The following is a 178750-nucleotide window of genomic DNA, read 5'->3' as shown; positions in this document are numbered from 1 at the left end:
CGTTTTCGTCGTGCTGCTGCACTTCCCACAGCGCCGACCAGGAGCCGACGTCGCTCCAGCCGATGTCGGCCGGCACCACGACCGCGTTGGCGGTGCGCTCCATGACCGCGTAGTCGATCGAGTCCGACGGGCAGCTCGAGAACGCGGCTTCGTCGAGGCGGCAGAAGTCGAGGTCGCGGTAGCCTGTGGCGACCGCTTTTTCGGCGGCCTCGGCAATGGCCGGAGCGAAACGGGCCAGCTCGGCCAGGTACTGATCGGCGGCGAACATGAACATGCCGCTGTTCCAGTAATAGCCGCCATCGGCGACAAAGCCTTCGGCGGTGGCCAGGTCCGGCTTCTCGACGAAGCGCTCCACCTGGTAGCAATCATCGCAGCCGGGCAGCGCCGCGCCGCGGCGGATGTAGCCGTAACCGGTTTCCGGCGCCTGCGGCACGATGCCGAAGGTGGCCAGGCCGCCGCCTGCCACCAGGCCGGCGGCGCGGGCGACGGCTTCCTTGAAGGCGCCCGTGTTTTCGATCACGTGGTCGGCCGGCAGCACCAGCATGACCGCCTCGGGATCGATCGCCTTCAGGTAGTGCGCCGCCGCGGCCACCGCCGGCGCGGTATTGCGCCCGGCCGGTTCGAGCAGGATACCCAGCGGCGTGATGCCGGCCGCGCGCAGCTGTTCGGCCACCATGAAACGGTGGTCGTTGCCGCACACGACGAGCGGCGCCTGCAGCCCCGGCAGGCCGGCCACGCGCAGCGCGGTGTCCTGCAGCATGGTCTTGTCGGCGACGAGCGGCAGCAATTGCTTCGGCAGCACGGCGCGCGAGAGCGGCCACAAACGGGTGCCGGCGCCGCCGGAGAGAATTACTGGGTAAATTTTCATGCCTTGGCTTTCTTGATAGGGGTACTGGACGATTGATAGATTCTGTATTGATTGGATCGCTGACGATCGTTCAGGATCCTGGGGGCGCATGTCGGGTATCTTCCCGACGACCGCAAGGTCCGGCAGCCCGTCATTATATGGCAACGGACTTTCCAAGGAAAAATGGAAATTAGCAAGAGTGTGGCTGCCGGAGGTCTACCTAGCTGGCAGCACAGCATATGGACAGGGAGTATGGGACGTCCCGAGGATCGCCTGCACTGGCCCCAAATGAAAACGACGGCTTGCGCCGTCGTTTTCGTTCCCGGGAAGGGTTATTACTATGAGGAATTTAATTCTCTCGAAAACCGCACGTATGCGGAGAAGGTAGTGTCACCAGATTTTTTACGACTGCGAACAGGTTGGCACGTGTTATTGATTGCCCCTCCTGGAAGAACTACAAGAACCAATATAGACCATCTTGCGGAACATTCAAGGACATATTGAGCAAAATCAGTTCAGCTCAGTTAATTCAGCTCAGTTAATTCAGTTTAGGCAGTGTCGTGTGCGACATTGCCTTCAATGCCCCCTCGCCTACCGAAGCGCCAAACTTCTTGAGCACCCGTTCCGGCAAGCCCTCGTGCGCCGTGTAGTCGACGATGTCTTCGGCCTTGACGATGTCGCGCGCCACCGTGTCGACGGTGCCGAAGCCGTCGGCCAGGCCCATGTCGACCGCTTTCGCGCCGGTCCAGTACAGCCCCGAGAACATGTCGGGCGTTTCCTTCAGGCGCGTGCCGCGTCCGGCGCGCACGACGGTGATGAATTGCTGGTGGATCTCGTTGAGCATTTCCTGGGCGTGCGCGCGGTGCTTGTCGGACTGCGGGCTGAACGGATCAAGAAAACCCTTGTTGGCGCCGGCCGTCAGCAGGCGCCGCTCGACGCCGAGCTTTTCCATGGTGCCAGTAAAGCCGAAGCTATCCATCAGCACCCCCACCGAGCCGACGATGCTGGCTTTATTGACATAAATGCGGTCGGCCGCGGCGGCGATGTAGTAGCCGCCCGAGGCGCAGATTTCGTCGACGACGACGTACAGCGGCTTGTCCGGATAGCCACGCTTCAAACGCCGGATTTCGTCGACGATGATGCCTGCCTGCACCGGACTGCCGCCGGGGCTGTCGATGCGCAGCACCACCGCCGCCGAGCCCGCGTCGGCGAAGGCCTTGTTCAGCGAGGGGATGACGTTGTCGGCGGCGCCGCTGCCTTCTGCTTCGATCTCGCCGTTAATTTCGATTAATGCGGTGTGGCGGCCGAGGTTTTCGTCGTCGCTGCCGAAGCTCAGGTCGAAATAGGTCCAGAGGCCGACCACGATGACGGTGAGGAAGGCGAGCCGGAAGAAAATGCTCCAACGCCGCGCCGCGCGCCGCTCCTTGATCGTGGCGAACACGAGCTTTTCGAGCGTCTCGCGTTCCCAGTTGCCGGCCGTCGGGTTGTCGACAAAGTGGCCATCGCCGTCGTGCTTGATGTTGTCGCTCATTACGCTTTCTCGATGCTCCGTGAATGAAAGGAATGCTTCTTTATTTACCCACCACTACCCGCCGCCACGCCGACCCGCTCGTCCGGTTGCCAGTACACCTTGCCTTCGACCTCGCGCACTGCGATCGGACGCAGCTTGCCGCCGCGGCAGGGTCCGCCCGCGCACACGCCGCTCTCGGGCCGGTAAACGGCGCCATGGGTCGCGCACATCAGGAATTCGCCGCTCGACTCGAAAAACTGTCCCTGCACCCAGTCGAGTTCCATCGGCACATGGGCGCAGCGGTTCAGGTAGGCATAGGCGGTGCCTCGATACCGCACCACGAAGCCGGTCGCCGCCTCGCCGAAGACGGCGACCGGAAAGCGCACGCCCTCCCCGCCGTCGACGAGCAGCTCGGAATCGCAGATCAGCACTGGAGGCGCGTCAGTCATCGGCTTATGCAAACTCCGCCAGCCAGGCGTGCAGTTCGACCGCGGTTTTCGCCGAGTACAGCGGACGGCAGGCTTGCAGCTGGTCGACCGGGTGCGCGCCATATTCGACGGCGATCGCCGCGGCGCCGGCATTTTTTGCCATCAACAGATCGTGGGTGGTGTCGCCGATCATGACGGTGCGGCGCATGTCCTGGCCCAGTTCGCGCGTCAGTTCCTGCAGCATGGCCGGGTGCGGCTTGGAAAACGTTTCGTCGGCACAACGCGTAGCATCGAACAGCGACAGCAGCCCGCAGGCGTTCAACGCCCGGTTCAGCCCGACCCGGCTCTTGCCGGTGGCTACCGCCAAAAAGTATCCCTGCTGCGAAAGTTCATTCAACATCTCGCGAACGCCCTTGAACAGCACCAGTTCGTGGTCTTTCGTCAGGAAGTGGTAACGGTAACGCTCGACCATGCGCGGATACAGCGCCGCCGGCATGTCGGGCACCGCCACCTGCATCGCTTCGGGCAGCGCCAGGCCGATGACGTGGGCGGCGGCCTCGTCGCTCGGCACCGGCAAGCCGACGTCGCGCGCGGCCGCCTGGATGCACTTGACGATGGCGACCGTGCTGTCCATCAGCGTGCCGTCCCAGTCGAACACGATCAGATCAAATTGCTTTCTTGGCATTTCTTCCGGCCTGAAGCCAGCTCCTCTTTTGTTTCATCGCGGCGGACGATTCACCGCCCGCTTGTCCGTAGGGTGGACGGCTATGCCGTCCACGCGTCGATTGTTGGCTGCTGCGTAACGCCACATGTGCTGGCGTACGAATGTTCACCCGATAGCTGAACGCGTGGACGGGGAACCCGTCCACCCTGCAAGGTCACCAGTGCGCCAATCCGCGTGTGCATTAATTCACTGCCTGCCCCAAGCTTAGCAAGAAACGGTCGCACTCGGCGGGCAAGGGTGCCTGCAAGGTCATCGGTTTGCCTGTTTCCGGATGCGTGAACGTGATTTTATAGGCGTGCAGGAACATTCGGCGCAAGGCCCCGCGCGTCGCATCGGCCTTTTGCAGCTGCTTGTTCATGGCGAAATCGCCGTATTTCTCGTCACCGAGAATAGGAAAGCCCGATGAAGCCAGATGAACGCGAATCTGGTGGGTGCGGCCGGTTTTCAGTTCCGCTTCCAGCAAGGCGAAATGCTCCCATTTGCGCAGCAAATTGAAAATCGTGTGCGATTCCATGCCACCCGCCTGCACCACCACGCGCCGCTCGCCATCCGGGGTCGAGAATTTATGCAGCGGCAATTTGACGTGCTGGCGCTTGTTGATCCAGTCGCCGGCGACCGCCGCCAGGTAGCGTTTATCCGTATGGCCGTCGCGCATCTGCTCGTGCAGGTTGGTCAGCGCCGAACGCTTTTTGGCGAGCAGCAGCAGCCCCGAGGTTTCGCGGTCGAGGCGGTGCACCAGTTCCAGGAACTTGGCGTCCGGCCGCGCCGCGCGCAATTGCTCGATCACGCCATACGACACGCCCGAGCCGCCATGCACGGCCACGCCGGCCGGCTTGTCGATCACCAGCAAATGGGTGTCTTCATGGACGATTCTGAATTCGGCGCCCGGCACCGGCGCGGTATGCGTTTTTTCGGCGAGGCGGATCGGCGGAATACGCACCAGGTCGCCTTCCACCAGGCGGTACAACTGGTCGATACGGCCCTTGTTGACGCGGACTTCGCCGGAACGCAGGATGCGGTAAATGTGGCTTTTCGGTACGCCCTTGCAGACGCGCAGCAGGTAGTTATCGATGCGCTGTCCGGCTTCTTCTTCGGTGATCGTGACGAAAGTTGCTGCTAACGCCTGTGATGAAGGGGGAACAACATCGCTTTGCATCTTCATTTGGATTGTCTTCCCAGAAATTCTCTCTAAGTCCTTCATTTTGAATATATAATCGACAGGCGGCGGTCAAACCTCTGCAGGTGTAAGAATTAAAACGATATTTTACACAGGGGCGCGCTCCATCGGCCCCGCAGGCATGCAAATTCGATGGAAAAAACGTGTACGCACATTCCTGCGCAGTTCAAGGTTGCACCGCAGTTGTAATCGGATCGCGTGCAGGAGTGCCGGATTGGATTGATTGGAACTATAAGGATAAGTACCGGCAAGCCTGCTTCTTGCGGGCTCGCCGGTTGATGGTGTCGATAACGCTTGTCGTTTCGCCCGACCCGTTGCAAGCCTCATCACAAGGCTTGAGAGACAAGGCTGATAAATCGCCTGTCATCGAAGTCCTGGAATGTGTTCGCTGTAAACGGTCAGGCTGGTTTTGCGCGCACCGCCTGCACCATGTTGCGCCGCTCGGGATGAGCGGCCCTGGGTGCGGCGTGCCCTCGGCATGACGATCGATCCCATGCGCCCTGTTGCGGCGGCGAGCCCCTGGCCTCGCCTTGCCGCACGTCCGGGCATACCCCCTCCAGCTCTCCCCTCCCGCGTACGTCCCTGTACTTTCGCCGCCCTGGCAAGGCGGCCTGGAACGGCCCACGGGTCGCGGAGTAAAAAATGAAACGTATGTTGTTTAACGCTACGCAGCAAGAAGAGTTGCGCGTAGCGATCGTCGACGGTCAAAAACTGATCGACATCGATATCGAAACGGCTGGACGCGAACAGCGCAAGTCGAATATCTACAAGGGTGTCATCACCCGCATCGAACCCTCTCTCGAAGCTTGCTTCGTCAGCTACGGCGAAGACCGCCACGGCTTCCTCCCCTTCAAAGAAGTTGCCCGCACGTATTTCCGTGACGGCGTCGACGTGCGCAATTGCTCCATCAAGGAAGCGCTGCGCGAAGGCCAGGAAATCATGGTGCAGGTCGAGAAAGAAGAGCGCGGCAACAAGGGCGCGGCCCTGACCTCGTTCATTTCGCTGGCCGGCCGCTACCTGGTGCTGATGCCGAACAACCCGCGCGGCGGCGGCGTGTCGCGCCGCGTCGAAGGCGAAGAACGCCAGGAACTGCGCGAGACGATGGACAAGCTGGACCTGCCGCAAGGCATGTCGGTGATTGCCCGTACCGCCGGCATCGGCCGCAACGTCGAAGAACTGCAATGGGACTTGAATTACCTGATGCAACTCTGGCGCGCGATCGAAGGCGCCGGCAAGTCGGCCTCGGGCGCCTTCCTGATCTACCAGGAAAGCTCGCTGGTCATCCGCGCGATCCGCGACTACTTCCAGCCGGACATCGGCGAAGTCCTGATCGACACCGACGAGATCTATGAGCAGGCCCAGCAGTTCATGAGCCACGTGATGCCCGACATGGCGCACCGCGTAAAACGCTACAGCGACGACGTGCCGCTGTTCTCGCGTTTCCAGATCGAACACCAGATCGAAACCGCCTACGCGCGCACCGTGCCGCTGCCATCGGGCGGCGCGATCGTCATCGACCACACCGAAGCGCTGGTTTCCATCGACGTCAACTCGGCACGCGCCACGCGCGGCTCGGATATCGAGACCACCGCCTTCAACACCAACTGCGAAGCCGCCGACGAAGTGGCGCGCCAGCTGCGCCTGCGCGACCTGGGCGGCCTGATCGTCATCGACTTCATCGACATGGAAGTGGCGAAGAACCAGCGCGAAGTCGAAACCCGCCTGAAGGACGCCCTGCACCACGACCGTGCCCGCGTGCAGATGGGTAAAATTTCGCGCTTCGGCCTGATGGAACTGTCGCGCCAGCGCCTGCGTCCGTCGCTGTCCGAAGGTTCGCACGTGACCTGCCCGCGCTGCTCGGGCACCGGCCACATCCGCGACACCGAATCGTCGGCCCTGCAAGTCCTGCGCATCATCCAGGAAGAGGCGATGAAGGAAAACTCGGCCACGATCCACGTGCAGGTGCCGGTCGACGTCGCCGCCTTCCTGCTGAACGAGAAGCGCGGCGAAGTCCTCAAAATCGAGAACCGCCACCGCATCAGCGTGATCCTGGTGCCAAATAAACACCTCGACACCCCGCACTACAAGCTCGAGCGCATCAAGCACGACGATCCGCGCCTGGAAGAAGCGCCGTCCAGCTATACGCTGGCCGAGACCGCCGAAACCGACATGGCCTACAGCAAGCGCCAGAAGGAAGAAGCCAAGCCGCGCCAGGAAGCCATGGTCAAAACCATCACCCCTGCCCAGCCAGCGCCGGTGGTCGACCGCAGCGAAGCGGCCAAGCCGGTGAAAGCGGTGGAAGCGCCAGCCGCGCCGGTCCAGCCGATCGTGGTGGAGCCGGTCGGTTTCTTCGCCAAACTGAAGAGCTTCTTCTTCGGCGCACCGGAACCGGTGGCGCCAGCGCCAGTGGCGGCCGAGCCGGTCAAGCCGGCGGCACCGGCGCAAGGCGAGCGCGGCGAGCGCAATGGCCGTGGTCCGCGCGCCCGGAACGGAAGAAATGAGGGCCGCAACGAGGGCCGTAACGAAGGCCGCGGCGGCAAGCCGGAGCGCAACCGCGAAGAACGCGACACGACGACTGCCAGGAACGGCGTCGACGAGACGGTGAAAGCGGGCGAGTTCGAGGGCAAGCCGGCGCGTCCACCGCGTCCGCCACGCGAGCCGCGCCCACCACGTGAAGCGCGCGAAGGCGCCGAGGCCGCCGTCCAGGCGCCACGTGCCGAGCGTGGCGAACGTCCGGAACGCGCACCGCGCCAGCCGCGCGAACGCACCGAGCGCCAGCAGGCGGTCGAGGCCAAGCTGGAAGAGCTGAATATTCCAGCCGCCGTGCCGATGCCTGAATCGGAACTGTCGACCACGACCCCGCACGGCGACCAGCTCGAGCACGCCGTCAAGGCTGTGACCGGCACCGGTCCGCAGGGCGAGGAAATCGAAGGCGAAGGCGGCGACGAGCCGCGCCGCCGCCGCCGCCGTGGTGGCCGCAACCGCAATCGCCGCGACCGCGACGGTAACGAAGTCGAGTCGGGCGAGATGGGCGACAACGACGGTACGCCGGCATTCATGCCGGTGGCCGACGAAGAAGCCGCGAAAGTTGCTGCCGCCGAGAAGTCGAACCGTGGCCGTGGCCGTGGCGAAGGACGCCAGCAAGCCGCCAAGCAGGCGCCATGGCCGTTCCCGACCGCAGCTTCGGTTGCAGCGGCACAAGCCAAGGCTGCCGCTCCTGCAGCGCCGGCGGCAAAGCCTGCCCCGGCAGCGACGCCGTCGTTCGGCGTGCCGGCAGCGACCGCGCAAACCTGGTTCTTCCCGACCGCCGCCTCGATCGCTGCTGCGCAGCCCAAACCGGCCGCCCAGCCGGTGCCGGCCGCACCGGTTCCGGTTACCGAGGTTTCTGTTGCCGCAGCACCGGCCGCAGTTGCGCCGGTTGCCGAGGCGCCTGTCGTCGAAGCGGCGGCTCCTGCACTTGCTCCAGTGGCCACGCCTGCTCCAGTAGCCAAGGCGCCTGTTGCCGAAGCGCCGGCCGCTGCGCCTGCTCCTGCTACTGAAGCAGCGGCCCCTGCGCCACAGGCCGCTGCGCCAGTCGCGGCAGCGCCAGCGCCACAGCCCGCGGCCGACCTGAGCGAGGTGCTCGGCGCCGCCGGCCTGACGCTGGCCGCCACCGATCCGGAAAAGCTGCGCGCAGCCCAGGAAGCGGCCGCCCAGGCAGCCGCCCCGGTCCGCGTCGGCCGTGCCCGCAAGCCGGCGCCGAAGGTGGTCGACGAGCCGCTGATCCAGGTCGATACGCGCCAGTAATCCTGGCGGGTTAGTCCGGTAAAAAGGGAAGCCATGTGCTTCCCTTTTTTTTGTAGACCCGTAAGGTGGGCGGCACCAAGGCCGCGAGCCGATCAAATGGCCGGGTGGAGCCGGCCACCCTACGCCTTCGGATACCACCGCGCCTGTGCGTGCGCGCCCCTCGTGCTATCGTATTGGCATGTCTGAAAAAATCATCATGCTCCACGACCTGCGCGCGCCCATGCTGGCCGTGCCGGCGGCGCCCGTCGGGATTCTCAGCGACGCATTGGCGCGGCCCCTGCACGACCTGCGCATCTCGGTGACCGACCGCTGCAATTTCCGCTGCGTGTACTGCATGCCGAAGGAAGTCTTCGGCAAGGATTACCCTTATCTGCCGCACGGCGACCTGCTCTCGTTCGAGGAAATCACGCGCGTGGCGCGGCTGTTCATCGCCCACGGCGTCGAGAAGATCCGCCTGACGGGGGGCGAACCGCTGCTGCGCAAGAACCTGGAACACCTGGTGGCAATGCTGCGCGCCCTGCCGACGGTGTCCGGCCGCCCGCTCGACCTGACGCTGACCACCAACGGCTCGCTGCTGGCGAGAAAAGCGCGCGTGCTCAAGGATGCCGGCCTGGACCGCGTCACGGTCTCGCTCGACGCGCTCGACGACGCCGTCTTCAAGCGCATGAACGACGTCGATTTTGCGGTCGCCGACGTGCTGGCCGGGATCGACGCCGCCCACGCCGTGGGCCTGGGGCCGGTGAAAGTCAACATGGTGGTCAAGCGCGGCACCAACGACGACCAGATCGTGCCGATGGCGCGCCACTTCAAAGGCTCGCCGACGATCCTGCGCTTCATCGAATACATGGACGTCGGCGCCTCCAACGGCTGGAACATGGACGAAGTCGTGCCCTCGGGCGAGGTGGTGCGCCGCATCGGCGCCGAGCTGCCGCTGGTGCCGGCCGCTGCCAACTATACGGGCGAAACCGCGGCGCGCTGGCGCTATCTCGACGGCGGCGGCGAGGTCGGCGTCATCTCGAGCGTCACCGGCGCCTTTTGCAAGGATTGCAGCCGCATGCGCCTGTCGACCGAGGGCAAGCTGTACACCTGCCTGTTCGCCACCCGCGGCCACGACTTGCGCGCGCTGCTGCGCGCCGGCCACGACGACCTGGCGCTCAGCGGCGCGATCGCGCAATTGTGGCGCGGGCGCACGGACCGCTATTCGGAAACGCGCACCGTGGAGACGCAGGGCAGCGTGCAAGGGGCGCGCAAGGTCGAAATGTCCTATATCGGTGGATAATGCGAGGCGGTTAGTTAATCACACAATAACAATGACACAACAAGCATCGATCAGTGGACTGATCCTCGCCGGCGGGCGCGGTACGCGCATGGGGCAGGTCGACAAGGGCCTGCAGCCGTTTCGCGGCAAGACCATGGCCGCCCACGTACTGGAACGCCTCGCGCCGCAAGTGGCCGACGTGGCGATCAACGCCAACCAGAACCTGGACACCTACGCCGCGCTCGGCGTGCCGGTGTGGCCGGACGATTTACCGGGCTTCGCCGGGCCGCTGGCCGGCATGGAAACCGGCATGCGCCGCTGCCAGACCGAGCTCCTGCTGACCGCACCCTGCGACTCCCCGTTCCTGCCGCCGGACCTGGCTGAGCGGCTGTTGGGAGCGCTGCGCGCGCAGGATGCGGATCTCGCCTTTGCCGTGACCCAGGAACCCGGCCAGCGTCCGCAGCCGCATCCGGTGTTCTGCCTCGTGAAGGCGTCGCTGCTGCCGATCCTGTCGGCGTATCTGCGCGAAGGCGGACGGCGCATGGACGGCTGGTACAAGGACCTCAAGGCGGCCGAGGTGCCGTTCGACGATGCCGACGCCTTCCGCAACATCAATACGCTCGATGAGTTGCACAGCCTGGATACCACGCGCGCGCCGCGCCTGGCCGACGTGACCAGCTGCCTCTCCGCCTACGATCCGGACGCGCTGCCGGTGGAGGATGCGCAGCGCATCATCCGCGCGTTCGTGCAGCCGGTGCAGGCCGTCGAGCAGGTCGCGCTGCGCGCCGCCTTGGGACGCGTGCTGGCGCGCGACATCGTCTCGCCGATCAACGTGCCGGCGCACGACAACTCAGCGATGGATGGCTATGCGCTGCGCGGCGGCGACCTCCCCGCCGACGGCCAGGTGCGCCTGAGCGTGATCGGCACCGTGTATGCGGGCAAGCCGACCGGCCTGGCGCCGGCCCCGGGCGAATGCGTGCGCATCATGACGGGCGGCGTCATGCCGGACGGCTGCGACAGCGTGATCCCGCAGGAATTCGTGGCCGAGGAAGGCAAGGCGTCGATCGTCATCGCGGCGGGTACGTTGAAACCGGGCGACAACCGGCGCTTCGCCGGCGAAGATCTCAAGGCAGGCAGCGCGGCCCTGAAAGCCGGCAAGGTGATCCGTCCTGCCGACCTGGGCCTGGTCGCTTCGCTCGGCATCGCCGAAGTGCCGGTGCGGCGCCGCCTTCGCGTCGCCTTTTTCTCGACCGGCGACGAACTGCGCTCGATCGGCCAGCCGCTCGACGAAGGCAGCGTCTACGACAGCAACCGTTACACGATCTACGGCATGCTGCAGCGCCTCGGCTGCGACATCATCGACATGGGCATCGTGCGCGACGATCCGGCCGCGCTCGAGGAAGCGCTGCGCAGCGCCTGCGAGAATGCCGACGCCATCATCACCTCGGGCGGCGTCTCGGTCGGCGCCGCCGACTACACCCGGCAGATCATGGCGCGCCTGGGCGACGTCACCTTCTGGAAGATCGGCATGCGTCCCGGCCGCCCGCTCGCGTTTGGACGCGTCCAATCGAACGGCCACGGCGCCTTCCTCTTCGGCCTGCCCGGCAACCCGGTGGCGGTGATGGTCTCGTTCTACTTCTTCGCCCGCGACGCGCTGCTGCGCATGATGGGCGCCGACGCCCCCCTGCCCCTGCTGCGCGCGCGCTCGCTTGGGGCCATCCGCAAGAAACCCGGCCGCACCGAATACCAGCGCGGCGTGCTGACGCAAGGCGAGGACGGCATGCCGCAGGTACGCATCACCGGTTCGCAAGGCTCGGGTATCCTGCGCTCGATGTCGGAGGCGAATTGCATGGTGGTGTTGCATGATGGGCAGGGGAATGTGACTGCGGGAGACATGGTCGACGTGCTGATGTTCGAGGGCTTGGTTTGATGTAGGGTGGGCGCCCCGTGCCCACGCGTACGGACATCTCCGGATTACGCGGCCCTACTCCACCCACATCGACTGCGCCTGTTGCGTCCCACCCCAATCCGGTGCATATAAACCTTCCCGCACATACCGATGAAACGTCGAATACGGCCACGCTGCCGCGCTGGCGGCATGTCCATGACGCACTGGATTGAAATGGATGTAATCCATATGCCGCTCGAAATCTTGTTCATCGCGAATTGCATGCTCATGGAAGCGGCGCTGCCATATCGCCGCATCACGGTGTTTGATGCGTGATGTGGTATCCGCGGAAATCGTCGGCACGCCGGCAAAGCGCGAAACCGCATTTTTGATGAGCGACCAGCGCGTCGAATAGTCGACGTCGCCGGCTGGTAAAGTCCAGATGCAGTGCAAATGATCAGGCATCAGGACCAGGGCGTCGATTTCAAACGGTCGGGTAATGCGAACGTTTTGCAGTGCGCGGCGCAATTCGGCCCGAATCGGCGGAAGGCACAGGATCGGCTGGCGGCGGAACGACACCAAGGTGAAGAAGTAGGTAGTACCAGTGCGGGCGCGGCGGTAACGGGTCATAGTCGCGCGCATTGTAGGGTGCGCACACGGCCGTTCAGTACGGGTCGTGAACGATCAATGAGACACGTCAAAGAGACGCATCGTCATCAATCCAGCAAGCGGCGCGTCAGTGCAGAGTTCCGCGTGGGCACGGGGCGCCCACCCTACGGGTCCATCTCCGTTTCTCGTCCCAGCATCAACTGCGCCGCCTCGCTCGGCAACGCCTCCACCGACTTCAGCTTTCTTGCCATCTGCCTGCTGCGCACCTCGGCACTCTCGATGTTTTTCGCCGCCTTTTCCAGCGTCAGCTTGGTCGCGGCCAGCACGTCGCCGAATTTGCCGAACTCGGTCTTCACCGCGCCCAGCACCTGCCACACTTCGGACGAGCGCTTTTCCAGCGCCAGGGTGCGGAAGCCCATCTGCAGGCTGTTGAGCAGCGCCGACAGGGTCGAGGGGCCGGCGATGGTCACGCGCAGCGTGCGCTGCAGGTCGTCGGCCAGGCCGGGGCGGCGCATGACTTCGGCATATAGCCCCTCGGTCGGCAGGAACAGGATCGCGAAATCGGTCGTCTGCGGCGGCGAGACGTATTTTTCGCAGATCGTCTTCGCTTCGTTGCGCACGGCGCGTTCGAGTTCGCCGCCATACTTCGCCACGCCTTCGGCGTCGGCGCGGTCCTGCGATTCGAGCAGGCGTTCGTACTGCTCTTTCGGGAATTTGGCGTCGATCGGCAGCCATAGCGGCGCGCCGCCGTCGGTCACGCCGGGCAGCTTGATCGCGAATTCGACGCGCGCATTGGTCCCGCGCACCGTCTCGACGTTCTTGGCGTACTGGTCGACCGTCAGCACCTGCTCGAGCAGCATTTCGAGCTGGACTTCGCCCCAGGTGCCGCGGGTCTTGACGTTGGTGAGCACACGCTTCAGATCGCCGACGCCGATCGCCAGCTGCTGCATTTCGCCGAGGCCCTGGTGCACCTTTTCCAGCCGTTCGGAGACCTGGCGGAAGGATTCGGTCAATCTCGTTTCCAGCGTGTTGTGAAGCTTTTCGTCGACCGTCTGGCGCATCTCTTCCAGGCGCTTGGCGTTATCCGTTTGCAGGTCGCGGATCTTGTGTTCGAGCGTGGCGCGCACTTCCTGCATGCGCTGGGCGTTCGATTCGGTCAGGTTGCCGAGGGTCTGCTGCAGCGTGTCGGCAAAGCGTTTCAATGCGCGCGCCTGCTCTTCACGTCCGCCGGCCGCATGCAGCTGCATCTGCTGACGCATGCTCTCCAGCTGCTGGACCGTCGCGCCCTGGTGCTGTCCCATGTGCCCGGCCAGTTCCTGGCGCGTGGCCTGGGCGCTGTGCTGCAGCTCCTGGCGCAGTTCGCGTTCGAGGCGTTCAAAGGCGAGCGCACTGCCGTCACTACGGCCGCGCAAGAGCAACAATACCTGCAAGGCGATCACGGCCAGGACGCCCGCAACCAATAGCGCAAATTGAAAAGTGGACATCAATCGGCCTTGTTGCGCATCCAGTCGGCGGTCTGGTAGAAGGACTGCATCAGGCGCATGCGCAAGTCGTCGTCCATGCCGATGTCTTCCATCGCCCAGGCCATGGCGCGCAGCCACTGGTCGCGCTCACTGGTACCGATACCGAACGGCAGGTGGCGCGCGCGCAGGCGCGGGTGGCCGTGACGCTCGACGAACAGGTCGGGTCCGCCCATCCAGCCGGACAGGAACATGAAGAGTTTTTCACGCGAACTGTCGTTCGGCTTGGGGTGCAGGGCGTGGATGCCGGCGAATTCGGGCTCCAGCTCCATCAGGTCATAAAAGCGGTCGACCAGTTCGCGCAGGCGCGCTTCGCCGCCGATGATTTCGTACAGGGTTTGGTTCTCGGACATGGCAGCATCATACCGTAGGGTGGGCGCCCCGTGCCCACGCGTGAACGCCGAATATCGTTAGCCCGACTCCCGCAGCGTCTGCAACGGCGGTTGCCGCAACACGCTGCGCAGCCCCAGCCAGCCGCCCACCAGCGCGCACACGGCGCCGACCACGATCCCCGCCAGCCACACGCCCGGCTCGAAGGTCCACGGGAACTTGAACTGGAACGTCGCCAGCGCCCAGCCCAGCGCCGCCGCGCCGCTCGCGGCCAGCAAACCGGCCAGGCCGCCGACCAGCACGAACTCGATGCGCTGCGCCTGCGCCAGCTGCTTGCGCGTCGCCCCCAGGGCGCGCAGCAGGCCGGCTTCGCGCGTGCGTTCCGACTGCGATCCCATCAACGCCGCGTACAGCACCAGCACGCCGGAAGCGAGCGTGAACAGGAATAGGAATTCGACGGCGACAACCACCTGGTCGACCACGTCCTGCACCTGGCGGATGATGCCGCTGACGTCGATCACGGTCAGGTTCGGGTAGGTGCGCGCCAGCGTGTTGGCCAGGCCCGCGCCCTGCTGCGGCAGGTGGAAGGCCGTCATGTAGGTCGCCGGGGCATTCGCCATCGCTTGCGGGTTGATGATGACGAAGAAGTTGGCGCGCATCGAGCCCCATTCCAGCTTGCGCAGGCTCGTCACCTTGGCATCGACCACGATGCCGGCCATGTCGAAGCGCATGACGTCGCCCAGTTTCAGGCCCAGCGTCTTGGCGATGCCCTGCTCCACCGAGGCTTCGGACACGCCAGGCGCGTCCGCGTACCACTTGCCGGCGACGATGTCGTTGCCCTCCGGGGCATCGGCAGTCGTCGACAGGTTGAATTCGCGATTGGCCAGGCGGCGCGCGTCGTCGCTGGCGTAGGTGTCGCGCGTGATGGCTTTGCCGTTCACCGCGGTCAGGCGGCCGCGGATCATCGGGTACAGCACAGGTTTGTCGACGCCGGCGGCGGTGATGCGGCGCGCCACGTCGTCCCGTTGTTCGGGCAGCACGTTGATGATGAAGCGGTTCGGTGCATTCTCCGGCGTGGCGCGCTGCCAGGCCGCGACCAGGTCGCCGCGCACCACGGTCAGCAGCAGCAGCGCCATCAGGCCGAGTGCGAGCGACACCACCTGCACGATGGTCGCGCCGGGGCGGCGCTGCAGCGAGGTGACGGCGAAGCGCCAGCCCTGGTGGGCCGAGATCCCGCGCAGGCGGCGCAGCAATTTCAATCCCAGCCAGGCCACCAGCGCAAACACCGCGAAGCCGCCGAGGAAGCCGCCGGCCGTCAATAGCGCCAGCTTCGGGTCGCCCGCCTGCCACAGCAGCAGCGCCAGGAACACGCCGATGCCGAGGCCATAGGTGGCCAGCGCCATGGGTTGTGGCGCGCTTTGCTCGCGCCGGATCACGCGGTTGTGCGGCACGTTGCGCAGTTGAAGGACGGGCGGCAGTGCGAAGCCGACCAGCAGCAGCATGCCGGTGGCGATGCCCTGCAACGCCGGCAGCAGCGACACCGGCGGCAGGTCCGGCGGCAGCAGCGTGCCGATCAATTGGAGGAGCACGAAGTGCGCGCCGAAGCCGACCAGCACGCCGATGACGCTGCCGGCCAGGCCGACCAGCGCGAACTCGATCAGGTACATGGCGCCGACGCCGTTCTGGGTCATGCCGAGGCAGCGCAGCATGGCGCAGGCGTCCAGGTGGCGCTGCATGAAACGGCGCGCGGCCATGGCGACGGCGACCGCCGCCAGCATCGCCGACAACAGGCCGACCAGCGACAGGAAACGGTCGGCGCGCTCTAACGTGGCCTGCATCTCGGGACGGCCGTTCTCGATCGACTCGATGCGCACGCCCTTGACGTTGTCCTGGGCGATGCGCGCGCGCAGCCAGGTATCGAAATCACGCACGCGCGCCAGGTCGTTGTTCGAGGGCGCCGCCACCAACAGCTTGTAGGTCACGCGCGCAAAATCGTCGACCAGGCCGGTGGACTTCAGGTCGTCAAGCGACAGCATCACGCGCGGCGCGAAGTTGGCGAACGAGGCGCCGCGATCCGGTTCGGCCGCTACCAGCTGGGTGATGGTGAATTTACGATCGCCCACCTGCAGCGCATCGCCGACTTTCACGTTCAGGGCCGGCAGCAGGTTGGCGTCGACCCAGACGGTGCCCGGCGCCGGGATCGCATTCGCAGCCGTTCCGCGCGCGGCGCTGGCCTGGTCCGGATCGGTCGTGATGCGCAGCGTGCCGCGCAGCGGATAGCCCGTCGAGACGGCCTTGATCGAGGCCAGCTGGGCTTGCGAATTCTCGCCCTCTCCGCCTTGCGCCATGCTGGGGAAGGTGACGGTATCGGCCAGCAGCAGGCCGCGCCGCTGCGCTTCCTGGCGCCAGGCGGGCAGGATCGGATTGTCGGCGTTGACCAGCAGGTCGGCGGCGAGCAGCTGGTTGGCGTCGCGCGCCAGGCCGGCGCGCATGCGGTCGATGAAGAAGCCGACCGAGGACAGCGCCGACACCGCCACGATCAGCGCGACCAGCAGGAAACGCAGTTCGCCCGCGCGCCAGTCGCGCGCGGTCATGCGGAGGGACTGCATCAACATCGGCTGTTTTCCTATCGGTTGGCGAAGAAGGCGTCGACTTCCGCCAGGAAGCCGCGCTGTTGCTCGGGCCCGAGGAAGGCGGCGCTGAAACTGTTGCGCGCGAGCTGGCGCGCGTGCGATGCGTCCAGCGGCAGCGCCTCGAAGGCGGCGATGAAATTGTCGTTCATGTAGCCGCCAAAATAGGCCGGATCGTCGGAATTGACGGTCGCCGCCAGGCCCTTGTCGAGCAAGGTGCGCAGGTTATGGCTGCCCATCACGTCGAACACGCGCAGCTTGATGTTCGACAGCGGGCAGACGGTCAGCGCCATCTGTTCGCGCACCAGGCGCTCGACCAGTTCCGGGCTTTCCAGGCAACGCACGCCGTGGTCGATGCGCTCGACCTGCAGCACGTCGAGCGCGCTTTCGATGTACGCGGGCGGCCCCTCCTCGCCTGCATGCGCGACCAGGCGCAGGCCGAGCTGGCGTGCGCGTTCGAACACACGCGCGAATTTTTCCGGCGGGTGGCCCACTTCGGACGAGTCGAGGCCGACGCCGATGAATTTGTCGCGGTGCGGCAGCGCTTCGTCGAGCGTGGCCAGCGCTTCCTCTTCCGACAGATGGCGCAAGAAGCACATGATCAGCGAGGCGCTGATCGGGCCTTCCTGGCAGGCGCGCCAGATGCCGTTGATGACGGTCTCGAAGGGCACGCCACGCGCGGTGTGCGTCTGCGGATCGAAGAAGATCTCGGCATGGCGCACGTTGTCGCGCGCGGCGCGCGCCAGGTAGGCGGCGGTCATGTCGTAGAAATCCTGCTCGACCAGCAGGACGCTGGCGCCGGCGTAATAGATGTCGAGGAAAGACTGTAAATCGGAAAAAGCGTAGGCCTGGCGCAACGCTTCGACCGATGGGTAAGGCAGCGATACGCCGTTCCTTTGCGCCAGCGCAAAGATCAGTTCCGGCTCGAGCGAGCCCTCGATATGGATGTGCAATTCGGCCTTCGGCATCTGTTCGATGGTCTGGCGCAGCTGCTCGTTCAGCATGGATGTTCTCCGTCAAATGCGGTTTTCAGGTGCAGGACCGGCAAGTGTACCGCATGCAGCCATGGCTCAGTTTTCATTGGACAGGCGGTCGAAAAACGACCGGTTTCGCGTGCGCCGCCGGCATGCCGGATCGTGCACGATCGATCCCTTCCTTTTGTCAACCCAACAGTAAAGGCTTGTGGAAATAGCCATACAGCATGCATAAATATTTTCTTCTGGTCAGACTGCTGAGCACACCAAAGTAGACCTGGAAATATATTGGTTTTCGTTAATAATCAAAGGCTTATCGTCCTACGCGCGAATGCGCTATCCTGCTTTGACTTCGAGAACCAATAGGGACATAATAAATTTCAGAAACAAAAGAGCCCCTTCATTCACGGGACAACCGGCCACAAGCCGGCTCAAAAAGAACAATCCGCCTGAGCCGCCGCGCACGTCGCGTCGCTACCAGGACGACCCGCCTAACGGGTGGAACTTCGCGAAACCGTCGCGCGCAGATGAATGCCAAACAAATTGGCTGTTATTGCGTCCGCGACAGGTCGCCGAGGTATCCGTAAAAAGCCAAAAACACTTGGGGCTTGGCAGTCGGCTTTATGCCGCCTGTCGTGACAGTGATCGTTGTTAGCAAACTAAAGGACATGCACATGACCATTTTTGACAACTACGCAGCCCGTTACGAGCGCACCCGTGAAGAGGAATATTCCCTGTCCGAATATCTTGCCTTGTGCAAGAAGGACCCGCTGACCTATGCCAGCGCGCCGGAGCGCATGCTCGCCGCCATCGGCGAGCCGCAGCTGGTCGATACCCGGCTCGATCCGCGCATGTCGCGCATCTTTGCCAACAAGGTCATCAAGGTCTATCCCGCCTTCCGCGAGTTTTATGGCATGGAAGAAGTCATCGAGCAGGTCGTCTCGTATTTCCGCCACGCGGCGCAAGGATTGGAAGAGCGCAAGCAAATCCTGTATCTGCTGGGACCGGTCGGCGGCGGTAAATCATCGATTGCCGAAAAGCTCAAGCACCTGATGGAACAAGTCCCCTTCTATGCAATTAAAGGGTCGCCGGTGAACGAATCGCCGCTGGGCTTGTTCAACGAAGACGAAGACGGCGTCATCCTGGAAGAAGACTACGGTATTCCGCGCCGCTACCTGCGTTCGATTCCGAGCCCGTGGGCGGTGAAACGCCTGCATGAATTCGGTGGCGACATCAACAAGTTCCGCGTGGTGAAGCGCTATCCGTCGATCCTGAAACAGGTCGCCATTTCGAAAACCGAACCGGGCGACGAAAACAACCAGGATATTTCTTCGCTGGTGGGCAAGGTCGACATCCGCAAGCTCGAGGAATATTCGCAGGACGATCCGGACGCCTATAGCTATTCCGGCGGCCTGTGCCTGGCAAACCAGGGCCTGATGGAATTCGTCGAGATGTTCAAGGCGCCGATCAAGGTGCTGCATCCACTGCTGACGGCCACCCAGGAAGGCAATTACAAGGGTACCGAAGGTTTCGGCGCGATTCCGTTCGAAGGCATTATCCTGGCGCACTCGAACGAATCGGAATGGAAAACTTTCCGGAATAACCGCAACAACGAGGCTTTCCTCGACCGGATCTATATCGTCAAGGTGCCGTATTGCCTGCGCATCTCCGACGAGATCAAAATTTACGACAAACTGGTGCGCAATTCGTCGCTGGAAAAGGCACCCTGCGCGCCGGGGACGCTGCGCATGATGGCGCAGTTCGCGATCCTGTCGCGCCTGAAGGATCCGGAAAACTCCAGTATCTATTCGAAGATGCTGGTCTACGACGGCGAAAATCTGAAGGACACCGATCCCAAAGCCAAATCCTTGCACGAATACGTCGATTATGCCGGCGTGGACGAAGGCATGAACGGGCTGTCGACGCGGTTCGCCTTCAAGATCCTGTCGAAAGTCTTTAATTTCGATAACACCGAAGTCGCCGCCAATCCGGTGCACCTGCTGTACGTGCTGGAACAGCAGATCGAGCGCGAGCAATTCCCGCCCGAGCAGGAGCAGCGCTACCACTCGTATATCAAGGAGCACCTGGCGCAACGCTATGTCGATTTCATCGGCAAGGAAATCCAGACCGCCTACCTGGAGAGCTATTCGGAATACGGCCAGAACATTTTTGATCGTTACGTGACCTTTGCCGACTTCTGGATCCAGGACCAGGAATTCCGCGATCCGGACACGGGCGAGAGTTTCGACCGCGAGTCGCTCAACGCCGAGCTGGAAAAGATCGAGAAGCCGGCCGGGATTTCGAACCCGAAGGATTTCCGCAACGAGATCGTGAACTTCGGCCTGCGCGCGCGCGCGACCAACGGCGGCAAGAATCCGGCCTGGACCAGCTACGAGAAGTTCCGCACCGTCATCGAGAAGAAAATGTTCTCGAATACTGAGGAACTTTTGCCGGTTATTTCGTTCAACGCCAAGGCGAGTGCGGAGGATGCGACCAAACACGCCGACTTCGTCAACCGCATGGTCGAGAAGGGTTATACGGCCAAGCAGGTGCGGCTCCTGTGCGAATGGTATCTGCGCGTCAGGAAGTCGTCCTGAGCAGACGGCACGGGCGGCGCATGCATGGCGTGCGCGCTGCCCCGGCCGGTTTCATCCGGGTGGCTTGTGCGCATCGAATGCGTCGGCACCCGGACCGCCAACCGTCGTTTCGCGCCATTTTGACCACCCTGCCAGCCGTGCGCCCCCCGCTTATGCACGCTGCGTATTAAGATAGGGAGGACCGCGCGGCGCGTTTTCCGCAGCGGGTCCGCAGCGGTTTTAACAGGAGGCATGTTTTGACTTACCTCATCGACCGACGCTTGCAGGGCAAGAACAAGTCCGCGGTGAACCGCGAACGCTTCCTGCGCCGCTACAAGGCGCAAATCAAGGACGCGGTTGGCCGCGCAATCAAGGGCCGCTCGATCACCGATATCGAGAATGGCGAGAAAGTCTCGATCCCCGTCAAGGACGTCAACGAACCGCACTTCGGCCATGCCCATGGCGGCGTGTGGGAAACGGTCAACCCCGGCAATACCGAATACCAGAAAGGCGACCAGTTCAACCGTCCGCGCAGCGGCGGCGGCGGGTCCGGGCGCGGGCGCGCCGGCAACAGCGAGCAGACCAGCGAGGACGACTTCATCTTCGAGCTCTCGCGCGAAGAATTCATGAACTATTTCTTCGAAGACCTCGAGCTGCCGAACATGGTGAAAACCCAGCTCACGCAGACGATCGACTTCAAAACCCAGCGCGCCGGCTACAACGTCTCCGGCACGCCCTCCAACATCCACGTGCTGCGCTCGCTGCGCGGGGCGCTCGGACGGCGCATCGCCGTGGGCGGCCCGAGCCGGCGTGCAGCGGGCGAGGCGCAGCAGGAACTGCAGGAACTGTTCGATGCCGAGGTGCCGGAAGACGATCCGCGCGTGGTCGAACTGCGCAAGAAAATCCACCACCTGCATACGCGCATCAACGCGATTCCCTTCATCGACCCGTTCGACCTGCGCTACAGCAACCGCATCAAGGTGCCGAAACCGAGCACCCAGGCCGTGATGTTCTGCATCATGGACGTGTCCGGCTCGATGGACGAAACCCGCAAGGACACGGCGAAACGCTTCTTCATCCTGCTGTATCTATTCCTCAAGCGCGTCTACGAGCGCATCGACGTCGTCTTCATCCGCCACCATACCGCCGCGGCCGAAGTCGACGAGGACGAATTCTTCCACTCGCGCGAATCCGGCGGCACCGTCGTTTCGTCCGCCCTGCACCTGCTGCAAAAGGTGATCGGCGAGCGCTATTCGAGTTCGGACTGGAACGCCTATGTCGCGCAAGCCTCTGACGGCGACAACTGGGACAACGATTCGGTGCTGTGCAAACAGCTGCTCGACAACGGCATCATGCCGAAAGTGCAGTACTACACCTATGTCGAAATCACCGACGGACCACCGCAGAACCTGTGGGAGCAATACACCGAAGTCGCCGCGCACCATGCCAATTTCGCGATGCAAAAGATCGTGACGCCGGCCGACATTTATCCGGTCTTCCGCGAGCTGTTCAAGAAACAGCCCAAGTAAGCCGACATATCTCGATAGGCACGCATATGCCAGACGACCGCACCAATCCGCGCGCCCTGCCCGAACAGTCGGAGTGGACCTTCGACCTGATCGAGCAGGCGCACGAGGAAATCCGCCGCGTGGCCAGGAAATTCGGCCTCGACACCTACCCCAACCAGCTCGAAATCATCACCGCCGAGCAGATGATGGATGCCTACACCTCGGTCGGCATGCCGGTGTCTTACAACCACTGGTCCTTCGGCAAGCACTTCCTGTCGACCGAAAAGAGCTACAAGCGCGGCCAGATGGGCCTGGCCTACGAAATCGTCATCAACTCCAATCCCTGCATTGCCTATTTAATGGAGGAGAACAGCCTGACGATGCAGGCGCTGGTGATCGCCCACGCCGCCTATGGCCATAACTCCTTCTTCAAGGGCAATTACCTGTTCCGCACCTGGACCGACGCCGAAGCGATCGTCGACTACATGGTGTTCGCCAAGAATTACATTGCCGAATGCGAGCAGCGCTACGGCATCGATGCGGTCGAGGACTTGCTCGACTCCTGCCACGCGATCCAGAACTACGGCGTCGACCGCTATAAACGGCCGGCCAAGCTGTCGGTGGCGCAGGAAGCGGCACGCCAGAAGGAACGCGAGGAATACGCGCAGTCGCAGGTGAACGCCCTGTGGCGCACGGTGCCGCGGCGCGAGGAAGAAGAACGCAATGCCCCGCCGCCGCGCTTCCCGCTCGAACCCGAGGAAAACCTGCTGTACTTCATCGAGAAGTACGCGCCGCTGCTCGAACCCTGGCAGCGTGAACTGGTGCGTATCACGCGCAAGATCTCGCAATACTTTTATCCGCAACGCCAGACCCAGGTCATGAACGAGGGCTGGGCCACCTTCTGGCACTACACGATTTTGCAGGAACTATATAAAGAGGGCATCGTCGGCGACGGCTTCATGCTCGAGTTCCTGCAAAGCCATACCAACGTCGTCTACCAGCCGGCGGCGACCAGCCCCTACTACAGCGGCATCAATCCGTACGCACTCGGCTTCGCGATGATGACCGACATCCGCCGTATCTGCGAAAACCCCACCGACGAAGACCGCGCCTGGTTCCCCGACATCGCTGGCAGCGACTGGGTCAAGACGCTCGACTTTGCGATGCGCAATTTCAAGGACGAGAGCTTCATCGCCCAGTACCTGTCGCCCAAGCTGATCCGCGAGTTCCACTTCTTCGCCGTGCTCGACGACGACCGCAGCGACAAGCTGACCATCTCGGCGATCCACGACGAAGCCGGCTACCGCTACGTGCGCCAGCAACTGGCCGAGCAGTACAACATCGGCAACCGCGAACCGAACATCCAGGTCTGGCAGGTCAACACACGCGACGACCGCGCGCTGACCCTGCGCCATACCCAGTTCCAGCGCCGCCCGCTCAATGCCCAGGCCCAGGAAGTGCTCAAGCATGTGGCCCGGCTGTGGGGTTTCGACGTGCGCCTGGAAACGGTCGATACGAGTGGCCACGTCGTCAGCTTCCTCGATTGCCGGCGCGAGAAGCGCCACCGCTAGCAGTCCATCCGCAGTACCCCGCCTTCAGGTATGCTCCACTCTGGATCATGCCTGAAGGCAACTCTCCCACTGATGCATGTCAAGATATAGCGACTCGGCGGCATGCCATCACTTCCAGTCATACGCGACGCCCCGTCCCAACGCCATTTGTGTTAGCTGGCGAACGCTACGCTTTGCCGAAACTGGCTATAGTTTGCGAAAAGCTGAGCATTGCACTATATGATATTTGCCATTAGGCAAATTCAACGTTCAATATTTGGTGAACAGCCACTTCTTTCCAGATCTTCTACAGTGCGCAAGTAATAAGCTGCAATGTTGTAATTTTATATACGGAACGCCTGCGAGTTTTTGCACAACGAGAAGCAATCCGGATGAGCAGGATCGCCTGTTTATACAGGCATTTACGCCCATTTTGATGCCTCAAAAATACCTGTGCAAAAAAGAATTCGTAGGTATAATTCGCCGATGTCCCGGATGCGGCCTTGTCTTTTCGTCGTGTTTTGAGGGTTTAGTAGCAACAAAAAAGAGTTGGTATTGGAGAAAGCAGGCATGAATTTTACACATGAAAAGGAACCGGGGAAGAATCTCACTGGTATCACCGTCGTGGTCCTGTTGCACGTCCTGGTCGGCTGGGGGATCATCAATGGTCTCGGTACAAAGGTGATCACGAAGGTGCAGGAAGCAGTGGAAACGAAGCTGATCGAAGAGGTGAAACCGCCACCGCCACCGGAGACTCCCCCACCGCCGCCGCCGCCGGAAATGAAGGCCCCGCCGCCTCCATTCATTCCGCCGGTCGAGGTTCAGGTGCAGCAGCCTCCTCCACCACAGAACGTCATCCAGGCAGCAACGAGCACGCCGCCTCCGACGACCAGCCTGGCTCCTCCGGCACCACCGGCTCCACCGGCCGCTGCGCCGGCAGCGCCTGCTGGTCCTAGCCGTACCGCTGCAGTGGCTGACTTCAGCACCTGCGCAAAACCGGAATACCCGAAGGCCTCGGCACGTAACGAAGAAGAAGGCACGACGACGATCTCGTTCCTGATCGGCGTCGATGGTCGGATGGTTGATTCCAAGATCACGAAATCGAGTGGATCGCGTGATCTTGACCGTGCAGCGCAGTCTGCGATCGGCAAGTGCCGCTTCAAACCGGCAATGGTCAATGGTCAGCCTGAACAGGCATGGGTCCCAGTACAGTACGTCTGGTCGCTGGAACAATAACCGAGACAGAGCAGCGTCTCACAACTATGATTTTCGTTGCATTTAAATCAGCGAACTGTCTATTTTTATATTTCTGGAGGAAGCATGTTTAAGAATACCCGTTTGTCCGCTGTACTGGCGGCAGTCCTGTTCTCGGTTACGGCAGCATCGGCCCTGGTCTCGGCACCAGCCTTCGCTGACGCACCGGCAGCAGCCGCTCCGGCCGCCGCGGCACCGGCAGACGCAGCAGCAGCTCCGGCCGCTGACGCAGCCGCCGCAGCACCTGCAGCCGAAGGCGCAGCTCCTGCTGCCGCCGCCGGCGAAAGCAAGGAAGAAGTCCACAACCCGTACGGCTTCTCGGCCATGTGGGAAGAAGGCGACTTCGTCAACAAGGGCACCATCATCATCCTGTCGCTGATGTCGATGGGTTCGTGGTACATCATCATCACCAAGCTGATCGACCAGTCGAAGATCATGCGCCAGTCGAAGGAAGTTTCCCAGAAGTTCTGGAAAGCCAACTCGATCGCTGCCGGTTCGGCTTCGCTGAAAGAAGGTTCGCCATTCCGCTTCATCGCTGAAACCGGCACCAAGGCAACCCAGCACCACGATGGCGCCCTGCTCGAGCAGATCGACCTGTCGACCTGGGTGACGATGCAAGTCCAGCGCGCCGTTGACCGCGTCCAGTCGCGCCTGCAAGATGGCCTGTCGTTCCTGGCAACCGTCGGTTCGACCTCGCCGTTCATCGGTCTGTTCGGTACCGTCTGGGGCATCTACAACGCACTGACCGCCATCGGCATGTCGGGTAACGCTTCGATCGACAAGGTCGCAGGTCCAGTGGGTGAAGCACTGATCATGACCGCCTTCGGTCTGTTCGTCGCAGTTCCTGCCGTCCTGGGTTACAACTGGCTGGTCCGCCGCAACAAGGCAGCAATGGAAGATGTCCGTTCGTTCAGCGCCGACGTTCACTCGGTCCTGGTATCGGGCGCCATGTCGACCTCGGAAGCTGCACGTGCTGCTGCCGGCGCTAAAAAGATTGGATAAATCATGTCAATGAGTGTCGGCTCCGAGAGCGGAGATGATGATGCCGTGATGTCAGAGATCAACACGACGCCGCTTGTCGACATCATGTTGGTTCTCCTGATCATCTTCCTGATCACCAGCCCGGTGGTCCTGCAGTTGCAAAGGGTTGCTCTGCCGGCGGAAACGAACCAGGTCACCAAGACCGCGCCGGAAGACATCAACATCACCGTCAACAAAGACGGCGAAATGTTCTGGAACCAGACCCGCATCGCGAACACGGACGAGTTGTTCAAGTTCTTCGCGGAGCAGTCGGTGAAAGTGCCGCAGCCTGCAGTGAAAGTGCGTGGCGACCAAGCTACCCGCTACGAAGCAATCGGTCGGGTGATCTACACGGCACAACGTGCTGGTGTGCAAAAGGTCGGGTTCGTGATCGAACCACCTGACAAGATGTAATGTCAGCTGCGGTGCCGAAGGAAACTTCGGCGCCGCACCTTGCACCCAGTTATTTGAAAAGGAAACACCATGGGTATGAACGTAGGTTCAGGCTCCGCCAAGGGAGCCGATCCGGAACCGATGATGGAAATGAACATGACCCCCTTGATCGACGTCCTGTTGGTCTTGATCATCATGTTGATTATCACGATTCCGAAGCAAAACCACTCGGTCAATCTGAACATGCCGGTGGGCACCCCACCGCCAAAGACCGAAGAGCCGCGCGTTGTCACCATCGACGTCGACTTCGATGGCACCATCCTTTGGGATGGTCAGACCATCCCAGATCGCCCGACGCTGGAAGCCAGGATGAATGAAGTGGCTGCCCAGCCGAACCAGCCGGAAGTGCATCTGCGTCCGAACAAGCTGGTCGAGTACAAGGTGGTTGCCGGTGTCATGGCAACGGCCCAACGTCTCGGCGTCACGAAGATCGGCATGGTCGGTAACGAGCAGTTCCAGTAATCGCATCAAGCTTGACCAACACGGCAGGGTTTCCCTGCCGTGTCCATTTTCAAAGAGGATTTTCCACGATGATCAAATTCCGACTCGCACACCTCGGCCTCGCAATGGCCGCCCTTGGCTTCACCGCAGCAGCTCCGATCGTTGGCCTGGCCCCTGCCCATGCGCAAGCCGTGAGCGCCCAGGTTGGCAAGCACTTGCAGGCAGCCCAGGCATTGATGAAACAGGGTAAGCACAAGGACGCCCTGGCAAAACTGCGCGAAGCGGACGCTGTCTCCGGCAAATCGGCGCACGAAAGCTACCTGATTGAGCGCGTGCGCGCCTCGGCAGCTTCGTCGGCTGGCGATTACGGCACCGCCGCCAAGGCATTCGAAACCCTGATCGCCTCGGGCAAGCTGTCGGCTGCCGAACGCAGCCAGTTTTCGGAAGGCCTGATCGGCATCTACATGCGCGGCGGCGACCTGAACAAGGCAAACGAAGCCATCCAGCGTCAGCTGAAGAACGGCGACGATCCGAAGCTGCGCGCCTACTTGCTGCAGAACTACTACAAGCAGGGCAACACTGCTGCCTTGGAAGCCGAACTGCGCACGGCTGAAAAGTCGGGCCGCATATCGGAAGACATGCTCGGTATGCTGGCCAACATCCAGCTCAAGAAAAACGACAAGGTCGGCTACGTCAACACCATCGAAAAGCTGGCGGCCAACTATCCGAAAGCCCAGTACTGGAACGACCTGCTCAACCGCGTGCAGGGCAAGCCTGGCTTTTCGGGCCGCCTGTCGGTGGACCTGTACCGCCTGAAGCTGGCCAACGGCCTGCTGAAAAAGCCGAGTGAATTCATGGAAATGGCCCAGCTCGTACTGCAGGCGAGAGCGCCGGCTGAAGCGCTCAAGGTCATCGACAAAGGCTACAAGGCCGGCGCCCTGGGCACCGGTCCGGATGCCGCCCGTCATCAGCGCCTGAAAGACCTGGCGCAGAAGAGCCTGGCCGATCGTGCCAAGGATGCCGCCGCCACGGAAGCTGAATACCGTGCAGCCAAGGACAACGACAGCCTGGTCGGTCTCGGCTATAGCCTGGTCCAGGCCGGTCAGACCGACAAGGGTCTGAAGATGATGGAAGAAGCGATCAAGGCCGGCGGCCTGCGCTACCCCGACGAAGCCAAGCTGCGCCTGGGCGAAGCCTATGCCGCAGCCGGCAAGAAGCAGCAGGCGATCAGCACCCTGCGCGGCGTCGGCGGCAAGGAAGGCACCGCCGAACTGGCACGTTACTGGATCATGGCAATCAACAAGCCATTGGCTAGTTAAGCGCCTCTCGATCGCTCGTCGATCGGCAAAACGCCGCCTGTTCGCAGGCGGCGTTTTTTTTCGTCCGTTGATTGCCCAGGATAACGCCTGCCGTAGGGTGGCCGGCTCCACCCGTACCTATGATCTGTCTGCAGCGTGTCCGCCGCCCACGCGTAACGCCAGCATTTAGCCTGCCCTTATCAAGACCATGCGTCGAATGCCGCGAAGCCGCCGGCCATCAAACAACCGGGCAGTCGTGACGCGGCCGTCACGCGTGGGCGGCGTCATGGCTGCGGCTACACCACCGCCCGGGGTATAGCCGACCACCCTACCTGCCTGACCGATAACGCCGCCAACGCATTGCAAAGTTTCGCGTCGGCACGAGGCGCCAACAGCGGCAAGTCTATACCGTATAATCAAGGTTTTCGCCCCGCGGCATGGCTGACCACGACATGCGTGGCAGGCTTGCCGGGCATTCTGGAACCACCAATGAAGGTATTTCGCGGACTTCCCAACGACGTGGCGCGTGCACCGTGCGCGCTCACGATCGGCAATTTCGACGGCGTCCATCGCGGCCACCAGGCCTTGCTGGCGCGCGTGCGTGCCGCCAGCGCGGCGCTGGGACTGGAAGCGGCGGTCATGACCTTCGAGCCGCACCCGCGCGAATACTTTGCCCGCCGCAGCGGCGACCTCAGCCGCGCCCCGGCGCGCATCGCCAACCTGCGCGACAAGCTGGAAGACCTCTCCGCCGCCGGCATCGACCGCGTCATTGTCGAACACTTCAACGAACAGTTCGCCTCCATCTCTCCGGAAGACTTTACCCAGCGCGTGCTGGTCGACGGCCTGCACGTCAAGTGGCTGATGGTCGGCGACGATTTCTGCTACGGCGCCAAACGCGCCGGCAACGTCGAGATGCTCAAGGAAGCCGGGCGCCGCCACGGCTTCCAGGTCGAAACCCTGCCGACCGTGCGCGAAGGCGAGCAGCGCATTTCGTCCTCGGCCGTGCGCGCCGCGCTGGCCGCCGGCGACTTGCAGGCCACCTGCGCCCTGCTCGGCCATCCGTACGCCATGTCCGGCCACGTGATCCACGGCGCCAAGCTCGGCCGCACCCTCGGTTTCCCGACCCTGAATCTGCGCGTCATGCACCGCCCTGCCCTGCAAGGCATCTTCGTCGTGCAGGTGCATGGCCTGGCCGACCGGCCCTTGCCGGCGGTGGCGAGCCTGGGCGTGCGCCCCACTATCGAGGACGCCGGCCGCATGCTGCTGGAAGTGCACATCTTCGACTACGACCGTCCTTGCTACGGCAAGCTGGTGCGCGTCGAGTTCCTGCAAAAACTGCGCGACGAGGAAAAGTATGTCGACCTCGACACCCTCACCGCCGCGATCCACCAGGACGCGCACCAGGCGCGCGCCTGGTTCAGCGACCACAGGCTGCGCCACGACCTGCGCAGCGCCGCCCGCGCCGGCGCCCTGACCGCCACCGACCGAATTTGACGCGCGACGCCACGTCCGCGTGGCTGGCGGTAAAGACCGCACAGCCAATTCCGCATTCCCTTACCGAAGAAATTTATGTCCGAAAACAAACCAGTCCAGAATGCGCCCGCCCAGAAGGCCGGCAAAAAACCTGAAGGCAAGCCTGTTAGCAAGCCTGTGAGTAAATACGCGGTCAACATGACCGACACCCCATTCCCGATGCGCGGCGACCTCGCCAAGCGCGAGCCGGGCTGGGTCAAGCAATGGCAGGACAAGCAGATCTATCACCGCATCCGCAAGGCGGCCAAGGGCCGTCCGAGCTTCGTACTGCACGATGGTCCGCCGTATGCGAACGGCGACATCCACCTCGGCCACGCCGTGAACAAGATCCTGAAAGACATGGTGGTGAAGTCGCGCACCATGGCCGGCTTCGACGCCCCGTATGTGCCGGGCTGGGATTGCCACGGCATGCCGATCGAGATCCAGATCGAAAAGCTGTACGGCAAGAACCTGCCGACCGCCGAAGTGCTGCAAAAAGCACGCGCCTACGCGCTCGAACAGATCGACCGCCAGCGCGCCGGTTTCATCCGCCTGGGCGTGCTCGGCGAATGGGAAAACCCGTACATGACCATGGCCTACGGTAACGAGGCCGACGAGCTGCGCGCGCTGGGCAAGCTGCTCGATAAAGGCTATGTCTACCGCGGCCTCAAGCCCGTCAACTGGTGCTTCGATTGCGGCTCGGCCCTGGCCGAAGCGGAAGTCGAATACCAGGACAAGCGCGACCCGGCGATCGACGTCGGCTTCCCGTTCGCGGAAGAAGAAAAACTGGCGGCCGCATTCGGCTTGCCGTCGCTGCCGACGATGAACGGTTTCATCGTGATCTGGACCACGACGCCGTGGACGATCCCGTCGAACCAGGCGCTGAACGTCAATCCGGAAGTGACCTACGCGCTGGTACAGACCGAGCGCGATGGCCAGCCGCTGCTGCTGATCCTGGCGCAAGACCTGGTCGAATCCTGCCTGGCGCGCTACAAATTCGAAGGCCAGGTCATCGCCACCACCACGGGCGACAAGCTCGAAGGCATGCGCTTCAAGCACCCGCTGTTCGCCGCCGATCCGTTCTACGACCGCACCTCGCCGGTCTACCTGGCCGACTACGTCACCACCGAGAGCGGCACCGGCGTGGTCCACTCGGCGCCGGCCTATGGCCTGGAAGACTTTATCTCGTGCAAAGCGCACGGCATGAAGGACGACGAGATCCTCAAACCGGTGATGGGCGACGGCCGTTTCGCCAGCTCGCTGCCGTTGTTCGGCGGCCTGACGATCTGGGAAGCGAGTAAACCGATCTGCGCCGCGCTGACCGCCGCCGGCGCGCTGTTCGAACTCAAAATGTTCGACCACAGCTACATGCACTGCTGGCGCCACAAGACCCCGATCGTCTACCGGGCGACGTCGCAGTGGTTCGCCGGCATGGACATCACGCCGAAAGATGGCGGCCCGACCCTGCGCGAAACGGCCCTCGCCGGCATCGACAAGACCCAGTTCTTCCCGGACTGGGGCCAGGCGCGCCTGCACGGCATGATCGAGAACCGTCCGGACTGGACCCTGTCGCGCCAGCGCCAGTGGGGCGTGCCGATGGCCTTCTTCATCCACAAGGAAACCGGCGCGCTGCATCCGCGCACCCCGGAACTGCTCGAGCAGGTGGCCAAGCTGATCGAAGCGAATGGCATCGACGCCTGGCAAGCGCTCGACCCGCGCGAACTGCTGGGCGACGACGCCGATATCTACGAAAAGAACAAGGACACGCTCGACGTCTGGTTCGATTCCGGCGCCACCCACCAGACCGTGCTGCGCGGTTCGCACGCGGCGCAGTCAACCTTCCCGGCCGACCTCTACCTGGAAGGCTCGGACCAGCACCGCGGCTGGTTCCACTCGTCGCTGCTGACCTCGTCGATGCTGAACGGGACGCCACCCTATAAAGCGCTGCTGACCCACGGCTTCACGGTCGACGAACACGGCAAGAAGATGAGCAAGTCGCTCGGCAACACGATGGCGCCGCAGAAGATCTCGGACACCCTCGGCGCCGACATCCTGCGCCTGTGGGTAGCTTCGACCGACTACACCGGCGAACTGTCGATCAGCGAAGAGATCCTGAAACGCGTCACGGAATCGTACCGCCGCATCCGCAACACGCTGCGCTTCCTGCTGGCGAACACCTCGGACTTCGATCCGGCACAGCACACCGTGCCGACCGCCGAGCTGTTCGAGATCGACCGCTATGCGATCGCCTCGATGGCCGCGCTGCAGCAGGACATCAGCGCGCACTTCGACCGCTACGAATTCCACCCGGTCGTCTCGCGCCTGCTGAACTACTGCTCGGAAGACCTGGGCGGCTTCTACCTCGACATCCTGAAAGACCGCCTGTACACGACCGGCGTCGACTCGGTCGCGCGCCGTTCGGCGCAGACCGCGCTGTGGCAGATCGCCAATGCGCTGCTGCGCGTGATGGCGCCTGTGCTGTCGTTCACCGCCGAGGAAGCCTGGGCCGTGTTCGCGGGCCAGCAAGCCTATGCGGATTCGGACGAGACCATCTTCACGCAGACGCTGTGGACTTTCCCGGAACTGCCGGATGCCGAAGCCCTGCTGGCCAAGTACACGGCCTTGCGTGAAGTACGCGCCGACGTGACCAAGCAGCTGGAAGAAGTGCGCGCCTCGGGTGCGATCGGCTCCTCGCTGCAGGCCGAGCTGACGATCAAGGCCGCCGGCGCCAGGCACGATCTGCTGGCGAGCCTGGACGACGATTTGAAATTCGTCTTCATCACCTCGCAGGCCAAGGTCGAGCAGGCCGCCAACGAAGCGGAAGAAGCGGTGCAGGTGACGGCATCCGAAGCGCCGAAGTGCGAGCGCTGCTGGCATTACCGCCCTGCGGTCGGCCACGACCACGAGCACCCAGGCCTGTGCGACCGCTGCGTGAGCAACCTGTTCGGCGCCGGCGAAGCACGCCGTTTCGCGTAAGCGGTTTTACGCCAGCCGCCATGCCGTCTGAACGCGGCATGGCGGTTTCCACATCTGACCCCGACTCCCATGGCAACCAAGAAAAAACCGAGCATCACGAGCGTCCACAAAAAAGCCGGCAGCAGCGCCGGCATGACCCCATGGCTGGGGATCGCCTTCATCATCGTATTGGTCGACCAGCTGACCAAGATCACGGTCTCGAAGCTGTTCACCTACGGCGAAACGCTGCCGGTCACGAGCTTCTTCAACCTGGTGCTGGTGTATAACCCCGGCGCCGCGTTTTCCTTCCTGGGCGACCAGGGCGGCTGGCAGCGCTGGTTCTTCACGGCGATCGCAGTGGGCGCCATCGGTTTCATTCTTTATCTCCTGAAGCGTAATTCGGAACAGCGCCTGTTCTGCTGGGCCCTGGCCCTGATCCTGGGCGGCGCCATCGGCAACGTGATCGACCGCGTCGCCTATGGCCACGTAATCGACTTCCTCGACTTTTACTGGCGTGGTTGGGGCCACTTCCCGGCCTTTAATGTCGCCGACATCGGCATCTCGGTTGGCGCCTTCCTGTTCATCGTCGATGAACTGCGGCGCGTGAATAAAAACTGAGCAAGAACTGACAAGGAGACGCATATGGACCTGCAAGGCAAGAAAATCGTCCTAGGCCTGTCCGGCGGCGTCGCCTGCTACAAGGCGGCGGAACTGTGCCGCGCGCTCATCAAACAGGGCGCGCAGGTCCACGTCGTCATGACCGAGGCCGCGACCCACTTCATCGGCGCCGTGACCATGCAGGCGCTCTCGGGCAATCCGGTCTGGCTGGATCAGTGGGATGCGCGCATGCCCAACAACATGGCGCACATCGACCTCACGCGTGGCGCCCACGCCGTGCTGGTCGCGCCCTGCTCGGCCGACTTCATCCGCAAGCTCGCCCACGGCGCCTGCGACGACCTGCTCTCGACGCTGTGCCTGGCGCGCCCGCACGGCGTGCCGCTCTTGGTAGCGCCGGCGATGAACGTCGAGATGTGGCAGAACCCGGCCACGCAGCGCAACGTCGCCACCCTGCGCGGCGACGGCATCTGCATCCTTGGCCCAGGCGCCGGCGAGCAGGCTTGCGGCGAGACCGGGCTGGGACGCATGCTCGAACCCGAGCAGCTGCTCGAGGAAGTGATCGCCTCCTTCCAGCACAAGATCCTGGCCGGCAAGCGCGTGCTGATCACTGCCGGTCCTACCTTCGAGGCGATCGATCCGGTGCGCGGCATCACCAATCTCTCGTCGGGCAAGATGGGTTACGCCATCGCCCGCGCCGCGCGCGAGGCCGGCGCCGAGGTAACGCTGGTGTCCGGCCCTACGGCACTGCCGACGCCGCACGGCGTGCGCCGCATCGACGTGCTCTCGGCCCAGCAGATGCACGACGCCGTGATGGCGGGCGTCGAAGGCCAGCACATTTTCGTCGGCGTGGCGGCGGTGGCCGACTGGCGCGTGGCGAATGCCAGCGAACAGAAGCTGAAAAAACAGGAAGGCGGCGGCGCGCCGGAGCTGCAGTTCGTGCAGAACGCCGACATCCTGGCCGCGGTGGCCGCGACCACCTCGCTCTCGGGCTGGCCGTATTGTGTCGGTTTTGCCGCGGAATCGGAAAACCTGGTGGAATACGGCGCCGCCAAGCGCGAACGCAAGGGCATCCCCTTGCTGGTTGGTAATATCGGCCACCATACCTTCGGGCAGGATGAGAATTCGATCGTCCTGTTCGACGAACACGGCCACACCGTGCTGCCGCGCGCCGACAAGCTGACGCTGGCGCGCCAGCTGGTGTCCGAAATCGGCAAGCGCCTCGAACAGCGCTCGCTGCTAACCTGATTAATGATTTATAGACGCATGAAGACCATCGACGTAAAAATCCTCGACCCGCGCATGAAGGAACTGCTGCCGGCCTACGCGACCCCGGGCAGCGCCGGCCTCGACCTGCGCGCCTGCATCGACGCACCGCTCATCCTCGAGCCGGGCCAGACCGTGCTGGTGCCGACCGGTCTCGCCATCCATGTGGCCGATCCGGGCTATGCGGCGATGATCCTGCCCCGCAGTGGGCTCGGCCATAAGAACGGCATCGTGCTCGGCAATCTGGTAGGCTTGATCGACTCCGATTACCAGGGCCAGCTGATGGTCTCGACCTGGAACCGCGGCAACCAGACGTTTACGCTGCAGCCGCTGGACCGCCTGGCGCAATTGGTGATCGTGCCCGTCTTGCAGGTGGGCTTCAATGTCGTCGATGAATTCGCATCGAGCGAACGGGGCGCCGGAGGGTTCGGCAGCACCGGAAAACAATAACGAGGAAGAGCATGATTCGCATTGATCGTCTGCGCCCGGCCGCGCTTGCCGTCGCCACCGCCGCCCTGCTGGCAGCCTGCGGCACCCCATCCCCGATCCGCCAGCCCGGCCTGCCCGGCCCCGTCACTGAAGTCCCGCAGGGCACGCAGATGACGCCGGAGATGGCGGCCGCGGCCGATACGCTGACCAGGATGGCCGCGCTGCAAGACCGTCTGTACCGGGTGGCGGCGCCGCTGCTGATCGACAATGCCCAGCTGTGCACGAAGCACGCGCGCAACCTGCTCGGCTTCACCGCCAAGAACCGCTACGCCTACCCGGGCCTCTACAACGAAGCGGCGCACCTCGCCTTCGGCATGGACGAACGCCTGCAGGTGACCGGCGTGCTGGCCGGCAGCGGCGCCGCCAAGGCCGGTCTGCGCCTGGGGGACGCCTTGCTCGCCGCCGGCGGCAAGCCGCTGCCGACCGGCCCCAACGCCCTGTCCGGCGCCGGCGCCGTGTTCGCCCCGATCGTCGCCTCGCAGGCAAAGCTGCCGCTGTCGATCGAACGCGACGGCGAGCCGCGCGACCTCAGCATTCCCGTCACGCGCGCCTGCGGCTACGGCATCGAGCTGGGCAACGGCGACAACGTGAACGCCTACGCCGACGGTTCGCGCATCATGGTCACGCGCGGCATGCTGGGCGTGGCGCGCAGCGACGACGAACTCGCCTACGTGCTGGCGCGCACGATGGCGCACAACATGCTCGACCACCCGCGCACTCAGCGCAACCAGGCCACGCTGGCCAGCGTGATCGACAACCTGACGCGCATGAGCCCCGACCTGGCCATGATCAACGGCAGCGCCGGCATCAAGGCCATGCCCTCGAACCTGGACGCCGCCGCCGACCGCCTCGCCATCTTCCTGCTGGCGCGCGCCGACTACAACATCGACGCCGCCCCGGCGTTCTGGAAGCGCTTCGCCTCGGCCTACCCGGCCAGCGTGGCCAACGGCTTCACCGCCAACCATCCCTCGACCGCGGCGCGGCTGACGGCGATGGAGCTGGCGATCGAAGACGTCAAGGCGAAGAAGGGGTCGAAGAAGCCGCTGGTGCCGTAACATCTGCTTTACTGGTACCGCCGTTGTAGGGTGGGTGCCCCGTGCCCACGCGGTATGTGCGCATCCTTACACCTGCGACTCCCGAGGATCGCCTGCAAAGGCTCTGGCACACCCGTAAGGTGGGCGGGTGCCCTGCCGACGCGTTCAAACAGTATTTCCGGTCATCGGTGCAAGGATACGTCCGTACCGCGTGGGCTCGGGGCGCCCACCCTACAAAGCCGCATTCCTCCCCGCCGACATCTCGGCCGCATTTTTTGTATCATTGACATCCCTCACCAGCAGCGCCCGCGCACACCATGGACAGCCTCGACCTCGACGTACTCAAGACCGCAGCCGCCTGGCTCGATGCCGGACACCGCTGTGAACTGGTCACGGTCATCAAGACCTGGGGGTCGAGCCCGCGCCCGATCGGGGCGACGCTGGCGGTGCGCGACGATGGCCGCGTGATCGGCTCCGTCTCCGGCGGCTGCATCGAGGACGACCTGATCGAGAACGTGCGCGCCAAGGGGATTGCACCCGACGCGCGGCCGCACATCGTCAGCTATGGCATCAGCGCCGACGATGCGCACCGCTTCGGCCTGCCCTGCGGCGGCACCATCGAACTGGCGATCGAACCGCTCGGCCCCGCCAGCGGCCTGCGCGACCTGCTGCAGCGCCTCGAAGGGGGCGAACTGCTCGAACGCCGGCTCGACCTCGGCAGCGGCGCCGTCACCCTGGCGCGTGCCGAGGCCGGCGCCGTGCTGCGGGTCGAAAACGAAGCCTTGTACACCGTGCACGGCCCGCGCTGGCGCCTGTTCATCATCGGCGCCGGTCCCCTGTCGCGCTTCCTGGCGCAGGTGGCGAGCGCGATGGATTACCGCGTCATCGTCTGCGACCCGCGTGAGGAGTACCGGGCCGACTGGAACGTGCCGGGCATCGACCTGGTGCACGCGATGCCCGACGACCTCGTCCTCGAGGCCAAGCTCGATGCGCGCAGCGCCGTGGTGGCGTTAACGCACGACCCCAAGCTCGACGACCTCGCCCTGATGGAAGCCCTGAAATCGGACGCCTTCTATGTCGGCGCGATTGGTTCGCGCCTGAACAATGCGCGCCGGCGCGAGCGGCTGAAACTGTTCGACCTGACCGACGCCGAACTCGACCGGCTGCATGGCCCGATCGGCCTCTACATCGGCAGCAAGACGCCGTCCGAAATCGGCATCGCCATCCTGGCCGAAATGACGGCGATTAAAAACGGCGTGCCGCCGGCGATGCTGGTGCCGCACGCCGCCGCGCCGCAGCCGGCCAGCGCCGAGGTATGCGCGGCCTGATTTGCGAGCGAGATCGCGAGCAAAAAGCGGGTTGCGCATCCGCGCGGCATGCGCCACCATGCGCTTCCGCTTTCTGAATCGATCATGAATACCGCCAATTTTCTTCGTCTCTTGCTGCTCGCCGCCATCTGGGGCGGCTCCTTCCTCTTCATGCGCATCGGTGCGCCGGTGCTCGGGCCTGCCGTGCTGATCGAATACCGGGTGCTGTTCGCGGCGCTGTTCCTGGCGGCGGTGGCGCTGGTGCTGCGCAAGCGCCTCGACGTACGCGCGCACTGGAAGCATTACCTGATGCTGGGCTTTTTCAACTCCGCCCTGCCCTTCCTGCTGTTCGCCTATGGCGCGCGCACGCTGACGGCCTCGGTGCTGTCGGTGCTGAACGCGACTGCGCCGATGTGGGGCGCCCTGCTCGGCGCGGTGTGGACGCGCCAGCCGATTACGGCAAGGAGCGGCATCGGCCTGGTGCTGGGTACGCTGGGCGTGGCCTTGCTGGTCGGCTTCGACGACGTCGCACGCCTGCCCGGCGCCGGCCTGGCGATCGCCGCGGCGCTGGCTGCGGCCGTCTGCTACAGCATCGCCAGCCTGTATGCAAAGTCGGCCAAGTCCGTGGAACCGTTCGCCAACGCGCACGGCACGATGTGGGCGGCGACCTTGTTCGTGCTGCCGGCGCTGCCCTTCTTCCCTGCTCCTGCCACGCCAACGCCGGGCGTGTGGGCGGCCGTGCTGGCGCTCGGCGTCGTCTGCAGCGGCATCGCTTACCTGATCTATTTCCGCCTGATCGCCGAAGTCGGACCGACCTCGGCCCTGACGGTCACCTTCCTCAATCCCGTCTTCGGCATCCTGTGGGGCGCGCTGTTCCTGGGTGAAGCGATCGGCTGGCATACGCTGGCCGGCGCGGCGATCGTGCTGGTCGGTACCGCGCTGGTGACCGGCTTCGTGCCGCGCTTCGGGCGGCCGGTGGCGGCTGCCGGCAAGCCATGATGGTGGACACGCTGTCGATCGCGCTGCCCGCAGATTATCGCAGCGCGGACGTCCTCGCCTTTCACGGGCGCGATGCCGAAGGCCTGGCGGAACAGGTCAGCGGCGAACGCATTCGCAAGGCGGTGCTGCTCGATGGCGTGCCGGTGCTGCTGGACGTGACATTGACGCCGACAACGGCACAGTGCCGCATCGACGTTGATGGCGCACCTGGTGCGTTCACGCTGGCGCTGGCACAGGAAGCCCTGCGCAGCATGCTGGCGCTGCGCATCGATCCGGCGCCGTTCGCCGCCTTTGTGCAGGACGACCCGCTGTTCGGGCCGCTGGTGGCGCGCGAGTCGGGACTGCGCATCGTGCAGTCGGCCAGCATCTTCGAGGCGCTGACCTGGGCCATCATCGGCCAGCAGATCAACCTGCCGTTCGCGATCAGCCTGCGCCGCACGTTTATCCAGCAGGCCGGACGCGCGCATAGCAGCGGGCTGTGGTGCTACCCGGAAGCGCCGGACGTGGCGCGGCTCGACCTCGAGGCGCTTACCAGCCGCAAGTTCTCGCGCGCCAAGGCTGAGACGCTGCTGCGCGTGGCGCGCATGGCGGCCAACGGTACATTGCCACTGGCGCCCGACGATGATCCGGCGCGCATCGCGCCGCAGCTGCTGGCGATCAAGGGGATCGGGCCGTGGACCGTGAATTACACGCTGCTGCGCGGGTATGGCTATGCGGATTGCTCGCTCGAAGGCGACGTGGCGGTGCGCAGCGCGCTGGGGCGGCTGCTGGGCGAAGCGGGCAAGCCGGACCTGGCGCGCACGCAGGCGTGGCTGGCGCGGTACGCGCCGCATCGGACGATGGCGGCGGCGTATTTGTGGGCGAGTCTGAGCCAGCCAGCGGCATAGGCACTCGTTCGGATGTGTCGGCGCGGCGCGGGGGTTCCGCAAGAATAGCGGTAACATCGCGCGCAGTTCCGCGTGGGCATGCCCACCCTACGTCGCACAGCGTTTAGTTCCAGCGCGGCAGGCCCTCCAGCTGTTGCGCTCCCTCCCCCGAAAACCGGATCAGCTCGGACAACGGCACGGTCGCCAGGTTTTCGCTGCCGTAATGGCCGCCGAGGGCGCTGGGAATTTTCAGGCAGTAGGTGCGGTCGTCGGTCAGCGGGCCGAGCGTGGATTCGGCCAGGTCGACGACGTCGGGCATGTACCAGTCGTTGAGAAAATCCTGGTTGTACGAGAGCGCGTCGAGGGCGGCGCGGTTGTCGGCTACCGGTTCGCAGCACAGGTCTTGCGGACGCAGGCGCCAGTAGCTGCCGTCGGCGTCGCGCAGGATCAGGTTGCCGAAGGCGTTGGCACCGAGTATTTCCACAGCCCGCAAGCCCATCCAGCCCCAGGCGTCGTTGATGTCTTCAACAGTAATCATGGTCGAACCCGTCAATGCGATTGATTGGTTCGACAGCGCCAGGTTCGGCAAGTGCCGTCAACCTGCCCCCTCCTTGACTTAAGTCGAGTCCGGCAGACGACCATGAAAAAAGCCGGCATTCCTTGTAGGAAGTACCGGCTTTTTACCTGAATCTGGTTGCGGGGACAGGATTTGAACCTGTGACCTTCGGGTTATGAGCCCGACGAGCTGCCAGACTGCTCCACCCCGCGTCTGTGAAACGAATTATATACGGATCCGGCTGTTTAGGCAATCCCAATGCCACCGCCGATGACGATTGATGTCTTGCATGGCACTCAGGCAAGAATACTGCCGAGCCGGCACGACGGCACAGCCGGAGCAATCAGGTGTAAAGTGAGGGTATATTCATTCTTTCTACCCCCTATGAACTTTTGTTCCGAGTGCGGCCATGCGGTCGCGCTAAGCATTCCCGAAGGCGACAACCGGCCGCGCCATGTCTGCCCCCAGTGCGGCACGATCCACTACCAGAACCCGAAGATGGTGATTGGCTCCATCCCTGTCTGGGAACAAGACGGCACGCTGCAGGTGCTGCTGTGCCGGCGCGCGATCGAGCCGCGCCATGGCTACTGGACCTTGCCGGCCGGCTTCATGGAAAACGAGGAGACCACGTCTGAAGCCGCCGTGCGCGAGACCGAAGAGGAAGCCGGCGCCAACATCGAGATCGGCCCACTGTTTTCCTTGCTCAATGTCGCCCACGTACACCAGGTGCACATGTTCTACCTGGCGCGCCTGCTCGACCTCGACTTCGCGCCGGGCATCGAGAGCCTGGAAGTGCAACTGTTCGCCGAGCGCGATATCCCTTGGGACGACCTCGCCTTTCCGACGATCCGCACGACGCTGGAACTCTTCTTTGCCGATCGCGTCAAAATGCGCGAGGGCGCCGCCAATGCGTATGGCGTGCACAGCCTGGACATCCGGCGCCCGATGATCGCGCCACGCGAACCCGACTGACCAGCGAGCACCGCATGATTCCCTGGCTTGATGCGCATACGCCGTTCCCCGACGTATCCGAGGCACTGACGATGGACGCGCCCGGCCTGCTTGCGGCCGGCGCCGACCTGTCGCCGCGGCGCCTGCTGCTCGCCTACCAGAACGGCATCTTCCCGTGGTTTTCGGAAGGCCAGCCGATCCTCTGGTGGAGCACCGACCCGCGCATGGTCCTATACACCGATGACTTCAAGATCAGCGACAGCCTGAAAAAAACCTTGCGCCGCGTCGAGCGCAGCCGGAGCGAAGGTGGACGCTGGCAAGTGCGCTTCGACAGCGATTTCGAAGCGGTAATGCGCGCCTGCGCGGCTCCGCGCAAGGATGGTCCGGGCACCTGGATTTCCGAAGACATCATCGATGGCTACACCGGCCTGCACGCGCTCGGCTACGCGCACTCGGCCGAAGTCTGGCTGGACGGCGAACTGGTCGGCGGCGCCTATGGCGTGTGCATCGGGCGCATGTTCTACGGCGAATCGATGTTCGCGCGCGTGTCCGACGCCTCCAAGGTGGCGCTGGCCTACCTGGTCGCCTTCCTGCGCGCGCACGGCGTGCGCATGGTCGACTGCCAGCAGGAAACCGGCCACCTGGCCTCGCTGGGCGCCGCGCCGATCTCGCGGGCAGTGTTCCTGCAACACCTGCGCGCGGCGATCAGGGAGCCGGCGATCGGGCCGTGGCAACCAGTCGCACCGTTCGTCTAATTGTGCGCAGCTCCGCTTTCGTTAGAATAGGGCCATCACTCCCGAGAGCTCTGCATGACGCACCTTAACGACCTGCCCTTCTCCACGCTGCAGTTCTACACGACTGCCCCGTATCCGTGCAGCTACCTCGACGCACGCCAGGCCCGCTCGCAAGTGGCCACGCCGTCGCACCTGATCAACGCGGACGTGTATTCCGAGCTCGTGAAGAACGGCTTTCGCCGCAGCGGCATTTTTACGTATCGCCCGTATTGCGACGGCTGCCAGGCCTGCATCCCGGTGCGCGTGCGCTGCAACGAGTTCGCACCCAACCGCACCCAGCGCCGCGCCTGGAAGCGCCATGGCGACCTGTCGGCCGTGGTGGCCAATCTCGCCTTTTCGGACGAACACTACGCGCTCTACCTGCGCTACCAGACCACGCGCCACGTCGGCGGCGGCATGGACCAGGACAGCCGCGACCAGTACGCCCAGTTCCTGCTGCAAAGCCGGGTCAACACGCGCCTGGTGGAATTTCGCGAACCCGACGGCTTGCTGCGCATGGTGTCGATCATCGACGTGCTGTCGGATGGCCTGTCTTCGGTCTACACCTTCTTCGACCCCGACGTGCCCGGCGCCTCCTTTGGTACCTACAACGTGATGTGGCAAGTGGCGCAGGCGCGCGAACTCGGCCTGCCCTTCGTCTACCTCGGCTACTGGATCGAGCAGAGCCCAAAGATGGCGTATAAAATCAATTTCCGCCCGCTGGAGGCGCGCATCGCCGGGACTTGGGGCATCCTCGACCGCTAGAGTGCTCTAAAGGCGCCACTCGCGCACGGTACAATGAGCGCGACCCCATTTCCGAGCGCGCCATGTCCGACAAACTCCTGTACACCCTCGCCCGTCCCCTGCTGTTCACGCTGCCTGCGGAAACCGCCCACAACCTGACCCTGCCCGCCCTGCACAGCGCCGCCCAGCGCGGCGCCACCGGCATGTTCAAGAAGCCGGCGCCGGACCCGCGCACCGTGATGGGCATCACCTTCCCGAACCCGGTCGGCCTGGCCGCGGGCCTGGACAAGGACGGCGCCTACATCGACGGCCTGGCGGCGCTGGGCTTCGGCTCGATCGAGATCGGCACCGTGACCCCGCGCGCGCAGGCGGGCAATCCGAAGCCGCGCATGTTCCGCGTCCCGGCCGCGCGCGGCATCATCAACCGCATGGGTTTTAACAATGGCGGCGTCGACGCCTTTGTCGCCAACGTCCAGGCCTCGCGCTTCTACCAGAACAAGGAAGGCGTGCTCGGCCTGAACATCGGCAAGAACGCCGACACCCCGATCGAACGCGCCGCCGACGATTACCTGATCTGCCTGCGCAAGGTGTATCCGTACGCGAGCTACGTCACGGTCAACATCTCGTCGCCCAACACCAAGAACCTGCGCCAGCTGCAAGGCGCTTCCGAACTCGACGCCCTGCTCGCCCAGCTCAAACTGGAGCAAACGAAGCTGGCCGACCAGCATGGCCGCTACGTGCCGCTGGCGCTGAAGATCGCACCGGACATCGACGCCGAACAGATCCGCGACATCGCCGGCGCCCTTTTGCGTCACAAGATCGACGGCGTCATCGCGACGAATACGACGCTGAACCGGCGCGACGTCGAACGCTACCGCCACGGCATGGAAACCGGCGGCGTCTCGGGCGCGCCCGTGTTCGACCTGTCGAACATCGTGATCCGCGCGATGAAAAAGGAACTCGGCGACGCCATCCCGATCATCGGCGTCGGCGGCATCCTGTCGGGCCAGGATGCGCAGGAAAAGATCGCCTCCGGCGCCCGGCTGGTGCAGCTCTACAGCGGCCTGATCTACCGCGGCCCGTCGCTGGTGCGCGAGTGCGCGGACGCATTGAAAGCCTGAAGAACCCATGGAACGCACACGACTCGGACGCAGCGAATTACAGGTATCGAAGGTCTGCCTCGGGACCATGACCTTCGGCGAACAGAATACGGAGCTTGATGCCCACCGCCAGCTCGACTACGCGGTCGAGCGCGGCATCAATTTCATCGACACCGCCGAGATGTACCCGGTAATGGGCCGCGCCGAAACGCAGGGTTCGACCGAACGCTTCATCGGCAGCTGGCTGCATCGGCGCGGTCGGCGCGACGACCTCGTCATCGCCTCGAAAATCGCCGGCCCGAATGCGAACATGGGCTGGATTCGCGGTCCATCGCATGACCTCGACGCGGCCAACGTGCGCGCCGCGGTCGAAGCCAGCTTGCAGCGCCTGCAGATCGATTACATCGACCTGTACCAGATCCACTGGCCAAGCCGCAACCTGCCGATCTTCGGCGCCAACAGTTTTAATCCGAAGCGCGAGCGTTCGAGCGTGCCGATCGAAGAAACGCTGGGCGCGCTGGGCGAACTGGTCAAGGCCGGCAAGATCCGCGCGATCGGCGTCTCGAACGAGAGTTCGTGGGGCGTGTGCGAATACGTGAAGCTGGCCGAGACGCGCGGTTTGCCGCGCATCGCCACGATCCAGAACCTGTACAACCTGACGGCGCGCGCGTTCGAGACGACGCTGCTCGACGAGACCTGCTTCCGCACCGAGGTCAGCCTGCTGGCCTACAGTCCGCTGGCGTTCGGGCAGCTCACAAGCAAATACCTCGACGATCCGAAGGCGCACGGGCGGCTGACGATTTTCCCGCCGAACTGGAGTCCGCGCTATGTGCGGCCCGAGGTGCTGGCGGCGGTTGCCGAATATGCGGCGCTGGCGCGTGCGCATGGATTAAGCCCGGCGCAGATGGCGCTGGCCTGGTGTTATTCGCGCTGGTTCGTGGGGTCGACCATTATTGGGGCGACGACCTTGGCGCAGCTGGAGGAGAACATCGATGCGGCGGAGATCATGTTGCCGGATGAGGTGGTGAAGGCGATCGATGGGATTCACGCGCGAATTACGAATCCGGGGCAGTAAGGTCGCGCGTAATTCAAACGTGCGTTGAACGCGTGGACGGGAGACCCGTCCACCCTACAGTTGGCGACCGTAGGGTGAACGGCTTTGCCGTCCACGCGTCGATCGTTATCGCGCGCGTACTCGCACACGCACCGATATTAAATCGCCACTGCCTCATCCGCCTCCAGCGAGCGCTCGATATCCGCCCGCGTAAACCCCGGTGCAAACCGCTCGATGAAGTGATACGCATACGCCCTTAAATATGCCCCGCGCCGCACGGCAAGGCGCGTCACATTCGGCGCAAACAGGTGCGACGACTCGATCGCCCGCAAGCCTTTGTCGCGTCCGTGGTCAAAAGCCATCGAGGCGATGATGCCGACCCCCATCCCCAGCGACACGTACTGCTTGATGACGTCCGAATCCATGGCGGTGAGCACCATGTCCGGCGCCAGCCCGGCCTTGGCGAAGGCATTGTCGATGTGGCTGCGGCCGGTGTAGCCGACGTCGTAGGTGATGAGCGGGTACTCGGCCAGGTCTTCCAGCCGCAGCGGGGTTTTACTGAGCAGCGGGTGTCCGTCCGGCGCCACCACCACGTGGCTCCAGCGGTAGCACGGGAACGAGACCAGGTCGGGAAAGGTGGACAGACCTTCGGTGGCGATGCCGATGTCGGCGCGGCCGGACAGCACGTATTCGGCGATGTGTTCCGGCGCACTTTGCTGCAGGGCGATGCGCACGTTCGGGAAGGCGTTGCGGAACGATTGCACCACCTGCGGCAGCGCATAGCGCGCCTGGGTGTGGGTGACGGCAATCGTCAGCGTGCCGCTGTCCTGGGCCGAATATTCCTGGCTGGCCTGCGCCAGGTTTTCCGCTTCCACCAGCAGGCGCTCGACGATTTTCAGGATGCCCTTGCCGGGTGCGGTCAGACCGGTCAGGCGCTTGCCGTTGCGTTCGAAGATGACGACGCCGAGTTCGTCCTCGAGTTCGCGGATCTGGCGCGACACGCCCGGCTGCGAGGTGAACAGTGCCGCGGCCACGTCGGTGAGGTTGAAATTGCGGCGCGCCGCTTCGCGCACCGAACGCAGCTGCTGGAAGTTCATATACCCCCTCCTTCGTCGACGAACACCTGGATCTGGCGCGGACGCACGAGCAGGGTCTCGCCTTCTTTCAGTTCGAGGCGGGCGAAGCGCTCGTTCGGAATCACCGCTTCGATCAGCTGCGCATTGTCGGCGCGCTCGAGGTCGAGCTGGGCCAGCGGGCCGATCGCATGCGCGCGGCGTAGTTTCACCACGATGCCTGGCTGGCCCGCGGCGTAGCGCTCGACGTCGAGGTCGTGCGGACGCACGTAGCCGATGCCGTCGGCGTTCTGCACGGCGCTGTGGCCGGGCGCGTCGAAAATCGCGTCGCCGCTGGCCAGCACGCCGTCGTGCACGCGGCCGTGGAACAGGTTGACGTTGCCGAGGAAGCTGTAGACGAAGGGCGAGGCCGGGGCGTTGTACACGCTTTCGGGCGTGCCGAGCTGCTCGACGCGGCCCTTGTTCATGACCACCACCTGGTCCGCCACTTCGAGCGCTTCTTCCTGGTCGTGGGTGACGAAGATCGAGGTCACGTGCAGGTCGTCGTGCAGGCGGCGCAGCCAGCGGCGCAATTCCTTGCGCACCTTGGCATCCAGGGCGCCGAAGGGTTCGTCGAGCAGCAGAACGCGCGGCTCCACGGCAAGGGCACGGGCAAGCGCGATGCGCTGGCGCTGGCCGCCCGAGAGTTGCGGCGGGTAGCGGTCGGCGATCCAGTCCAATTGCACCAGTTCGAGCAGCTGCTTGACCTTGTCGCGGATCTGCTGTTCGGACGGACGCTCCTTGCGTGGCCGTACGCGCAGGCCAAAGGCGACGTTCTCGAACACCGTCATGTGTTTGAAGAGCGCGTAATGCTGGAACACGAAGCCGACCTGGCGCTCGCGCACGTGGCTGCGCGAGGCATCCTGGCCGTCGAGCAGGACCGAGCCGGTATCCGGGTGTTCGAGGCCGGCGATGATGCGCAGCAGCGTGGTCTTGCCGCAGCCGGAGGGTCCCAGCAAGGCGGTCAGCTGGCCGTCGGGGAATTGCAGCGAGACGTCGTCGAGCGCCTTGAACTGGCCGAACTGCTTGCGGATGTGTTGGACTTCGATCGTCATTCTGTGCGCTCCGTGGTGCCGGCGTCCGCGCTGCGGGATTGATGCAGGCGCCATTCGATAAGGGATTTGACGGCCAGCGTTACCAGCGCGAGCAGCGCCAGCAAGGATGCGATCGCAAACGCGGCCGTGAAGTTGTATTCGTTGTAGAGGATTTCGACGTGCAGCGGCATGGTGTTGGTCTCGCCGCGGATATGGCCCGACACCACCGACACCGCGCCGAACTCGCCCATCGCCCGCGCATTGCACAGGATGACGCCGTACAGCAGGCCCCATTTGATGTTCGGAAGCGTCACGCGCCAGAAGGTTTGCCAGCCGGAGGCGCCCAGCACCAGCGCCGCTTCTTCTTCCTCGGTGCCCTGCTGCTGCATCAGCGGAATCAGCTCGCGTGCGACGAAGGGGAAGGTGATGAACACGGTCGCCAGCACGATGCCCGGCACCGCGAACAGGATCTTGATGTCGTGTTCCATCAGCCACTCGCCGAACCAGCCCTGGGCGCCGAACAGCAGCACGTAGATCAGGCCGGCGATCACCGGCGACACCGAGAACGGCAGGTCGATCAGGGTCAGCAGCACGCTCTTGCCCTTGAAGTCGAACTTGGCGATGCACCAGGCCGCGGCGACGCCGAAGACCAGGTTCAACGGCACCGAAATGCCGGCCGCGATCAGCGTGAGTTTAATCGCCGAGATGGCGTCGGGGTCGGTGATCGACTCGACATAGGTATCCCAGCCCTTCTTCAGCGCCTCGGCAAAGACGGCCACCAGCGGCACGAACAGGAACAGGGTCAGGAACGCGAGGGCGACGCCGATCAGCGTCCAGCGCACCCAGTTCGGCTCGAAGGCATTGGTTTTCACGGGACGTGCGGCACGCGGCGTGGCGGCAAGGGGTTTATTCAAGACTGCACTCATTTCTTGCCTGCCCTTCTGCGGGTCCAGGCCTGCAACAGGTTAATCGTCAGCAGCAGGATGAAGGAGAAGATCAGCATCACGACCGCGATCGCGGTGGCGCCGGCGTAATCGTACTGCTCGAGTTTGGTGATGATGAACAGCGGCGTGATCTCGGACACCATCGGCAGGTTGCCGGCGATGAAAATCACCGAGCCGTATTCGCCGGTGGCGCGCGCAAAGGCCAGCGCAAAGCCGGTCAGCAGCGCCGGCACGATCGACGGCAGGATCACGCGGAAAAAGGTTTGCAGCGGGCTGGCGCCCAGGCTGGCCGCCGCTTCTTCGAGTTCGCGCTCGGCTTCTTCCAGCACCGGCTGCACGGTACGCACGACGAACGGCAGCCCGATGAAGGTCAGCGCCACGACCACGCCCAGCGGCGTAAAGGCGACCTTGATGCCGAACTGTTCGAGGTATTTGCCGATCCAGCCATTGTTCGAATACAGCGCGGTCAGCGTGATGCCGGCCACGGCGGTGGGCAGCGCGAACGGCAGGTCGACCAGCGCGTCGACGAAGCGCTTACCGGGAAATTTATAACGCACCAGCACCCAGGCAACGATGCCACCGAAGACGACGTTCAGGGCGGCGGCGATCAGCGAGGCGCCGAAGCTGAGTTTATAGGAGGCGACCACGCGCTCGGAGGACACCGCCGTCCAGAACGCTTCCCAGGTCATGGTGAAGGTTTTCAGGAAGACGGCCGACAGCGGGATCAGCACGATCAGCGCCAGATAAAAGATCGTGAACCCGAGCGACAGCCCGAAGCCGGGGATGACCCGTCCTGGTGCGCGCGGTTTGGGAGTGTGCATGGCGTCCTTATTACAATTTCTTCTAATGGATCGTAATAATCTCACTTGCGGCTCATAAACCAAACGAACCAATCCTCATTTGCATAGACGAATTACGCTATTAGCACGCCTCAGTAGATTAATTTGGCCGCCACAGTCGTCAGCGTCAGCGCCAGCAATGCGCGCAGGAAGCGTTCAGGTACCTTGCGAGCGAGCATCGAACCAAGGGTAATGCCCGGCAGCGAACCGATGAGCAGGGTCAGCAACAGCATCCAGTCGATCGAACCCAGCCACCAGTGGCCGATGGCGGCGATCGCGGTCAGCGGCACGGCGTAGGCGATGTCGGTACCGGCCACTTCGGCCGGAGTCAGCTTCGGGTACAGCATCACCAGCAGGGTGGCGCCAATGGCGCCGGCGCCGATCGAGGAGATGGTGACCAGCACGCCGAGGATGGCGCCCGAGACGATGGTGGCCGTCACCAGTGCATTGCCTTGCAGCTGGCGCCCGGGTTTGGCGTGGATCCAGGCCAGCATGCGCTTGCGGAACAGCAGCGCGACGACGGTCAGCATGACCGAGCCGGCGATCGAATAACGGATGAGCTGGCCGATCTCGGCGTTGAGCGCGCCGAAGTGGCGCAGGCCGAGCGTGGCGACCAGCGCGGCCGGCAGCGCGCCCAGGCACAGGCGCCGCACGATGGTCCAGTTGACGGTGCCGTTGAAACGGTGGGTAATGGTGCCGGCGCCCTTGGTGATCGAGGCGAACGCCAGGTCGGTGCCGACGGCAACGGTCGGCGAGACGCCGAACAGCAGGGTCAGGAGCGGCGTCATCAGCGAGCCGCCGCCGACGCCGGTCATCCCGACCAGCAGGCCGACCCCGAAGCCGGCGGTAATGTATGTCATCAGCATGGCCCAAGGGTAAGCCGGGTCAGCCGTGGGACAAACGACGGTTTTTCTATTTGCTTATGCGTTGCGCGGGAATGGCAAGAATGCTGCGCAGAGTCAATATGCGAAATTCAGCTACAGGAGGTGGTGTACCGTAGGGTGGACTCCTGAGTCCACGCGGTCGAACTGTCGCGTGTCGAAATGCTCTTCATGGCACGCTCATCGCTTTCTGGTTGAAGCCGAAAATGGTTAACCGTTGCACGCGTGGACTCGGGAGTCCACCCTACGAGGGTGTGAAAAAATCGCCATGGCGGCGTTGCATCGTCTTGCCGTACCCCCGTACTGTCTTCGACGATGCGCCTTGCCCTGACAATTTTTTCACACCCTCTACGGTGCGCGGCCGTTCGAGCAAGGTCGAAGGCCGCTTGCATCGTACCGGTAAAGCTTACTTGTTCGGCTGCGGCGTCAGGCGCAGGTATGGCCGCGGCGCCGTAAACCCCTTCGGATATTTCTCAGCAATGACCGCCGGATCCTGCACGGTCAGCGGAATGATGACGTCGTCGCCATCTTTCCAGTTGCCCGGCGTCGCCACCGTATGCGCGTCGGTCAGCTGCAGCGCGTCGATCACGCGCAGCACTTCGTCGAAGTTGCGGCCGGTGCTCATCGGGTAAGTGATGGTCAGGCGGATCTTTTTCTTCGGGTCGATCACGAACAGCGAGCGCACGGTGGCCGTGGCTGACATTTCCGGGTGGATCATGTCGTACAGGGTGGACACGGATTTGTCGGCGTCGGCGATGATCGGGAAGCCCACCACGGTTTGCTGGGTCTCTTCGATATCCTTGATCCAGCCCTTGTGCTGCTCGGCCGGGTCGACCGAGAGCGCGATCGCTTTCACGTTGCGCTTGTCGAATTCAGGTTTCAGTTTGGCGGTCAGGCCGAGTTCGGTCGTGCACACCGGGGTAAAGTCGGCCGGGTGCGAGAACAGCACCACCCACGAATCGCCGGCCCACTCGTGGAAGCGGATCGTGCCGATGGTGGAATCCTGCTCGAAGTCGGGGGCGGTATCGCCAAGGCGTAAGGTCATGGTCATCTCCAGGGTTAGTCGGGACAGGCGCAGCGGCAGGTGGCGCCGCAGGCCATCCGCCTATTCTGCGGCATTTTCGACAAGCTTGCTGCGCTGTCAATGCATATCCTTATACGGTTTTCTCACATGAAGCGGTTGTAGAGCACCGTGACCCAGGTAGCGGCGGCCAGCAGCACCGTCAGCCCGACCGCGGCGCTGCCGAAATCCTTGGCGTTTTTCGACAGTGGATGGCGCTCGAGCGAAATGCGGTCGACGATCGCTTCGATGGCAGAATTGATGAGCTCGACGACGAGCACCAGCAGCAGCACGCCGATCAGCGCCAGCCGCTGGTAGCCGGAGATCGGCAGCACGAAGGCGAAAATGATGCCGAGCGCGAAGACCAGCACCTCCTGGCGGAAGGCGTGTTCGATGCGCCAGGCCGTCGCCAGACCCTGCACGGTATAACTCGACGCGGCCAGGATGCGCTTGAAGCCGCCCTTGCTCTTGAACTCGCTGGTCGGATGTTCCATCGTATTTCCAAAAAGACATGAAGAGCTGCCATTATGCCTGTTCCGGCGTAATTCTCATGCCCCGCTGTTAGACGGATAGCACTAGCCGAAAGCGCCCTGCTTTCCGCATTATGGTATAAAGTAGGGACGATACTGCACTGCACCAACCACATCATGAAAATCGAAACCCTTGAACCGCCCAAGACATCGATCCAGGTGATTGAACGCATGGTCGCCCTGCTCGATGCGCTGGCGACCTATCCGGACCCGGTCAGCCTGAAGGAATTGTCGAAAGTCTCGGGCCTGCATCCGTCCACCGCCCACCGTATCCTCAACGATATGGTCGTCACCCGTTTCGTCGACCGCGTCGAGCCCGGCACCTACCGGCTCGGCATGCGTCTGCTGGAACTGGGCAATGTGGTGAAAAGCCGGCTGTCGGTGCGCGAGGCGGCACTCGACTTCATGCGCGCCCTGCACAAGAAGACCCAGCAGACGGTGAATTTGTCGGTGCGCCAGGGCGACGAGATCGTCTACATCGACCGCGCCTTTTCCGAGCGCTCGGGCATGCAGGTGGTGCGCGCGATCGGCGGGCGCGGTCCGCTGCACCTGACCTCGACCGGCAAGCTGTTCCTGTCGGTGGACGAAGCCAAGGCGATTCGCGCGTATGCCACGCGCACCGGCCTGGCCGGCCACAACAAGAATTCGATCACCGACCTCTCCAAGCTCGAACGCGAACTGGGCCTGGTGCGCGCACGCGGCTATGCGCGCGACAACGAAGAGCTGGAACTGGGCGTGCGCTGCATGGCCGCCGGCATTTTCGATGACAGCGGCAAGCTCGTCGCCGGCCTGTCGATCTCGGCCCCGGCCGACCGTTTGCAGGACGACTGGCTCGACGACCTGGTGCAGACCGCCGGACAGATTTCGGCGACGCTCGGTTTCCGGCCGATGTCGGTAGCCTGAACCGGTGCATCCGGCACAAACAACAACGGCGCCCTCGGGCGCCGTTCGTTTCACTGCACGTTTATTTCAGCGCACGCTCGGCGCCGCCACCGTCGTAAACGCATGCGCCGCGGTGCTTGCCGCGCCGGCGGCCGTCGTGGCCGCCGCCGACGGCAGCACGGTGTCCGGCGTCAGCGCTTCGAGCCAGCGGCGCATGCGGCCGGCGTCGGCGGTGCGCGACATCTTGCCCTTCGAATCGAGGAAGACCATGATCACGTTGCGGCCCTGGATCATCGCCTGCATCACCAGGCAACGCCCCGCTTCGTTGATGAAGCCGGTCTTCTGCAGGCCGATGTTCCAGTCCGGCAGCGCCACCAGGTAGTTCGTATTGTTGTAACGCATCGGACGGCCGCTGGCCTCGACCACCCAGTTCGGATCGGTCGAATACTGGCGCAGCAGCGGTTTCTGGTGCGCGTAGGCCACCAGCCTGGCCAGGTCGCGCGCGCTCGACACGTTCTGGCTCGACAGGCCGCTGGCGTCGACGTAACGCGTGTCGTTCATGCCCAGTTCGCGCGCCTTGGCGTTCATCGCCGCGACAAACGCACCGGTCCCGCCTGGATAGTTGCGGCCCAGCGCCGAGGCGGCGCGGTTCTCCGAACTCATCAGGGCGATGTGCAGCAGGTTGCCGCGGGTCATGCGGGCACCGACCGGCAGGCGCGAGCTGCTGTACTTGTGGCGGTCGACGTCGTCATCCGTCACCGTCAGCGTCTGGTTCAGGTCGAGGTGGGCTTCGACCACGACCAGGCCCGTCATCAGCTTGGTGATCGAGGCGATCGGCAAGGCGACATTGGAATTCTTTTCGAACAGCACTTCGGACGTATTCTGGTCGAGCACGAGGGCGACGCTGGAGCGCAGCGACAGCGGGTCGCGCGTCTGGTTCAGGCCGGCCAGGTCGCCGGCGGTACGCGCCGCCGGAATGGCCAGCACGGCCGGCGCGGCGCGGCGTGCCAGGACATAGGTGACGCGACGCTTGCCGCGCACGGTTTCGACGCGGCGTACCATGCGCTGGCGCTTGTCGCTGGCCACCACGGCCTTCTCGCGCTTGCCCTTGCGCGTGGCCTTCGCCACCTTTTTCTTGACCGGCTTCTTCTTGACGGCCTGGCGCTTCTGCTTGCTGGAAGAAGCCTGTGCACCGGCACCCGCCCCCGCGGCCGACACCGGTTCGACGACCAGGAACAGCGATACCAGGACAGACAACAGGAGCTTCAACATTTCTACTTCCTTTTACGCGAATCGGTTCAGGCACTAACTGAAGTGTATGCGCCCGCAACTCAACTGCAAGCGAATTTAAACATTGCTCTGCCTATTTTGCCGCACAACAACGGATTGAGGCGCGGCGCATGCTCCCGTATGCGCCGATCTTCAACAATTGTGTAACGAGCGCAACACCTAATTTACAAAATGGACAAACGCCGACAGCGGCGCGCGTTCCGTCACCAGCGAATTTTCGATCTTTGACGGATCGGCCCAGCCGAGCGCCATGCCGCATACCACGGTTTCATTGGCCGGCAGCCGGAGTTGCTCGGCAATGATGCGGTGATATTGGATGAAGGCTGCCTGCGGGCAGGTGTCCAGCCCGCGTCCGCGCGCCGCTACCATGATGTTCTGCAAGAACATACCGTAGTCGAGCCAGGAGCCCTGCTCCATCACGCGGTCGATGGTAAAGATCAGCCCGACAGGTGCGTCGAAAAAGCGGAAATTGCGCGCGTGCTGGGCGGCCATGCCAGCCTTGTCTTCGCGCGAGAGGCCAAGCAGGCCGTACAGGTCCCAGCCGACCTTGCGGCGGCGGTCGATGAAGGGCGAGACCCATTCGCGCGGATAGTAGGCGTATTCCTCGGTGTGCTGGCGCGACTGCTCGGGATCGGAATGAACAGCCAGGATGGCCTCGGACAGCGCCGTGCGCGCCTGCCCGGTCAGCACATACACTTTCCAGGGCTGGGTATTCGTGCCCGACGGCGCGCGCGCTGCCACTTCGAGGATGCGTTCAATGTCGTGTTGCTCGACGGGTTTGTCGAGGAAGGCGCGGATCGAGCGGCGCGAGGTGATGGCGGCATCGACCGCTTCTTGTTGATTACTTGAGCTCATGGAATCAGTCCTTTTTCTTGACGACGAATGCGACACCGGTCACGGCCACCACCATGCCTACCAGCCCGAGCGCGCTGAGCGACTCGCCGAACAGCAGCCAGGCCATGACGGCGGTGGTGGGCGGGGTCAGGTATAGCAGGCTGGTCACTTCGGTGGCATTGCTGCGGCGGATGAGTTTAAAGAGCAGGAAAATCGCGCCGATCGACAGCGCGAACACCGACCACAGCAGCGCGAACACGAAGTTGGTTGTCCACATTACTTTAGACAATGCCGGGTCCAACTGTTCAAAAAGAATGGCGCACGGCAGCAATGCGGCCACGGTCGCCGCGAACTGGATCACGGTGCCGGTGCGCAGGTCGAAACTGGGGCAGTAGCGGCGCTGGTACATGGTGCCGGCCGTGATCGACAGCAGCGCGAACAGGCAATACAGGATGGCGCGCGTCGACAATCCGGTCAGGTTGATCTTTGCTACCACCACCAGCGCCACGCCGCCCAGGCCCAGCAGCAGGCCGATCCACTGACGCGGCCGCACGCGCTCGCCGATCAGCGGCGCGGCGACGGCAGTCAGGATCGGCTGCATGCCGACGATCAGCGCCGACAGGCCGGCCGGCATGCCGATCTTGATCGCGCACCAGACGCCGCCCAGGTAGCCAGCCTGCAGCAGCAAGCCCGCCACCGCCACGTGTCCCATGCGTCCGCGCGGCCAGGGCGCGCGCCAGAGCAGGACGATGGGCACCAGCACCAGCAGCACGCCCAGGCAGCGCAGCAGCAGGAAGGTGAGCGGCGGCGCATACGGCAGGCCGAACTTGGCCACGATGAAGCCGGTACTCCAGAGGAAGACGAAAAAGGATGGCACCAGCCAGCGGGGCTGCGCGTTGGAGACGCCTGGAACTGCGGTGCTGTCGGCCATGGTCGTGTGATTGAGCGCAAGCGTTGTGTGACACGTCGCCAGGAGGGCGAATGGCGCAGTTGCAAGTCTAACATGGGCGGCGCAACGTTTACGGAGACACCCAAGTGTCTTCAAAAATGATGCCTGCGCACGATATTAGTTGTCGCTTAGTATTTCTTCCGATGCAAGAAACCAACAAACGGAGCATGCGTGGTGCATCGCACCAAAATCGCTTGACGTGCTCGCCGAAATGGGCAAAACTTCGCTCTGTTGCGGTGCACCATTCAGATCAGCACCGGTTTGTAGCAGCATACCTTCCCTATAACGTTTGTTTGGAGATACACATGTTCGCAATCCCAGAGCAGTTCTCGAATGCCACCAAAGCCAACTTCGAAACCCAATTTGCCCTGTTCTCGTCGCTGACCGCGAAGACCTTCGAAAGCGTCGAAAAGCTGGTCGAGCTGAACATCAGCACCGCACGCGCCGCCATGGCCAGCAACTCGGCTACCGCCCGCCAGCTGCTGTCGGCCAAGGACCCGCAAGAGTTCTTCCAGCTGTCCGCCGCCCAGGCTCAGCCTGCCGCCGAGAAAGCCGTCGCCTACAACCGTCAGCTGGCCGCCATCGCCACCGCCAACGGCGCCGAGTTCTCGAAAGCCGCTGAAGGCCAGATCGTCGAAGCGAACCGCAAGGTCATCGCCCTGGTCGACGAAGTGAGCAAGAACGCCCCTGCCGGTTCGGAGACCTTCGTTGCCGCCGTCAAGACCGCGATCAGCAACGCCAACGCCGGCTACGAGCAGTTCAGCAAGACCACCAAGCAAGCTGTCGAAGCCATCGAAAGCAACGTCAACGCCGCCGTGTCGCAGTTCTCGCAAGCTGCCGCCAAGGCGCCGGCTGCCGCTGCCAACGCTGCTACCGCTGCTGCTTAAGTAAACATGCCCGCCTCGTGCGGGTGATAAAAAAGGCCGCCTGATCGCTCAGGCGGCCTTTTTACATTTTTTCCCATGAAGATGGTCGCCGCGATTCGGCGGGTGTACGCGGGCATGCCCGCCCTACGGTGCACGACCGTTACCATTGACAGATGCGTAACGTAGGGCGGGCATGCCCGCCGCTTTTCACCGCATGTATCCGCGCTCACTCCCCCAAATACGCCGCCTGCACCCGCGGATCATTGAGCATCGCCTTCGCATCCCCGGTCATGATGATCGCCCCCGAATCCATCACATACCCGCGGTGCGCCGCCTGCAGCGCCAGCTTCGCGTTCTGCTCGACCAGCAAGATGGTGATGCCCTGCCGCGACACATCGCGAATGACTTCGAAAATCTTCTCGACCATGATCGGCGCCAGCCCCATCGACGGTTCGTCCAGCAGCAGCAGGGTCGGATGGCACATCAGCGCGCGCGCCATCGCCAGCATCTGCTGCTCGCCGCCCGACAGCGTGCCGGCCAGCTGGCTTGACCGTTCCTTCAGGCGCGGGAAGACGCCGAACCACTTCTCGATGTCCGCCTCGATCGCCGCCTTGTCATTGCGCGTATAGGCGCCCATCAACAGGTTTTCGTGGATTGTCATGCGCGTGAACACGCCCCGCCCTTCCGGCACCATGGCCAGCTTTTGCTGCACCAGGCGGAACGATTGCGTTCCCGTCAGCGGCTGGCCGAGGTAGGACATGGTGCCCTCGACCTTGCACGCCGGCAGGGTGCCGGTGATCGCTTTCAGGGTGGTGGTCTTGCCGGCGCCGTTGGCGCCGATCAGGGTCACCAATTCTCCCTTGTTCACTTCCAGGTCGATGCCCTTGACCGCCTTGATGCCGCCGTAGGCCACCTTCAGGCCGGCGATTTTCAGAACATGTTCACCCATCACTGGGCACCTCCCAAATAGGCTGCGATGACCGCCGGATCCTTCTGGATTTCGTTTGGTGCCCCTTCGGCGATGCGCTTGCCGTATTCGAGCACGGTAATGCGGTCGCACAGGCCCATCATCAGTTTCACGTCGTGTTCGATCAGCAGTACGGTCTTGCCCTCACCCTTGATTTTGACGAGCAGCTCGCGCAGCGCCAGCTTTTCGGTGGCGTTCATGCCGGCCGCCGGTTCGTCCAGCGCCAGCAGTTGCGGATCGGTGGCGAGCGCGCGCGCGATTTCCAGGCGGCGCTGGTCGCCATACGACAGGTACTTCGCCGTGCGGTTGGCGAACTGGCCGATCCCGACGAAGTCCAATAACTCCTGCGCGCGGACGCGGATCGCCGCTTCCTCCTCGCGCGCCGCCTTGTGGCGGAAGATCGCCCCGAACACGCCCTGCTTCGTGCGCACGTGACGTCCGACCATGACGTTTTCCAGCGCCGTCATCTCGCCAAATAAACGGATGTTCTGGAAGGTGCGTGCAATGCCGGCTTTCGCCACCGCATGCGGGGCCGAGGGCGAATACGGCTTGCCGGCCAGCTCGAAGCTGCCGCTGTCGGGCTGGTACAGGCCGGTGATGACGTTGAAGAAGGTGGTCTTGCCGGCGCCGTTCGGGCCGATCAGGCCGACGATCTGGCCGGGGCGGATCTGGATGGCGACGTCGGTCAGCGCCTGCAGGCCGCCAAAGCGTTTGTTCACGCCCGAGATGTTCAATAAATAGTTGCTCATGGGGCTCGGCGCCTCAGACGGCCGCCGCCTCCTTTTCATCCTCGAGGGCCAGCGCGGCGTTGGGGCGGTCTTCCTTGTTCGGCGACGGCCAGATGCCGGCCGGGCGCACCAGCATGATGGTCACCAGCGCCAGGCCGTACAGCAACTGGCGCAGCACTTCGGCTTCGATGATCACCTTGCCGAACAGCGCCATCTGCGCCGGCTCGACTACGTGGCGCAGCACCTCCGGCAAGGCCGCCAGCAGCACCCCGCCCAGCACCACGCCCGGGATGTGGCCGATCCCGCCCAGCACCACCATCGCCAGCACCGCGATCGATTCGGTCAGCGAGAACGATTCCGGAGAAACAAACCCCTGGAAGGCGCCGAACATGGCGCCGGCCACGCCGCCGAAGGAGGCGCCCATCGAAAACGCCAGCAGTTTCACGTTACGCGTGTTGATGCCCATCGCTTTCGCCGCGATCTCGTCTTCGCGGATCGCCACCCAGGCGCGGCCCAGGCGCGAATGCTGCAGGCGGCTGGTGACGAAAATGGTGGCGATGCACAGGAACAGGAACAGGAAGTAATACGCGTTCACCGACGGCATGCCGTAGCCGCCGATGTACACGGTCGATTGCGACCCCGCCTCCCCCGCCAGCGACACGCCGAAGACGCGGATCGGATCGATCATGTTGATGCCCTGCGGCCCGTTGGTGACATTGATCGGGTCGTTCAGGTTGTTCATGAAGATGCGGATGATCTCGCCGAAGCCGAGCGTCACGATGGCGAGGTAGTCGCCGCGCAATTTCAGCGTCGGCGCCCCCAGCAGCGCGCCGAAGAAGCCGGCGACGAGACCGGCCAGCGGCACGATCGCCCACACCGACAGGTGGATGCCGTTCTGCGCGATGTCGGGGCCGAACAAGGCAACCAGCGACTCGCCAATCGCCGGATGGTAGTTCACCACCGACTCGAGCAGGCTGGCAAATTGCGGCGAGGAGAACAGGCCGACCAGGTAGGCGCCGACGGCAAAGAAGGCGATATAGCCGAGGTCGAGCAGGCCGGCGAAGCCGACCACGATGTTCAGGCCCAGCGCCAGCATGATGTACAGGAGCGCGATGTCGATGATGCGCACCCACGAATTGCCGTACTGGGCGGCGAAGAAGGGGAAAGCCAGCATCAGGGCCAGCAGCAGGCCCATGTTGAGATAGGCCTGGCGCTTGTTGTGGTGGACGTCGAAAGTCAGGAAGGCCATGGCGTCTCCCTTATGCGCGGTCGGCCACGCGCTCGCCCATGATGCCGGACGGACGCAGGGTGAGCACCAGGATCAGCACCACGAAGGCGAAGATGTCCTGGTAATGGCTGCCGAGGAAGCCCCCGGTCAGGTCGCCGATGTAGCCGGCGCCGAGCGCCTCGATGATGCCGAGCAACAGGCCGCCGATCATGGCGCCGTAGATATTCCCGATCCCGCCCAGCACCGCGGCGCAAAAGGCTTTCAGGCCGGGCAGCACGCCCATCGTGAACGTGATCGAGGCGTAGTTGGCGCCCCACATCACGCCGGCCACGGCCGCCAGCGCAGCGCCGATGGCGAAGGTAGCGACGATCACGCTGTTCGAATCGACGCCCATCAGCCCGGCCACACGCGGGTTTTCGGCCACGGCGCGCATCGCACGCCCCATTTTGGTGCGTTCGACCAGCAGCACGAGCCCCACCATGGCCAGCGCGGCGAGCACCAGCAGCAGCACCTGGGTCTGCGAAATCATGGCGCCCGCGATCACGATCGGCTCGGAGGACAGCAGTTGCGGGAACGGCAGTGGGCTGCGGCCCCACCACGGCATCGCCATGACGAAGGTCTGCAGCAGGATCGAGACGCCGATCGCGGTGATCAGCGGCGCCAGGCGCGGCGCATTGCGCAGGCGGCGGTAGGCGATGCGCTCGATCAGGACGTTCACCGCCATCGCCACCGGAATCGCCCCGAGGATGGCGACCGCCAGCTGGACGAAGCCGGGCAAGCCGGGGAAATACGCTTCAAGTAGTTGCAGGATCGACAGGCCGACCATCGCCCCGATCATCAGGACGTCGCCATGGGCGAAATTGATGAGGTTCAGCACCCCATACACCATCGTGTACCCAAGCGCGACCAGTGCATACATGCTGCCTAGCACCAGCCCGTTGAGTATCTGCTGGACAAAAGTCTCCATCGTTTCCGCACCCTTTGATTTCGATAACAAAAACGGCACCCCGGGAAACCCGAAGTGCCGCTCATTGGCCTGACCGCTTCAGTCAGCAAAACAGTTACCACGACAAAAATTCCGAGCGTCGCCATCATAGCGAGCTTTTTAAAAAACTAACAAGGAAAGTTGGTGTGGCGTCCTATGCTATCGAAATAGATGCAAAACTTATGCCAGCTTGATGCCGTCCAGCCCTTTCGGCAATGGGAAGGTAACGTTCTCTTCCACACCTTCGAGCGCGCGCACGCTGGCCGCGCCGAGCGACTTGAGGCGGTCGATCACTGCTTGCACCAGCACCTCGGGCGCGGAGGCGCCGGCGGTTAGGCCGATGCGCTTTTTGCCGGCGATCCATTGCGGGTCGATCATGTCGGCCTGGTCGATCATGTAGGCGGGCGTGCCCAGCTTGTCGGCCAGTTCGCGCAGGCGGTTCGAGTTCGAGCTGTTCGGGCTGCCGACCACGATCACGACTTCCACCTGTGGCGCCATGAACTTCACGGCTTCCTGGCGGTTGGTGGTGGCGTAGCAGATGTCGCCCTTCTTCGGCTCCATGATGTTCGGGAAGCGCGCTTTCAAGGCGGCGATGATCTCGGCAGTGTCGTCCACCGACAGCGTGGTCTGCGACACGTAGGCGAGGTTGTCCGGGTTGGCCACCTGCAGGGTCGCCACGTCCTCGACCGTCTCGACCAGGTGCATGCCCTCTTCGGCCTGGCCCATGGTGCCTTCGACTTCCGGGTGGCCGTCGTGGCCGATCATGACGATCTCGGCGCCGCCCTTGCGCATTTTCGACACTTCCACGTGCACCTTGGTGACAAGCGGGCAAGTCGCATCGAAAATCTTCAGGCCGCGCGACTCGGCTTCGGCACGCACTGCCTTCGAGACGCCGTGGGCCGAGAATACCAGCGTGTTACCGGCCGGGACATCATCGAGGTTCTCGATGAAGATCGCGCCCTTGTTGCGCAGGTCTTCGACCACGTACTTGTTGTGGACGATCTCGTGGCGCACGTAGATCGGCGCGCCGAACTGCTGCAGGGCGCGTTCGACGATCTCGATGGCGCGGTCGACGCCGGCGCAAAAGCCGCGCGGCTGGGCGAGCAGGATCTCGTTGGGCAGGTCGGCGAGGTTTTCTACCTGAAGGGTGTTTTCCATGGTTTTTCCTGTTACAGGACCGAAATCAGTTTCACTTCGAACCGCAGGTCCTGGCCGGCCAGCGGATGGTTGAAGTCGAACAGCGCGGCATCGTCGCGCATCTCGCGCAGCATGCCGGCAAAGCGCCCGCCGCCCGGCGCCGCGAAGTCGACCAGGTCGCCCGCCTTGTAGTCGGCGTCGGGCACCGAGTTCTCGATCAGCGTCTGCTTCGAGACCCACTGGATCAGTTCCGGATTGCGCTCGCCGAAGCCCTCGGCCGCGCTCAACGTAAACGTCTTGTGTTCGCCTTCCACCATGCCGAGCAGGCGCTCCTCCAGGAAAGGCGCGAGCTGGCCCTGGCCCAGCATCAGCGTGGCCGGGTTGGTGCCGAAGGTGGTGACGATGTCGGTGCCGTCGGCGCCGGCAAGCCGGTAATGCAGGGTCAGGTAAGCCGTTTCGGTGACGACGGCAGGGGAAGCGTTGGACATGGCAATGGTTGTGGCGGGCAAACCGCTATTGTAAGCCACCCCCGCCATTCCCGCCTTCGAGCGCCGCTTTTTTCGGCAGCCGGGCCTGCGGTGGAAAGCCGTCGTCGTCGCTACTGTCGCGCCTGCGCATCGGCATGCCGGCGAACGCGCAAATACATGCGTATGCGATTGCAGAAAGGACAATGCAATGCTAAGGTCGTTTGCGTTGCCAAAAAGCAATCACGCACTTATTCACTATTCACTATTCACCATTCAATCAAGCAGCTCAGGAGAGAACGATGCACCCCACCGAATCCGATCTGGTCTATGCAGGCTTCTGGCGCCGCTTCGGCGCCGCCGTGATCGACTCCATCTTGATTTACCTGGTCATGTTCGCGCTCTTGCTGAGCGTGTACGGCACCGTGTACCTGGAAGACCCGCGCGCCAACTGGGGGGTTGCCGACGGCTTGATCACGTATGGCTTGCCGATTGCGCTGACCCTGGCCTTCTGGATCAAGAAAGCGGCCACGCCGGGCAAGATGGCGATCGGCGCCAAAATCGTCGACGCACGCACCGGCGGACAGCCGAGCACGAAACAGTTCGTGATCCGCTACTTCGGGTACATCCTGTCCACCCTGCCACTGTTCCTCGGCTACCTGTGGGTCGTGTTCGACAGCCGCAAGCAGGCCTGGCACGACAAGCTCGCAGGTACCGTCGTCGTGCGGCGCAAGACCGGCGCGACCGAGCAGGTGCGTTTCGAACAATCGCTGAACAAGCCGATGGCTTGAAGCTGCTGGTTTGAAGATGAATTCGGGCGGACCGGTTTTCAGCGTCCGCCCTTCCTCGCAGCATCCCTCGCCAGTTATTTACCAGTCGTTCCACAATTAATTGTTGACCGTTCGTTCCCTAATCGGCAGAATGAACCTGTCGACACAACCACTGGAACGATCGCATGGCACGCCCCAGGAATTTTGCCGAAGACGCCGTCCTGGCCCAGGCCGCCGACGTATTTGCCCGGCTGGGCTACAACGCCGCCTCGGTCGACGACCTGCTGACCGCCACCGGCTTGCAGCGCGGCAGCCTGTACAAGGCTTTCGGCTCGAAACGCAACCTGTTCGAAAAGGTGCTGGCGGGTGCGCTCGCGCCCGGCTGGCCGGCCAGGCCCGCGTCGATCGACCTGTTGATCGTGGCGCTGAAGGAGCTGGCCCAGGACGACCCACCGATTGCCGGACTGTGCCGGCGGGCGGTCGACGCTGCCGGACCCGACACGGCGCAGTTGCTGGGCGCACGATTACTCGATCACTTGAATTAACCTGAGCTGAGAAAGGAAAGCCATGCCCGTACTCGAACTGACGAAGAACGAATTGGTCGTGCACCTGCGTGCATGGGAATCGGTACTCTCCCTGCACCGCAGCATCCGCGTCCCGCTGGCGCACGTGCGCGGCGCCACCGCGGACGACGGTTACCGCGGGCGCGAACTCGGCTTGCGTGCGCCGGGAACCGGACTGCCGGGCGTCCTGCATGCCGGCACCTTCTACAAGAACGGCGACCGTCAGTTCATCTTCATCGCCCGTAAGACCCAGCCGGTCGTGATCGAACTGGCGGACGAAAAATGGAAACGCATCGTGATCGGCGTTGCCGATGCGCGCCGCACCGCCGCCGAGGTGAGCAGCGCCGCCCTGGCGATGCAGGCGTGATTCCCACGCATGCTTCCTGAACATTGCGCGCGGCGGCGCATGATGCTACCGTGGCTCGCGGCCGCTCCGGCCGCGTTCCCGGGAGTCTGGTAGTGATCGACGAAACGCAATACGAATATGCTGGCTTCTGGGTCCGCGTCGGCGCCGCCCTGATCGATACGATCCTGCTTGCCTTCATCACGATACCGCTATTGTTGATGGTGTACGGCGGCGATTACTGGGCCAGCGAACGCCTGCTCCAGGGTCCTGCCGACTTCCTGATCTCGTATGTCCTGCCGGCCGTCGCGGTCATCGCCTTCTGGGTGGCACGTGGTGCAACGCCGGGCAAGATGGCCATTTCCGCCCAGGTAGTCGACGCCCGTACCGGCGCCAAGCCCTCCACCGGCCAGTCGATCGGCCGCTATCTCGGGTATTACGTCTCCACCATCCCGCTTGGCCTCGGCCTGCTGTGGGTCGGCATCGACCCGAAAAAGCAGGGCTGGCACGACAAGCTGGCGGGCACCGTCGTCATCCGCCGCAAAAACAGGAACGAGCCCGTCCGTTTCGCATCCGCCGCCACCGAACCGTAAAAGCGCGCCGCATGGCGCACCTGCGCGCCAGATCAGAACCGCACTTGTCGACATCCCCATAATCGGCCCTCCCCTTTTACTACCGTGGAGCGTCAATGGGCATCAATGATTGGCCGGAACAGGACCGGCCGCGCGAACGGCTGGCGCGCGAAGGTTCGGCCGCCTTGTCGAACGCCGAATTGCTGGCGATTTTCCTGCGCGTCGGCGTACGCGGACGCAGTGCGGTCCAGCTCGGCAGCCACATGCTCGAGCATTTCGGTTCACTGCAGGCACTGCTGCACGCGACGCCGCAGGAATTCTCGCAAGTACACGGCCTCGGCCTGGCCAAGTATGCGCAATTGCAGGCCGTGATGGAATTGTCGCGCCGGGCGATTTCGGAACAGTTTTTCCGTCACGCGCTGTGTTCGCCCGACGTCGTGAAAACCTATTTGCGCGGCAAATTCGGCCTGCAAGCCTACGAATCCTTCGTCGTCCTGTTCGTCGACGTGAAGAACCGCCTGATCGATGCCCAGGAAATGTTCAGGGGCACGCTCACTCACACCAGCGTCTACCCGCGCGAAGTGGTGATGGCGGCCCTGCGCCGCAATGCGTCGGGCGTCATGCTGGCGCATAACCACCCGTCGGGCATGCCCGAGCCGAGCGACGCCGACATCAAGCTCACGCGCAATCTGAGCCAGGCGCTGGCCCTGATCGACGTGCGCGTGCTCGACCATTTTGTGGTGGCGGGGACACAGGTGCATTCGTTTGCCGAGCACGGCCAGTTGTGAGCCGGCTGTTCAATTAACTGAGACAAAACAAGGTGCTAACGATGAATTTACAATTGTTAAATATATGTAAGACATAAAGACACAATTGTTTTTCGCAAGTGATTGATTCAGCGACGGTTTTCACGCTATACTCTCGTTTTTCCGAATTCGGAAGTTTATCTTTAAGGAGTGCGCTATGGCACGTGTCTGCCAAGTTACTGGCAAGGGAGTGATGGTTGGCAACAACGTCTCCCACGCAAACAACAAAACGAAACGCCGTTTCCTGCCTAACCTGCAGAACCGTCGCATCTACGTCGAATCCGAAAACCGTTGGGTCTCGCTGCGTTTGTCGAACGCCGGCCTGCGCGTCATCGACAAGCTGGGCATCGACGCCGTTCTGGCCGACATGCGCGCTCGTGGCGAAAAAGTCTAATTAGGGAGCTATCATGGCAAAAACTGGCCGCGACAAAATCAAGCTGGAATCGACCGCAGGTACCGGTCACTTCTACACCACCACCAAGAACAAGCGTACGATGCCGGCGAAGATGGAAATCATCAAGTTCGACCCAAAAGCACGTAAGCACGTTGCGTACAAGGAAACCAAGATCAAGTAATCGATCCTGGTGCTGTACAAGAAAAGCCGCCCACGCAAGTGCGCGGCTTTTTTGTTTTATCTGGCGTTTGTGACAATCGGTGACTCTTTGGCAAGCAGCGGTGCGTATAGTGAAGGGTTCTCGAACCCGACAATTCACTTCTCCATGCCGCGCCGTCTTCCTGTCCTGCGCCCTGCCCTATTCACCATGTTGCTTCTGTGGGCATGGCATGCGGACGCGGCCCAGCCGGACACCATCCCTTATCCGAACACGGAAGGTTTCGGCGTGCCGTTCGAGAAGAGCGAGGACTGGTACCGTCATTGCGCGCGCGTGGAACGCCTCCTTCCGCCGCGCCCACCGGTCGTCGCTGGCAAGATGCGCTGCAATGCCACCGACCTGTATTACCAGAAACGCGACCAGGCCTCCACCTCCGCCGCCGAATGGCGCCAGGTGCGGGCATGTGCCGAAGCCAGTGGCGACGATGCCGTGTTGATGATGCTGCATGCAAACGGCTACGGCAGCGCGCGTGATCCCGACCGCGCCATTTACCATGCCTGCCGGCTCACCACGGCCAAGGCCGAGATGGAGGGGCGCGTCACCTATCTGGCCGTGCTGCCCGCCGCCGACGGCCAGCCCTTCGACCTGTGCGACCACGTCACCAGCGGCCGCATGGGTGCGGAGTGCGCCGCGATTGGCGAAGGACGCGACGCGCGCCTCCGCAACGCCCGTCTGGAGCGCTTCGCCGCGGACCTGCCCGTCAAGGCACGGCCATCGTTCGCACGCCTGCGCCAGGCTGCCGCCGCATTTGCGCGCACATCGGCCGGCGAGGTCGACCGGAGCGGTAGCGGCGGTGCCGCGTTCGCGCTGCGGCACATGGGCCGGCGCGAGCAGGAATTCCTGGAAACGCTGCTGGAGGCGGCGGGCGGCAAGCTGGCGCGAGCCGGCGCGCGCGAACTGGCGCAGCTCGACCGCCAGCTGAACGTGGAATACCGGCAAGTGATGACGGCCCCCTCCGCACAGGCCAACCATCCGCAGCGTATCCGCTACTCGACGGTCGAACGCGAGGCCGTGCGCAGCAGCGAACGGGCCTGGCTCGCCTACCGCGATGCCTGGGCGCCCTTCATTGCCGCGGCCGGCTTGCGCACCGATTTCACCTCGGTGCAGGCAGCACTAACACGCCAGCGGATTGCACAGTTAAAGCGCATCTGAATAAAAAAACGGCTCCCATGGGAGCCGTTTTGATTGGAGCCGTTACTGTGCGTTATGCATAGCTGCGCAGGCGCAGCGAAAACTCCTGCAGCGACTTGATGCCCGAGGCTTCAGCGCGTGCGCACCAATCCTGCAACTGCTGCAGCAGCTGGTCGCGGGTCGAGTGCGAACGTTCCCAGATCGCGCCCAGTTCCACGCGCATCTGGTGCATCGTTTCCAGCGCCTTGCTGTGCTTGAAGAGTTCGATCAGCTGTTCTTTCTGCGACAGTTCCAGCTTGGCCGGCTCGCGCTGCAGCAGCTTGCGCGACGATTTCAGGAAGCGCTTTTCCAGCTCGGCCTTGTCCTTCAGATGTTCCAGTTCCTCACGGAAAGCGATCTTCACCGACTTGGCATACTTCGCCATCACGTCGTAGCGGTTGGTAATGACCGATTGCAGCGTGTCGTGGTCGGCCACGGTCTTGTCCTTGGCGAACTTTGGCTCCGGCGCCACTTTCTTCACTTTCGCCAGGCCCATCATCTCGAGGGCGCGAATATAGCCCCAGCCCATGTCGATCTCGTACCACTTGCTCGACAGCTTGGCCGAGGTGGCATGGGTGTGGTGATTGTTGTGCAGTTCCTCGCCACCGATCAGGATGCCGAACGGGAAGATGTTGGTGGCCGCGTCGGCGCAATCGTAGTTGCGGTAGCCCCAGTAGTGGCCCAGGCCATTGATGATGCCGGCTGCGGTGATCGGGATCCACATCATCTGGATTGCCCAGATCGTGATGCCGATCACGCCGAACAGCGCGAAATTAATCACCAGCAGCGCCGACACGCCCAGCAGGCTGTGCTTGCTGTAAACGTTACGCTCGAGCCAGTCGTCCGGCGTGCCGTGGCCGTACTTGGCCAGGGTTTCGGCGTTCTTGCTCTCGACGCGGTACAGTTCGGCGCCTTCGAGCAGCACCTTCTTGATGCCGCGCGTCACTGGGCTGTGCGGATCCTCCTCGGTATCGCACTTGGCATGGTGCTTGCGGTGGATCGCCGCCCATTCCTTGGTGATCTGCGCCGTGGTCAGCCACAGCCAGAAGCGGAAGAAATGGCTCGGGATCGCATGTAGTTCCAGCGCCCGGTGCGCCTGGTGACGGTGCAGGTAGATCGTGACGCTGGCAATGGTGATGTGGGTAACGATCAGGGTATAGAGTACGACTTCCCAGCCGGAAAGGCCGACCAAGCCGGTATTCATGAATTCCAGTACCGAATGCAGGGTGTTGCTAAAGCTCATTAAGGCTCCAAGGTGAGTGCTGTCTGGGTGTGCTGTCTTTTCTGCGAGAAAGTCACGAACGGCAGGTCAGGGACCTGTCCGCCAACCCTGCATTTTACGCACATCTGGTGACGCACGGCACGATAGACACAGGAATTGAGACACAACGTGCGCCATAACGCGAAATGTGCGACACATTCATGCCAGATGTGCATCAACCTTGGGGAATTTGCGGCGGCAAGCCCAGGCGGATGGCGCCGGAGTGCACCAGCGCATAGATATTCTTGTTGACCGCGGAGATGACATTGCCGCTGCCCTTCTCCGGATCGATGATCGAGAAGCCCAGTTCCAGCTCGTAGCCAGTCGGCCCGAAGGCATTCAGTTGGACCGCCGGCGCCGGTTCCGCGACCACGCGCTCGACGTCGTCGGCCTGGCGCAGCAGCAGCGTCATCACCTCATTGAGGTCGCTGTCGTAGGCGACCGTGATGCGCGTATTCAGGCGCACGGCCTTGTTGGTGCCGGCCTGGTTGAGGACGACCCCGGTAATCAGCATTTCGTTCGGCAGCAGGGTTTGCGTGCCGTCGAGGGCCTGCAGGACGGTGGTGCGCGTATTGATGCGCGCCACCCGGCCCGAATACTTGTCGACCGTGATCGGGTCGCCGATCGACAGGCTGCGTTCCAGCAGGATAATGAAGCCGGACACATAATTACTGGCAATGCGCTGCATGCCGAGACCGAGGCCGACGCCGAGCGCGCCGCCGAAGACGGACAAGACGGTGAGATCGAGCCCGACCAGGCGCAGGCTGACCAGCACCGAGACCAGGATCAGCGCCGCCCGGCTCACGCGCGCCAGCACCACGCGCGAGGAGGTATGCAAACCTTCCAGCCCCATCAGGCGCTCTTCCAGCGCCGCGCCGGCCCACAGGGCCAGCATCATGAGCACGACGACCGACACCGCCCCCTGCAGGATATCGAGCAGCGAGGGACGGTTCTTGCCTATCCTGATTTCATTGTTATCGAGGAACGTAATGATGTCCGGCCACAGGCCCATCAGGTACAGCGCGACACCGAGCCAGACCACCAGCGCCAGGATTTTTTCGAAGGTCTGCAGGGCCGTGCCGATTTGCCCATGGCGCGCGAACACGCGCCGCAGCATGTAGAACACCAGGCGGATCAGCGCCATCGACGTGAACAAGGGCAGCGCCACGCGCAGCAGGTGCACGCTCTGGTGTTGTTGCAGGCCGAGTTTGGCGCCCCAGACCAGCGCCGCGATCAGGAGCGGCGCCAATACGCGCCCGAAGCCCTCCACGCTGAGGCGGCGGATGGCGTTCTGCGTCTCGTTTTCGTGCAGCCAGCTGCGCCGGATGAAACGCGCCAGCAGCAGGCCGATGGCGACCGCGCCGACGATGGCCAGCGCCTGCCACAGGATGCGTGGATTGCTGATGTCTTCCAGTAAATCCTGTAGCAGGTCGGTCAATGGCATCCGGGTGCAGCTCCTCTATTCATTACTCTGCGCTGGCGTCGTCCGCGTCGGCAGGTTCAGCTGCTTCGGCTTTCGGCTTTTTGGCCGGCATCGGCTTACGTTCCAGCACGGCGGCGAAGAAACCGTCGGTCTGGTGCTTGTGCGGCAGCAGCTTCAGGTACTTGTCCATCTCCAGATCGATCTTTTGCTCGGCCAATACCTTGCTCATTGGCACCAGCTCGAAATCCGGATGCGAGGCCAGGAATTGTTCGACGATAAAATCGTTTTCTTCGTTCAGCAGCGAGCAGGTGGCGTACACCAGGCGGCCGCCGCCTTTCAACAGGCGCGCGGCGCCGTCCAGGATCGACGCCTGCTTGTCCTGCATCTCGGCCACGGCCGACTCCGGCTGGCGCCATTTGACGTCCGGGTTGCGGCGCAGGGTACCGAGGCCGGAACACGGCGCGTCGACCAGCACGCGGTCGATCTTGCCGGCCAGGCGCTTGATCTTGGCATCGCGCTCGTGCGCGATCAGGACCGGATGCACGTTCGACAGGCCGCTGCGCGCCAGGCGCGGCTTCAGCTTCGACAAGCGCTTTTCCGAGACGTCGAAGGCGTACAGGCGGCCGGTATTGCGCATCGTCGCGCCCAGGGCCAGGGTCTTGCCGCCGGCGCCGGCGCAGAAATCGACCACCATCTCGCCGCGGCGCGCGGCCAGGATCTGGGCCAGCACCTGGCTGCCCTCGTCCTGCACCTCGATCGCGCCTTCCTTGAACAGCGGCAAGTTTTGCAGCGTCGGCTTTTTCTTCACGCGCAGGCCGAGCGGCGAATACGGGGTCGGCTCGGCGACGATCGGCGCCTCGGCCAGCTTGGCGATGACCTCGTCGCGGTTGGCCTTGATCGAATTGACGCGCAGGTCGAGCGGCGCCGGCGTGTTCAGCACGGCCGCCAGTTCCTTCGCCTCGGTTTCGCCGAACTGGGCGACCAGCTTGTCGAACAGCCACTGCGGCATGTTCGCCTGCGCCAGCGGCGGCAGCAGGCTGCGGTCGATTTCCTTGATGCGGGTCAGGAATTCGGTTTCGTCCTCATGCAGACCGCTGAGCGACTCGATCCCGGCCGTTTCCGCCAGGCCCATCAAGGCCAGGCGGCGCATCGACGGCGTGCCGCCGCTGCCACCGAAATCGGTGAAGAAGGTTTTATTGCGCAGGACGGCATACACCGCTTCGGCAACGACGCCGCGCTCGCGCGAACCGAGACGCTGGTGGTCCTTGAAATAACGCGACAGGGTAACGTCGGCCGGGGCCGTAAAGCGCAAAATCTCGCGCAATACCTCTTCGGTACTGCCGAGAATTGCTGGAGGCAATCTCATGAAAATCCTTGAATTTATTTACTGTAAAACAGGTGTGATGGCGGCCGGGCGCGCGTCATCGATGCGCACCAGGCCATGTTCGATACTGAGCCTGTCCTCGACGAACAGGCGCACGGCATAGGGGTAGAGCTTGTGTTCCTCGACCAGCACCCGCGCCGACAGGGTGTCTTCGGTGTCGCCGGGGAGCACGTCGACTTTCGCCGCCGCCACGACCGGACCATGGTCGAGCTCGGCGGTAACAAAATGCACGGTCGCGCCGTGTTGCGCCACGCCGGCCTCGAGCGCCTGGCGATGCGTTGCCAGCCCCGGGAATGCGGGCAGCAGCGACGGGTGGATGTTCAGCATGCGCCCCGCGTAATGTTCCACGAACGGAGCCGTCAAAATGCGCATGAAACCGGCCAGCACCACGAGGTCGGGGCTGAACCGGTCGATTTCCTGCTGCAGGACCGCGTCGAAGGCGGCGCGGCTGCTGAATTCCTTGCTCGGCACCACGGCGGTGGCGATGCCATGCGCCTGCGCGAAAGCGAGACCGGTGGCATCCGGCCGGTTGCTGATCACTGCCGCGATCCGCGCCGGCCACCCTTCCGCGCGCGCCGCACGGACGATCGCTTCCATGTTGCTGCCGCGGCCAGAGATGAGGATGACGATGTTTTTCATGGCGCGCATTGTACCGCAAGGCCCGTTGGCGACGAACGCCCCGGGAGGGGCGATCACCCCTGGCGCGGCGCCGTAACGTCGACTTCGAACGAATAGAAAACGCGGAACGGGACTTTCTTGTCGGCCCAGAATTCGGCCGCGTCGCGGAACACGTCGAGCAGGGTTTCGCGCGCTTCCTTATCGAATTTTTGCGCGCTTGGCAATTGCTCGAGCACGACAAGAAAACCGGGCTGGGGACCGGCCTCGGCCACCGTATTGGTCAGGCAGTTGCGCAGGGCGTCGAAATTCTTGCTGCAGGGTTTAGGGAAATAAAAGTTTTCGCCGATGCGGGCGCACACCTGTTGCTTGGTCAGCGTATTCGCGCAATGCGCGTACAGGAAATGGTGGCCCAGTCGCACCGCCTCCTCCTGCAGTTCCGGCACACGGTAGGCGCGAATGGACTGCACAAGATTGGACGGCACTCTCATCAACATACTCATTTTTCCCTCAAGTCGACCGGTGTGATTTGAATCGCCAGGGCCGCTCACCATGCGTACCCGGACGGCAACGTCGTTCTCCTAAATCGTTTCCAAGCGCCAATAACCCTTAGCTCATAAGGGTAACGTTTTGTGGTAGCCGAAGCAACCCGAATGTGCTTTTCAGGCCTGAATCAGGAAAAAACGCCGTTTTTTGTGCATATTCAAGCCTGTTTGGCGTGTTTTGCTATTCTGGGTGGGACTGGCACGCATATGCATCGCTGTTACATTTTGTTGCCACGCAGATCGTTCTGATGCGCGCGACAGGATTAACATACATGGGTGGACTTACTTTTTACTTAACTAGTAGCACCTACCGCGAGGTTCTCATGAACATGCAAGCCAAACTGATGATGTCTGCCCTGGGACTGTGCGCCTTGCCGCTCGCCCAGGCTGCCGATTTCGAAGACTTCGGACGCGTGGTGCGCGTGCAGCCGCGTGTCGAACAGATCCGCACCCCGCGCCAGGAATGCCGCACCGACTACCAGCAAGTGCCGGTCCAGCAGCAGCGTGGCGCGGGTGGCTCGATCGTCGGCGGCATCGCCGGCGCCCTGCTCGGTAACCAGGTCGGCAGTGGCAGCGGCAGGGTCGCCGCCACCGCCGCCGGTGCGATCGCCGGCGCCGTGGTCGGCGACCGCGTCGAAAACAATGGCCGCCAGGAGTACGGCGTGCAGGAACAGGCCGTGCGCCAGTGCCGCACCGTCGAGGCGGTCGAATCGCGTACCAGCGGCTACGACGTGACCTACGAATACCGCGGCCAGAACCACACCGCCTTCATGCAGCGCGACCCGGGCAACCGTATTCGCCTGCGCGTGTCGGTCGAGCCTGAGCAATATTGATTGTCTCGGCGCGGAGGACTATTCCCTCCTCCGCACCGCCCTCTTTCCGTTACGCTTGCGCGGCGGGAACACCTCCCCCGATAATAGGGCGATTCCATCAGGTCGCCCTATGCTCATCAAACGCAAATCCATCGAACAAGCCGAATCCTCGCGTCGTCCCGCGCGCAAACCGAAATTCGCGCCGGTCACGCTGTCCGAACAGGACGGCGTACGCTATCTCCACTTCGGCACCGAATGGGTGCAAGGCGCCATGCGCATCCGCAAGCCGGACTGGCCGGAACTCGAATACGCGCAGCAGATGATGGCCTGGATGCTGTTCATCGACGCCCCGCGCCACATCGCCCAGCTCGGCCTCGGTTCGGCCACGCTCACCAAATACTGCTTCCGCCAGTTTCCCGAGGCGCAGGTCACCGCCGTCGAGCTGAACCCGTCGGTCATTGCGATTTGCGACACCATGTTCAAGCTGCCGCCGCGTGACGAGCGCCTGCAGATCCTCGAAATGGACGCGCTCGACTTCGTCGAAGACCCGGCCCACCACGTCATGTTCGACGTGCTGCAGTGCGATCTCTACGACGCCACCGCGCGCGGCCCCGTGCTCGACACGCCCGAGTTCTACGCCGCCTGCAACGATTGCCTGACCGAACGCGGCATCATGACGGTCAACCTGTTCGGCGACCACCCGAGCTACAACAAGAACATCAAGGCCATGAAATTCGCCTTCGAACATGTGATCTGCCTGCCGGAAGTGCACGACGGTAACGTTGTCGCCCTCTGCTTCAAGACCCGGCCCGCGCTCGACAGTGCGGCGCTGGCTGAACGCGCGGCTGCGATCGTCGCTGCTACCAAGCTGCCGGCGAAATCCTGGGTCAAGGGTATCGAGGCGGCACGCTAGTCTTGTTGAAAGGGGAACATGAACGCCACCGCATCCCAACCCCTCCCCCGCACGCCGACGCGCCCGCGCAAACTCGACCTGCAAGCCATTTTTTCGTGGCTGCTGGCCGACGGTATCGTCGACAAGGACAGCGTCAAGGCCCAGTTCACCCAGGCGCAGGGCATCCTGAAAAACGCGGCCGGCTCGATGCACCCCTTGAGCGCCGTGGCGCAGTGCAAACTGGCCTCGCAGCAGCCGCCACACCGCCTGCTGACCCTCGACATCCTCAGCGAATGGTGCGCTGCCAAGGTCGGCATCCCCTTCATCCGCATCGATCCCTTGAAAATCGATTTTACGAAGGTGGCGGACGTGATGTCGGCCAGCTATGCGGCACGTTTCAATATCCTGCCGGTCGACATCAGCGCAACGGCCTTGACGGTGGCGACCGCCGACCCGTTTGCCACCGAGTGGGAAGCCGAGATAGCGAAAGTGTCGCGCCGGCGCATCGAACTGGTGCTGGCCAATCCGCTCGATATCTCGCAATACATTTCCCAGTTCTTCAGCTTGGCGAAATCGATCCGCGACGCCAACAAATCGAATGCGCAAGACCTCGCGCTGCGCAGCAATTTCGAGCAACTGGTCGAACTCGGCAAGTCAAACAAACAGTTCGACGCCAACGACCAGCACATCGTCAACATCGTCGACTGGCTGTGGGGCTACGCCTTCGAACAGCGCGCCTCGGACATCCACCTGGAACCGAAGCGCGACATCGCCGTCATCCGTTTCCGCATCGACGGCGTGCTGCACCAGGTGTATCAAGTGCCGGCCGTCGTGATGCTGGCAATGACGGCGCGCATCAAGCTGCTGGGCCGTATGGACGTCATCGAAAAACGCCGCCCGCAGGATGGCCGCATCAAGACCCGCATGGCGAGCGGCCAGGAAGTCGAACTGCGCCTGTCGACCATGCCGACCGCCTTTGGCGAAAAACTGGTGATGCGGATTTTCGATCCGGACGTCGTGGTCAAGACCCTGCCCGAACTCGGCTTCCCGCCGGACGATGCCCAGCGCTGGGATGCACTGACCAATCGCCCGCACGGCATCATCCTTGTCACCGGCCCCACCGGCTCGGGCAAGACGACGACGCTGTACACCACCCTGAAGGCGCTGGCGACGAACGAAGTGAATGTGTGCACGGTCGAAGACCCGATCGAAATGGTGGAAGCATCGTTCAACCAGATGCAGGTCCAGCCCGGCATCGACCTCTCATTCGCAGACGGCGTGCGCGCCCTGATGCGGCAAGATCCGGACATCATCATGGTCGGCGAGATCCGCGACCTCGCCACTGCCGAGATGGCGATCCAGGCGGCGCTGACCGGCCACCTGGTGCTGTCGACGCTGCACACCAACGACGCCCCCTCGGCCGTGATGCGCCTGCTGGAACTGGGCGTGCCCGACTACCTGTTAGAGGCGACCCTGATCGGCGTCATGGCCCAGCGCCTCGTACGCACCCTGTGCCCGGACTGCAAGGCGCCGGATGGCGAGCTGAGCGACGACGTGTGGGCAAGCCTGGGCGGATCGTGGAACTTGTCCAAGCCAGCGACGGTCTACCGTCCAATTGGTTGCCCCGAATGCCGCCAGACCGGCTACCGCGGCCGCACGGGCCTGTACGAATTGCTGACGGTGTCGGAAGAATTCACGCGCCGCATCGGGGATGCCGCCGACCTGGCCGGCCTGCGTCAGCAGAGTGTATTGGATGGCATGAAGCCGCTACGCATCGCCGGCGCGCTGAAGATCATCGAGGGCGCGACGACGGCCGAGGAAGTGCTGAAAGTGACGGCGGTGCTGTCTTCTTCCTGATTGCGTTCGCCGGCACTAGCGCAATCGAGATTCACCGGCTATAATGCTGCCTCTTTCGGGTCGTTAGCTCAGCTGGTAGAGCAGCGGACTTTTAATCCGTTGGTCGCAGGTTCGAATCCCGCACGGCCTACCATGAATTTGTAGCAGCAATGAAGGCGTCATGAGTGATCATGGCGCCTTTTTTGTTTTTCAAATCTCAACATTTATCCCATAGCGGTATCGTTGTCGTTGTAGGCATTGGCAGTCGGATCTTGCGCGGAAAGAGATGACAGCAGGACCGAATCTTCTCCTCCGTAAATTTTACGAAACCTCAAATAGCCAGCTTTCCCACCGAGAAAAGGTTCTCGATATCCTGCAATTTTGAATGCCGCTCGCGAATCGTGAACATAATTATCGAAAAGCGTTATAACCGCATCCGGTGGCCGAGGTAATTCCTGCCACCATCCAGCAATTTCTTCCCACTCAGGAAAATGCTCATTATTGAATCCAGGCTTTTGCTGCACCGAGCGAAAATTAGCACCCTTCTTTTTTCTCCATTTAGTGAACTCGGCAATTTCCTCCTCAAATTCTTCTGCCGCCCCACGGAGATCAATTTGCTCAGAAGTCGTCGCCCGCAAAAAGCTTGCCGTTTTCTGCAGAGGTGCCTGACGCGTTACACGACGCATTAAGCGCCATTCCATTTGCTTGCGCGCTTGCTCACGCATGATCAGATGGATCGGTCCTTGCGTTTCCTTGCATGTGGCAATGTAAGCATTAAAGGCATCGATCGTCGCTGGCTTAATTGCAAATCTGCTCTTTGCAGTAACACTCGCCATCTCAAGCTTTAAAGGAACACCGTTCACACGTGCCGCTTTGTACATCATCAACAATGGAATTCGGGAAAGCATGTCGTCGCCGTTCGGGTCAGTCCCTTTTCCCTGTTCACGCGGACTGTAGCCGCATCCGATATCTGAGTGCACTCCAGGCACGACCACCTCCTCACAGCCATCGGGAAGATTTCCTCTGACTGAGATCGAATCGACAGGAAAGCTGCGTCGCAGGTCATGTGCAGCGACCAAATGCAAACATTTGACTCCTGGCGGGATTCTCAAGCTGTCTTCGGCATCGGCCCATGCCGCGTGACCATCAAGTAGTTGCATCGCGAAGTTATTGCCAAAAGTATTACCCAAACCCACCGATGCCACGGTATCAAATATGCCCAGAAAATCAAAAACCACGTTAAATCCGCCCAGCGACATCGAGGCACCTGCTTCATGAATCTGCGCATCCAGCCTGCACAGCGACTGCAACCAATTCACAAAAGCGCGCGACTGCGTCGCGCCTCGTGAAAATCCGAATGTCGACACATAAATTGTCTTGACGATCGCAGGATCAATTTTTTGCGGCTTTCCTGTTTTCGGATCTGGCCGATGCTGGGCAATGGCAGTTTTTAGCCTCAGCAAAATCTTTCTGAATTCCTGCCGCGCACGAATAGTGACCTGAAAATTCAAGGCCGCGCTGTAAGCTGTGCCGGGATTTGTCATCATCGCACGGGAAAACTTGTTAAGCACAATACGGCGTACCAGTAAATCCACCTCAGCTTGTGTCACCAACGGTTTCTTCAAAAAGTACCGATGGACGTTGTTAATGGCTTGTATCAACGCCCAGATAATCCGGCGCTCGCCGAGTGCACCGGAAGCGCCACCGGCTGTAAGATCTCCCGGATCCCCCACTTGCGCGAATGGCGAGCCCACACCAGGAGCATATACTTTGAAGAAGTGCGTGTATCGCTCAGGCTTCTGCTGCCAATCCGTCGATGCCGGGAGGACGCCAGGAACACTTAAGCCAGGATAGCAATCGTAAAGGCGGGCGACGTTTGAGTGATTTTTTACAGGTTCTGCCTGAACATAATTATTTGTTGTGCCGTCGAAGAAGAATCCAAAGAATAGGTTCGTTTCACACGATTTCCCGGGCACACCAAGTATCGGTTGCTCACGCACCTCTAATTTTTTGCGGATGTCGTTCGCATCTTTATTTCCAAAAAATTTCTCAAAATTAGTGGCATCAGTAAGCTCGTTATTCATCTGAGGTGACAACTGAACACTCATGGCTTTGCTTCCATAACATTCTTCAGTAGTCTTCGGCTGCGATCAAGTCCCTCGTCATATTCCTTTTTTAAGAAAGCAACATATCTGGGATCATTCGGCCCTGAAAAATCAACCAAATCTGATGGATAACGTTTTTTCGTATGATCCCAAGATTCTTTTAAGTGTTTGCCAGGTTCTTTTTTTAACTCTTCCAGCAAAGAAAGATAGAGGTTAACTCCCCCCTCCTCATGCTTGCGATATAGCTCCCATCTCTCCCGCTGATACTCGATCGAAGGAGCTGGCCATCCTTTAATCTTCCCAGGCCATTGCGCATGATCTGGCTGCAAATCGCTTGATACGACACTGACGCTTCCATCCGCGTTCATCAACACCCAAAGCTCGCCTGGCGTGCCATCGATATACTTGGGCACTTCGACGATGTGCAGCTTTCTAGACTCGACTACCGTTTCGGCAGGTCGTTGTTGTAGGTAGTGCGTTGTGCGAACCTGCAGCTTGATTCCTGGCTGCCATTTGCGTGGGAGCTTGGCGCAGCATGTTGTCCCGCCGGCCGCGAATGGATCGATCAGTCCGTCGCCCGCACTTCCCGCAGGGTTTTCTGGATCGACGACCACGTAGGTAAATGCGTTATCGGTGTAATTCACGCCATGGACGTTAACGGCAACCGTCCGCTTCTCGCAGCCGCACAGCGACGACACGCAAATTAGGCACGCTAAAATTAAAAGCGATCGGGTCATTGTCATTTCTCCATGGAAAAAGTATTTCGCCATGCCTCAAATACCGCTGCCGCAGAAAGGTTGGTGCCTGCCTCGGCACACCGCCACAACCATTCGCACCAATCGAGTACGTCGTCCTTCGCGAGCTGCTTTAACGCAGCGACATGAAGCGCGGCGGTCACGCGCGCATGACTTATCGAAGGATGCGTGCTGACCGCATGCCCACGGTCGCCGAGCAGCACCAGCACTTCGTCGGCATGGCTATCGTCGACAAGCGCTGCAAACTGCTGACCGTCCAATACAGGATTAGCAACATGCTCCACGTTGGCACCTGTTACTTCGAGCTCATCCCAACAAGCTTCTCGGTTGATGTACGACCAGCGGGTCGTAGGGCCAGTGAACTGCGCCCGTTGCATTGGATCGAGTGTCCGAAAAATGGCCGGAAGACGCCGGGTATCCGGGAAACGGAAATTAAACCGCTGAGCATCTGATTCGACGATGCACCATGCAGACAAACGGGCAGCGAGTTCCGAAAGCGGTTCGGACGTTTCGACCAGGCTCAACATCGGCCACCCTCGGCATCGTCGTAATAGCGAACGCATCCGCTTGTCACGAGGGATATAAGGCGTCAGGAATGGCGAAGCATCGGCAACCTCATTGCTACAGCCCGGAAGCGATGCGAACAGCAGCGCTTTATCATTGGTAGCCAACGCTTTGTGCAACCCCGGCACGAAGACACTGTCAATCAGCAGATAAAGCCCGTTCGAAGCCGAGGACTGCGCCGCACGCATATCCAATGCATCGATAAAATCTTCTTGGAAGGCGTCGATCAGCATGTCACTCCACCATAGTGAATGCCGGACCAGCTTCCAGCGATTTTTTCAAACATGCCAAGCAAATACTGCGGGGTAGCGCTGGAAGGCTGCGATCGATTCTTGCGGGTCCGGTAAAACTCTTCTTCCCCGCATGCACCTTGATCTTCCCCGGACATTGCACCGTAATATTTCCGCCTTCGATCGTGATATTCGCGCCACCCGCCGTCGACAAGCTGATCTTCTTCGCCGCCGCCCAGTCGATATGCGCATTCGCGCTGATGACGTTCACCTCGTCCCGCGCCTGCACTTTCAGTTCATCGGCCTGCGCCTGAATATCGATTGCGTCCTTGGCGGCGATGAGCTGCAAGCCGAGCCCGCCCTCCCCCGCCTTGACCGCGCCGCCGAGCACGCCAATCGCCTGCCCGGTGTGCACCCGCATCTGGCCGCCGCTGACGAATTGCGTGTCCTGCCCGCTGATCAGCGCCACGCCTTCGCCGTTGGCCAATTGCACGCTCTGGCCGGCGACCGCGCCGAAGCCTGCCTGGGCGGCGATGGCGATGATGGGGTCGGTCGCGTGCGGCGTTTTGTCCTTGCCGGCGGCGGTGTTCTTGGCGCCGGCATCGGCCCGCGCCGCGTCGAGCGAAGCCGATGCCAGCGCGCCGGACACCGAGGTCAGCAACGCTTTCATCGGCGCTGCCTTGTCGTCGAGCGCGCTGGCGTTCGCTTTGGCGGCGCCCATGTGCACGGCCAGGCCAACCGTTTGATGGGTGACGGCGGCGCTGCTGAGGGCGTCCGCAAGCTTGCTGGCACTGGTGAGCATGGCGATGCCGCCCGCGTTTTCGCCGGCCGGATCGCGCTGGGCGGCGCTGTGGTTGACCTTGTAGCTGGTGATCAGCAGGCCCGCGCCGGCGCGCAGCGCGCCGTAGGCGTCGGTGCGCAGTTCGGCGCCGAGGCCGCGGAAGCTGCCGCGGTAGTTGTCGGCGGAGTGGATCAGGTGGCCGAGGTTGAGTTCGGTGGCGGCGTGGGTGCAGCGCAGCTGGACGCGGCCCTGGGCATCGGTGTCGTCGAACAGCAGCTGGCTGTAGCCGGCGCCGCCGAATTCCTTGCTGCGGATGCCCCATTGGGCGGCGCCGTTGCGGTGGCCGGCGCTGTCGGCGGAGGCGCCGTGCCAGACCGGGCTGTTGCCGCCGGCCAGGTTGCCTTGTGCGGAAGGCGCGTGGTCGTGGGCGCGTCCAAATGGTGAGGTTTCCGGCGCGGCCACGCGCACGCCGCCGGGGGTCGGTGGAATGCCGCCTTCGCCCTGGCCGTTGTAGAGGGCGCCGACGATGATGGGGCGGTCGATGTCGTTGTCGAGGAACTGGACCAGTACTTCCTGGCCGATGCGCGGCAGGAATTGGCAGCCCATGCTGCCGCCGGCGGAGCGCTGGGCGACGCGTATCCAGCAGCTGGCGTCGCCCCGCTCCTGCCAGTGAAAGCGGATGCGCACGCGGCCCAGGCGGTCGCAATGGAGCTCGTCGGCGCCATTCGGCCAGTCGCCGCCGTCCGGCCCGATGACGATGGCGCTTTGGGCGCCGTGCGCCGTCGGCCGCGGCAGCGGGCGGCCGGCGTCGTCCGCTGCCGGCGGGCGCCAGGGTACGTCAGACGGAATGGCGTCGAAACAGTTGGCGTATCCCGTCGCGCGCGCCTGCGCAATGGCGAGTCCGAAGTCTTCGGGAACATCGACCTGCGCGATTTCCTCGAGCAGTTCCGGGATCGGCCCGAACAGTTCGGCCAGCGCGTGCTGGGCCGACGGTGGCATGTTGTTGACGCCGACGCTGACCACCCGTAGCACCGTGAACGCGGCGTCACGCTGGCGGGCAAGCGGTACGTCGCCGATCGTCAATCGGGTGCCCGCGCTTAAGGTCCGCAGCGTGGAACGGCCGCGCCACAGGGCGTAGCGCGCTTCCTGCGCTTCCATGCGCAAATCCGCATGGCGCCGTGCCTGTGCGCGGGTGGCGTAGGCGTACTGGCCGGGTACGTCATAGGATTCGAGGATGGGCAACTCGCTACCCTGCTGGATGCGACTGGGGGAGTTGGCGGCAACCGCCTGTTTCGCCTTGTAATCGTAGCTGAGCACGGTGGTCAGCGAGGCATGCAGGCGGCGCCGGGCCATCAGAGATTGCACCGTATCGCTGGCTTCGACCGAGCGGGCGCCGTGGTAACGCACCGGGCTGCTCTCGCTGCTGGAGTCTTCCGGTACCGCGCTCGGCTGGGTCGTATCGGCAAACAAGACGACAGCGGGTCCATCGGCATCGTGTTCGCAGCGCCAGCCCAGCCCCTCTTCCACCAGCAGGCGTTGCACGAAAGCGAGGTCGGTCTCGCGGTACTGGCAGCAATAACTGCGCGACATTGCCTGGGCCATGAAGGGCCGGGCGTCATCGCTCCAGCGCCAGCGCGCCAGCGGTTGATAGGCCTGGAAGACGGCGTCGACGATCTCGATGACGCTCCGGTCTTGCCAGACCCGGCTGTTGCGCACCTGGCCGAGGCGCCAGATCCAGGGCGACAGCCGCAGCCGGTAACGCGCCAGGCCGCCATCGCTGCCGAGCATGGCGACGTCGCTGATCTCGCCGCCGAAGCGGCTGCGGCTACCGTCGGCCAGGCTGATGGCAAGCAGCGCCGGCTGGCCCAGCAGCGCGGCGGCATCGAGCCTGCTGCTGGTCGACAGCACGATCACGTCGCGGTAGCCGACTTCCTGTACCGCATCGCTGGCGGCAAAGGCTTCCACCAGCAGCGTGCCGGCCGCCGGGCCGCTATTCCCCTCGCCGATCGTCAGCTCATACAACCTGCTCCTGCTGGAAAACTCCGCCAACGCATCGGTCAACTGTCGAACCAGCGCAATAGTCATGGATAAACGCACTCCTCATGCATGAGCAATAACAAGGAAGCCCGCAATAGGGCATTTACCGGCCGGGCGTTGCCAAGATACAAGGACGGTTCATAGGCACATTTGCGCCGCGTCATGTCGCTCCAGGGACGAGATGAAATGGCAACACCTGTGTATGGCACGCGGTGTCCTGCCGAACAGAACGCGGCGAGCAATGGTGTTAAAGTTTTGACAAAACTAACAATGAGGTTTCTCTGTGAAATACCTGCAAAAAATCGGTTCCATCGGTTTCGTAGCGATCGCGCTGCTTTTCTTTGTTTGCGGTTTCGGGCTGATCGTGCTCGGCGCCATGGAGATCTGGTCGGCCTTGAGTCCCAGCGACGAACAGTCGGCGCAAGACCGCTTTCGGCTCATTCTCGAGTGCGTGGGCTTGTTGACGATCGCCGTCGCCGCCCTCGAACTCGGCCAGACGGTGCTGGAAGAAGAAGTCCAGCGTGCAGTGCACGTCAGTTCGCCGACCCGCCTGCGCCGTTTCCTGTCGCGTTTCCTGCTGGTGGTGGTGGTATCGCTCGGGGTCGAGTGCCTTATCGGGGTGTTCCAGTTCGTGCACACCAAGCCCGAATTGCTGCCCCATGTCGCATCGATTGGCGTCGCCGCAGCTTTCCTGCTGGCGGCGTGGGGGGTATTCGTGCGCATGAACGTCGAAGCGGAAAAGCTCGAGCCGGAGGCGATGGAAGAAGCTCAGAAGGAAGACGAGCACGTTGAAACCTGAGTTTGCATGCTGTCGTCGTCCCCCATGCACAATTCGCGCAGGAAGTTCTTGGACATTCGCAAGAGTCCGGCTATAATCTTGCCTTCTTCGGGTCGTTAGCTCAGCTGGTAGAGCAGCGGACTTTTAATCCGTTGGTCGCAGGTTCGAATCCCGCACGGCCTACCAAAGATTCAGCGAAAACGCCAACCTTCACGGTTGGCGTTTTTGTTTCCGCGTCCAAAGCAGTCTCATGCCCCAGACCCTCACCGCCCCCGTCCATCACGAACTGCTCATCAAGAAGAGCCGCTTCATCGCCTGTGTGCAGCCGATGACGGACCGCGCCAGCGCGCAGGCGGTAGTGGCCGCCCTTCGCGGCCAGCATCCGCAGGCGGCCCACGTGTGCTGGGCGTTGCTGGCGGGCGGACAATCGGCGGCGGTCGACGATGGCGAACCGAGCGGCACGGCCGGGCGCCCGATGCTCGACGTGCTGCGCCACCAGGACCTGGAAGGGGTACTTGCCACCGTGGTGCGCTACTTCGGCGGCATCAAGCTCGGCGCCGGCGGCCTGGTGCGCGCCTATACCGACAGCGTGGCGCAAGCGCTGCTGCAGGCCGAGAAGGTCGCCATCGTTCGCCACACGACCTTGCGTTGCACGGCGCCGTATGCGCAGGAGGGCATGATCCGGCGCGAGCTTGATGCCGCGGGAGCGACCCTGCTCGAAGTCAGCCATGGCGACGCGGTCGTGTTTGCCCTCAGCCTGGCCGAGGCCGATGCGTCCGCGTTTGTGGCGCGCCTAAACGAGGCTGGCCATGGCCGCATCGGCTGGCTGGGCGACGAGTAAATTCTCTCAATATCAGGCAGCCGAATACCTGCCATCACAAACCGAAAGCGGACGGCTTCAACCGTGCGGGCTATAGTGATCGGTTCCACTCGGCCCGGCATGGCGCCCGGCCGGTGTCACTTCGAAAGACACCCTATTTTGATCAAGAAAAGCCTGCTTCCGCTGGCCCTTGGCGGCTTCGGCATTGGCATGACCGAATTCGTCATGATGGGCATCCTGCCGGACATCGCGTCCGGCCTCGCCATCTCCATTCCGCAAGCCGGTTACCTGATTACGGCCTACGCGCTCGGCGTCGTGGTCGGTGCGCCGACCCTGGTCAGCCTGCTGGCCAAGCGTCCGCCGCGCAGCGTGCTGATCTGGTTTATGCTGATGTTCGCGGTCTTTAACGCGCTGTCGGCGCTGGCGCCGAATTTCGGGCTGATGCTGGTCTCGCGCTTCCTGGCCGGTTTGCCGCATGGCGCCTTCTTCGGTGTCGGCGCGGTCGTCGCCAGCCGCCTTGCCGACGAGGGTAAAGTCGCCGCCGCAATGGCGACCATGTTCACCGGCCTGACACTGGCGAATGTGATCGGCGTACCGCTCGGCACCTGGCTCGGCCACAACGTCAGCTGGCGCCTGGTGTTCGTGATCGTGGCCGCCATCGGCTTGTTGACCGCATTGAGCCTGAAGCAATGGGTGCCCGTGATCGCGCCGCGTCCGAGCGCAGGGTTCAGGAAGGACCTCGCCATTTTCCGCAAACCGCGACTGTGGATGGCGCTGGCGATCACCTCGATCGGCACCGGCGGCTTCTTCGCCTGGTTCAGCTACATCGCGCCGTTGCTGACCGACCTGTCGCGCTTCGCACCCGGCCAGATCCCGATGATCATGACCGTCGTCGGCGTCGGCATGACGGTTGGCGTGACGCTGGGCGGACGGCTGGCCGACCGCTTCGCACCGATCCACGCGATCGTCATCCTGTTGACAACGATGACCGCCCTGCTCTTGATGAACGGCCTGTTCGCAACTTCGCAACCGGCGATGCTGGCGCTGGCGTTTGCCACCGGTGCGAATGCGCTGGCGATGGGGCCGCCGATCCAGATGTTGCTGATGGAGCATTCGCGCGAAGCGGAGATGCTCGGCTCGTCGCTGGGGCAGTCCGGGTTCAATATCGGGAATGCGACCGGGGCGTTCCTGGGCGGGATTCCGCTGACCCTGGGTTATTCGTATGCGGCGCCGCAGTGGGTGGCGGCGGGGCTGGCGCTGACGGGAGTGGCCTTGTCGTTGGGGATGCTGTCGATGCAGTCGGGGCCGCGCGCATCGTTGACGTTGCGGGAAGAGTGAACGCGACGGGACGTGGCGCTGTTGCGTGATGCGCTTGTGGCATTCATGATCCGCATGGGCACGAGTGCCCATCCTACGGGTAGCGCTAACAAAAAACAGAAAACTTAACGTTCCCGGCCTCCCATCAGGTTTGACAGCATTTCCACTGGCATTGGGAAGACAATCGTGGTGGTCTTGTCGCTGGCCAGCGTGGACAGGGTTTGCAGGTAGCGCAGCTGCATCGCGCCCTGCTGGCGGGCGAGCACTTCGGCGGCCTGCATCAGCTTTTCGGATGCCTGCAATTCTCCTTCGGCGTGGATGACCTTGGCGCGGCGCTCGCGTTCGGCTTCGGCCTGGCGGGCGATTGCGCGCACCATCGATTCGTCGAGGTCGACGTGCTTGATCTCGACATTGGCGACCTTGATGCCCCAGGCATCGGTCTGGGCGTCGAGCACCTGCTGGATGTCGATGTTCAGGCGTTCGCGCTCGGCCAGCATGTCGTCGAGTTCGTGCTTGCCGAGCACCGAGCGCAGCGTCGTCTGGGCCAGCTGGCTGGTCGCTTCCATGAAATTCGCCACCTGGATGATGGCGCGCTCCGGATCGACCACGCGGAAGTACAGCACCGCATTCACCTTCACCGACACGTTGTCGCGCGAAATCACGTCCTGCTTCGGCACGTCGAGGACGATGGTGCGCAGGTCGACCCGCACCATTTGCTGCAGCACCGGGATCAGGATGATCAGGCCCGGCCCCTTCACCGCCCAGAAGCGCCCGAGCTGGAACACGACGCCGCGCTCGTACTCGCGCAGCACGCGCACCGACATCGCCAGCAGCACCAGCGCCACCACGATCAGCAGGGACAAGCCGAAACTCAGGTTGAACAGCATGTTGCGCTCCTCGTTCTGAACTACGAGTATCCATCGGTAGACGGCTCCTTACCGGCGGGCGGCCCCTGCCCCAGCGGCGCCACCAGCAGCACGCGCCCGCGCCGTCCCAGCACGCGCACCCGCTCGCCGCGTACCAGCGGCGTGTCGGCCGTCACCTGCCAGGTCTCGCCGCCGACATTCGCCCATATCCCGCTCGTGGGATTCCCATCCCCTTCGCCGGCCCCGTTGCCCAGTACTTCGCCAATGCTGCCTTCGATCGAAGCCAGCGCGCCAACGCGCGGCCGGCGCCGCGTGCGCATGGCGACATGGGCCGTGGCGCCCACCAGCAGCGCGGCCACGACGGCGACGCCGCCCACCAGCCCCAGCGGCAATCCGAAACCCGGCGCCTCGCTGTCGAACAGGAGCAAGGCGCCGATGACAAAGGCGACCACGCCACCGAAACCGATCACCCCGAAACTGGGCAGGAAGGCTTCGGCCACCATGCAGGCCAGCCCGAAGAAGATCAGCGCCAGCCCCGAATAATTGATCGGCAATAGCTGTAAACCGTACAGACCGAGCAGCAGGCAGATTGCCCCCACCACGCCCGGCAGCACCGCGCCCGGACTCATGAATTCGAACAGCAGGCCGTACACGCCGACCGACAGCAGGATCAGGGCGACGCTGGGATTGGTGATGGCCGCCAGCAGGCGCGTGCGCCAGTCCGGCGGCGTGTCGACGATGGCGACGCCCGCGCTGTCGATGCGCCAGGGCTGGCCGCGCACGCTGACGCTGCGCCCGTTCGCCTGTGCCAGCAAGCCGGGAACGTCGCGCGCAACATGATCGACGACCTTGGCCGCGAGCGCATCTTCGGCCGACAGGCTCACCGACTGGCGCACCGCTGCCTCGGCCCAGACCGCATTGCGGCCGCGTAGCTGCGCCAGGCCGCGCAAATAGGCGGCGGCATCGTTGACGGCCTTGCTTTCCAGCGTCGACGGCTGGCGCGGCTTGTCGTCTCCCGGCTTGACTGCGGGAGGATCGGGCCCGGCGCCGACCTGCACCGGTGTGGCCGCGCCCAGGTTCGTCCCTGGCGCCATCGCCGCGACATGGCAGGCGTACAAGATGTAGGTGCCGGCGCTGGCGGCGCGGGCGCCGCCTGGCGCCACGAAACAGGCAACGGGGATCGGCGCGGCAAGGATGGCGCGCACGGTCACGCGCATGGCGGTATCGAGCCCGCCCGGCGTGTCGATCTGGAGGACGACGAGCCGGTGCCCTCTTGCGGCTGCCGCAGCGATGCCGCGCTCGACATAATCGGCATAGGCCGGGCCGATCGGACCGTCGACGGTAAGCAGGGTCACGGCATTGGCTGGACGCGGCTGTGCGAACACGGCCGGGGCGCCCGGTAGCCCGAGCAGCCAAGCCAGGCACAGCAAGTACACAATCTTGGACGGCCAGCCCGCCACATGACGATCCACTTACTCTCCCGCAGTAGTAGCTCACCACGGTTAGAACGGCTGGCCTCGTCCTTGGTTCCCGGCCGTCGTTTGCGGCAGGTAAAGAATCAAACCAACAGCGGTCCGCCCATCGCCCGGCAAGTCTCGGCCGCCTCATGCCGGATATCCTCCAGCAGTTCCTCGTCGAGGACGAAATCGAGCGCGCTGTCGGCGTGGTCCGGCCAGGGCGGCGGCGGCGCGCCGAGCGGCGACGCGACCGGTGCGTACTGGTTCGCCAGCAGCAAGGTGTCGAGCAGGGTCGACGGCGGCATGTTGACCCAGGCGCGGCGCAACTGGCCGATGGCGTCCAGCACCGGCGCGGGCACCGACAGTTTCTTGAGCACCTCGAGGCCCACCACGTCCTCGCACAGCTCGCCCCATTGCTCGGGATCGTCGTCCAGCAGCCCGGGGAATTCGTCGGCACGCGAGAGCAGATAAAAGCCGCCGACCTCGTGGATGATGCCGGCGAACAGCGCCGTATCCGGATTGGCGCCGGTGACGTGGCGCGCCAGCGACCAGGCCAGCGCCGCCACGTGGGTGGTGTGCTGCCACAGCTGTTCGGCCTTGGCGCGCAGGCCGGGGTCCTTGATGCGGCTGCCGAACTGGCGCACCACCAGGCTGGCGACGAGCGACTGCAGGCGCCGGTAACCCATGCGCGTCACCGCCGCGCGCACATTGGTCAGTGGCGGGCCGCCGCCGCTGAAGGCGGCCGAGTTCGCCAGCGCGACGGTGCGCGCGGCCAGCAGCGGCTCGGCCAGCACGAGCCGGATGGCCTCGTCGAGCGGACAATCGGGATCGTCGAGCGCTTGCTGCAGGCGCAGCACGGCATTGACACTGGTGGGGAGTGTGATATCACCGCGCGCGGCTTGCGCCACGATGTATCCGAAGGCTTCGAGTTTGTTCACCCGAAAATTATAACCGCGCCCGCCGGGCCGCGTGTTTACACGACCGCCACGGATGGGCCGGCTACTGCGGACGCAAAAGCGCGCGCAGACGCCGAAACGGCCGCGCGCGCTGCGTACTACTCGCTTATTTTGACCTTACTTGACCTTGATCGCGCTCTTCACGGTGGTGACGCCGTCGACCGCCTTGGCGGCCTTGAGTGCCTGGTCGGCTTCGGCCTTCGATTCGACGAAGCCGCTCAGCATGACGACGCCCTTCTCGGTCTCGACGTGGATGCCCAGCGATTTCAGTTCCGGCTGCGCCAGCAGGCTCGCTTTCACCTTGGTGGTGAGCGCGGTGTCGGAGGCGGCGACGGCGGTGGTACGGCCGGCGTCACGGGTTTTATCGGCGACGCGGTCGGTGGCGTTATCGGTCTTCACGGCGGCGGTCGATGCCGCGTCCCTGGTGTTTTCCCTGGCATCGGCGGCAACTTCGCGGGTCTTGTCGCCGACGTTCTCGGCCGCGTTCCCGGTCTTTTGCGCCACGGTCGAGGCAACTGCCTTGGTCTTGTCGACAACGGTCGAAGCGACGTCCTTGGTCTTTTCGGCCACGGTCGAAGCAACCGCCTTGGTCTTGTCGACGGCGGTGGCGGCGGCGGCCCTGGTATTGTCGGCGGCGCGCTCGGTGGCGTTCTCGGCGCGGCCGGCCATCGTCGTCACGTTGCCCTTGCTGTCGACCAGGCAGCCGGTATTGGCACTGCCGGCGGCCTGCTCGCACTTGGCGACGGCGGCTGCCTTGACCGGATCCTTGGTGTCGGTGCTGGCGATCAGGCCGCCGTCCGATTTACTGCCCGATTTGCCGTCGCGGCCAGCCTTGGCGTCGGCCAGTGCCGCGGTGCGCACCGACTTGGCGTTGTTCATGCAGCTGTCCTTGTCGGCGTCGCGTTTCGCGTCGCACTTGGCCGTGGCGGCCTTGTAGTCGGCTTCGGCCTTCTGGGTTGCGCTGCGTTGGGTCGCTGCATCGTGGGTTTGGGCGGCGGCCGGCGCGGTAGCGAAGGTGGCGCCGACTGCGGTGGCCAGCAGGGTAGCGAGCAAGGATTTCATGGCGGGTTCCTTGGGTCAGTTGTTGTGATAGCGCCATTAAACGCCGGCCACCCCGCACAATCTGTGCGACAACGTACGCTTGCCCAAAAAACCATAAACGAACTGCGCCCAGGTCGGCCTGCCCCGTCAATCCTGTAGCAGCCCTTCGCGCCACAGCGGCTCGGCAGCCTCGAACGGGGCGCCGGCGCTGTCGAAACGCTGCCCATCGCCCGCCAGCGCGACCCAGGCGCGGGTGTCATGGCCGCCGCGCGGCGTCTGCCCGGCGCGCACCGTGGCGAGCCAGCCATGCACGCGTGCGTAAGCCTGCGGATTGCGGTGGCGGGTCCAGGCCAGCGCCGCCATGTCGGCAAAGGCTTCCTCACGGCGCGACTCGCGCAGCGCGCGCGACACAGCCAGCAGCGACGCGTCGCTGGCGGTTTCCTCGCCCGCCTCCGTAAAACCGGCCGGCAGCGCATTCCACGCGCCTTTCGCATGGCGCCAGCAATGGGCGATCTCGTGCGCCGCCATCGCCTCGATCAGCTCGCCTTGTTGCTCGACCGGCACGTTGGCAAACACGGCTTCCGCCTGCGGATTGCCGCGCAAGGACATCACCAGCTTGCAGCGGCCGCGATCGTAGCCCATCGCCAGCGGCACGTCGTTGACGCGCGCCTGCGGCTGGACGGTGATGTCGATCGGCAGTTTCAGTTGCTGGGAATAGACGAGGACTGGCGCCGCCGCCTGCAGCCAGCGCTGTTCGAGCGCGGTCAATTCAACGGCCTGGGCGCTGGCGCCGGCAAGGAGGGGGACCAGCAGCGCAAGGTAAAGCGAAGATTTGAACATGGGAGATTTCCGGGTTCGATGAAATGCCTTCGAGCAATTCTATGACCCAGAATATCTTCCCATTCAGAAATATTTTTGCTCCTGTTCAAAGCGACAATGCGCGGGCGCGCCTGTGCGGCGTGCAAACAACAGTTCGCGGGCAGGCTGCACAGGATGAACAGGCCTGCCCTGCATCCTTTAGCGCTTGTCGCCGCCGGTCAAGGCAGTCGCCGTGACAAAGGCCGGGCGAATGTCGTTCGGCACCGCCTTCATCTTGTCGAGCGCCTTCTGCACGTCCGGACGGATGACGACGTACTTCGCCATCATCGCCTTGGCGCGGGCATAGTCGCCAGTCGCCTCGATCGTCAGGAATTCGCGGTCGAGCTCGATCACGGCCTGTTTGATCTTCTTGAAATCGACCGAGAAGGTGCCGTCGCCGTGCGAGACAAAGGCGCCTTTGTCGAGCAGGTAGTTCACCTGGATCGCCATGCCGCGCGCGTGCGAGTCGGTCAGGCCGAAGTGCAGCGTGCGGAAGCATGAGGCGAGGAAGGTGTTGTACAGCTTGCGCTCGGCGGCCGCGCCCTGCCCCAGCGTGTCCTTCAGTTGGCCCTTGTCCATCATGTAGGCCAGCGCCCAGAGGCCGGTGACGTCGGCTTTCGCTTCCTCGATGGTCGAGTAGGTTTCTTTCAGGTCCTGGCGCGGGGTCGATTCCTTGCCGTTCACTTTCGTGTGGTGCGGTCCCAGGCCGTGCGTGATTTCGTGCGCCAGGATATGGGTGAAGAAGGAATCGAAATCGAGGTCTTTCTGGTCTTGCGGCCGCAGTACCAGCTTCGTGATCGGCTTCAGGGTCGACTCGAACTTCGCTTCCTGGATATTCTTCAACATCACGCGCTTCGAGCCGCGCTCGCGGATGATGCGCTCGTCGTTCGGCAAGTTATAGGCGGCCGTCTGCACGCCCATGTTGCCGTCGCCCGCGCCATACACCTGGTTCACCACCACCATCGGCGCCATCGCCCCGACCTTCGGGTTGCGGTACTGTTTATCGAGCGGCAGGTTGTCTTCCAGCTCCTGCATGTGCTTGCCGAAGAAGTTCAGCTTTTGCGTCTCTTTCGCATCGCGCACGCTGACGTAGGCCTCGAAGGCGGCCTTGTAGCCGAACAGCTCGTCGTTATAGGTTTCATACGGCCCGATCGTGATATCGACGGGCGAGTCGAGGTCCATCCAGGCGAAGTCGGACGCCAGGTAATCGTTCGACAGGAAGGCATCGGCGCGCAGCAGCAGGAATTTTTTGAGCGAGGCGTTGTCGGTACTGGCGGCGGCGTCGCGCAGCAGCTTGGCCAGTTTTTCCAGTTCCGGCTTGTACTCTTCCGAATAGTTCACGCTGCGGAATTTGCCGTCCTGCCCCGTGCGGATCACGGTGAAATACCATTGCGCCGCTTCCTTGTCTTTCGCGGACAGGCCGTTCATCCAGGCTTCCAGCGCCTCCTTGCTGGCGCCGGCCGGATAGAAATTCGCACCGTCGGGTTTGCGCGCCGGGATGCGGATGCCCGCGACTTCCGGCGGCATGAAGGAGGCATTGCCGTCGATGATCGACCATGGCCCCTTGTTCAGCCAAAAGTAATGCTGGCGCGCCTTGCCCAGCGGCGTCGTGTCCCTTTGCAGCGCCGCCCACAGCGCCTCGTTGCCGGACCAGCGCTGGCGCAGCTGCAGGGTGTCGATGATCTTCGCCGCCTCGATCAGTTTGCCGATCGCCGCACGGTCGCCTTGCGACAGCGCCGCCGTATCGGCGCGCAGCTCGACCGGCGCGAAGCGCTTCGCCATCGCGTTCAGTTCGGCGACCGTCGCGGCCTGGGGTTTGACGGCTGGCGCTTCGGCTGCGCAGACGGCGCCGGCCGCGATGGCCAGCACGAGAGGTGCGAGTAGGTGTTTCATGTGTCCCCTGTTTGAATTGGAATGCAATCGGGGGGATTGTAATACGGTGAACGGATGGTCCCACGTGTTTTAACCGGGACGTCGGTGCACCGTAGGGCGGGCATGCCCGCGGCCTTTCGTATGCATATCGCCACCGCATGCGTGACACCTTTGCGCTGACGCATTCGGGCAATCGGCTCGCCCGGCTACGATGCCGCACCATGCCTACTACCGCCGCCTCCACTCTGGCCCTACCTATTTCTTCACCGTCGTCGCTTACCAGCGCCGCCCGATCTTTTGCGACCCGCATTTTCGCGCCGCCCTGCGGCAATCGATCACCTCCGTGCGCGCATCACGTCCGTTCACGATCGACGCCTGGGTGCTGATGCCGACTCACATGCACTGCATCTGGACCTTGCCGGAACGGGACTTCGATTATGGAAGGCGTTGGGGCGAGATCAAGCGCTACGTGTCGCACTTGTGCCGCGAAACGCTGCATGATCCTGCATTGTTGACGCGCTCAGCGAAGAAGAAGAATGAATCGACGATCTGGCAGCGGCGGTTCTGGGAGCATCAGATTCGCAACGAGACCGATTTCGAACGGCATATGGATTACGTGCATTTCAATCCGGTGAAGCACGGGTTCGTGTTGAACGTCGGCGAGTGGGAGCATTCGACGTTTCACCGGTATGTGCGCGATGGGGTGTATGCGCAGGATTGGGGTGGGACGGTGGATGCGCGGACGCGCGATTTGGATTAAGCGGTGGGGTGGGCGTGCGCACGTAACGCGGGCATGCCCGCCCTACGACACCCTAATTCAGCGCCGGACCCGTATATTTCATCAACAGCCCCTTCGGCCCCACTGCCCAGCCGGTCGAGGGATTCGCGAAGCCGACCGTATTCACCGGCGTGTCGGCCAGCACGGTCCAGCGCTTGCCGCCGTCGCGCGAGACGCCGGAGCCGGCCAGGCCGGCGGCGACGAACGTGCGCGCGGCGCCGGGGACCGGCACCACCACCGACATGTAGCCGGCCGGCGCGACCTGTGCCGGCGTCCAGGTGGCCCCGCCGTCCGCGGTCAGCGCGCCGTTGACGCCGGCCAGCAGGCGTTCCTTGTAATCGCCGCCCACCGCCACGCCCTCCTTCACGTTCGCGAATGCGACCGAGAATACGCCCTTTGCCGGGGCGCCGGCCGGGATCGGCGTCGCTGCCGCGCGCCAGCTGCGTCCACGGTCGCTTGAGTGGAAGACGCGCGAGTTGGCGGCGCCGCCGGTCGCGATCCAGGCGTCGTTCGTACCGGCCACGGTGAGGCAGGTGCCGCTGGCCGCGAACGCGCCCTCGTTCGGCATGGCCTCCAGCCCGCTGGCCTCGACTGCCCGCCAGCTCGCGCCGCCGTCGCTCGTCACGTAGACCTGGAAGCGGCCGTCCACCGGATCGCCGAACAGGATGCCGTTGTCCTTGTCCCAGAATGCCATCGCGTCCCAGAAGCCGTCCGCATGGGTGTTGGTGGCCAGCAGCCGCCAGCTCGCGCCGCCATCGGCGGTCGCATACAGGCGCGACGCCGCGCCCGGTCCGGCGCCCATCACGATGGCGGAGCGGGCGTCGAAGGCATGAATGTCGCGCAGGTCGATGGCGCCGGCATCCGGCACCTGCAGTGCCTGCCAGTGGACGCCGTCGACCGTGCGCAACACGGTGCCTTCGGCACCGCTGGCCCAGGCCACCTTGTCGCTGACGACGGACAGGCCGCGCAGCTCCGCAGTGGTGCCGCTGGTCTCGGCGTGCCAGGATGGGGAAGTCTGCGCGGAGGCGGAGCCTGCGCACAGCAGGGAGGCAATCAGGAGGGAGCGAACGGACATGGGCAGCGGCGTCGAAAGATGATGATTGCCGATATTACACTGCCGGCCCATGCCTGCGAGGAGAATCAGCGTACCGTCGCCAGCGGCGCTCCCTCGGACCAGCCGCCACCGAGCGCGCGGGCGACGGCGACCGAGGCCAGCAAACGCTGGGTGCGGATCTGGGCGGCGGCGCGGTCGGCGGCGAGCGTGCTGCGCTGGGCGTCGATGACGTCGAGGTAGGTCGACAGGCCGCGCTCGTAGCGGGCCTGCGCCACCAGCAGCGCGCGCGCCGACGCGGCTTGCGCCTCGGCCTGCACGTCGCCCTGCTTCTGGCGCTGCTGCACGTCCGACAACGCGTCTTCGACTTCGCGCAACGCGGTCAGCAGGCGGTTCTCGTGATTCGCCACCGCTTCCTCGTAGCGCGCCTTGTACAAGGCGAGATTGGCCCCGTTGCGGCCGCCGTCGAAGACCGGCAGAGACAGCGCCAGCGGGCCGACCGAGAACTGGCGCGCGCTGCCGCCGGCCAGGTCGCGCAGCGATTGCGAGGCGTAGCCGAAATTGCTGGTCAGGGTCAGCGACGGATAGAACATGCCTTCGGCCACGCCGACCTGCGCATTCGCGGCGCGCAGGCCCGCCACGCTCGCGGCCAGGTCGGGACGCTGCGCCAGCAGGCTGGCCGGCAGGCCGACCGGAATGCTTGGCGGCAGCGGCAGCGCCGGCTTCGCTTCGGCGCTCAGCAGCGGCGTGCTCGGCGAGGTGCCAACCAGCACCGACAAGGCGTGTTCGACCAGGTTGCGCTGGCGCTGCACTTCGTGCAGGTCGGCTTCGGCATTCGCGCGTTCGACGCGCGCGCGAGAGACGTCCAGCTCGTTCGACAGGCCGGCGTTGAAGCGTGCCTCGACCAGTTCCTGCGCTTCGCGCCGGGCGGCCAGCGCATTCGCCAGGATCGCCTGTTCGGCATCCAGGCCGCGCAGCTGCCAGTAGTTTTGCGCCACCTGGCTCGACAGCATCAGCAGCACGCCGTCGCGGTCGTCCTGGGCAGCCAGCGCCTGGGCGTCGGCCGCTTCGACGATGCGGCGCACGCGGCCCCACAGGTCCAGCTCATACGAGAGCGCGGCGCCGATGCTGAAGTTGTTGCCTTCGATCGAACGCCCGCCCAGCGCCAGCGCCTGCGAGGTCTCGGCCGAGGTGCGCGAATTCGACACGCCCGCGTTCACCGACACGTTCGGCGCCTGGCCGGCGCGCAGCACGCCCAGCTGCGCCTGCGCCTGCAGCAGGCGCTCGGCCGCCGCTTTCGCGCCCGGGTTGTTGCGCAGGGCGCGCTCTTCCAGGCCGCTCAGGGTGGCGTCGTCGAACACGGTCCACCAGGTGGCCGGCAGGCGCGCAGTGTCGCTCGGCGCAGCCGGTGCGGCCTCGACATGACGGTAGGCCGGCGTCTCGACCGCTTCCGGGGCGACGAAATTCGGGCCGATGGTGGAGCAGCCACTCAGGGCCAGCGCGGCCGCCACACTCATGACGGAAGCACGTTGCGGGAACATCCGCATAAAGGAATCGAACATCGTTTTTCTCATCTCTTCAAATTGGTTCAATGACCACCACCGCCGGCGCCGCCGGGGGACTTGACCTTGTCGGCCAGCCAGACCATGGCGATGCAGCCCACCAGGATGATCCCGACGATAAAGAAGCCGTCGTTATAGGCCATCACATAGGCTTCGCGCCGCACGATGCGGTCGAGCGCGGCCAGGGCCTGGTTGGCGGCGGTGGCCGGGTCGATGCCGCTGGCCATGAAGGCTTGCGTCATCTGCTCGATGCGTTCCTGGGTCGGCGCGGCATAGCTCGACACCGATTCGCCGATGCGCGCCGAGTGGAAATGCTCGCGGTTGGTGAGCGAGGTGGCCAGCATGGCGATGCCGATCGAGCCGCCCAGGTTGCGCGTCATGTTGAACAGGCTCGATGCCGACGGCATGTCCTTCGGCGCGATGCCCTGCATCGCAAAATTCGACAGCGTCAGCATCACGAACGGCTGGCCGATGGCGCGCACCACTTGCGTCCACATCAGCTGGTCGTAACCGGTGTTCGCATCCATGAAAGCGTTCATCAGGCAGGAGCCGCCGAACAGCAGCAGACCGAAGCTGCACATGATGCGGTTGTCGACTTTCGACGACAGCGCCGCGGCGAACGGCATCACGAACAGCTGCGGCAAACCGACCCAGGCGATGACTTCGCCGATCTGCATCGGCGTGTAGCCGGCGATCTGGCCCAGGTACAGCGGCAGCAGGTAAGACGAGCCATACAGGCCCATGCCGGTCACGGCCGACAGTACGGTAGCGATCAGGAAGTTGCGCTGCCCGTACAGGCGCAGGTTCACGAACGACTGCTGGCGCGTAAAGGCGGTGGCGATCCAACCCAGGATGCCGACCAGCGACAGCGAGGCGAAGGTGATGATGAACTGCGAATCGAACCAGTCCTTCGAATTGCCCTCTTCCAGGAAGATCGTCAGGCAGCCGAGGCCCATCGCCATCAGGCCGATGCCGAGCCAGTCGGCGTTGACCAGCTGCTTGATCTGGATCGGCTCGCGGTCCAGGCCCCACATGATGCCGGCGATGAGCAGCACGCCCGGCACCCAGTTGATATAGAAGATCGAGGGCCAGCCGTACAGCTCCGACAGGTAGCCGCCCAGGGTCGGACCCATGGCCGGCGCCAGCGTCGCGGTGAGGCCGAAAATGGCCATGCCGACCGCGCGCTTGGACGCGGGCAGGCGCGTCATCACCAGCGTCATCGCCATTGGGATCAGGGCGCCGCCGGTAAAGCCCTGCAGCATGCGGAACACGATCATGCTCTCCAGATTCCAGGCGGCGCCGCACAGGGTCGAGAACACCAGGAACAGGGACGTGGTGCCGATCATGTAGGCGCGTACGCCAAAGGCGCGCGCGAACAGCGCCGTCATCGGAATGACGACGATCTCGGCGCACAGGTAGGCGGTCGAGATCCAGGAGCCCTCTTCCTGGGTCGCCGAGAGCGTGCCCAGGATGTCGCGCAGCGACGAATTGGTGATCTGGATGTCGAGCACCGCCATGAAGGCGCCGAGCATGCCGGCGGCGACCGCGATCCAGGTGCGCAGCCCGATGGCCGCGCTGGCGGCGGGCGCGCCGGGAAAGGCGGCGGGCGCCGCCTTGGTGGTACTCGTCATGGAGCGTCCTTAGTTGACCGCTGCGGTCGTCTTCGCCGCCGTGGTCTTCGGCTCGACCCGGGTTTGCTCGACTTCCTTGCGCAGGTCGACTTCGGCCACCACCGACATGCCCGGCACCAGGCGGCCGGTAAGGCGCTGCACGTCGGCCGGGGCCAGCGTGATCTTGACAGGCACGCGCTGCACGATCTTGGTGAAGTTGCCGGTCGCATTATCGGCCGGCAGCAGCGCGAACTGGTTGCCCGAGGCCGGCGAGAAGCTGTCGACGCGGCCGACCAGGTGTTCGTCCGGCAGCGCGTCGATTTGCAGCTCGACTTCCTGGCCCGGTTTGAGGCCGGCCAGCTGGGTTTCCTTGAAGTTGGCGGTGACCCAGACTTTATCTTCGACCACGGCCACGAGTTGCTGGCCCGGCTGCACGCGCGCGCCGACCTCCACGCTGCGGCGGCCGATGCGGCCATCGACAGGCGCGACGATGCGGCTGTAGCCAACCTGCTGCTTCGCATCCTTCAGCTGCGCCTGCAGCACCTTGATCTGGGCTTTAAAAACATCGCGCGCGGACGACGCGGCCGTGATCTGGGCCTGGGCGGCGCTGGCGTTGTCGCGGCGTGCGTTGACGTCGGCGGCGGCGGCGGTGCGGGCGGCGTTGGCGGCGTCGACTTCGGCTTTCGAGACGGCCTTCATCTGCTTGGTGTACAGCTGGCTGAAACGCTCGGCATCCTGGCGCGCGCGCAGGGCCAGCGCCTGCGACTGGCCAACCTGCGCCTGCGCCGCCTGGGCCTGGGCCCGCACCTGCTCGACTTGCGCGTCGGCCTGGATGACTTGCTGCTTCGCGCTGGCGATTTGCGCCTCGATCTGCTCGACACGCACGTGCTGGTCGGCCGGATCGAGTTCGGCGATGACATCGCCCGCCTTCACGTGCTGGTTGTCTTCCACCAGCACGCGCGTGACGACGCCGGCGATGCGCGCCGACACCGGGTGCACGTGGCCGGCCACGTAGGCGTTTTCGGTATCGACGAAGTTATGGCTGCGGTACCACATGCGGCCGCCGGCAAACAGCGCGGCGACCGCGATCAGGCCGACCACGGCCAGCACGCGCTTGTTGGGCGGGGTCTTGCCCGCGGCTGCCGGTGCTGCCGCTGAGGGAACATTGCCAAGCGGCTTGTGCTCGCTTGAAGGCTGCGTTTGGGACATGGTGCGACTCCGAGAAGAGACTAAAAAACGAGACCGAGTAAATGAGGCAGTCCTCCATTATTCGACAAGCGCTCCCGTTCGTCAAGAAATGAAACGGTTGCATTTCATTAGTGCGTGAATTACAGTGACGCCATGAGCAAATCATCGCAAGAGAGCAGCGCACCCTGCCTGCGCAGCGCCGGCCGCCCCAAGGCGAGCGACGTCGAGGCGCGCATGCAAGACCTGATCGACGTCGCGGCGCAGTTGTTCCTGGCCAACGGCTACACGCGCACCAGCCTGGAGTCCATTGCCCGCGCCGCGCGCGTTGCCGTGCGCACCATCTACGTCAAATTCGGCGGCAAGGCCGGCCTGCTCGAGGCGGTGCTGATGTCGCGCCGCGACACGTTCTTCCGCATCCGCGACATGGAACACGACCTGCGGCCATTCCGCGAGGTGGTCGACGATTTCGCGCACCAGTTCTATGACCTGCTCTGCCAGGATCAATTGATTGCGATGCAGCGCGTGGTGATCGCGGAAGCCGGCGACAACCCGGAACTGGCCCGTACCTTCTACGACACCGGCCCGCGCCTGACGCGCGAGATGCTCGAGCGCTTCTTCGTCCGCCCCGATATCCGTGCGCAATTGCGCGCCGACCTGCCCTTCGAGGAATTGCCCGCCTTGATCACCAGCTGGATCTCGGGCGATGCCATGCAGCGCTTCGTCTTTCCGCACGATCAGCCCTCGCACGACGAAGCGCATCGCCTGCTGGAACAGCGCCTGGAACTGTTCTACCGCGCCGTGCTGAGATAACGAATGTGCGTCATCGCACCGACCCGATCCGGGTGCCATGAGAACCTGAACCCCTTATCAAGGAGGATGTCATGGATCTCAACAAGAACATCACAGCAGAACGCTGCAAGGGGGTAGCATGAGCAAGACTTCCCGTTACGAATGGCGCGACCAGCAGGCGTCGCTGCATGAGCGCATGAAGGGTTTCTTGCAAAACCCGGGCAACGAGCAACTTGAAGCAGTGCTTGCCGAAATGCGCGCCTATGCCGATGCCGCCAAATCGGGGCATATCGAGATCCCGCAAAGCTGGACCAGCTACGGCTGATTGCCGATTCGGCGCCATCTTGGCGCCACCATGAAAATGCCGCCCGGCTTGCGCTTGGCGGCATTTTTCATGTGCCGTCGCGAACGGTCTCTCAGCTTGGCGGGACAAGGCCGGGACACCCCCTCCTTCACGCCTTATTAAACGGTAAATTTGACGAGGATCAGTCGACCACCCGCCCGCACCGTTGAACAATTGACGATTCCGTGAGGTCGAATCCGGTATGATACGTTACGAATTCAACAATATTCGTCATTTACACCGTCGCACTGAGTTTCACACCCAATCCCGCACTTAATCTCTTCCGCACGAGGATCGCGCATGACGACGATGACTGGACGTATCAAGGGGCTCGATCTCGACAAGCGGGGCGATCCGTGGCTGACCGAACTGGCCGCGATCCGGCACGAGTTCGAGGAACGGATTGCCCAACTGCTGCCCGACAGCGCCAACGGCAACGATGCCCTGGCGGCAGCCATGCGCGCGGGCACGCTCGGCGCCGGCAAGCGCATGCGTCCGCTGTTGCTGATGCTGGTCGCGCGCGACCTCGGCTGCGCCTCCCCCGCGCTGACCGATATCGCCTGCGCGGTCGAGATGGTGCACGCCGCCTCGCTGATCCTCGACGACATGCCGTGCATGGACAACGCCATGCTGCGCCGCGGCCAGCCGACGGTTCACGTGCAGTATGGCGAAGACGTCGCCATCCTCGCGTCCGTCGCCCTGCTCAGCCGCGCCTTCGGCGTGCTCGCCACCGCGCCCGGCGTCGCCCCGGCCGTGCGCGCGCGCCTGGTGGCGAAGCTGGCCGAGACGGTCGGCACCCAAGGCCTGGTGCGCGGCCAGTTCGAAGACCTGCGCGCCGGCGGCCAGCGCTCGGAACAGGACATCGCCACCACCAACGAACTGAAAACCGGCGTGCTGCTCGGCGTCTCGGTCGACATGGCCGCCATCCTGGCCGAAACCGACGAGTGCGTCGCCCAGTCGCTGCGCGCCTTTGCGCTGGCGGCCGGCCACGCCTTCCAGATCCGCGACGATTTCCTCGACGACCCGGTCGTTGGCAGCAGCCTCGCTGGCAACGAAAGCGGCAAGGACACCGGCAAGGACCTCGGTAAGGCCACGCTCACCAACGTGCTCGGCTTCGAGGAAGCGCGCAAACGCCTGGCCGGTTACCTCGACGACGCCGACCGCCACCTGGCCGACGCCATCGGCGCCCGGCAGCACACGCGCCGTTTCGTCGGCACGCTGTTCGGCCAGGGCGCGGGTTTCCGCTGGGGGGCCAACGCTGGCGCCAGCGCGGCGCAGCACCAGGTGCGCCATTGAGCGCGCAGCCGCCGTTCACGCTGCAGCGCATCTAGCCGGGACCGACCGATGGCACATTTCGGCGTGGTCGCCCCTGCCTTCTACAGCCATGCGAGCGCGCTGTCGGCGCTCGCCCTGGCGCTGGTCGCGCGCGGCCACCGTGTCACCTTCTTCCAGCGGCCGGATGCGGCCGCCTACCTGAACGACCCCCGCCTCCATTTCCACGCGGTCGGCGCCGCCAGCCATCCGCCCGGCTCGCTGGCGCAGTCGCTGCGGCGCGCGGCCAATCCCGGCAGCCCGCTCGGGCTGCGCCGCGTCATCCTCGACATGGCCGCCGGCAGCGCCATGCTGTGCGGCGAACTGCCGCGCGCATTTGAGGAGCTGGACATCGACGCCGTGCTGGCCGACCAGATGGAGCCAGCCGGCGCCCTGGTAGCCGAAGCGCTCGGCATGCCCTTCATTTCCGTCGCCTGCGCGCTGCCGGTCAACCGCGAACCGGGCATTCCATTGCCCGTGATGCCCTTCGACTGGAGCACGGGCGAACGCGCATTGCACATGTTCGAAGGCAGTACCCACGTCTACGACTGGATGATGACGCCGCACCGGCGCGCCATCGAAGACGCCTGCCGTGGGCTCGGCATCCGCGTGCGTGGCGCCCTGCACGAATGCCTGTCGCCCTTCGCCCAGATCAGCCAGACCGTGGCTGCCTTCGATTTCCCGCGCCAGGGTTTGCCCGTCGGTTTCCAGCACGTCGGCCCGCTGCGCGCGCCCACGCACCAGGCGCCGGCGCGCATCGACGCCCTGCCCGCCGTCCAGCCCGGCCGTCCCTTCATCTTCGCTTCGCTCGGTACCTTGCAGGGCCACCGTTTCGACCTTTTCAAACGCATCGCCAGGGCGTGCCGCCAGCTCGACGCGCAACTGTTGATCGCGCATTGCGGCGGGCTCGATGCGCGCCAGGCACAGGCGCTCGAGCGGCATGGCGCCACCTGGGTCTGCGCCTTTGCGCCGCAGGAAGCGGCGATCGCGCGCGCCGACGCCATCGTCTCGCACGCCGGCCTGAACACGGTGATGGATGCGGTCGCGCACGACACTCCGATCCTGGCGCTGCCGATCGCCTTCGACCAGCCGGGCGTGGCAGCGCGTATCCGCCATGCCGGCATCGGCCTGTCGGCGTCGCCGCGTTTTACGGGCGCCACCGAACTCGCACGGCGCCTGCGCCGCCTGCTCGACGAACCGGGTTTCAAGCAGCGCTGCGCACCGCTGGCCGCCAGCGTGCGCGAAGCCGGCGGCAGCGAACGTGCCGCCGATATCGTCGAAGCGGCGCTGGGACTGGACGCGAATGCGGTCACAGGGAGCCGGGTGCATCGTGGATAAGCTGCATGCCGTGCCCACGCCGGGCGCTCCGGCTCCTGCGCCAAGGTACGACCTGATCCTGGTCGGCGGCGGACTGGCGAATGGCTTGATCGCCTGGCGCCTGCGCAGCGAGCGCCCCGAACTGAAGATCCTGCTGCTCGAAGCGGACGACGCGATCGGCGGCAACCACACCTGGTCCTTCCACGACGGCGACCTCGACCTGAACCAGCGCGTCTGGCTGGCGCCGCTGGTCGGTTGCCGCTGGCCGAAGTACGAGGTGGTCTTCCCCGGCTATGCGCGCACCCTGGAGAGCGGCTATGCCAGCATCCTGTCCGACGATTTCGCGCGCGTGATTGGAGACGCGCTCGGGCCCGCGCTGCGCACCGACGCGCGCGTGGAAGCGATCACCCCGACCACGGTGCGCCTGGCCGGCGGCGAGCAGCTTGTGGCCGGCGCCGTCATCGACGGCCGCGGCGCGCAGCGGGGCACGCGCCTGGCGCTCGGCTACCAGACCTTTCTCGGCCAGGAAGTGAGACTGACCGTCCCACATGGTTTGACTGCCCCCGTGATCATGGACGCCAGCGTCGCCCAGCAAGGCGGCTACCGCTTCGTCTACCTGCTCCCGTTCGGCCCCGACCGCGTGCTGATCGAGGACACCCATTACGTCGACACCGGCGTCTGGGAACCCGAGCGCCTGCGCGCCAACATCGCCGCCTATGCCCGCACGCGCGGCTGGACGGTCGCCGAAGTCCTGCGCGAAGAACACGGCTCGCTGCCGATCGTGCTGGCCGGCGACATCGACGGTTTCTGGTCCGACCTCGATGGCCAGCCCGCTTCCGGCCTGCGCGCCGGCCTGTTCCACGCCACCACCGGCTATTCGCTGCCGCACGCGGTGCGCCTGGCCGAGCGCATCGCCGGCCTCGCCGACCTGAGCGCCCCAAGCCTGTTCGCCGCGATCCGGGCAGAGGCCCGCAGCGCCTGGAAGGATCAAGCTTTTTTCCGGCTGCTCAATCGCATGCTGTTCCTGGCCGGCAGCCCGGACAACCGCTGGCGCGTCATGGCGCGCTTTTATCGCCTGCCGGCGCCGCTGATCGAACGCTTCTATGCCGCGCGCCTGCACCTGTTCGACAAGCTGCGCATCCTCAGCGGCAAACCTCCCGTCCCCGTGCGCGCGGCCTTCGACGCCGCGCGCAGGCTTCACCCCCGTCAGATCAGGAACTTCGAATGAACGCAGCACATCCAAAAACCGCGGTCGTGGTCGGCGCCGGCTTCGGCGGCCTGGCCCTGGCGATCCGCCTGCAGGCCGGCGGCACGCAAACGACGCTGCTCGAAAAGCGCGACAAACCGGGCGGGCGCGCCTATGTCTACGAAGACCAGGGCTTTGTCTTCGACGCCGGTCCGACCGTCATCACCGACCCGTCCTGCATCGAAGAGCTGTTTACGCTGGCCGGCAAGCGCATCGAGGATTACGTCGAGATGCTGCCGGTGTCTCCCTTCTACCGCCTGTGCTGGGAAGACGGCAGCCATTTCGATTACGCCAACGACCAGGAAGTGCTCGACCGCCAGATCCACGCCATCAATCCGGCCGACGTGGCCGGTTACCAGCGCTTCCTGGCGTACTCGAAGGCGGTGTTCGAAGAGGGTTACATCAAGCTCGGCACCGTGCCCTTCCTGACCTTCCGCGACATGATCGCGGCCGGCCCGCAGCTGGCCAAGCTGCAGGCCTGGCGCAGCGTCTACGGCATGGTGTCGAAGTTCGTCGAAAACGAACACCTGCGCCAGGCATTTTCCTTCCACTCGCTGCTGGTCGGCGGCAATCCCTTCGCCACCTCCTCGATCTACACGCTGATCCACGCGCTCGAGCGGCGCTGGGGCGTCTGGTTCCCGCGCGGCGGCACCGGGGCACTGGTCAGGGGGCTGGTGCGCCTGTTCGAGGACATCGGCGGGCGCATCGAACTCAATGCCGCCGTGGCCCAAATCGAAACCCGGGGCGAGCGCGCCAGCGGCGTGCGCCTGGAAGACGGCCGCCTGTTCCCGGCCGATGCGGTGGCCTCGAATGCCGACGTGGTGCACACCTACACGGCGCTGCTGAACGGACACCGGCGCGGCGCGGAAGAAGGCGCCAGCCTGCAGAAGAAGCGCTTCAGCAATTCGCTGTTCGTGATCTATTTTGGATTGAATCACCACCATAGCCAGCTGCAGCACCACACCGTCTGCTTCGGCCCGCGCTACCGCGGCCTGATCGACGAAATCTTCAAGGGCAAGGCGCTGGCCGACGATTTTTCGCTTTATTTGCACGCGCCCTGCGTCACCGATCCGTCGCTGGCGCCGCCCGGCTGCGGCAGCCATTACGTGCTGGCGCCGGTGCCGCACCTGGGCAATGCCGACATCGACTGGGACGTGGAGGGACCGCGCTACCGCGACAAGATTTTCCAGTACCTCGAAGAACGCTACATGCCGGGCCTGCGCAGCCAGCTCGTCACCAGCCGCATCTTTACCCCCTTCGATTTCCGCGACCAGTTGAATGCCCACGTCGGCTCGGCCTTCTCGCTGGAACCGGTGCTGACCCAAAGCGCCTGGTTCCGCCCGCACAACCGCGACCGCGACCTGCACAACCTGTACCTGGTTGGCGCCGGCACCCATCCGGGCGCGGGCGTGCCGGGCGTGATCGGCTCGGCCAAGGCGACCGCAGGGCTGATGCTGGCGGAGGCGCTGGCATGAACGCGCCCGTCGATGCAGCCCTGCTCGAGCATGCGACCGAAACCATCAAGGTCGGCTCGAAGAGTTTCGCGGCCGCGGCCAGACTGTTCGACCCCGCCACCCGGCGCAGTGTGCTGATGCTCTACGCATGGTGCCGCCACTGCGACGACGTCGTCGACGGCCAGGAACTGGGCTTTGGCGTGGCGCCCGCCGCCAGCCACGACCCGCACGCCGAACTGGCGCGATTGTACGAGCAGACACGCCGCGCCTATGCCGGCGAAGCGATGACGGACCCCGCCTTTGCCGCCTTCCAGGAAGTCGCGCTCGGCCAGGGCATCGCGCCGCGCTACGCCTTCGATCACCTGGCCGGCTTCGGCATGGACGTCGACGCGGTGAAATACGAGACGATCGAGGACACGCTGCGCTACTGCTATCACGTGGCCGGCGTGGTCGGCCTGATGATGGCGCAGATCATGGGCGCGAAAGATGCCAGGGTGCTGGATCACGCCTGCGACCTGGGCCTGGCCTTCCAGCTGACGAACATCGCACGCGACATCGTCGACGACGCCCGCATCGGACGCTGCTACCTGCCCGCACAGTGGCTGCGCGAAGCCGGGATTCCGGAAACTGAAATCGCGCTGCCGCGGCACCGCGTGGCGCTGGCCAAGGTGGCGGCGCGCCTGGTCGACCATGCCGAACCCTATTATGCGTCGGCCATAGACGGCATCGGTGCCCTGCCGCTGCGCTCGGCCTGGGCGATCGCCACCGCGCGCAACGTCTACCGCCAGATCGGCATCGAAGTGAAAGCGCGCGGACCGGCCGCCTGGGACGAGCGCGTCGGCACCTCGAAGGCGACCAAGCTGCTGCTGTTGGTAAAAGGCGGCGTCGAGGCGCTGCTGTCGCGCCTGCGCCGTGCTAGGCCGCGTCCTGCCGGCTTGTGGCAGCGTCCCGCGGTGGACGTCCCTTACGAACCGGTCCCCCGCCATGCAGCGCCTGCAACTGGCGTTTCAGGGTCGTGACGGAAGGCGCATACAGGAAGCCAAACGAGACCGCGCCATCCTTGCCCTCGACCGCATGGTGCATGCGATGCGCCTGGTACAGCCGCTTGGCGTAGCCGCTGCGCGGCGTGTACTGGAAGGGCCAGCGCCGGTGCACCAGGCCGTCGTGGGCGACGAAATACAGCACGCCATACGCGGTCATTCCGGCGCCGATCCATTGCAGCGGCCAGGCGCCTTCGGTGCCGAACCAGATCAGGGTGATGGCGATGCCGGCGAAGACGACGGCATATAAATCGTTTTTCTCGAACCATCCCGTGCGGGGTTCGTGGTGCGAGCGATGCCAGCCCCAGCCGAAGCCGTGCATGATGTACTTGTGCGCCACGATGGAAAAAATTTCCATGAAGACGACGGTGGCGATGACGATGAGCGTATTGAGCAGCATGAAAGCAGCCTACCATAAGGCGCCCCGGTGCACGGCTGGAGATGAAGGAATGTCCCGGCCTTGCACCGACAACATCAACAAGGAAAATTCAATGAAACAGCTAGTTCGCATCACTCTGTCCAGCGTCTTGCTGCTGTGCGCTGCCACTGCTGCGGCCGCCACGGTCGAGGTCCGCGTCGCCGGCGTCACGGCCAAGGGCAAAGTCAACGTCGCCGTCTGCGACAAGGAACGCTTCCTCAAGCAGTGCGCCTACAGCGCCTCGGTCCCGGCCCAGGCCGGCGAAACGCTGGTCGCGGTCAAGGACGTGCCGCCGGGTACCTGGGCCGTGGTCGCCTACCAGGACGAGAACGCCAACGGCAAACTCGACACCAACCTGCTCGGCATCCCGAAGGAACCCTACGGCTTCAGCCGCGACGCGCGCAGCAAGTTCGGCCCGCCGGACTTCGAGGACGCGGCGATCGAGATCGGCGACGCGCCGGCGACGGCCGCGGTGCGCCTGCGCTGAAGGGGTTCGGGATCCGCAGCGTCCGCGTAATGTACGGCGTCATTGATGCCAATGGCATCAATGACGGGTTCACCGGGCACTCCGTGCCCATGCGGTGCGGCGTATGCGGTTCGAAACCCGAAACCCGGCCGTAGTGCACAAAACGTACGGGCCTTACAAGTGTTCAGGCATTGCGACCGTACGACCGCGTGAGCACAAGTGCTCACCCTACGGTATTCAAACGCTGGTGGTCGTTTCCTGCGCCGCCGCCTGCACACCCGCATCGAACACCCGCATCAAGAAATGCACCTTGCGCGAGGCATGGTGGCGCTCGTGGTGATCGCGGGTGAGGATCTCGACGCGCCGCGGCTGCGCGCTCAGCTGGCGCGCATCGATGTGCCCGCCGACCGCATCGGTCCCCGCGAATTGCGCCGCCAGGTGCTGCGCGATCGTCCCGGTCAGCGTGACAGGCAAGCCGTGCAGCGTCGTATGCAGCTCGAAAGCTCGCGAGGCGGGCAGGACGAACAGCGTCCCGACGTATTCAGTACCGTGCTCTTCCATGTCAGTCTCCTGTGACACGCATCTGCGTTCGGCGTCGCTTCGGCTCGCCGCTGCGCACGTTCATCATAGCGCGGCTGGAGCATGGCGCAACTGGAAAATTGCTTGTGCGCCGACAGGTTGAACAGATGTGCGGACCAGTAGGGTGGGCGCCCCGTGCCCACGCGGAACGATGCGCGGACACGCCATCAAAAAGGGGCCAACAAGGTGCATGCTTTCGCGTGGGCACAGGGCGCCCACCCTACAAGCGGACACAACGGCATAAAAAACGGGACCTTTCGGTCCCGTTTCGGTGTTGCTGCAACTAGCTGACGATCAGCGCTTGCGCGGCGGCGGCAAATCGGTGCAGACGCCCTTGTAGACTTCGGCGGCCATGCCGATCGACTCACCCAGCGTCGGGTGCGGGTGGATCGTCTTGCCGATGTCGACGCCGTCGGCGCCCATCTCGATGGCGAGCGCGATCTCGCCGATCATGTCGCCGGCATTCGTGCCGACGATGGCGCCGCCGATGATGCGGCCGGTCTCGGCGTCGAACAGCAGCTTGGTGAAGCCTTCGTCGCGGCCGTTGGCGACGGCGCGGCCCGAGGCAGCCCACGGGAAGTGGCCCTTCTCGACCTTGACGCCCTTCTGCTTGGCTTCGTCTTCGGTGATGCCGGCCCATGCCACTTCCGGATCGGTGTAGGCCACCGATGGAATGACTTTCGCATCGAAGTAGGCCTTTTCGCCGTGCGCCGCTTCCGCCGCGACGTGCGCTTCGTGCACCGCCTTGTGCGCCAGCATCGGCTGGCCGACCAGGTCGCCGATGGCGAAGATGTGCGGCACGTTGGTGCGCATCTGGCCGTCCACGCCGATGAAGCCGCGGTCGGTCACTGCCACGCCGGCCTTGTCGGCCGCGATCTTCTTGCCGTTCGGGCTGCGGCCGACGGCCACCAGCACCATGTCGTACAGCTGCGGTTCAGGCGCGGCGACGCCGGCTTCGGCCGACTCGAACGTGACCTTGATCCCTTCCGGCAGCGCTTCCACGCCGACGGTCTTGGTCTTCAACATGATCTTGTCGAAGCGCGCTTCGTTGTACTTCTGCCAGACCTTGACCGCATCGCGGTCCGCGCCCTGCATCAGGCCATCCATCATTTCGACGACGTCGATGCGTGCGCCCAGCGTGCTGTACACGGTCGCCATCTCCAGGCCGATGATGCCGCCGCCGATGACCAGCATCTTCTTCGGCACCTGGCGCAGCTCCAGCGCGCCGGTCGAATCGACGATGCGCGGGTCTTCCGGCACGAATGGGAGCTTCACGACCGAGGAGCCAGCGGCGATGATCGCTTTCGCGAACTTCACCACTTTTTTCGCGCCGTCCGGACCGGTGACTTCGATGTGGTTCGAGCTGAGGAACTGGCCCACGCCCTGGACCACCGTCACCTTGCGCGCCTTGGACATGCCGGCCAGGCCGCCCGTCATCTTCTTGATGACGCCATCCTTGTAGGCACGCAGCTTGTCGATGTCGACGTCCGGTTTCGCGAAGCTCACGCCGAGGTCGGCCATGTGCGCGGTCTCGTCGATGATGTGCGCCACGTGCAGCAAGGCTTTGGACGGAATGCAGCCCACGTTCAGGCAGACGCCGCCCAGGGTGGCGTACTTTTCGACCAGCACCGTGTTCATGCCGAGGTCGGCTGAACGGAAGGCGGCCGAATAGCCGCCGGGACCGGCGCCCAGCACCATCATCTCGCATTCGACGTCGACCTGGCCGCTGTAGCTCGAGGCAGCAGGCGCAGGCACGGCGCCAGGCGTGGCCGCATCGGCTTTATGGGCCGGTGCGTAGGAATCGGTCGGGCCGGCGGCAGCCGTCGGCGCCACGGCTTGCGCGCCGATCTGGGCAGCAGGCTTCGACGACTCGACAGCCGCCGGGGCAGCAGCGGCCGGAGCAGACGCAGGAGCACCCGCGCCGCTTTCCTCGATCATCAGCAGCAGCGAACCTTCGTTCACCTTGTCGCCGACCTTCACTTTCAATTCCTGCACCACGCCGGCGTGGGTCGATGGAATCTCCATCGACGCCTTGTCCGATTCCACGGTGACCAGCGACTGGTCGACCTTGATCGTGTCGCCGGGCTTGACCATCAGTTCGATGATTTCGACGTCCTTGAAATCGCCGATGTTCGGGACTTTTACTTCAACAGTGCTCATTCTCGGCGCTCCTTACAGAAGGGTCTTGCGCAGGTCGGCCAGCACTTCGGCCAGGTAGGCGGCGAAGCGGGCGGCACCGGCGCCATCGATCACGCGGTGGTCGTAGGACAGCGACAGCGGCAGCATCAGGCGCGGCTGGAAGGTCGAACCGTCCCACACCGGCTTCATGGCCGATTTCGACAGGCCGAGGATCGCCAATTCCGGCGCATTGATGATCGGCGTGAAGGCCGTACCGCCAATGCCGCCCAGCGACGAAATGGTGAAGGTCGCGCCCTGCATGTTCGCCGGGCTCAATTTGCCTTCGCGCGCCTGCGCCGACAGTTCGCCCATCTCGGTGGCGATCTGCGACACGGTCTTCTTGTCCGCATCCTTCACGACCGGGACCACCAGGCCGTTCGGGGTGTCGGCCGCGAAGCCGATGTTGTAGTACTGCTTGAGGATCAGGTTGGCGCCGTCTTCGCTGAGCGAGGCATTAAATTGCGGGAATTTCTTCAGTGCGGCGACCGATGCCTTGATCACGAATGCCAGCATGGTTAGTTTCACAGCCGACTTCTGCTTGGCCAATGCCGCGTTCGAATCGACGCGGAACTGTTCCAGGTCGGTGACGTCGGCTTCGTCGAAGGTCGTGACGTGCGGGATCATGACCCAGTTGCGGTGCAGGTTCGGACCGCTGATCTTCTTGATGCGCGACAGCGGCAGCAGTTCGGTCGGGCCGAACTTCGAGAAGTCGAGCGATGGCCATGGCAGCAGGTCGAGGCCGACGCCGGAGCCGCCCTTGGCCGGGGCAGCAGCGGCTGGAGCAGCCATCACGCCCTTGACGAAGTTCTGCACGTCGATTTGCGTGATGCGGTTCTTCGGACCGGTGCCCGGCACGCGCGACAGGTCGACGCCGAGTTCGCGCGCGAACTTGCGGATCGATGGTGAGGCGTGGGCTTTGGATGCGTCGCCGGCTGGGGCAGCGGCAGGTGCCGGTGCAGCAGCCGGTGCCGGCGCAGGGGCGGCAGCTGGCGCTGGAGCCGGTGCGGCAGCAGGCGCCGGCGCGGCAGCAGGCGCAGCGGCCGGTGCAGCTTCGGCAGCCGGCGCCGGCGCGGCAGCGCCACCCTCGGCTTCCTCGAGCATCAGCACGAGCGACCCTTCGGCGACCTTGTCGCCGACCTTGACCTTGATTTCCTTGACGACGCCGGCGTGGCTGGATGGGATCTCCATGCTCGCCTTGTCCGATTCGACGGTGACAAGCGACTGGTCGACCTTGATCGTGTCGCCTGGCTTGACCATCAGTTCGATGACTTCGACTTCCTTGAAGTCGCCGATGTCCGGGACTTTGACTTCCACAATGCTCATCGTATTAGCTCCGTTTTTATTTGTATGCGTGCACAGAAGCGCGCCCACCACGAAGGCAGGCGCGGATCACGAGCAATTATTGGGTCACAGGATTCGGCTTGTTCGCATCGATGCCGTACTTGGCGATCGCCTGGCCGACAATCGCCTTGTCGATCTTGCCTTCGTCGGCCAGTGCGCGCAGGGCGGCAACCGTGATGTAGTAACGGTTCACTTCGAAGAACTCGCGCAGTTTCACGCGGCTGTCCGAGCGGCCGAAACCATCGGTACCGAGCACCTTGTAGGTGCGATCCTTCGGCATGTAGGCGCGGATCTGCTCGGCGAACATGCGCATGTAGTCGGTGGTCGCGACGATCGGGCCGGTCGTGTCCTGCATCAGCGAGGTCACGTAGGGCACGCGCTGCTCGGCATCCGGGTTGACCATGTTCCAGCGGTCGCAATCCTGGCCGTCGCGCGCCAAGAGCGTCAGCGACGGTGCGGACCAGACGTCGGCCGCCACGTTCCAGTCGGACAGCAGCAGTTCGGCGGCGAAGATCGATTCGCGCAGGATGGTGCCGCAGCCGATCAGCTGGACGCGGTTCTGCGTCTCGCCACCCTTCTTGAGCAGGTACATGCCCTTCAGGATGCCTTCTTCGGTGCCGGCGGTGAGGCCCGGCTGCTCGTAGTTCTCGTTCATGATGGTGATGTAGTAGAACACGTCTTCCTGTTCTTCCACCATGCGGCGCAGGCCGTCACGGATGATCACCGCCACTTCGTGACCGAAGGTCGGGTCGTACGGCAGGCAGTTCGGCACGGTCGCGGCGATGATGTGGCTATGGCCGTCTTCGTGCTGCAGGCCTTCGCCGTTCAGCGTCGTGCGGCCGGCGGTGCCGCCCATCAGGAAGCCACGGGCACGGATGTCGCCCGCCAGCCAGACCAGGTCGCCCACGCGCTGCATGCCGAACATCGAGTAGAACGTGTAGAACGGGATCATCGTGCGGTTGTTCGACGAGTACGACGTCGCAGCCGCAATCCACGAGCTCATGCCGCCCGCTTCGTTGATCCCCTCTTGCAGGATCTGGCCGGCCTTGTCTTCGCGGTAGTACATGACCTGGTCTTTATCGACCGGCTCGTACAACTGGCCCTGCTGGTTGAAGATACCGATCTGGCGGAACAGGCCTTCCATGCCGAAGGTACGCGATTCGTCGACCAGGATCGGCACGATGCGCTGGCCCAGGCTCGCGTCTTTCAGCAGCGCGGTCAGGGTACGCACATAGGCTTGCGTGGTCGAGATCTCGCGGCCAGGCGCGGTCGGGTCGAGCACGGCCTTGAAGGTCTCCAGCGGCGGCACGACCAGGGCTTCATCGGCCTTCTGGCGGCGCTGCGGCAGGTAGCCCCCTAAAGCCGCGCGGCGCTCGTGCAGGTACTTCATTTCAGGCGAATCGTCGGATGGCTTGAAGAACGGGATCTCGGCCAGCTTGTCGTCGGGGATCGGGATGTTGAAACGGTCGCGCATTTCGCGGATCGCCTCGTCGTCGAGCTTCTTGGTCTGGTGGGCGGTGTTGCGCGCCTCGCCCGACTTGCCCATGCCGAAGCCCTTGACGGTCTTGACCAGCAGGACGGTCGGGGTGCCCTTGTTCTCTTGCGCGTTCTTGAAAGCGGCGTAGATTTTATGAGGATCGTGGCCGCCGCGGGTCAGGCGCCAGATGTCGTCGTCGCTCATGTTAGCGACCATCTTCAGCAGCTCCGGATGCTTGCCGAAGAAGTGCTTGCGCACGTAGGCGCCATCCTTGGCCTTGTAGTTCTGGTATTCGCCGTCGACGGTTTCCATCATCACGCGCTGCAGGATGCCGTCCTTGTCCTTGGCCAGCAGGTTGTCCCAGCCCGGGCCCCAGATGACTTTGACGACGTTCCAGCCGGCGCCGCGGAAGTCCGCTTCCAGCTCCTGGATGATCTTGCCGTTGCCGCGCACCGGACCGTCCAGGCGCTGCAGGTTGCAGTTGACGACCATGACCAGGTTGTCGAGGCGTTCGCGTGCGGCCATGCCGATCGCGCCCATCGATTCCGGCTCGTCCATCTCGCCGTCGCCGCAGAAGACCCAGACTTTACGGGCTTCGGTATCGGCGATGCCGCGCGCGTGCAGGTACTTCAGGAAGCGCGCCTGGTAGATCGCCATCAGCGGGCCGAGACCCATCGAGACGGTCGGGAACTGCCAGAAGTCCGGCATCAGTTTCGGGTGCGGATACGAGGACAGGCCCTTACCGTCGACTTCGCGGCGGAAGTTCAGCAGCTGCTCTTCGCTGATGCGGCCTTCGAGGAAGGCGCGCGCATAGATGCCAGGCGACGAGTGGCCCTGGATGTACAGCAGGTCGCCGCCGTGGGTGTCGGTCGGGGCGTGCCAGAAGTGGTTGAAGCCGATGCCGAGCATGTTGGCCAGCGAGGCGAACGACGAGATGTGGCCACCGAGGTCGCCGTCGGCGCGGTTGGCCTTGACGACCATCGCCATCGCATTCCAGCGCATCCACGAGCGCAGGCGCTCTTCGTATTCGAGGTTGCCCGGGCTGTTGACGTTCAGGTGCGCGGGAATGGTGTTGACGTAGGCGGTGTTGCTGGAGAACGGGACGTGGGCGCCACGGCGGCGCGCCAGGTCGACCAGGCGCTCCATCAGGTAGTGCGCGCGTTCGGTACCTTCGTTTTCGATGACCGCTTCAAGCGCGTCGAGCCATTCCTTGGTTTCGAGCGTATCTGGGTCGTTGGCGGCCTGGGCCGTCAACTGATCGAGTTGAGCTGACATTGGTGCGTCTCCTTGGTTTTGGTGGCCCACGTCGATCTCCCTGATCGCCCGCCGGCGGATTGATGAACATCTAACCTGAATTAATCGACCAGATTCTACCAGTGCCCCATCTCTTTTTCAAATTACGATATATCGTTTCATAATATGGAATTACCCCATGCGGACGGGATGTGTCTGGCATACCGGTAGGGTGGGCGGGAAACCCGCCCACCCTACGTCCCTTCGGTATGCCTTACGAATAGATCGGCCACATGCATCACCCCATCCATAGTACCCCTATAAATATGACAACGAACCACGCCGCGCGGCGCGCGATACCGCGCCTTCGCGCGCAAGCGCCGTATAATTTCATTTTTGTCCAGTGATGAGCCCCAACATGCCAGCGCAACTGATCGACGGAGTCCAACTTTCCCAACAACTGCGTGCCGAGATCGCCGGGCGTGCCGCGAAACTGGCCGCCGCCGGCCAGCAGCCGGGCCTGGCCGTGATCCTGGTCGGCGAAGACCCGGCCAGCCAGGTCTACGTGCGCAACAAGGTCAAGGCCTGCGGCGACGTCGGCTTTCATTCGGTGCTGGAAAAATACGATGCCGACCTGAGCGAAGCTGCCCTGCTCGCCCGCATCGACGCCCTCAACAACGACTCGGCCATCCACGGCATCCTGGTGCAGATGCCGCTGCCGCGCCACATCAATCCAAGCCGTGTGATCGAGGCGATCGCCACCGCCAAGGACGTCGACGGCTATTCGGTGCTGTCGGCCGGCGAACTGGTTGCCAACCTGCCGGGCTTCCGCCCCTGCACGCCCTACGGCTGCATGAAGCTGATCGAGTCCACCGGCTATGACCTGCGCGGCAAGCATGCGGTGGTCATCGGCCGCTCGAACACGGTCGGCAAACCGATGGCGCTGCTCCTCTTGCAAGCCAACGCTACCGTGACCATATGCCATAGCGCCACGCCGAACCTGGGTGTGTACACGCGCCAGGCCGACGTGGTCGTGGCCGCCGTCGGCCGCCGCAACACGCTCACCGCCGACATGGTGAAACCGGGCGCGATCGTGATCGACGTCGGCATGAACCGCGACGATGCCGGCAAACTGTGCGGCGACGTCGATTTCGCCGGCGTCAAGGAAGTCGCTTCGCACATCACCCCGGTGCCGGGTGGCGTGGGGCCGATGACGATCACGATGCTGTTGATGAATACGGTCGAGTCCGCGGAACGCGTGCTCGGCAAGCGCCAGGAACAGCTGGGTCAGCCTGCGGGCATGGACCCGCGTCCTGGCACCGCATGAACTTTGGAAGGAAATCATAGAATGGAAACAAACGCCAGCAATCCCCTCCTCGATTTCTCGGGCCTGCCGCGTTTCGATGCGTTCCGTCCGGAACACGTCACGCCGGCCATCGAGCAGCTGATCGAGGAAGCCGCCGCCGTGGTAGCGCAGCTCGAGGCGCCATCCGACAACGTCACCTGGGACAACTTCGTCGTGCCGCTCGAGGAAGCCACCGAGCGCCTCGGCCGCGCCTGGGGCATCGTCAACCACATCAACCACGTGGCCGACACCCCCGAACTGCGCGCCGTCTACAACGAAAACCAGCCGAAAGTGACCGAGTTCTGGACCTCGCTGGGCCAGAACGAAGCGCTGTTCGACAAATACAAGGCGATCCGCGCCGGCGCCGACTACGACAGCCTGAGCCCGGCCCGCAAGCGCATCGTCGAGAACGCCTTGCGCGATTTCCGCCTGGGCGGCGCCGAACTGCCGGCCGACAAGAAGGAACGCTTCGGCGCCATCCAGGAACAGCACGCGGCGATCTCGACGCGCTTTTCCGAAAACGTGCTCGACGCGACCAACGATTACAAGCTCCTCATCGAAGACGAAGCGGAACTGGCGGGCATCCCCGACGACGCCAGGGACGCGGCCCGCGCCGCCGCCGAAGCGGCCGGCAAGACCGGCTACCAGTTCTCGCTGCACTTCCCGTCCTACTTCCCGATCCTGCAGTTCGCTGACAACCGCCAGCTGCGCGAGACGATTTATCGCGCCAGCGCCACGAAAGCGTCGGACATGGGCACCGTCTTCAGCGAAGCGGAAAAATGGGACAACACGCAGAACATCGCCCAGCTCCTGAAGCTGCGCCACGAAGAAGCGCAGCTGCTCGGCTACCGCAACTTCGCGGAGGTGTCGCTGGTGCCGAAGATGGCCGAGAGCCCGGAACACGTGATCAGCTTCCTGGAAGACCTGGCGGTCCGCGCGCGTCCGTTCGCCGAGAAAGACCTGACCGAACTGCGCGCTTTCGCCAAGGACGAGCTCGGCATCGAAGACTTGCAGGCCTGGGACGTGGCCTACGCCTCGGAAAAACTGCGCGAGCAGCGCTATGCCTTCTCGGCGCAGGAAGTGAAAAATTACTTCCCTGAACCGAAGGTCATCGAAGGCCTGTTCAAGGTCGTGCAAACACTGTTCTCGGTGCAGATCACGCCGGACACCGCCCCGGTCTGGCATCCGGACGTGCGCTTCTACCGCATCGAACGCGACGGCCAGCTGGTCGGCCAGTTCTACTTCGACCTGTACGCGCGCGCCGGCAAGGGCCAGGGTGCGTGGATGGACGACGCGCGCGGACGCCGCCTGGCCACCGGCGGCATCGTGCAGACGCCGGTCGCCTACCTCACCTGCAACTTCACGCCGCCGGCCACCAGGGACGGCAAGCTGCAGCCATCGCTGCTCACGCACGATGAAGTGACGACCCTGTTCCACGAATTCGGCCACGGCCTGCACCACATGCTGACCGAAGTCGAGGAACTGTCGGTGTCGGGCATCTCGGGTGTCGAGTGGGATGCGGTCGAGCTGCCGTCTCAGTTCATGGAAAACTTCTGCTGGGAGTGGGACGTGTTGCAAGGCATGACCGCCCACGTGAAAACGGGCGAACCGTTGCCGCGCGCGCTGTACGACAAGATGCTGGCAGCGAAAAACTTCCAGTCGGGCATGCAGACCCTGCGCCAGGTCGAGTTCTCGCTGATCGACATGCACCTGCACTACGATTTCGATCCAAGCAGCCAGCAGATCGTGCAGGAATTGATCGACAGCGTGCGCCGCAAGTTCTCGATCATGATCCCGCCCGCGTTCAACCGCTTCCAGCATTCGTTCGGCCACATCTTTGCCGGCGGTTACGCGGCCGGCTACTACAGCTACAAGTGGGCCGAAGTGCTGTCGGCGGACGCCTATGCCGCCTTCGAGGAAGCCCTGGAGGCCGGCGGCGGCGAGTTGCTGGCCGAAACCGGACGCCGCTTCCAGCGCGAGGTGCTGGCGGTGGGCGGTTCGCGTCCGGCGCTGGAATCGTTTACGGCCTTCCGTGGACGGGAGCCGTCGATTGACGCCCTTCTCCGTCATAGCGGCATGAGCGCCTGATTGTTGAATGACCTGCGCGCCGGCGGAAAGTTCGCCGGCGCGCAGCGATGCAAACCAACCGCCGTTCGACGCGCCGGATTACAATCTGATCCATGACACGGATCGACTTTCACACCAACATCCCCGACAAGCTCGCCTACGCCTGCCGCCTGGCGCGCAAGGCCTATTCGGCGAAGGCAAAAATCGTCCTGCTGGCCGAAGACGCCGCCCAGGCCGCGGCGCTGAACGAAGCGCTGTGGACGCTCTCGAACACCGATTTCCTGCCGCACGTGATGGCCGACGACCCGCTCGCGCCCGAAACCCCGATCATCATCACCGACAGCGAAGAAGCGGAGTTGCCGCACCACGAGATGCTGGTGAATCTCACGCGCCGCACCCCGAGCACCTTCGCCCAGTTCGCGCGCGTGTTCGAGATCATTTCCATCGACGAGCAGGATGCCGCCGCCGGGCGCCAGCGCTATGTCGCCTACAAGAAGCAGTCCTATCCGCTGACCCACTTCGTCGCAGGACAATCATGAGCCAGAACCCCGTCTTCGATAGCAGCATTCCCGTGTTGACTGAAGTCGTGCTGGAGCCGGCGCTTGTATCGCCTGCGCCGCCGGCGCCGGCCGGGCAGGCCGAGGCGGAGGATGCGCTGGCGGCGGAGCCGGTACCGGAGCCGGCCCAGGCCGAGGAAGCCGCCGCACCGGCGCCGGCGGCGGTCGAGACGCAGGCTGCGCTGCAAGCGCTGCCCCTGCCCGCGCCTGATTGGGAAGAACTCGAGCGCCGCATTGCCGAGCGCGTGCTGGCACAGTTGCAGCCGCAGATCGATGCCATCGTGCGCAACGCGCTGGCCTCGGCCGGCGACCAGATCCACATCGGGCTGCGCCAGGCGGTCGAGCAGGTGGTGGCGCAGCAAGTCGCATCCATTCAATTCGGCCAGTAGAGTAGGCCGGGCCGCGCAGGACGCAATTGTGCACAACATCGCATGCGTTTCGATTGCGCACATGCCTGACGGTGGGCATGCCCACCCTACAACACCTTAAAACGGTGCATGCCCCTTCCCTTTCGCCTCCAAACCGTGCGCATTTCTTCCTCTGCGCACCACGCATGACCACCCCGCGCAATACCACTTTCCACACCCTCTGAATTGTTGTACCTTTTGCTCTGCATTACGAAACAGGCGCCTGCCGGCGGTGTATCGGGGCGCTCGTCATCCCCCACTTTGGAGAACGTATGACCACGAAGCTCATTCCCCTTGCCATCGCGATGCTGTTCGCTGCCAACGCCAGCGCCCAGCAGGTCGTCAAGATCGGCCACGTCGGCCCGGTCTCCGGCCCCAACTCGCACCTCGGCAAGGACAACGAGAACGCCGCTCGCATGGCGATCGACGAGCTCAATGCAAAAGGTTTTATCGTCAATGGCCAGACGGTCACGCTGCAACTCGTGGCCGAGGACGACGCGTCCGATCCGAAGCAAGGCACGGCGGTGGCGCAGAAGCTGGTCGACGCCAAGGTCAAGGGCGTCATCGGCCACCTGAACTCGGGCACCAGCGTGCCGGCGTCCAAAATCTACAACGATGCCGGCATCCCGCAGATTTCGCCGGCCACCACCGCCACCCAGTACACCAAGCAACGCTTTCCGGGCGCCTTCCGCGTGGTCGCCAATGACGCCAAGCTCGGCGGCACGCTGGGCAAGTATGCGGTCGACACGCTCAAGGTGAAAAACATCGCCGTCATCGACGACCGCACCACCTACGGCCAGGGTGTTGCTACCGAATTCGTGAAGGGCGCCAAGGGTCCGGGCGTGCGCATCGTCGGCAAGGAATTCACCAGCGCCACCGCTACCGACTACACCGCCATCCTGACCTCGATCCGCGCCAAGAAGCCGGACCTGGTTTTCTTCGGCGGCATGGATTCGGTGGGCGGGCCGATGCTCAAGCAAATGAAGGCGCTCGGCATCAATGCGCGCTTCATGGGCGGCGACGGCATCTGTACCGAGGCGCTCGGCCGCCTGGCGGGCGACGCCGTCGGCGAAGGTAAAGTGATTTGCGCCGAAGCGGGCGGCGTGACCGGCGACCAGGAAAAAGCGATGACCGACTTCCGTGCCCGTTTCAAGCAGAAGACCGGCGCCGAGGTGCAGTTGTACGCCCCTTATGTCTACGATGCGGTGATGGTGATGGCGGCGGCCATGCAAAAAGCCAATTCGGTCGAGCCTGCGAAATACCTGCCGGAACTCAAGAAAATCAATTACAAGGGCGTGACCGGCACCATCGCCTTCGATGCGTCGGGCGACATCAACAACGGCGCCCTGACCCTGTACACCTTCAAGGGCGGCAAGCGCAGCAAGATGGATGTGATCCGCTGAGCGCGGCTCACTGGATACGGCCGGGACATGTGCCTGGCCTGAACAAAAAGCAAAAAAGCGCGCCCTTCACAGCGGCGCGCTTTTTTATGTCGCTGCCTAGCGGCAGCCTGTATCAGGCAATTACTTGGTCGCCAACACCCATTTCACCAGGGTGCGCGCTTCCGCTTCATTCACCTGCATGTTGGCCGGCATCGCCACCGGGCCCCAGACCCCCTGGCTACCCATCATGACTTTTTGCACCAGCTTGTCCTCGACCCCTTTGCGGCCAGCGTACTTCTCGGCGATGTCCTTGTAAGCAGGACCGACGATCTTGGTTTGGGTTGCATGGCACGACATGCAGTTCTTGGCTTTCGCCAGGTCGGCTTGCGCGAACGCGCTCGACGATGCCAGTACCGACAACAGACCGCACAACACCAAAGAACGTTTCATCTGACTCTCCAAAAATAATGCCTGCATTCTACCGCGTTTCCCGCTAGTAGCTGCTCGCGGTCACACTCTGTAACCTCCCTTACCTTTTGAGGTTGCACGGTTTCCACGTCCGCGGCATATTTTTCCACAGAGCACTAATTTGTTTGTAAGATGGCCGCTCTCCCGGAGAATCCCATGCCCCTGATCCTGTTGATTGTCGCGCTGCTGCTGCTGCGCTTTTTTGAAATCTGGAAGTTTGCCCAGCTGTCGTACTGGTGGATCGTCGCGCTGATGGTGTTTGCCTTCGTCTGGTTCGAGTACGTGGAAAAACTGCTCGGCTGGGACAAGAAGAAGGCGCATGACGAGGACGACAAGCGGCGCCGCGCGCGCGTGAAGAATTCGTTCGACAAGCGTAAGTAGTGCGCGATCTCGACTGAGAAAGTGGCGTACCCTATGGTGCGCCACCGTCAACAATCACCCCGTCACCGCCCCCTTGCTCGCACTCGACGCCAGCGCCGCAAACTTGGCCAGCACCCCACGCGTATAGCGCGGCGCGGGCCGGGTCCATGCCGCGCGGCGGCGGGCGATTTCTTCCTCGTCCACGTTCAGCTGGATCAGCAAGGCGTTGGCGTCGATCGTCACCGAATCGCCCTCCTCGACCAGCGCGATGGTGCCGCCCTCGAAGGCTTCCGGCGCTACGTGGCCGACCACCATGCCCCAGGTGCCGCCCGAGAAGCGCCCGTCGGTGATCAACCCGACCGATTCGCCCAGGCCCTGGCCGATCAGCGCGCCGGTCGGCGCCAGCATTTCCGGCATGCCGGGGCCGCCCTTCGGACCCAGGTAGCGCAGCACCAGCACGTCGCCGGGGTTGATGCGCTTGGCCATGATCGCCTCCATCGCCGAATACTCGTCGTCGAACACGCGCGCCGGGCCGGTGATCGCCGGGTTTTTCAGGCCCGTGATCTTGGCGACGCAGCCTTCCGGCGACAGGTTCCCTTTCAGCACCGCTAGGTGGCCCTGGGCGTACAGCGCATTGTCGAGCGAACGGATCACGTCCTGCCCGGCCGCGGGTGTGGACGGCACGTCGGCCAGTTCCTCGGCCAGCGTGCGTCCGGTGATCGTGATGCAGTCGCCGTGCAGCAGGCCGGCGTCGAGCAGCAGCTTCATCACCTGCGGCACGCCGCCCGCCCGGTGCAGGTCGGTGGCGACGTACTGGCCCGAGGGTTTCAGGTTGCAGATGACCGGCACCTGGCGCCGGATGCGCTCGAAGTCGTCCAGCGTCCATTCGACCTCGGCCGCGTGGGCAATCGCGAGATAGTGCAGCACGGCGTTGGTCGAGCCTCCCGTCGCCATGATCAGCGATACCGCGTTTTCGATCGATGCGCGCGTGATGATGTCGCGCGGCTTCAGGTCGCGTTTCACCGCCTCCACCAGTACCCGCGCCGATGCGGCGCACGAGTCCACTTTTTCGGCGTCCGGGTTGGCCATGGTCGACGAATACAGCAGCGACATGCCGAGCGCCTCGAACGAGGACGACATCGTGTTGGCCGTGTACATGCCGCCGCAGGAACCGGACGATGGGCAGGCGTTCCTTTCGATGCCGTCGAAATCTTCCTGGCTCATGCGCCCGGCGGTGAATTCGCCCACCGCCTCGAAGCTCGAGACGATGGTGAGATCCTTGCCTTTCCAGTGACCCGGCTTGATCGTGCCGCCATACACGTAGATGCCGGGCACGTTGGCGCGCGCCAGTGCGATCATCCCGCCCGGCATGTTCTTGTCGCAGCCGCCGATCACGACCACGCCATCCATCCACTGGCCATTCACGCAGGTTTCGATGCAGTCGGCGATCACCTCGCGCGAAATCAGCGAGAATTTCATGCCCTCGGTGCCCATCGACATGCCGTCCGAAATGGTCGGGGTGCCGAATACCTGCGGATTGGCCCCGTTTTCCTTGACCGTCGCCACCGCGATGTCGGCCAGCTTTTGCAGGCCGGAGTTGCAGGGCGTGATGGTCGAATGGGCGTTGGCGATGCCGATCATCGGCTTGTCGAAATCTTCCTGCCGGTAGCCCATCGCGTAATACATCGAGCGGTTCGGACTGCGGGCGACGCCTTCGGTGACGTTGCGCGAGCGGCGGTTGTAGCGCGGCTGTTCAGCCATGATGGACTCCCGAGGAATTGATCTTGTGAGGATGCCTCGCATGCCTGGGAGCGTCAAATACAAGATTGATATGTAAAATGTATCAGTCCTACTCATATCCATGGCAATGCATATCGAATGAATCTCGAACGAATAAGTCTCCAACTACGGCAGCTGCGCTATTTCGTCACCGTCGCCGAAGAATTGCACTTCGGCCGCGCCGCCGCGCGCCTGCACATGACCCAGCCGCCGCTGTCGCAGGCGATCGCCACGCTCGAGGATACGCTGGGCGCGCCGCTGTTCCTGCGCAACCGGCGGCAAGTCGTCTTGACGGATGCCGGCGCCGCCCTGCTGCCGGAGGCACGGCGCCTGCTCGACAGCGCCGCCGGCTTGCCCGACCTGGTGCGCCGCGCCGCCGCCGGCGAGTCCGGACGCCTCGCGCTTTCCTTCGTCACCCCGGCCGACTACAGCGTGCTGCCGCCGCTGCTGCGCGACTACAGCGCGGCCTATCCGAACGTCCAGCTGGTCTTGCAGGAAGCGACGACCGACGTGCAAATCGACGATCTGCTGCACGAACGCATCGACGCCGGCCTGGTGATCCCGCCGCTGTCGGACAAGGCGGGAGCGCAGCTCGACTACATGAAAGTGCTGGAAGAGCCGCTGGTGCTGTGCGCACCCACCGGCGTCCTGCCTGCCGGCAGCGGGCCAGTCGACCTGCGCACGCTGCGCACTCTGCCGCTGATCATTTTCCCGCGCAAAAGTGCGCCCGCCCTGCACGACGCCATCCTCAGCTGCTTCCACGAGGCGGGCCTGTCGCCCGAGATCGGCCAGGAAGCGATCCAGATGCAGACCATCGTCAGCCTCGTCTCGGCGGGCATGGGCTTGGCACTTGTGCCACAATCCGTCTCGAACCTGATGCGCCCCGGCGTAGAATACCGGGCGCTTGCCGGCCCGACGCCGCTGGCGCCGTTAGTTGAACTCGGCCTGGCCTGGCGCCGCGACAATGCCTCGCCGGTGCTGCGGGGCTTTTTGGAATTACTAAGGAAAGAATAATTATGCTGGTACACCCGAATCCGGACCCGATCGCCTTTTCGATCGGCCCGGTGGCCATCCACTGGTATGGCCTGATGTACGTGGTCGCGTTCGGCCTGTTCCTGCTGCTGGGACGCGTGCGCATCCGCCAGCCGCACATCGCCGCCCAGGGCTGGAAGGCCGAAGACCTGGACGACATGCTGTTCTACGGCATGCTGGGGGTGGTGATCGGCGGCCGCCTGGGCGAAGTGCTGTTCTACCAGCCAGCCCACTTCCTCGCCAATCCGCTCGACATTTTCAAGGTCTGGCAGGGCGGCATGTCCTTCCACGGCGGTTTTATTGGCGTGCTGGTCGCGATGGCGCTATGGGCGCGGAAGGCCGGGCGCAACCTGCTCGACGTGTACGACTTCATCGCCCCGATGGTCCCGCTTGGCTACGCCGCCGGCCGCCTCGGCAACTTCATCAACCACGAACTGCCGGGCCGCCTGGCCGACCCGAGCCTGCCCTGGGCCATGCTCTGGCCCAACCCGAACGGCGTCGGCTTCCTCGACGCCCCGCGCCATCCGTCGCCGCTGTACCAGATGCTGATCGACGGCATCCTGGTGTTCCTCATCCTGTGGCCGTTCGCGCGCAAGGCACGTCCGCGCCTGGCGGTAGGCGCGATGTTCACCCTGCTGTATGGCTGCGCCCGCTTCTTCACCGAATACTTCCGCGTACCGGATTGGGAAACCACGGTTGCCGGCATGCCGATCACCTCGGGCCAGGTGCTGTCGCTGCCGATGATCGTCGCGGCGCTGATCATGCTGGGGTGGGCATATTCGAGGGATGGCAAATCGCCGGTGCGGGCGTAAAAACCCCATGCCGTGGACGATGGCCTCGGCGTAGGGTGGTCGGCTCCACCCTGACGCGTGATCGATACGCGGCTTGAACGCCGCCCACGCGTAACGCATGCATGGTGCCTGCAGGGCCGCAGGCCGCTCAGGCGTTACGCGTGGGCGGCGTCCAGGCTGCGTGTCAATCACCCGGGCGGGTGGAGCCGACCACCCTACATCGCCTTCCAGAACATGTACGCCGCCAGCGCATACAGAATCACCGCAAACACCTTCTGCAATTGCCGCACCGGCATCCGGTGCGCGGTGCGCGCGCCGAGCGGGGCCGTCACCACGCTCGCCAGCACGATGATCAACAGCGCCGGCAGGTAGATGAAGCCGAGCGAATAGTCCGGCAGTCCCAATTCACCCCAGCCATAGAACACATTCGCCAGCGTGCCCGCCAGCGCGATCGGGAAGCCGAGCGCGGCGCTGGTGGCGACGGCGTTGTGGATGCGCACGCCGCACCAGGTCATGAAGGGCACGGAAACGAAGCCGCCACCCGCCCCCACCAGCCCGGCCAGCACGCCGATCACACCGCCGGCGGCGAACATGCCGCCGCTGCCTGGCAGGTCGCGTGCCGCGGCCGGCTTCTTGTTGACCAGCATTTGCGTGGCCGAAAAGGCGACGAAGGCGCCGAAGAACCAGGCCAGCGTCGATGCATTCATTTGCTTGCCGATCCAGGGCCCGATGGTCGAGCCGACCACGATGCCCGGCGCCAGCAATGCCACGATGCGCCAGACCACGGCGCCATGCTTGTGGTGCGCGCGCACCGAGGACAGCGAGGTGAACATGATGGTGGCGAGCGAGGTGGCGATCGCCATGTGCACCACCAGCGCCTCGGGCACGCCGCGCGCCGTCAGGATCATGGTAATGAAGGGCACCAGGATCATGCCGCCGCCGATGCCGAGCAGGCCGGCGGCAAAGCCGCCAAAGGCGCCCATTGCCAGCAGGGCCAGGATCAGGAGCGGGTCCATCAGCGCTGCCCTTCGCCAATATGCGTCAGCGGGCCGCGGCAGTGCCGGCGAGAGAAAAGGTGTCGATGCATGTTGTTCTTCGAAGTGGGACGGGTGCATCGATTGTAACGGCTGCGCGGCCTTCCCAGCGGAAGCCCGGCGATTCCGGCATGCGCATGCCGCGCCTGCCTCGCTCAGTCCACGGCCGGCCCGTGCGGGTCGAGCTGCTTCGAAATCAGCTCGGCAAACAGGCGCATGGTGGTGGTCGTGGTCTTGTTGCTCAATGCCGCAGGCGCCGGATCGATCCCGCAGAGCGTACCGAAATAGGCGCCTCCAGGACGAAACAGCGGTAGCGAGAAATAGCTCTGGAATCCATACATGAGCGGCGTGGGGTGGTTCTTGTATTGCGCGCTGTCGTCGACGCAATCGATGACAATCGCCTGGCCCGTATCGCGCACGTCTTCGCACAGCGTCGTCGTCAGGTCGAGGGGATCGCCCGGCTTCAGGCCGAAGTCGAGGCGGTCCAGTACGGCGCAGGCGGTCCACTCGGTGGCGGTGACGTGGGCAACACAGATGAATCCGAGCCCGGTCAGGTCGGCCAGGGTTTGCAGGATATCGGGTACGGCACGGATGGCCTGGACTTCTTCGACACAGGGCGGCAGGACGTTTACCAACTTTTAACTCCGGATTGCGTTTGAGGGTGGCAAATCCTACCATCCACGGCGCACCGAATTCAAAGTTCCCTGTCCTCTTGCCCCGTGGGTCAGCTGCCGCTGTCGGTTGCCAGTCCCGCGCTCATCCATCCGGTGATTCCCGCCGACATGACCCGCACATCGGTATAGCCGAGCTTTTCCACGCGCCGCGCCGCGTTCGGCGCCTTGCGGCACAGCGGGTTCGAGCAGTAGAAAACCAGCGGCGTGGTGCGCTCGGCGGGCAGCGCGGTCGCATCGAAATCCGGCGCCAGGTTGACCGCGCCCGGCACCCGCGCCTTCAGCCAGGCCTGGCGCGCATTCAGGTCGAACACGGCGAGTCCGTCTTTTCCCAGGCGCCCCTGCAGCTCGCGCGGCGCAATCGACTTCAGTCCCATCAGCATGGCGAACATGATTATTCTCCTCAGCCGCGCGCGGCGGTGCGGCCGATGCCGAAACAGCGCAGCAGCGCGGCCGCCAGCGCCACGGCGAGCACGCCGCCGCCGACCAGGTACATGCTGGACAGCGGCGCCAGCAGCATCGCGAGGATGTAGCCGAGGCCGCCCAGCACCAGGCTCCAGCCGGCGAAGCGGCGCGCCGCCTGCTCTGCCGCGGGCGGGCAGCGCAGGCGCGCCATGCTGGTGAGCGACTTTGGAATCACATTCGCGTAGAACAGGACGATGCAGCCGAGCAGCGCGCCGGTGAAGCGCTGCGACCACTCGGGCGACAGGTATTCCGGCGCCGCCCATTTCAGGGCGGCGGAGGTGCCGACGATCAATACCGCGGCGAACAGCGCGCGGCCCAGCGGGAAAGCTTTGCTCATGACTTCTCCTGGTGCGATTTCACTTCGGAAGGCCGTCTTCCGGCCGCGAGACTTGCAGTCCAAACGTTTGCGCGAAAGCGAGCAGCGCCTCTTCCAGCACCGACAACTTGAGGCGGTAGGTGACATTCCTCCCCTGCTTGTCGGCCTCGATCAGGTCTGCATTGACGAGCACGGCGAAGTGCGCCGACATGGTGGGCTTGGAGACGTCGAACATGTCGGCAAGTTCCCCCGCGCCGATGGGTCCGGCCTGCAGCAATTGCAGGACCTTGCGGCGGGTCGGGTCGGACAAGGCTTTGAATACGGTGCTCATGTGATCGATTATTAGCTAATCATCTAAATATCACAAGCACTTTCGCACATGCGGCGAAAAATACCCGATCAGGGTGTAGTGCGGATAAAGTCGACGATGGTGTTCCACTGCGCACTAGTGACCGGCGAAATGGAAAGGCGGCTGCCTTTCTGCAGCAGGACCATGTCTTCGAGCGCCGGCATCGCGCGCATCTCGGCCAGCGGCAAATAGCGCCCCTTTTCTTTCGCCTGCACGTCGACCGATATCCAGCGCGGCTGCGCGGGCGTGGCTTTCGGGTCGAAGTATTTGCCGCCGCTATCGAATTGGCTGGCGTCCGGATAAGGACCGCTCACGACTTCGGCGATGCCGGCAACGCCGGGAACGGCGCAACTGGAGTGATAAAACAGGATGCCGTCGCCGACCTGCATGGCATCGCGCATGAAATTCCGCGCCTGGTAGTTGCGCACGCCGAACCAGGCGACTGTCTGCGCGGGCGCCGCGAGAACGTCGTCGAAACTGACTTCATCGGGCTCGGATTTCATCAACCAGTAACGCATTGCGCAATGACTCCTTTATACGCGCGTGAATGAAACAGGCATAAAAAAACGGCTGCGTGCACATGCCCGCAACCGCTTCTATGGAATAAAGCCCCGCCTGTGCCGTTTTTTGCCGGCATCCCGAACCTGATGGCTCAAGGTGGTCACAGTCAGTTCAATTTCGGGTTCGTCGAACTAGCGACGCTCACGCCCATCAAACACTATCCCGCAACCTATGCATGTAAATGGTTCAAGGAATATATGGCAATCTCGAACACCGCAGGGTGCCTCGCAGTTTACTCGCTTGAAGCCTCATGTCAAACGAATTTGGCCGCTCACGGCAAATTTTCTTGCGGCGCCAGGGCCTGGTCGAGGACGCTGTGCATCACTTCCAGTTTTTGTTTCACTTCGAGCATGGTCATGTCCGACAGTGGCCCTTGCGGCGACTTGACCGACAGGAATTCGGCGGCCACGCTGAGCGCGGCCATGACCGCGATGCGGTCGTTGCCCTTGACTTTGCCGGAGTCGCGCAGCGCGGTCATCTTGCCGTCGAGATAGCGCACGGCGTCGCGCAGCGTCGCCTGCTCGCCTTCCTTGCAGGCCAGGCGGTAGGGCTGGCCCATGATCGTCACATCCAGGTAAATCATCGGGCGGCCTCGGGTTCGATGGGTGCAGCAGCGTTCGCTTCATCCGCTTCAGCGTCGGCTTCGGGCGCGGGCAATTGCTCGATCACGGCTTCGACCTTGTGCTGGACCTCGACAAGGCGTTCGACGAGCGCCATGTTGACCTCGTTGAGCACCAGGTTCGTCTGGCGCAAATGCGCATTCTCGCTGCGCAGCGACCCGACCAGCTCGGCGAGCCGCTCGATCTTGTCGGATAAGTCTTGGAATTCGGAAATCATTCGGTACTATAGGTTGGATAAGGGTTGACAGTCAACAGCATAGCGTGTTTGGCAAGATGGCGTTTCATGGGGCGTTCGGGAATTGCGCTCGCCATCGTTGCGGGCATCGCCGCTGCTCCACCGCCGCACCGCGTGGACGGAGTCCACCCTACATATACGGTTGCTCACCCTGCCCGGCCGTTTCGTACAGTCTTTTGATATTGCTCAATTACCCGCCAACAGTGCGTCAAGTCGAATCCATTCAGTGCTAGTCTCTCCGCTTTGTGCCTGCGCAAAGGCAAGCCAAGCACATCATTCTGTCTGCATACCTTGAGCACGATCAAACAGACGCAGCTTATTTTGCAACATGGCAGCTTGAAATACCCTGATGTCGTCCCTATAATTAGCACTCGTTAGTTGAGAGTGCTAACAACTCTTTCAAAGCCGCAGCGCACACCGCGAGGCGGACATCGAAGCAAACAAACGCTAGTCCAAACCACTGAATAAAGGAGTTTTGCATGAACCTTCGCCCACTGCACGATCGCGTTATCGTGAAGCGTCTCGACCAGGAAACCAAGACTGCCTCCGGCCTGATCATCCCTGATGCAGCTGCCGAGAAGCCAGACCAGGGCGAGATCCTCGCCGTCGGCAACGGCAAAGTCCAGGAAAACGGTCAAGTCCGTGCACTGGAAGTCCAGGTCGGCGACCGCGTCCTGTTCGGCAAGTACTCGGGCCAGTCGGTCAAGGTCGACGGCCAGGAACTGCTGGTGATGCGTGAAGAAGACATCATGGCCGTGCTGGTCAAGTAATCCTCCTCCCTCAGAACATCTCACGAAATAACGGAGAAACAAAAAATGGCAGCTAAAGAAGTAATTTTCGGCGACGCAGCGCGCGCCAAGATGGTTGAAGGCGTCAACATCCTCGCCAACGCAGTCAAGGTCACCCTGGGTCCTAAAGGCCGCAACGTCGTGCTGGACCGTGCCTTCGGCGCCCCGACCGTCACCAAGGACGGCGTCTCGGTCGCGAAAGAGATCGAACTCAAAGACAAGCTCATGAACATGGGCGCGCAGATGGTCAAGGAAGTCGCTTCGAAAACCAGCGACAACGCCGGCGACGGCACCACCACCGCGACCGTGCTGGCACAAGCCATCGTGCGCGAAGGCATGAAGTTCGTTGCCGCCGGCATGAACCCGATGGACCTGAAGCGCGGCATCGACAAGGCAGTCGCTGCCACCGTCGAAGAGCTGGCGAAGATCGCCCGTCCATGCACCACCACCAAGGAAATCGCCCAGGTCGGCGCGATCTCGGCAAACTCCGACTACTCGATCGGCGAGCGTATCGCTGAAGCGATGGAAAAAGTCGGCAAGGAAGGCGTCATCACCGTCGAAGACGGCAAGTCGCTGAACGACGAACTCGACATCGTCGAAGGCATGCAGTTCGACCGCGGCTACCTGTCGCCGTACTTCATCAACAACCCGGACAAGCAAGTCGCCATCCACGACCAGCCGTTCGTCCTGCTGTGCGACAAGAAGATCTCGAACATCCGTGACCTGCTGCCGGTACTGGAACAAGTCGCGAAAGCCGGCCGTCCGCTGGTGATCATCGCCGAAGACATCGAAGGCGAAGCGCTGGCGACCCTGGTCGTCAACAACATCCGCGGCATCCTGAAGACCGTTGCAGTGAAAGCCCCAGGCTTTGGCGACCGTCGCAAGGCCATGCTGGAAGACATCGCTGTCCTGACCGGCGGCCAGGTCATCGCCGAAGAAGTCGGCCTGACCCTGGAAAAGGTCACCCTGGCGGAACTCGGCCAGGCCAAGCGTGTCGAAGTCGGCAAGGAAAACACCATCATCATCGACGGCGCCGGCGCCGCTGAATCGATCGAAGCGCGCGTCAAGCAAGTGCGCATCCAGATCGAAGAAGCGACCTCGGACTACGACCGCGAAAAACTGCAAGAGCGCGTGGCCAAACTGGCCGGCGGCGTTGCCGTGATCAAGGTTGGCGCTGCCACCGAAGTCGAAATGAAGGAAAAGAAAGCCCGCGTCGAAGATGCGCTGCACGCGACCCGCGCAGCCGTCGAAGAAGGCATCGTGCCAGGCGGCGGCGTCGCCCTGCTGCGTGCCCGCGCCAACCTGAACGTCAAGGGCGACAACCCTGACCAGGAAGCCGGCATCAAGATCGTCCTGCGCGCCATGGAAGAGCCGCTGCGCATGATCGTCCAGAACGCCGGCGAAGAAGCATCGGTCGTCGTCTCGGGCGTGCTGGCCGGCCAGGGCAACTACGGCTACAACGCCGCCAACGGCACCTACGGCGACATGGTCGAAATGGGCGTGCTGGACCCAGCCAAGGTCACCCGCTCGGCCCTGCAGAACGCAGCGTCGATCGCCGGCCTGATGCTGACCACCGACTGCATGGTCTCGGAAGTTGCCGAAGACAAGCCAGCCGGCGGCATGGGCGGCATGGGTGGTATGGGCGGCATGGGCGGTATGGACGGCATGATGTAAGTTGCTCATTGCTGTCTGCTTGGCGCCGGTTCGCCGGCGCCCTGACGCACTTGATAAAAGCCCGCACGGTTTGCGCCTTGCGGGCTTTTTTACTTTTTGGAGAAGACGATGGCTCTAGTAAATGCAGAAGACCTGGAAGACGCGGTCCTGATGGTGTCGGAAGCGGGTACCAATGCCAAGGCCTGGGTGTCGCTCGACACGGGCGCGGTTCACGTTCGTTCCGAGCTGGTACCCGCGGACCTGGCGCCCCTGCCGGACGATATCGACACCTCGGCGCGCTACGTTCCGGTGCCGACCATGCACAATCTCGACCTCGGCATGCAGCTGGTGTTCGATTTTGTCGACGCTGCGCTACCGGACGATGACGAGTACGTGCGCCAGATGTTCAAGCGCTCGGGCGCTTATCGCCGTTTCAGCGAGCTGGTCGAAGAGCGCGGGCTGACCGACCGCTGGCACGATTTCCGCGAGGCGCAGACGCGCGCGGTGCTGGCAGCGTGGTGCGAGGATCACGGTTTACAGTTGGGCTAACGGATCGCTCCATCCGCACGGCGGGCATGCCCGGCCTACGGAGCACATCGGCCACGGACTGCGGTGCAACGTAGGGCGGGCATGCCCGCCGCATTTACGGCCGCGAACCACGCACGTCAACCACTAACCCACATCCGCCGCGCAATCCCTTACCTGCCGGCCCGAAACCGCTTTAACTCATCCCGCAAATACACCCCGCTGGCTACCGCCTTCCCTCCCCCGCACCTGACCTGATAATCCTTGCCGCTCATGCTGCTCTCGCTGGCCGCGCGCACGATGAACGACTCGGTATCCGTGACCAGCCCGCGCTTGAGCAGGTAGTCGTACTTCTTCTGCAAATGCGCGCGCGCCTCCGTCCCCGCGTGCCAACTGCCGTTGCGGTTGAACTGGCAGCCAGGTGTGGCCACATAGTCGAGCAGATGGGCGATTTCTGCCTGCACCTTCGGTTCGGGCGCCGCGGCAGCCACGCCGTGCACGGCAGCAGCCAGCAACAGAGCGCCAATCAGGCGTTTCATACGTTTGATAGATGTCACACGCTCTCCCGGCATGGCCGGCGCCGCATCGAAAGGCGCCGCTATTTCGACAGGCCGCGCAGCAGGGGCGCGCGGTAGTCCTGGTCCTTTTCGTTCCAGTACACGTACCCATGTTTCAGGTCGAGATTGAAGAACGATTCGTAATAGTCGTCGTCGGGCTTCTCGGAGTCGTCCCGTCCGAACAATTTGAGCTTGATCGGCTCGTTTGCCATGTCGATCTCGCCCTGGTGCAAGGCGATGACGGTGAACGCTTCGCTCGGCGCCATCTGCAGCGCCACATGTGGAGCGCCATACGACCGCGCCAATGCGCGCACGAGCCGGTCGCTCTCCGGACCGGTGCGGGAAAACACCACGCCCCGCCGATATACATGGTCCCGGATTAGGGCCATGTCCCGATCCATTCCCGCACGGATGCCCTTGATGACGGTCACCGCCATGCCCACGCGTTCGCCCTCGTAGGAGCCGATCAGGCGAAAGCGGTACTCCATATCGTTCTCGACAAGGTCCACGATCCGGAAGCTGCAGTCAATGAATCCCGCTTCGCTAAATTGCGTCAGGAGGGGATAGCCGTCCTTATCTCGTTTCATGGAAACCTCTGCCTGGGCAAAGCCGCCGACCAAGGCCAGTACGACAAAAGACCATTTCATGATCCGTGGATGTAGTGGTCGAGAACGCGCACATCTTGTTAGCAAGATGCCATGATAGCAAGCTCAAAAGCTGGAATTGCTAGCCGAGCCGCGCCTTTTGCCGGCTTTGCGCGCAATCTAACAGACGCAGCCGCATCATCGGCCTATCGTCCCCGCTCCATTTACCGAGGAGCGAACATGATCAAGGTTACCGGCTATGCGGCCAAGCATTCCTTCAGCCGCCTGAAACCCTATGAATTCGAGCGCGAGGAAGCGGGGGCGCACGAAGTCGAAATCGACGTGCTGTATTGCGGCGTCTGCCATTCGGACATCCACCAGGTGAAAAACGAATGGTCGAACACGGTCTATCCCTGCGTGCCGGGCCACGAAATCGTCGGCCGCGTGACCAAGGTCGGAGCGGCGGTCACCCGCCATGCGGTGGGAGACTTGGTCGGCGTCGGCTGCATGGTCGACAGCTGCGGCCAGTGCGAAGCCTGCCGGTGCGGCGACCAGAATTATTGCGGGAGCCCGAACAGCTGGCTGGCGACCTACAACGGTCCGATGGTGCCGAAGGCGAAGGCCGGCGAAAACATCTACGGCAAGGACAATACCTTCGGCGGCTATTCGAACCTGCTGGTGGTGAAGGAAGATTTTGTCCTGAAGATCCCTGCAAGCCTCAAGCCGGAAGTGGCGGCGCCGATCCTGTGCGCCGGCGTGACCACCTATGCGCCGATGAAGCACTGGGGCGTCAAGGCGGGCGACAAGGTCGGTGTGATCGGCATGGGCGGCCTGGGCCACATGGCCGCGAAAATCGCCAAGGCGATGGGCGCCGAGGTGACGCTGTTCACCACCACCAAGGAGAAGATCGAGGAAGCGCAGAAGCTCGGTTTTACGGCGGTGCTGGAGAAGGATAAAAAAGCATTGGAAGAACTGGCGACCAGCTTCGACTTCATCCTCTCGACCGTGCCCGAGAAGCACGACCTGAATCCCTTCGTGGAACTGCTCAAGCGCGACAGCGTGCTGTGCGTGGTCGGCGCGCTGGAACCGCTGGCGCCACTGGATAACATGTCGATGGCGCAGATGCGCCGTTCGCTGGCCGGTTCCCTGATCGGCAACCTGGCCGAGACCCAGGAAGTGCTCGACTTCTGCGCCGAACACGGCATCGGCCCGGAAATCGAGATGATCCGCATCCAGGACGTCAACGACGCCTACAAAAAGGTCGAAAAGGGCGACGTGCGCTTCCGCTACGTGATCGACATGGCCTCGCTGAAGGAAGAGATCGCGCACGAGAAGTAAGACCTCTCGTGCGGCGGCTTACGCCAGGCGCGCACGCAATGCGGCTGGCCGCGCCGCCCGCTGGTCGAGACGTTCCTGCGCCGGCTGCGCCGCGTCGGCCAGCTTGAACACGCTGACCGCCTGCAGCAGCTGGCCAGCCTGTTCGTGCATGGCGTTCGACGCGGCCGCCGCTTCCTCGACCAGGGCGGCGTTCTGCTGCGTCACTTGGTCCATCTGGTTGATCGCTTCGTTGATCTGGCCGATGCCGGCGGTCTGCTCGTCGGTCGCGGCCGTGATCTCGCCGATGATGTCGGCCACGCGCCGCACGCTCCCGACGATCTCGCTCATCGTCGCGCCGGCCTGGTCGACCAGTTTCGCGCCGAGGTCGACTTCGACCACCGAGTCGCCGATCAGCACCTTGATTTCCTTGGCCGCCGCCGCCGAACGGTGCGCCAGGTTGCGCACTTCGGTCGCCACCACCGCGAAGCCGCGTCCCTGCTCGCCGGCGCGTGCCGCTTCCACTGCCGCATTCAGCGCCAGGATGTTCGTCTGGAACGCGATGCCGTCGATCACGCCGATGATGTCGGCGATCTTCTTCGAGGAGGCGTTGATCGAGGCCATGGTCTGCACCACCTGCGCCACCACCACGCCGCCGCGGCCCGCCACTTCGCTGGCCGAGGTGGCGAGCGCGTTCGCCTGGCGCGCATTGTCCGCGTTCTGGGACACGGTCGAGGTCAACTCTTCCATCGAACTGGCCGTCTCTTCCAGCGCGCCGGCCTGCTGCTCGGTGCGTGCCGACAGATCCAGATTGCCCGCCGCGATTTGCGACGACGCGGTGGCGATCGCATGCGAACCATTGCGGATCTCGCCGACCAGGCCGAGCAGCTTGTCGTTCATGTCGGCCAGCGCATCCTGCAGCGCGCCGATTTCATCCTTCGCCGTGGCCTGGCGGCGCGAACCGAGGTCACCGGCCGCCACGCGCCGCGCCAATGCCACGGCGGCCTGCACCGGACGCGTGATCGAGCGCGTCAGCCACCACGCGCACAGGGCGCCGAAGGCGACGCTCAGAACGCCCAGCAGGACCACCGTGCGCCGGCTCTCGACCTTGATCTGCTGGATCTGGCCGCGCAGCTGGTCGACCTGCTGCCGCTGCAGCGCCACCAGCGACGCCATGTGGGCCTGGTAGACCTTGGCGGCCGGGATGTAGACCTGGTCGTGCACCCGCATCGCTTCCTCTGCCTTGCCTTCGCTTTTCAGGCGCACCGCTTCGGCGCGTCCACCGGCATAGCCGCCGCGCAGCGCCATCATGTTCGCAAAGATTTTCTTCTCGTCGGCACTGGTCAGGAGCGGCTCGACCTCCTTTAGGTAGGTCGCCGCCTTGGCGTTGGTCTCCGCCGTATTCTGGGCAAAGAACGCGGTCAGCGAGGTGTCGCTGCTCTTGATGATGGCCGAGGTGCGGATCACGGCCACCGCGATGTTGGCGGCCCACTCGCTGATCATGCGTTCCTTCTTGACCGGCTGGTCGAGCATCTGTTCGGCGGCGTCGGCCACCGCGTTCAGCTTCAGGATGCCGATGACCGTGATGACGATCGACAGCGACAGGACAACGGCGAAGCCGAGGGCGAGACGCTGCCCGATCTTCATGTTTGATAACAGATTCATTGCGTGTACTCGTATTCGTTTGATGGGATCGGGCATATCGATTCAGGCCTGCATGCGGTTAGCTGAATGACCGATATAGCTTTTATTAATGAATATTTACTGATCCATCAATTCTACGCAAATATCAAATTGTTGGCCTAAGGCAACAATTGTGATGCCGCTGATAATCCAGGCCGCCCCCTCCCCGCCCGGGCCGAGATTGCCCGGCAACCACACATCGGCTAGTATGGCGTCTCGTTTTTCACGAGGTCCATCATGATGTCACGCGCTGTATTGTTGGCCGGCTCGCTGCTGGCAGCCCTCCTGCTCGCCGGCTGCAAGGACAAACAGCCGCCCGCCCCGGCGCCGCAGCCGGCCAAGCCGATCGTCAGGCAATCGGCCGAACCGGCGGTCACGCGCGAGCAGGCGATGGCCGCGCTGCTGGCGCTGCCGGAAGTCAAAAGCTGGTCCGCGGAGATCGAACGGCGCTCGCGCGGCAAGGCGCACGGCGCCGTCATCGAAGACGACCAGACCCCGCGCGTCATCAATGGCCGCGCCTACTGGCAGCTGAGTTTTGTCGAGAACCGCGCCGACAAGGTCCACCGGCGCGAGAGTTTCCTGGTCGCGCGCACGGGCGACCAGATTTTGGTCGAAGACACGGCGGGCGATGCGGTGGTGTCGCTGGACGACTGGCGGCGCGGGGTGCGGCGGGTGGAGACCAAGTCGCTGGATTAATGTGTGATCTGACGACCTCGATAACATTGTTAGCCGATGTGTAACGTAGGGTGGACTCCTGAGTCCACGCGTTCAACGGCTGAACAATCGAACTTCAAACCAACATGGTACGGCATGCACCGATAGTGTTATTGGAGGCGCGTCTCTGCATATGGTGAACCGCGTGGACTCGGGAGTCCACCCTACAGTGCACAACGGCCGCGGGTCTTCGGTAACACCAGTTGGCATCGTTGACCGCTGCGCACCCCAGGCTAAACAACGATGCCCACCCTGGTGCCTCAGGCGATTGTTCCGAACCACGCCCCATAGGCCGGCAAGGTCACCTGACCATTCGATGCTTCACCCGGCAAGCCGTGCCCCGCCAGGTCTTGCGCACCCGCCGTCTCCGGCCATTCAATCGTCACCGGCACGTCCGACAGATTGAACGCGGCCAGCACGGTCGCTTCACCCTCCAGGGTGCGCCGCAGCGCCAGCACCGGTTCCGGCGCGTCGAAGAAGGAGATGTCGCCGCGCGTCAGCTGCGGCAGGTTCTGGCGCCAGTGAATAATGCGGCGCGCGGCGTTCAGCGCCGATTGCGGATCACGTTCCTGCACCGATGCCGCGGCCGCCAGGTGCGGCGCCGCGACCGGCAGCCAGGGCTGGCCATCGGTAAAGCCCGCGTTCGGAGACGCGTCGGTCCACGGCATCGGCGTGCGGCAGCCGTCGCGGCCCTTGAACTCGGGCCAGAAGGTGATGCCGTACGGGTCCTGCAGCAGTTCGAATGGCACGTCCGCTTCCGGCAGCGCCAGTTCGTCGCCCTGGTACAGGCACGGCGTGCCCTTCAGCGACAGCTGCATCGCCAGCACCATCGATGCGAACGACCTAGGGGCCGCTTCGCCGCCCCAGCGCGTCACGACGCGGATCGCATCGTGGTTCCCGACCGACCACGAGGCCCAGCCGCCCTTTACGCGCGCCTCGAATTCTTCCACTTGCGTGCGGATGTGCTCCGCCGTGAACTGCGGCGTCAGCAGGTTGAAACTGTAGGCCATGTGCAGCTTGTCGCCGTCGGCCGTGTACTCGGCCATGCAGGCCAGCGCATCGTCGGCGCCGACTTCGCCGATCGACACGGCGCCGAATTCGTCCAGCAGCGCGCGGATCTTCTGCAGGAAGGCGATGTTTTCCGGACGCGTCTTGTCGTAGATGTGCGACTGCATGCCGTACGGGTTGACGTCGGTGACCGAGGCCGTGTCGCGCGTCAGGGCCGGCGGATTGCTGCGCAGCTGGGTATCGTGGAAGTGGTAGTTGCAGGCATCCATGCGCACGCCGTCGACGCCGCGCTCGAGCCAGAAGCGCAGCGCGGCCAGGTGGGCCTGCTGCACGTCCGGGTTATGGAAGTTCAACTGCGGCTGGCTGGCCAGGAAGTTGTGCATGTAGTACTGCTTGCGGCGCGTGTCCCATCGCCAGGCGGCGCCGCCGAAGACCGACATCCAGTTGTTGGGCGGGTTGCCATCCGGGGCGGCATCGGCCCACACGTACCAGTCGGCCTTCGGATTGTCGCGGCTGGAACGGCTCTCGGCAAACCAAGGGTGCGCATCCGCGGTGTGCGCCATCACCTGGTCGATCATGATTTTCAGGCCGAGCGCGTGCGCCTTGGCGATCATGGCGTCGAAGTCGGCCAGCGTGCCGAACAGCGGATCGACGTCGCAGTAATCCGAGATGTCGTAACCAAAATCCTTCATCGGCGACTTGAAGTACGGAGAGAGCCAGACAATGTTCACGCCCAGGCTAGCAATGTAGTCGAGTTTCGCGGTGATGCCGGGAATATCGCCCACGCCGTCGCCGTTCGTGTCGAGGTAGCTGCGCGGGTATACCTGGTAGATGATGGCTTCGCGCCACCAGTCGGACGGTTGCGTGGAAGGCTGGGTGCTGGTCTGGGTCATGAGCGTGATCCGGTTGGTCGTTTTTACGCAATATACAGCACGATTTCCGTTTTTACAATCAGCGCAGCGCCCGCAATAAACGGCATATTTCCTTTGCATTCAACGACTTGCATGCAAATAATATTTGCACTGCTTGCTTGGTAAGTAGGAAAACTACGTGTACCCCTGAGGCATGTATATTTTCTGGTTGCAAAGACCGCAAGGGCATCATAGGATCGCGTGTCATTTATTCCAGGATGCGTCCATGAGCCAGCCCCTACCGACCGACTCCCAAGGGCGCATGCCCCGCCAGATCCCGTACATCATCGCCAACGAAGGCTGCGAGCGCTTCAGCTTCTACGGCATGCGCAACATCCTCACGCCCTTCCTGATCTCGACCCTGCTGCTGTTCCTGCCGGAGTCCGAGCGCACCGGCGAAGCCAAGCACGTGTTCCACACCTTCGTCATCGGCGTCTACTTCTTCCCGCTGCTGGGCGGCTGGCTGGCCGACCGCTTCTTCGGCAAGTACAACACCGTTTTCTGGCTCAGCCTCGTGTACTGCGCCGGCCACGCCTGCCTCGCTATCTTCGAGGACAACGTCCAGGGCTTCTATCTCGGCCTGGGCCTGATCGCGCTCGGCTCGGGCGGCATCAAGCCGCTGGTCTCTTCGTTCGTGGGCGACCAGTTCGACCAGACGAATAAAGGCAAGGCGAAGATCGTGTTCGATGCCTTCTACTGGATCATCAACTTCGGCTCCTTCTTCGCCTCGCTCTTGATGCCGCTGTTCCTGAAGAACTACGGACCGGCGGTCGCCTTCGGCATTCCGGGCGTGATGATGTTCATCGCCACCATCGTGTTCTGGAGCGGCCGCCGCAAGTACGTGCACGTGCCGCCCGCCGGCGCCACGCCGCACTCGTTTACGAAGGTTGCGAAAAGCGCGCTGCTGGCGCAGGCGCCGGGCCAGGGCCGGCCAGGTTTGACGGTCGCCATGATCGGCGTCGCCGGCGCGGTGGTGTCGCTGGCGATGTCGCTGCAGTGGGGCTTCGTCATCGCCGCCTGTACCGCGCTGGTGCTGCTGCTGGCCTTTGGCGGCCTCGGGACCTCGATGCAATTGGAACGTGCGCGCGGCCTGCATCCCGACGAAGCGGTGGACGGCGTGCGCGCGGTGCTGCGCATCCTGGTCGTGTTTTCGCTGGTGACGCCGTTCTGGTCGCTGTTCGACCAGAAAGCGTCCACTTGGGTGGTCCAGGCGAATTCGATGATCACGACCTTCTCCCTCTTCGGCAACGAATTCACCCTGCTGCCGGCGCAGATGCAGGCCTTGAATCCGCTGCTGGTGATGATCCTGATCCCCTTCAACAACCTGGTGCTGTTCCCGCTGCTGCAAAAGATGGGTTTCATGCCAACCGCGCTGCGCCGCATGACCGCCGGTATCGCCTTCTCGGCCTTGTCGTGGCTGGTGATCGGCACCATCCAGGTGTCGATGGACGCCGGCACGCCGACCTCGATGGCCTGGCAGATCCTGCCGTATGCACTGCTGACGATGGGCGAAGTGCTGGTCTCGGCCACCGGCCTCGAATTTGCCTACAGCCAGGCGCCGGCCTCGATGAAAGGCGCGATCATGGCCCTGTGGAGCCTGGCCGTCACGGTCGGCAACCTGTGGGTGCTGGTGGTGAACGCCGCCGTCAAGAACGACGCCGTGCTCGGTACCATCGCCGGATCGGGGGTGAGCGTGATCGCCTTCCAGATGTACTTCTTCGCCGCCTTCGCGCTCCTTGCCGCGATCGCGTTCGGGCTGTACGCGAAGCGCTACAAGATGGTCGACCACTACCGCAGCACCGCAGGTGCGCATGCGCCGGCGGCGGTCAAGGCATGATGCGCTGACTGCCCTTCCGAGAACGCCCGCGCTGCGGGCGTTTTTTTCGTCTGCGTCGAGGTCAGCGCAATGTTAAAGGCCGAACTGTCCTGCGCCGCCGAAACCGTTAGTGTGGTCTGCACTGACGACAAAAGGAGAACAATCATGCGTGCACAATCGAAGCTGGCGGTGGTCGCCACCGCCCTGCTGCTGGCGGCCGGCACGGCCAATGCCGGCTGCGTCAAGGGAGCCGTGGCGGGCGGTGTCGTCGGTCACGTCGCCGGCAAACATGGTGTCGCCGGAGCCGCGATCGGATGCGCGGTCGGCCACCACACCGAAAAGAAGAAGGAAAAGAAGCAGAAGGAACAGCAGCAGGCTGCCGCCGCGGCGGCTTCGCAGCAGGCTGCGGCGCCGGCGAACACCAGGAAATGATGCGCTGCGCCGGATGATCGACACCACACATGAAAGGGAGGATATGAAAGACGTCAAGGTAGATGTGCGCGTCAACGTCGGCGTCGACGCGGCCAGCGTGGTGTTGCTGCTTGCCTCCGCGGCGTGGGGGCTGTTTTTGTACAAGCAGCACAAGCAGGAGAAGTTGGCGGTGAAAGCATAGCGAACGGCCCGAACCGTAGGGTGGGCGCCCCGAGCCCACGCGGAGCGCTGAGCATTGTTGGCCTAGACAAGTGCAATCACTGCTCATCTGTACGCGTGGGCTCGGGGCGCCCACCCTACTCCAGCACGTCACGCCAGATCTGCCGCGCCCACGCATCGGCATCCCCGCCTTCCTGCACCGACGGCTGACTCGACAGGAAGCCGGGGCCATCCGCCTGCATGCTCTTCTTTGCCGCATCGTACCGATACAGCGTCGAGATGTACATTGCCTGCCGGCCGTCGACGAAGCTGTAGCAGGTGTTGGCAAAAGCCGGTGCCGGGTCCGGCGCCCCGCCCAGCATCAGGTCGACGATGGCACGCGCGCAGATCTTCGCCTGGGCGTTGGCCATGTGCGCCGACTTGGGCAGGCCGGCATCGATCGCGTCGCCGATCACGTGCACGCGGGGCAGCACCGCGGACGCGTAGCTGAGGAAATCGACCGCGCACCAGCGCCCCTCGACATTCGCCAGGCCGCAGTCCTGGGCGATGCGGCCCGCCCGCTGCGGCGGGATGAGGTTGAGCACATCCGACTTCACCGTATCGAACGCGGTCCTGACGGTTTTCGTGGCCACCGCCACCCCCTGCAATTCGCTGCCTGGTACGTACTCGATCATGCCCGGATACAGGTCGCGCCACGCCCGTTCGAACAAGACGCGTTTCGAGGTAATCACCGGATTGGCGTCGAGCACCACCACCTTGGAACGCGGCTTGTGTGTTTTGAGGTAGAACGCCACCTGGCAGGCGCGCTCGTAGGGCGCGGGCGGACAGCGGTACGGCTGCGCCGGCACCACGATCGTGAACACGCCGCCGTCGCGCATGGCCATCAGCTGGCGCTGCAGGTTGCGCGTTTGCGGCCCCGCCTTCCACGCATGCGGAATCTGCTGCTGCGCGCCGGCGAGCTGCGGAAAGGCGTCGTAGATGAAGTCGATGCCGGGGGCGACGACCAGCCGGTCGTACGCCAGCTTTTTACCAGCGACGACGATGCGCGACTTGTCGGCATCGATCGCCGTCACGCTGCCGTGCATGAACTGGATGCCATGGTGCTGCCGCAGCCCGTCGTAGCCGAAGGTGATCTGTTCGAGCGTGCGTTGGCCGCCCAGCACGCGGTTGCTGACCGGGCAGGAGGTGAATGCGGCGTTCTGGTCGACCAGGATGACCTCGATGCGTCCACCGCTCAGGATGCGCAGGTAGCGGGCCGCGGTGGCGCCGCCATAGCCCGCGCCGACCACGACGACACGTCCCAGGCTGGCGCGGCCGCTCTTGTTGGCCGCCGCCGGAAACGGTGCCGATCCGGCCAGCGCCAGTGCGAGAAAATCGCGCCTGCGCATGGTCATTCCCATTCCAGCGCCGGATACAGCAGGTTGACGTTGCGCCGGTTGACGACGTCGAACAGCTGCCAGCGCGTCCGTTCGGAGGCGGCCGCCGTCGCCATCGTCGCGCTCATGTCTCTGCCCTCGCGAATGCTGCTCCGCACGTCATGCAACAAGGTCGTCAGATAGCCGCGCTGCCGCGCCAGCGCGCCGTTCTTGTCGCGGGTGGCGGGACCGTGCCCAGGAACCGTCACGCCAGCCTTTATCTTTTCCAACCCTTCCATCGCGGCGAGCCAGCCCGTGACGTCGCCATCGACCGAAGGCGTGCGCGCGATGAAGAGCAGGTCGCCCGTCCACAAGGTGCCGCTGGCCGCATCGAACACGGTGAGATCGTTGTTCGTATGCGCGTTCGGCCAGGCCGTCAGTTCCAGCGTTCTGCCGCCCAGGTCGAGGGTCAGGCGCTGCTGCACTGTCTCGCTCGGGGCGATCACCCTGCTCTTGTCCGCCACGGCGCCCAGTTGTTTTTTCAGGTTGCGCAGGTAGATGTCGCCGCGCGCGGCCAGCATCTGCGGCAGCATGGCGTGGCCGATCACGCGCGGCGGCGCGTCACCCTCGAGAAACGCAGCATTGCCGAACACGTGATCCGGATGCCCATGCGTATTGATCACATAGCGTACCGGCAGCCGCGTGATGCGGCGCAGCGCTTCCTTCAGCGCCAGGCCGACCGCATACGAGCCGCCGCTGTCGATGACCGCCACCGCTTCGCTGCCGACGACAAAGCCGGTATTCGCGATATCGCCGTCGTAGCCTTCCTCGAAATCCTTGTGCTGGCCGATGTGCACGTACACGCCCGGCGCGACCTGCTCGACCTGCAGCGGCGCAGCGGCGACCTGCGCGGCGGCGACCAGCAACCACGCCACGAAGATCAGGCGCACCTACCCTCCAACGCTCAGCGACTGGCGAAAGCTCCCGCCCGCATTGTCGCGAATGACGACCTGCAGCGCGCCGGGCTGGTCGGCGACGAAGTTGAACTGGAGCGACGGGTCTTCGCTGATGCCGATCGCCGTGTCCGCGGTCATGACCGGCTTGCCGTTATAAGTGACGTCGATCTTGTCGATGAAGAAGGCCGGGCGGAAGCCGTGCGTGACCAGGTCGCGCTGCAAGCCGGTGTACATCGGATGCTTGATCAGCAGCCTGGCCTTGTTGACCTCGCCGCGCTTGAACGGCCCGTCGAGCGCCATCTTCATTTTGCCTGCCGCCGCCATCGCCGCCGCAATGTCGCCCGTCGCCGGGCCGCCGCAACCACCGGACGCTTTCACAGCCACCTCGTTCACATACAATTTACCGTCGCTCGCTTCGGCGACGACGTGCACCGGCGAATCCGATTCGAAGCGGATGCGGGTGGCGATTTCGGCTTTGCCGCTGTTCGGGTTGAAGTGGAACACACCCGTCAGCGGCACCGGATTGCCATCGACGATCACGGTGACCGACTTGATGTAGCGCTGCGGCGTCATCGGATGATCGATGCTGAAGGCGAAGGGCACCTGCTCGCCGCTGGCCGCGCGCGATGGGGCCGTCAGGCGCACGAAGGGCGCCGGTTCCAGCGTCTTGCCGGGGAAGTAGGCTTTTTGCAGTGCTGCCCAGGATGGTGCGGCTTCCTGGGCCAGCACGCCGTGCGGGCAAGCGAACATGGCGACGGTCGCCAGACTGCAGAAAAGACGCGAGCGCGCGCTTTGAAGACGAGTGTTCATCGAATCCACCTTTGTCCTTGTGCGGATACCGGATTTCATTTCCGAAGATGTCGTACTACCTTTGACTATAGCGCATGAAGTCCGTTGTATAAATCATATTTATGAAACCGATCATGTCAACTAGTAAAATTACAGCGGCGCTGCAATTGATCCGCGCTATCCTTGAGGCTTCTGCCTTGCCGCCGTAGCTAAATTACGATTATCTCAGCCGATTCATGACGCAACCCATCCGCTCCATCGCCTTTGCCGCCGCTGCCACCCTCGCCTGTCCCGCCTTTGCCGCGATTCCCCTGCAAGCCTGCGACGCCCCTTCTTTCGCCACCGTCCTGCACGCCGCACCGGCCACGCTGGAAGCGCGCGCCATCTGGCTCGACCGGCGCCTGGCGACCTGGCCCGGCAGCGCCAGCGTCGGCCGCTTTCGCCTCTACCACTCGCCCACCGGCGCCATCGAGGCCACGGCCGGCGCCAGGGTGCGAGGCGCGGCGGGATCGCTGGCGCTGACGCTGCACACGGATGCGGTACCGGGGCCGGCTGCCCAGCGCTTCAAGTACGTCGGCGCCGGCCCGGTGCTGGCCGTGGCCGACGCCGACCTGCCGCGCATCGCCGCGCTGCACCGCGAGCAGTTGGTGCTGGTGCGCGAAAGCGAAGACGGCACCGTCCTCGCCGCCACGCGCCTGCAGGCAGCCGGCGCGCTCGACGACCTCTACGCCGCCGCGCAGGACATCTCCGACCTGGGCGCCACGCCACGCGCTGGCCGCACCGGTTTCAGCCTGTGGGCGCCGACCGCGCAGCAGGCTGCCGTCTGCGTCTACGCCAAGGGAACCGGCCGCGCCCATGCCATCTACGCGCTGAACGCCGACACCCGCACTGGCACCTGGAGCGCGGACGTAAACGCTGACCTGTCCGGCCACTACTACACCTACGTAGTCGACGTCGTCGCCGACGGCACCGGCCTGGTACGCAACCGCGTCACCGACCCGTATTCCGTCAGCCTGACGACAGACTCGCAGCGCAGCTACATCGCCGACCTCGACGCCCCTGCCCTCAAGCCAAAGGGCTGGGACGCCCACCGCGCCCCCGATACCGTCAAAACGCCGGCCGACATGACGGTCTATGAACTGCACGTGCGCGATTTTTCGCGCGACGATGCCAGCGTGCCGGCGCTAAAACGCGGCAAGTACGGCGCCTTTGGCGAAGCCAATTCGAACGGCATGCGCCACTTGAAGATGCTGGCGCGGGCCGGCCTGACCGACATCCACCTGCTGCCCGTCTACGACATCGCCAGCGTGCCCGAGCAATCGTGCGCGCGGCCCGTGCCAAAGGGCGCTGCCGACAGCGCCGACCAGCAGGCGCTGGTGATGAAAACGGCGTACACCGACTGCTACAACTGGGGCTACGACCCGTATCACTACAACGCGCCCGAAGGCAGCTACGCCAGCGACCCGGCCGACGGCGCGCGCCGCATCGTCGAACTGCGCGAGATGGTCATGCACCTGCACCGCGCCGGCCTGCGCGTCGGCATGGACGTGGTCTACAACCACACCTTCGCTGCCGGCCAGCAGGAAAAATCGGTCCTCGACCGCATCGTGCCCGGCTACTACCACCGGCTCGATGAAGCGGGCAAGGTCACCCAGTCGACCTGCTGCGACAACACCGCCACCGAGAACGCGATGATGGCCAAGCTCATGATCGACTCGAGCGTGCTGTGGGCGCAGCACTACCGCATGGATTCCTTCCGCTTCGACCTGATGGGCCACCAGCCGCGCGCGGCGATGGAGCGGCTGCAGGCGGCCGTCAACAAGGCGACGGGGCGCCACGTGCAGCTGATCGGCGAAGGCTGGAATTTCGGCGAGGTCGCCAATGGCGCGCGCTTCGTGCAGGCGTCCCAGTTGTCGCTGAACGGCAGCGGCATCGGCACCTTCAGCGACCGCACCCGCGACGCCGTGCGCGGCGGCGGCGCCGGCGACTCCGGCGATGCGGTCATCAAGCAGCAGGGCTACATCAATGGCCTGGTCTACGACGCCAACGCCCTGGCTGGCACGCGTCCGCGCAGCGACCTGCTGCGCGCCGCCGACCTGGTCCGCGTCGGCCTGGCCGGCACGCTGCGCAGCTACCCGCTGCCGAACTTCGACGGCGTCACGCGCAAGCTGGAAGAGATGGACTACGGCGGCCAACCGGCCGGCTACGCCAGCGCGCCCGGCGAAACCGTCAACTATGTCGAGAACCACGACAACCAGACGCTGTACGACGCCAATGCGCTCAAGCTTCCGCTCACCACCTCGACGGCGAACCGTGCGCGCGTGCAGGTGCTGGGCCTGGCCACCACCGCCTTCAGCCAGGGGGTGGCCTACTTCCACGCCGGCGCGGAGATCCTGCGCTCCAAGTCCCTGGACCGCAACAGCTTCAATTCCGGCGACTGGTTCAATCGCATTGACTGGACCTACCGGACCAATCATTTCGGTACCGGCCTGCCGCCGGCGCCGGACAATGCCAAGGACTGGCCGCTGTTCGCGCCGCTGCTGGCCAGTCCGGCGTTGCGCCCTGCCCCGGCCGACATCGCCTTTACCCGCGACGCCTTCCGCGACCTGCTGGCGATCCGCGGCAGCTCCACGCTGTTCCGCCTGCGCACGGCCGACGAGGTGGCGCAGCGCCTGCGCTTCTTCAACGTCGGGCCGCAGCAGGAGCCGACCGTGATTGCGGCCCACCTCGATGGGCGCGGCTATGCCGGCGCGGGTTTTAATGGCATCCGCTACTTTATCAACGTCGACAAGGTGGGGCACGTCGTCACCGACGACGCCTCGCGCGGCAAGCGTCTGCGGCTGCATCCGGTGCACGCTGCCGCGGCGGCCGGCGACACGCGCGCGGCGCAGGCGCGTTTCGACGCGGCGACGGGTGGCTTCAGCATTCCGCCGCGTACGGCGGTGGTGTTTGTCGAGGACTAGGAGCGTCTGAGAAAGCCTCTTGCTTGCCCCAATAGCAACAAGCTCGTACACTCTGTATGTTGACTGGCTCCTATCGGCCCAGCCCGTGTAAAAACTCGAAACGAAGGGCTCAAAGCTAATTTTGGCGGGCCAAGGTAAATTCTGGAACATAGGCGAGCGTTCCAGGGCTCGTAATGCCGTTTAAGAATTTTCGGCAAGGCCAGAAGCGAAAACGCTTCGAGCAGCCCTTGCAGAGTCAGAAAACGGGCGTACGCCCTGATTGCCGCCAGCATTCCCGGAATTCCAAGTATCGCCATTAAACGCCGGAAATTATAGGCAAGCACATGCAGGCTCATCTCTGCTTTAACACGCTCCAGGCCTTTCGTCAGGAAGTGCGTCGCTCCCATCCACGCTTTGATTGTCCCATAAGGGTGCTCGACTGTGGAGCGCCGGATTCGCATGGCATGCGGCGTCTGTTCAAGGCGCGCCTGCATCTCATCTAGTACGTCCTAATGTTCCCAGCGGGTCACTCGTCGCTGCGAGCTAGGCGTGCATTTGTTCTTGAGTGGACAAGCTTTGCAGTTCGAACTCCAATAGCGGTGATTTGTCATGCCTTTCTCAAGGCTGGCGAAACGCCATATCAGCGACTCGCCTGCCGGGCAGCGGTATTCGTTCTTTTGCGGGTCGTAAATGAAGTCGGCCTTATCGAATCGGCCGTCGGCTTTAGCGCCGGAAGTTTTCGTAGGCGGCACCAAAGCTGAGATACCAACTTCATGACAGGCCAGAATTTCTTCTCCCTTGAAGTAGCCCCGATCGGCAATTGCTGTCAGCGTCGTCGTGCCAATTGCAGTGCGGGCTTTTTTGGCCATGCCGGACAATTGGTCGCGGTCGCTGCCGTTATTGGTGACCTCATGTTCGACAATCAAATGATGTTTGGCGTCGACAGCGGTCTGCACGTTGTAGCCAACGATTCCTGAACCGCGCGTCATCATCGAGCGCGAGTCCGGGTCCGTAAGCGAGATCTGGGTTTCTCCAGTCTCTATCAGCTTCGCTTCAATTTCTTTGAGCGTAGCCATTTGCGATTTCATCGTTGCGATCTTGTCGTTCAGGCGAACGCTTTTCGAGTTTGACGTGCCTGGTTCCTGTCGGTCAGCCGTGTCCAATTCTGCCAGGTAGCGACTGATATTCGCCTCGATCTCAGCCATCCTGCGCTTGAGTTTTGCATCGGTAAAATTACGGTCGCTGCTGTTGACGGCCTTGAACTTGCTGCCATCGATCGCGACGACTGCATCCGAGAAAAGATCCAATTGCTGGCACAGTACGACGAACTGCCGGCAGACCTTGCCGATCGCCTTGCCATTATCTTTTCGGAAGTTTGCTATCGTTTTGAAATCGGGCGCCAAGCGTCCCGTCAGCCACATCAGCTCGACGTTACGCTGGGCTTCTCGCTCAAGGCGCCGGCTCGATTGAATACGGTTGAGGTAGCCATAAATGTAGAGCTTGAGAAGCACGGCAGGATGGTAGGCAGGCCGCCCCGTCTTCGCCGGCGCCACTCGCGTAAAACCCATACTGGCAAGATCAAGCTCTTCGACAAAAACATCGACTACTNGCCCGCGTTCTTCGCCTTCGATAAAGCGCTTCATTTGGCACCCCAGTGATGAGATACTTCCTCAACGTTTAGCGGACCGGTTTCGTTTACATCGGCCTGCGTTTTTACACAGGCTGGGTCGTAAGCGGTCCTTCATTGAAGGACACATTGGCTTAGCGTCCGATTTCTTCCGAATCCTGTGTTTTTCCGGATAAGCCCCAACCGCAACCGCCGGGCCGCTACGCATCGATAGCAACGGCAAGGAAATCCGTGCTCAGGGCTTCCGAAACACGATCGCATGCTGGATCGGCAGCGATTCGATGCTGCGTTCCCACTTCAGGCCATGCGCCGTGGCTTCACGCCGTACCTGCCGCTCGCTCATCTTGTGCAACGGCTTAATCGCGACTGCCGGATCCTCGGCCCGATATTCGACGAAGACGACGCGTCCGCCCGGCTTCAGGGCGTCGACGATGCTGTCGAGGACCTCCGCGGGATAGGCAAGCTCGTGATAGACGTCGACCATGATTGCCAAGTCGACGCTGGCCGGCGGCAGTTTGACGGTGGTTTCGCTGCCCAGCACCGAAACCACGTTGCGCACGCCGCGCTTTGTCATCTGGCTGTCGAGCATGCGAATCATTTCCGGCTGCACGTCAACTGCGTACACGCGTCCGCCGGGCCCGACCTGCTTCGCCAGCTGCCAGGTGTAGTAGCCGGTGCCGGCGCCGATGTCGGCCACCGTCATGCCGGGCCCCAACGCCAGTTCCCGCAGCAGCAATTCCGGCCGCTCCTCGCGTGCGCGGCTTTCGCGCTCGAGCCATTGCGCGCCCTCCCACCCCATCACGCCGGCGATCTCGCGACCCATGTAGCGCTTGCCGATGCCATCCGGGCTGGGTACGACGCGTTCATAGCGCGTATCGGGGGCCGCTGCCTGTGCTGCGGCATCGATACTGGCGGATGATGGCAACGTCAGCGCCGACAGGCAGGCCAGCAGGATGGGGAATATACGGCAATTGCGCGAGCGGGTGCGGTGCATGATCGGTTTCCGTAAGAAGTCGCAGCCTGCAGTAGTGCCAGCAGGCTTGCCGTGGGATGGGGAATATACGGCAATTGCGCGAGCGGGTGCGGTGCATGATCGGTTTCCGTAAGAAGTCGCAGCCTGCAGTAGTGCCAGCAGGCTTGCCGTGAATGGACATGATCAGTGTAATGGTGTTGGCTGCCTGACGCGCGTTGGCTATATCAGAATGTCCCGGTTATGTCGCGCTGGCTGAGCGATTGCCGCGGAGCAGATTGACTGTGCCCTAGGCTGTCTGTCGTGACAGTTGGCGAGTTTTTGGCATTGGCAACCTGTTATGCTGAATCAACTGCCGGATCGGCCAGAAGCAGACACTTGTCAGGTCTGTCTACAACCGGAAGGTCGTGACAATGCAAGCATATTCGGCTGGCAATGCCTTCTGAAATAAAAATGAAAAGGAGGTAGCCCATGAAAACCATGAACGGCCCTCAAGGTTTTGAACTGGCCGGAGGAAAAGCAAAACTCGTTGTCGCACTGTTATTGCTGTCCTTGGTACTGACTGGCGCGTTTGCCTTGAGGCCGCCTGATGAAGTCGTGCTCGACGGCGGAATGCGCATGCAGGCAATAGACAGCCTGGTGATGGAACTGAATCAGCATTATGTGTTTCCCGGCACTGCAAAACAGATCGAAACCTTGCTACGAAAGCGGCAGCAAGACGGCAAGTATGATGCGCTCAGCAATGGCACGCGATTTGCCGCGCAGCTCACGGCTGACATGGCTTCCGTCGCCCATGATAAGCATATGAAGGTTCGATTCAGCCCCAGGTTTTTGCAACCCGACCACGACCCAAATATGGCAAGTACGCAACCGAGCGGCAAATCCGGCATCGACAAGGTCGGACGCCTTACTCCTGCCATTGGCTATCTGCGAATATCGGCATTCCCGCCCCCCTCCCTTGTTGCGGAAAAGTATGCATCCGCGATGAACACATTGTCCGATACCGACGCGCTCGTCATCGATGTGCGAGACCACCACGGCGGCTCCCCGCAATCGGTGGCTCTATTGATCAGCTATTTTGTCGACCAGCGGACCCGCCTCAACGACATCTGGTCGCGCGATTCTGGCCAGACGCAGCAGTTCTGGACCGAAGACAGACTCGACGGCAAACGCTATGGGGAAAGAAGCCGATCATGATCCTGGCTGGCCCGCGCACCGGCTCGGCCGGCGAAGATTTCACTTATACGATGCAGGCATTGAAACGCGCCACCATCATCGGCGAGCCGACCTGGGGCGGTGCCCATCCGGTCGCCTCGTATCGCCTCAGCGGCCACCTTTATGCGGACATTCCGAACAGCCGCAGCATTAGCCCCATCACCCGCACCAACTGGGAAGGTACAGGCGTCAAGCCCGATATCGCGGCGCCACAGGCCGATGCGCTTGTTTTGGCCAGGGACCTGCTGCAGCGAATGCGCGATTCCGATTAAACATTCACTGATTCAGTGATCATGGAAGCGGCGATGATCGTATAGCCGTGCATGTAATAGCGTCAGATTTTTTGCTCGTGTGGCCATTTACCCGATTAGCCGGCCGCCCCGCCCTACCCCGGCAACGGCGGATTGGTCGCCACCTTCACCTGCTTCAGCACGAACGAGGTATACACCTCCTTCACACCCGGCAAGCCATTGATGTAATTTCCCGAAAAAACGCCATACGCGTCCAGGTCTTCGGCCACCACGATCAGCTGGTGGTCGTAGCGTCCCGAAATGCGAAAGCAGGCCACCACCTGCGGGATTTCCTGCACCGCGGCCTCGAACGCCTGCAGGCTCGGCGTGTCCTTCTTGTCGAGCGAGACCTGCACGATCGCCGTGACCTGGTAGCCCAGGCGTCCGGCGTCGAGCCGCGCATGGTAGCCGCTGATCAGGCCTTCCTCTTCCAGCCGCTTGACGCGGCGCCAGCATGGCGACGTGGTCAGCGAGACGCGTTCGGCCAGGTCGGCGCTCGACAGGCGCGCATCCGCCTGCAGCTCTTCGAGGATCCGGCGATCGATCCGGTCCAGCTTGATGCGGGAATTATCCATGCGACTTGCCCATTTCAACGATCGCCTTCCGGTGAAACAACCATTCCAAAAACCGTACCCAGTATGAATTTAATATAGCAAAATTTTGCGATAGGGAAAGCCTATAATTTTTACAAGGAAAGCAAAAAAACAACAATCACCGCCGTTTACGCCATCGAGGAGTCGACCCGCATGACCATCCCCAGCACGCCATTGAAACCCCTTGTCCTCCTGCTCGCCAGCGCTTTCGGCACGCTCGCCCTGCCCGCCACCGCGCTGGCGCAAAGCGCCGATGGCGCGCCCCAGCGGATGGAGCGCGTGATCGTCACTGGTTCCTCGATCAAGCGCATCGATGGCGAGACCGCGCTGCCGGTGCAGGTACTGAAACGCGAGGACATCGAGCGCACCGGCGCCGCCTCGACCGAGGAGCTGGTCAAGCAACTTAGTTCGCTCTCGAGCGCCGGTACCTCGACCACGGTGGCCAATGCCTCCGGCTATGGCGGCGGCAGCATCGCCACCGTGTCGCTGCGCGGCCTCGGCGGCGCACGCACGCTGGTGCTGGTGAACGGGCGCCGCGTCTCGGTGTATGGCGGCGGTTCGGCCGGCGCGGCCGGCTCTTCGGTCGACGTCAACAGCATCCCGCTGTCGGCGATCGAGCGCGTCGAGGTGCTCAAGGATGGCGCCTCGGCCGTGTACGGGTCGGACGCCATCGCCGGCGTCGTCAACTTCATCCTGCGCAAGGATTTCAAAGGCGTCGAAGCCACCGCCAACTATGGCCAGGCGCACGACCGCCTCGGCAAGGACCGCAAGGCTTCGCTGTTCGCCGGATTCGGCGACTTTGCCGACGACGGCTGGAACCTGACCGCCAGCCTCAGCGTGCAGAAGACCGACGCCATCCTCGGCGCCGACCGTCCCTTCGCCAGCCGCCTGAACGCCGACGAGCGCAACGACTACACCTCGTCGATCGCCTTTCCCGCCAACGTGGTGCTGAACAACCGCGGCACGCTGGGCAACCCCGCGCTGCCGGACTGCGGCCCGTATTCGCTGGTGTCGCCGTTCTCGAACACCCGCTGCAGCTATGACAACAGTCCGTTCGTCTCGCTCCAGCCCGACCTGGAAAAGGCCAGCGTCATGGCCAATGGCCGCCTGCGCCTGGGCGGCGACGCCGAAGCGTATTTCGAATCGGGCTACACGAAGAACAAGATCACCTCCACCACGCAGGCGGTGCCGCTGGCCTATAACGCCGTCACCACCGCCAGCAATCCCTACGTGCCCGCCTTCCAGCAACTGATTGCCCGCTATCCGGGCATGGCCGCGCGCTACGGCAGCAACATCGGGCGCGGCGGCTTCATCCTGGTGCCGACCAGTCCGTATTACCCGTCCGCGTTTGCCGCCGCCAATGGCCTTACCGGGCTGCCGCTGCTGCTGAACTACCGCGACGTCGCCAACGGCTCGCGCAACACGCTCGACGTGTCCGAGAACGCGCGCCTGGTCGCCGGGGTGCGCGGCAACCTGGCCGGCTGGGACATGGATTCAGCCCTCCTCTACAGCCAGAGCAAGGTGCACGAAGACCTGCTGTCGGGCTATGCGCAGTATTCGAAGGTGCTGCCGATCTTTAACAGCGGCGTGATCAATCCCTTCGGCGCTACCACCGACCAGGCCGCGCTGGACGCCGTGCGCGCCGCCGAGTTCCGCGGCACCAGCTACGCGTCGAAAACGTCGACCACCTCGATTGACCTGAAAGGCTCGCGCGAGCTCTGGACCCTGCCCGCCGGCGCGGTCGGCATGGCGCTCGGCGCCGAGCTGCGCCGCGAAGAATTCGCCTACGATCCGTCGGTGGCGATCCAGACCGGCGACATCGCGGGCCTCGGCGGGAATGCCTTCCCGGTGGTCGGCGCGCGCAACGTCGGCTCGGTGTATGCCGAGTTGAGCGTCCCGATCATCAAGAAGCTCGACGCCGACGTGGCGGTGCGCTACGACAGCTACCAGGGCGTCGGCCACACGGTCAATCCCAAGGCCTCGCTGCGCTGGCAGCCGCTCGAGACCCTGATGCTGCGGTCGGCCGTCGGCAAGGGTTTCCGGGCGCCGTCTCTGACCGACCTGTACACGCCGCAGGCCACCAGCATCACCGGCAACGGCACGCGCGACTACCTGCGCTGCCCCAACCTGGCCACCGGCGCGCCGCGCGACTGCAACTTCCAGTTCACTACCATCACCGGCGGCAATCCGGACCTGAAGCCCGAGAAGTCGCTCTCGATCACGGCCGGCATCATGTGGGAGCCGGTGAAGAATGCCTCGATCAGCCTGGACGCCTTCCGCATCGACCTGAAGGATGCGATCGTCGTCGGCGGCCTGAGTTCGACCTACTTCCTGGCCAATGCCGAGCGCACCGCGCAATACGCGCAGTTCATCAACCGCGGCGCGCCCGACGGCAATGCCGCCGGCGTCGGCCCGATCGAATCGATCATCCAGACCAACGCCAACCTGTTCAAGACCAAGGTGGCCGGCGTCGACGTCGACGGCACTTACCGGCTGCGCATCGGCGACGCCAACCGCTTCACCTTGCGCCTGTCCGGCACCTACATGGACAAGTACGACACCCAGGGACCGGACGGCACGTATACGAGTTCGCTCGACCAGGCCCTGAACGCCTCGGGCGGCGTGATCGTGCGCTGGAAGCACAATGCCGGCGTCACCTGGCAGAACGGCCCCTACGCCGCCACTCTGCTGCACAACTACCAGAAAGCCTATACCGACGCGCTGGCCAACCTGGCGCCGGCCGGCACGACCGCGCGGCGCGACGTGGCCGCCTACCAGACCGTCGACCTGCAGCTGGCCTACAGCGGGTTCGCCAATACCCGCCTGACGCTGGGCGTGAAGAACCTGGCCGACCGCGATCCGCCCTACACCAACCTGACCTCGAACTTCCTCGGCGGTTACGACGTCAGCTATGGCGATCCGCGCGGGCGCTTCGTGTACGTGAGCGCCACCTATTCGTATAAATAAGGAACCACCGATGGATGCACGCATGAAGCAAACAAGTATCGCCGCAGTCCTGCTGGCCGCGGCCTGCGGCGCACATGCCGCGCCGGCGGCCCCGGACCTGGCGAAACGCCAGGCCGACATCGACGCCATCGTGCGCGAGATTTCGCCGCAGCGCATCCGCGCCCACGTCGAAAAGCTGGTGAGTTTCGGCACCCGTCACACGATGTCGGAAACCGAATCGGCCACGCGCGGCATCGGCGCCGCGCGGCGCTGGATCAAGGGCGAGCTGGAACGCTGCGGCGCCGCCGCCGGCGGGCGCCTGCAAGTCGCCTTCGACAGCCACGTGCACCCGGTCATGGCGCGTCTGTCGCGCCCGACCGAGATCGTCAACGTCGTCGCGACGCTGCCCGGCACCCAGCCGGCATCGAAAGACCGCATCTACGTCGTCAGCGGCCACTACGACAGCATCGTCTCGGACGTGATGAACGCCAAGGACGATGCGCCCGGCGCCAACGACGACGCCTCGGGTACGGCGGCGGTGATGGAGCTGGCCTGCACCATGGCCAAGTACAAATTCGATGCCACGCTGGTGTTCATGGCGGTGGCGGCCGAGGAACAGGGCCTGCTCGGCGCGGAGAACTGGGCCAAGCTGGCGAAGCAGAACAACTGGAACGTGGCCGGCATGTTCGACAACGACATCATCGGCAATTCGCGCAGCGACGAAGGCAAGGTCGACGACACCCAGGTGCGCCTGTTCGCCGAAGGCATTCCGGCGCAAAAGGAGATGCCGGATGCGCTGCGCACCCTGATTGCCACCGGCGGCGAAAACGACACGCCGACACGCCAGCTGGCGCGCCACGTCAAGGAGACCGGCGAGCGCTACGTGCCCGGCTTCCGAGTCACGATCGTCAACCGGCGCGACCGCTACCTGCGCGGCGGCGACCACATCCCCTTCCTCGAACGCGGTTTCGCGGCCGTGCGGTTTACCGAGAACGCCGAGGACTTCAGCCACCAGCACCAGGACTTGCGGGTCGAGGCGGGCAAGCAGTATGGCGACCTGCCCCAGTTCATGGATTTCAATTATGCCGCCCAGGTCACGCGCGTGAATGCCGCCGCCCTCGCCGCCCTGGCGCTGGCCCCGGCCGCGCCGCGCGAAGTCAAGGTTATCACCAGGAAGCTGACCAACAAGACCGACCTGGCCTGGGCGCCGAACGCCGAGCCGGACCTGGCCGGTTACCGCGTCGTCTGGCGCGAGACCACGGCCGCCGGCTGGCAGGGCGCCGTCTTCGTCGGCAACGTGACCAGCTACACCAGCGACCTGTCGAAGGACAATGTGTTCTTCGGGGTGCAGGCGGTGGACCGCGACGGCAACGTCAGTCCGGCGACCTACCCCTTGCCGGGACGCTGAGCTTTTCCCCGATCGGCAGATGGCCGGCTCCGCGCGGAGACCGGCCATTTTTTTGTTAGGATGTGGGGTATGCGCCAGCGCGGCAAAGACCCTGCGGCGAGCACCTCCAACACCCATTGAGGAGACACCGCACCATGTCCGACCGCCCTGCCGATTTCTGGCCGCGTGGCTTGCCGCGCCACCTGACCATCCCCGACACGAACCTGTTTTTCAACCTCGACGTCTCGGCCACGCGTTACCCGGACAAGCCGGCGATCATCTTCTACGATACGCCGCTCACCTACGCCCAACTGAAACACGAGGTCGAACTGGTCGCCGGCTACCTGCAAGCGGAATGCGGCGTGCGCCATGGCGACCGCGTCCTGCTCTACATGCAGAACAGCCCCCAGTTCATCATCGCCTACTACGCGATCCTGCGCGCCAATGCCGTGGTGGTGCCGGTCAATCCGATGAACCTGACTGAGGAACTGCGCCACTACGTCGACGATACCAGCGCCTCCACCATCTTCGTGCCGCAGGATTTGTATGCGCAGGTGGCGCCGCTGGTCGGCCCGACGCTGCGCCACGTGCTGGTGGCGGCCTATTCGGACCACGCCACCATGCCGACCGACCTGAACCTGCCCGAATTCGTGCGCGCGCCGCGCCGCGAGATCGACGGCGAAGGCGTCACCCTGTGGCGCGCCATGCTGGCGCGTGGCTGCCGTCCCGGGCCTTTGATGGCCGGCCCCGGCGACCTGTGCGCCATGCCCTACACGTCCGGCACCACCGGCCTGCCGAAGGGCTGCATGCACACCCACCGCAGCGTGATGTACAACGCCGTGGCCGGGGTGCAGTGGTTCGGTTCGCAGCAGGACACGATCGCACTGAGCGTGCTGCCGCTGTTCCACGTGACCGGCATGCAGGGCGGGATGAACGGGCCGATCTTCATCGGCGGCACCATCGTGCTGATGGCGCGCTGGGACCGCGACACGGCGGCCGAATGCATCCGCCGCCAGCGCGCCAACGCCACCCAGCTCATCTCCACGATGGTGATCGACCTGCTCTCGAGCCCACGCATCGACGACTACGACCTGTCGAGCATCACGCGCCTGTCCGGCGGCGGCGCTGCCATGCCGGATGCGATCGCCCAGAAGATGCACGACCTGCTCGGCATCGATTACGTCGAGGGCTACGGCATGTCGGAGACGATCGCGCCGACCCACATCAACCCGCCAGCGCGCACGAAAAAACAGTGCCTTGGCATCCCGATCCAGGACGTCGATGCGCGCGTGGTCGACGCCGACACGCTGCGCACGCTCGGCAGCGGCGAATCCGGCGAGATCGTCGTGCACGGGCCGCAGGTGATGCTCGGCTACTGGAACAACCCGCAAGCGACCGCGGACACGTTTGTCCAGATCGACGGCAAGCGTTTTTTACGCACCGGCGACATCGGCATGGTCGACGCGGACGGCTATTTCTTCATGGTCGACCGCCTGAAACGGATGATCAACGCCTCCGGCTACAAGGTGTGGCCGGCCGAAGTGGAAGCGCTGATGTACCGCCATCCGGCGATCCGCGAAGTGTGCGTCGTCGCCAGCAATGACGCACGCCGCGGCGAGACGGTAAAGGCGGTGGTCGCCCTCAAGGACGGCTTTGCCGGCCGGGTGAGCGAGGGCGACATCGTCGACTGGGCGCACCAGAACATGGCCGCCTACAAAAGTCCGCGCATCGTCGAGTTTCGCGAGGCGCTGCCGAAGTCGGCGACCGGCAAGGTGCAGTGGCGTGCCTTGCAGGATTGACGATGAAAAGCCATCCTTACCTCTGCATGGTCAGCCTGAAGCCCTCCGCCGCCGACCATGCAGGCGAGTTCCCCTTCACGCTGCCCGTGGTGCGTTCGCTCGATCGCCTGGAACTGCATCCGCAGGTCACCTTCTTTGTCGGCGAAAACGGCTCCGGCAAGTCGACCCTGCTCGAAGCGATCGCGGTGGCGATGGGCTTCAATGCCGAAGGCGGCAGCCGTAACTTCCGTTTCGCGACGCGCGAATCGCATTCCAACCTGCACCGCCACTTGCGCGTGGGGCGCGGCATCAGGCTGCCGCGCGACGGCTTTTTCCTGCGTGCGGAAAGCTTCTTCAACGTCGGGACCGAAATCGAAAGGCTGGACGAAGAGCCAGGCGGCCCCAAGATCATCGATTCATTCGGCGGCAAGGCACTGCACGAACAGTCGCATGGCGAGGCGTTCCTGACCCTGTTCATGAATCGCTTCGGCGGCCAGAGCCTGTTCGTCCTCGACGAACCGGAAGCGGCCCTGTCGCCGCAGCGCCAGCTCGTCATGCTCAGCCGCCTGCATCAACTGGTGGAGATGGGCAGCCAGTTCATCATCGCCACCCATTCGCCGATCCTGATGGCCTATCCGAACGCCGTCATCTACGAGTGCGGCGAGCGCGGCATCCATCCGGTCGGCTACGAGGAGACCGAGCACTATCGGGTGATGCACGACTTCATCGCCAACCCGCAGCGCATGCTCAAGGTGCTGATGGAACGCTAGGCGTGCACCAATAAAAAAGAGCGGGACTGGCCCGCTCTTTCTCATTACTTCAGGTACAGCTCGAAGGGCAATTACGCCTTGTTGGCGCGCTTGCGGCTGACGAAGCCGGCGCCCAGCATGGCGATGCCGAACAGGGCCAGCGAACCTGGCTCTGGCACTTCATTCAGCTTGAACTGGCCGTTGTTCGAAACGAAGAAATGGCTACCCGTGTTGGTGCCCGCATCAGCGGCGCAGTAACCGGCGTATTCGCATGCAATTTCACTCACCATGTTCGGGGTCACCTGACCGACCGTGTTGGCGTTGGTAAAGGCGAAGGCCATGATCGCTTCGGTCGACAGGTCCTTGCCATTCTTGCGGAAGAAGTAGCCGGCGTCCAGGCCGCCGACAGCAGCTTCTGCCAACACGCTGACCTGGCCGTTGTTCACTGGCGAGCCGCTTGCATCGACGGTGCCGCCGCCGCCCGACAGCACGTTGAACTCGGCGATCATCTCGCCCAGGTTGGCGCCGTAGATGCCGTTGGTACCAGTATATTCGCCACCGGTTGGGTTCTGGTACATGCGGATGGTACCGCCGGAGAAGCTGAATGCGCCGCTGAAGTTACCAGTACCAAACGCCTCAAAGGTAGCAGTGATGTTGCCGCCTGGGAAAGTCACAGGGAACAGTTTGAAGTTGCTGTCGGCTTGGGAAATGTTGAATACAGCGTGTTCAGTGAACGAGAAGCTGGTGCCGCCGGTCGGGTTGATCTGGATGAAGGCGTTGCCGTTCACGTCCAGGTATTCGTTGATCGTCTGGCCGGTGGCGAAGCCGCCGCCAACTGGATTGAAGACCCAGTCGTTCATCACGGTGGCAGCGTTGGCGCTGCCAGCGAAGGAAACGGCGACGGCTGCTGCGCAAGCGAGTTTTTTCAGGAAGGTCATGGCGGTCAGTCTTCTTATTAAAGTGGTTTACAAGAGGAAACAGAATTTTCCAATATATAAGCAATTCTCATGCCAGATTGCAAGGATTGTTTAAAATCAATGACTTGTAATGGATGAGCAATTGTGAGCTAACCCAAGTGTAAAGAATTCCGATTAATCCTTACTATGATTCACTCATGAATAGCGCCCGGTTATCAACTTTTTCTGGATTCTGAACTGTCAAGAATGCTGTTTTTGTTGAATTAAAGGCTCTCTAGAATGGACTTGTCGCCTTGGTCATCAAGGTATGCATCCATCACTCGGGAGCTTCATGACCACCACTCCTCTTCGCGGCGTGTTTTCGCCGGTTCTCACCCCGTTCAACGCCGACCTGACACCGTCAGTCGAGCGCTTCACCCGGCATTGCCGATGGCTGCTGGAGCAGGACGTCGGCCTGTCGATCTTCGGCACCAACTCGGAAGCCACGTCCCTCACGCTGGCGGAAAAGCGCCGCCTGCTCGACGCCCTGCTCGAGGCCGGCCTGCCCGCCGCACGCATGATGCCCGGCACCGGCGCCTGTGCGCTGGGCGATGCAATCGAACTGACGCGCCACGCGGTCGAGGCAGGCTGCGGCGGCGTGCTGATGCTGCCGCCGTTTTATTACAAGGGCGTCAGCGACGAGGGTCTGTTCAGGAGTTTTGCGACGGTGATCGACGCGGTGGCCGACTAGCGCCTCAACATCTATCTCTACCATATTCCGCCGGTCACCCAGGTGCCCATCAGCCTGGGCCTGATCGAACGCCTGCTCAAGGCCTTCCCCGGCACCATCGCCGGCGTGAAGGACAGTTCCGGCGACTGGAACAATACCGAGGCGATGCTGCGCAACTTCCAGCCGCAAGGCTTCGACGTCTTTGCCGGCAGCGAAACCTTCCTGCTGGCCAACATGCGCGGCGGCGGCGCCGGCTGCATTACCGCCACCGGCAACGTCAATCCGGCGCCGATGGTCGCGCTGTACGACAGCTGGCAGCAAGACGGCGCCGACGAACAGCAGCATGCGCTGGACGCCACCCGCGCAGTGTTCCAGCAATTCTCGCTGATCCCGGCGATGAAGGCCGCGATCGCCTGGAAGACGGGCGACGCCGCCTGGCGCGCGGTGCGTCCGCCGCTGGTCGAACTCGATGTGGCGCAGGCGCAGACGCTGGAAGGTGGACTGGAGCGGCTCGGATTCAACATGCCGTATGTGGAAGACCTGATGCAAGGCTGACCGCCCGGCGCATGCGCGACGCCTGACGAGATTTACCCAGAATTATTCAATTGGAGACACGTTCCATGACAATCAAGAAAAGTGGCATCTCGAGGCGCGGCCTCATCAAGCTGGCGTTGCGCGCAAGCCTGGCTGCGGGCCTGGCACCGGGCCTGACACCAGGCATGGCCCTGGCGGCCGCCTATCCGGACAAGCCCGTCAAGATGCTGGTCGGCTTCTCGCCGGGCGGCGCGGTCGACAACGTGGCGCGCCTGCTGGCACAGAGCATGAGCAAGAGCATGGGCGGATCGATCATCATCGAAAACCGCCCCGGCGCAACCGGCATCATCGCCGCCGAGCAGACCGCCAAGGCGCCCGCCGACGGCTACACCCTCTTGATGGCGACCCAGTCGACGATGGTGGTGGCGCCCAGCATCTACAAGAAGATGAGTTTCAATCCGGTGGCCGACTTCACGCCGATTTCGCTGATCGCATCGGTGCCGATGGTGCTGGTGGTCAGTCCGTCGGTGCCAGTGAAGAACGTGCAGGAACTGATCGCGTATGCCAGGAAACAGAAAGGCGGCCTGACCTACGCGTCGTCGGGCCAGGGTGGGCCGCAGCACGTCGCCGCCGAACTGTTCGCCTCGATGGCCAAGCTGGAGATGGTCCATGTTCCCTACAAGGGAGAGACGAACGCGATCTCGGACCTGCTCGGCAACCAGGTGCCGGTCATGTTCGGCAATTTGCCGTCACTGCTGCCGCACATCAAAAGCGGCAAGCTGCGCGCGATTGCCGTGAGCAGCCTGCAACGCAGCAGCGCTGCGCCGAACATCCCGACGGTGGCCGAGTCCGGCTTGCCCGGCTTCGAAACCCTGACCTGGTTCGGCCTGTTCGCCCCCGCCAACATGCCGCAACCGATCGTCGACCGCCTGAATGCCGAAGTGAAGAAAAGCCTGGCCTCGCCCGAGGTACGCATGAAACTCGACCAGCAGGGACTGACCACCGTCGGCGGCACCGCGGCCGAACTGAAGACCTACATGAAGCAGGAAGTGCCGAAGTGGGCCAGCCTGCTGAAGAATGCGCAGATCAAGCCGGAGTAAATGACATGAGCGGCTGGGCAGCGTCGATGGTGTGATTGACGTTGCCAGCCGCGCACCGGATAGGGTCATTGACGCGTTTAACGTCCCACACCAATGCCGATGCCTACCCCGGAACCGCGTCCAAAGCTACCAAAGCTGCCGAAAATCGAGGTCGACACGCCTCCGCGTCCAGTGCCGTTCTTCTCGGCCAGCTGCAGAACGCAATTGCGCCACAGGTCCGAATTCGCCGGATAGCCCAGCTGGGTGCACGCCGGTCCGTTTTCGGCGATCATGCGGTCCATCTCGGCCTGTTGCTTCATGGCTTGTCCCTGTGGCGTTGCACAGCCGAGCAGGCAACATGCGCTGGTTACCGCCAGAATTATCGTACGCATACCAGTTCTCCTTCAAGCAATTGATTGGTTCAGTTTACGCCTGCCGGGCTGGAGAACGGCCGTGGATTTCCAATCGAGTGCGCGCATTTACATTTGGTCACACATTGAATGCGGTTGCAGGCACGAGAGTGCGTCCGTGACGGCGGGCATGCCCGCCCTACGTGCAGAGATCCATCACCGTCGCAGGCAAAAGCATGCGGCCGTAACGCGGGCATGCCCGCCCTACGGTTGCGGCCAACGAACGTGTCAAGCAGGCGGCTGTCGTAGGGCGGGCATGCCCGCGCGTTACGTGCCTACAATCTCGCCGACGGTTTCACTCGAATCGAGCAATTCCTCGAACAGGCGGCTGAACGGCGAGCGTGCCCGCCACAGCAGCCCGAGCTTGCGCACCGGCGCCTCGCCCGGCAAGGCGAGGATCGCCACCCCCGCCGGCAGCGGCCAGGCGCGTGGCCAGTCGGGTACGAGCGACACGCCCAGGCCCCGCTCGACCAGCAGCGCGATCGCGTCCAGCACGTCGAGTTCGAAACGCTCGCGCGGGAAGATCTGCTGCTCCTGCAAATACTGGTCGGCCAGCTGGCCGCCCCAGTTGTTGCGGTCGTAGCGGATCAGGGGCTGGGTCGCCAGCAGTTCCAGCGGCGGCAGGTGCGCCAGCGCGGTCGGCGCCAGCACCACCAGCGGCTCGGAACGCAGTTCGCGCCAGACCAGGGTTTTCGGAATCGCGAACTGCGGCGCGATGATCAGCGCCGCGTCGAGCGCTTCGCTGATCACCTGGTGGTACAGCAGGCGCGAGACGTCGGCCACGATGTACACGTCCACCTTCGGATGGCGCGCGGCGAGCGTGGCCAGCATGGCCGGCAGCATGCCGGTCAGCGCGGTCGAGATCGTGCCCAGCCGCAGTTCGCCGGCAAACGCGCCCTCGGAGGCCGACGCCTTCAGTTCGCGCACCTCGCGCTGGAAGTGGCGCGCCCGCGCCAGCACCCGCGCCCCGCCTTCGGTCAGTTGCACCGTGCGCCCCGAGCGCTCGATCAGTTTGACGCCCAGTTCATCTTCCAGCACGTGCACGCGCTGCGCCAGCGCGGTGGGCGTCACGTTCAGGCGGCGCGCCGCTTCGGCCATCGAACCGCATTCGGCAATGGTGACGAAACTGTCCAGGAACCGCGTCTCCATGATGAACTTCCTCTTCACTCTAAACACTCGAAGATGAAATTGTCCTTTGTTCCCAGTGCGCGCACAATAGCTTCCATGACGACGAATGCCATCGCCTCCACCACCACGCTCGCCCGCAGCGCGCCGGCGCGGTTGCCCGCGCGCCTGCAAGCACTACGCTGCCTCGACGATTTCGAGCAGGCCGCACGGCGCCACCTGCCGCGCCCCGTGTTCGGCTACATGGCGATGGCGGCCGAGACCCGGCGCAGCCTGCGCGGCAACCGCGAATGCTTCGACGATTACGGCTTCGTCACCCGCGTCCTGAACGACGTCTCGCAGCGCAGCAGCGCATGCACCCTGTTCGGCCAAACCTACGCGGCGCCGTTCGGCATCGCCCCGCTCGGCATCAGCGCCCTCTCCGCCTACCGTGGCGACCTGGTGCTGGCGCGCTCGGCGGCGCGTGCGAACATCCCGATGATCATGAGCGGTTCCTCGCTGATCCGGCTCGAAGACGTGGCAAAGGAAAAGCTGGGCGCCTGGTTCCAGGCCTACCTGCCGGGCGACGTGCCGAACATCACCGCCCTGATCGAGCGCGTCGGCAATGCCGGCTTCGGGACCCTGGTGCTGACGGTGGATACGCCCGTCACGCCGAATCCCGAGACCTTCGCGCAGACTGGATTTACATCGCCACTGCGGCCCAGCGCCAGCCTGGTGTGGCAGGGCCTGTCGCATCCGCGCTGGCTGTTCGGCACCTTCCTGAAGACGCTGGCGCGGCACGGCATGCCGCACTTCGAGAACAACTATGCGCGCCGCGGCGCGCCGATCCTGTCGCCGTCGGTCACGCGCGACTTCGCCGACCGCGGGCACCTGAACTGGGAGCACTTCGCGCTGATCCGGAAAATCTGGCCGGGCCGGATCATCGTCAAAGGCATCCTGCACCGCGACGACGCCCGCATCGCGCGCGAGCTGGGGGCGGACGGCATCATCGTCTCGAACCACGGCGGCCGCCAGCTCGACGGCGCGGTGGCGCCGCTGCGCGTCCTGCCCGGCATCGTCGAGGCTTGCCCGGACATCCCGGTGATGATGGACAGCGGCATCCGGCGCGGCGGCGACGTCCTCAAGGCGCTGGCGTTGGGCGCCAGGTTCGTGTTCGTCGGCCGCCCCTTCGGCTATGCGGCCGCGGTCGGCGGCGAGGCCGGAGTCGGGCATGCGATCGACCTGCTGCAGCAAGAGGTGTGGCGCAACATGGCGATGCTGGGCATCACCGCCCTCACCGAACTCGATGCGAAGACGCACCTGTACCCTTATCGTTGACCCCTGCTACCTTATTTCTGGAGACACCATGCAAGCGATTCCCCTGTTCCACCTCGCCTTTCCGGTGCGCGACATCGCCGAGGCGCGCCGCTTCTACGGCGACCTGCTCGGCTGCCCCGAAGGGCGCAGCTCGAACGAATGGGTCGACTTCAATTTCTACGGCCACCAGGTCGTCGCCCACCTGGCGCCTGACGAATGCGGCAACGCCTCGACCAACGACGTCGACGGCGACAGCGTCCCGGTGCGCCACTTCGGTGCGATCCTGCCGATGGCCGACTGGGAAGCCCTGGCCGACAAGCTGCGCGCGGCCGCGACCCGCTTCGTGATCGAGCCGCACGTGCGTTTCAAGGGCCAGGTCGGCGAGCAGGCGACCATGTTCTTCCTCGACCCGTCGGGCAATGCACTGGAATTCAAGGCGTTCGGCGATATCAGCCAGGTGTTTGCGAAGTAGTCCGGCTGGCCTCGGCGTTGGCGAGGACGTCGCCGAGCGACCTGGCATGCGGCGCATAGGCCTGCATGCCCCACCCTGCGGCAGCGAGCGTCAAGGTGGTCAGGATGAAGGGAACCAGCGTATGTTTCAGTGCCGCGACCATCCAGTGGCGCGGGTCCATCACCCGCAGCCGCCGGTACAATCCGGCAGCGAGTAGCGCGTCCACCAGGATCTCGGCAAACAGGACCGGCGCCGACCAGATCACGAACAGCGACGAGAGTGCGATACCGAGAGCGAGCAGGATCACCGCCAGCGGAATCGCGCCCTCGTCGGCCTGGCCGATGACGTCGAACGGCCCGCTCTCGGCGGCTTCGACGGTGCTGTCGCCGCCGAAGTCGACATTGCCACTGGCGCCACCGCCATCGAAACTGCCGCCGCCACCTGCGAAATCTCCACTATCGCCGCCGTCGCCGCGCGCAGCGCCAAGGCCGCCGCCCTCCCCGGCAAGGTCGAGGTAGTCGGCCGCGCTGGTGCGCAGCCATATCCACAGCAGCAGCAGGAAAACGATATACGCGACACCCATGCCAGCATGTAGCGCAGCGCCATCGTCTCGACCCCGGCCGCCAGCATCGCCACCGATGCGCCGAAGCCGGCCAGCCCGGTCAGCGCCACCAGGATGAACATCTGGATGCGTGGGAAACCTTCGCGCAGCAAGCGCTCGCGCATCCTGTGTACCGCCATGGCACGCGTGATCAAACGAGGTGGCGGGTTGGTCATCGCTTGCCTTTCATTCGTCAACAGAGGCCTTACATCGGCCGGAAACGCCAGGCATAGGCCTGGCTGGCCTTGAGCAGCTCCGGCCGCTCCTTGAGCGCAATGGTGATTTTTCCGAGTTCATCACGCTTGATGCGGGAGATCGCCGCCGCCCGCACCACCGTGCCGCGATGGACCTGCCAGAACTGGTCGGGGTCGAGACCCTCGACCAGCTCGCGCAGCGGGGTGCGCACCAGCGCCTCGTCGTCGACGGTGACCACACGGGTGTACTTCTCGTCCGACCGGAAATACAGCACGTCGTCGATCGGGATGATCCTGATCGTGTCGGCGACGCTGGCGCTGATCCAGCGCACCCGCGTGGCGCTGCCGCGCAGGCGCCGGTCCAGCTCCATCATCAGCGCGCCGACGTCCGCCGGCGGCTGTCCCAGCCGTTCGCGCAGGCGGCCGCAAGTCTGCTCCAGCCGCGCGCGTTCAACCGGTTTGCGCAGGTAGTCGATCGCACCCGCTTCGAATGCATCGAACGCGTGCTCGTCGTAGGCCGTCACGAACACCACACGGCAGCGCGATCCCGCCACCCTGGCCACGTCCAGCCCGGACAGGCCCGGCATGCGGATGTCGAGGAAGGCGATGTCCGGCTGCAGGCGCCCGATGACCTCGAGGGCGTCGGCGCCGTGTTCGCATTCGGCCAGTACATTCAAGGCGGGCCATACCTGCGCCAGCAGGCGGCGCAACTCGCTGCGCGGCAGGTCTTCGTCGTCGGCGATGATGGCGCTGGGCATGGCGGTTGCGGTTCAAGGTTCCAGTGAGAGCGGGATACGTAGTGTAGCCGCAACCCCGCCGTCCGGACGCGTCTTCAGTTCGAGGCCGGCGCGCCCGCCGAACTGGGTGCGCAGGCGCTCCTGGATGTTGGCCAGGCCGATGCCGCTGCCGCTGCCGGATGCGCTGGCGCCGAAACCGACGCCGTCGTCCAGCACGCTCACTTCCAGCTGGTCCTGGCCTTCGGCGCTCACCTTGCGTGCGCGCACCTCGACGCGCGCCGGGCCGACCTTGGGCTCGACGCCGTGCTTGACGGCGTTTTCCACCAGCGAGATCAGCATCAAGGGCGGAATCGACGCACCCTCCAGCCCCGGCTCGGCCTCGACGCTGAACTGCAGGCGCCCCATCCGTTCGTGCATCAGCGCGAGATAGGCGCGCGCGGCGCTCAGCTGGCTGTCGAGCGTGACGGCGCTGCTGCCGACATTGTCGCGCATCTGCGGGATGGTCGCGCGCAGGTACTCGACCATGTGATCGACAATCAGCCCGGCGCGCCGCGGATCGGTGGCCAGCGCCGAGCGGACGCTGGCCAGCGTATTGAACAGGAAGTGCGGCTCGACCTGGGCCGCCAGTACCGAGAGGCGCATCTCGGCCTGATTGCGCGCCGCCCGGGCGCGCTCGAGCTCCTGTTTCGCATGGACGTCGCCCAGCATGCCGCGCTGGCGCACGAACGGGATCAGGTCAAATACCCCGCCCAGCCAGGCCAGCAGCGAGAGCTGCATCACCATGACGATCATTGCGCTGGCCCGGAAGGCTTGACGCGCGAGCGCCTTGTCCGCCGGCGCGGCCGCGGGCGCTTCCACCGTCATGGCATCGAGCAGGTCGCGCTCGGCCGCAAGCTGTGCTGGCGTAAGCGAGGCACGCTTCTGGCCGGGCATGCGCGCCTGGCGCTCGCCCCGCCACCGCATGTCGTACACCTTGTTGCGCAGCCTTTCGAGCAGCTCCACATACGGTTGCTGGAGGGCGCGGCGCTCGGCCGGGCTGGCGGCCGGGTCGCGCAGCCTGGCGACCAGGCGCCGGTCGGCATCCGTCATGAACTCGGGCCACCCATCGACGACGCGATCAGGAAGCTTGAAGGCGTGGGCATAGCGCTCGTACGCTTCCACGTAGCGCCTGGCCTGCTCCGGCCGCAGCAGGCCGGCATCGGCCATCGGCGGCCATCGGCGCACGTCGACGTCGAACATCAACAGCATCGCCCTTTCGCGCACCATCACGTCGCGTTCGGCGTTGTAGGCGGGGCGGCTGTAGGCACGGTATGCCTCTTTCATGATGATCCCGAACGAGAGGAACATCCCGAGCAGCAGGACCGCCAGGATTGCCACGGTCTCGACATGCCGGTGCCAGCCCAGGCGGCGCACCAGCACGGCCAGCCCGGGACCGATCAGCACGATCGACGCCGCGGTGACGATGTAGACCAGGCTTGCCTGGAAGGCATCCGTCAGGTCGAGCGAACGGCCGGGCACCCACGCCCGGCTATATCCGACCAGCGCCATGAACACGACGATGACCAGCAGCGACCCGCTCAGCATGGCGACGCTGCGATAACGCAGCCATGGCAGGCTGTAGATCGGGTAATTGCGTGCACGGCCGAACCAGCGGCTGGTTTTTACCGCCACTTCGGGCGGCAGCAGGATGGAGATGCTCATGCTGTCCTCACATTGATCGTCAAGTGGAAGCGCAGCTTAAGCAGCGCGCACCGCCGTGTGCAGCGACGCGACGAAAGCGTGATATGGCGCGATGAAACACCGTAAATCGAGGCCGGATCAGCCGCCGTCTTCAGCCAGCGTGATGCGCGCGTTCATCTCGCCGATGTCGTCGATGCCGGTTTCGACGAAGCCGAAGCTGCGGTAAAAAGCGCTCGCGCGCGCATTGTGCGGGTGGTAGCAGATCGTGATGCATTCGACGTCCGGCATCGACCAGATCTCGGCGAGCAGCAATTCCATCGCGCGCCGTCCGATGCCCTGCGACTGCAGCGGATAATCGACCATGAAGCGGTAGATGCCATAGCGCCCGACATGGCCGTCATCGACGCGGTTGTAGAGGGCGAAGCCGACCGGGCGCTCGTCCTGGTAGATCGCGCGCGCCACGAATTCCAGATAAAACGTCGACTGCGCGATCGAATACGCATTGCTGTGCAGGAGATCGCGCTGGTGCGCGGGCAGCTCCATGTCCATCAGGGCTTCGAAATTGTCTTGGGTGATGTCGCGCAGCGTGATCGTCATGGTTTGCATGCCAGGCCTGCCTCCGCTATTCGTTACAGGTCGCCAACAGCGACGATCCCGTCGTAGTCTTCTCCATACGCGTACTGCCCTGCAAGCACCGCCTGCACATAGGATGCGAAAAACGCATGGAAACTGCGGGCCTGCTGCTCACGGTCCGGACTGTCGTGCCACATCGTGATGACCTGGCCGTGTTGGCCATCTGCTGCGGGATCGAGATCGACGCACAGGTGATTCCCGGCGCCGTCATGGGTGAAGGGAATCCACTTGCGGTTATACCAGTCGTTCCTGATACCGGCTTGCGGTTCCGAGCGGTAGTCGTCGAACTCGCCCGCGTCGACCAGCTCTGCCCATATCAACCATTGTTCCAATATCTCTTCGACAGACAGGAAATACCAGCCACTCAATAAGGGACCGTACTCGCTTTGCCCGTTATGAATCTTCAGGAATGCGATCAAGTCGTCGGGCAGCTTTACCCGCAGCGCCGTCTCCAGATCCGTCATCTGTGCATCGGTTGCGGGACCCTGCAAGCGCGAAAGCCCGTCAGGCCAATGTTCGGCAAGCCAGTTCTCGTAGTCTTTCCACAGTACCTGCATGTCGGCTTGGTGAATGGGCATATCAGCTCCGTGATCAAACGTCCAGGTGCGAAATCAGCAGCTTCCTCGCTTCGATATCCCCGTCCTGCTCCGCCTGCGCCCCCAGCGAAATCCCGACCGCCATGATGTCGATCAGCAGCAGCTGCAGGATGCGCGAAATCATCGACAGGAAGACGGTGCTGTCCTCGGCGTGGTCGACCGCCAGGCAGACGTCCGCCCGTTTCGCCAGCGCCGACTTGCTGCTGGTGATGGCGATCACGCTGGCGCCGGCGCGGCGCGCGGCGTCCACCGCCGACAGCAGCTCGGGCGCCTGCCCCGCCGTCGAAATCGCGATGACGACGTCGTTCGGTTTCAGCAGTTCGGCGGCCAGCTGGAACAGGTGGGCGTCGCCGTGGGCCGTGGTGGGAATGCGGAAGCGGAAGAATTTGTGCTGGCCGTCGAGCGCGACGACGCGCGCATTGCCCATCGCGTAAAACTCGACCTTGCCGGCACTGCGCAACAGCGCGATGGCGCGGTCGATCGCGTGCACGTCGAGGCCGTCGCGGAATTTCAGGATCGCCGACACCGTGTTGTCGATCACCTTGGCCGACAAATCATGGGTGCTGTCGCTCATGCGCACCTGGCTGTGGCGCACCGGGATCGAGCCGGTCAGGCTGCCGGCGAATTTGAGTTTGAATTCGGCCAGGCCCTGGAAGCCGAGCGAACGGCAGAAGCGGATCACGGTCGGCTGGCTGACGTCGGCAAGGCGCGCGATTTCCGCGATCGGTTCGGACAGGACTTTACGCGGATGCTCGAGCACCAGTGCGGCCACGCGCTGCTCGGCCGGCGACAGTTCGTGCTGCAGGTGCTGGACGCGCTCCATCAGGGTATTCGCGCCGCTGCGCCCGCGCAGATGTTCGGACAAAATCGTCGACACGCCGCGCAGCGCGGGATTCGGTGTCATGATCACGTAGGTCGGGATCTGCGCCAGGTAATCGGTGAAGCGCCCTTTCGCCTCGAAGCGCGCGCGGAACGGTGACGTCGCGAACCACTGCGCGATGCGCGGCACGATGCCGCCGCCAATAAAAATGCCGCCAAAGGCGCCCAGCGTGAGCGCCAGGTTGGCCGCGGCGCCGCCCAGCATGCCGGCGAAGCATTCGAGTACTTCCAGGCAGAGCGCATCGTGCTCGTCGAGTGCGCAGGCGACGATCTCGGCGGCCGTGCGCGCCGGCGCTTCCACGCCGTTACGTTCGGCCAGCGCGCGGTACACCAGTTCCATGCCGGGGCCGGACAGGATGCGCTCGTTCGACACGTGCGGCCACTCGCGCCAGGCGTGCTGCAGGATCGCGAATTCGCGTTCGTCGCCGGGTGCGAAGTTGACGTGCCCGCCTTCGCTGCCGAGGGTCACGAAGCCGTCCGCGGTTGGAATTACGCCCGACACGCCCAGGCCGGTGCCGGCGCCGAGTACGCCCGCCACCGCATGCGGCGCCGGCTTGCCGCCGCCCACCTGCAGCACGTCGCCCGCGCCCAGGCCCGGCAGCGCCATCGCCAGCGCGGTGAAGTCGTTGACGATGACCAGCGTCGACCAGCCCATCGTGCGCCGCACCTCGTCGGTCGAGAACTGCCACTCGCGGTTGGTCATGCGCACCAGGTCGCCGCTGACCGGATTGGCCATGGCAAAGGCGGCGTGGGTGATGCGCTCGCCCTTCTCGGCAAGATACGCGTTCAGCAGGGGAACGATGCCGTCGTAGTCGTCGCACAGCAGGACCGCGGTCTGGCGGAACACGCCGGGCGCCGTCTCGAGCGTGAAGCGGGCATGGGTGGCGCCGATGTCGGCCAACAGGCGCGGGCCGTCGGCGTAGGAGGCACGGCCTGGTTTTTGTTCGGTGTCTGGTTCGGTGATCATCGCTGCTTGTTTGTCTGCTTACGGCTGGGATACCTTGGAGCCGCACAGGATAGCATTGATTGATTGCCATGAGAGGATGTGAAATGGGGGTGGCCGGCTCCCGCCGGTCACCCCCGCCCTACCTTACTTGTCCTTCTGCGTGATGAACAGGCTGGCAATACAGCTACCCGCAATCAGCACCGCCACCACGGTCAGCGACGCCTGCACCGGCACGTGATACCACGGCATGATCAGCATCTTGGTACCGATGAAGGTCAGCACCATCGCCAGGCCGTATTTCAGCAAGTGGAAGCGGTCGGCCACGTCCACCAGCAGGAAGTACAGTGCGCGCAAGCCCAGGATCGCGAACATGTTCGACGTGAACACGATGAACGGATCGGTCGTGATGGCAAAAATCGCCGGGATCGAGTCCACCGCGAACACCAGGTCGGTCACCTCGATCAGGATCAGGACCAGGAACAGCGGCGTCACGAAACGCATCCCGCCTTTCGTCACGAAGAATTTTTCTCCGTGGTCGCCCTCGGCCACCTTCAAGTGCTTGCGTGCGAAACGCAGCACCGGGTTGTTGGCCACGTCCGGCTCTTCGTCGACCGCCACCAGCATGCGGATACCGGTGAACAGCAGGAACGCGCCGAACAGGTACAGCACCCAGCTGAATTCGCTCACGACCCAGGCGCCCGCACTGATCATGATGGCGCGCATGACGATCGCACCCAGCACGCCGTAGATCAGGACCCTGCGCTGGTATTGCTGCGGCACCTGGAAGGCGGTAAAGATCAGCAGGAACACGAACACGTTATCGACCGAGAGCGCCTTTTCGATCAGGTAGCCCGAGAAGAATTCGAGCGCCTTCTGGTCGGCGATCTCGGCGCCCACCGTTCCGGTCAGGTACCACCACAGGCCGCCGTTGAACAGCAGCGCCAGGCTGACCCAGACCAGCGACCAGATGCCGGCTTCCTTGACGCTGACCTTGTGCGCCTTGTTACCGCCGAAGACGAACAGGTCGAGCGCCAGCATGACCAGCACGAAGCCGACGAAGCCGGCCCACATCGGGGCGCTGGCAATGGTTTCCAGTCCGTTCATTTAGCGCTCCTGAGCTTCGTTGCCGCGTACCGGCATGTCGTCGGCCGGCTCATGCTGCTCACCCGTCGCCATCTGCCCCTGCTGGGCCGGCGCGCGGGTGCGCACGAACTGGCGCGTGCGCTCGACCTTCTTCACCACCGCGCGGTCGGCGCGGTCGACGGCGCGGTCGATGGCGGCGTACAGGTTGGCGTCGACGTCGTCGACGATCACTTCGCGCCCGCCGCCGAGCTGGACCTGGATGCGGCAGCGCTTGTCGACGCCGCCGCGCGGACCGTTGATGTCCGACAGCGACACCGCCAGCCTGCGCATGTGGTGCCGCGCCCAGCCCAGCGCGGTGGCCAGGCGCTGATCGGTATAGGCGCGCAAAGCAGAGGTCATCTGGAAGCCGTTGGTCTGGATGGTCATGTGCATGGTAGTTCTTCTGTGAGGTGAGACCCCACTATAGGAGCGCACGATACATCGGACAAATCGAATATTATTTAACATAAGATCGGTTTTTTCGATCTGTTAGAGCAAGCTTAAAAGAGGTTTTCCATGCTTAACTATAAGCATTTGCGTTATTTCTGGATGGTGGCAAAAACGGGCAGCATCGCCAAGGCGGCGACCCAGCTGCACCTGACGCCGCACTCGATTTCCGGACAGCTGTCCGAATTCGCGGCCTCGCTCGGCGTCGAACTGTTCCGCCGCAGCGGACGCAATCTCGAGCTGACGGAAACCGGCCGCCGCATCATGCACTACGCCGACGACATCTTCGCTACCGGCGACGCCTTGCTCGAACTGGTGCGCGACGAGACCTTCACCACCGCGACGCCGTACCGCGTCGGTTGCGCCGACTCGGTATCGAAGCTGATCGCCTGCCGCCTGGTCGAACCGGCCCTCAAATTGCCGCAGCCGGTCAGGCTGATCTGCCGCGAAGGCCGGCTCGACAGCTTGCTGGCGGAACTGGCCATCCACCGCCTCGACCTCGTCATTGCCGACCGGCCGATCCCGGCGCACTTCAGCGTGCGCGCCTACAACCACCTGCTGGGCGAGAGTCCGATGACGGCGTTCGCGACGCCGGCGCTGGCCGCGCAGCTCGGCGACAATTTTCCAGTCTGCCTGCACAACGGGCCGATGCTGCTGCCGGGCGAGGATTTCGCCGTCTACCAGCGCCTGCTGCAGTGGTTCGAACGCATCAAGGTGTATCCGCACGTGGTCGGCGAATTCGACGACAGCGCCATGATGCAGGCCTTCGGCCAGTCCGGCGCCGGCGTATTCTTCGCACCGGCCGTCATCGCGCCGCAGGTGTGCGCGCAATACGGGGTAGTGGCGCTGGGACAGGTCGATGCCGTCGTCGAGCAGGTCTACGCGATCACCACCGAGCGGCGCATGAGCCATCCGGCCACGGTGGCGATCGGTGCGATGGCGCGCGAAAAGTTGTTTGCTTGAGTGTTCGCCCGAGTGATTTTTTTGTCGAGAATATTTACACACCTTGTCTTGATTGAAATCAAAGGAAATCCAAGTAGTTGTTTTTAATAACTAAGTTTTTCCTGGCATTAATTTTGCTTATTGTTAAGAATCAAAACAAGGATACGCCATGAAACACATCGCACACACCATCGCACTCGCTTTCGCGCTCGCAACTACGTCGGCCGGCGCACTCGCCACGCCCATCAACAGCGTCGAGAATGGCGGCTTCGAAACGCCGGCCCAGAACGGCGGGTTCAGCTACCTGAACGGTTCGGTCGGTGGCTGGACCTATGGCGGCAGCAGCGGTGTCGCTGCGAACAACTCGCCGTTCAACGTCGTGAATGCCACCGGCGCGCAAGCGGCCTTCCTGCAGCAACCCGGCGCGTCGATCTCCCAGATGTTCAACTTCACCAAGAGCCTGTTCTCGGTGTCGTTCAGCGCTGAATCGCGCAACTATGGCGGCGGCGGCAACCCCATCTCGGTACTGGTCGACAACCAGCTCCTGTCGTTCGCCGGCCTGACCACGTTCACCCCAGGGTCGAAAACGTCGTTCACGACCTACACCAGCGACCTCATCGCCCTCAGCAACGGCAACCACACCCTGCGCTTCATCGGCTATGGCGGCAATGGCGACGTGACCTCGTTCATCGACAACGTCAAGGTAAATGCCGTTCCCGAGCCGCTCAGCCTGAGCCTGATGGGCCTGGGCATGCTGGCACTGGGCGCAAGCCGCCGCAAGAAGGCGAACAAGGCGTAAGGCGCGCCGGCGGCGCACTGCTCCGCTACCTGACGCACAGCCCACGGTGACGTGGGCTTTTTTTATGTGCCTGTCGTCGCTGAAGCAGGCCGCATTCAGGACTTGCGCGCGGTAAGCACCAAGGCGCGGGAGTGACTCCACGCGTAATCGAGCAAGGCTGCCAGCGCCATCGACGCGCCCAGCAGCGGGAACACCAGTCCGGTCACGACCGCAATCACGACCACCCCGGCCGCCAGCCGGTCGGCGTCGCGCCGTACGGGCGCCGCGAGTTGTCCGGCCGGGCGGCGCTTCCACCACACGGCCACGCCGCTCACGCACAGCAGCATCAGGGCAATGCAGCCGGCCAGCATCAGCAACTGGTTCGGCAAGCCGTATTCGGTCCCCTGGTGGACGCTGACGCCCCACTCGGTCACGCGCGCCACCGCGCCAACGTCGGCCGGCCCCAGGTCCATCAGGATCTTGCCGCTGTACTGGTCGAGGTGGATCACGCGCTGGCTGGCGTGCGCCGTGCGCAGCCTGACCGCGCTGTATACCCCGCTCGCGCCGCGCGGCAGGACCAGGCGGTAGACGTCCTTCATCCCTGCCGCGGCGAAGACGGCGGCAGCACGGTCGGGGCCGATGGCGGAGGGCGCGGGCGGCTGCGCCATCGCGGTCGCGCCGCCGGCATGATGCGATGACCCGGATTCATGCCCGGCATGCGATGCCGGCAGCATTTGCTGCTCCTGGCTCCAGGGAATGGCGCCGAGCGCAGTAGCGGGCGTGCCTGACTGCGGCAGGTTGGTCCAGGTGCCATCGGGAACGCCGAGTCCGTGCGCCGTCAGCCAGGTATTCACCTGTGAACCCCAGACGATCGACCAGGGCATGCCGGTCAGCGCCAAAAACAGGATGACGATGGCGCCAAACGCGCCGGTAACGGCATGCAGGTCGCGCCACCAGACGCGCCCCTGCGCCTGCGGCCGGATGCGCAGCACGCCCTGCTTGCGCCCGCGCGGCCACCACAAATACGCCCCGCTCAGCACCAGCACGATCACCCAGCCGGCGACGACTTCGATCAGCACGTTGCCGGCGTTGCCCGCGACCGTGAGCGAATGGATGCGCTTGACCAGCGACATCAGCCGGTCGGACTCCGCCATCGCGCCCTTCACTTCTCCGCTGGACGGGTCAAGGAAAACCTGGCGCACGGCGCCATCCGCTTGCTGGACGTCGACCTGGACGGTGTGGCGCGTATCCGCCGGCCATTGCAGCGCTTTTGCCACGCCGCCTTGCGCGCGCTCGGCGCGAGCGATCAGCTCGCCTGGCGGCAGCGCGGCGCCTGTTCCGACGACAGCCTCGTCGCGGATGAGCAGGCTGCGGTACATGACATCGTCGAGTTCCTTGTTGAACAGGTAGACAGCACCGGTCAATGCCAAGGAAAAAATAAATGGAAGACATAAAAGACCGGCAAAGAAATGCCAGCGCCAGACGCGCCGGTACAAGCCCGAGGTGGACGGCCCGGCCGTGATGGGGGTACTGCTCATGATGCTGCTCCTGTAGCGCTCGCGCCGATGTGCCACGGCGGCGGTCGACGCATTGATGACAAGCGACACCGTGCCGCGACGCGTGGCCGCCGCACGGTATGCAAACCGACGATTGCGGATCAGGTCGCCGGCGGGCCGCGCGGCTGCGCGACTGTCCAGGCAAACAGGGGCGAGGACGACTGGTAGAAGAGCGCGGGACGCAGTGCGGCGCCTGCCGACACGTGCAGCACGACGGGCGGCGACGGCAGGAACAGCATGTGTGCGCTTGCCTGGCAGAACGGACAATGCTCGAAGGAAGCGACGTGACCGGGGGCGGAACCGTCATCGGCAACCTGCATCTGGTGGGTCATGGCAATACCGCTCGCCGTGCAGATGTCGACCTCGATGACGCCGGCCCCGGCCCCGGCCTGGTGCGCAAGCGCATGCGAGAACGTGGGCGCCATGACTGCCATCAGGATGGCAAGCAAGGCGGCCCAGGCGGCAACGAGGAAAGCTTTACGGTTCAAGCCCATGTTGAGATTCTAGCATCGCGCTTTTCGGTTCGGCGCCGAATTCGCGGTAAGCTCTGCCTTGAAGCAGACAACCTGCCGGTGCAAAATTGTTAGGCTGTGAGGTCGGCCTTGCGCAACCGTGGCGGCCGCACCATCTTCGGAGAATCGCCATGCAACGCACGACCGCCCGTTTAATCCTGAGACCGCCGGAACCCAGCGACCTGCCCCGCCTGCATGCGATCTACGGCGATCCGGCAACCAATACCTTCAACCCTGCCGGACCGCTGACCGACATCGCACAGGCGCGCACGCTGCTGCAAGGCTGGCGCGACCAGTGGCGTGACAAGGGCATGGGCCCCTGGGCCATTGCGCTGCGCTCAGCACCCGAACGGCTGCTCGGTTTCGGCGGGATCTCGTCGCACGGGTATCTCGGCGTCGAGCGCATCAACGTCGGCTACCGCTTCGATCGCGCCGCATGGGGCGCCGGCTATGCCACCGAACTGGGCGCGGCGGCATTGGCTTTCGGCTTCGACGAATGCCGCCTGCCGGAAATCTTCGCCCTGGTGCGGCCGGCCCACCTGGCGTCGATCCGCGTACTGGAAAAAATCGGCATGCAACGCTTCGCCACCCTGGATGACGTTCCCGGGCAGGCGCCGAGTATCGTCTTCAGGGCGCTACACCCCTCCCCCGCTAGCGCGCCGCCAGGCCCTTGAGCAAGGCCTCGTGGAAGGCCTTGGGATCCTGCATCTGCGGCGCGTGCCCCATGTTCGGGAAGGTCACCAGCGTCGCCTTCGGGATCGCCCTGGCCGTCTTTTGCGCCAGTTCGGGGTAGTTGCCCAGCTTCGGCCGCAGCGCTTCCGGCGCCGCGTCCTTGCCGATCGCGGTCGTGTCCTTCAGGCCGATCAGCAGCAGCGTCGGCATCGTCAGCTGCGGGAATTCGTAGACCACCGGCTGGGTATAGATCATGTCGTACAGCAGCGCCGAATTCCAGGCGACGATTTCCTTGCCCGGCCCGCCGTACATCCCGGCCAGCATCTGCACCGGCGGTTCGTACTCGGGCTTCCACTGGTTGACGTAATAGGTCGCCTTTTCGTAGTTGCGGATCTTGTCGGCCGTGGTCTGCAGCTCGCGCTGGTACCATTTATCGACGCCGAGCGAGGGCACGCCCAGCGCCTTCCAGTCTTCCAGCCCGATCGGGTTGACCAGCACCAGCTGCTCGGTCTGCTGTGGGAACATCAGGCCGTAGCGCACCGCCAGCATGCCGCCGGTCGAGTGGCCCAGTATCGTGGCCGGCCCCTTCACGCCGATCGATTCGAGCAGCGCGCGCGTGTTCTCGGCCAGCTGCTGGAAGGTGTACTGGTAGTGCTGCGGTTTGCTCGATTTGCAGAAGCCGATCTGGTCGGGCACCACCACGCGGTAGCCGGCGCCGCTCAGCGCCTTCATGCTCGCATCCCAGGTCGCGCCGCAGAAGTTTTTACCGTGCAGGAGGACGACCGTGCGGCCATTGGCCTTGCCTTGCGGGGCGATGTCCATGTAGGCCATGTGCAGCTTCGCGCCCTGCGAGGTGAAGTTGAATTGCCTGACCGGGGCCGGATACGTAAACCCTTCGAGTTCGGGGCCGTAGGATGGCTCGGCGGCGGCGTGGGCGGTGCCCAGGCTGGCCAGCGCCAGGGCGAGGCTGGCGGCGCAACGGGAGAGGCGGATGGAGGTCATGGCGGCGAGCGTTGGGTGATCGATTCGTCAAGTCTAGCCGATAAGCCGCGGCTGAGTAGCCGCGTACGCGTTCGACCGGGCCGCCGATCTGGCGCGCATGATCGGCCGTGCGTTGAACGCGTGGGCGGCGCTCAAGCCGCGTACATTCACACGCTCGGCTATAGCCGACCACCCTACCGCAGAGGCGTAGGGTGGTCGGCTATACCGGGCGGCGTGCGGGCCTGCAGCGTGAACGCCGCCCACGCGTGACGCATGCACGTCGCAAAAGCCAAGCAGGTGGTGCGCAGCGTTTACGCGTGGACGGAGTCCACCCTACGGACCGTACAGTCCAGCCGATAACCGTGCATCGCGATAGACGTAGGACCGTACAGTCCAGCCGATAAGCGTGCATCGCGATAGACGTAGGGTGGACTCCGTCCACGCGTAACGCACGCACATCGCAAAAGTCCAGCACGCGGTACGCGGCGGTCAAGCGTGGGCGGCGTTATTCCTGCCCGATCAGCACCACGGCATTGCGCGCATCGAACTGCACCTTGCCACCCTTGACGATCGCCGTCGTCCCCGAATACCAGTCGCGCACGGTCTGGCCATCCAGGAAGACGCCGGTCACCGGCACGGCGACCGGTTTGTCCGTCGGCAGGCCGAGCGCCACCACCACGCGGTCGACCACGTCGCCCTTCTCCCAGGTACGCTTGAAGGTGTACGGGTAGTGCTGGAGCATGCGGTGCACGCCGGCGCCCACCGCGGGATGGGCCTGGCGGAAGCGCCCCAGCTTGGCCCAGTGTTCGCGCACGTCGGCGACGCGGTTCAGTCCACGCGCGGCGTTGGCGGACAGTTCGTCCCAGTTCATGAACGAGCGCAGCGTGGCGTCGCCCTCGGCGCCTTCGACCCGCAGCAAGCGCGCGGTCTCGTCGCCGTAGTAGATCTGCGCTGCGCCCGGCGCCAGCAGCAGTTTATTCGCCGCCTCGTAGGGACGCTGGCGCAGCGGGTCGTAGGGCTGGCCATCGTCGTGCGAACTGATGTAGTTCAGGACCGAATAGCCCTTCAACGGGCCGTGCAGCGCGGCCGAATACGCGCTGAAGATCTGTTCGTAGCCGTCCGCCGCATCGCTGCGCAGCGCGAAGTTGATCAGGCTGTCGAAACCCTGGGCCGGGTAATCGACCTTCATGCCGCCCAGGTCGTAGGCGCGGCCATCCTTGATGCCGTAGCCGTAGACTTCGGCCGTCATGTAGAACGGCAGGTCGCCCAGTGCCTTCGCTGGATGCGCCTTCTTCCACTCCTCGAAGGCGCCGCTTGCGACCTTCTTGAGATCCTTCCACACGCCCGGCTCGGTGTGCTTCACCGTGTCGGCGCGGAAGCCGTCGATGCCGTACTTGCGCACCCAGTCGGCATGCCATTTGATGAGGTAGTAACGCGGCGCGCGCGGATAGCCGGTGCGCTTGAAAAAGGCGTCCAGCTCCTGCACCTCGCGCTCGTAGCGCCCTTCCGCCTTCCATTTCGCCACCAGCGCGGGCGGCAGCGCCACCGGCTTGTCGCGCTCGGTGCGGATGTCGGGCAGGTTTTTCACCAAGGTGCACTCGATGGTGGTGCGCGCATCCTTGTAGGTGCAAACCGGATCAGTGCGCACCCACTCGGCCGGCCATACCGGATCAAGCTCGGTGACCGGACCGGTATGGTTCAGCACTACGTCGAACAGCACGCGCAAGCCGTTCGCATGGGCGGTGTCGACCAGGGTGCGCAACTCTTCCTCGGTGCCGAGGTTGGCGTCGATGGCGGTGAAGTCGCGCGCCCAGTAGCCGTGGAAGCCGTAGCTCTTGCCGGTGCCCTCGTCGGTGCCGGCGTGGATCTGCTCGACCGGCGGCGTGATCCAGAGCGCGGTCACGCCCAGGTCCCTGAAATAACCCTCCTTGATCTTGGCCGTGATGCCGGCGAAGTCGCCCCCCATGAAACCGCGCAGCTTGGCCGCGTCGTCTTTACGGCCGTACGCGTGGTCGTTACCCGGATTGCCGTTGTTGAAGCGGTCCGTCAGCAAAAAATAGACGGTCGCGTTCTCCCACACGAACGGTTTGCTCGGCGCTGCCCAGGGTGCGGGGGCGGCAGCAAGCACGCTGGACGCGAACAGCAGGGAGACGGCAAGTGCGGGTAGTTTCATGGAGTTCCTGTGAGAGTGAATCAGGTGATGACGCTCGGCTGCTGGCGGCCGGTGCGCTGGCGCAGTCCCGACACGTTTTCCGCAATCGTGATCAGGCCAGCCAGGGCATCCTGGGTGTCGAGGTTGTGGCGCGCCGGATCGGCTTCGTAGCGTTCGAGGTAGAGCCGTACCGTGGCGCCCTCGGTGCCGGTACCGGACAGGCGGAACACGATGCGCGAACCGTCAAGCATGATGATGCGCACGCCCTGCTTCGAGGCGATGGAATTGTCGACCGGGTCGGTGTAGACGAAATCGTCGGCCAGCGACACCCGGTACTCTCCCAGGGTCTGGCCGGCGAGCGTCGGCAGCCGCTCGCGCAGCGCGGTCATCATGGCGTCGGCCGCGCTGGCGTCGACCGCTTCGTAATCGTGGCGCGAATAATAGTTGCGGCCAAAGCGGGCCCAGTGT

The 178750-nt window shown here is 63.8% G+C and carries 165 protein-coding genes, 3 tRNA genes, 1 other RNA gene and 2 pseudogenes (1 of these 171 only partly in view); 82 read left to right on the top strand and 89 right to left on the bottom strand.

The window, feature by feature from the left end; all coding sequences use genetic code 11:
- The 5 genes from IFT60_RS03170 to IFT60_RS03150 all read right to left on the bottom strand — a co-directional run.
- On the bottom strand, positions 1 to 868 hold an 868-nt coding region (locus IFT60_RS03170), incomplete at its 3' end, for a mannose-1-phosphate guanylyltransferase/mannose-6-phosphate isomerase (RefSeq protein WP_192049387.1).
- A gap of 517 nt (positions 869 to 1385) precedes the next feature.
- Complete coding sequence (locus IFT60_RS03165; RefSeq protein WP_192049385.1) at positions 1386 to 2378, bottom strand: S49 family peptidase; 993 nt, start codon at positions 2376 to 2378, stop codon at positions 1386 to 1388.
- A gap of 44 nt (positions 2379 to 2422) precedes the next feature.
- Entirely contained in the window at positions 2423 to 2806 is a 384-nt protein-coding gene (locus IFT60_RS03160) for a Rieske (2Fe-2S) protein (RefSeq protein ID WP_192049383.1), read from the bottom strand.
- A gap of 4 nt (positions 2807 to 2810) precedes the next feature.
- Positions 2811 to 3470, bottom strand: coding sequence for an HAD-IIIA family hydrolase (locus IFT60_RS03155; RefSeq protein ID WP_192049381.1), 660 nt, complete (start codon positions 3468 to 3470; stop codon positions 2811 to 2813).
- A gap of 220 nt (positions 3471 to 3690) precedes the next feature.
- Complete coding sequence (locus tag IFT60_RS03150; protein WP_192049379.1) at positions 3691 to 4671, bottom strand: RluA family pseudouridine synthase; 981 nt, start codon at positions 4669 to 4671, stop codon at positions 3691 to 3693.
- Positions 4672 to 5328: 657 nt separating this feature from the next.
- On the opposite strand from IFT60_RS03150, the gene IFT60_RS03145 reads away from it, so the two are divergent.
- The 3 genes from IFT60_RS03145 (at position 5329) to moeA (ending at position 11660) form a co-directional block, all read left to right on the top strand.
- Entirely contained in the window at positions 5329 to 8472 is a 3144-nt protein-coding gene (locus IFT60_RS03145) for an Rne/Rng family ribonuclease (RefSeq protein WP_192049377.1), read from the top strand.
- 178 nt (positions 8473 to 8650) lie between these two features.
- A complete protein-coding gene (gene moaA, locus IFT60_RS03140) occupies positions 8651 to 9751 on the top strand; it encodes a GTP 3',8-cyclase MoaA (protein WP_192049375.1) in 1101 nt (366 codons plus the stop codon).
- Between the two features lie 31 nt (positions 9752 to 9782).
- The gene (gene moeA / locus IFT60_RS03135) at positions 9783 to 11660 is read left to right on the top strand and encodes a molybdopterin molybdotransferase MoeA (RefSeq protein WP_192049373.1); all 1878 of its coding nucleotides are present in this window, start codon (positions 9783 to 9785) and stop codon (positions 11658 to 11660) included.
- 54 nt (positions 11661 to 11714) lie between these two features.
- Here the strand turns inward: moeA and IFT60_RS03130 are convergent, their stop codons facing one another.
- The 5 genes from IFT60_RS03130 to IFT60_RS03110 all read right to left on the bottom strand — a co-directional run bounded on the left by IFT60_RS03130 (position 11715) and on the right by IFT60_RS03110 (position 17711).
- Positions 11715 to 12248: an REP-associated tyrosine transposase gene (locus IFT60_RS03130; protein WP_192049371.1), complete on the bottom strand. Its 534-nt coding sequence runs from the start codon at positions 12246 to 12248 to the stop codon at positions 11715 to 11717.
- 143 nt (positions 12249 to 12391) lie between these two features.
- Positions 12392 to 13711: a DNA recombination protein RmuC gene (locus IFT60_RS03125; protein WP_192049369.1), complete on the bottom strand. Its 1320-nt coding sequence runs from the start codon at positions 13709 to 13711 to the stop codon at positions 12392 to 12394.
- On the bottom strand, positions 13711 to 14100 hold the full coding sequence (locus IFT60_RS03120) for a group II truncated hemoglobin (RefSeq protein ID WP_192049367.1): 390 nt from the start codon (positions 14098 to 14100) through the stop codon (positions 13711 to 13713). The genes IFT60_RS03125 and IFT60_RS03120 overlap by 1 nt, the downstream gene beginning before the upstream one ends.
- Positions 14101 to 14157: 57 nt before the next feature.
- Entirely contained in the window at positions 14158 to 16692 is a 2535-nt protein-coding gene (locus IFT60_RS03115) for an ABC transporter permease (protein ID WP_192049365.1), read from the bottom strand.
- A gap of 11 nt (positions 16693 to 16703) precedes the next feature.
- Entirely contained in the window at positions 16704 to 17711 is a 1008-nt protein-coding gene (locus IFT60_RS03110; RefSeq protein ID WP_192049363.1) for an adenosine deaminase, read from the bottom strand.
- Positions 17712 to 18355: 644 nt separating this feature from the next.
- On the opposite strand from IFT60_RS03110, the gene IFT60_RS03105 reads away from it, so the two are divergent.
- The 17 genes from IFT60_RS03105 to IFT60_RS03025 all read left to right on the top strand — a co-directional run bounded on the left by IFT60_RS03105 (position 18356) and on the right by IFT60_RS03025 (position 38845).
- Positions 18356 to 20278 (top strand): PrkA family serine protein kinase, encoded by a 1923-nt coding sequence (locus IFT60_RS03105; protein WP_192049361.1) that lies wholly within the window; start codon positions 18356 to 18358, stop codon positions 20276 to 20278.
- Positions 20279 to 20514: 236 nt separating this feature from the next.
- Positions 20515 to 21786 (top strand): YeaH/YhbH family protein, encoded by a 1272-nt coding sequence (locus tag IFT60_RS03100; protein WP_192049359.1) that lies wholly within the window; start codon positions 20515 to 20517, stop codon positions 21784 to 21786.
- A gap of 26 nt (positions 21787 to 21812) precedes the next feature.
- On the top strand, positions 21813 to 23336 hold the full coding sequence (locus IFT60_RS03095; RefSeq protein ID WP_192049357.1) for a SpoVR family protein: 1524 nt from the start codon (positions 21813 to 21815) through the stop codon (positions 23334 to 23336).
- Between the two features lie 549 nt (positions 23337 to 23885).
- Positions 23886 to 24551: an energy transducer TonB gene (locus tag IFT60_RS03090; RefSeq protein ID WP_192049355.1), complete on the top strand. Its 666-nt coding sequence runs from the start codon at positions 23886 to 23888 to the stop codon at positions 24549 to 24551.
- A gap of 84 nt (positions 24552 to 24635) precedes the next feature.
- On the top strand, positions 24636 to 25571 hold the full coding sequence (locus IFT60_RS03085) for a MotA/TolQ/ExbB proton channel family protein (RefSeq protein WP_229510658.1): 936 nt from the start codon (positions 24636 to 24638) through the stop codon (positions 25569 to 25571).
- 3 nt (positions 25572 to 25574) lie between these two features.
- A complete protein-coding gene (locus IFT60_RS03080) occupies positions 25575 to 26003 on the top strand; it encodes an ExbD/TolR family protein (RefSeq protein WP_192049352.1) in 429 nt (142 codons plus the stop codon).
- Between the two features lie 69 nt (positions 26004 to 26072).
- Positions 26073 to 26504, top strand: a complete 432-nt coding sequence (locus IFT60_RS03075) for an ExbD/TolR family protein (protein WP_192049350.1) — start codon at positions 26073 to 26075, stop codon at positions 26502 to 26504.
- A gap of 68 nt (positions 26505 to 26572) precedes the next feature.
- Positions 26573 to 27802 (top strand): tetratricopeptide repeat protein, encoded by a 1230-nt coding sequence (locus tag IFT60_RS03070; protein ID WP_192049348.1) that lies wholly within the window; start codon positions 26573 to 26575, stop codon positions 27800 to 27802.
- Between the two features lie 468 nt (positions 27803 to 28270).
- Positions 28271 to 29275 (top strand): bifunctional riboflavin kinase/FAD synthetase, encoded by a 1005-nt coding sequence (locus IFT60_RS03065; RefSeq protein ID WP_192049346.1) that lies wholly within the window; start codon positions 28271 to 28273, stop codon positions 29273 to 29275.
- A gap of 75 nt (positions 29276 to 29350) precedes the next feature.
- Positions 29351 to 32269 carry an isoleucine--tRNA ligase gene (ileS, locus tag IFT60_RS03060; RefSeq protein WP_192049344.1) on the top strand — a complete coding sequence of 973 codons (2919 nt, stop codon included), beginning with the start codon at positions 29351 to 29353 and terminating at the stop codon, positions 32267 to 32269.
- Positions 32270 to 32338: 69 nt separating this feature from the next.
- Positions 32339 to 32866: a signal peptidase II gene (gene lspA, locus IFT60_RS03055; RefSeq protein WP_192049342.1), complete on the top strand. Its 528-nt coding sequence runs from the start codon at positions 32339 to 32341 to the stop codon at positions 32864 to 32866.
- A gap of 24 nt (positions 32867 to 32890) precedes the next feature.
- Entirely contained in the window at positions 32891 to 34111 is a 1221-nt protein-coding gene (gene coaBC / locus IFT60_RS03050) for a bifunctional phosphopantothenoylcysteine decarboxylase/phosphopantothenate--cysteine ligase CoaBC (protein WP_192049340.1), read from the top strand.
- A gap of 18 nt (positions 34112 to 34129) precedes the next feature.
- On the top strand, positions 34130 to 34579 hold the full coding sequence (gene dut, locus IFT60_RS03045; protein ID WP_192049338.1) for a dUTP diphosphatase: 450 nt from the start codon (positions 34130 to 34132) through the stop codon (positions 34577 to 34579).
- Positions 34580 to 34590: 11 nt separating this feature from the next.
- Entirely contained in the window at positions 34591 to 35673 is a 1083-nt protein-coding gene (locus tag IFT60_RS03040; protein WP_192049336.1) for a M48 family metallopeptidase, read from the top strand.
- A 296-nt stretch (positions 35674 to 35969) separates the two neighbouring features.
- A complete protein-coding gene (locus IFT60_RS03035; RefSeq protein WP_192049334.1) occupies positions 35970 to 36980 on the top strand; it encodes an XdhC family protein in 1011 nt (336 codons plus the stop codon).
- An 84-nt stretch (positions 36981 to 37064) separates the two neighbouring features.
- On the top strand, positions 37065 to 37958 hold the full coding sequence (locus IFT60_RS03030; RefSeq protein WP_192049332.1) for a DMT family transporter: 894 nt from the start codon (positions 37065 to 37067) through the stop codon (positions 37956 to 37958).
- A complete protein-coding gene (locus tag IFT60_RS03025) occupies positions 37958 to 38845 on the top strand; it encodes a DNA-3-methyladenine glycosylase family protein (protein ID WP_192049442.1) in 888 nt (295 codons plus the stop codon). Before IFT60_RS03030 ends, IFT60_RS03025 begins: the two co-directional genes overlap by 1 nt.
- 103 nt (positions 38846 to 38948) lie before the next feature.
- Here the strand turns inward: IFT60_RS03025 and IFT60_RS03020 are convergent, their stop codons facing one another.
- Together IFT60_RS03020 and IFT60_RS03015 are read right to left on the bottom strand one after the other, a co-directional pair.
- A complete protein-coding gene (locus IFT60_RS03020; RefSeq protein WP_192049330.1) occupies positions 38949 to 39362 on the bottom strand; it encodes a T6SS immunity protein Tdi1 domain-containing protein in 414 nt (137 codons plus the stop codon).
- Between the two features lie 153 nt (positions 39363 to 39515).
- A tRNA-Met gene (locus IFT60_RS03015) sits at positions 39516 to 39592 on the bottom strand.
- 172 nt (positions 39593 to 39764) lie between these two features.
- Here IFT60_RS03015 and IFT60_RS03010 point away from each other — a divergent pair.
- From IFT60_RS03010 to IFT60_RS02990, 5 genes are all read left to right on the top strand, one after another.
- Positions 39765 to 40352, top strand: coding sequence for an NUDIX hydrolase (locus IFT60_RS03010; protein ID WP_192049328.1), 588 nt, complete (start codon positions 39765 to 39767; stop codon positions 40350 to 40352).
- A 14-nt stretch (positions 40353 to 40366) separates the two neighbouring features.
- Positions 40367 to 41086 carry a leucyl/phenylalanyl-tRNA--protein transferase gene (gene aat / locus IFT60_RS03005; protein ID WP_192049326.1) on the top strand — a complete coding sequence of 240 codons (720 nt, stop codon included), beginning with the start codon at positions 40367 to 40369 and terminating at the stop codon, positions 41084 to 41086.
- Between the two features lie 54 nt (positions 41087 to 41140).
- Positions 41141 to 41869, top strand: a complete 729-nt coding sequence (locus IFT60_RS03000) for an arginyltransferase (RefSeq protein ID WP_192049324.1) — start codon at positions 41141 to 41143, stop codon at positions 41867 to 41869.
- 62 nt (positions 41870 to 41931) lie between these two features.
- The gene (locus tag IFT60_RS02995; RefSeq protein ID WP_192049322.1) at positions 41932 to 42969 is read left to right on the top strand and encodes a quinone-dependent dihydroorotate dehydrogenase; all 1038 of its coding nucleotides are present in this window, start codon (positions 41932 to 41934) and stop codon (positions 42967 to 42969) included.
- A gap of 7 nt (positions 42970 to 42976) precedes the next feature.
- Positions 42977 to 44023, top strand: coding sequence for an aldo/keto reductase (locus IFT60_RS02990; protein ID WP_192049320.1), 1047 nt, complete (start codon positions 42977 to 42979; stop codon positions 44021 to 44023).
- A gap of 137 nt (positions 44024 to 44160) precedes the next feature.
- Here the strand turns inward: IFT60_RS02990 and IFT60_RS02985 are convergent, their stop codons facing one another.
- The 7 genes from IFT60_RS02985 to IFT60_RS02955 form a co-directional block, all read right to left on the bottom strand.
- Complete coding sequence (locus IFT60_RS02985) at positions 44161 to 45099, bottom strand: CysB family HTH-type transcriptional regulator (protein WP_192049318.1); 939 nt, start codon at positions 45097 to 45099, stop codon at positions 44161 to 44163.
- Positions 45096 to 46169, bottom strand: a complete 1074-nt coding sequence (locus IFT60_RS02980) for a sulfate/molybdate ABC transporter ATP-binding protein (protein WP_192049315.1) — start codon at positions 46167 to 46169, stop codon at positions 45096 to 45098. The genes IFT60_RS02985 and IFT60_RS02980 overlap by 4 nt, the downstream gene beginning before the upstream one ends.
- On the bottom strand, positions 46166 to 47074 hold the full coding sequence (cysW, locus tag IFT60_RS02975; RefSeq protein WP_192049313.1) for a sulfate ABC transporter permease subunit CysW: 909 nt from the start codon (positions 47072 to 47074) through the stop codon (positions 46166 to 46168). The genes IFT60_RS02980 and cysW overlap by 4 nt, the downstream gene beginning before the upstream one ends.
- On the bottom strand, positions 47071 to 47913 hold the full coding sequence (cysT, locus tag IFT60_RS02970) for a sulfate ABC transporter permease subunit CysT (protein WP_192049311.1): 843 nt from the start codon (positions 47911 to 47913) through the stop codon (positions 47071 to 47073). The genes cysW and cysT overlap by 4 nt, the downstream gene beginning before the upstream one ends.
- A gap of 110 nt (positions 47914 to 48023) precedes the next feature.
- Complete coding sequence (locus IFT60_RS02965; RefSeq protein ID WP_192049309.1) at positions 48024 to 48797, bottom strand: sulfite exporter TauE/SafE family protein; 774 nt, start codon at positions 48795 to 48797, stop codon at positions 48024 to 48026.
- Between the two features lie 421 nt (positions 48798 to 49218).
- The gene (locus IFT60_RS02960) at positions 49219 to 49857 is read right to left on the bottom strand and encodes a peroxiredoxin (RefSeq protein ID WP_192049307.1); all 639 of its coding nucleotides are present in this window, start codon (positions 49855 to 49857) and stop codon (positions 49219 to 49221) included.
- A 122-nt stretch (positions 49858 to 49979) separates the two neighbouring features.
- Positions 49980 to 50366, bottom strand: a complete 387-nt coding sequence (locus IFT60_RS02955; RefSeq protein WP_192049305.1) for a diacylglycerol kinase — start codon at positions 50364 to 50366, stop codon at positions 49980 to 49982.
- Between the two features lie 153 nt (positions 50367 to 50519).
- Between IFT60_RS02955 and IFT60_RS02950 the strand changes: the two genes are divergently transcribed.
- On the top strand, positions 50520 to 51305 hold the full coding sequence (locus tag IFT60_RS02950; protein ID WP_192049303.1) for an IclR family transcriptional regulator: 786 nt from the start codon (positions 50520 to 50522) through the stop codon (positions 51303 to 51305).
- Between the two features lie 66 nt (positions 51306 to 51371).
- Here the strand turns inward: IFT60_RS02950 and IFT60_RS02945 are convergent, their stop codons facing one another.
- The 3 genes from IFT60_RS02945 to IFT60_RS02935 all read right to left on the bottom strand — a co-directional run bounded on the left by IFT60_RS02945 (position 51372) and on the right by IFT60_RS02935 (position 54339).
- Positions 51372 to 52556, bottom strand: a complete 1185-nt coding sequence (locus IFT60_RS02945) for a serine hydrolase (RefSeq protein ID WP_192049301.1) — start codon at positions 52554 to 52556, stop codon at positions 51372 to 51374.
- Positions 52557 to 52733: 177 nt separating this feature from the next.
- A complete protein-coding gene (locus IFT60_RS02940; protein WP_192049299.1) occupies positions 52734 to 53429 on the bottom strand; it encodes a nitroreductase in 696 nt (231 codons plus the stop codon).
- Between the two features lie 4 nt (positions 53430 to 53433).
- The gene (locus tag IFT60_RS02935) at positions 53434 to 54339 is read right to left on the bottom strand and encodes a DMT family transporter (protein ID WP_192049297.1); all 906 of its coding nucleotides are present in this window, start codon (positions 54337 to 54339) and stop codon (positions 53434 to 53436) included.
- 323 nt (positions 54340 to 54662) lie between these two features.
- Between IFT60_RS02935 and phaP the strand changes: the two genes are divergently transcribed.
- On the top strand, positions 54663 to 55244 hold the full coding sequence (gene phaP / locus IFT60_RS02930) for a TIGR01841 family phasin (RefSeq protein WP_192049295.1): 582 nt from the start codon (positions 54663 to 54665) through the stop codon (positions 55242 to 55244).
- Positions 55245 to 55449: 205 nt separating this feature from the next.
- Here phaP and IFT60_RS02925 read toward each other — a convergent pair whose 3' ends face one another.
- The 6 genes from IFT60_RS02925 to IFT60_RS02900 form a co-directional block, all read right to left on the bottom strand.
- Entirely contained in the window at positions 55450 to 56172 is a 723-nt protein-coding gene (locus tag IFT60_RS02925) for an ABC transporter ATP-binding protein (protein WP_192049293.1), read from the bottom strand.
- Positions 56172 to 56939, bottom strand: a complete 768-nt coding sequence (locus IFT60_RS02920) for an ABC transporter ATP-binding protein (protein WP_192049291.1) — start codon at positions 56937 to 56939, stop codon at positions 56172 to 56174. Before IFT60_RS02920 ends, IFT60_RS02925 begins: the two co-directional genes overlap by 1 nt.
- Before the next feature lie 13 nt (positions 56940 to 56952).
- Positions 56953 to 58167 (bottom strand): ABC transporter permease subunit, encoded by a 1215-nt coding sequence (locus IFT60_RS02915; RefSeq protein WP_192049289.1) that lies wholly within the window; start codon positions 58165 to 58167, stop codon positions 56953 to 56955.
- A 10-nt stretch (positions 58168 to 58177) separates the two neighbouring features.
- Positions 58178 to 59113: a branched-chain amino acid ABC transporter permease gene (locus IFT60_RS02910; RefSeq protein WP_192049287.1), complete on the bottom strand. Its 936-nt coding sequence runs from the start codon at positions 59111 to 59113 to the stop codon at positions 58178 to 58180.
- A gap of 198 nt (positions 59114 to 59311) precedes the next feature.
- A complete protein-coding gene (gene ispH / locus IFT60_RS02905; protein ID WP_229510657.1) occupies positions 59312 to 60289 on the bottom strand; it encodes a 4-hydroxy-3-methylbut-2-enyl diphosphate reductase in 978 nt (325 codons plus the stop codon).
- Between the two features lie 11 nt (positions 60290 to 60300).
- Positions 60301 to 60756, bottom strand: a complete 456-nt coding sequence (locus IFT60_RS02900; protein ID WP_192049285.1) for an FKBP-type peptidyl-prolyl cis-trans isomerase — start codon at positions 60754 to 60756, stop codon at positions 60301 to 60303.
- Positions 60757 to 61034: 278 nt separating this feature from the next.
- Here IFT60_RS02900 and IFT60_RS02895 point away from each other — a divergent pair, with 278 nt between their 5' ends.
- From IFT60_RS02895 to IFT60_RS02860, 8 genes are all read left to right on the top strand, one after another.
- Positions 61035 to 61523, top strand: a complete 489-nt coding sequence (locus IFT60_RS02895) for an RDD family protein (protein ID WP_192049282.1) — start codon at positions 61035 to 61037, stop codon at positions 61521 to 61523.
- 164 nt (positions 61524 to 61687) lie between these two features.
- Entirely contained in the window at positions 61688 to 62047 is a 360-nt protein-coding gene (locus tag IFT60_RS02890; protein WP_192049280.1) for a TetR/AcrR family transcriptional regulator, read from the top strand.
- A 22-nt stretch (positions 62048 to 62069) separates the two neighbouring features.
- Complete coding sequence (locus tag IFT60_RS02885) at positions 62070 to 62432, top strand: hypothetical protein (RefSeq protein ID WP_192049279.1); 363 nt, start codon at positions 62070 to 62072, stop codon at positions 62430 to 62432.
- Positions 62433 to 62524: 92 nt separating this feature from the next.
- Complete coding sequence (locus IFT60_RS02880; RefSeq protein ID WP_374000253.1) at positions 62525 to 63001, top strand: RDD family protein; 477 nt, start codon at positions 62525 to 62527, stop codon at positions 62999 to 63001.
- A gap of 95 nt (positions 63002 to 63096) precedes the next feature.
- Positions 63097 to 63768: a RadC family protein gene (radC, locus tag IFT60_RS02875; protein ID WP_192049276.1), complete on the top strand. Its 672-nt coding sequence runs from the start codon at positions 63097 to 63099 to the stop codon at positions 63766 to 63768.
- Between the two features lie 175 nt (positions 63769 to 63943).
- On the top strand, positions 63944 to 64180 hold the full coding sequence (gene rpmB, locus IFT60_RS02870; RefSeq protein ID WP_005665737.1) for a 50S ribosomal protein L28: 237 nt from the start codon (positions 63944 to 63946) through the stop codon (positions 64178 to 64180).
- A gap of 13 nt (positions 64181 to 64193) precedes the next feature.
- The gene (gene rpmG, locus IFT60_RS02865) at positions 64194 to 64361 is read left to right on the top strand and encodes a 50S ribosomal protein L33 (protein ID WP_056157216.1); all 168 of its coding nucleotides are present in this window, start codon (positions 64194 to 64196) and stop codon (positions 64359 to 64361) included.
- Between the two features lie 186 nt (positions 64362 to 64547).
- Positions 64548 to 65549: a lysozyme inhibitor LprI family protein gene (locus IFT60_RS02860; protein ID WP_192049274.1), complete on the top strand. Its 1002-nt coding sequence runs from the start codon at positions 64548 to 64550 to the stop codon at positions 65547 to 65549.
- Positions 65550 to 65601: 52 nt separating this feature from the next.
- Here the strand turns inward: IFT60_RS02860 and IFT60_RS02855 are convergent, their stop codons facing one another.
- The 5 genes from IFT60_RS02855 to IFT60_RS02835 all read right to left on the bottom strand — a co-directional run bounded on the left by IFT60_RS02855 (position 65602) and on the right by IFT60_RS02835 (position 70753).
- Positions 65602 to 66810 (bottom strand): DesA family fatty acid desaturase, encoded by a 1209-nt coding sequence (locus tag IFT60_RS02855; RefSeq protein ID WP_192049272.1) that lies wholly within the window; start codon positions 66808 to 66810, stop codon positions 65602 to 65604.
- Positions 66811 to 67003: 193 nt separating this feature from the next.
- Positions 67004 to 68272: a mechanosensitive ion channel family protein gene (locus IFT60_RS02850; protein ID WP_192049270.1), complete on the bottom strand. Its 1269-nt coding sequence runs from the start codon at positions 68270 to 68272 to the stop codon at positions 67004 to 67006.
- Between the two features lie 22 nt (positions 68273 to 68294).
- Positions 68295 to 69617: an RsmB/NOP family class I SAM-dependent RNA methyltransferase gene (locus IFT60_RS02845; protein ID WP_192049268.1), complete on the bottom strand. Its 1323-nt coding sequence runs from the start codon at positions 69615 to 69617 to the stop codon at positions 68295 to 68297.
- 18 nt (positions 69618 to 69635) lie between these two features.
- Positions 69636 to 70274, bottom strand: coding sequence for a phosphoribosylglycinamide formyltransferase (gene purN / locus IFT60_RS02840; RefSeq protein ID WP_192049266.1), 639 nt, complete (start codon positions 70272 to 70274; stop codon positions 69636 to 69638).
- 53 nt (positions 70275 to 70327) lie between these two features.
- On the bottom strand, positions 70328 to 70753 hold the full coding sequence (locus IFT60_RS02835; RefSeq protein ID WP_192049264.1) for a barstar family protein: 426 nt from the start codon (positions 70751 to 70753) through the stop codon (positions 70328 to 70330).
- Between the two features lie 365 nt (positions 70754 to 71118).
- Here IFT60_RS02835 and IFT60_RS02830 point away from each other — a divergent pair, with 365 nt between their 5' ends.
- The 4 genes from IFT60_RS02830 to IFT60_RS02815 all read left to right on the top strand — a co-directional run bounded on the left by IFT60_RS02830 (position 71119) and on the right by IFT60_RS02815 (position 74489).
- Entirely contained in the window at positions 71119 to 71628 is a 510-nt protein-coding gene (locus IFT60_RS02830) for a glycine zipper 2TM domain-containing protein (protein WP_192049261.1), read from the top strand.
- Between the two features lie 109 nt (positions 71629 to 71737).
- Positions 71738 to 72520 (top strand): spermine/spermidine synthase domain-containing protein, encoded by a 783-nt coding sequence (locus IFT60_RS02825; RefSeq protein WP_192049259.1) that lies wholly within the window; start codon positions 71738 to 71740, stop codon positions 72518 to 72520.
- Between the two features lie 18 nt (positions 72521 to 72538).
- Positions 72539 to 74356, top strand: coding sequence for a type IV pilus assembly ATPase TfpB (gene tfpB / locus IFT60_RS02820; RefSeq protein ID WP_192049257.1), 1818 nt, complete (start codon positions 72539 to 72541; stop codon positions 74354 to 74356).
- Positions 74357 to 74413: 57 nt separating this feature from the next.
- Positions 74414 to 74489: transfer RNA gene (locus IFT60_RS02815), tRNA-Lys, on the top strand.
- A gap of 70 nt (positions 74490 to 74559) precedes the next feature.
- Here the strand turns inward: IFT60_RS02815 and IFT60_RS02810 are convergent.
- Genes IFT60_RS02810 through tssI form a run of 4 tightly spaced genes read right to left on the bottom strand, consistent with a single transcriptional unit; the run spans position 74560 to position 80855 of the window.
- On the bottom strand, positions 74560 to 76443 hold the full coding sequence (locus IFT60_RS02810; RefSeq protein ID WP_192049255.1) for a Tle1 family T6SS lipase effector: 1884 nt from the start codon (positions 76441 to 76443) through the stop codon (positions 74560 to 74562).
- On the bottom strand, positions 76440 to 77177 hold the full coding sequence (locus IFT60_RS02805; protein ID WP_192049253.1) for a DUF3304 domain-containing protein: 738 nt from the start codon (positions 77175 to 77177) through the stop codon (positions 76440 to 76442). The genes IFT60_RS02810 and IFT60_RS02805 overlap by 4 nt, the downstream gene beginning before the upstream one ends.
- A gap of 2 nt (positions 77178 to 77179) precedes the next feature.
- The gene (locus IFT60_RS02800; RefSeq protein ID WP_192049250.1) at positions 77180 to 77992 is read right to left on the bottom strand and encodes a DUF4123 domain-containing protein; all 813 of its coding nucleotides are present in this window, start codon (positions 77990 to 77992) and stop codon (positions 77180 to 77182) included.
- Between the two features lies 1 nt (position 77993).
- A complete protein-coding gene (gene tssI, locus IFT60_RS02795) occupies positions 77994 to 80855 on the bottom strand; it encodes a type VI secretion system Vgr family protein (RefSeq protein WP_192049249.1) in 2862 nt (953 codons plus the stop codon).
- A 235-nt stretch (positions 80856 to 81090) separates the two neighbouring features.
- On the opposite strand from tssI, the gene IFT60_RS02790 reads away from it, so the two are divergent.
- From IFT60_RS02790 to IFT60_RS02775, 4 genes are all read left to right on the top strand, one after another.
- The gene (locus IFT60_RS02790; RefSeq protein ID WP_192049247.1) at positions 81091 to 81606 is read left to right on the top strand and encodes a hypothetical protein; all 516 of its coding nucleotides are present in this window, start codon (positions 81091 to 81093) and stop codon (positions 81604 to 81606) included.
- An 89-nt stretch (positions 81607 to 81695) separates the two neighbouring features.
- Positions 81696 to 81771: transfer RNA gene (locus IFT60_RS02785), tRNA-Lys, on the top strand.
- A gap of 64 nt (positions 81772 to 81835) precedes the next feature.
- On the top strand, positions 81836 to 82426 hold the full coding sequence (locus IFT60_RS02780) for an IMPACT family protein (RefSeq protein ID WP_192049245.1): 591 nt from the start codon (positions 81836 to 81838) through the stop codon (positions 82424 to 82426).
- 138 nt (positions 82427 to 82564) lie between these two features.
- Positions 82565 to 83743: an MFS transporter gene (locus IFT60_RS02775; protein WP_192049243.1), complete on the top strand. Its 1179-nt coding sequence runs from the start codon at positions 82565 to 82567 to the stop codon at positions 83741 to 83743.
- A 104-nt stretch (positions 83744 to 83847) separates the two neighbouring features.
- Here IFT60_RS02775 and IFT60_RS02770 read toward each other — a convergent pair whose 3' ends face one another.
- The 6 genes from IFT60_RS02770 to IFT60_RS02745 all read right to left on the bottom strand — a co-directional run bounded on the left by IFT60_RS02770 (position 83848) and on the right by IFT60_RS02745 (position 90793).
- The gene (locus IFT60_RS02770) at positions 83848 to 84609 is read right to left on the bottom strand and encodes a slipin family protein (RefSeq protein WP_197986192.1); all 762 of its coding nucleotides are present in this window, start codon (positions 84607 to 84609) and stop codon (positions 83848 to 83850) included.
- Positions 84610 to 84629: 20 nt separating this feature from the next.
- Entirely contained in the window at positions 84630 to 86060 is a 1431-nt protein-coding gene (locus IFT60_RS02765) for an NfeD family protein (protein ID WP_374000244.1), read from the bottom strand.
- An 86-nt stretch (positions 86061 to 86146) separates the two neighbouring features.
- Positions 86147 to 86983, bottom strand: coding sequence for an HDOD domain-containing protein (locus tag IFT60_RS02760; RefSeq protein WP_192049241.1), 837 nt, complete (start codon positions 86981 to 86983; stop codon positions 86147 to 86149).
- A 135-nt stretch (positions 86984 to 87118) separates the two neighbouring features.
- Complete coding sequence (locus IFT60_RS02755; RefSeq protein ID WP_192049238.1) at positions 87119 to 88063, bottom strand: BON domain-containing protein; 945 nt, start codon at positions 88061 to 88063, stop codon at positions 87119 to 87121.
- A gap of 126 nt (positions 88064 to 88189) precedes the next feature.
- The gene (locus tag IFT60_RS02750) at positions 88190 to 88882 is read right to left on the bottom strand and encodes a hypothetical protein (protein WP_192049236.1); all 693 of its coding nucleotides are present in this window, start codon (positions 88880 to 88882) and stop codon (positions 88190 to 88192) included.
- 177 nt (positions 88883 to 89059) lie between these two features.
- Positions 89060 to 90793: a DUF8614 domain-containing protein gene (locus tag IFT60_RS02745; protein WP_192049234.1), complete on the bottom strand. Its 1734-nt coding sequence runs from the start codon at positions 90791 to 90793 to the stop codon at positions 89060 to 89062.
- A 190-nt stretch (positions 90794 to 90983) separates the two neighbouring features.
- Here IFT60_RS02745 and IFT60_RS02740 point away from each other — a divergent pair, with 190 nt between their 5' ends.
- The gene (locus IFT60_RS02740; RefSeq protein WP_192049232.1) at positions 90984 to 91532 is read left to right on the top strand and encodes an REP-associated tyrosine transposase; all 549 of its coding nucleotides are present in this window, start codon (positions 90984 to 90986) and stop codon (positions 91530 to 91532) included.
- Positions 91533 to 91584: 52 nt separating this feature from the next.
- Here IFT60_RS02740 and IFT60_RS02735 read toward each other — a convergent pair whose 3' ends face one another.
- From IFT60_RS02735 to IFT60_RS02720, 4 genes are all read right to left on the bottom strand, one after another.
- A complete protein-coding gene (locus IFT60_RS02735; protein WP_192049229.1) occupies positions 91585 to 92625 on the bottom strand; it encodes a WD40/YVTN/BNR-like repeat-containing protein in 1041 nt (346 codons plus the stop codon).
- A gap of 65 nt (positions 92626 to 92690) precedes the next feature.
- Positions 92691 to 94163, bottom strand: coding sequence for an efflux transporter outer membrane subunit (locus IFT60_RS02730; RefSeq protein WP_229510656.1), 1473 nt, complete (start codon positions 94161 to 94163; stop codon positions 92691 to 92693).
- A 26-nt stretch (positions 94164 to 94189) separates the two neighbouring features.
- A complete protein-coding gene (locus IFT60_RS02725; RefSeq protein ID WP_192049227.1) occupies positions 94190 to 95794 on the bottom strand; it encodes a DHA2 family efflux MFS transporter permease subunit in 1605 nt (534 codons plus the stop codon).
- Positions 95795 to 95803: 9 nt separating this feature from the next.
- Positions 95804 to 96982, bottom strand: a complete 1179-nt coding sequence (locus IFT60_RS02720) for an HlyD family secretion protein (RefSeq protein ID WP_192049224.1) — start codon at positions 96980 to 96982, stop codon at positions 95804 to 95806.
- 132 nt (positions 96983 to 97114) lie between these two features.
- Here IFT60_RS02720 and IFT60_RS02715 point away from each other — a divergent pair, with 132 nt between their 5' ends.
- The 7 genes from IFT60_RS02715 to crtB all read left to right on the top strand — a co-directional run bounded on the left by IFT60_RS02715 (position 97115) and on the right by crtB (position 104440).
- A complete protein-coding gene (locus tag IFT60_RS02715; protein WP_192049222.1) occupies positions 97115 to 97771 on the top strand; it encodes a TetR/AcrR family transcriptional regulator in 657 nt (218 codons plus the stop codon).
- A gap of 118 nt (positions 97772 to 97889) precedes the next feature.
- Positions 97890 to 98075, top strand: a complete 186-nt coding sequence (locus tag IFT60_RS02710; RefSeq protein ID WP_192049220.1) for a hypothetical protein — start codon at positions 97890 to 97892, stop codon at positions 98073 to 98075.
- A gap of 318 nt (positions 98076 to 98393) precedes the next feature.
- Positions 98394 to 99389 (top strand): polyprenyl synthetase family protein, encoded by a 996-nt coding sequence (locus tag IFT60_RS02705; protein ID WP_192049218.1) that lies wholly within the window; start codon positions 98394 to 98396, stop codon positions 99387 to 99389.
- Positions 99390 to 99437: 48 nt separating this feature from the next.
- The gene (locus tag IFT60_RS02700) at positions 99438 to 100742 is read left to right on the top strand and encodes a glycosyltransferase (protein WP_192049216.1); all 1305 of its coding nucleotides are present in this window, start codon (positions 99438 to 99440) and stop codon (positions 100740 to 100742) included.
- Positions 100735 to 101949, top strand: coding sequence for a lycopene beta-cyclase CrtY (gene crtY / locus IFT60_RS02695; RefSeq protein ID WP_374000239.1), 1215 nt, complete (start codon positions 100735 to 100737; stop codon positions 101947 to 101949). Before IFT60_RS02700 ends, crtY begins: the two co-directional genes overlap by 8 nt.
- Positions 101946 to 103442 (top strand): phytoene desaturase, encoded by a 1497-nt coding sequence (locus tag IFT60_RS02690; RefSeq protein WP_192049212.1) that lies wholly within the window; start codon positions 101946 to 101948, stop codon positions 103440 to 103442. Before crtY ends, IFT60_RS02690 begins: the two co-directional genes overlap by 4 nt.
- Positions 103439 to 104440 (top strand): 15-cis-phytoene synthase CrtB, encoded by a 1002-nt coding sequence (gene crtB, locus IFT60_RS02685; RefSeq protein ID WP_192049209.1) that lies wholly within the window; start codon positions 103439 to 103441, stop codon positions 104438 to 104440. Before IFT60_RS02690 ends, crtB begins: the two co-directional genes overlap by 4 nt.
- Here crtB and IFT60_RS02680 read toward each other — a convergent pair.
- Positions 104337 to 104861, bottom strand: a complete 525-nt coding sequence (locus IFT60_RS02680; RefSeq protein ID WP_192049207.1) for a sterol desaturase family protein — start codon at positions 104859 to 104861, stop codon at positions 104337 to 104339. The two genes, crtB and IFT60_RS02680, sit on opposite strands and share 104 nt — an antisense overlap.
- A gap of 91 nt (positions 104862 to 104952) precedes the next feature.
- On the opposite strand from IFT60_RS02680, the gene IFT60_RS02675 reads away from it, so the two are divergent.
- Positions 104953 to 105366 carry a DUF2141 domain-containing protein gene (locus IFT60_RS02675; protein WP_192049205.1) on the top strand — a complete coding sequence of 138 codons (414 nt, stop codon included), beginning with the start codon at positions 104953 to 104955 and terminating at the stop codon, positions 105364 to 105366.
- Positions 105367 to 105582: 216 nt separating this feature from the next.
- Here IFT60_RS02675 and IFT60_RS02670 read toward each other — a convergent pair whose 3' ends face one another.
- The 4 genes from IFT60_RS02670 to aceE all read right to left on the bottom strand — a co-directional run bounded on the left by IFT60_RS02670 (position 105583) and on the right by aceE (position 112195).
- Complete coding sequence (locus IFT60_RS02670) at positions 105583 to 105906, bottom strand: hypothetical protein (protein WP_192049203.1); 324 nt, start codon at positions 105904 to 105906, stop codon at positions 105583 to 105585.
- Between the two features lie 312 nt (positions 105907 to 106218).
- The gene (gene lpdA / locus IFT60_RS02665) at positions 106219 to 108084 is read right to left on the bottom strand and encodes a dihydrolipoyl dehydrogenase (protein ID WP_192049201.1); all 1866 of its coding nucleotides are present in this window, start codon (positions 108082 to 108084) and stop codon (positions 106219 to 106221) included.
- 12 nt (positions 108085 to 108096) lie between these two features.
- Positions 108097 to 109425: a dihydrolipoyllysine-residue acetyltransferase gene (gene aceF / locus IFT60_RS02660; protein WP_192049199.1), complete on the bottom strand. Its 1329-nt coding sequence runs from the start codon at positions 109423 to 109425 to the stop codon at positions 108097 to 108099.
- Between the two features lie 76 nt (positions 109426 to 109501).
- Complete coding sequence (gene aceE / locus IFT60_RS02655) at positions 109502 to 112195, bottom strand: pyruvate dehydrogenase (acetyl-transferring), homodimeric type (protein WP_192049197.1); 2694 nt, start codon at positions 112193 to 112195, stop codon at positions 109502 to 109504.
- A 376-nt stretch (positions 112196 to 112571) separates the two neighbouring features.
- Between aceE and folD the strand changes: the two genes are divergently transcribed.
- The 5 genes from folD to IFT60_RS02630 all read left to right on the top strand — a co-directional run bounded on the left by folD (position 112572) and on the right by IFT60_RS02630 (position 117932).
- Positions 112572 to 113480 carry a bifunctional methylenetetrahydrofolate dehydrogenase/methenyltetrahydrofolate cyclohydrolase FolD gene (gene folD / locus IFT60_RS02650; protein ID WP_192049195.1) on the top strand — a complete coding sequence of 303 codons (909 nt, stop codon included), beginning with the start codon at positions 112572 to 112574 and terminating at the stop codon, positions 113478 to 113480.
- 21 nt (positions 113481 to 113501) lie between these two features.
- Positions 113502 to 115586 (top strand): M3 family metallopeptidase, encoded by a 2085-nt coding sequence (locus IFT60_RS02645; protein WP_192049193.1) that lies wholly within the window; start codon positions 113502 to 113504, stop codon positions 115584 to 115586.
- Positions 115587 to 115678: 92 nt separating this feature from the next.
- Positions 115679 to 116104, top strand: a complete 426-nt coding sequence (locus IFT60_RS02640) for a DNA polymerase III subunit chi (RefSeq protein WP_192049191.1) — start codon at positions 115679 to 115681, stop codon at positions 116102 to 116104.
- Complete coding sequence (locus IFT60_RS02635) at positions 116101 to 116511, top strand: hypothetical protein (protein WP_192049189.1); 411 nt, start codon at positions 116101 to 116103, stop codon at positions 116509 to 116511. Before IFT60_RS02640 ends, IFT60_RS02635 begins: the two co-directional genes overlap by 4 nt.
- A 290-nt stretch (positions 116512 to 116801) precedes the next feature.
- A complete protein-coding gene (locus IFT60_RS02630) occupies positions 116802 to 117932 on the top strand; it encodes a branched-chain amino acid ABC transporter substrate-binding protein (protein WP_192049187.1) in 1131 nt (376 codons plus the stop codon).
- Between the two features lie 120 nt (positions 117933 to 118052).
- Here the strand turns inward: IFT60_RS02630 and IFT60_RS02625 are convergent, their stop codons facing one another.
- Positions 118053 to 118361: a c-type cytochrome gene (locus IFT60_RS02625; RefSeq protein ID WP_192049185.1), complete on the bottom strand. Its 309-nt coding sequence runs from the start codon at positions 118359 to 118361 to the stop codon at positions 118053 to 118055.
- Between the two features lie 174 nt (positions 118362 to 118535).
- On the opposite strand from IFT60_RS02625, the gene IFT60_RS02620 reads away from it, so the two are divergent.
- Positions 118536 to 118760 (top strand): TIGR04438 family Trp-rich protein, encoded by a 225-nt coding sequence (locus tag IFT60_RS02620; protein ID WP_192049183.1) that lies wholly within the window; start codon positions 118536 to 118538, stop codon positions 118758 to 118760.
- 54 nt (positions 118761 to 118814) lie between these two features.
- On the opposite strand, the gene ilvD is transcribed toward IFT60_RS02620, so the two are convergent.
- Positions 118815 to 120500: a dihydroxy-acid dehydratase gene (gene ilvD / locus IFT60_RS02615; protein WP_192049181.1), complete on the bottom strand. Its 1686-nt coding sequence runs from the start codon at positions 120498 to 120500 to the stop codon at positions 118815 to 118817.
- Between the two features lie 132 nt (positions 120501 to 120632).
- Between ilvD and IFT60_RS02610 the strand changes: the two genes are divergently transcribed.
- Complete coding sequence (locus tag IFT60_RS02610) at positions 120633 to 121532, top strand: LysR family transcriptional regulator (protein WP_192049428.1); 900 nt, start codon at positions 120633 to 120635, stop codon at positions 121530 to 121532.
- Between the two features lie 2 nt (positions 121533 to 121534).
- Positions 121535 to 122362: a prolipoprotein diacylglyceryl transferase gene (gene lgt / locus IFT60_RS02605; protein ID WP_192049179.1), complete on the top strand. Its 828-nt coding sequence runs from the start codon at positions 121535 to 121537 to the stop codon at positions 122360 to 122362.
- Between the two features lie 194 nt (positions 122363 to 122556).
- On the opposite strand, the gene IFT60_RS02600 is transcribed toward lgt, so the two are convergent.
- From IFT60_RS02600 to IFT60_RS02560, 9 genes are all read right to left on the bottom strand, one after another.
- Positions 122557 to 123357, bottom strand: a complete 801-nt coding sequence (locus IFT60_RS02600; protein ID WP_192049177.1) for a sulfite exporter TauE/SafE family protein — start codon at positions 123355 to 123357, stop codon at positions 122557 to 122559.
- 173 nt (positions 123358 to 123530) lie between these two features.
- A complete protein-coding gene (locus IFT60_RS02595; protein ID WP_192049175.1) occupies positions 123531 to 124010 on the bottom strand; it encodes a GAF domain-containing protein in 480 nt (159 codons plus the stop codon).
- An 89-nt stretch (positions 124011 to 124099) separates the two neighbouring features.
- On the bottom strand, positions 124100 to 124438 hold the full coding sequence (locus IFT60_RS02590; protein ID WP_192049173.1) for a rhodanese-like domain-containing protein: 339 nt from the start codon (positions 124436 to 124438) through the stop codon (positions 124100 to 124102).
- Between the two features lie 11 nt (positions 124439 to 124449).
- Complete coding sequence (locus tag IFT60_RS02585) at positions 124450 to 124848, bottom strand: hypothetical protein (RefSeq protein WP_192049171.1); 399 nt, start codon at positions 124846 to 124848, stop codon at positions 124450 to 124452.
- A gap of 19 nt (positions 124849 to 124867) precedes the next feature.
- On the bottom strand, positions 124868 to 125158 hold the full coding sequence (locus tag IFT60_RS02580; protein ID WP_192049169.1) for an autorepressor SdpR family transcription factor: 291 nt from the start codon (positions 125156 to 125158) through the stop codon (positions 124868 to 124870).
- A gap of 68 nt (positions 125159 to 125226) precedes the next feature.
- Positions 125227 to 125694, bottom strand: a complete 468-nt coding sequence (locus IFT60_RS02575; protein ID WP_192049167.1) for an EVE domain-containing protein — start codon at positions 125692 to 125694, stop codon at positions 125227 to 125229.
- 86 nt (positions 125695 to 125780) lie between these two features.
- A non-coding RNA gene (ssrS, locus tag IFT60_RS02570) (6S RNA) lies at positions 125781 to 125962 on the bottom strand.
- A 46-nt stretch (positions 125963 to 126008) separates the two neighbouring features.
- Positions 126009 to 126320: a cell division protein ZapA gene (locus tag IFT60_RS02565; protein ID WP_192049165.1), complete on the bottom strand. Its 312-nt coding sequence runs from the start codon at positions 126318 to 126320 to the stop codon at positions 126009 to 126011.
- Positions 126317 to 126574, bottom strand: coding sequence for a hypothetical protein (locus tag IFT60_RS02560; protein ID WP_192049162.1), 258 nt, complete (start codon positions 126572 to 126574; stop codon positions 126317 to 126319). Before IFT60_RS02560 ends, IFT60_RS02565 begins: the two co-directional genes overlap by 4 nt.
- 497 nt (positions 126575 to 127071) lie before the next feature.
- Between IFT60_RS02560 and groES the strand changes: the two genes are divergently transcribed.
- The 3 genes from groES to IFT60_RS02545 all read left to right on the top strand — a co-directional run bounded on the left by groES (position 127072) and on the right by IFT60_RS02545 (position 129582).
- Positions 127072 to 127362 (top strand): co-chaperone GroES, encoded by a 291-nt coding sequence (gene groES, locus IFT60_RS02555; RefSeq protein WP_192049160.1) that lies wholly within the window; start codon positions 127072 to 127074, stop codon positions 127360 to 127362.
- A gap of 45 nt (positions 127363 to 127407) precedes the next feature.
- Positions 127408 to 129054: a chaperonin GroEL gene (gene groL, locus IFT60_RS02550; protein WP_192049158.1), complete on the top strand. Its 1647-nt coding sequence runs from the start codon at positions 127408 to 127410 to the stop codon at positions 129052 to 129054.
- 108 nt (positions 129055 to 129162) lie between these two features.
- On the top strand, positions 129163 to 129582 hold the full coding sequence (locus IFT60_RS02545) for a hypothetical protein (protein WP_192049156.1): 420 nt from the start codon (positions 129163 to 129165) through the stop codon (positions 129580 to 129582).
- 149 nt (positions 129583 to 129731) lie between these two features.
- Here IFT60_RS02545 and IFT60_RS02540 read toward each other — a convergent pair whose 3' ends face one another.
- Positions 129732 to 130097, bottom strand: coding sequence for a YfeK family protein (locus IFT60_RS02540; protein WP_192049154.1), 366 nt, complete (start codon positions 130095 to 130097; stop codon positions 129732 to 129734).
- Positions 130098 to 130156: 59 nt separating this feature from the next.
- Positions 130157 to 130762, bottom strand: a complete 606-nt coding sequence (locus tag IFT60_RS02535; protein ID WP_192049152.1) for a hypothetical protein — start codon at positions 130760 to 130762, stop codon at positions 130157 to 130159.
- Between the two features lie 177 nt (positions 130763 to 130939).
- Between IFT60_RS02535 and IFT60_RS02530 the strand changes: the two genes are divergently transcribed.
- Positions 130940 to 132037 carry an NAD(P)-dependent alcohol dehydrogenase gene (locus tag IFT60_RS02530; RefSeq protein WP_192049150.1) on the top strand — a complete coding sequence of 366 codons (1098 nt, stop codon included), beginning with the start codon at positions 130940 to 130942 and terminating at the stop codon, positions 132035 to 132037.
- An 18-nt stretch (positions 132038 to 132055) separates the two neighbouring features.
- Here IFT60_RS02530 and IFT60_RS02525 read toward each other — a convergent pair whose 3' ends face one another.
- The gene (locus tag IFT60_RS02525) at positions 132056 to 133678 is read right to left on the bottom strand and encodes a methyl-accepting chemotaxis protein (RefSeq protein ID WP_192049148.1); all 1623 of its coding nucleotides are present in this window, start codon (positions 133676 to 133678) and stop codon (positions 132056 to 132058) included.
- Between the two features lie 255 nt (positions 133679 to 133933).
- Here IFT60_RS02525 and IFT60_RS02520 point away from each other — a divergent pair, with 255 nt between their 5' ends.
- Complete coding sequence (locus IFT60_RS02520; RefSeq protein ID WP_229510655.1) at positions 133934 to 134392, top strand: hypothetical protein; 459 nt, start codon at positions 133934 to 133936, stop codon at positions 134390 to 134392.
- 278 nt (positions 134393 to 134670) lie between these two features.
- Here the strand turns inward: IFT60_RS02520 and IFT60_RS02515 are convergent, their stop codons facing one another.
- On the bottom strand, positions 134671 to 136311 hold the full coding sequence (locus IFT60_RS02515) for an alpha-glucosidase family protein (RefSeq protein WP_192049146.1): 1641 nt from the start codon (positions 136309 to 136311) through the stop codon (positions 134671 to 134673).
- A gap of 244 nt (positions 136312 to 136555) precedes the next feature.
- Between IFT60_RS02515 and IFT60_RS02510 the strand changes: the two genes are divergently transcribed.
- From IFT60_RS02510 to IFT60_RS02500, 3 genes are all read left to right on the top strand, one after another.
- Entirely contained in the window at positions 136556 to 138166 is a 1611-nt protein-coding gene (locus tag IFT60_RS02510; protein ID WP_374000650.1) for a POT-type proton-dependent oligopeptide transporter, read from the top strand.
- A gap of 144 nt (positions 138167 to 138310) precedes the next feature.
- Positions 138311 to 138577, top strand: a complete 267-nt coding sequence (locus IFT60_RS02505; protein ID WP_192049143.1) for a hypothetical protein — start codon at positions 138311 to 138313, stop codon at positions 138575 to 138577.
- Between the two features lie 13 nt (positions 138578 to 138590).
- The gene (locus tag IFT60_RS02500; RefSeq protein ID WP_192049141.1) at positions 138591 to 138758 is read left to right on the top strand and encodes a hypothetical protein; all 168 of its coding nucleotides are present in this window, start codon (positions 138591 to 138593) and stop codon (positions 138756 to 138758) included.
- Between the two features lie 115 nt (positions 138759 to 138873).
- Here IFT60_RS02500 and IFT60_RS02495 read toward each other — a convergent pair whose 3' ends face one another.
- Genes IFT60_RS02495 through IFT60_RS02485 form a run of 3 tightly spaced genes read right to left on the bottom strand, consistent with a single transcriptional unit; the run spans position 138874 to position 141857 of the window.
- Complete coding sequence (locus IFT60_RS02495) at positions 138874 to 140124, bottom strand: NAD(P)/FAD-dependent oxidoreductase (protein WP_192049422.1); 1251 nt, start codon at positions 140122 to 140124, stop codon at positions 138874 to 138876.
- Positions 140125 to 140126: 2 nt separating this feature from the next.
- Positions 140127 to 141041 (bottom strand): quinoprotein relay system zinc metallohydrolase 2, encoded by a 915-nt coding sequence (locus tag IFT60_RS02490; protein ID WP_192049139.1) that lies wholly within the window; start codon positions 141039 to 141041, stop codon positions 140127 to 140129.
- A complete protein-coding gene (locus tag IFT60_RS02485; protein ID WP_197986190.1) occupies positions 141042 to 141857 on the bottom strand; it encodes a quinoprotein dehydrogenase-associated SoxYZ-like carrier in 816 nt (271 codons plus the stop codon).
- A 215-nt stretch (positions 141858 to 142072) separates the two neighbouring features.
- Between IFT60_RS02485 and IFT60_RS02480 the strand changes: the two genes are divergently transcribed.
- Positions 142073 to 144799, top strand: coding sequence for an alpha-1,6-glucosidase domain-containing protein (locus IFT60_RS02480; RefSeq protein ID WP_192049137.1), 2727 nt, complete (start codon positions 142073 to 142075; stop codon positions 144797 to 144799).
- A gap of 251 nt (positions 144800 to 145050) precedes the next feature.
- Here IFT60_RS02480 and IFT60_RS02475 read toward each other — a convergent pair.
- Positions 145051 to 146386, bottom strand: a pseudogene (locus IFT60_RS02475) (IS1182 family transposase); the annotation flags it as partial.
- Between the two features lie 254 nt (positions 146387 to 146640).
- Complete coding sequence (locus tag IFT60_RS02470) at positions 146641 to 147399, bottom strand: class I SAM-dependent methyltransferase (RefSeq protein WP_192049135.1); 759 nt, start codon at positions 147397 to 147399, stop codon at positions 146641 to 146643.
- Between the two features lie 447 nt (positions 147400 to 147846).
- Between IFT60_RS02470 and IFT60_RS26755 the strand changes: the two genes are divergently transcribed.
- Together IFT60_RS26755 and IFT60_RS26750 are read left to right on the top strand one after the other, a co-directional pair.
- Entirely contained in the window at positions 147847 to 148572 is a 726-nt protein-coding gene (locus tag IFT60_RS26755; protein ID WP_192049133.1) for a S41 family peptidase, read from the top strand.
- The gene (locus IFT60_RS26750) at positions 148569 to 148862 is read left to right on the top strand and encodes a S41 family peptidase (protein ID WP_192049131.1); all 294 of its coding nucleotides are present in this window, start codon (positions 148569 to 148571) and stop codon (positions 148860 to 148862) included. Before IFT60_RS26755 ends, IFT60_RS26750 begins: the two co-directional genes overlap by 4 nt.
- A 113-nt stretch (positions 148863 to 148975) precedes the next feature.
- Here IFT60_RS26750 and IFT60_RS02455 read toward each other — a convergent pair whose 3' ends face one another.
- On the bottom strand, positions 148976 to 149455 hold the full coding sequence (locus tag IFT60_RS02455) for an Lrp/AsnC family transcriptional regulator (protein WP_192049129.1): 480 nt from the start codon (positions 149453 to 149455) through the stop codon (positions 148976 to 148978).
- Between the two features lie 171 nt (positions 149456 to 149626).
- Here IFT60_RS02455 and IFT60_RS02450 point away from each other — a divergent pair, with 171 nt between their 5' ends.
- From IFT60_RS02450 to IFT60_RS02435, 4 genes are all read left to right on the top strand, one after another.
- Positions 149627 to 152440 (top strand): TonB-dependent receptor, encoded by a 2814-nt coding sequence (locus IFT60_RS02450; RefSeq protein ID WP_192049126.1) that lies wholly within the window; start codon positions 149627 to 149629, stop codon positions 152438 to 152440.
- A gap of 22 nt (positions 152441 to 152462) precedes the next feature.
- Positions 152463 to 153827 (top strand): M20/M25/M40 family metallo-hydrolase, encoded by a 1365-nt coding sequence (locus IFT60_RS02445; protein ID WP_192049124.1) that lies wholly within the window; start codon positions 152463 to 152465, stop codon positions 153825 to 153827.
- Positions 153828 to 153961: 134 nt separating this feature from the next.
- Positions 153962 to 155605, top strand: coding sequence for a long-chain fatty acid--CoA ligase (locus IFT60_RS02440; protein WP_192049122.1), 1644 nt, complete (start codon positions 153962 to 153964; stop codon positions 155603 to 155605).
- Positions 155606 to 155607: 2 nt separating this feature from the next.
- A complete protein-coding gene (locus IFT60_RS02435) occupies positions 155608 to 156354 on the top strand; it encodes an AAA family ATPase (RefSeq protein WP_192049120.1) in 747 nt (248 codons plus the stop codon).
- Between the two features lie 71 nt (positions 156355 to 156425).
- On the opposite strand, the gene pepA is transcribed toward IFT60_RS02435, so the two are convergent.
- Positions 156426 to 157271, bottom strand: a complete 846-nt coding sequence (gene pepA, locus IFT60_RS02430; protein ID WP_192049117.1) for a flocculation-associated PEP-CTERM protein PepA — start codon at positions 157269 to 157271, stop codon at positions 156426 to 156428.
- 310 nt (positions 157272 to 157581) lie between these two features.
- On the opposite strand from pepA, the pseudogene IFT60_RS02425 reads away from it, so the two are divergent.
- Positions 157582 to 158514: pseudogene (locus IFT60_RS02425) on the top strand (dihydrodipicolinate synthase family protein).
- Between the two features lie 65 nt (positions 158515 to 158579).
- A complete protein-coding gene (locus tag IFT60_RS02420; protein ID WP_229510654.1) occupies positions 158580 to 159593 on the top strand; it encodes a Bug family tripartite tricarboxylate transporter substrate binding protein in 1014 nt (337 codons plus the stop codon).
- Positions 159594 to 159670: 77 nt separating this feature from the next.
- On the opposite strand, the gene IFT60_RS02415 is transcribed toward IFT60_RS02420, so the two are convergent.
- Both IFT60_RS02415 and IFT60_RS02410 read right to left on the bottom strand, forming a co-directional pair.
- Positions 159671 to 159964, bottom strand: a complete 294-nt coding sequence (locus tag IFT60_RS02415) for a hypothetical protein (protein WP_192049115.1) — start codon at positions 159962 to 159964, stop codon at positions 159671 to 159673.
- A gap of 285 nt (positions 159965 to 160249) precedes the next feature.
- Positions 160250 to 161131, bottom strand: coding sequence for a LysR family transcriptional regulator (locus tag IFT60_RS02410; RefSeq protein WP_192049113.1), 882 nt, complete (start codon positions 161129 to 161131; stop codon positions 160250 to 160252).
- A 75-nt stretch (positions 161132 to 161206) separates the two neighbouring features.
- On the opposite strand from IFT60_RS02410, the gene IFT60_RS02405 reads away from it, so the two are divergent.
- Positions 161207 to 162424, top strand: coding sequence for an alpha-hydroxy acid oxidase (locus IFT60_RS02405; RefSeq protein ID WP_192049111.1), 1218 nt, complete (start codon positions 161207 to 161209; stop codon positions 162422 to 162424).
- Positions 162425 to 162452: 28 nt separating this feature from the next.
- Positions 162453 to 162875 carry a VOC family protein gene (locus IFT60_RS02400; RefSeq protein ID WP_192049109.1) on the top strand — a complete coding sequence of 141 codons (423 nt, stop codon included), beginning with the start codon at positions 162453 to 162455 and terminating at the stop codon, positions 162873 to 162875.
- Here the strand turns inward: IFT60_RS02400 and IFT60_RS02395 are convergent.
- The 8 genes from IFT60_RS02395 to IFT60_RS02360 form a co-directional block, all read right to left on the bottom strand.
- On the bottom strand, positions 162853 to 163437 hold the full coding sequence (locus IFT60_RS02395; RefSeq protein WP_192049106.1) for a hypothetical protein: 585 nt from the start codon (positions 163435 to 163437) through the stop codon (positions 162853 to 162855). The two genes, IFT60_RS02400 and IFT60_RS02395, sit on opposite strands and share 23 nt — an antisense overlap.
- Positions 163438 to 163660: 223 nt before the next feature.
- A complete protein-coding gene (locus IFT60_RS02390) occupies positions 163661 to 164407 on the bottom strand; it encodes a LytR/AlgR family response regulator transcription factor (RefSeq protein WP_192049104.1) in 747 nt (248 codons plus the stop codon).
- A gap of 12 nt (positions 164408 to 164419) precedes the next feature.
- Positions 164420 to 166087, bottom strand: coding sequence for a sensor histidine kinase (locus tag IFT60_RS02385; RefSeq protein ID WP_229510653.1), 1668 nt, complete (start codon positions 166085 to 166087; stop codon positions 164420 to 164422).
- Between the two features lie 117 nt (positions 166088 to 166204).
- Positions 166205 to 166672 (bottom strand): GNAT family N-acetyltransferase, encoded by a 468-nt coding sequence (locus tag IFT60_RS02380; protein WP_192049102.1) that lies wholly within the window; start codon positions 166670 to 166672, stop codon positions 166205 to 166207.
- A gap of 23 nt (positions 166673 to 166695) precedes the next feature.
- The gene (locus IFT60_RS02375; protein WP_192049100.1) at positions 166696 to 167277 is read right to left on the bottom strand and encodes an SMI1/KNR4 family protein; all 582 of its coding nucleotides are present in this window, start codon (positions 167275 to 167277) and stop codon (positions 166696 to 166698) included.
- A 13-nt stretch (positions 167278 to 167290) separates the two neighbouring features.
- Positions 167291 to 169141 (bottom strand): glucokinase, encoded by a 1851-nt coding sequence (glk, locus tag IFT60_RS02370; RefSeq protein WP_192049098.1) that lies wholly within the window; start codon positions 169139 to 169141, stop codon positions 167291 to 167293.
- Positions 169142 to 169264: 123 nt separating this feature from the next.
- Positions 169265 to 170224: a TerC family protein gene (locus IFT60_RS02365; protein ID WP_307729658.1), complete on the bottom strand. Its 960-nt coding sequence runs from the start codon at positions 170222 to 170224 to the stop codon at positions 169265 to 169267.
- Positions 170225 to 170635 (bottom strand): HPF/RaiA family ribosome-associated protein, encoded by a 411-nt coding sequence (locus IFT60_RS02360; protein WP_192049096.1) that lies wholly within the window; start codon positions 170633 to 170635, stop codon positions 170225 to 170227. It lies immediately after the preceding gene.
- A 123-nt stretch (positions 170636 to 170758) separates the two neighbouring features.
- Between IFT60_RS02360 and nhaR the strand changes: the two genes are divergently transcribed.
- Both nhaR and IFT60_RS02350 read left to right on the top strand, forming a co-directional pair.
- Positions 170759 to 171652: a transcriptional activator NhaR gene (gene nhaR, locus IFT60_RS02355; protein ID WP_192049094.1), complete on the top strand. Its 894-nt coding sequence runs from the start codon at positions 170759 to 170761 to the stop codon at positions 171650 to 171652.
- A 148-nt stretch (positions 171653 to 171800) separates the two neighbouring features.
- On the top strand, positions 171801 to 172430 hold the full coding sequence (locus IFT60_RS02350) for a PEP-CTERM sorting domain-containing protein (RefSeq protein ID WP_192049092.1): 630 nt from the start codon (positions 171801 to 171803) through the stop codon (positions 172428 to 172430).
- A 95-nt stretch (positions 172431 to 172525) separates the two neighbouring features.
- Here the strand turns inward: IFT60_RS02350 and IFT60_RS02345 are convergent, their stop codons facing one another.
- Together IFT60_RS02345 and IFT60_RS02340 are read right to left on the bottom strand one after the other, a co-directional pair.
- Positions 172526 to 173947, bottom strand: a complete 1422-nt coding sequence (locus tag IFT60_RS02345) for a PepSY-associated TM helix domain-containing protein (RefSeq protein ID WP_192049090.1) — start codon at positions 173945 to 173947, stop codon at positions 172526 to 172528.
- Between the two features lie 119 nt (positions 173948 to 174066).
- The gene (locus IFT60_RS02340; protein WP_192049088.1) at positions 174067 to 174459 is read right to left on the bottom strand and encodes a DUF2946 family protein; all 393 of its coding nucleotides are present in this window, start codon (positions 174457 to 174459) and stop codon (positions 174067 to 174069) included.
- A 149-nt stretch (positions 174460 to 174608) separates the two neighbouring features.
- Here IFT60_RS02340 and IFT60_RS02335 point away from each other — a divergent pair, with 149 nt between their 5' ends.
- On the top strand, positions 174609 to 175151 hold the full coding sequence (locus IFT60_RS02335) for a GNAT family N-acetyltransferase (RefSeq protein WP_192049086.1): 543 nt from the start codon (positions 174609 to 174611) through the stop codon (positions 175149 to 175151).
- On the opposite strand, the gene IFT60_RS02330 is transcribed toward IFT60_RS02335, so the two are convergent.
- The 3 genes from IFT60_RS02330 to IFT60_RS02320 all read right to left on the bottom strand — a co-directional run.
- Positions 175129 to 176151, bottom strand: a complete 1023-nt coding sequence (locus IFT60_RS02330) for an alpha/beta fold hydrolase (protein WP_192049084.1) — start codon at positions 176149 to 176151, stop codon at positions 175129 to 175131. The two genes, IFT60_RS02335 and IFT60_RS02330, sit on opposite strands and share 23 nt — an antisense overlap.
- Positions 176152 to 176635: 484 nt before the next feature.
- Positions 176636 to 178303 (bottom strand): alpha-amylase family glycosyl hydrolase, encoded by a 1668-nt coding sequence (locus IFT60_RS02325; RefSeq protein WP_192049082.1) that lies wholly within the window; start codon positions 178301 to 178303, stop codon positions 176636 to 176638.
- A gap of 20 nt (positions 178304 to 178323) precedes the next feature.
- Positions 178324 to 178750, bottom strand: the 3' end of a protein-coding gene (locus IFT60_RS02320; RefSeq protein ID WP_192049080.1) for an alpha-D-glucose phosphate-specific phosphoglucomutase. It continues 1205 nt past the right edge of the window; the window shows 427 of its 1632 coding nt (coding positions 1206-1632); its start codon lies beyond the right edge, outside the window — the gene reads right to left on this strand; the stop codon is at positions 178324 to 178326.

Origin of the sequence: Massilia sp. CFBP 13721 (assembly GCF_014842025.1) — a bacterium.
Lineage (GTDB): Bacteria > Pseudomonadota > Gammaproteobacteria > Burkholderiales > Burkholderiaceae_D > Telluria.
This window is presented reverse-complemented; position numbering and strand designations above follow the sequence as displayed.

Bases quoted from the DNA above. Each gene is read 5' to 3' on its own strand.
- IFT60_RS03165 (WP_192049385.1), bottom strand. From the start codon at position 2,378: ATGAGCGACAACATCAAGCACGACGGCGATGGCCACTTTGTCGACAAC.
- IFT60_RS03160 (WP_192049383.1), bottom strand. From the start codon at position 2,806: ATGACTGACGCGCCTCCAGTGCTGATCTGCGATTCCGAGCTGCTCGTC.
- IFT60_RS03155 (WP_192049381.1), bottom strand. From the start codon at position 3,470: ATGCCAAGAAAGCAATTTGATCTGATCGTGTTCGACTGGGACGGCACG.
- IFT60_RS03150 (WP_192049379.1), bottom strand. From the start codon at position 4,671: ATGAAGATGCAAAGCGATGTTGTTCCCCCTTCATCACAGGCGTTAGCA.
- IFT60_RS03145 (WP_192049377.1), top strand. From the start codon at position 5,329: ATGAAACGTATGTTGTTTAACGCTACGCAGCAAGAAGAGTTGCGCGTA.
- moaA (WP_192049375.1), top strand. From the start codon at position 8,651: ATGTCTGAAAAAATCATCATGCTCCACGACCTGCGCGCGCCCATGCTG.
- moeA (WP_192049373.1), top strand. From the start codon at position 9,783: ATGACACAACAAGCATCGATCAGTGGACTGATCCTCGCCGGCGGGCGC.
- IFT60_RS03130 (WP_192049371.1), bottom strand. From the start codon at position 12,248: ATGACCCGTTACCGCCGCGCCCGCACTGGTACTACCTACTTCTTCACC.
- IFT60_RS03125 (WP_192049369.1), bottom strand. From the start codon at position 13,711: ATGTCCACTTTTCAATTTGCGCTATTGGTTGCGGGCGTCCTGGCCGTG.
- IFT60_RS03120 (WP_192049367.1), bottom strand. From the start codon at position 14,100: ATGTCCGAGAACCAAACCCTGTACGAAATCATCGGCGGCGAAGCGCGC.
- IFT60_RS03115 (WP_192049365.1), bottom strand. From the start codon at position 16,692: ATGTTGATGCAGTCCCTCCGCATGACCGCGCGCGACTGGCGCGCGGGC.
- IFT60_RS03110 (WP_192049363.1), bottom strand. From the start codon at position 17,711: ATGCTGAACGAGCAGCTGCGCCAGACCATCGAACAGATGCCGAAGGCC.
- IFT60_RS03105 (WP_192049361.1), top strand. From the start codon at position 18,356: ATGACCATTTTTGACAACTACGCAGCCCGTTACGAGCGCACCCGTGAA.
- IFT60_RS03095 (WP_192049357.1), top strand. From the start codon at position 21,813: ATGCCAGACGACCGCACCAATCCGCGCGCCCTGCCCGAACAGTCGGAG.
- IFT60_RS03090 (WP_192049355.1), top strand. From the start codon at position 23,886: ATGAATTTTACACATGAAAAGGAACCGGGGAAGAATCTCACTGGTATC.
- IFT60_RS03085 (WP_229510658.1), top strand. From the start codon at position 24,636: ATGTTTAAGAATACCCGTTTGTCCGCTGTACTGGCGGCAGTCCTGTTC.
- IFT60_RS03080 (WP_192049352.1), top strand. From the start codon at position 25,575: ATGTCAATGAGTGTCGGCTCCGAGAGCGGAGATGATGATGCCGTGATG.
- IFT60_RS03075 (WP_192049350.1), top strand. From the start codon at position 26,073: ATGGGTATGAACGTAGGTTCAGGCTCCGCCAAGGGAGCCGATCCGGAA.
- IFT60_RS03070 (WP_192049348.1), top strand. From the start codon at position 26,573: ATGATCAAATTCCGACTCGCACACCTCGGCCTCGCAATGGCCGCCCTT.
- IFT60_RS03065 (WP_192049346.1), top strand. From the start codon at position 28,271: ATGAAGGTATTTCGCGGACTTCCCAACGACGTGGCGCGTGCACCGTGC.
- ileS (WP_192049344.1), top strand. From the start codon at position 29,351: ATGTCCGAAAACAAACCAGTCCAGAATGCGCCCGCCCAGAAGGCCGGC.
- lspA (WP_192049342.1), top strand. From the start codon at position 32,339: ATGGCAACCAAGAAAAAACCGAGCATCACGAGCGTCCACAAAAAAGCC.
- coaBC (WP_192049340.1), top strand. From the start codon at position 32,891: ATGGACCTGCAAGGCAAGAAAATCGTCCTAGGCCTGTCCGGCGGCGTC.
- dut (WP_192049338.1), top strand. From the start codon at position 34,130: ATGAAGACCATCGACGTAAAAATCCTCGACCCGCGCATGAAGGAACTG.
- IFT60_RS03040 (WP_192049336.1), top strand. From the start codon at position 34,591: ATGATTCGCATTGATCGTCTGCGCCCGGCCGCGCTTGCCGTCGCCACC.
- IFT60_RS03035 (WP_192049334.1), top strand. From the start codon at position 35,970: ATGGACAGCCTCGACCTCGACGTACTCAAGACCGCAGCCGCCTGGCTC.
- IFT60_RS03030 (WP_192049332.1), top strand. From the start codon at position 37,065: ATGAATACCGCCAATTTTCTTCGTCTCTTGCTGCTCGCCGCCATCTGG.
- IFT60_RS03025 (WP_192049442.1), top strand. From the start codon at position 37,958: ATGGTGGACACGCTGTCGATCGCGCTGCCCGCAGATTATCGCAGCGCG.
- IFT60_RS03020 (WP_192049330.1), bottom strand. From the start codon at position 39,362: ATGATTACTGTTGAAGACATCAACGACGCCTGGGGCTGGATGGGCTTG.
- IFT60_RS03010 (WP_192049328.1), top strand. From the start codon at position 39,765: ATGAACTTTTGTTCCGAGTGCGGCCATGCGGTCGCGCTAAGCATTCCC.
- aat (WP_192049326.1), top strand. From the start codon at position 40,367: ATGATTCCCTGGCTTGATGCGCATACGCCGTTCCCCGACGTATCCGAG.
- IFT60_RS03000 (WP_192049324.1), top strand. From the start codon at position 41,141: ATGACGCACCTTAACGACCTGCCCTTCTCCACGCTGCAGTTCTACACG.
- IFT60_RS02995 (WP_192049322.1), top strand. From the start codon at position 41,932: ATGTCCGACAAACTCCTGTACACCCTCGCCCGTCCCCTGCTGTTCACG.
- IFT60_RS02990 (WP_192049320.1), top strand. From the start codon at position 42,977: ATGGAACGCACACGACTCGGACGCAGCGAATTACAGGTATCGAAGGTC.
- IFT60_RS02985 (WP_192049318.1), bottom strand. From the start codon at position 45,099: ATGAACTTCCAGCAGCTGCGTTCGGTGCGCGAAGCGGCGCGCCGCAAT.
- IFT60_RS02980 (WP_192049315.1), bottom strand. From the start codon at position 46,169: ATGACGATCGAAGTCCAACACATCCGCAAGCAGTTCGGCCAGTTCAAG.
- cysW (WP_192049313.1), bottom strand. From the start codon at position 47,074: ATGAGTGCAGTCTTGAATAAACCCCTTGCCGCCACGCCGCGTGCCGCA.
- cysT (WP_192049311.1), bottom strand. From the start codon at position 47,913: ATGCACACTCCCAAACCGCGCGCACCAGGACGGGTCATCCCCGGCTTC.
- IFT60_RS02965 (WP_192049309.1), bottom strand. From the start codon at position 48,797: ATGCTGATGACATACATTACCGCCGGCTTCGGGGTCGGCCTGCTGGTC.
- IFT60_RS02960 (WP_192049307.1), bottom strand. From the start codon at position 49,857: ATGACCTTACGCCTTGGCGATACCGCCCCCGACTTCGAGCAGGATTCC.
- IFT60_RS02955 (WP_192049305.1), bottom strand. From the start codon at position 50,366: ATGGAACATCCGACCAGCGAGTTCAAGAGCAAGGGCGGCTTCAAGCGC.
- IFT60_RS02950 (WP_192049303.1), top strand. From the start codon at position 50,520: ATGAAAATCGAAACCCTTGAACCGCCCAAGACATCGATCCAGGTGATT.
- IFT60_RS02945 (WP_192049301.1), bottom strand. From the start codon at position 52,556: ATGTTGAAGCTCCTGTTGTCTGTCCTGGTATCGCTGTTCCTGGTCGTC.
- IFT60_RS02940 (WP_192049299.1), bottom strand. From the start codon at position 53,429: ATGAGCTCAAGTAATCAACAAGAAGCGGTCGATGCCGCCATCACCTCG.
- IFT60_RS02935 (WP_192049297.1), bottom strand. From the start codon at position 54,339: ATGGCCGACAGCACCGCAGTTCCAGGCGTCTCCAACGCGCAGCCCCGC.
- phaP (WP_192049295.1), top strand. From the start codon at position 54,663: ATGTTCGCAATCCCAGAGCAGTTCTCGAATGCCACCAAAGCCAACTTC.
- IFT60_RS02925 (WP_192049293.1), bottom strand. From the start codon at position 56,172: ATGGGTGAACATGTTCTGAAAATCGCCGGCCTGAAGGTGGCCTACGGC.
- IFT60_RS02920 (WP_192049291.1), bottom strand. From the start codon at position 56,939: ATGAGCAACTATTTATTGAACATCTCGGGCGTGAACAAACGCTTTGGC.
- IFT60_RS02915 (WP_192049289.1), bottom strand. From the start codon at position 58,167: ATGGCCTTCCTGACTTTCGACGTCCACCACAACAAGCGCCAGGCCTAT.
- IFT60_RS02910 (WP_192049287.1), bottom strand. From the start codon at position 59,113: ATGGAGACTTTTGTCCAGCAGATACTCAACGGGCTGGTGCTAGGCAGC.
- ispH (WP_229510657.1), bottom strand. From the start codon at position 60,289: ATGGAAAACACCCTTCAGGTAGAAAACCTCGCCGACCTGCCCAACGAG.
- IFT60_RS02900 (WP_192049285.1), bottom strand. From the start codon at position 60,756: ATGTCCAACGCTTCCCCTGCCGTCGTCACCGAAACGGCTTACCTGACC.
- IFT60_RS02895 (WP_192049282.1), top strand. From the start codon at position 61,035: ATGCACCCCACCGAATCCGATCTGGTCTATGCAGGCTTCTGGCGCCGC.
- IFT60_RS02890 (WP_192049280.1), top strand. From the start codon at position 61,688: ATGGCACGCCCCAGGAATTTTGCCGAAGACGCCGTCCTGGCCCAGGCC.
- IFT60_RS02885 (WP_192049279.1), top strand. From the start codon at position 62,070: ATGCCCGTACTCGAACTGACGAAGAACGAATTGGTCGTGCACCTGCGT.
- radC (WP_192049276.1), top strand. From the start codon at position 63,097: ATGGGCATCAATGATTGGCCGGAACAGGACCGGCCGCGCGAACGGCTG.
- rpmB (WP_005665737.1), top strand. From the start codon at position 63,944: ATGGCACGTGTCTGCCAAGTTACTGGCAAGGGAGTGATGGTTGGCAAC.
- rpmG (WP_056157216.1), top strand. From the start codon at position 64,194: ATGGCAAAAACTGGCCGCGACAAAATCAAGCTGGAATCGACCGCAGGT.
- IFT60_RS02860 (WP_192049274.1), top strand. From the start codon at position 64,548: ATGTTGCTTCTGTGGGCATGGCATGCGGACGCGGCCCAGCCGGACACC.
- IFT60_RS02855 (WP_192049272.1), bottom strand. From the start codon at position 66,810: ATGAGCTTTAGCAACACCCTGCATTCGGTACTGGAATTCATGAATACC.
- IFT60_RS02850 (WP_192049270.1), bottom strand. From the start codon at position 68,272: ATGCCATTGACCGACCTGCTACAGGATTTACTGGAAGACATCAGCAAT.
- IFT60_RS02845 (WP_192049268.1), bottom strand. From the start codon at position 69,617: ATGAGATTGCCTCCAGCAATTCTCGGCAGTACCGAAGAGGTATTGCGC.
- purN (WP_192049266.1), bottom strand. From the start codon at position 70,274: ATGAAAAACATCGTCATCCTCATCTCTGGCCGCGGCAGCAACATGGAA.
- IFT60_RS02835 (WP_192049264.1), bottom strand. From the start codon at position 70,753: ATGAGTATGTTGATGAGAGTGCCGTCCAATCTTGTGCAGTCCATTCGC.
- IFT60_RS02830 (WP_192049261.1), top strand. From the start codon at position 71,119: ATGAACATGCAAGCCAAACTGATGATGTCTGCCCTGGGACTGTGCGCC.
- IFT60_RS02825 (WP_192049259.1), top strand. From the start codon at position 71,738: ATGCTCATCAAACGCAAATCCATCGAACAAGCCGAATCCTCGCGTCGT.
- tfpB (WP_192049257.1), top strand. From the start codon at position 72,539: ATGAACGCCACCGCATCCCAACCCCTCCCCCGCACGCCGACGCGCCCG.
- IFT60_RS02810 (WP_192049255.1), bottom strand. From the start codon at position 76,443: ATGAGTGTTCAGTTGTCACCTCAGATGAATAACGAGCTTACTGATGCC.
- IFT60_RS02805 (WP_192049253.1), bottom strand. From the start codon at position 77,177: ATGACCCGATCGCTTTTAATTTTAGCGTGCCTAATTTGCGTGTCGTCG.
- IFT60_RS02800 (WP_192049250.1), bottom strand. From the start codon at position 77,992: ATGCTGATCGACGCCTTCCAAGAAGATTTTATCGATGCATTGGATATG.
- tssI (WP_192049249.1), bottom strand. From the start codon at position 80,855: ATGACTATTGCGCTGGTTCGACAGTTGACCGATGCGTTGGCGGAGTTT.
- IFT60_RS02780 (WP_192049245.1), top strand. From the start codon at position 81,836: ATGCCCCAGACCCTCACCGCCCCCGTCCATCACGAACTGCTCATCAAG.
- IFT60_RS02770 (WP_197986192.1), bottom strand. From the start codon at position 84,609: ATGCTGTTCAACCTGAGTTTCGGCTTGTCCCTGCTGATCGTGGTGGCG.
- IFT60_RS02755 (WP_192049238.1), bottom strand. From the start codon at position 88,063: ATGAAATCCTTGCTCGCTACCCTGCTGGCCACCGCAGTCGGCGCCACC.
- IFT60_RS02750 (WP_192049236.1), bottom strand. From the start codon at position 88,882: ATGTTCAAATCTTCGCTTTACCTTGCGCTGCTGGTCCCCCTCCTTGCC.
- IFT60_RS02745 (WP_192049234.1), bottom strand. From the start codon at position 90,793: ATGAAACACCTACTCGCACCTCTCGTGCTGGCCATCGCGGCCGGCGCC.
- IFT60_RS02740 (WP_192049232.1), top strand. From the start codon at position 90,984: ATGCCGCACCATGCCTACTACCGCCGCCTCCACTCTGGCCCTACCTAT.
- IFT60_RS02735 (WP_192049229.1), bottom strand. From the start codon at position 92,625: ATGTCCGTTCGCTCCCTCCTGATTGCCTCCCTGCTGTGCGCAGGCTCC.
- IFT60_RS02730 (WP_229510656.1), bottom strand. From the start codon at position 94,163: ATGTTCGATTCCTTTATGCGGATGTTCCCGCAACGTGCTTCCGTCATG.
- IFT60_RS02725 (WP_192049227.1), bottom strand. From the start codon at position 95,794: ATGACGAGTACCACCAAGGCGGCGCCCGCCGCCTTTCCCGGCGCGCCC.
- IFT60_RS02720 (WP_192049224.1), bottom strand. From the start codon at position 96,982: ATGTCCCAAACGCAGCCTTCAAGCGAGCACAAGCCGCTTGGCAATGTT.
- IFT60_RS02715 (WP_192049222.1), top strand. From the start codon at position 97,115: ATGAGCAAATCATCGCAAGAGAGCAGCGCACCCTGCCTGCGCAGCGCC.
- IFT60_RS02710 (WP_192049220.1), top strand. From the start codon at position 97,890: ATGAGCAAGACTTCCCGTTACGAATGGCGCGACCAGCAGGCGTCGCTG.
- IFT60_RS02705 (WP_192049218.1), top strand. From the start codon at position 98,394: ATGACGACGATGACTGGACGTATCAAGGGGCTCGATCTCGACAAGCGG.
- IFT60_RS02700 (WP_192049216.1), top strand. From the start codon at position 99,438: ATGGCACATTTCGGCGTGGTCGCCCCTGCCTTCTACAGCCATGCGAGC.
- IFT60_RS02690 (WP_192049212.1), top strand. From the start codon at position 101,946: ATGAACGCAGCACATCCAAAAACCGCGGTCGTGGTCGGCGCCGGCTTC.
- crtB (WP_192049209.1), top strand. From the start codon at position 103,439: ATGAACGCGCCCGTCGATGCAGCCCTGCTCGAGCATGCGACCGAAACC.
- IFT60_RS02680 (WP_192049207.1), bottom strand. From the start codon at position 104,861: ATGCTGCTCAATACGCTCATCGTCATCGCCACCGTCGTCTTCATGGAA.
- IFT60_RS02675 (WP_192049205.1), top strand. From the start codon at position 104,953: ATGAAACAGCTAGTTCGCATCACTCTGTCCAGCGTCTTGCTGCTGTGC.
- IFT60_RS02670 (WP_192049203.1), bottom strand. From the start codon at position 105,906: ATGGAAGAGCACGGTACTGAATACGTCGGGACGCTGTTCGTCCTGCCC.
- lpdA (WP_192049201.1), bottom strand. From the start codon at position 108,084: ATGAGCACTGTTGAAGTAAAAGTCCCGAACATCGGCGATTTCAAGGAC.
- aceF (WP_192049199.1), bottom strand. From the start codon at position 109,425: ATGAGCATTGTGGAAGTCAAAGTCCCGGACATCGGCGACTTCAAGGAA.
- aceE (WP_192049197.1), bottom strand. From the start codon at position 112,195: ATGTCAGCTCAACTCGATCAGTTGACGGCCCAGGCCGCCAACGACCCA.
- folD (WP_192049195.1), top strand. From the start codon at position 112,572: ATGCCAGCGCAACTGATCGACGGAGTCCAACTTTCCCAACAACTGCGT.
- IFT60_RS02645 (WP_192049193.1), top strand. From the start codon at position 113,502: ATGGAAACAAACGCCAGCAATCCCCTCCTCGATTTCTCGGGCCTGCCG.
- IFT60_RS02640 (WP_192049191.1), top strand. From the start codon at position 115,679: ATGACACGGATCGACTTTCACACCAACATCCCCGACAAGCTCGCCTAC.
- IFT60_RS02635 (WP_192049189.1), top strand. From the start codon at position 116,101: ATGAGCCAGAACCCCGTCTTCGATAGCAGCATTCCCGTGTTGACTGAA.
- IFT60_RS02630 (WP_192049187.1), top strand. From the start codon at position 116,802: ATGACCACGAAGCTCATTCCCCTTGCCATCGCGATGCTGTTCGCTGCC.
- IFT60_RS02625 (WP_192049185.1), bottom strand. From the start codon at position 118,361: ATGAAACGTTCTTTGGTGTTGTGCGGTCTGTTGTCGGTACTGGCATCG.
- IFT60_RS02620 (WP_192049183.1), top strand. From the start codon at position 118,536: ATGCCCCTGATCCTGTTGATTGTCGCGCTGCTGCTGCTGCGCTTTTTT.
- ilvD (WP_192049181.1), bottom strand. From the start codon at position 120,500: ATGGCTGAACAGCCGCGCTACAACCGCCGCTCGCGCAACGTCACCGAA.
- lgt (WP_192049179.1), top strand. From the start codon at position 121,535: ATGCTGGTACACCCGAATCCGGACCCGATCGCCTTTTCGATCGGCCCG.
- IFT60_RS02600 (WP_192049177.1), bottom strand. From the start codon at position 123,357: ATGGACCCGCTCCTGATCCTGGCCCTGCTGGCAATGGGCGCCTTTGGC.
- IFT60_RS02590 (WP_192049173.1), bottom strand. From the start codon at position 124,438: ATGTTCGCCATGCTGATGGGACTGAAGTCGATTGCGCCGCGCGAGCTG.
- IFT60_RS02585 (WP_192049171.1), bottom strand. From the start codon at position 124,848: ATGAGCAAAGCTTTCCCGCTGGGCCGCGCGCTGTTCGCCGCGGTATTG.
- IFT60_RS02580 (WP_192049169.1), bottom strand. From the start codon at position 125,158: ATGAGCACCGTATTCAAAGCCTTGTCCGACCCGACCCGCCGCAAGGTC.
- IFT60_RS02575 (WP_192049167.1), bottom strand. From the start codon at position 125,694: ATGCGTTACTGGTTGATGAAATCCGAGCCCGATGAAGTCAGTTTCGAC.
- IFT60_RS02565 (WP_192049165.1), bottom strand. From the start codon at position 126,320: ATGATTTACCTGGATGTGACGATCATGGGCCAGCCCTACCGCCTGGCC.
- IFT60_RS02560 (WP_192049162.1), bottom strand. From the start codon at position 126,574: ATGATTTCCGAATTCCAAGACTTATCCGACAAGATCGAGCGGCTCGCC.
- groES (WP_192049160.1), top strand. From the start codon at position 127,072: ATGAACCTTCGCCCACTGCACGATCGCGTTATCGTGAAGCGTCTCGAC.
- groL (WP_192049158.1), top strand. From the start codon at position 127,408: ATGGCAGCTAAAGAAGTAATTTTCGGCGACGCAGCGCGCGCCAAGATG.
- IFT60_RS02545 (WP_192049156.1), top strand. From the start codon at position 129,163: ATGGCTCTAGTAAATGCAGAAGACCTGGAAGACGCGGTCCTGATGGTG.
- IFT60_RS02540 (WP_192049154.1), bottom strand. From the start codon at position 130,097: ATGAAACGCCTGATTGGCGCTCTGTTGCTGGCTGCTGCCGTGCACGGC.
- IFT60_RS02535 (WP_192049152.1), bottom strand. From the start codon at position 130,762: ATGAAATGGTCTTTTGTCGTACTGGCCTTGGTCGGCGGCTTTGCCCAG.
- IFT60_RS02530 (WP_192049150.1), top strand. From the start codon at position 130,940: ATGATCAAGGTTACCGGCTATGCGGCCAAGCATTCCTTCAGCCGCCTG.
- IFT60_RS02525 (WP_192049148.1), bottom strand. From the start codon at position 133,678: ATGAATCTGTTATCAAACATGAAGATCGGGCAGCGTCTCGCCCTCGGC.
- IFT60_RS02520 (WP_229510655.1), top strand. From the start codon at position 133,934: ATGATGTCACGCGCTGTATTGTTGGCCGGCTCGCTGCTGGCAGCCCTC.
- IFT60_RS02515 (WP_192049146.1), bottom strand. From the start codon at position 136,311: ATGACCCAGACCAGCACCCAGCCTTCCACGCAACCGTCCGACTGGTGG.
- IFT60_RS02510 (WP_374000650.1), top strand. From the start codon at position 136,556: ATGAGCCAGCCCCTACCGACCGACTCCCAAGGGCGCATGCCCCGCCAG.
- IFT60_RS02505 (WP_192049143.1), top strand. From the start codon at position 138,311: ATGCGTGCACAATCGAAGCTGGCGGTGGTCGCCACCGCCCTGCTGCTG.
- IFT60_RS02500 (WP_192049141.1), top strand. From the start codon at position 138,591: ATGATCGACACCACACATGAAAGGGAGGATATGAAAGACGTCAAGGTA.
- IFT60_RS02495 (WP_192049422.1), bottom strand. From the start codon at position 140,124: ATGCGCAGGCGCGATTTTCTCGCACTGGCGCTGGCCGGATCGGCACCG.
- IFT60_RS02485 (WP_197986190.1), bottom strand. From the start codon at position 141,857: ATGAACACTCGTCTTCAAAGCGCGCGCTCGCGTCTTTTCTGCAGTCTG.
- IFT60_RS02480 (WP_192049137.1), top strand. From the start codon at position 142,073: ATGACGCAACCCATCCGCTCCATCGCCTTTGCCGCCGCTGCCACCCTC.
- IFT60_RS02470 (WP_192049135.1), bottom strand. From the start codon at position 147,399: ATGCACCGCACCCGCTCGCGCAATTGCCGTATATTCCCCATCCTGCTG.
- IFT60_RS26755 (WP_192049133.1), top strand. From the start codon at position 147,847: ATGAAAACCATGAACGGCCCTCAAGGTTTTGAACTGGCCGGAGGAAAA.
- IFT60_RS26750 (WP_192049131.1), top strand. From the start codon at position 148,569: ATGATCCTGGCTGGCCCGCGCACCGGCTCGGCCGGCGAAGATTTCACT.
- IFT60_RS02455 (WP_192049129.1), bottom strand. From the start codon at position 149,455: ATGGATAATTCCCGCATCAAGCTGGACCGGATCGATCGCCGGATCCTC.
- IFT60_RS02450 (WP_192049126.1), top strand. From the start codon at position 149,627: ATGACCATCCCCAGCACGCCATTGAAACCCCTTGTCCTCCTGCTCGCC.
- IFT60_RS02445 (WP_192049124.1), top strand. From the start codon at position 152,463: ATGAAGCAAACAAGTATCGCCGCAGTCCTGCTGGCCGCGGCCTGCGGC.
- IFT60_RS02440 (WP_192049122.1), top strand. From the start codon at position 153,962: ATGTCCGACCGCCCTGCCGATTTCTGGCCGCGTGGCTTGCCGCGCCAC.
- IFT60_RS02435 (WP_192049120.1), top strand. From the start codon at position 155,608: ATGAAAAGCCATCCTTACCTCTGCATGGTCAGCCTGAAGCCCTCCGCC.
- pepA (WP_192049117.1), bottom strand. From the start codon at position 157,271: ATGACCTTCCTGAAAAAACTCGCTTGCGCAGCAGCCGTCGCCGTTTCC.
- IFT60_RS02420 (WP_229510654.1), top strand. From the start codon at position 158,580: ATGACAATCAAGAAAAGTGGCATCTCGAGGCGCGGCCTCATCAAGCTG.
- IFT60_RS02415 (WP_192049115.1), bottom strand. From the start codon at position 159,964: ATGCGTACGATAATTCTGGCGGTAACCAGCGCATGTTGCCTGCTCGGC.
- IFT60_RS02410 (WP_192049113.1), bottom strand. From the start codon at position 161,131: ATGGAGACGCGGTTCCTGGACAGTTTCGTCACCATTGCCGAATGCGGT.
- IFT60_RS02405 (WP_192049111.1), top strand. From the start codon at position 161,207: ATGACGACGAATGCCATCGCCTCCACCACCACGCTCGCCCGCAGCGCG.
- IFT60_RS02400 (WP_192049109.1), top strand. From the start codon at position 162,453: ATGCAAGCGATTCCCCTGTTCCACCTCGCCTTTCCGGTGCGCGACATC.
- IFT60_RS02395 (WP_192049106.1), bottom strand. From the start codon at position 163,437: ATGGGTGTCGCGTATATCGTTTTCCTGCTGCTGCTGTGGATATGGCTG.
- IFT60_RS02390 (WP_192049104.1), bottom strand. From the start codon at position 164,407: ATGCCCAGCGCCATCATCGCCGACGACGAAGACCTGCCGCGCAGCGAG.
- IFT60_RS02385 (WP_229510653.1), bottom strand. From the start codon at position 166,087: ATGAGCATCTCCATCCTGCTGCCGCCCGAAGTGGCGGTAAAAACCAGC.
- IFT60_RS02380 (WP_192049102.1), bottom strand. From the start codon at position 166,672: ATGCAAACCATGACGATCACGCTGCGCGACATCACCCAAGACAATTTC.
- IFT60_RS02375 (WP_192049100.1), bottom strand. From the start codon at position 167,277: ATGCCCATTCACCAAGCCGACATGCAGGTACTGTGGAAAGACTACGAG.
- glk (WP_192049098.1), bottom strand. From the start codon at position 169,141: ATGATCACCGAACCAGACACCGAACAAAAACCAGGCCGTGCCTCCTAC.
- IFT60_RS02365 (WP_307729658.1), bottom strand. From the start codon at position 170,224: ATGAACGGACTGGAAACCATTGCCAGCGCCCCGATGTGGGCCGGCTTC.
- IFT60_RS02360 (WP_192049096.1), bottom strand. From the start codon at position 170,635: ATGCACATGACCATCCAGACCAACGGCTTCCAGATGACCTCTGCTTTG.
- nhaR (WP_192049094.1), top strand. From the start codon at position 170,759: ATGCTTAACTATAAGCATTTGCGTTATTTCTGGATGGTGGCAAAAACG.
- IFT60_RS02350 (WP_192049092.1), top strand. From the start codon at position 171,801: ATGAAACACATCGCACACACCATCGCACTCGCTTTCGCGCTCGCAACT.
- IFT60_RS02345 (WP_192049090.1), bottom strand. From the start codon at position 173,947: ATGAGCAGTACCCCCATCACGGCCGGGCCGTCCACCTCGGGCTTGTAC.
- IFT60_RS02340 (WP_192049088.1), bottom strand. From the start codon at position 174,459: ATGGGCTTGAACCGTAAAGCTTTCCTCGTTGCCGCCTGGGCCGCCTTG.
- IFT60_RS02335 (WP_192049086.1), top strand. From the start codon at position 174,609: ATGCAACGCACGACCGCCCGTTTAATCCTGAGACCGCCGGAACCCAGC.
- IFT60_RS02330 (WP_192049084.1), bottom strand. From the start codon at position 176,151: ATGACCTCCATCCGCCTCTCCCGTTGCGCCGCCAGCCTCGCCCTGGCG.
- IFT60_RS02325 (WP_192049082.1), bottom strand. From the start codon at position 178,303: ATGAAACTACCCGCACTTGCCGTCTCCCTGCTGTTCGCGTCCAGCGTG.